The sequence below is a fragment of the Roseibium sp. genome (assembly GCF_965216085.1).
Classification (GTDB): Bacteria; Pseudomonadota; Alphaproteobacteria; order Rhizobiales; family Stappiaceae; genus Roseibium.
Genome location: NZ_OZ244138.1, coordinates 5,702,672 through 5,925,385 on the forward strand (window position 1 = coordinate 5,702,672; position 222,714 = coordinate 5,925,385).

Below are 222,714 nucleotides of genomic sequence, written 5' to 3' on the forward strand. Positions count from 1 at the left end.
TGACTTGGTCGATGCCGGTGATCCGGTGGAAGCGGCCAAAGCCTATGATGCGGCTGGAGCCGATGAGCTCTGCTTTCTGGATATCACGGCCAGCCATGAGGGCCGGGACACGATCTACGACGTTGTGCGGCGGACCGCTGAGGCGTGTTTCATGCCGGTCACCGTTGGTGGCGGCGTGCGCACGGTGGAAGACATCCGCAAACTCCTGATTGCAGGAGCCGACAAGGTGTCGATCAACACCGCCGCGGTCAATAATCCGGAATTCGTCAAAGAAGCGGCAGAAAAATTCGGCGCACAATGCATCGTCGTTTCCATTGATGCCAAACAGGTCAACGACCCCGGCGAACCGGAAAAATTCGAAATCTTCACCCATGGCGGGCGGAACGCGACCGGTATTGACGCGATTGAATTTGCCAAGAAGGTCGTTGCGCTCGGCGCCGGGGAACTTCTGGTAACCTCCATGGACCGCGACGGAACCAAATCCGGCTACAATCTGGCGCTGACACGGGCGATTGCCGATGCTGTGCCAGTTCCGGTGATTGCTTCGGGCGGTGTCGGCAATCTGGACCATATGGTGGAGGGGATCCGGGACGGCCATGCAACAGCTGTTCTGGCCGCGTCGATCTTCCACTTCGGCGAATACACCATTCACGAAACCAAACAGCATATGACGGACGCAGGCATTGCCATGCGGATGGACGGCTGAATGCCGTATAAAAGTTTCCGCAAGGACATAGACCAATGACGAAGTTCACACTGGAAGACCTCGACGCCATTATTGCTGCACGTGCGAAGAGCGCGGACGAGATGTCCTATACGCGCAAGCTCGTCGGCAAGGGCGTTGCCAAATGCGCTCAGAAACTGGGAGAAGAAGCAGTGGAGGCGGCGATTGCCGCCGTCAAGGAAGACCGGAAGGAACTGACCTCGGAAGCCGCAGATCTGCTTTACCATTTGCTGGTAGTTCTGAATGTCTTAAATGTTCCGCTCGATGATGTCATGGCAGAGCTTGCAGGGCGCACGGGACAAACCGGTCTTGAGGAAAAGGCATCCCGCCAACAGGAGTGATTCCTGATAGGCTATTGCCAACCGGCCGCTGCAGCAGGGACAAAGTCACCATGGATCAAAAAGTCGCCACTGCGCTGGACATGGATTTATCTCCCTACCGGGTGTTCACAGAACGCCAGTGGTCACGCTTGCGGGCGGACACGCCCATGACATTGACCGAACAGGAAGTTGCCCAGCTTCAGGGTCTCAACGCCCCGGTGTCCATGGAACAGGTGGAGGCGATTTATTTGCCGCTGTCCCGCCTTCTGGCTTTTTATGCAGAAGCCACTGTTGGACTCCATCAGGCAACTCAGGACTTTCTTGGAACACGGGACGGCAAGACGCCGTTCATCATCGGAGTTGCAGGATCTGTTTCAGTCGGAAAATCGACCACCAGCCGCGTTCTGCGCGAACTTCTGGCCCGGTGGCCGGCCAGCCCGAAAGTCGATTTGATCACAACGGACGGTTTCCTGTTTCCCAATGCGATCTTGGAATCCGAAGGCCTAATGTCCAAAAAGGGCTTTCCGGAAAGCTTCGACCGGCCGCGGCTCCTGAAATTCCTGTCCGACATCAAGGCTGGCAAACGCAATGTCCGCGCGCCGGTCTATTCGCACTTTTATTATGATGTCATGCCGGGCCACACGGTCACCGTCGACAAGCCAGACATTTTGATCGTTGAGGGTTTGAACGTATTGCAAACACGCGAATTGCCGAGGGATGGCCGGGCGGTGCCGTTTGTGTCCGACTTCTTCGACTTTTCTGTCTACATGGACGCCGACGAAGAGCTGCTGCGGCAATGGTATGTCGACCGCTTCATGCGCCTCAGAGAAACCGCCTTCCGCGACCCCGGCTCTTACTTCCATAAGTATTCCCGCATCACCGATGAAGAAGCGGTGGAGACCGCCAATAAAATCTGGGCTGAGATCAACTTGCTGAATCTTAGGGAAAATATTCTGCCGACCCGCCCGAGAGCGGATTTGATCCTGACAAAAAACGCCAGCCACCGCATTTCCAAGGTGGCGCTGCGAAAAGTTTAGAACCGGCAAATCAGCTCACAAAAAAAGCCCGCGAAGCAAAAAACTCCGCGGGCTTCTTGTTAGATAGTCCGTGTTTCAGATCATGCCGCTGAGCGTTTGCGGACTTCACTCAAGAACGTTGCGACCTGATCGCGCAGCATGCCGGCGTTCTGCTCCAGCTGTTGGGCCGACGCTTCAACATTGCCGGCCGTGTCTTTGGTGTTTTCCGCAGCTGAGGCCACCGATTCAATGCTGGTTGTCACTTCAACGGTACTGCGTGAGGCTTCCGTCGCATTCGTCGCAATCTCCTGGGTCGCAACACCCTGCTCTTCAACAGATGATGCAATGGAGGACGCAATCTCGTTCATGTTGTTGATAATCTCCGTGACAGACGAAATCGCACTGGCCGCATGGCTTGTCTCGTCCTGGATTGCCGTGATCTGGCTGGAGATCTCTTCCGTTGCCTTGGAGGTCTGGTTGGCCAATTCCTTCACTTCGGCCGCAACAACCGCAAACCCTTTGCCGGCCTCGCCGGCACGGGCGGCCTCAATGGTAGCATTCAAGGCCAGCAAGTTGGTCTGCTCAGCAATGGCTTGAATGAGCGTGACAACCTCGCCAATCCGTCCGGCCGATTCAGACAGGCCATCCATACGCTGGTTGGTCGCTTCCGCTTCATCTGCGGCCTTAGCAGCGATTTGGCTTGATGACTGCACCTGACGGCTGATTTCGCTGACTGACGCCGACAATTCTTCCGCCGCTGCGGCCACCGTCTCTACATTATGGGAAGCCTGGGAAGAAGCGTTGGAAACAAATCCGCTTTGTTCGGTTGTCTGAGCTGCAACACCGGTCATGTCCGCTGACGCCGACTGGAGGTTCTGGACTGAGCTGTCGATTGTGCTCATCATTTCCATGATTTGCTGATCAAACTCACCGCTGAGCTGCTGGATTTCTGCACCTTTACGCGCCGCATCTTCCTGGCTGGCATTTTGTTGTTGTTCAAGGTTACGGCGCTCAGTCTCGTTCTGGACGAAGATTTCCATCGCCGCGGCCATTTGGCCAATCTCGTCACCCCGATTAGCCCCTTCGATCACAATATCAACTTCACCATCGGCTAGGCGGTTCATATTGTCAGTCAACTGAGTGAGTGGGCGGACGGTCGCCCGAACGACGATAAGCGCAATGGCAACCGCAATGATTGTACCAATTGCCGCCAAAGCAATAATGACAGTTGCCGAACTCCAATAGGCAGCATCCAGGTCATCAACGTAAACACCCGTTCCAACCATCCAGTTCCAAGGTTTAAAACCCGCTGCCCAACCGTATTTGTCGATCGCGACGTCGCTATTCGCACGTGGCCAGGAGTACAACATCACTCCACCGCCGCTCTTTGCCCGTTTGATAAGCTCTGCAACAAGAAGGACACCCGCCTTGTCTTTAAAGCCGATCATGTTGGTTCCGTTCAGAGCGGTTTTTGGATGAACGAGGTTCGTGCCATCGAAGTCATAAACAAAGACATAGTTATTGCCTTCAAACCGAATAGCCCCGATTGCCGATTTAGCCGCCGCTTGCGCCTCTTCGCGGGTCATGTCTCCGGACGTTTCCAAATCATGAAAATGGCTTGCAATCGCAACAGCCCCATCAGAGATTTCCTCAATCTTCTTCAGGCGCTCTGCAAACATAGCTGAATAAAGACTGTTCAAGCTGATCGCACAAATCGCAAACGTGAAGAGCAAAATCGTAGCAATTGGAAGACTTATCTTCCAATTAATTGGCCAGCGCGCAAAAGACATAACGAGCGTTTCCTATTTATCATATCTTCCCTTAAGGAAACCCGTTATCGTTGACTAAATAATTAATTCGCCCGCCAAATTATCAATATTATCTTTATCTTGTGTAATATTACCTATGTAGTTTTGACATTTATCCCTGCCTTATATGTAAAAACAATCATAGGATGTTTTGTAATTATCTATGGTTGCTGTAATTTAGGCGACTATGACATCATTCTTATTGAATTGATGCGTATCGTCCGCCTTTAAATCGGAAAAACCCGCGAAGCCATGCTTCGCAGGTTTTGTCAGTGCCGGTTTTGTCGAAAGCTGAGGTGCGTTAAGCAGCCGAACGCTTGCGCACTTCGTTCAAGAACGTTGCCACTTGATCACGCAGCATGCCGGCGTTCTGCTCCAGCTGCTGGGCTGACGCTTCCACGTTACCGGCCGTGTCCTTGGTGTTTTCCGCAGCAGAGGCCACCGATTCAATGCTGGTTGTCACTTCAACCGTGCTGCGCGAGGCTTCCGTCGCATTCGTCGCAATCTCCTGGGTCGCAACACCCTGCTCTTCAACAGACGAGGCAATGGAGGACGCAATCTCGTTCATGTTGTTGATGATCTCGGTCACCGAGGAAATCGCGCTGGCCGCATGGCCGGTCTCGTCCTGGATCGCCGTGATCTGGCTGGAGATCTCCTCCGTTGCCTTGGAGGTCTGAGTCGCCAGTTCCTTCACTTCCGACGCAACAACCGCAAAGCCCTTGCCCGCTTCACCCGCACGCGCCGCCTCAATGGTGGCGTTCAGAGCCAGCAAGTTAGTCTGCTCAGCAATGGCTTGAATGAGCGTGACAACCTCGCCAATCCGGCCCGCAGCTTCAGACAGGCCATTCATGCGCTGATTGGTCGCCTGGGCCTCATTGGCAGCTTTCGCTGCAATCTCACTGGAGGCCTGCACTTGGCGGCGGATTTCATTGACAGACGCCGACAGTTCTTCTGCTGCAGCCGCCACTGTCTCCACGTTGTGAGCTGCCTGGGAAGAAGCGTTGGAGACAAAGCCGCTTTGCTCGGTGGTCTGGGCGGCAACTCCGGTCATATCGGCAGACGCAGACTGCAGATTTTGAACGGAACTGTCGATGATGCCCATCATCTCCATGATCTGCTGATCGAACTCTCCGCTCAGGCTCTGGATTTCCGCGCCTTTGCGGGCTGCGTCTTCCTGGCTGGCGTTCTGCTGAACTTCCAAGTCCCGGCGTTCGGCTTCGTTCCGAACGAAAACCTCCATTGCGGACGCCATCTGGCCGATTTCATCGCCCCGGCCGGCGCCTTCAACCTCAATATCAGTTTCACCATCCGCCAGGCGGTTCATGTTAACGGTCAGCTGGGTAAGCGGGCGAACCGTTGCACGCACTGCAAAAACTGCGATGGAGATCGCAATCAACGCACCAAAAACAGCCAGCGCAATGATAACCGTCGCAGCATTCCAATAAGCCGCATCAAGATCGTCCATGTATACGCCCGTGCCGACCCACCAATTCCAAGGAGAGAAATCTGCGCCCCATCCATATTTTGCGACCGGAATATCGCTGTTTGCGCGCGGCCAATAATACAGGATGGAACCGCCACCTGCCTTAGCCTTTTTCATCATCTCTTTGACAATATGAATACCGGTCTTGTCCTTAACACCGGTCATATTTTTTCCAACAAGGGAGGCTTTCGGGTGAACCAAGTTGACGCCGTCATAGTCATAGGCAAACACATAATTGTCGCCTTCAAAACGAATCGCCCCGATGGCCGCCTTTGCAGCTGACTGGGCGTCTTCCCGGTTCATGGCGCCTGATTTTTCCTGCTGATGATAATAAGCCGCAATCGCAACTGCACCATTCGATATGTCTTCAATCTTGCTGATGCGCTCTTCGAACATAGCCGAGTAAAGGCTGTTGAGGCTAACCGTACAAATCGCAATCGTGAACAGCAAAATAGTGGCAATTGGAAGACTGATCTTCCATGTGATGGGCCAGCGGGCAAAGGACATGGCAAGTGATTCCCTACGTTGAACTGAATATTCACTAATTCAGAACAACTGACCAAACCCTTAAATTTTTCCGCCAGATAATGGTAAAAATACCAATGTAATCAAAAATTTATGCCAGCATTTTTCTGAGAATTAAATTGCCTCTACGGCAGATTTGGATATTACCGGCGCGCACAGAATACATCCCGCAAACCAGGCCGGGACCAAGTCGCATTCTGGATTTGACCTTTGAGCACATGTCCTTGCGATTCGAAGTAAAATGTATTTGCACTTCCCTGGCGCTGCAGGGTAACGGCGCCATACCCCATTTCGGCAACTGTGGCCGTCCGGCCATCGGGTGAAAACACGACATTCAGGTCAATACCGGCGGTACACAGATAGTCAGCAACATTGGCCCGGCCGGCCTGCTGCGGATAGATTTGCTGGTTTGCACCGCCAATACTTCCTGGAGGAACAGGGCCTGAAGGAAACTGGCCACCCGCTGGCCCTGAAAGACCATTGGGGTTGGCGAACCCACTTGGAGCGCCTTTCAGAACAACTTCCCGGTAGGGTGTCCGGCTGACATAGATCCCCCGGCATTGACCCGAGGCGCCCCGGACTGTCCAAGCGTGGGACATGTAGGTTTGCTGTTCCAGGATCTGGCCGGGCTCAAGGCGGGCATAACGCCGTTCGCCGCCGCGGTAGTCCACCCAATTGATATCGACTGCTTCCTGACTTGCATTCCTGAAGACGATTTCGCCCGGCCGTTCTGCCTCGACTGAGCGGACCCGCCCAAGCTCTGTGCATGCAAGATCCGATCCCGGATCTTGGCCCGGCGGCAGTCCATTGTCGGACACAATCTGTTGGGCAAGCGCACAGGTCGCCACAAACAGGCGCACTGGCGTTGCACTGCCTTTCAACGAAACAGTGTACGCAGGCATACTCTCGACAGTGATCGACAATTCCGATTGCTGGATTAATGCCTGCCAAAGCGGATCGGTCATCTCCAATGTGATTTCCGGCAAGGAAACACCCGCCTCGTTGTTACTCGAGGACCCGAATGCATTGTATGTGGCCGAGAAATCACCTGCTGTGATGAACACAGTTTGTGGCATGCCTTCTGTCAGACCAGCCGGGGCCTGCTGGAAAGTCACCGCCGCATAGCCAGACTGCGTGCCACATTGCGCCCGGAAGTCCCGGTCATCCGTTTGTGGCACCGTGTGCTGTAACAAAGAGAGAGCGCCTGGCTGGCTACCGGGCTCGGCAATCCAAGTGCGAGCATCGGATGCCGGAATCAACACCGGCTGAGAATTGGCCTGCCCAGGAGATCCAGTCTGATCAAGCCGGTTCTGGACAGCCGTTTCCAGACTGCCTGGCAAAGCCGCCGTATCGGTTTGGCCGCTTGGAACGGAAATTGGTGTGTCAACTTGTTCTAATGGTTCCAATCCACCAGGTTGCGCGTCAACCGGGTCGAGACCAGAAGAGACGGTACCCTGATCTTGGCTATCAGACTGCCCAGACGGAACCGCAGTGGCGGCTGGCGTCGACGTGACCGGTTGATCCGGCGCACTCGTCGACGGCCCAGCAGCAACACCGGACCCTGTGCCCACCACCCGCGCAACAGCGCCGGGCTTTTCATTGCTCGTGACATCAACGAGAAGAGTGCTGCCACTGCAAATATCTGCATCGCGGTGCAAGACACGGCTGTTTTCCAGCGTGATTTCAAGCTTGATTTCACATGGCGGCAGCGAATTACTGCTTCCCATGGTGTCGATGACAACACCTTTGTCGTCCCGATTGATAATCGGCCGGTACTTTTTGTTGAGCGTCACGGACCGGATTCCCGGCTCGGCCGGTTCAACATTGATCCGAAGTGTTTCAGGCGCCGATTGCGCCAACGCCGCAGTCGCAGCACCAATTGCCGCTAACCCGGTGAGAGCGAGAACACTGGACCGGAAGTACAAGGACATATCAAAACGGACAGCCAAACGCCGCATGAGCGATCTCCGTTGGAGCGCGATGGATGATCAAGTGCCGTTACTTAGTCAAAGTGGCGCCGAAAGGGCAAGCCTGCGTTCTTCTGCCAAGGCAACTTGGATCGAAGTCTTGCTTAGCGGGGCGCACGTTTTGCCAGAATACGCTGCAAGGTCCGCCGATGCATGTTTAAGCGGCGTGCCGTTTCAGAAACATTGCGGTCACACAGCTCATACACCCGCTGAATATGTTCCCAGCGCACCCGGTCGGCCGACATGGGATTCTCCGGCGGTTCGGCTTTTTCCTCCGGCTTGCGGGCGAGTGCGGCAACAATATCATCAGGATCGGCGGGCTTTGCCAAATAGTCGATAGCGCCCATTTTAACCGCTGTAACCGCAGTTGCGATGTTGCCATAACCCGTCAAGATTATTGCTCGCGAGTCCGGTCTGCGAGCTCGGATTTGCTGAATTACATCCAGGCCATTGCCATCTTCCAGCCGCATATCGACGATCGCAAACGCCGGTACTTTCTGGCTGATCTTGACCACTGCGTCCTGCAAGCCGTCGGCCGTTTCAGTAATAAATCCGCGTTTTTCCATAGCCCGTGCCAGGCGCTGCTGAAAAGGCTTGTCATCGTCGACAATAAGGAGACTCTTGTCCTCTATAGTATCAAGCGAAGCAGTCGGATCTGTCATATTGCGCAACCGTTTTTTCTTTTACGCTAGTTTGTACCGGGTCGGATGACTCCATGCCCTAACACGTACAGCTGAACTCTATTTTGTGTGGTTATGGTCCGAAATCGCCATTTCGTCTACTGCCGGATGATTTTCATAGGTCTCGCGCGGCCAACTGATGCGAATATGAGCTCCGCTGTGGGCCGGTGTGCGGTTTTCCAACTGCACCCGCGCGCCGGTGCGTTCCAGAAGTGTTTTGGCAATGAAAATGCCGAGCCCAAGGCCTCCACCGGTACTGCCACTGCCCGATTTTCCGCTCCGGACTGAGACATAAGGGTCGCCGATTTTTCCCAGAACTTCCTGAGCGAATCCAGGACCATCATCCTCGATCGTGATGTTGAGCATCTTATCATCCCAATCAGCCGATACCGTAACACTGGATCTAGCGAAATCGATAGCATTTTCAAGCAAGTTGCCAAGACCATAGCGGATGGCGGCATTCCGGGTTCCGATCGGCTCTTGGCCCTTGCCGTCCAGAACCGTATGAATAAGCAGGCCTGTTCCGCGGTGAGGGTCGATCACTTCTTCCAGAAGTTGGGACACAGGCATGCTTTGATAAGTTTTATCCTCATCACTCGACAGACTCGTGAGCCTTTTCAGGATTGTGCGGCACCGTTCGGCCTGCGAGCGGATCAGTTCAACGTCCTCGCCGCGCGGGTCCTTGTCCTCAAATTCATCGGAGAGTTCCTTGGCGACCAAATAGATCGTTGCAAGCGGTGTTCCAAGTTCATGAGCTGCGGCTGTCGCCAATCCATCCAGCGCATTGAGATGCTGTTCGCGTGCCAGAACCAACTCCGTTGCGGCCAGCGCATCGGCCATCTGCCGGGCTTCATTTGCAACCCGGAAGGCATAAATCGCCATAAAACCAAGGGTCAGAACCAAGGCCACCCAGATGCCAACCGAGTAGACCACCGGCAATCGGAAGTCTTCACCAACAAGCCAGGGAAGGGGTAAATGATAGACCGCCAAAATGCTTGCGCAAATTGTCGCCAGCGCGCCAAGCAGTATGGTGTGGCGGGCTGAAAGACCGGCGGCAGATACCATCACCGGAGCCATCAACAAAAACGCAAACGGATTGCCCAGACCGCCGGTCAGATACAAGAGGCCACTCATTTGCAGAATATCGTAGCCCAGCTGAAAGAGCGCCCCGCGTTCCGATAGTCTGGTGACTGCCGGAGCCCGAATCTTCAAGAAAATATTAAGCCAGGCAGACAACGCGACCAGTGCAAAGGCAGGACCGGCAGGCAACGGATAACCAAGCCCAACGTGCACCACCAGCAAGGCGATGCTCTGTCCGCCGATGGCAAGCCAGCGAAGACGGACCAGGGTATCGAGTTTCAAGCGCCGGTGCGGCAAAATGATAGTAGAAGCGGGATCGTCAGCCATATGTCCCTTTTGATACGGTTTTTCAGGGCTTGCAAGCCGCAGGAAACCGAGCAGCCCTTGTATCCGGCCCTACGAAATGGTAGCCAGCCGTCAACAGCGGTTGTGGGCAGACGCGGACCTGCAGCCTAGCGGGCCTCAAGGCCCTCACCTTTGAACAGCACCGCGCAACGGAATTAAGACACGATGACCGACACCAATGACGGCGGCGCAGCCCCGCAGGCGGAAGGCGCCGATGCTGCACCGGGCATGAACATCCTTGGCCAGTACATCAAGGATCTTTCGTTTGAAAACCCGAATGCACCGCGCTCCCTGATCCAGGGCGACCAGCCGAAACTCGACATTAACGTGAATGTCGGCGCTCAGCAGGTCGGCGACGATCAATTCGAAGTTTCGCTGACATTGTCAGCCAAAGCTGAACGCCCGGATATGGTATTGTTCAACGTCGAACTGGTCTATGCAGGCCTCTTCAAGATCACCGGCGTTCCAGAAGACCATATGCATCCGTTCGTTATGATCGAATGCCCGCGCATGATCTTCCCGTTTGCACGCAACATCATGTCGGAAGCAACGCGCAATGGTGGTTTCCCGCCGCTGATGCTCGACCCGATCGACTTCGCCCAGCTGTACCGCCAGAACATGGAACAGCAAGCAGCGGCGCAAGGCGCTGGCGAGCAGAAGCCGAACTAAATTTTTTGCGATAGCAAAAACAAAGAACCCGCACCGGCTTAGCCAGTGCGGGTTTTTTATGTTCATTTGGCTGGCGCAGTCCCGAACCTGATCCGGGATTAAAAAGCAACACCCGCAAATCCCGGCAAGAGGCCGGGAAAGCTGAGAACCTTCGGCGGCTATTTCTTCACGTCACATTGAACGCCGCAATTGCGGCCATGTTGACGATGTCGCTGTCCTTGGCGCCAAGCGGCACGATCTGAATGGATTTGTCGAAGCCGACCAGAAGTGGCCCAATGACTGTGGCACCGCCCAACTCCTGCAACATCTTCGTTGAAATCGACGCAGAGTGGAACGCTGGCATCACCAGGACGTTGGCCGGTCCGGTCAGCCGGCAGAATGGGTAAGCCGCCATACGGTCTGTGTCGAGAGCCACATCGGCAGCCATTTCACCGTCATATTCGAAATCAACCCGGCGCCGGTCGAGGATTTTCACTGCCTCAATCACCTTTTCCGAGCGCTCGCCCCTCGGGTGGCCAAAGGTGGAATAGGCAAGCATGGCGACGCGCGGCTCATAACCGAGCTTGCGGGCAACATGGGCTGCTTCTTCAGCGATATCCGCCAGCTCTTCCGAATTCGGCATATCGATCACCGCCGTATCGGCAACCAGAACGGTGCGCCCACGAGCCAACGCCAGAGAGACGCCAATCACACGGTGGCCCGGTTTCGGATCGATGGTCGCCCGGACCGTATCAAGCGCCACCGAATAATTCCGGGTGAGGCCAGTCACCATGGCGTCGGCATCGCCACGCGCCACCATGATCGCACCCCAGAAATTCCGGTCGTTGTTGACCATGCGCTGACAGTCTCGCAGCAAGTAACCGCGCCGCTGCAGGCGGCCATAGAGATACTGGGCATAATCGGAGTTTCGGTCCGAGATCCGGGCATTCTGGATGGTTATTCCCGGCCGGTTGATATCAACACCTGCCTGATCGGCCATGGATTGGATTTCGTCTTCGCGGCCAATGAGAATGGCTTCGCCCAGCCCCTGACTGACGAAACTTGCTGCAGCCCGGATGGTCGGCTCTTCTTCACCTTCTGCAAACACAACACGCTTCGGCTGTTGACGGACTTTGGTAAAGATCCGCTGCAGGGTGCCTGCAACCGGATCCCGGCGCGCTGAAAGCTGGTGTTTGTAAGCTTCCATGTCGACGATTGGACGCTGGGCAACACCAGAATCCATTGCTGCCTGAGCAACCGCAGGTGGGATCGCGTGAATGAGGCGCGGATCGAACGGGACCGGGATAATGTATTGCGGGCCGAATTTCGGCCGGTTGCCGCGGTAAGCCGCCGCGACTTCATCGGGCACTTCTTCGCGGGCAAGCTCGGCCAAAGCTGTCGCACAAGCGACTTTCATATCATCGTTGATGGTTGTTGCCTGAACATCCAGCGCACCGCGGAAGATGTACGGAAATCCAAGGACGTTGTTGACCTGGTTCGGATAGTCCGATCGTCCAGTGGCAACAATGGCATCGTCCCGCACTTCTGCAGCTTCTTCCGGTGTTATTTCCGGATCCGGATTTGCCATGGCAAAAATGATGGGATTCGGTGCCATCACCCGCAGCATATCCGGCGTCAGCGCTCCTTTGACGGACACGCCGAAGAAAACATCTGCCCCCTTCATGGCGTCATAAAGCGAGCGCGCCTTGGTTTCGACGGCATGCGCCGACTTCCATTGGTTCATGCCCTCTTCACGGCCTTTGTAAATCACGCCTTTGGTGTCGCACAGCGTGACATTCTCATTCGGAACACCCATTGCCTTGATAAGTTCGATACAGGCAATCCCGGCCGCGCCAGCGCCATTACAGACAACCTTGGTATCTTTCATGTCCCGGCCAGTCAGATGCAGGGCGTTGATAAGACCTGCCGCCGCGATGATGGCCGTGCCATGCTGATCATCATGGAACACTGGGATGTCCATCAACTCGCGCAGACGCTGCTCAATGATGAAACAATCCGGCGCCTTGATATCTTCCAGATTGATGCCACCGAAGGACGGGCCCATGTAGCGAACCGAATTGATGAATTCATCAACGTCCTGGGTATCCAGTTCCAGGTCGATGGAATCCACGTCTGCGAACCGCTTGAACAGAACTGACTTGCCTTCCATCACAGGTTTGGAGGCGAGCGCACCAAGGTTTCCGAGGCCCAGAATGGCTGACCCGTTGGAAATCACCGCGACCAGGTTGCCCTTGGTGGTGTAGTCGTAGGCCCGGCTTGGGTCGTCCGCGATTGCCAGCACCGGCACCGCCACGCCAGGTGAATAGGCCAGCGACAAATCGCGCTGGGTCGCCATTGGTTTGGTCGGAGTGATTTCCAGCTTTCCGGGCCGTCCTTGCTGGTGAAATTGCAAGGCTTCCTGATCGGTAAAACTGACGTTTGTCTTTGATGACGGTTTATCGGCGGACATGTTGCGGGCGTTTCCTTATTTTTTGGCGCGTCTGACGGCGGGGTATGACCTTATCTCCGGAAAATTGAAGCCTCAACCCAGGGGATCTAATCCCTTATGCGGATCAAGGCCGGCAGACGGGTGAGCGGATCCCATCGGTCTCTATTCACAACAAACTCTTCCTCCGGCGCGGCATTGAGCCAGTAAGACCGATCTGGCGCTTTCACTTGGGTGCGGCTTGTTCTAGGTATCGGGAATGACCCAGACGAATGCGCAAAAACCGGCTCCGGCAGACACCAAAGTCACGCCGATGATGGCTCAATTCATCGAAATCAAAACCGCCAACCCGGATAGTCTTTTATTCTATCGGATGGGTGATTTTTATGAGCTTTTTTTTGAAGATGCTGAAGTCGCAAGCCGGGCATTGGGCATCACACTGACCAAACGCGGCAAGCACAAGGGCGAAGACATTCCCATGTGCGGCGTTCCCGTCCATGCCGCTGACGACTATCTGCAAAAGCTTATCGCGCTGGGCCACCGTGTTTCCGTTTGCGAACAGACTGAAGATCCGGCGGAAGCGAAAAAGCGCGGCTCAAAGTCGGTCGTCCGCCGTGATGTAGTCAGGCTGGTCACACCCGGTACGCTCACCGAAGAGCGGCTTTTGGATGCGGGCACCAACAACTATCTGATGGCGCTCACCCGGCTGAAAGGCGGATCTCTGGCGGGCGATGCGGTCTATGGATTGGCTTGGATCGACATGTCGACTGGCTCGTTTCAAGTGTCTGAGACAGACCACCAGCGTCTTGCAGCCGATCTCGCCCAGGTCAGCCCCAAAGAACTGATCCTGGCCGACAATCTCTTGCAGGAACAAGAGCTGCGCCAGCAAGCCGAACTTTCCGGCGGAGCACTCTCACCGGTGCCGCGTGCTTTTTTTGACAGTTCGACGGCGGCCGACCGGCTGGCGCATTATTTCGGCGTCAAAACCCTCGACGGGTTTGGCACGTTCAGCCGCGCAGAGCTCTCTGCCGCGGCCGGGATCTTGTCCTACATCGAAAAAACCCAGCTGGGCGAACGCCCGCCGCTGGACCCGCCAGTGCGAGAGGCGGGCGCCGGACGCATGCTGATCGATCCGGCCACCCGCGCCAATCTGGAACTTGCGCGCACGCTGTCCGGCGAAAAACAGGGCTCGCTGCTATCCACCATCGACCGGACCGTGACCGGTGGCGGCTCGCGGCTGCTTGCCAGCCGGCTCGCCGGACCGCTTGTTAATGTAGACGCCATTCAGCGACGGCACGACGCAGTGGCGTTTTTCCTTGAAAACGAAATCATGCGCGAGGGCCTGCGCCAGACCCTAAAAGGCGCGCCGGATATGGCCCGCGCGCTGTCCCGTATTGCTTTGAACCGGGGTGGGCCGCGCGACATACTGTCGATTGCACAAGGATTGGCGGCCGCGCGGGCGGTTCTCGACCAAACCGGCGCAACGCCCTCCGAAATCCCTGCGGAAATAGCTGCTGCCCGGGCGAGCCTGGATCAGGCCCCGCACGATCTCGGCGCGGAACTTGTGGCCGCGATCAAGGAAGAACCACCGCTTTTAAAACGTGACGGCAATTTTATCGCCACCGGCTACAACGCGGATCTCGATGAATTACGCGCGCTGCGCGATGAAAGCCGCAAGGTCATTGCCAAACTGCAGGCTGATTACTCCGAAGAACTCGGTCTCCGGTCGCTGAAGATCAAGCACAACAATGTGCTCGGCTGGTTCATCGAAGCCCCGACCGCACAAACCGAAAAGCTGACAGCAGATCCCTCCCGCTTTATCCATCGGCAGACCATGGCAGGCGCCATGCGCTTTACCACGACGGAACTGGCGGATCTGGAATCGAAGATCGCCAGCGCCGGCGAACGGTCGCTTGCCATCGAACTGGAGATCTTCGACCGCCTGTCACAGGCGATCATCGATGCCGGCGATGCCATCAAGTCCGCGGCCCAGGGCCTGAGCATTCTGGATGTTTCTGGCGCCTTGGCCAAATTGGCACAGGACGAAAATTATTCCCGGCCACAGGTCGATGACAGCCGCGCCTTTGACATCAAGGGCGCCCGGCATCCCGTCGTTGAACTGGCGCTCAAAAAAGCGGGCGGGGAGAGTTTTGTCGCCAATGACGCCAATCTCGGGCCCGAGGCAGATGAAGACATCGGCCACATCTGGCTAATCACCGGTCCGAACATGGCTGGTAAATCGACCTTTCTGCGCCAGAACGCTCTGATTGCTGTTCTCGCTCAGATGGGGTCGTTTGTTCCGGCGGTCTCGGCGCAGATTGGTGTTGTTGACCGGCTCTTCTCTCGGGTCGGGGCGGCGGACGATCTGGCACGCGGGCGCTCGACCTTCATGGTCGAGATGGTCGAAACTGCGGCGATCCTCAATCAGGCCGGTGACCGCTCACTGGTGATCCTCGATGAAATTGGCCGCGGCACGGCGACCTTTGACGGGCTCTCCATTGCCTGGGCGACCATCGAGCATCTGCATGAGGTCAACAAGTCCCGTGCTCTCTTTGCCACGCACTATCACGAATTGACCGCGCTTTCCGGCAAACTGGAACGGCTGTCGAACGCCACGGTGTCTGTGAAAGAGTGGAACGGCGAGGTGATCTTCCTGCACGAAATCGTGCCTGGAGCCGCCGACCGGTCCTACGGTATTCAGGTCGCCAAGCTGGCCGGTCTTCCCGCAACAGTGGTTGAACGCTCCAAGCAGGTGCTCTCCCAGTTGGAAGAACAGGACCGCAATGCGCCGTCGCAAAATCTGATCGACGAACTGCCACTCTTTGCAACCCTTGCCCCTCCGCCCAGCGCGGCAGCAGCCGGCCAAGAGACCGACCCAGTCCACGAAGCCCTCGGCGGCTTCGACCCTGACGACATGACGCCGCGCGAGGCTCTGGAAGCGCTTTACAAGCTGAAGGGTTTGCAGGTCAGCGAGGGGTAGGGTCGTAACCAATCAACGCAGCCAGGAACAAACGGACTAAGCCATTCATCGGATATTTCAGGGCTCCAATAGCCAAAAGGTCTTCCGATGTCATTGCCGGACTTGAACTAAGCAATATCGACGTTGCCAAACACCGGTCTCTCATCTTGTCATTCCTGCGAAGGCAGGAACCCAGTAATTTCTTGAAGATGTTATTCCAACGGCTTACGACACGGAGTACTGGGTCCCAGCCTGCGCTGGGACGACAAATGTGAAGAACAATCCGCGCTGATGGGGCTCGACAATCTAGGCCAGTCTCAGGTGCCAATCGGATTCAATTCATCCTCCGTCGTCATCCCATGGCTTGACCATGGGATCCACGCCGTTCCGTTAACATGCGATCAGCCGTGCTTGTGGCACAGTCTCAGTATGGATCCTACCCGTTCGAGCCGGGCACAGGTTCCTCAAGTGCGGGATGATGCGGTGGGATAGTACTTTAAAGTCCGGACATGACGGTAGAAGGGGTGGCAGAGCCTACCCTTTACATTTACGTCTCCGGTAGATTTTAGAAAGAGAAATCAACCAAAGCGATTGCGATGTGTTTTCAAGACAAGCACCGGACAGGACCATGACGAAATACAGCGAAGCTGACGACTGCATCTGGATGGTAGAGGGGCATGCGTGCAGTGAAAACTCACGCGGCTGGCGGCCTGCAGAGTTCTTCGAGAACAACGATAAGATGCCGGAAGACATCCTGAAATCAATGGGCCAGAGTTCTGTCGGATGGCCTCTGCCTCAAGATCGTTTTCCTACGGACAATTATCCCCGTCCGGGAAATTATCCGGCAGCAGATGAACAACCGGTCCCACAGATCTTCTCCAATGATTTCACCTTCCTTTCAGAAGAAAGCGCAGAAGCCGTGAGCCAGTTCGACCTCGGAGAGGGCGCGCTCTATCCCACACGTCTTTGGCGCTCCGACCGGGTCACGCCTATGCCTGGGAAATTTTTCTACCTGAATGTTGCGAGCAAGAAGGATACGTTCTTACCTGAGCAATCGCGCGGCATAAAAAAACTGGCTTCTGGGAAATTGCAAGTTCCGCGATTAGCTAAGAACCTCAATTTGCTTTTTTCAAAAGAAGCACTTGTGGGCCCTGATCTTTGGTTTCAGCCAATGTTGATGACAAACTTCTTCATCAGCAATCGGCTCAAACAGGCGCTGGATGCCCGCAAGCTATCCAAAGACTGGATGCTCACCCGGTGTTCGGTTGGCTGATCTTTTCTCCGATGTCATCCCGGCCATTGAGCCGGGATCTACTCGCTTTTCCGCCTGCTGCAATGTTGGAAATTCCCGCGTTGAGACTCTGCAAACGCGTGGATCCCGGATCTCCTTTCAGTCGTCCGGGAAGACAATCGTGACACGACCCCAACCTACGAATGACTTTACCGTCCCCTATCCCGCCTGTACCGCTTGAATAATCTCCGCCAAAGCCTCGTCGTGGATCGGGGTGCCATCTTCGCCCAGCGCGTCGAGCAGGGTCCAGTCGCCGTTGCCGGAGACTGCCAGGCACAGGGTTGCGGCAGGCAGACCGTCCCAATGATAAAAATAAAGATCTCCAGCCAGAATATCCGGCAGAAAGCGGGCAATGTTGTTGCGCATCCGCCGGTTTTCGTCTTCCAGCGCAGTACCTGTCAGTAGCGGGGACAGTTGGGAAGCTGCCGGAATAGGCGGCGGTGGAAACTCCCGGCTGCGTGTCGCGATGGTCGTCCAATGTGTCGACCACCAATTCAAGCTTTGCGGAACTTTCGCGTCCCTTAGTGCTTTCAAAGCTGCCGGACGTTCAGATGAGGTCAGGTTTCTGAGGCCAGAGTGTACCGTGTGCAGGATGCGGGCGAAGGAAAGACCCTTACCCAAAAGCGCACGCATTTCGACCTTTTCCGGCCAATCTGTCTCACTAAGTATCGCCTCGGTGACCTCCTCCTTTAACCGAACAAGGTCTTTAAGCTCCAAAGATCCGTTTTTGCTGTTGAGCGCGGATTTGATGGCCCGCCGTTCCAAAACACCGGATCCAGGCGGTATCTGCTCCAGGAGGGCCAGTACGGGTGCTTCGGGACACCGGCCGAGATACCGGCGCAGAACGGTTTCCCGGGTTGTCTCATCCAGAAAATTCGCAAATTGCTGACGTTGCTGATGACGGATCCGGCCAGCAGCACAAAACAATTCCAGCATCAAGGAAAGTGTGCCGAGGCGGCCAAGTGCCGTTTGCTGATGCACCTTGCGCCATAGTCCCGGTGCGCGGCGGAAAAGGTCCATCAGCAGCCATTGCTGGTTGCCAAATGGGGCCGCCAGCCGGACCAGGATCCGTGGCAAGGTCGCGATGAATTCTTGAAGCGCCGTATCTGCGCCCGGTCCTGCGGCTATACCGGTGCCCAGTGTTTTTGGGTGATGGGCAAGAACACTTCTCAGCCCGGCCGTGCGGCCATAATCTGGCGCATCAAACACCGGCCAATCCGGCAGGAAATCCTCTGGATCCCGATGCTGGCGCTGGATCTTGCAGCCAAAGGGCTGATCCCAATAGCAATAGACGACCGCATTCTCACCCGACCGCTCAGCCAGGCCTTCGTTGGTCCAGTCATAACTTGCATAGGTCGGCGGTAAAGCCCGTTCCGGTTTTTCGTCCAGCGCAAGCTGGTGCTGATCCGCCAAGCTCTCCTTTAGTGCCATGTCGCTCTCTTCAGCGCTTATTCGATCAGGTAAACCCTGATCAAGCTGAGCTCCTACGGCAACGCTGCGGACGGATTCGTTTCCCGATATGCACAAGGCACCCCGGCGGTCGGCAAAAATTGCCGGGTGCAGCTATATGGGAAGGTTGCCTCTGGGAGAAATGCAATTCGCGGTGATGACAGGTCATTTGGATTGCGCTAGGCTTCGGAGCTCATCTTGGATTGCCTGACCATCTTTAGAAGGCGTTTCGTGTTCAAATTCAAACCTTTACCGCGTCAGGCCGCGCTGATCTTTGCGCTGCTTTTGACAAACAGCATTTGCGTCTCTTCGCTCATTCCAATGATGGGGTTTTTCATTGTTGAAGGGCTTGGGCAGGCGCCGTGGCAAATCGGGCTTTATACTGGGTTGGTACTGCCCTTAACTCTGCTCGCCAATCGCTGGTGCGGTGAGCGCCTTGATCACGGCGTTGCGATCAGAAAACTGCTTTCGATCTCTGTCTGCGCTTTTTTGGCCCTGACTGCGGTCCTGATACAGACGGCCAGCTTTTACGTTCTACTCGCCATCGCCCCTTTGATGAGCCTTGCCAACATGGGCTCTGGAACCATTTTCACATTCGGCCGGCTTTATGCTGAAAAGCACGGTCTGGATATTGGCAAACTTAATTCGTGGCTGCGTATGGCGGTTTCGCTCGCTTGGATGATCGGCCCAGCCGCCGCCTTCAGCCTGTCTGCCACTTTCGGGTTTTCTACCGCCTTCGCAGTCTCATTTGTTCTTGGTGTCTGTTACCTCATTCTCTGGCATGTTGTTGTTCCCAAAGAATTCCGGGCACCACCGCGGCCGAAAAAAGACACCCAGACTGACCCGATGAATTGGGGTCTGTTGATCGCCGCCACTATCTGCCTTGGTTTTGTGATCACCAATTCCCTGTTCGTATCGGCGATGCCGCTGTATTTCGTTCAGGAAACCGGACTGCCGGGTTCAACACCGGGTTTCGCCTTGTCGGTCAAGTGCCTGGTTGAAGTGTTCGTAATTTTCGGCTCCGTTCGATTGGCAGAACGAGTTGGGGTTCGTCCGGTGTTGTTTCTCGCCGCAGGTCTGGCCGTCATCAGCATGATCTTATTCTCCCATGCCACCACCTTGTGGCAGGTGCTCTCAATCGCCGTTTTGGAAGGAACCTATTATGGCCTGTTCGCGGGACTTTCGATCACCTTTGTGCAGAGCTTTGCGCCGGACCGGCCTGGCCGGGCAACGGCCGTCTACATGAACAGCTTGTTTTTTGGTGGGTTTATCGGCAGCGTTTCGATGGGTTTCATCGCAAGCGCCACCAATTTCAAAGTGGTCTTATATGTTGCCGCTGCCGCATCGCTTGTTTCCATGATCGTTCTTCTGGCAACAGCGCGGGTTCAGCCGAAAACTATCTAAGAGCGGGCCTGAGGCGGGCGGAGTTCCGTTAAGAACTATCCGCCGTAACCCGGTATGACCGCTGCCGCTTGCGCGTTTACCGTTGCAAGCGTCTCTTCATATTCGCGCTGCCGGTCCCGCAACCGCCATTTTAGATCCTGCTCCTCGAAACGGGCGTTCTGAAGATCTTGGCGTTTGTCGTTCCGGTCATTGCGGCAGTTCTGCAAATCCTCGCCAGATTTGCCGCCACAACTGAAATCATCCAGTTCAGACCTCAGGCGCGTGATCTGCCGTTCTTTGGAGGACAACAGTGTTTCAAGATCGCGCACCCTGTCTTCTGCGGTCCAGATCCGGCGACCGAGTGCGTGACTGCTTTCAAAGGCGGCTGCCAGTTGAACAGGACAAATATTGTTCAACCGCTTGCCCTGGCGGCCAAGCGAAAATCCGTTTTGCGGCGTGCAATAAACGAGGACGCCCTGATTCCACCCGTTTCGATACAAAGCTGCATCCGGCGTTACTCCGTGGCGGCCGCAATCCTTGACGATTTTTTCAAACCGCGACAAGTCATGACCGTTGGCAGCATCAGCTTGTCCAAGGGCTTCCCAGTCTCCAGCCACACACTGTTCTTGAGAAACGGTTTCACATCCGGCCAGCAGCAACAATGCGCCGAGAGCGCCAAGTATCCAGAAGCATTTTTTCATGAGCCAATCCCAGGAAGAAACCGTAAGTCGTAGATTTTCAAGACTGCCGAGCTCTAGGGTATCCTTGCCCGGAAAAACAATGGCTTGAGATGGCAAACACCAGAAATCTCACAATGTGTGTTCTGTGCACAACACAGGATAGCTCGGCTCATAGTCAAACAGGTGCCGGGTACTCAGACACCGAAGGACTTCGCCGTCGCCAACGCATTCGCCATCGCGCCAGCAAAACTGGTGCGGTCTTCCGGATTGAGGAAGTTGCCCAAATCCACTGTTTCACCGCGGCTGGTGAGTGAGATCTTCGTTACGCCTTCGTCTTCGATCTTGTCGACAGACATGCGCACCCACAAAGGATTGAACCGGTATTCCAGCTGCCGTTTGCCAGGACCAACTTTGCGGATGAGAATTTCATGCCGCGAGAGGCGGATTTCTTCAAACTGACGGGCGGCCGCATAGTTTAGGCGGAACGCCAGCCAAACCAGTGCCATGTCGAGACCGAAAAAACCAAAGACCGGCCAGGCTCCTATGCTCCAGAACAAGATGCCGGCAACAAAACTGACCAGCCCCAGACACAGCATGAGGGTTAAAAACCCGTTTGGCCCAAGCGAACGGTATGGCGTCAAGACAGCGGTAAAAAACGGCCGGTCGTCGCTTTCTGTATTGTCAAAACTGCTCTGATCTGGATTGTTCGGGGTCATGGAGAGGAATTATAGAGAGAAGATGACGCAAGCAAAGAGCCCGGTTTCCGGCAAAACAGGCAAACGTACCGGTCAAACCGCAAAACCCCGCAAGAAAGCGCCATCCGTCGACAACCCCGGTAAGGTTTTGAAACGCTCTCGCTATTCCAAGGCGGAGACCTACGAAATCTTCCAAAGGTTTCACGCGGACAACCCTGAACCGGAAGGGGAACTGGATTACACCAACGCCTTCACGCTGCTGGTCGCGGTTCTTTTGTCGGCCCAGGCAACCGATGTCGGCGTCAACCGGGCGACCAAACATCTTTTCCAGATTGCCGATACGCCAGAAAAAATGGTCGCGCTTGGCGAAGACAAGGTGCGCGAGGAAGTCCGCACCATTGGCCTTTTCAAAACCAAAGCCAAGAACGTCATTTTGATGTCGCAGCAGCTGATCCGCGACCATGGCGGTAAGGTGCCGGAGGACCGCGAAGCGCTGGAAGCCCTGCCTGGCGTTGGCCGCAAAACAGCCAACGTGGTCTTGAACATTTTCTTCGGCCATCCGACGATTGCGGTCGATACTCATCTCTTCCGCCTCGGCAACCGGATCGGCATTGCGCCTGGCAAAACGCCACTGGATGTCGAAAAGTCGATGGAAAAGGCGGTACCGAAAGAGTTTTCCCTGCATGCCCACCACTGGCTGATCCTGCATGGCCGCTACATCTGCAAAGCGCGTAAGCCGGAATGCAAACGCTGTGTGATCTATGACCTGTGCCGCAGCCCGGAGAAAGAAAAATTCGATGCCGTGCCGGATATTGCGCTTCGGGCAAAAGCCATCATCGAAAAGGAGGCTGCAGGCTCGTGTTAGCACCAAACTGTCTACCGGAAAGCCCCCGCCTCAGTTTTCGCAAACCGGTACTTGAGGATGCCGGTTTTTATCTCGCACTGCTGACTGACCCGGATTACATCCGTTTCATTTCTGACCGCGGCATCACCTCGCTCGAAGCAGCGCGCGGGTTTATTGAGGAAAACACTCTGCCGGCCTTTGAAAGAAACGGCGGATTTGGTCTTTGGGTTGTTGAGCAAAAAGACAGTGGTAATCCAGTCGGCCTATGCGGACTGGTAGTGCGCGAAGGGCTGAACATGCCTGACTTGGGATATGCGTTTCTAAAAGAACACCGGGGCAACGGATATGCCCGAGAAGCAGCGCTGTCAGTCCTTGATTTTGCCCACTTCGAGCTGGGCTTTCGCGAACTCTGCGCAATTACAAGTCCGGAAAACGGCCGCTCCGCGGCTCTCTTGAAAAAAATCGGGTTCCGGCAGGATGGGCAACGCAGCTTGCCCAAGATTGAGGGGATCGCAGATTATTTTGTGGCTGATCTGGGAGCTTAGCGCTTCTTGCGCAGCCGGACGACGACATCCACGTGAACAACTTCCATGCCTTCCGGAATCTCTGGCAGCTGGCCAATGCTCACTTCGTCGCTTGGAATATCGATCACCTCATTTTCACCTTCGATGAAGAAGTGGTGGTGATCAGACACTTTGGTGTCGAAATAGGTTTTGGTGCCTTCAATGGCAACTTCGCGCAAAAGGCCAGCTTCCGTGAACTGGTGCAGCGTGTTGTAGACCGTTGCCAAAGACACCGGAACATCGGCCGCAACGGCTTCTTCATGCAGAAGTTCGGCAGACAGGTGCCGGTCGCCTTTTGAATACAATAACTCAGCCAGCGAGACCCGTTGGCGCGTTGGCCGCAAACCGGCGTCCCGCAACATGTTGGTTACATCTTTCCCGGCCGTTTCGGTCATCATCTCGATCGTCATTCAGATCCGGTCCAAGTCTCGTTTGCCAGCTTTCAGCGCATCCCAGGCCCGCAAAAGCGCGGTTTCGCTCAGGGTAAAAACCCCGGTACTGGCCTATATCTGCCATTTCTTGCACCTAACATGCAAGTTTTAATGACAAAGCCACTTTTAGCCTTGTCGTCACAAATCATGCAGCGCAGCAATTAATAAGTTCGAAAAACCGCAGAAAAAGGGGCAAACTTCACGCAAACGACATCTTTCGGTCATGGTTCCCCTGTGTTAGGAAGGCGCCACAATCGAAACGAAAACAAACCCATAACAAGCTCTGTTCAAAGAGACTTGCGGAAAAAAGACGGAAATTGAATGACCGATCGCCGCTCCAGCTACGACTACGAAGCTCTTCTCGCCTGCGGCCGCGGCGAGCTGTTTGGCCCGGGCAATGCGCAATTGCCTCTCCCGCCGATGTTGATGTTCGACCGGATTACGGAGATTTCCGAAACCGGCGGCGAATATGACAAGGGTTATGTCCGGGCAGAATTCGATATCAAGCCGGACCTGTGGTTCTTTCCGTGCCACTTCCAGGGCAATCCGATCATGCCGGGCTGTCTGGGTTTGGACGCCCTATGGCAGCTAACCGGCTTCCATCTCGGCTGGCAGGGGCTTGAAGGCAAAGGCATGGCGCTCTCCACCGGTGAAATCAAGTTCAAAGGCATGGTCACGCCGGAAACAAAGCTCGTGGAATATGGCGTTGATTTCAAACGCGTCATGAAAGGCCGCTTGGTTCTGGGCATTGCAGACGGCTGGCTGAAAGCTGACGGCGAGCAAATCTACAAGGCAAAAGATCTGCGTGTGGGCCTGTCCACCGCATAAATCCGCCCAACAGGGCATCAAAAAGTTCCAGCCGGCGCTCCTGAATTGGGAGGCGCCGGTTCATCCATTCTAAGGGCCGGGCCATGTGGCCAGATATACAGAGCCCATCGAAATGTTAGGAGACCGCAATGAGACGCGTTGTCGTCACCGGGATCGGAATCGTGTCATCCATCGGTTCCAATGCACAAGAAGTTCTGGCAAGCCTGCGCGAAGGTAAATCCGGGATTAGCTTTGCGCCAGATTACGCCGAGCACGGCTTCCGCAGTCAGGTGCACGGCATGCCGGACGTGGACATTCCGTCGCTGATCGACAAACGTCAGCTCCGCTTTATGGGCGATGGCGCGGCTTACAACTACATCGCCATGCAACAGGCGATTGCCGACAGCGGATTGGAAGAAAAAGACATTTCCAATGAGCGCACCGGCTTGATCACCGGATCGGGCGGCCCGTCCACGAAGAACCTCTTTCAGGCACATAAGATCGTCATTGAAAAAGGCTCACCGAAACGCATGGGCCCGTTCATGGTGACCCGCGGCATGAGCTCGACAAACTCTGCCTGCCTGGCGACACCATTCAAGATCAAGGGCATCAACTACTCCATCACGTCAGCCTGCTCGACATCCGCGCACTGCATTGGTGCTGCGACCGAACAAATCCAGTTCGGCAAGCAGGACGTGATGTTTGCAGGCGGTGGTGAAGAACTCGACTGGACCCTGTCCTGCTTGTTCGATGCCATGGGCGCCATGTCCTCCAAATACAACGACACACCGGAAACCGCGTCCCGCGCGTATGACGCAACCCGCGACGGGTTTGTCATTGCAGGCGGCGGCGGTCTTGTTGTTCTGGAAGAACTCGAACACGCTAAAGCGCGCGGCGCCAAGATCTATGCAGAAGTCACCGGTTACGCGGCCAACTCTGACGGCTACGACATGGTGGCGCCGTCCGGTGAGGGCGGTGAGCGCTGCATGCGCCTTGCCACTTCCACTTTGGGCGACCGCAAAGTCAGCTACATCAACACCCACGGCACCTCCACGCCGGTTGGCGATGTTGGCGAAATCGAAGCGATCCGTCGTGTGTTCGGTGAAAACCAGCCGCCAGCGTCCTCCACCAAATCGCTCACCGGCCACAGCCTCGGCGCAACCGGTGTTCAAGAAGCGATCTACTGCTTGCTGATGCTGCAGAACGACTTCATCACGGCCTCTGCCAATGTTGGCGAACTCGACCCGGCCCTGAAGCCGGAAGAGATCGTGACAACCCGTGTCGACAACGCCGGTCTCGACACGGTTCTGTCCAACAGCTTCGGTTTTGGCGGCACCAACGCATCGCTTGCGATGTCGCGCTACCACGGCTGAGGAGCACCTGATGTCTAATTTGATGAAGGGCAAACGCGGCCTAATCATGGGCGTTGCCAACAATCACTCGATTGCCTGGGGCATTGCCAAAACCCTGTCCGAACACGGCGCCGAACTTGCCTTCACCTACCAGGGTGATGCCTTTGGTAAACGCGCCAAACCCTTGGCCGACTCCGTCGGCTCGGACATTCTGCTGCCATGTGATGTTGAGGACATTGACTCTGTCGATGCGGTCTTCAACACCTTGAAGGAAAAGTGGGGCACCATCGATTTCCTGGTGCATGCCATCGGTTTTTCCGACAAGAACGAGCTGGCCGGCAAATACGCTGACACCTCCCGGGAGAACTTCTCCCGCACCATGGTGATTTCCTGTTTCTCCTTTACCGAAATCACCAAACGTGCCGCGGAGCTGATGCCGGACGGCGGTTCGATTATTACCCTGACATATGGCGGATCCACCAAGGTGATGCCGAACTACAACGTCATGGGTGTCGCCAAAGCGGCTCTGGAATCGTCGGTCCGCTACTTGGCCGCCGACTATGGTTCTCAAAACATCCGCGTCAATGCGATCTCGGCAGGACCGGTCCGCACGCTGGCAGGTTCAGGTGTGTCCGATGCCCGGCTGATGTTCAACTTCCAGAAGCGCAATTCTCCGCTCCATCGGACTGTATCGCTCGAAGAGATCGGCGGCACAGGGCTCTATCTCCTGTCTGAGCTTTCAGGTGGCGTGACCGGCGAAGTGCATTTCGTCGACAGCGGCTACAACATCATGTCCATGCCACAGCTTGAAGAGCTGAAAGCGCAGGAAACCAGCGCGGATTGATTTGGGACTTGCCTAGAAACAACAAAGGCGGCCGATTGGCCGCCTTTTTTATTGCTCGATTGTGATTAGTCCTCGATCAGTTCATCCGGATACACGCCGAACAGCCTAGTCTGATCGAGCCAGCCGTTAAATTCTTCGCCGCTGACACGGCACCAGCCGCCGGCACATTCGCCGACTGTCGCCAGAACAAAGGGTTCCAATTCCGCAACGATGTCGGCATCGGATTTGGACCGAACCCGGAGCGGTGTCCGGTTGTCCTTTTCCCAAGGGGTGACCAAAGCGGTCCGGCGGCCGGACAAAAGAGAGTGGAACACCCAGCCTTGTTTGCCTTCCCAATCGCGGATCCGCCGCCAGTTTTCAAATTCCTGGATGATTTCCACCGGAAGGCCCGACTGAACGAACGTCCAGGCAATGTCATGTTCGCGCGATGGGCCGAGCCGGACGTTGACCCGATCCGATTTCAAACTAACGAACCGGGGAACCGGAAGCCCGGAGGCACCTGTCGTCGTGCCCTGCGCGAAGGCGTGCGACTGAAAAATTGTCGCACCAAAAACCACCAGCCCCAGGAAAAGCAATGAGTACGCGGTCGGGATTGAACGGGCCATATTATCGGTAAGTCCAATTGTTATCGGGCATCTGTTTAAGGCACACCTCTACAGAAAAGTGAACGCGAAAACCAGCTTGGCGAATTCAGCTCATCTGTTTGGCTGAGGATTACGCCATCTCCCTTGTTTCTGACGGATCATCTGGTATGGAAAAGGGAGTGGTGTCATCCGCTTGCGCTGCGCGCAGCGTCAAGGTGAATCCGTTGGGGTTAAGGATTCCTCAACGTAGCCCGAAAGGCAGTTAAGTATGGCGAAAAAGAAGCCTGTCGTCGTTGTGACCCGGAAACTTCCGGATGTGGTCGAAACCCGGATGCGCGAACTTTTTGAAACGCGCCTCAATGAAAATGACAGGCCCTTTAGTCAGGCCGAGCTTGTTGAAGCCGTCAGAACAGCGGATGTGCTGGTCCCGACTGTGACAGACCGAATCGATTCCTCGGTTCTGTCGCAGGCTGGTGAAAATCTCAAGCTGATCGCCAACTTTGGTAATGGTGTCGACAACATCGACGTGGTGACCGCCAACAACCGCGGCATCAATGTCACCAACACGCCAGGTGTTTTGACCGAAGACACCGCCGACATGACCATGGCGCTGATGCTGGCCGTGCCGCGGCGCCTCTCTGCCGGGATTCATGCGCTGGAGAGCGGCGACTGGGCTGGCTGGTCCCCAACATGGATGCTGGGTCACCGGATCTGGGGCAAGCGCCTGGGCATCATCGGCATGGGCCGGATCGGTCAGGCGGTCGCCCGGCGCGCCAAAGCCTTCGGCATGTCGATCCACTATCACAACCGCCGCCGTGTTCCTGCCGAGATCGAGGAAGAACTCGAAGCCACCTATTGGGAAAGCCTCGATCAGATGCTGGCCCGCATGGATGTGGTGTCTGTGCACTGCCCGCACACGCCCGGCACATTCCATCTGTTGTCCGCACGGCGCCTAAAGCTGCTCAAGCAGGACGCTTATGTGGTCAACACTGCCCGCGGTGAAGTCATCGATGAAAACGCCTTGATCCGCATGCTGGAAGCCGGTGAGCTGGCTGGCGCAGGCCTTGACGTGTTCGAACACGAGCCCGCGGTCAATCCGAAACTCGTGAAACTCGACAATGTTGTCCTGCTGCCGCACATGGGGTCAGCCACTATTGAAGGCCGGATCGAGATGGGCGAGAAAGTCATCATCAACATCAAGACTTTTATGGACGGCCACCGCCCGCCGGACCGCGTCTTGCCGTCGATGCTTTGAGGCGCATCACATTTCAATCAAGAAGTTCAGACCCCGGCCTGGCGCCGGGGCTTTTTGTTTAAGACTTGCGTCATTCACTGTGAAGTCATACCGGTCAAACAAAGCGCGAACCGGTACCCACTCGTTTGCAGAGCCTTGAAGGTATTACAAATTCTTTATGCAAGCGGGTATGAGAGTAGATCCCGGAACTCCCTTTAGTCGTCCGGGACGACAACAAGGTAGCAATGCTCAGCCGCCGTATTTCTTCCAAAGCGCGCTGTCGCCCATGCCTTCGATGAAGGCCTGATGGGCAGCAAATTCATCACCCTTCAAAAGAGCTGCCAACGGTGCCGGACGTGGCCGGGCGTTGAAGGACCCGAGTTCACCGGGTGAACTGGCGCCTTCAGCAGCGGCTGACAAGACGTCGTCTTCATCCGGATCCAGGATCAGCGCGCGCTGTTTGCCGCCGATCATCTCCAAATAAACTTCGGCGAGGATTTCCGCGTCGAGCAATGCGCCGTGTTTGACGCGCTTGGAGTTGTCGATCCCATACCGCGAGCAGAGCGCGTCAAGGGAGTTAGGGCCAGTGGGGTGTTTGCGGCGAGCTATTTCCAGGGTGTCGATCACCTGGGTATTTGGAATACTCCGTCGGCCGCAGCGTTCCAGCTCAAAGTTGATGAAGCCCATATCGAAGGCCGCATTGTGGATCACCAACGTCCCATCGCTGACGAATTCCAGAAATTCATCGGCAACTTGCTCAAACAGCGGTTTGTCGGACAAAAACTCTGCTGAAAGACCATGGACCCGGAAGGCTTCTTCCGGCATGTCCCGCTGAGGGTTGATATAGACGTGATAAACGTTTCCGGTTGGAACGTGATTGATCAGTTCCACACCGCCGATCTCAACCAGCCGGTCACCGGTCCGCGGATTCAGACCCGTGGTTTCCGTATCGAAAGATATTTCACGCATTTTGCCGCCTATGTGCCTCTAATCCCATCTGCGCAAGCCCATGGCAGTTACGCAAGATCGGCTAAGGGTTTTCCCCGGTCTTCAGCGACTTTCCGGCCAATACCTCAACCTATCAACCGATTTCACTGACAGCTTTCAATATGGTTTCGACGGACCGGCGGGCGGACTCCATTCCCAATCCGGTGTCGATTAGAAAATCTGCCCGGCGGCGTTTTTCTGCATCCGGCATTTGCTTGGCCAAGATCGCATTGAAACGTTCTTCGGTCATGCCGGGTCGGGCCAGGACCCGCTCTTTTTGAACTTCGGGATCCGCGGTTACGACGACAGACCTATCTACTCGTTCGTCACCGTTCGTTTCGAACAACAAAGGTATGTCGAGCACAACAACAGCCTGGCCTTCGGCGCGAGCCTTATCCAGGAATTTGATTTCTTCTTCGCGAACCAGCGGGTGAACGATTTTTTCAAGCCGCTTCATTGCGTCCGGTTTTCCCAGCACATGCGGCGAGAGCAGAGTTCGATCGACAACACTATCAACGACTGTTCCGGGGAAGGCTGCTTCAATCAGCGGCGCGGCACGGCCGGAATAGAGTGCATGCACGGTTGCGTCAGAATCGTGCACAGGCACTCCGCATTCGGCGAACATTTTGGCTGTTGTCGATTTACCCATGCCGATCGAGCCGGTGAGGCCAAGTATGATCACACCTTAACTCCCAAGTCTTCCAGCACCAATTGCCTTAGGCCATCGTCAACTTCAGGCCGGACGCCAAACCAGCGTTCAAACCCGGGCACAGCCTGATGCAGCAACATGCCGAGGCCATCAACTGTCGGATTGCCACGGCTTGACGCCTGTTTCAGTAATTCCGTTTCCAGAGGCACATAGACGATATCGGTGACAAGAGCTGATTTCGGCAGCGGATCGAGATTGATTTCCAAAGGTGCTTTTCCCGCCATTCCGAGAGCTGTCGTGTTCACCAAGAGATCTGCGTCTTCCAGAAGTGTCCCCAGCTTATCCCAGGGATATGCTTTCGTTTTCGAACCAAATTGATCTTCAAGAACCTTGGCTTTTTCGAAGGTCCGGTTAACGATATGCACAGATGTGAATCCACGGGATAACAACGCCCAGATGATCGCACGGGCGGCACCGCCGGCTCCCAAAACGACTGCTGTTCCGCCTTCAGAATCCCATCCAGGGGCTAGTTGGTCGAGGTTTCCCAAAAACCCCAGACCATCTGTGTTTGCGCCGCATAAAGCTCCGGTTTCATCGAGCCAGAGTGTATTGGCCGCGCCCATGGCCTTTGCTGCTTCGTCCAGATGATCGCACGCCGCGAAGGCGACTTCTTTGTGCGGGACCGTCACATTGGCCCCAACCAGACCGGATGTTTTGAAGTCCTTGAAAAAGGTTTTCGCCTCCTCCGGCTGCACGGCCACCCGGCCATATTCACCCTCAAGGCCATGTTTTTTCAGCCAATATCCGTGAACCAGTGGTGAGCGGGATTGATCGACCGGAAATCCGGTGATGGCTGCTTTTCTTTTTTGGCTGCTCATGTCTCGATCTCTCCGAGCTCGCGCAGCTGTCCCAAGAGCGGAAGCATTGGCAAACCGAGGATGGTGAAATAGTCTCCGTCAATCTTTTCAAAGAGTTGCAGGCCAAGGCTTTCCAGTTGGTAGGCACCGACACTCGACAGCACAACATCACCGGCGGCGGCCAGGTAGTGCCCAACAAATTGAGGGGTGAGCGTTCGCATGGTCAGGCGCGCAGTGGACACATGCCGCCAGATGGCTTCGCCGTCCTTAGAAATCACAACAGCTGACAGAAGCTCATGGGTTTTGCCCGAAAACGCCAAAAGCTGGCGGCGGGCTGCTTCCATGTCGTCCGGTTTGGTCCGGCGCTCGCCTTCAAAAGCAAGGATCTGATCCGCTCCAATAACCAGATCTCCCGGCCGGCGGGCGCTGACGTCATTTGCTTTGGCTTCGGCCAAAACACTTGCCAGGTCTTCCGGCGGAAATCCGGCTTGCAACAAAGGCTCTTCAACAGCCCGTTCATCGACATCAGCTGGGTCCACGTCGATTGCGAGACCGGCGTTTTTCATAAGTTCTGCGCGGATCTTGCTGCCGCTTGCCAAAACCAGTGCCATAAATTCCTCTTGAACTGAAAGGCTTACTGTTGCTCTGCAACCCCGTTTTCGCGGGCTGCTTTATAATCTTTGAACAAGGTCATGATCTCAGCGGCTGTTTCTTCAACAGAGCGCCGGCTGACATCAATCAACGGCCACTGGTGTTCAGAACACAGACGCCGAGTCATATTGATCTCCTGGGAGATTTCCTTTCGATCGACATATTGATCGTTATAACCTTCTGAATTCAAAGACAAAACTCTGTTTCTGCGAATTTGTTGTATCCGTTCTGCCGATGCGATCAGGCCAACCACCATCGGATTTTTCAAAGATTTGACATTGTCAGGTAGGGGAATGCCGGGCACCAGAGGTACATTTGCAGCCTTGATCCCCCGATTGGCGAGATAAATGCAGGTCGGTGTTTTTGAGGTTCGCGAAATACCGAGCAGAACAATATCAGCCGATTCCAAATCATCCCAAATCTGACCATCGTCATGCATCATGGTGTAGTTGAGTGCTTCCATGCGGCTGAAATACTCCGCGTCCATCGCATGCTGGCCACCAATCCGATGTGTTTGCGTGACATTCAGATAGGACTGAAACACCGCAAACACCGGATCCAGAATGTTGACGAAGGGCGTTCCCAATTCCCGGCATTTCTGCTCAAGGCGGTGTGCAATCTCTTCATCGACCAGCGTATAGAGCACTATTCCCGGCGCTTTCTCGATTTCGCTTATCACCCTGTCCAACTGCTTGTGCGACCGCACAAGCGGATAGACGTGTTCGATTTCCTGGACATTTTCGTATTGAACCGTTGCCGCGCGGGCCACTGTCATCAATGTTTCACCGGTAGAATCTGAGACAAGATGCAAATGAAAATAGTGTCTCGTCTTATTCACGCTTTCATCCCCAGGCTTGTTGATGATTTGGGAGTTAATGTCTTTGTCTCCTGCCTAGCACGATTTTATACCCGCTCTGCTGAATTTATTAACAATGTCTAAACGCGCGGATAAGGTTTGCCGGCAGGCTGTGGGCTTGTGTGGATCAACAAGTGCCCTGTGACATTTCGACAGGCTGTCCACTGACGGCCAAATTCCTAACGAAAGGTAAACATCCTTTTAAATAGCTGTAATTGCGTTGTAAATTTTGTTATCGACTCCTGGGGAGTATCTGACGCCGGTTTCTGCTTGGAATTTTCCCAGATTAGAAATTGAGCTAACGCATTGTGGATGAAAAAGGATCCCGGTAATCCACGCCCTAATAGAAAAAACAGATTCAAATATAGAATCTTATTAGATTTGAAATGTGGGAAAGGCGCGACCGAATGAAGTCCAAAGATAGAGCCGTGATGAAGGTTCTCTCCGGAGAAAAAATCTGGCCGCCACCCATTTGGATGATGCGCCAAGCAGGCCGCTATCTTCCTGAATACCGCGAAGTTCGAGCCAAGGCGAAAAACTTCCTCGACTTCTGCTATTCCCCGGATCTTGCAACTGAGGTCACTCTCCAGCCGATCCGCCGGTATGGCTTTGATGCAAGCATTTTGTTCTCGGACATCTTCGTCGTGCCGGACGCGATCGGATATCCAGTGAGGTTTGAAGAAGGACGTGGTCCTGTTTTGGAACCTCTCTCTTCAAAGCTGATCGACAGTCTCGAACAGGACAAAGCTGAGGATCATCTCAAACCGGTCATAGAAACGGTATCGCGGCTCAGAGCGGATCTGCCTGAGGAAACCACACTCCTCGGCTTCTGTGGCGCTCCCTGGACCGTTGCGTGCTACTCGGTGGCTGGCCACACCACACAAGATCAGATTGCGGCTCGTGTCGGCGCTTATCGCGATCCGGATTTGATGCAGCGGTTCATCGATGAACTGGTAACGGCGTCTATCCGCTATTTGATCCGCCAACTGGATGCGGGTGCTGATGCGCTCCAGATCTTCGACACTTGGGCTGGGGTTCTGGATGACGCCGGTTTCCAACGCTGGAGCATCGAGCCGACACGGCGAATTGTTAAAGGCGTGAAGGCTGCCCGGCCGGAGGCAAAGATCATCGGCTTCCCGAAAGCCTCGTCGGCGCGGATGATGACCTATATTGAAGGCACTGGTGTCGATGCGGTTGGCTTTGATTGGACAGCGCCCGATCACTTGGCTCTGGAAATTCAGAAGAAGGCCCCAATTCAGGGCAATCTTGATCCAATGCGGTTGGTTGCCGGCGGCACGGCTCTGGAAGATGGCGTGCGCCATATCTTGGACACCTTCGACAAGGGACCCTTTATTTTCAATCTTGGACATGGCGTGACACCGGATGCGGATCCGGAAAATGTGGCGCGTATGGTTGAGATGGTGAAGAGGGGCTGACCGGATGGATCTGTTTCTCTGGATCAAATCCCTTCATGTCATTTCGATCATCGCTTGGATGGCGGGGATGCTCTATTTGCCGCGGCTGTTTGTCTATCACGTCGACGCGGAAATCGGATCGGTTCAGTCAGAAACCTTCAAGGTGATGGAACGCCGACTTCTAAAGGCGATCATCAATCCATCCATGATCGCGGCCTGGGTGTTTGGGCTTTGGATGGCTTATGAACTGGAAGCCTGGACCGACGCTTGGTTTCACGCCAAATTTGCTTTGGTGTTTCTGATGTCAGGTGTGCATGGTCATTTGTCGAAATGTGTGAAGCAATTTGCAGCCGATGAAAACACCCGCTCGGCGCGCTATTACCGGATCCTCAATGAAGTGCCGACGGTACTTATGATCTTCATTGTGATTCTGGTGATCGGCAAACCCTTCTAGGTTTTGGTTTGTAAGTCTGATCCGGAAAATTACGTAAGGAGAGGCGGTGTTCAAAAGAACTGCCGCCTTTTCTCTTTAACTGTTCAAAGTGCCTAAAGAACTGGCAGAAATCCCGGCTTGCACTTGCAAAAAAAAAAACGTATCTTTCGCGCACTTCGAATTGGTGACGCAACGTAGGTTATCATTCCGCGCTCACCGACAATCTGGACACAGCTAGACGTCTTTCAGATTCTTCCGGGCCATCCCATCTCCTTGGATCCGGAACGACCTTCCAAACCAATATCCATATCAACGTTAAGACCCCAACTCGATGCGGGAAATGAAACTTAAAGACCTAAAAGAAAAAACACCGACCGAGCTCCTGCAAAAAGCTGAAGAGCTTGAAGTCGAAAACGCCAGCACCATGCGCAAGCAGGAGCTGATGTTCGCAATCTTGAAGAACCTCGCGGCTCAAGATGTAGAGATCATCGGCGAAGGCGTCGTGGAAGTGCTGCAGGATGGATTCGGTTTCCTGCGCTCACCAGACGCCAATTACCTTCCGGGACCGGATGACATCTACGTCTCTCCATCCCAGATCCGCCGTTTTTCCTTACGCACAGGGGACACCGTCGAAGGCCAGATCCGAAGCCCGAAAGAGGGCGAGCGGTACTTTGCGCTTTTGAAGGTCAACACAATCAATTTTGAAGACCCGGAAAAAGCCCGGCACAAGGTACATTTTGACAACCTGACCCCGCTTTACCCGGATGAAAAATTCAAGATGGAGATCGAAGATCCGACCATCAAGGATTTGTCTTCCCGGGTGATTGATCTGGTTGCCCCGCTCGGCAAAGGTCAGCGCGCGCTGATCACTGCGCCGCCTCGGACCGGTAAAACCGTCTTCCTGCAAAACATTGCAAAGTCGATCACCAACAATCATCCGGAATGCTATCTGATCGTTCTTCTGATCGACGAGCGGCCGGAAGAAGTGACGGACATGCAGCGGACGGTTGATGGGGAAGTTGTCTCCTCGACGTTTGACGAGCCGGCATCCCGTCACGTTCAGGTCGCCGAGATGGTGATTGAGAAAGCCAAACGTTTGACCGAGCACGGTCGCGATGTGGTTATTCTGCTGGATTCCATCACTCGCCTTGGCCGCGCCTACAACACGGTGGTTCCGTCTTCCGGTAAGGTTCTGACCGGTGGTGTTGATGCCAATGCCTTGCAACGCCCGAAACGCTTTTTCGGTGCAGCCCGGAACATTGAAGAGGGTGGCTCGCTGACAATCATCGCGACAGCCCTCATTGATACCGGCAGCCGTATGGATGAAGTCATCTTCGAAGAGTTCAAGGGGACAGGTAACTCTGAAATCATTCTGGACCGGAAGATCTCCGACAAGCGTGTTTACCCGGCGATCGACATTCAGCGTTCCGGCACCCGGAAGGAAGAGCTATTGGTTCCGCCAGAGCGGCTCAAGAAAACCTTTGTTCTGCGCCGGATCCTCAATCCGATGGGCACGGTCGATGCGGTCGAATTCCTTCTCGACAAGCTCAAGCAGACCAAGTCGAACGACGATTTCTTCGACAGCATGAACACCTGATCATCTGTCATCGATTGAATATACTGGCAAAGGCGCGGCTCATATCGGGACGCGCCTTTACCTTTTGTTAAGACCTGTTTCACGTGAATCCAAATTTGATTCGGATCCGAATTATGACGCCTGAAATCTTTCTAGAAACCGACCGCCTGATCTGCCGTGCTTGGCAAGACAAGGATTTGGATCCCTTTGCCGAGATGTGTGCTGATCCGGAGGTGATGCGGTATTTTCCAGAACCACTGACAAGAGCAACTACCGCGGCCCTAATTGACCGGGCTAAAGCGAAACAGGAAAGGGAAGGGTTTTGTTTTGGTCCTGTCGAGACAAAAGCCGATGGTGAGTTTCTAGGTTTTGTGGGCTTAAGCATTCCGGTCTATGAGAAGCCTTTGCCGTTTGATCCGTGTGTCGAAATTGGTTGGCGGCTGAAGCGCTCGGCCTGGGGAAAGGGTTACGCCAGTGAGGCTGCCAGGGCCTGGCTTCGATTCGGTTTTGAAACCATCAGGCTTAAGGAGATTGTCTCGTTCACCTCCAAAACCAATCTGCCGTCACAAAAAGTGATGGCGCGGATAGGTATGTCCCGATCCAAGGATGATGATTTCCTGCATCCTATGCTGGAGGCAGATCATGCGCTGGCGCCGCATGTTCTCTACAGGTTGGATCAGAAAAGCTGGGCGGTGTCCTGGAGAATGCTGAAAGCCGATTAGATTTAGCCCTGGAAGTCCGGTAGATTCACGTGAAACATTTCTCGGAAGAGTTTCGTACAAGCGGTCAGGTTGATAGGGACAAATTGCCAACTTGTTTCACGTGAATCCGAATTGAATCGGATACGGACTAATCTCATCAAATACTTCGATTCAGAACTCATATGTTGGACCGATGATCATATAGAGCCGGAGGGGGGTCTCCAACACCGGCGTGTTTGATTCACGTGAAACAATGCATTCAGTTTGATGCAATAGCGCAGATTCCGATTCGGTTTTGCAACGGTCTCCGTGGGTGTTTGGGAAAATCTCTCGTTGTCTGCAAAGACACAAATTCCCGACTATTCCCAGCTTTCGAACCATTCGGCTTCTTGATAAAGAGGCGGGGCAGAAACCGCTTTGAACTTGGAAAGACTTAATGGCAGAGACAATCTATGCACTGTCCAGCGGCGCCGTCCCATCTGGAGTGGCGGTTATCCGGATCTCCGGCCCGGAAGTCAAAACCATTGTTGAAGCTATATGCGGGGCATTGCCAGTACCTCGAAAGACCCATCTTTCCAAACTCAAAGATCCAGAGATAGGGGATATCCTGGATGAAGCTCTGGTTCTCTATTTTGAAGGTCCGGCGAGTTTCACCGGAGAAGATGTCGCCGAGTTCCAATGTCATGGTGGGCGCGCTGTTGTGGCGGCCCTGTTACGTGTGCTTGGCGGGTTTGCGAACTGCAGGCCAGCGGAGCCAGGAGAGTTCACCAGAAGGGCGTTTGATCGCGGCCGAATGGATCTTACCGAAGTGGAAGGCTTGGCGGATCTGATTGCAGCGGAAACGGAGAGCCAACGCAAACAAGCTGTCCGGCAGATGGGTGGAGCGCTCGGGTCACTCTACGAAGATTGGCGCAAGCGGCTCATTCACATGCGGGCGATGATTGAAGCGGATTTCGATTTCGCAGATGAAGAAGATGTGCCCGGCAGTGTCGCCGATGAAGTCTGGAAGGAAGCCGAGCAGCTTCGTTTAGAAATTTCAGAACACCTGGAAAAATCAAAGAGCGGCGAGCGGCTGCGGTCTGGCCTGCAAGTGGTTTTGATGGGTGCTCCCAATGCTGGCAAATCAAGCCTGTTGAACGCTATAGCCGGACGGGATGTGGCTATTGTCACCGAAGAAGCCGGAACCACGCGGGATGTGATTGAGGTTCATCTGGACCTTGGCGGGTATCCGGTCACGTTGGTTGATACTGCGGGCTTACGCGAAACAGATGGGCTCGTTGAGCGGGAAGGGATCCGCCGTGCCGAAGAACGGGGCCGTCAGGCGGATTTGATTCTGTGGGCTGTCGAGCCGGGCGGTGTAGAGGCCGAGGTTGCTGGACTACCAGCTGATGTAACCGAGTCGGTTCCGGTCTGGACGGTGCGGACAAAGGCAGATCTTGAGACTCTTCCGGAACAAGACTCTTCCGGAACAATCCAGCAAATTCCTGCATCCAGTAAATCTGAAGAGGGGATGAAAGCCCTGTTTAATGGCCTTACCCGTTTTGCAGAGGAAACAATCTCGCTTGGGGAAGCCCCATTGGCGACGCGGGCCCGGCATCGGCATTATCTCAATGATTGCCTGTCTGGTCTGCTTCAGGCCGTGATAGCGGACCATTTGCCGACAGAACTCAGAGCCGAAGATCTGCGCCGTGCCGCGGACAGCCTTGGACGGATCACTGGACGGATTGATGTTGAAGATCTTTTGGATGTGATCTTCCGGGACTTTTGTATCGGCAAATAGATTGTTTCACGTGAATCATTTCAGGGATTCTGAGGATCGATTCAGAACCGGAACATGTTTCACGTGAATCCGCCGATGCCATGAGTAAGCCGTTAGAGTGTTTTTGATTGCATGGCTGGCTCCCAGGCGGGAAAACCCTTTTGACCTTACGGCCCGGTCCGGCGTATAAAGACCGCAACTGAACCGGCTATGAGCTGTGTTGAAATCTCCGGCAATGATCCGGATAAGATCCCGAAATTGAACATTTGAATTGCCGGCTGCGCGGCGGGGCTGCGACCGGACAAGCGGTGAGACTATGAACGATCAGGTTCTGTCGTTTGATGTGGTGGTGATTGGCGGTGGCCATGCGGGCTGTGAAGCTGCGGCTGCCTCTGCCCGGATGGGTGCGCGCACGGCGTTGGTGACCCACAAGTTCGAGACGATCGGAGTGATGTCTTGTAACCCGGCTATCGGTGGTTTGGGGAAGGGGCACTTGGTCCGGGAAATCGATGCGCTGGATGGATTGATGGGCCGGGTAGCTGATCAGGGCGGTATTCAGTTCCGCATGCTCAATCGGCGCAAGGGTCCGGCGGTTCGTGGCCCGCGGGCGCAGGCCGACCGTAAACTCTACCGCGAGGCGATGCAGCGCGAGATCTCAGCGATTGAAAACCTCACGGTTGTTGAAGGTGAGGCGGACCGGCTTCGGTTCTCCGAGGACGATGGTGGCAAATCGGTAACCGGCGTGGTGCTTGGCTCAGGTCAGGTGATTGATTGTGGTGCGGTGGTTCTAACCAGCGGCACGTTTCTGCGTGGTCTCATTCATATCGGCGACAAGAAAATCCCGGCAGGCCGGTCTGGTGAAGCCCCGGCAATGGGCCTATCGCAGTCCTTGGAAGAGATCGGCTTTGACCTCGGTCGTTTAAAAACAGGTACACCAGCACGGCTTGATGGCCGGACGATCCATTGGGATCGTCTGGATGAACAGCCGGGTGATGAGGATCCGATCCCGTTTTCCACGTTGACCGATAAGATCAGCACGCCGCAAATCCCGTGTCATATCACCCGGACCACACCGGAAACCCATCAGATCATCCGGGATAATCTGGACCGGTCGGCCATGTACTCTGGTGAGATCAAGGGGCGGGGGCCGCGGTACTGTCCGTCGATCGAGGACAAGATTGTCCGCTTTGGTGACCGGGATGGGCATCAGATTTTCCTGGAGCCGGAAGGTCTGGATGATCACACTGTCTATCCGAACGGTATTTCTACATCGCTGCCGGAAGATGCCCAGATCGCTTTCCTTCGCACCATTCCAGGTCTGGAAGATGTAGAAGTGATCCAGCCGGGTTATGCCATTGAATATGACCATGTCGATCCGCGGGAATTGCGGCCAACGCTGGAGGCTAAACGGTGCCCGGGGCTGTATCTCGCTGGCCAGATCAACGGTACTACGGGATATGAAGAGGCCGGTGCGCAGGGCTTGGTCGCGGGTCTCAATGCGGTCTTGAAGGTAGCAGGCAAGGCACCTTTTGTTGTTGACCGGTCGCAAGGGTATATCGGAGTGATGGTGGATGATCTCATCACACGGGGCATCACCGAGCCATACCGGATGTTCACTTCCCGAGCCGAGTATCGGCTGTCACTCAGGGCGGACAATGCCGATCAACGTCTGACGCCAGTTGGCCTGGAAATCGGCTGTGTATCCGAGGAACGTCGTACTGCTTATAGTGAAAAGATGGCTCGGATCGAGGCGGCTCGCGGGTTGTTGAAAAGCCTGACGGTCACACCGAATGAGGCGACGAAAAAAGGTCTGCCGGTCAATCAGGATGGGGTTCGGCGGTCCGCCTTCGATCTGTTGTCCTATCCCAATGTGACCTTTGACGGTCTGCTCGGCGTGTGGCCGGAGCTTAGTGAGATTGATCCAGCAATTGTTGAGCAGGTGACCACTGATGCGCTTTATGCGGTTTATCTGGAACGGCAGCTGGCCGACATTGAAGCCTTGAAGCGGGACGAAGCCTTGTCCATTCCAGATAGTTTCGATTACGAAGCGATCATTGGTCTTTCCAATGAAGTCAAACAGAAGCTCGCTGACATTCGCCCAGCGACCCTTGGTCAGGCATCGCGTATGGACGGTATGACCCCAGCAGCCCTGACATTGATTCTCTCGCATCTAAAGCGTCAAAGCCAGAAGGGGGCCGCTTAATGGCGCGCCCGGTGGTGTTGAACAGTTCTGGAGATGTTGTGCATAAGTTTGGGGATGTTTCACGTGAAACGTTGGAGCGTCTCCAGATCTATGTGGATCTGGTTTTGAAGTGGCAACCCGCAAAAAACCTCATTGCACCCTCGACAATTCCAGATATCTGGAGCCGTCATGTCTCAGACAGTCTGCAGACTCAGTGGAGTTATCCAGAGGCGCGTACCTGGGTGGATATCGGCAGCGGTGGCGGTTTTCCAGGAATCGTGACGGCGATCCTTCTGGCGGATGAACCAGACGCCCATGTCCATATGATTGAGAGCAATCAGCGCAAGGCTGCCTTCCTTCGAACAGCTCTCCGTGAGACCGGATCGAAAGGCACCGTTCACCCGGGCCGGATCGAATCGGTTGCGAAAGATTGGCGCCATGGTCCGGTTGATGCGGTTTCGGCACGGGCCTTGGCTTCGCTAGAGCTTTTGTTTGAGCTTGCCGAGCCCTTCACCAAACAAGGGGCAAAGGCTGTTTTCCACAAAGGTCAGGATTTCCAGCGCGAACTTGATGAAGCCGCTGACTCTTGGCAGTTTGATCTGGTAGAAAAGGAAAGTCTTGTTGATCCTTTAAGCCGGATGCTCGTCTTTTCAAATCTTTCAGCCCGGCCAAAGTAGCCAGGAAGGTGTCGTGGTAATGAGCTTGCTTCCCGATATGCCGCGCGTTCTCGCGCTTGCAAATCAGAAGGGCGGGGTTGGGAAAACCACCACTGCCATCAACCTCGGAACTGCCTTGGCAGCGATCGGGGAAAAAGTTCTGGTGATCGATCTTGATCCCCAGGGTAACGCTTCAACCGGTCTCGGCATTGAGCACCGGGATCGTGGTCTGTCGACTTATGAAATTTTGAGCGGTGATTGCTCGATGGATGAAGCCATCCGCGAAACCGCCGTGCAGCGGCTGTGGGTCGCGCCGTCGACCATGGACCTCTTGGGCCTGGAACTTGAAATCGCGTCGACCAGTGACCGGGCGTTCCGGCTGCGCAACGCAATCGAGAATCTGATTCATTCGCGCCTGTTCAAGGAAATCGGCTTCACATACGTTCTGGTCGATTGCCCGCCGTCCTTGAACCTTTTGACCATTAATGCTCTGTCCGCGTCGCACTCCATATTGGTGCCGCTGCAATGTGAGTTCTTTGCCTTGGAAGGTCTGAGCCAGCTGCTCAGCACGGTGGAGCAGGTCAAGTCCGCGCTCAATTCCGAACTCAGCATTCATGGCATTGTTCTGACCATGTACGACAGCCGGAACAATCTCTCCAGCCAGGTTGTCGCAGATGTCCGCGAGACCATGGGCGACGCTGTCTATGAGACGGTCATTCCGCGGAACGTTCGTATCTCAGAAGCGCCATCCTACGGCAAACCAGCCTTGCTCTACGATCTCAAATGCGCCGGCAGCCAGGCGTATTTACGGCTCGCCTCTGAAATCATTCAGCGTGAGCGGGAGCTGCGCAGCGTCGCAGCGTGACCCAAACCGAATCGGGTCCGAATTGACGTTTAAGAAGGACTGGTCAGGCCACCATATTGGATCGATCCTTCTTAACTTATTGAAATAAAAAGAAAAAGGTGCGGTATGGCGGATAAGGACGTCAAAAACAAACGTTTGGGCCGGGGACTTGCGGCCCTGATTGGCGATTCTGCGCCGGAAGCGGCCGCAGCACCGGAAAAAGTTACCCGTGACAGCCGCAAGGTTCCGATCGAGCACCTGGAACCCAATCCACGCAACCCGCGCAAAACCTTCACTGAAAAAGATCTGGCAGACCTTGCTGAATCGCTCAAGGCCAAGGGCATTGTGCAGCCGATCCTGGTGCGTCCTGCTGCCGGTAAAACCAACCGGTTTGAGATCATTGCCGGCGAGCGTCGTTGGCGGGCTGCTCAGCGGGCAGGGCTTCACGAAGCACCGATCATCATCCGCGATGTAACCGATCAGGAAGCTCTCGAGCTGGCAATCATTGAGAATGTTCAGCGGGCGGATCTTAATCCGATCGAAGAAGCGATGGGTTATGAACAGCTGACCGCGGAGTTCAGTTATAGCCAGGGCGAACTTGCCAAGGTGATTGGCAAGAGCCGCAGCCATGTCGCCAACACTATGCGGCTTTTGAAGCTGCCGAATTCGGTAAAGGATTATCTGGCCGAAGGTTTGTTGACCGCCGGTCACGCCCGCGCGCTGATCACCGTTGAAGATCCGGCGGCCTTGGCCGAACTGATTGTCGAGAAAGGTCTGACAGTGCGCGATGCGGAAAAGCTCGCCCAAGATCCGGATGCCCTTGCCAAACTCAAAGGGGATAAGGCGCCGACCGAAAAGCCGCAAAAGGATGCCGATACCAAGGCATTGGAAAAACGGCTCACAGATACGCTGGGTTTGAAGGTCACCGTTGGTCACAAGCCAGGCAAAGAAACGGGTGACTTGAAAATCAAATACACCTCGCTCGAACAGCTCGATGAGATCTGCAAAAAACTTGGTGTTGAAGTCCGGTAAATTTCCTAAGATTTGAAACGTTGATGCCCTGTGGCGAAGCCGCAGGGCTTTTTTATTTGGCTGATCATGCTGACAGCTTTTTTGGCAATTTGTTCGTGGGGACGACAGAAAAATGAAGACCCAACGCATTTCCTATCGCCGGTCAACGGCTGACGACACACAGGCGGTTTTTGATCTCGTGACGGCGTCTGTTCGTCGGTTGGCACCCGTTCCTTATTCGCAGGAAGTTATTGATACCTGGATGGAGGGGCGCAAGGTGGAAGATTATCAGCCTGATTGTGTGCAGGGCCTGGTGTGGCTGGCTGAGGCCGGATACCGGCCAGTTGGGTTTTCTCAAGGGGAGCCCGGTGAGGTTAAGCGGCTGTTTGTGGACGCCAATTTTGTTGGTTTGGGCATTGGCGCCAGCCTGATGGAACGGGCGCTGGATGACGCCCGATCAGGTAACAAAAAGACCATCGTAATAGAGGCGACCTTGAACGCGGTGCCGTTTTACAAAAAATGGGGTTTCGGCGAGGTCAGTGAAGGTATTTTTCCCGGAAGGGAGGGGTTGCCTCCAATCCGGATCGTGCGCCTTACAGCCAGTTTTGGATAGGTCTCTTGAGCCTCAACTTTTCTGTCCCATCGGCATTGCGGTTTGGCAAAGACGAACCTGGGTAGGATCAATTCCTTTCCGACAAAGCCACGCGGACGGCCAGTCCGGCAAAGACCGATGCCAGAAGATACTGGCCGAGTTTTTTGAACCGGGTCTGGCGGCCGAAATGCTGGCGCAGACCATGGCTAAAAAGAACCACAGTTCCATTCACGATAAGCCCCGTTGCATTCAAGACTGTTGCCAAGACAAGAACTTGTAAAAGAACCGGTCCAGCTTCCATGTGGAGAAACTGCGGGAAGAGGGCGAGCATGAAGAGCGCCATCTTCGGATTCAGTATGTTGGTCAGAAAGCCTTGCAGGAAGATCCGCCTATGTTCGGTACGGGTGTTGGTGCCGGTCTCAAGTTTAAACGTTGCAGGTGGGCTTGTGACGGCCTTCCAGGCGAGAACTAACAAGTACCCGGCACCTGCCCAGCGAACCACCTCATAGGCCACTGGAACAGCAAGGAAAAGCTGCGACAGGCCAAGGCCCGCTGCAAGCGCGTGACAGTAACTTCCGACTGCAATGCCGGCATAGGTTAGGAAACCCGATGACCGGCCCTGTGTGACGCTTCTGGAGGCGATGAGAAGCATATCCGGTCCTGGGGTCGCGGTCAGGACTAGGCAGGCGGTGGTAAAAACGATGAGTGTGGAGAGATCCGGCATCTGAGGTTCCTTCTGTGAAGCCGGATTCTCTGAATAACAGTTTTTCTCAGATAAGCAACGCGTTATGGCAAACCGCTGCACATTGGTTCGTGGCTATCGGCGCTGGCTGCGGACGCGGGCGGCCCGACCAACGGTCAGAAGCGCTTCGGAGAGAACCGGGACACCGAGATTGTCGTTGAGGCGGGAAATGCGAGTTGCTTCGCTCAAGATCTCCATCGCCCTTTCCAGATCCTTTAGGGTCCAGATGCGCAGCTGTTGGGTGAATTTCGGTTTACGGCTGAAGAAGATCGGTGGGCGTTGACTGTCGACTACTTGCTGAGCGCTTCTTCCGTTATCAATTTCGATTCGCATCCGGTGCAGATTTTGAAAATGTTTCAGCGCTTGATTAGCGATTACAGAGGCTTTGGATCCGGCGTCGGTCAAACGCTCCAGGCCATGGTCTAGGGTCGACAAGTCGCCAACTGCGGCAGCGTCGATCAACTCGGAGGTTTCAAATGCCGATGCATCGCCGATGATAGCTTCGACATCTTCGCTGTCGATGCGTTCCTTTTGCATGGCATAAAGGCAGAGCTTTTTTAATTCACCCCGGCTGGCCATGCGGTCACCGCCCAAAAGACTGTGTAAGGCAGCGCGGGCTTCACGCGAGATGCTTAGGCCGGCTTCCCGGGTCTCTTCATCGATCAAATGGTCAATGCCCCGGTCATTGTCGGAATAACATGGCAGGGCGACCGCGCGCCTGTGCGGTTCAATGAGTTTTCTGAGGCCGACCCCTTTTTTAATGTCGCCAGCTTCCAGCACAACGAGCGTTTGCCAATCGTCGAGCTTCAAGACTGGATCCACGGACGGAACAAGGTTTTTGCCGCTCGCATCCTTGACCCAGACTATCCGGCGTCCGCCGAACAACGGCACGGTCAGCACTTCGTCGATCAGCCGGTCGCTGTCGGAACTGAGCTCAGAGGCATCTATCTTGATCAGGTTGAATGGATCGCTGTCGCCTTCAGACGCTTTTGTCACAAGACGGCTGGCACGCTCAGAAACCAGACCTGTGTCTGGCCCAAAAATCAGCACAACACCGCCTGCGTCCGGGGGATTGGCGACAAACCGGTCAATCTCCGCGGCTTTTAGCGTGGACACAGGCTTTTGCCTCTCAGGTTAGGAGCCTTGATGGGTTGCGAAATAACCCGCAATCCGCGCCGTGATGTCTTCCGCGACTGCCTTTGCGACACGTTCTTCGGCATCCCGTGAAGCCCGCAAGTTGGCAAAGCGCTGGTTGGAGAAGTCGAACGAAGCCGATTGGAACGACCGGCCGGTCATCAGGGTTTTCTCGGTTGCTAGATCACTCAGAACAAAAGACGCATTCATGGTGAGCGTATAGGCCGAAGGCACGTCGGAGAACTGTTCAACCGCGACTGAGGCCGTGCTTGTATCTTTTAAGACAACGAGCCGGTACTTTTTCGCAGGAGCACTGGTTCCGCGTTCGAAATTGAACGTCAATTCATTGTAAAGGGTTCTGGCGGGCACATCGGTGCCGATGGAGGCAATGTCAATTGCCGCCATCTCATCGGAGACGACCGCTGAGCCGCTTCCTGCGGTTCCAGCGGTACCGTACAGCGGGCGGATTTGACATCCGCCAGCGGTAAAGCCGAATGCAAGCAAGCCTGCCAGAACCAGGGTCCTGAAACCCCTGTCCGATTTGATAAACCGGTCAAACAACGACATTGACGATCCTTTGCGGCACCACAATCAGCTTCTTCGGCGACTTCCCGTCCAGCAGTTTCTGAACGAAATCCTGAGACAAGGTAGCTGCTTCGACCTCCTCTTTGGAAGCCTCTTTTGAAATAGTCAGCTCACCGCGTCGTTTGCCATTGACCTGAATCGGATAAGTAACTGTGTCTTCAGCCAGAAGCGCCGGATCTGCTTCCGGCCAAGCGGCTTCGGAAATTAGATTGTCATGGCCGAGCGCAGACCAGCACTCTTCCGCCAGGTGCGGCATCATCGGTGCCATCATCTGGACCAGATAGTCAACGGTTTCGCGAACCGCATATTCCTTACCTTTATCTTCAAGACCTTCATTGAACGCCTTGCTCAAGGTGTTGACCAGTTCATAGAGACGGGCCACCGCCCGATTAAAGCCGAGGCCTTCAAGATCATTGGAAACCGCTGCCAGCGTCTTGTGGGTCGCGCGGCGCAGATCTTCTGATTTTGCCGACATTGCCGGGACCGACGAACTGCGCGGCTCGGTCTTTTCCGTGATTTCGCCAATTAAGCGCCAGACACGCTGAACAAAACGCCACGCGCCTTGAACACCGTCTTCGGTCCAGATGACATCACGCTCTGGCGGGCTATCAGACAACATGAACCAGCGGGCGGTGTCTGCACCGTAGGTGTCGATAATGTCGGTCGGATCCACGGTGTTCTTCTTCGACTTCGACATTTTTTCGATCGAGCCGATGGCAACAGCGTCGCCGCTGTCCAGCATGGAGGCGGTCCGTTTGCCGTCGATTTCTTCGATCTTGATCTCCGCCGGTGACACCCATTCACCGTTTGCACCATCACCGCCGCGGCGGTAAGTTTCATGGGTGACCATGCCTTGCGTGAAGAGACCTTTGAACGGTTCCTTCAAATCCAGCGCACCAACTTTCTGCATGGCGCGGGTGAAGAAACGCGAATACAGCAAGTGCAGGATCGCGTGCTCAATGCCGCCGATGTATTGATCGACCGGCAGCCAGCCAGTGGCCGCATCCGGATCGGTTGGTTGATCGCAGTCCGGAGCCGTGAAACGGGCGAAATACCAGGACGAGTCAACAAATGTATCCATCGTGTCTGTTTCGCGCTTTGCCGGTTTGCCGCAGTTCGGGCAAGTGGTGTCGCGCCAGGTCGGATGCCGGTCAAGCGGATTGCCGGGTTTGTCGAAATTGATGTCGTCCGGCAGCTGAACCGGCAGGTTTTCATCTTTCTCCGGAACCACGCCACAGCTGTCACAGTGAATGACAGGAATCGGGCAGCCCCAATAACGTTGACGGGAAATGCCCCAGTCCCGCAGACGGTAATTCACCTGGCGTTCAGCCTGCGGAGTGCCGTCGACACTGATCGCTTCCAATTTCTCAGCGACAGCATTCTTTGCATCAGCAATGGACATGCCGTTCATGAAATCGGAATTGAAGATGGTGCCGTCGTCTGTATAGGCCTCATCACCAACGTCGAAGGTCTCAGGATCGGCGTCCTTCGGCAGCACAACTGGTGTAACCGGCAGGCTGTATTTGCGAGCAAAGTCCAGATCGCGCTGATCATGTGCCGGACATGCGAAGATGGCACCGGTGCCGTAGTCCATCAGGATAAAGTTGGCTACATAGACAGGCAACTCGATAGAGGCGTCCAGCGGATGTTTGACCCGCAAGCCCGTATCGATACCTTTTTTCTCTGCCTTTTCAATTGCTTCTTCAGAAGTTCCGACACGTCGGCACTCATCGATGAAGTCTTTCAGCTCCGGATTATTTTCCGCCAGTTTGACCGAGATCGGATGATCGGGAGACAGACCCATGAAGGACGCCCCGAACAATGTGTCCGGGCGTGTTGTGAAGATTTCCAGCGTCTGATCACCAGTCGGTGCGGCCTCAATGAATTCAAACCGAACCCGCAGGCCTTCGGAGCGGCCAATCCAGTTCTTCTGCATCAGGCGGACTTTGTCCGGCCAGCGGTCCAATGTGTCGATCGCCTCCAGCAGATCTTCCGAATAATCGGAGATCTTGAAGAACCACTGGGTCAGCTCACGTTGTTCGACCAAAGCTCCGGAGCGCCAACCGCGGCCGTCAATCACCTGCTCGTTGGCCAAAACAGTCATGTCGACCGGGTCCCAATTGACCTTGGCGTTCTTGCGGTAAACCAGATCGGCGTCCAGGAATTTCAAAAACAGCCGTTGCTGCTGTTCGTAGTAAGCCACGTCGCATGTGGCGAATTCCCGGCTCCAATCAAGCGACAGACCCATGATCTTGAGCTGTTCGCGCATGGCAGCGATGTTTTCGTAAGTCCAATCTTTTGGGTGGACCTTGTTCTGCATGGCTGCGTTTTCCGCCGGCATGCCGAACGCGTCCCAACCCATCGGATGCAGGACGTTGAAACCCTTTGCCCGTTTGTAACGCGCGACGACATCGCCCATCGCATAGTTGCGGACGTGCCCCATATGAATCCGGCCAGACGGATACGGGAACATTTCAAGCACATAATATTTGTCGCGGGGGTCGTCGTTGTGCGTGACAAAGACGTCCTTGTCGTTCCAGATTTTTTGCCAGCGCGCTTCAACTTCGCGCGCGTTGTACCGTTCCGTTGCCATCAAATGTGCCGTTTGTTCTTGCCGCCGGAGATCGCGGAAATCCTAGATGTGTGCTTGCGGGACAGTCACCAGAATTCAAGCCCGCGGTCAACATGTCAAAAGTGAACTGTTTCTACCCAGCTGTTTAATCCGCTCAGCCGGACCCGTAAAGCTATTGTGTTTCGGAATTTGATCCAGAATCACTGAGCTTGGTCATGCCATCGTCCCAGATCTTCATCATGTGGGGAGCATCCGGGTGTTTCCGGCTGAAAAGATGGGAAAACGATGCGGCTCGGAGCGGTACGGGCGTGAACCTATTGGATCGCCTGGGACTTGGTATCCTCTTCAGGCATTTGGCCATCCCATAACTCAAGCATTTTTTTGCCATGTGGATGGGTCTTACTGAACAGAATGTACAACGGGACCGTATGAATTGGCGGTGAATGGGTTATTTCCTCGGCAGCATCTCCCAAAAACTCCGCTTTTTGAATGATCCCTACGTCATCACCGTCGATGAATATGTCGGCTCGCTCATACTGGAGCATTGTCCAGGCTTGTGCTTCCGTGACCACCGTTTCGACGGTTACTTTGGCCTCTTCAAGCGGTTTTTCGTACCAATAGTTCTGAACTGCAACCACAGTCAGACCCCGTTCCCGGATCTCGTCGAAAGTTAAGGCGGGCAATCCGTCTGGAAACCGGTCTTTCCTGTAGAACATGACGAAATTGTTGGTCGTAATTGGCCGATCAGGTACAAAAAATCTCTTCGCCCGATCTTCAGTATAGACCCAGGGAAACGTCGCTGGGACCGATCCACCTTCAACCACTTTCATTGCTCGCCGCCACGGCATGAATTTGTACTCAGCAATGTGGCCTGCGCTGGCAAAGGCGTTGGTTATGGTGCGCGCGTGTGTCCCGTAATGCGGCTCATCTGATCCGACGTAAGGTGGCCACTCACCGACAGCAAATGTGAATGTTTCTGCGCGAGCCGGGTTAGCCGATTGGATCAAAACCAGCGCAATCAACGCAAATATCCAAAACCGGAGCTTCATGACAGCACCTACAACTTTGCTTCATATGCAGGGTACTGAAGAACAGTCGGTGAATCCACAATTTTGGAGATCAAACAGAGTAATCAATACTGTCAAGTTTAATTATGGTTATTGATCCTCAGTCCTGTTTCTTATCCGCTTTATGCTCCGAAACGATGTATTTTGTCGGACCAAAAATGCAGCTCCCAAATGTCGTACATGTGTTTTCCATCTGAATGGGCTTTACTAAAGAGCATATGACGCGGAACCTGATGAAACGGTGAGGAGTGAGATATCTCTGAAATGCTCTCGCCAAGGTGAGCTTTCATCTGCAATTTGCTGATATCTGGGTTCTAAATCAGGATATCAACTCGATCATGCAGCAACATAGTCCAGGCGTCTTTTTCTGTGATCGCTTAATGCGCAGTGAGGGTCTTTTGTTTGCTTTCAAACAGTTGCGCCAGCCGCGTATCCGCCATATGGAAAATCAAACTGTCACAACCGTGATTTCTGGGAGTATTTTATGAACACTGCTACGGACCGCCTTGCCAATGTCATGAACGATATTCGGGCAGCGGAAACCGAACACAGTCGTCCTAGCGGCTCTGTGACATTGATCGCTGTTTCGAAGACATTCGATGCAGAGGCGATCCGCCCGGCTCTGGTTGCAGGCCACCGGGTATTTGGCGAGAACCGGGTGCAAGAGGCTATGAGTAAATGGCCGGGTTTGCGGGAGGAGTTTGACGGTGTTGAGTTGCACCTAATCGGACCGCTTCAGTCCAACAAGGCCAAGGAAGCGGTGCAGACCTTTGATGTCATTCACACAGTAGACCGGCCGAAAATCGGCAAGGCGCTCAGGACAGAGATGGACAAACAAGGCCGCGATCTGCCCTGTTTCATTCAGGTCAATACCGGCGAAGAGCCTCAAAAAGCCGGCATCGCGCCAAAAGACGTTGACGCCTTCATAAAGGATTGTAAGGAAAACATAGGCCTGTCGATTGTGGGCTTGATGTGCATTCCGCCGGTCGATGAGGCGCCCGGTGAACACTTTGCGCTTTTGGAAAAAATCGCTTCGCGGAACGGCCTGTCTCAGATCTCCATGGGCATGTCCTCGGACTATCAAACCGCCGTTGGCTTTGGGGCAACCCATGTACGCGTCGGCTCGGCGATATTCGGATCCCGCGATTATACTTGATCAGGTTGCCGCCGCAATCCAGGCAAATATCGCTATTTTTGACAATAATTTGACCTTGGAGTGACCAGACGGAAAGGTCGGTCACAACATTGCCCTGACACTTCCTTTACGCGGCCATTTCGCCGTCTGGTTTGGGACCGAGTGTTTCTCCCGCTCCGGTTCACCGGCCATAGGGGTCTGGTGGAGCGACGGGGCACACGACCAAAACTGGAGGTCAAATTATGTCCAAGACTTTTGCAGCTGCCGTTCTGATCGGCACTCTGACTGTGTCTTCTGCAGCTCTTGCGGAAGGTATTTCCTTTCAAAAGGCGGACAGCAACCAGGATGGGTTCCTAAGCTTTGACGAAATCACCGTCGTAATGCCGGACATGTCCGAAGAGGTTTTCAAGACTGCCGACGTCAATCAGGACAATCTCCTGGATCCGGCAGAATTTGAGGCTGTTCAGCCTTAAGCGTTTGGGCGGGTAGCCCTTCTTAGACCGCAGAATGTGGTCGACCCGCCCATCACGGACCACCGCTGGAAGGTCACGCCGGCGGTGGTTCTGTTCCGAAAGTTTTCAGGCCTTCCAGGCTTTCCGGATGCGTTCGCGCAGATCGCTCATCCGGTCTACTGGTTCATTGGCAAAAACAAATCTCAAATAACGCCCGGCCCGGTCTTCTTGACCCCAGTCGGTCATGGGCGTTGCAGCTATGGCGCTATCGTCGAACAGTTTTTTCGAAGCGTCTTCGGGTTTTAGCCCCATAGCCACCGTATCGATCAGCAGCGACCAACCGCCATCGGGGATCACCACAGGAAGATCCTTCATTTCTGATAGGATATGGTTCCGGCGGGCCCTCCATTCTGCGGTTGCAGCCGCAACGCCATCGTCGTCAGTCGTCAGGGCGGCGGCGGCACCGGGCATGGCGATGCCGACTTGGCAGACTACATTTGTCAGACTGACAAGGCCGATGTCGTTCATGATTTTTTTGGGGCCCACCACCCAGCCGACCCGCCAGCCGATCATCCGGTATTCCTTTGAAACAGACCCGACCGTGATCACGCGCTCGGCCATACCATCAAAAGATGCCGGATGGAGAACCGGTTCGCCGGTGAACAGGATCCGCTCCATGGCCGCATTATGTACGATCCAGGCATCGGCATTTTCTGCTGCCGACACGATCGCCTGCCATTCTTCCCGCGTATGAACGATCCCGCTTGGCATCGACGGGCTCATGGTGACGATCGCCTTGACTTTCGGATTGATGGCATCCTCCAGCGCGTTGAGGTCGAGCCGCCAGCGGTTATCCGTAACGGTGAGCGGAATGAGCTTCGGGATGCCGCCGGACAGATGGATCCTGTTCAATAGACCAGCATAGGCCGGATCAGTGATAATCACTTCATCGCCCGGTTCAATCAGAGCCAGCAAAGAATTCAAAACGCCGGAGAGACCGCCGGCAGACACGATGCATTGGCTGTCGGCATCATAAGCAACACCTGTTGTTTTTGAGACCCGGTCTGCTGCGGCCCGGCGCAGGTCATGAGTCCCGAGAAACGGGAGATAGCTGTTGGCATCGTCTCGTGTGATGGCGGCGATTGTGGCGTCGATTGCTGCTTTTGGCGGAGCGATGTCCGTATCCAGATTTTCAAGGCGCAGCATTTCCGGATTTGCGATGGCGTCCGCCGCGTTTCCCATCCTGTCGACCCCGATACCCGGAATATTGGCTAGCCGTGAAACCATGTTAGTATCCTTTATCTTAAATTGGATCCAATTATGGAAATTGATAGACAGAATAGGATTTGTGTGTCAAGCCGATGATTGCTAAAGGAGGCAAATGAGCCAAGCACCCTTGAAACGCGGCGACCGTGCGCAGGACATTGAAAACAAAATCCGGGAGGGCATCATTTCCGGGACCTATGCGCCTGGAAGTGCGCTGCGGCAGGAAGAACTTGCGCAACAATTTGAGGCAAGCCGGATGCCGATCCGCGAGGCTTTGCGCGCCTTGAGCGTAGAAGGCCTGGTTCAGCTGGTGCCGAACAAAGGTGCTGTCGTTGCACCGATCAGCGCGGCGGAACTCAGAGAAAATTTCGAAATGCGGGAGGCAGCGGAAACTCTCGCGATCCGCCTATCGGTCCCGCATCTATCCAACGTTCAGATAGATAAAGCCGCGCAAATCGAAAGGGACATCAAAGGTGCCGGAATTGCCGAATATGGGGCGCTCAACAAGGCATTTCATTGCACTCTTTATGCTCCAGCCCAGCGGCCGCGTTTGTTGGCGCATATTCAAAGTCTGCACGATCTAGCTGAACGCTATCTGCGTTTCACTCTGAAATATTTTGACTATCAACCAAAATCGGCTGAGGAACATGACGCAATTTTGCAGGCCTGCTACCAGAGAGATGCGAAAGAAGCCGAGAGATTGACTTCCAAACACATCACTGAGGCGGGGAGTATCCTTGAAGAATATCTGGCCAATCATTAAATTTTTAGAATTAAATAAATAAGTCAAAATACTCGTAGGTCCGGTAAAAGCAATATGTATATTGTTAAATGTCAGTATTTTTTCTCGATTAATCGAGTTTGATCTATAGTTTTAAAGAAACTTTCGAAAGCTGTTCAAAAGCAGAGTAAAGCTAAAAGGCCTTAAAACATTAGAAAAAATCAACAAACTTGGGTCAAAAGTACAACTTGAATAGCCTTGCAGTGAGTTGACCCCAACAAAACTGTTTGCAAAACTCCTTCCAAATAACAAAAAGAAATTTCAATGGGAGGAAAATATGAAAGCATTTACGTGGGCTCTTGGAGCCGCGATGGCACTTGGTTTGACCGCCGGGTCATCTTTTGCCGCAGACACCACCTTGCGGATATCGCTGCAGCTGCCGCTGAAAAGCCACCTCGGCCAGAACTTGGTTCTGTTCAAGGAAGAGGTGGAGAAAAACTCCAACGGTGAAATTGCGGTCGAAATTTACGATTCCGCGCAGCTTTATAAGGACAAGGAAGTTCCGGCTGCGGTCGGCTCCGGCGCCATCGAAATGGGCGTCGCGTCCCTCACCCGTTATGTGGGCGACATCCCAGCCGTCGACATTTTCTATCAGCCGTTCCTGTTTGACAGTGAAGACAAAGTCCGCGCAGCTGTTGCTCCGGGATCTTCCGTACGCGGACCGCTGGATGAAGCCATCAAGGGCACCGGATCAACCGTGTTGTGGTGGCAGGCCTATGGCGGTGCGATCATGCTGTCGAACGGTGGTCCGATCAAAACCCCTGAAGATATGAACGGCAAGAAGGTCCGGGTTTTCGGCAAAACACTGGGTGATTTTGTCACCGCCGCAGGAGGCGCGCCGACCCTGATTTCCGGTTCCGAGCAGTATCTTGCGTATCAGCGCGGCACGGTCGACATCGGCATGACCGGTGTTTCCGGCGTGAAATCCCGCAAGCTCTGGGAAGTGATGGACACCATCACCGTCACCAACCATGCAGACATTGAGTTCATCGTCGTCGTGAACACCGATTTCTGGAACGGGTTGTCCGACGCCCATAAGTCTGTCATTCAGGCCGCCGCCGTAACTGCAGAAAACGATGTCCGGGACCGCGTCTCTGAGATCGAAGCTGGTGCTTATGCAGCCGCGGAAGAAAACGGTATGACGGTCTACAAGCCATCTGCTGAAGAAATCTCTGCCTGGAAAGCCGTCAGCCAGCCGGTCTATGACGCCTATGGCGAAAAGGCTGGGGATCTGGGCAAACAAGTCATGGATGCGGCCAGCAAGCTTTAGGGAATGCTTCTAGTTGTTTGGTCGCGCTCGTCCCGACCAGACTCTTGGTGACTGGGGCTGATTAAAATTGGTCCCTGTGTTGTCATCCCTGCGCAGGTAGGATCCAGTAACCTCTTGAAGTGGTTATCTTCTCCGGTAATTCCTCTCACGGAGTACTGGATCTCGGTCTTGGGACCAGAGCGCCAAACCGGGATGATAATTGAGAAGCAAACGAATTTGGCTGACTATCTGGGCGGTCGATTTGCCGCCCAGTCTTTCCTTTTCAAACCCGTTATCTGGGATTTCTCATGAAGGCCTATGCGACCCTCCTGATGGCGCTCGCCTGGATTGCTGCGCTCTTGTTTGTTCTTGCCGGCGGCATGCTCACCTTTGAGGTCACCGCTCGCTACCTGTTTGTCGCGCCGACGATCTGGGCAGCGGAATTGTCTCAGCTCAGTTTGATCTGGGGGTCTATGATCGCGATGCCTTGGCTACTCGGCGCTGGGCGGCACATTGCCGTCGACGCCGTAACCAACCAGCTCGGCCCCGGCGCACAGCGCATTTGCCAGGGACTTGCTATGATTTTCGTCGCTGGCTTCAGCGCTATCGTTGCCTGGAAAGGCGCCGGAATATTCTACGATTCCTTTGAGCGCGGGCGGACCACCGGCTCGATGCTGGACTTGCCGACCTGGGTGTCGGAACTCGCAATCCTCGTCGGTTTTGGACTTTTGTTTCTGCAGGCCGTGATTGAGCTGACAAAAGCGGTCAAAGGACCGGTTTCTCTAAGTGGAGCCGGACATTGACCACGATCCTTATTCTCGCAGCTCTTTTCACGCTGCTTCTCATCCGTGTGCCTGTTGCCTTCACACTTGGCGGTCTCGGACTTGCCTTGCTTCTACTCGGCGGTTTCTCGCCGCTGATGGCGCCGCAGGCGATCCTGTCGACCCTCGATGGTTTCATCCTGCTCGCAGTACCGTTGTTCCTCTTGATGTCCAACATTTTGCTGAAAGGCGGTGTCGGCAAGGATCTTTTCGCCGCTGTGCATGCCTGGGTTGGCCATTGGCCAGGTGGATTGGCCGTGGCGACCATCGTCTCTTGCGCAATCTTTGCGGCGATCTCCGGCTCATCGGTCGCGACAGCGGCCACCATCGGCACGGTTGCGATCCCGGAAATGATCAGCCGGGGTTATGAGAAGAAATTCGTCTACGGCCTTTTGGCAGCTGGCGGCACGCTCGGCATTCTGATCCCGCCATCAATCCCGATGATCGTCTACGGCTTTGTCACCGAACAATCGGTGATCGCGCTGTTTCTGGCTGGCATTGGCCCGGGTTTGTTGCTGGTCGCGCTCTTCATCGCCTTTGCCATGATCTACGCCCGCTGGTTTGGCGGATATACGCCGGAACCCGCGGCCAGCGGCCGGGAACGCCTAGAAAGCACGATCCGCGCCCTGCCCTCGATGGTTTTGGCTGGCGTCGTGATCGGTGTCATCTACACCGGGATCGCCACCCCGACAGAGGCAGCCGCTATCGGCTTTGCGGTCGCGTTGTTGATCACAGGTCTTTACCTGCGCACCCTCACCTGGCAAGGCCTCAAGGAAGCCGCCTTTGAGAGCATGGTGACCACGGTTGCGATCCTTCTGATTGTCGCGGGTGCCAAAGTCTTCGGCAAGGCGATTACGCTCTACCGGATTCCGCAGGAAATATCGGTGTTTATCGGCCAGAACATCGACACGCCGCTCGCCTTCATTCTGGTGGTCTCGGTCGTGCTTTTGATCATGGGGCTCGTTTTCGAAGCGCTCTCCATGGTCTTGATCATGACGCCGGTCCTGCTTCCGGCCGCGATGGCGCTGGGCTTTGATCCGATCTGGTTCGGCGTCTACATGGTGGTGATGGTCGAATGTGCGTTGATCACGCCGCCGGTGGGGCTCAATCTTTATGTCATCCAATCTGTCGCGCGCTCCAGCCTGTCGGATGTTTCCAAAGGGGTCCTGCCCTTCCTAGTTCTGATGTTATTGAGTGTTGTTGTGCTCTATCTCTGGACCGATCTGGCGCTCTACATACCGTTTAAACTCTAAAGGATGTTCCATGCCGTCTCCGGCTGACAAACTCCGCGCTCTTCTGGCGCAAGAATCTCTCAATGTGATGCCCTGTTGCTTCGACGCGCTTTCGGCAAAGCTGATCGAACAGGCCGGTTTTGGCCTGACCTTCATGTCCGGCTTTGCGACCTCCGCCTCAAGGATCGGTCAGCCGGATTTGGGGCTCATGTCCTATGCCGAAGTGCTCGACCAAGCGCGTAATATCACCGATGCAATTGAGATCCCGCTGATCGCCGACGGCGACACCGGATATGGCAATGCGATGAACGTGCGCCGGACTGTGACCGGTTTTGCCAAGGCGGGTGCGGCAGCTGTGATGATCGAAGACCAGCTTGCGCCAAAACGCTGCGGTCACACGCCGGGCAAGGCCGTGGTTTCTCGTGAAGAAGCCTTTGACCGGATACGGGCAGCACAAGATGCCAAGGACGCCGGTGCTGACATTCTGATCCTCGCCCGCACGGACGCCCGGCATGATCACGGGTTATCGGAAGCGATTGACCGGGCTGGGAAATTCAAGGAGCTCGGCGCTGACATTCTGTTTGTCGAAGCGCCAAAGACGGTCGAGGAAATGCAAACCATCTGCCGTGAATTGCCCGGACCGAAGATGGCCAATATCGTGGAAGGCGGGGAAACCCCGGAACTTTCGCACAAGGAACTTCAGGATATCGGTTTTTCGATTGCCGCCTACCCCCTCACCTTGATGGCGAGTGCCATGCAGGCGATGACCGGAACATTGGCCAAGCTGAAGGCAGACGCGGACCGGACACCGGATCTGATGAATTTCTCCGAGCTGCGCGAGCGTATTGGCTTCAACGACTATTATGACCTGTCTTCCAGGTATGAGACGTCCAAGCGGGATTGATTACCTTCGAATTGGCGTTGGCCGTTATTGAATGACAGTCATGTAGTCTCGAAAAGAAAAAAGCGCGGTCCCGGAAGACCGCGCTTTCAAAAAGTTGCTTTGCTTCAGCTTCAAGCAGCCAGAGCGCCTTGAGCCTGATCGACCAGAGCCTTGAAGGCTTCCGGCTGGCTGATGGCGAGTTCTGACAGAACCTTGCGGTCGACTTCAACGCCAGCCTTGTTCAGGCCGTTGATGAAGCTGCCGTAGGTCATGCCGTGCTGGCGGGTTGCCGCGTTGATGCGCTGGATCCACAAAGAGCGGAAGTTGCGCTTCTTGGCCTTGCGGTCGCGATAAGCGTATTGACCCGCTTTCTCGACGGCCTGCTTGGCGACGCGGATGGTGTTCTTGCGGCGGCCATAGTAACCCTTGGCAGCCTTCAAAACTTTTTTATGACGAGCGTGGGCGGTAACGCCCCTTTTGACGCGTGACATCTAGGTGATCTCCTTAAAAGGCTGGCGTTATGCGTACGGCAGGAACTGCTTCACGATCTTTGCATCCTGATCGCTCAGCGTGGTGGTGCCACGGGCGTTCCGGATGAACTTGTTCGTGCGCTTGATCATGCCATGGCGCTTGCCGGCCTGTGCGGTTTTCACCTTGCCGGTTGCAGTCACTTTAAAGCGCTTTTTAGCGCCGGACTTCGTCTTCAGCTTGGGCATTTTGCATCCTTTCTTTGGTGTGCCTGCAAGCAAGCACTTCATTGTTGGTGCATTCAGAGCCGACACGGCATGCCCTTGGTTGTTTCGACCTGCCCATACATCAAGATGCAAAAAGACAGCCCAAAACGAGCCGGACGACTCTGGACCGGGCGCTTATATGGGAGGTTTTAGGCAAAAGCAACTGGAATCCCGGCAGAAACAAAGGATTCCATGTCGATCCGCCGTGCAATTTTGGTTCTGTCAGATTACAGCAATGTTATGCAGCCAATCTCGCTGATTGTTTTGCCGACTTTAGCCGGTCCTCAAACTGCTCGGGTGCGCTAGTTGCCGTGCCCTGAATATTGATGAATTCGATCTCTTTGATTCCGAGGAACCCCAACAGAAATTCCAGATAGGGCTGGACAAAATTCGCTGCCGCAAAGGGTTCACCGTCCAAATACCCTTCAGAGCCATAAGTGCAGACAATCACGGCGCGCCGGGCATTGACGAGGCCGCGAAACCCGGTCTCATCCATTGAGAACGTATGGCCGATCCTTGAAATCTGATCGACCCAGGCCTTGAGGGCAGCTGGAATGGTGAAATTGTAGATCGGAACTGCCAGAAGCAGGGTATCGGCATCCTGCACTTCTTTGATGAGTTCATCGGACAGCGCTGTGGCGGCTTTTTGTTCGACAGACAATTCATCCTGCGGTGCATAGAAACCCTCAATGGTTTTCTGCGCAATGAATGGGATCGAGCCATCGGCCACATTCCGGGTGATGACTTTGCATCCCGGGTTCTTCTCTCGGAACTCGGCTTCAAACACTTCGGCAATGGCCGCCGAATGAGAACCTTCCAAACGAGAACTTGAATTGATGCGGAGCAACTGGGTCATGAATTTGTCTCCTGACTGCGTGACCAAGACGACTTAAATTCATGCGGCATTTAGAAAAATAGATCGAATTACACCGTAGCCATGCGTAATATGCACGAATGGAACTTTCGACACTCAAAACGGCGCTCTTGGTTCGTGACCTTGGAAGCTTTGCCGCTGTCGCCCGGCTCTTGGATCTGGATGCGTCCAGTGTCTCCCGTGTGATCGCACAACTGGAGCAAGACATCGGCTTCCGTCTGTTCCAGCGCAGCACCCGCAGTCTGGCCCCCACCGGCGAGGGCGAACTTTATCTCAACCGAATTGCACCCCTGGTGGAAGAGCTGGATGCGGCCGGTGAAGAAGCGCGGACGACAGCGGTATCCCCACGCGGAACTCTACGGATGACCGCAAGCATTTCTTTTGTTCAGGAGTGTCTGATCCCAATCCTGCCGGAGTTCCGGCAAAGATATCCCGATATCGACATCGAACTTCTGGCCTCTGATGCAAATCTCGACTTACGGGCTGATGGCATAGATTTGGCGGTCCGCTTCGGGTCGATGCCCAAGGGTGACTGGATCGTCGCCAAGCTGATGACCACCAGTTACCGGGTCGTGGCGTCACCGGGGTATCTGGAAACCGAGGGGCCAATGACCAATCCAGATGACCTCTCAAACAGGGAATGCATCTGTTTTGCCATTCCGGGCTTCCGGACCACTTGGCAGTTCCGGAAAGACGGCATGCAGCCGGTTAGTGTGCCAGTTGGAGGTGCGACAGTGATCTCCAATGCCTTGTCGATCCGCTCCGCCACCCGTCTCGGCATGGGCGTGGCCCTGTTGCCCATCATGCTGGTTGAGAGGGATCTGAAGCGCGGAACCTTGGTGGATGTATTTCCGGACTATGCTTGCGCGGCCGCTACTTTTGAAACAGCGGCCTGGCTGGTTTATCCCAGCCGGTCCTATTTGCCCCAGAAAGTCCGGGTGATGATCGATTTCCTGAAAAAGCATTACGGGCGGCCAGTGACCTGACCGCCCAAATATTTTTTAAGCGTTTACGTCAACGACGACGCGGCCCTTGACCTGACCTTTTAGGATGTCCTTGCCGAGACCCGGAAGATCTTCCAGGGTTGCCGGCTGGATCATGCCGTGCAGCTTGTCGAGCGGCAGATCCTTGGCGATCCGCTGCCAGGCGCGGACACGGTCGTCGTAAGGGCGCATGACGCTGTCGATACCCAGCAGGTTGACGCCGCGCAGGATGAACGGAATGACGCTGGCCGGAAGATTTGCCCCACCAGCAAGGCCAATGGTGGCAACGGAACAACCGTATTTCATCTGACCCAGGATGCGGGCGAGCATTTCGCCGCCAACGGCATCAATCGCGCCGGCCCAGACCTCTTTCTCCAATGGACGCTTGATGGTTTCGGCAACATCATCCCGCGGGACGATGGCGCTTGCGCCGAGGGATTTCAGGTAGTCCCAGGTGCTTTCGCGGCCGGTGACTGCATGGACTTCATAGCCGAGGTTTGCAAGAATCGCGACGGCGACAGAGCCAACGCCGCCCGCTGCGCCCGTGACCAGAACCGGCCCGTTTTCCGGTTTCAGGCCATGGTCTTCCAGTGCCATGACGGCAAGCATCGCTGTGAAACCGGCGGTGCCGACCGCCATTGCATCGCGGGTGGTGAGGCCATCCGGCAACGGCACCAGCCATTCGCCCTTGACGCTGGCCTTTTGGGCATAGCCGCCCCACCAGACTTCTCCGACGCGCCAGCCGGTCAAAACGACCTTGTCGCCCGGTTTGTACCATTCGTCAGAAGACTCTTCGACAGTGCCGGCAAAATCGATGCCCGGAACATGCGGATAGTCCTTGACGAGACCGCCACCTGGCCCGACACAGAGACCGTCCTTGTAGTTCAGCGTTGAATACTCAACGGCGACGGTGACATTGCCGTCCGGCAGCTGGTTCTCGTCGATTTCCTTGACGGCGGCGCTGGTTTTGCCTTCGTCGTTCTTGTCGACCACAAGGGCTTTGAAAGTCATGTGAAATTTCCTCGTTATACGGTTTCACTGGCGAGTGTCCGGGCCTCTTGCCGCAGGACAAATTTCTGGATCTTGCCGGTCGCCGTCTTCGGCAACTCGGTGAAGACGATTTTCTTAGGCCGTTTGAAGCCAGCCATGTTTTCCCGGCAGAAGGCGATCAGGCTGTCTTCGGTCTCTGGGCTGCCGTCTTTAAGTTCAACAAAGGCGCAGGGGACTTCACCCCATTTTTCGTCCGGCAGGGCAACTACAGCTGCGAGGACTACATCCGGATGACGATGCAAGACCCCTTCGACCTCGACGGACGAGATGTTTTCGCCGCCGGAGATGATCACATCTTTCAAGCGGTCGCGGATCTGCACATAGCCATTTTCATGTCGCACGGCGGCATCGCCGGATTTGAAATGGCCGCCGGAAAAGGCCTCGTCGGTCGCGTCCCGGTTCTTGTAGTAGCCTTTCATGACTGTGTTTCCGCGAATGACGATCTCGCCCTGCGTTTCGCCGTCCCAAGGAACCGGTTCACCGGTCTCGCGATCAAAGACATCGACGCTTTCGGTCATCGGGAAGCCAACGCCCTGCCAGGATTGCAGTTCCGCCTGTTCGTCAGCGGACAGGTTGTCCCATTCTTCGCGCCATAGGCACTGGGCAACATGGCCATAGGTTTCGGTGAGGCCATAGACCTGCATCACCTCAAAGCCGAGCGCCTTGGTGGCGGCGAGAACCGTTGCTGGCGGCGGGGCGCCGGCAGTCATGATTTTCACCGGACCTGGTAACGGTTTGCGATCCTCTTCCGCTGTATTGACTAACATGGAGAGTACAATCGGTGCGCCACCCAAATGGCTGACCCCATGTTCATCGATCAGGTCAAAGACCGCCTTTCCGGTCACTTGCCGGATACAGATGATGGTCCCTGCCATTAGTGTCATGGTCCAGGAATGGCACCAACCGTTGCAGTGGAACATCGGCACGGAATAAAGATAGACCGGATTGCGCGGCAGCTCCCACGCGATCGGCGTCCCCATCGCCATGAGATATGCACCGCGATGGTGATAGACCACGCCTTTGGGCCGCCCGGATGTGCCGGATGTGTAGTTCAGCGCAAGCGCTTGCCATTCATCGGCCGGGCCTTGCCACGGAAACTCTGGATCGCCGCTACCGACCAGATTTTCAAACATCTCGTCGCCGATCGCGTCCCCCCCGGGCCCGTCAGGATCGGCAATGTTGATGACGGGAAGAACCTTGCTGTTGATTTCAAATGCTTTTGAAATCACCCCGGAAAACGCCGTATCGGCGATTACCAATTTGGCGTCGCTGTGATCGAGAATATAGGCGATGGTTTCCGGTTCTAGCCGGGTGTTGATGGTGTTCAGCACTGCGCCGGTCAACGGCACGGCGTAGTGCAGCTCAAACAGTTCCGGGGTGTTGGCGGCCATGACCGACACCGAATCGCCAAGCCCAATACCCTTTTGTTTCAAGCTGGACGCAATGCGCTGGACACGATCCTTTACGTCTGACCACGTGTACCGCCGCTCGTTATAGACGACGGCGAGCCGGTCTGGAAACAGCGCGGCTGTACGCTCTAGAAATGACAACGGCGACAGAGGCACATGATTTGCTGTTTGTGGCGGTAGGGCGTCGTAGTGATCGCGCATATCAGTCGTCCTGATTTGAGAACGGCGTTTCCCAAACGGTCGCGGACCGTATTCCGTCCGGCGTTTCAACTTGAACTTTGGTACCGTCGTCCCAATGAGTCATGCGTACCATGCCGATGGCAACATTTGTCCGGAAATCCGGTGAATAGGCAGCTGAACTGATGGTTCCGACTTTACGCCCGCCACCAATGATGGGCCAGAGCTCGTCACAAGACGGAACGGGGTCCCCATCGATGGCAAGGCTGCGGATTTGCCGAACCGGGCCTTCCACTGCAACACGCAGCAAAGCGTCCCGGCCAACACAGCCGATCGCTTTTTGGGTCTGACAGAATTTGCCCAAACCGCATTCATGGGGTGTGTTGTTGCGGGTCATGTCATTGCCATAGGACAACAACTGACTTTCAATCCGTTCAATTAGGTTTGGGCAACCGGCCCGGATGTTCATCTCCTCACCGGCGTCCATGAAAGCGTCCCAGATCGGTTCGCCCCATTTGGTTCCATCGACATATAGCTCAAAGCCACCCTGTTTGGAGTAACCAGAGCGGGCGAGAACCATCCGTTGGCCTTCAAACTCGACGTAGTCATAGTGGAAGAAACGGATGGACCGGATGCGCTCGCCGAAAACCTTGGCGACCAGGTCTTCCGCTTTTGGGCCCTGAATTGCCAACGGCGAGACATCTGGCTCGTCGACATCAACCTCCAGACGGAAGGCATGAGCAAGACCCTTGATCCAGAACAGTAGGTCGCTGTCCGCGACCGAGACCCAGTATTTGTCATCGGCCAGTTTGGTCGTGACGGGGTCGTTGAGCATGCCGCCTGTCTCGTCGACCATGGGTGTGTAGTAACATCGGCCCGGTGTCATCTCCGATAGGTCCCTGGGCGTCAGCATTTGCGCCAGACGCCCGGCGTCCGGTCCCCACAATTCAACCTGGCGTTCACAAGACACATCCCAAAGCTGGACGTGATCTTTCAAATGCCGGTAGTCCTCTTCCACCGACTGAAAGACAGTCGGAAGAAGCATATGATTGTAGACGGTGTAGGCTTTTACACCGGCTTCGTGCACACGGCGGGAAAACGGAGTTTTGCGCGTGCGCCGGGAGACAGACAGAGACGGGACCTGCATGTCAGCTCTCCTTATGCGGCCTGTTCGGCCGCTGGACCAGACCAGTCGATCTGGCAGATTTCCGCGCTGCGGCCGTCGAAATCCCAGACCCGGCCATAAGCGCGGACACGGCCCTGTGTCGCGGTTGCAACGGTGATGTCGGAGCCCATCCAGTATTCGGTGTTCTTCACCACGATGTCTTCGTCCGGATCGGACCCGCCGACAGGCACAACCTCGCCCTTGATCGCCTTGCCGACGATCAGACGGCGCTTTTTACCTTCGTTTTCGTAGGATACTGGTGCGCGTTCCGCGCCGAGGAATTCGCTGACCAGAACCTTGAAGAGGCCGGTTGTGCCCTTGGCCTGACCGGAGAAGATCTTCAGAAGACCGTCATAGGCAGCATCGGAAGCTCGATCGTCGATGTATGCGGCGGCTTTCCAGTTGCCACGCGCCATCAAGCCCGGGATTTCAAGTACCAGACCGACGTTCAGGCCAGATAGGTCCTCGCCCATATAGTGGCCTTCGTCGATGCGCACACCGGCCCACGCCTGACAGTAGCCTTCAGTCGGTGCGTGTTTGCCGAGCGACACCACGCAAGGGCAAAAAACGGTGCAGTTACAGTTGAGGATCAATTCCCCGCGGATGGCCCATCCGGTCATTTCTCTCTCCATTTATAGGTGTTTTATAAGTTCTGTTGTGAGTGTCAGGATTGCAGCTCCGAGCAGTGCGAAGCCAACGGGAGCGGTGAGATAGCGGCCGAGCTGCGGCAGCTTTTCAAACGTCATCAGCACCATGGCGAGGCCCATGAAGGCGAGGTTCATGGTGCCCGCGACAAAGGCGAGCAGCATCAGGGCCCAGCAGCAGCCGAGGCAGACGGCGCCCAAATGCAGGCCCATGCGGAACGCGCCGGAAAGCCCGTCCTGCCATTTGCCCATGAAGAACATCAGCGGGCTATGGCATTGGTTGAGGCAGGCTTCCTTCAGTTTGCTGAACTGATACGCGCCGGCGAGCGCCAGAAGTGTGGCGGTCAGATAGACTTCAGAGCTGCGGCCGAACGGATCGAGCCAGCCTTGCGTATCCAGTGCGGCCTGAAGCAATGCGGCGGGGATCGAAAAGCCGATCCAGACAAGCAAGTATCCGGAAAGGAGAGCTGCAAAGCCAGACATGCTGGCGCCCTGCGTGTGGGTCAAATCCAGATAAGTTTTCAAGGCAGGGGCAATGGTCGGCGCCATCATCGCCAGCGACATCAGGCTCCACATGGCGATCAGGCCTGAGAGGCTGGTTTCCGCCGCCGGGCGGCACAGCGAGGCAAGGTAATCCAGGCCAACGGCCTGCCAGCCTTGTGGCAGATCCAAATTTGGCTGCATCAGGAACAAGGCTGCCCACGCGCTCAAGACCGCAACAAAAAACGCGATCCAGGCCACTTGGCGCCGGTCAAAAGCATGAAGGGCGATTTGCACCCAATGTCCTCCCAGTTTGTTGTCAAAAAGGCTGCTCGCATTAAATGCAAAAGTCAAATATTTAATTGTCAGACATTTAAAATAATTACATTGACCCTGTTCCTGTACGCGACCTAGTCTTGTAGAAATGTCCGCAATTGGCTCGCGGGGCACAAAAGGAGACACCATTGGCAATCGAATACCAGGCGATCCGCAAGGAGGGGCTGTCGACCCAGATTGCCAATGCGATCCGCAAAGCCATCATGGATGGTGCCCTCAGTGTTGAAGAACGATTGCCGAGCGAAACAGAGCTGGCCGACAGGTTTGGTGTCTCGCGGGCAACGGTACGAGAAGCCATGAAGCGGCTCGCAGCTCAAAACCTGATCCGCTCCGAACGCGGAGCATCCGGTGGGGCCTTCGTCAACCGGATCACCTTTGATGAAGCGCGTGACGATCTGGTCAGTACAACCCGGTTGTTGATCGGTATGAACGACATCCCCTTCGAAGATGCCATCGAAGCGCGTTACCTTCTGGAAGCATCTTGTCTGCCGCTTGCCTGCGAAAACCGCGGCGATGAAGATCTCAACGCGATGTCAGACGAGATTGCTCTCCAAGGCGGCGATCTTTCGGATGAAGATTTCTGCGATTCCGACGTCCGCTTTCATTCTACGATCGCCAAGGCGACCGGAAACCCGCTGCTGATGTTTCAGGTGGCCGGAGCCATTGAAGCAATGCAGCCCTTGATGAATATGTTGGTCTATCGCTTGCGCGACAAGAAACACATTGCCGGTTTGCATGGGCAAATGCAGGCGGCGTTGAAAGAGCAGGATGCAGCGGCCGCCCAGACAATCCTTGATGAGATCGCCGCATATACCCGCCAGCTAGCGGCCCTGCGGCGCAAACCGAAGGACTGACACCTTAGTTTAAAACCCTGCCGCCGTTGATCCATTCATTTGCCTATTTCGTAAACCGATCGGCACCTTATTGGGAGCAACAGGGTGATAACTGTCTACTACGATGGCAAATGCGGCCAGTGTTCAAAAGAAATCAGTTTTTTCAAACGCCGCACGCCAAAACAATCAATCGTGTGGCATGACATTGCCCACGATCCGGACCCGCTGGCTGACACGGGCCTTAGTCAGGCGGATGCGCTGATGTTCATGCATGTGCGTGACGCGGATGGGGTTATGCAGACCCAGGTTGATGCCTTTATCCTGCTTTGGCGGCAATTTGCCGGCTGGTCCTTGCTCAGCCGGTTTGTTGCCCTTCCTGGCGTCTATCATCTGGCCGGTGTTCTTTATCGTTCTTTCGCAAAAGCCCGTTTCAACCGCTATCCGCATTGCCGGGCGAGTCTGGACCAGGCGTGAGCCTGCGAGCTACGTACTCTTATCGGCGGTCAGCTGGTCCAAATGTTTTTCGACCTCGGTGATCACAGCCTTGGAGGTCGGCCTGGCCGGGGTTGCGAACCAGGCGACCAAAGCGCCGTCAGGTCCGATCAGATACTTGTGAAAGTTCCAATTTGGGCGGGCTAGGCTGCCGAGTTCCCGCACGGCCCATTGGTAAAACGGATGGGCAGCCTTGCCGCGCACAGATGTCTTTGCGGTCATCTGGAAGGTTGCACCGTATTTGGCTTCGCAATAGGCGGCGATTTCGCCGTCTTTCCGCGGTTCCTGGCCGCCGAAATCATTGGACGGGACGCCCAGCACCACCAGTCCGCGGTCGGAATATCTTTCGTGAAGTTCCTGCAGTCCAGAGAGCTGGCCGCTGAAACCACAGGCCGTCGCTGTATTGACGACCAGCACAAGCTTGCCTTCAAACTCGTTCATTGGCAGGGACAAACCGTTTGCGAGCTCAAAACTATACTCATGAGCGTTACCGCTCTGAGATGCCGTATCGGCGGCAATGGCATTACCTGTAAGGGCAAGAAAGCCGGTAAGAACTGCGACGGCAGGGGCGAACCGGGGCATCGGCAATCTCCTCAACATGATTTCTTGATTGTCGTACGGCTGATCACCGATCTCAGTTCACCTGACTATGTTAGGCAATGAGTTTTCTGGTACAGTCTGCTGCCAATGGTGCCATAAAACAAATGGCTTTTCGGACTGGGCAATGATCGCTTAGCCAGAAATGAGTTTCTTCCAGTAACTTAAATTGGCGAAAGCACGTTATCACGGCTTACAAGACAAAGATTCAGGCGCCTTCTGGGCCGCTGTTTGCAAATGTCAGATAGCCTAGTTTGGGCGTCTGAACGAGCGAAAACTGCGCTGATCGGCAGAGGAGCCAGTATCATTGATCGGCCGGATCTCGGAGACGTCCATGTCGAAGGCCGCTGTGATTGTCACTTGGCCATCCAGTAAGGTGATCGTCTGACGGGATAGGTTCAGATCGAGCCGGCCGCTTAAAAGAACGGGTTTGTAGAGTTCGGCTTCCGTCCAATCGTCCTGAAGCTTGTAATAGATCGTCTGATTGGGAGGCGGGGCCGGAACATGGCTGCACATGCCATATCCTGAGACCAAATAGCCGTATTGCGCCGATCCATCTGCATCAATAACCGGGATTACATAGCCGGTGATTGCGATATCTTTGCCGACGAGTTCCGGATTGCCCTTAAGCAGTGCTTCTGCCTTTTGTTTGGCAATTGTCTCCCGCTGCGCCAACAGAAAATCCGTTTCGATCCCCGCATCGGCCAGTTTCTGTTCTTCTTGCTGAAGGCGGGTTGCAGCCTTGGACCGGTCATTATCATTGAGATCGCCACGTTCAAGCAGTTTTCGTAGACGGTAGACCGCGGCGATCGATCGAAGGTCCGTGAGGAAAAGCGCTTCGAAAGGGTCTTCGAAGCGGGCGGCTGCCGGGTCTTTCAGGTCAATCCAATCAATTGGTGTCACCGCCGCTGCTGGAAAAGCGGTAAGCACCGACATCAAAAGGATCAGTCCAAGTCTCATCATCCCTGTATTCTATCCGGGTCACTATGGACTCGCCAATCACATAATGAGTGTTGCAACTGCAATTAAGGATTGCGAAACTTATACAAACACTTCAATTCTCAGAGGGCTCATGAAATACTTCGCACACGCTTACCAAAACGCGGATGCCTCCTCCGATGCCGAGTTGGACGAGATGCGAAACCTCCTTGGTATCATGGCCGCGCATCCGGATTTTCAGGCGTACAAGAGAATTTCCTATGACGCCCTTGACCTGAAACCGGATGCCAAGGTTGCCGATGTTGCCTGCGGTCTGGGATTTGATCTGCCGTACCTTAAAGACCGTGTCCCTGAGGGGACCGTGACAGGGTTTGACCTCAGCGAGAAATTTCTTGCCGCGGCAGAGGCCCGGATAAATGCGGTGTATGGCAGGGCCGATCCATCGATCCTCTTTAAACAAAGCGATATCCGGACCATCGACAGCAAGCCGGGTGTGTTCGATGCCGTCCGCGTCGATCGCTCTCTTCAGCATGTATCCAGCCAGGAAACAGCAATATCGGAAATGCTGCGGATCTTAAGACCGGGCGGGATACTCTGCGCTGCTGAACCGGATTGGGGCAGTTTTGTCATAGGATCCAGCTACCCGGAGATCGCCGATAAGGTTGTCAGTGCTTATGCTCAGGCCCTGATCAATCCACGGATCGGCCGGGATTTGATCGATTTGATTGGTTCGCAGACCGCTCTAACCCATCACAGTGTTCATCCGCTTTTGCTGAAAACACTGCCTGATGCCAGCCGGATTTTTGTTCTTGAGGACATTACCGCCCGGTGCCAAGAGGCGGGCACAATCACCTCAGACGAGAAGATTGAATTTTGGCAGGATCTTGAGGAGCGCGATGCTTCTGGCCGGTGTTTTGCGCTTCTGAACATTCATCTTGTCGCTGGGCGCAAACCCTGATTTCCCGCGTTCTTGACCTCTTGAGGCTTGACCCGGCCGCCCCCATGTCCCTATGTCCGGACATCGACATGCCGGAGAGCTTAGATGGAATTTGAACGCGCCCCGAACGACCCGACCCGCAAGGAGCTGTCACCGCTGCTAAAACTGGCGCTGGAGCTTGGGCCACTGGCCGTCTTTTTCCTGTTCAATTCCCGGGGCGAACAGATCGCTGCAAGTTTTCCGGTTCTGCAAATGATCGGCGAACCGATCTTTCTGGCGACAGCTGCCTTCATGGTGGCAATCACCGTTTCGCTGGTCGCCTCGCTGTACCTCACCAAACGTTTGCCGATCATGCCACTGGTCTCCGGCGTGGTGGTGCTGGTCTTTGGCGCTCTGACCCTCTGGCTGCACGATGAGCTCTTCATCAAGCTGAAGCCGACCATCGTCAACTGCCTGTTCGGTGCCATTCTTCTGGGCGGCCTTTTGTTCGGCAAATCCCTGCTGGGTTACGTCTTCGACAGTGCTTTCAAGCTGACCGATGAAGGCTGGCGGAAACTCACCTTCCGCTGGGGGCTGTTCTTCTTTGTGCTGGCGGCGATCAACGAGGTCGTCTGGCGCAGTTTTTCGACGGATTTCTGGGTCAGCTTCAAGGTTTTTGGTGTCATGCCAATCACCCTGATCTTCACGCTCACACAGTTGCCGCTCATTCAAAAATACGCGATTGTTGAGGATGAAGAGGGCGCTTGAGCTAGTTTCACGTGGTAGGATCTGATCTTCCCATCAGCCTTGAGAAGTTTTTCAAGGGCTGGATCAGCGTGTTTCTGCCCCTTGGACAAGCCAGACCGCCAATCGACAATCACGTGCCCCGAATGCGGGGACTCGCGATTGGAAACAATGCCTGAGAATGTGTGCCATTGGTATTATGAATGCACAGCTTGCGGCGTTCTTCTGAAACCAAAATCTGGCGACTGTTGTGTCTTTTGTTCATATGGAACAACACCCTGCCCACCCATTCAGGCAGAGAATGCCTGCTGTTTAAACCTTTAGTCGATCTTTAGTGCATTTCACCATGATGGCCGAAAGCAACGTCGCGGCGGGCGCCGGTGATGGAGATGGAAAAGCCCGCAATCACGTCGATCAGTGCGATCACCATCAAAATGAAAAAGACGGATGTGGCCGCTTGTGGAACGATCAGGAATTCCACCAGGAAGGCGACGAACACCAGCACGGACAGCATGTGATCGACAACGGCCGCTTTGCCAATCCGCGTGGCTTTCAGGATTTCGATGAACAGGAAGAACAGCCCGGCCGTGATCAGGAGATCGCTGGCGAGCAATTGGAACGTGGTACCCGACGCCATTCCGATTGAAAACACCGGATTTGACCAAAAACCTGGATCAGCAGCGCCGGAGGTAAAGGCAAAGCCGTTGTAAATCAAAAGAGCGAACAGCGTGAACGGCAGTGCTGACAATAGGCGCATTAAATGGCTCCTAGAATGAGTTTTGAAGACCGCTTCGTTACCTCTAGCAAACTCCAAAGGCCTTCGGCTAGGAAAGTCTCCTTCGAAATCCATGGTCAGCCCAAGCGTGAGCCACTTCAGTCCTTTTAGTGAAATGAGCAGCGGTTTAGAGCGTGTCGCACTTAATCGGGTTCATTTGACCGTGATGGACGCGGCAACTGCCCAAAAGTCATGCGAAGGCGCACGTGCAGGACCCGATAGGCTTGGCCACATGCCCAGTCGTCATCCCGGGCGCAGCGCAAGCGGAGACCCGGGAACCACTCGTTTGCAGAGCCGTCGGAAAATGCACGGTTTCTGCGGCAAGTGGCTATGCGAGTGGATCCCGGCTCGCAGGCCGGGACGACAGCCAGTGGAAGATCTGCCAGCCCATATCTTGGAAAGGAGCGGGCGGCCGGTGCCGTGACAACACCTATGCGAATCTCCTACCCGCACCAGGAGCGATGGCCATGCACACGGACAGAGGCGAGATGAACCGGCGCCAGTTCAACCGGATGCAACGGCTTGAGCTTGGGGATGATGGAACAAGTCAGAAAGATCAAAAGAAAAAGGCCGGCCTGTCGGAACAAGGCCAGCCTCAATCTTGTTTTGCCATACGGCGATCCTGCCAGATCAAGTCATGCTTTCTAGGCAAAGCCTGAAAGCACACAAGTCTTAGGCGTCGTCCTTAGCGGACAGGATCTGACGGCCCCGGTACATGCCAGTCTTCAGATCAACGTGATGCGGACGGCGAAGTTCGCCCGAATCCTTGTCTTCGACATATGTCGGCTGCTTCAGGGCGTCCGAAGAACGGCGAAAACCGCGCTTCATGCGCGAGGTTTTTCTCTTTGGAACGGCCATTTTGTTTTTCTCCGTGGTCCATAACCATGCGGCCCGGACCGGGTAAGCCCGGGGCGTGGCTGCACGCAGGTGTTCGAATGCGCGGCGTTATACAGGCAACGCCAACGTTTTGCCACCCCATTGATGAAATTTTCTTTTGCCGCTTTGATCGAAGCATATTGTGATCAACACGAAAAGAGATCAAAGCACATAGGATCTATCTCACTTCAACTAACGATAAGCTATAGATTGCACATCTAGCTTGACGGTTTTGCCGAAGCAAAACACTATCCTTATTTGAAAAGCAACCGGTCTTCAGGCCAAAAAATTTTGTACGCGACACGGTTTATTCAGATGGATAAAGAGCTTGAACTTCCTAATTTTATTATTCGTAAAGTTGAGCAGATCTGCCAGTCAATTGACGATAATGGATATATGTTTGTTCCAACTCCGACGCCCACTTTTATTTCTACCCAAGAAAAGCCCCCAAAATACGGTACCGACTTTCTGAATCAATTTAATTCAAAAAGGTCAATTGACGGTTTAAAGACGTTTTGGGCAATAACAAAACAGTTTATTGAAACAATCGAATCAAAGAATCAAAATATAACTGGTGTCAGCTCAAAGCTAATTCATGAAGAAATTTCTGAATTTATTGAAAAGTTTGGTGATACTTATAAAGATGCGAACTTTGAGAAACATGTAAATCTACATGCGGAGCTTCAACCATTAATTGATTTAAAAGCAGTAGTATCCGTCTACAAGCCAGAGGAAGAATGGAGACAGGGAGACAACATACCAGCACTTCCCCTGAGCAGGGAGCAATATGATACCCTCCAGGCCAGTTTGGACATCGCATTAAAAGCAAAAACTATTCCGAATTGGTCGAATCAAATAATTGTACAGCTACGTGGCGTAAAAGCCGTATTAGAAGAACTGGCCCCCCTCGTAGAACCGGTATCAAAACCTCTGATGAACGCTTGGAACGCAGCGATTGACGGGCTAATGCGGGCTTTGAAGATGATTAAAATAGAAACGAGTTCTGACGACCAAAATTCACAACAGCGTAAATCATCTGGAAACGAAACTCCTTAATTCAGAACGCACTCAAAAATGGGTCCGGCGCCGCGGACTCTGGCGATGTTTTTTGACGATAGCCGCCGGTGTCCTGCAGACGGGTTTGCCGGATTTCGGCCGCGCGGATTGGGCAAAGCAGTGGCCAGGCGGGCGGCTTGTGTCTGGCTTAGCCCCTTTGCCGGTTTGCCGAACCAGGCATGGGCGGCGGCTTCCGCGCCAAAGATGCCCTCGCCCCATTCGGCGATGTTCAGATAAATTTCCAAAATGCGTTTTTTGGTCAAGACGGCATCCAACATCAAGGCAAGCGGAATTTCCATGCCTTTGCGGATGTAGGACCGGCCGCTCCATAAAAAGAGGTTTTTGGCTGTTTGCATGGTGATCGTGCTGGCCCCGCGCGGTCGCTCGCCGTCCCTCAAGGCTTCCACCTGGTTTTTCAGCGCGCCCCAATCCACACCATGGTTGACGCAAAATCCGCCATCTTCAGATGCGATCACCGCTTTGATCAGATTGGGAGAGATGTCTTCAAGTGGCACCCATTGCCGGTCCACCCAAAGAAACTGCACATACCGGGCGAGCATCAATGTGCTGACCGGAGGGACCACGGAATACATCACAGTGAGCACCGGCGGCAAAAGGATGAGGATCACACCGAGCTGAATTATCCGTCTGCGGACGGTTTTCCAGGAAAACCATCCGGACGTTCCCTTGCGTGTCTTGGCCTCAGCCCGTGCCATTCATTTCCCGTTCATTGTCGACGATGAAGTCCCGGATGACCGGTACGGCATCGCGTTCCTTGGACAGAAGAAGCTGCATAACCATGTTTGATCCATGCAGGAAGCCCAACTCGGCTGCGCAGAGATAAAACTCCCACATCCGGCAAAAGCGTTCATCATAAAGATCCGCAGCTTCCTGCCACTTCTCTAGAAACCGGATGCGCCAATCCCGGCAGGTATAATAGTAGTGCAAGCGCAGGATTTCTGCGTCGCAGACCCATAACCCAAGCCGTTCGGTGGATGCAAAGACTTCTGACAAGGCCGGTACATAGCCGCCGGGGAAAATGTATTTGCGAAAGAAGGGGCCAGTTGTTCCCGGAGGTGTCATGCGGCCGATTGAATGGATCACCGCAAATCCGGTGTCGGTCAGGCATTCCCGGACTTTCATGAAGTATTCGTCCTGATGGCCGATGCCAACATGCTCCATCATGCCGACAGATATCACTCTGTCGAATTGGCCTTTGAACTCGCGGTAGTCTTTCAGGACGAAGGTCACCTTGTCTTCGACCCCTGCTGCACGCACTCGTTCTTCCGCGATTTTCACTTGCTCCGGCGAGACATTGAGGGACGTCACTTTGGCACCTGCTTGGGCCATACGGATGGCGAGCGATCCCCAGCCTCCGCCAATTTCCAAAACCTCCATGCTGGGTTTGAGATCCAATTTGGCAACCAAGTGGGTCAGTTTGGCGTCTTGTGCCTCTTCCAGGCTGTCCTCAGGTGTTTTGTAGTAGGCACAGCTGTAGTTCAGCCCGTCGTCCAGGAACAATCGGTAAAGGTCAGTCGATAGATCATAGTGATGCCGCGCCTGCTTTTTGGCCCGGTCGACGCTGTTGGCTTGTTGCCGCCGCCGGAAGGCCTTCCAACCCTTGCGCAGCAGACCCTGAACCGGGTGGGCGCCAAGCGGGGCACGATTGATGGAAAACAAAAACAAGAAATCATAGCAGGTGGCGCCCTCTTCCATAGTCAGGGTCCCGTCCATATAGGCTTCGCCTGCTGCAAGTTCCGGGTTGAGAAACAGCGATCTATAAAGCTTCTTGTCGTGCAACCTGATCGTCACTGTTGGTCCGTTTTCACCGGATCCGAATTCGTGAAGCCCACTGTTCACATCATAGACCCGCATGCGGCCATTCTTGATGAAGGTACGGAGTAAGCTGGACAACAATTTCATACGTCAAATCTCCAGGAGAATGAGGCCTGGCGGCCAAAGAAAAGCAAAAGCGGACAAATTCCAAAGACAAGCCTTGACGATACAGCGAATTGGCTTCAGGGAAACCCCAAGTGTGAAGACTGTGAACTCGGCCTTGGAGCCTCGTGTGACATTTGACCTTAAAACCCATCTGGCAAATCAAGCCGGACGTGTGGAAACGGCCCTGGACACTCTGCTGCAAGAGGCGGTCAGCGACGGAGAGATTTCCAGACCGCAGCGCTTGATTGCCGCCATGCGCCACGGTGCGCTCAACGGCGGCAAGCGGCTCCGGCCTATACTGGTTATGGAAACCGCAAAGCTCTTTGGCCGGTCGGACGACGGTGTTGTTCACGCCGCGTCGGCACTGGAACTCATTCACTGCTATTCGCTGGTTCATGACGATCTTCCAGCCATGGATGATGACGATCTGCGCCGCGGCCAGCCGACCGTGCATAAGGCTTTTGACGAAGCGGCGGCCATTCTGGCCGGCGATGCGTTACTGACGCTCGCATTCGACGTCATCACAGAGGATGACATCCACCCAGATGCGGAGCTGCGCTTGCGCCTTGCCCGTGAATTGTCGCGCGCAGCCGGGATCGGCGGCATGGCTGGTGGCCAGATGCTGGATCTGGAATCGGAGCATCGGGAGCGCTCTGAAACTGAAATTCGGCATCTGCAATCGATGAAGACCGGAGCCCTGCTCCGCTATGCCTGCCGCGCCGGCGCCATTTTGGGGAACGCACCGGAGGACGATGTCGCACGGTTGACCCGGTTCGGTGAAATCATTGGCCTCGCGTTCCAGTTGGCAGATGATCTTCTGGATGTGGAAGCCAGTCCGGAAGTCATGGGCAAGGCGACTGGTAAGGACGCGGAAGCCGGCAAAGCAACGCTCGTTGGCCTGATGGGCATTGAGAAGACGCGTGCGGAATTGCAGGCTTTGCTCAATGAAGCGCATTCACTGCTGGAAGCTTATGGCGATAGGGCGGCCCTATTGCATTCGTTGGCAGATTATGTGGTCAACCGGGACAGTTAAGTCGAGGTGCTAGCCTTCCCGGTCAAATGATGCGTAAACCGAGATCCACGTCTCACGACGACGGGAAAAGCGCAGTAGCCCCGCGCAAAGCGTGCCTAATCGCCCGCGTGTCGGCCGAAGTCCGGGGCGTCGGTTTCCTGACCTGCCTCGATGATCGAACGGCGGATGCTGCGGGTTCGTTCAAACATCTCAAACAGCTTGTCACCATCGCCCCAGCGGATCGCGCGCTGAAGGGCCGACAGGTCTTCTGAGAACCTCGACAGCATCTCCAGGATCGCCTCTTTATTGTTGAGGCACACGTCCCGCCACATGGTCGGGTCGGATGCGGCCAGCCGGGTGAAATCGCGGAAACCGGAGGCAGAATATTTGATCACTTCGGATTTGGTGACTGCTTCCAGATCATCGGCGGTGCCGACGATGTTGTAAGCAATCACATGCGGCAGGTGAGAAACGATGGCCAGCACCAGGTCGTGATGTTTGGGATCCATCTGATCCACATCGGACCCGCAGCCCTGCCAAAACGTTTTCAGTTTTTCCAGAGCATCCGGGTCTGTTCCTTCCGGCGGTGTCAAAATACACCAGCGCTGGTCGAACAGTGTCGGAAAGCCGGCATCTGGGCCGGACTGTTCAGTACCAGCGATCGGATGGCCAGGAATAAAGTGCACGCCTTCCGGCACATGCGGGCCGATCTGCTCCACTACAGAGCCTTTGGTGGAGCCTGCATCTGTCAGGATCGCACCTTTTTTCAAAGCCGGCGCAATCCATTTAGCGACAGCCTCATTGGCACCGACCGGCACACATAAGATGACAAGATCAGCGCCCTCGACCGCAACCGCCGCATCGAGTGAATAGCTATCGCCGAGACCAAGTTCTTCTGCACGCCGAAGCGTTTCTTCCGACCGGGTCGAGATCGCAATTTCTTTCACAAGGCCACGCTGGCGCGCAACTTGGGCAAGAGATGACCCGATCAGGCCAATGCCGATCAGGGCCATACGCTCAAAAATGGGGGCGTCTGTCATAAGGTCAGTTTTTACCGTCAGGCTTGCGCCAGGAAGTCTTTGAGGTGGGCGACCACAGTCCGGTTTGCTTCTTCGCTGCCGATGGTCATACGGATTGCATTCGGCAATCCATAATTCCCCACCATCCGCAACACGCAGCCGCGTTCCAAAAGATAGGCATCGGCATCGGCCGCCCGCTTTCCGTCTTCATCGGGGAAGTGGACCAGAACGAAGTTGCCGACGCTCGGCGTGACTGTCAGGCCGAGTTTTTCCAGTTCTTCTGTAACCCAAGGCAGCCATTTCTCATTGTGCTCGACAGAATCGGCGACAAATGTCCGGTCGCGGACCGCGGCCGCTCCGGCTGCAATTGCAACACCGGACATATTGAACGGACCGCGAATCCGGTTCATGGCGTCAATGATATGAGCCGGGCCAAAACCCCAGCCAATGCGCAGATTGGCAAGGCCATAAATCTTTGAGAACGTGCGGGTCATGACCACGTTTTCAGTGGTTGCCGCAAGTTCAATACCGCTTTCATAGTCGTTGCGGCGGACATATTCGCCGTAAGCTGCATCCAGAACCAGGAGCACATTTGACGGCAGGCCTTCGTGCAGACGTTTGACCTCCGCGAATGGCAGATACGTGCCCGTCGGGTTGTTCGGATTGGCCAGGAAAACCATTTTGGTTTTTGGAGTCACCCGTTCCAGGATCGCATCGACATCGGTGGTCAGGTCCTTTTCGGGTGCAACAACAGGTGTCGCGCCGGCGCCGCGGATCGCAATCTCATAGACCAGAAAACCATGTTCGCAGTAGATCGCCTCATCGCCTGGGCCAAGATAGGTATTGGCCAGCATGCTGAGGATTTCATCTGATCCGGCGCCGCAGATGATCCGGTCCGGGTTGAGGCCGTAGACTTCGCCGATGGCGTCACGCAATTCAGACGCACTGCCGTCCGGATAAAGTTCCAATGCCCCGGTCACGGTGCTGAGCGCGGCTGAAACAGCCTGGCTGGTGCCAAGCGGTGTTTCGTTGGACGAGAGTTTGTGAAGCGTTTTACCGTTCGATCCTTTGGACTTGCCCGGAACATAAGGCGCAATGTCCAAGACGCCCTGTTTCGGCTGCGGACGGGTTTCGGCACCTGCCGGATTTGCTTCATTCACTGCAATCGTCATGTCATTCATCCCAAGTCCCCGTTTTCTGCGGGGTCAAACACATCTTCCGGATCACTGCCGCCATCAATCGGTGCGGCATAGCCGCCAATACATCTCAAGACATCCGGCGCGGCACCCGCTTCAAGGCAGGCCGCCAGGACAGCGTCTTCGGGCAAGTCTCCCGATACGGCCAACAGCGCATCCACCCCGTTGGCTGACCGGTAGAAACTCAAAACCTCGATCCCTTGGTCCATCAATCTGCCTGGCAAACGGTCGGACCACCGCGCGTCATAAACCGCAATGTCCGGCTTGTCGATCATACTGTCGGACTTTGCCAGCACCAGAGCTGGTAAATCGGCAGGCCGTTCCTCCATCACCACGAACGGCAGACGTGCGCGGATTTGTGCGCCGCTGTCGCTTAACCCGCGCCACCAGGGCAAATCTGTCCGGTCACTTAAAGCCACCAGGCCGATGTCGGACGCAGAATCCGTAACAGCTCCCGCAACATCCGCCGCATCGCTTCCCGGGACCAACTCAACGGAAAAACCGAAATAATAACGGGCAAGGTCCAGCATACCGACAAGATCGGCGGTGCCATCCAGATGAACGGCATTTTCTTTTGACAGTCCGGATCCAGCAGACAGGATCGACCGCCAGACCGCTTCCATGGTGGTCAACGGCAGATCGCTATGATGGCGCTCGGCCAGGTGCCGCATCACTTCGGCATCCCGATCCGGATCAAAGACCTTCTCAACCAAACCGGCTTCGGACTGCAACGCGCGTAATTGCTCAGCTGCTTGATTGCGCTCCAGAACCGCTTCGTGAATCCGGGCGTCAATATCGTCTATGCGGGCACGGGCAGTTTCCCTTGATGCGCCGCTGTCCGGGCTCGGGGGCATGAAAACTTCCTCAGGATCGACCAACTGCGGCCGATAGTCATAGGCATCCGGCCGCCCAAAGGCAAAAGAAAACGAAAGTGTCTTTTAGCTGATATCTGATTGTGTCCGTCGCACCGGCTTCAGCCCGGTTGCCGCACCATCTGGAATGAACACCGGACGCAAAACTCCAAGCCGGCTTTTTTTTCCATCTGCGGGCAAACTGCGGAAGACGACTTTTTCCGCTTCCATAATCAAGATACCGGCAAATGCCGGCCAGAACCGGTGACCCAGTGCTTCCCAGGTCCGTGCCGCCCTTTGGATGCCAATCGAGCGCGATGGCGGCATGAACAAGGCTTCAGAATCGCCCGTGACATTGAATTGGCAGTTTTTCAAAAGCTCTTTGAGCTGGCGGCCAGAATACGGCCGGCCGTAGCCGAAGGGTGAGAGTTCCGAACGCGCCCAAAGGCCGCGCCGGTTGGGCACAACCGCGATCAAACGCCCGCCTGGGGCCAGAACCCGCCAGGCTTCTCGCAACATGGCAGATGGATCGGAACAATGATCCAGCGCGTGCACCAGCATGATCCGGTCGAAGGTTGCATCGTGAAACGGCAGTGCGCCGTCTTCGATTAGGGCGCAGGCGTTGTCTTTTTCCCGCGGCCAGTGAATGGCGCCTTGCGGTGCCGGCATGGCGGCGACCAGCCGGTCGGCGGAACCAAGATATGACCGCATGAATGGCCCGGCATAGCCGATCCCTAAGAGGCTCTGGCCCTTTATGTCCGGCCACATGCGCTCCACTGGCGCGCCGATCAAACCCCGCAGCAACTGGCCCAGTGGTAAATCATAAAAGGCACGCAGATGAACAACGTCGAGATACATATAGTCCGCCCGAAGGATAAACGCGCCGCGATTGAACAGTGATCCGCGCCATAGCGCAAGACTTCTGATCAAGGTTCCCGTCCGCCTTCCACTCTTGCTCAGCGGTTCGGTCTTTGCCACTGTGCAGCGAAACCAAATCTTCGGCCAAGGAGCCCTCCATGTCCCTCAGCGGCACCACAGAAATCCATCAATTCACGTGTTTGGATGACAACTTCGGTGTTTTGATTCACGAGACCGGCAGCGGTACAACGATCGCAGTCGATGTGCCCGATGCTGCTGCCTATGAGGCCGCTTTGGCGGAAACCGGTTGGAATCTGACCCATATCCTGATCACCCATCATCATTGGGACCATGTGCAAGGATTGGGCAAGCTCAAAACCCAAACAGGAGCGACCGTCATCGGGCCCGAGCGGTCGCGGCAAAAAATCTCCGAATTGGACAAGACAGTCGAGGACGGAGACGATGTTCTGTGCGGGCCCTATGAAGTCAAGGCGCTTGCCACACCCGGGCATACGCTCGATCAGATCTCCTGGTACATTCCCTCGATTAAAGTGGCGCATACTGGTGATACTTTGTTTGCGCTCGGTTGCGGCCGGGTGTTTGAAGGCGACAAGGAGATGATGTGGGCTTCACTCGCAAAGCTCCTGCGTCACCTGCCGGACGACACCACGATCTACTGTGGCCATGAATATACCGAGGCCAATGCCAAATTCGCTCTGACAATTGAACCGGAGAATGCCGCACTTCAGGCCCGTGCGAAAACTGTGTCCGGCCTCCGGGCCAGCGGGAAGCCGACACTGCCGACGACAATGGCTGAAGAAAAGGCCACCAATCCGTTCCTGCGCGCTGGTGAAGCCTCTGTTGCCGCTGCGCTGGGCATGACAGGGCAACCGGCTGAAGCGGTTTTTGCTGAAATACGCACCAGAAAAGACAGTGCCTAAAACGCGTGCATTGGTGCAATGACGTGTTTTGCAAACACATTTTTTGGCGGTTCCATCAAGATTCTTTGAGCGGACCGCTAAAAACCACAAAGACTTGCCCCCATATCACATCTGTTGTGAACCTGTAGGGGCAGAAACCATGACGATTGACCGGTCTTTAGACCATTCCGGACGGACTCCGGAGCAGCGCGCCCAGGATGTGGTGCAGAGAATTGCCAGCCAGGCCGAACCCATTCCGCTCACTCAGGGCGGTGGCCACAAACTCGACATGCAAGTGCTTTACGCCGAAGTCGTTGCCGCTTTACGCGAAACAGTTGACGATCTAGCTTTTTGTACCAACACAAAACCCAACCACTAATCTCATCTCAAACTTGGCAGAATTATCCCACACGGATTGGAAACACCTGATATCAAGGTGTTCCAATCGCCTTCAATTGCAGGATAGTCATGCCGGTTGATCCTTCTCTTTCTGCCGACCAAATCGTTGATCTCTTGGACATGCAGCCGCATCCGGAGGGCGGGTTTTACGCGGAAACTTTCCGGGACGACGTAACGGACGCCAATGGCCGGGCGGCTTCGACGCTGATCTATTTTCTGCTGCCGGAAGGGGTTTTGTCGCGCTGGCATAAAGTCGATGCGGTCGAGACTTGGCATTTTTATGCTGGCAGCCCGCTGGAACTATCCATCAGTACAGACGGCCAAACAAAAGAGATCCTCACCCTTGGCACAGATCTTCTGGCCGGAGAACGCCCGCAAGGCATTGTGCCGCGTGATGGCTGGCAACAAGCCCGATCCCTCGGCGCCTGGACCCTCGTCGGCTGCACTGTTGCTCCAGGCTTTCAGTTCGAAGGGTTTGAAATGGCCCCGGAAGGTTGGGAGCCGGGGCTGTGAACTGCTCTTGGCGTCATAAACTCATTGCTTTGAGGATGGCAGAGCCTTTGCCACATTCACGTCGTCATTACCCGGCTTGACCGGGAAATCCATGCCGTGGTGGTGCCGCAAACAGGGCCGTGCTGTTTGGAGGCGGAACGGAATGGATCCTCGGGTCAAGCCCGAGGATGACAAAGTGAAAATGAAGGCATTGCCGTAACAGTGGCCCCTCACCCCGGAGTTGAGGCAGAGCCTCACGCCAATCCGGCAATTGCGCTGGCAAAATCCTTGGCGGAGAAGGGTTCGAGATCTTCAACGCCTTCGCCCACACCGATGAAATGGACCGGAAGACCATGTTTGGCGGCGATGGCCACCAGAATGCCGCCGCGGGCCGTGCCATCGAGTTTGGTCATGACCAGGCCCGTCACGCCAGCGACTTTGCCGAAGATTTCGACCTGATTGAGCGCGTTCTGACCGGTGGTCGCATCGAGCGTCAAGAGACAGGTGTGCGGGGCGTCCGGGTCATGTTTCTTGATGACGCGGATGACCTTTTCCAGCTCATCCATCAGCTCGGCCCGGTTCTGCAGCCGGCCGGCGGTGTCGATCAGAAGAACGTCGACTTGCCTTTCGGTCGCTTCCTTCATGGCGTCAAAAGCAAGGCCAGCGGCGTCCGCCCCAGTGTCACGCGCTATAACCTCAGCGCCGGTCCGTTCACCCCAGATTTTCAGCTGTTCAACAGCCGCGGCCCGGAAGGTGTCGCCCGCCGCGAGCATCACCGTCTTGCCCTCTTCCCGCAGTTTTTTGGAGAGTTTACCGATGGTGGTGGTCTTGCCCGTACCGTTGACGCCGACCATTAGAACCACATGCGGTTTTTTGCCGGAATTCAGATCAAGCGGCTCGGCGACCGGGGCCAGGACCTTTTCAACTTCTTCGGAAAGAATTTCGCGGACTTCTTCAGGAGAAATTTCTTTGTCATAGCGCCCATCCGACAGACGGTCGGTGATCGCCATCGCTGTATCAACGCCAAGGTCGGCCTGGATGAGAATATCCTCAAGCTCCTCCAGCATTGCCGCATCAAGCTTGCGCTTGGTGAAGATCGACGAAATGCCTTCGGTCAGCGACGATGAAGAGCGCGACAGGCCTTTTTTCAGCCGTTGGAACCAGGAGAGTTTCGGTTCTTCTTCTAAAGGAGTTGCCGGAACTTCTTCCGAAACTGTTTCTGTTACCGGTTCGTTTTGAAGTTCAGGTTCTTCGGCTGCCGCCTGCTGTTCCTCAGTTGGATCTGTCTCGCCACCTGAAGGGGCTTCAACGGCAGCAGGATCGGTCTCGAGTTCTTCCTCTGCAACTTGAGAGCCTTCGTCCGTCTCCGGACCAAGGTCAGCAGAGATCTCAACTTCAGGTGCGATCGGCGGAACAGGTGCCGGAATATCCGGTGCAAGCTCTGGGCCTGTATGTGCGGTTAGGACAGTATCCTCACTGATCATCGCAGCAACAGGCGCCACTTCCATCTCGACAGATGCGGTCGTGTCATCGGTGGTTTCGGGAACAGCCTGGCCGTCGGCCTGCGTTTCAACGGCTGCAGTATCCGGTTCTTCCGGCGTATCCTTGCCGCCAAAGAGCCGCCCAAAAAAACCGCGCTTTTTCTCGCTCATAAATCCGCCTTAAAACTCGGCCGCTGATTATGCTGCCTTTGAAAGGGCTTCGCCCAACAGATGGCGCCCGGTATGGCCGATAATCCTTGTTTGCACAATCTCACCGGCTGTGCCGCCAGGCAATTCGACTTGCGTAAATTGCTCCGTACGGCCCAGACCTTCTTTTTCGATCAGAACGGGACGCAAGCGGCCAACTTCGGCGGCCAAATGTTTCGCCAAAGCTTCCCCGCCTTTGGCCCGGAGCCGGGCACCGCGCTCTTTGATGATGGATCGATCCAGCTGCGGCATGCGCGCGGCCGGCGTTCCTGGGCGCGGCGAAAACGGGAAAACGTGCAAATGGGTCAGGCCGCATTCATCGACGATCTTGAGCGAATTTAAAAACATCTCTTCGGTCTCGGTCGGGAACCCGGCGATAATATCGGCGCCAAAAACCACATCCGGACGCAGTTTGCGGACGTCTTCGCAAAAGCGGATCGTATCGGCGCGCAAGTGCCGCCGTTTCATCCGTTTCAGGATCATGTCGTCGCCCGCCTGCAGCGACAGATGGAAATGCGGCATCAAACGATGATCGTCGGCGATCACCTGCATCAGATCGTCATCAGCCTCAATGGAATCGATGGACGACAGGCGCAGGCGTTTCAGATCCGGCACCATATTCAGGATTTTGGCGGTCAGAGTGCCGAGTTTCGGTTCGCCCGGCAAGTCAGCGCCATAGGAGGTGATATCAACACCAGTCAGGACGATCTCGTTGTATCCGTTGCCGACCAGCCGTTTGATCTGGTCGATCACCACACCCATCGGCACGGAGCGGGAATTGCCGCGGCCATAGGGAATGATGCAGAAAGTACAGCGGTGATCGCAGCCGTTTTGCACCTGGACAAACGCACGGGCGCGGCCGGTCAGGCCATCGATCAGGTGACCGGCGGTTTCCTCAACGCTCATGATGTCGTTGACGCGCACCTTCTCGGTTTCCGAAATGCCGAAGGCAGCAACATCGGCGTAGGATTTGCGTTCCAGCTTCTCGGTGTTGCCGAGTACCAGATCGACTTCGTCCATTTGTGAAAACGTGTCTGTTTCGGTCTGCGCGGCGCAGCCGGTGACAATGACCTTGGCGTCCGGGTTGTCGCGCTTGGCCTTGCGCACGGCCTGGCGGGCCTGGCGGACAGCTTCATTGGTGACGGCGCAGGTGTTGATGAGGATGGCCTCTTTGAGACCGGCGGCCTCTGCCTCACGCTTCATCACCTCCGACTCATAAGAATTGAGCCGGCAGCCAAAAGTTACGACATCTATGCTCATGAGGCCGCTTCCGCCTCTTGAACCGCATCCCCCTCGGCCGTTTTGCGCCAGGCGAGTGTTTCCAGATCAACTTCGCCTTCGAATTCAACTTCCGTCAGGCCAGTCATCAGGACGTGATCGTCACTTTCACGCCATTCAATTCCGATTGGACCGCCGGGCAAATGAATCGTGGTTTTGCGTCCGGCTTTGCCGTCTCGGGCCGCTGCAACACCCACAGCGCAAGCAGCCGTACCGCACGCTAGAGTCAGGCCGACACCGCGTTCCCAGACTTTTACCCGGATCTGATTGTCATCGTAGATGTGGGCCAGCGATATGTTCGCAGCTTCCGGAAACACTGGATGGTTTTCCAGAAGCGGGCCGACCTTCTCAAGACCATAACCTTCAACATCGTCGACCCAGAAGATGGCGTGGGGATTGCCCATATTCACGGCGGCTGGCGTATGCAGCACCGGATCATCAATCGGTCCGATCTGCAGTTCGATCGCGCGGGTATCGGCAAATTCTTCGGCCAATGGGATTTGATCCCACTCCAGGCGTGGTTTGCCCATATCGACCGTCACGCTTTGAGGTGCGTCCGTATCAAACGCGTGCAGCAGTCCAGCATTGGTCTCTATGGTGACAAAGTCCTTGCCGCTTTCTTCCATCAGCAAGCGGCCGATACACCGGGTGGCGTTGCCGCAGGCATCAACCTGGCTGCCATCCTGATTGTGAATACGCATGAAGGCATCGACACCGCATGTCGAACGCTCCACAGTGATCATTTGATCGAAGCCGATGCCATTTTCCCGGTCGCCCAATTTGGCAATCTGATCCTTGGTCAAGCGCAGTGGTTTTTCGCGGGCATCCCAGACCACGAAATCATTGCCAAGGCCATTCATTTTCAAAAAGGGTCTGGTTTCAGACGCCATACCGGGTGCACTTCATCTTGAGGGTGTCGGGAACATGGCGTGATTAAACACGCTCATTCCGCCTTATATGGCGGAATTCTGAAGAAATTACCAGATCTCTTACCCGAAAGGGTTAGCGGTGCAGACCTGCAACTGGAGCATAGATATCCTAGTCGGCACAGCATCTGCTTCTGTCCGTCTCGTGTTGGTCAAAATGGCGGGTCATTCTGTTAACGGCCGAATTGAAATGCTTCTGGTCCGGTCTTGAAGGCATCCCAAAAAGCGACATGTGTCCGAAAGCCCGTCAAAGAGTGTATAAAACCGTGATGGGCATTTTTAAAAGCTGGTGGCCATGCCGAAACTGATAGACACAGCAGGAAACGCAATAAGCTATTTAAGGGGCCGCTTCGGTGACCTGAAGAGCAGCGGATCGGCAAATGGCAGTTCTTCTACGGAGGACGAACACTCCGATACCGATCAGCAAGCAAATCTGGACTCAGAGGAGCGCCCCGAACGGCATTCACGCGGCAATGTTATCGGCCTGATAGTTCCCGATATTACCAATCCGTTTTTTGCGCATCTGGCAAAGAATATCGAGATGGAAGCCGCCTCTCGCGGCGGGATGGTGATGCTCGCCAATTCGCACGATGATCCGGATATTGAGCGCAAACAAGTCCGCGCCATGCATGATTGGCCAGTCACCGGAGTCATAGTCGTTGCAGTGTCAGACGCCAGCCGGCCCTATGAAGCCAGCATTCCGGTCATCTCTTTGGATCGCCGCTACGGCAGTTATCCTCTCGTCGCCACTGACCAACGGGATGGGGGCCGAAAAGCCGCTGAACATCTCTATGAACTTGGACACCGGACCATCGCCTATATTGCGGGGCCGGAGACCATGGAAGTCGCCCGCGAACGCCGGGATGGGTTCGTTGATCAGATCAATAAACTCTCCAGTCCTGAAGATCCGATCAATCTAACACTTCATTCGGGGGATTTTGCCTTTGCCGCCGGAGAAACGATCGCCCGTGGCATCTTTCTTAACGTGCGAAAAGGTGACCGGACCACAGCCATAGCCACTGCAAGCGACCAGCAAGCAATTGGCGTGCTGCGATGTGCACGCGATCTCGGTATACATGTGCCTCAGGACGTATCGGTTGTTGGGTTTGATGACATTACCCTGGCTTCACTGGTGGTTCCGCGATTGACTACATTACGCCAACCGATCGAAGCGATCGCCTCCCGGGCCGTCGACCAGGTTTTGGCGAAAACGCAACAAAAAACCGACTATGCTATTCGTGGTTCGTTGATTATCCGGGAATCGTCGGCACAGGCCAGCCGTTGGGAATAACTGTTTGTCTAGCGTTGCTTTGTTTCGAGGAATTTCGTCTTTGTTTTAGACATCTTGTCGGGTTGTCATGGTTTCTCACAAGAATTTGGATTGCATGTCAGCAGTCTGCACGTCATCTGTTGAGCAGCATTTATTTTGGGAGACGGGCCATGATCAATCGGCGGCAGATTTTGGGGCTAGTTGCAGGAAGCGCAGCCACACTGGTGATTTCCGCTGGCCCCTCTTTTGCCAAAGACCCGCTGGCGCTCACCGGATATGATCCGGTGTCTTACTTTTCAGGCCGGGCACCCGTTAAAGGTATTTCCGACTTCACAGCCAATCACCGCGGATTGACCTACCGCTTTGTTTCAGCTCAGAATCGGGAAACTTTTACTGCTAATCCAAAGAAATATGCGCCCCAATATGACGGCTACTGCGCCTATGGCGTCTCGCGCGGCTACAAGGTTGGCGTTGATCCGCTAGCTTACAAGGTGGTTGAGGGCAAGCTTTACGTCAATTACTCCCGCTCCGTTCAACGTACTTGGAGCCGGGACATTCCCGGGTACATTGCAAAAGCCGAAGAGAACTGGCCGAGTCTGAATTAGGTTTCACGCCGAACTAGGTCGTTGCCATATCAAAAACTCGGTCAGGAGACATTGGGCCTGTGGCATCCTCCAGTCGCTAGACCTTGTAGCGCTGGAGGATACCAGAATGCTGGATGAAGCAGTTGCCCGAACCACGGTTCTTCAATCTCGCATGGCGGACCTTGGCATTCGCCACGCCGTATTCACCTCCGAAAGTGCTATCGCCTATCTTGCAGGGTTCTGGGGGTACCTGGGCATTGAATTCGGCCGCCCGACTTTGCTTGTTGTGCCATCTGATGCCGCACCGATTGTCATTACACCACTGATGGAAAGCGAGATGGTGCGGGAAATGACCTGGATAGATGACGTCCGCACCTGGGAAGACACTGGATCACGTAGCTGGGCAAAGGCACTTGCCGATGGGCTGCCAGAAAGACCTCTTGCGATCTGGGTGGAGGCGCTAGATTTGCCGGCTCGAGTAAGGATGTTTTTCGATGATCAATTTCCGGCGATACCGCTGCGCGATATTGGGCCGGTTTTGGGCGTCCAGCGGATGATCAAGTCACCCCTTGAAATTGAGGTGATGAAACAGGCTGGTGAAATTGCGGGCGCCATGATGCACGCAGCGCATGCGTCTTTGCACGCCGGCGCGCGGGAATATGAAAGCGCACTGGCCGTGATCGAGGCGGGCACGCGGAAAGCGGCAGGGTTTCTGACAGATCGCGGTAGGGAGCGGTTTATCTCACCTCTGATCCACAACCTGCAGATCCTGCAAAGCGGGAAAAACACCTCAATGGTTCATGGCCGGGCATCGGTGAAAGCATATGAGCGTGGCAATCCGGTGTATTTCTGTTTTTGCAATATGGCACAGTTCAAGCAGTACAAGCTCGGATTTGACCGCATGTTTCATATTGCAGAAGCCACCGATGGCGCAGTTCGGGTTCAACAAGCAGCGATCGATGCGCAGCAAGCGGCTCTGGCAGCGATTAGACCGGGGGTCCAGGCTCAGGACGTCGCGGCCGCGGCCAATGAGATTTATGCAGAGCGGGGATATGTAACCGGATATCGCACAGGCCGCTCCATCGGTGTTGCCTACCTGGAAGCCCCGGAACTAAAGGCAGGTGATCAAACGACCCTAAAACCCGGTATGACCTTTGCCGTTGACGGCGGCATATCAGTAGAAGGTGAAACCGCCGGCCGGATTGGTGACAGCATCGTCGTGACGGAGACGGGCTTCGACTATCTCACAAACTATCCGCGTCAGGTGATGGTCACCGACAGTTGACCAAACTGCCCTGATGTTACTGACAAATCTAATCCAGTCATGCTGGCGAACCGGCGATCTTTTCAAGAAGGAAATCGATGAAAACCCGCACCTTTGCGGTTAAGACGTTGGATTTGGGATAGAGCAGCCACAATACGGTTGGATCATCAACTATGTAACCCGGCAAGACCCGGACAAGCGATCCGGACTTCAGCTCTTGATGCACGCTCCAAAGCGAATTGGCGGAGATACCAGCGCCGGTAACGGTCGCCAATTTCTGACTAAGACCGTTGTTCATCATCAGGCGGGTATTGCTGCCCCGCGTGTCGAAGATACCTTCGGCGTTATCCGGACCGATCAAGCGTTTTGTATTGCGGGTGCCAAAGCCAATCAGCTGGTGGTGTTCAAGGTCTGTTGGCGTTTCAGGAACACCTGCCTTTGCCAGATAATCGGATGATGCGCACAGGATCCGGGTATCGTCTGCCAGTTTCCGGCCCTTGAGGCTGGTGTCTTCGATAGGCGCATTGCGCAAGGCGAGATCGAAACTTCCCTCAATTAAGTCATACTTGGTATCGGACAGACGCAGATCGAGGCGAATGCCGGGAAATCGTTCCAGAAATTCCGGCAGCAGAGGCACGATATAGAGTTGGGCGAAAGTACTGGGAGCGGTGAAGCGTAAGGTGCCGGTCGCATCCGGTTTGCCGAAGCCAAGCGCTGCCCGGGCAGCTTCCTCCTGAGCCAGTATTTCTTTCGCATAAGGCAGAAACTCTGCGCCTTCTTGCGATAGCGATACTTTTCGGGTCGATCGGTGCAGGAGATCAGCGCCAAGCGCTCGTTCCAGTTTGGCAAGGCGTGCGCTCGCAATTGACGGTGCTAACCCCAGAACCTTGCCAGCTGCGCTGATATTGCTTTTTTCCGCTGCCAACACAAACAGGCGCAAGCACTCTGTATCCATCTAATTATCCTGAAAAACAGAATACTGAAGTCTTGAATATCTTATTTATAAAGAAAATAAAAGAAATATCTTGAGCTCACCGAAGACAAACCCGCTCAGGAGGTGATGGATATGAGTTTCTATTCCGTTTTGGCCGTAACCCCGACAACCGATGCATGGGTTGGCGACTACATCGGCCCTGCGAACAAATTGGTCGCCAAACATGGCGGTAGATACCTTGCCCGCACCGCAACTCATGAACAAGTTGAGGGAACAGAAGATCCTGCGGCGTTGCGGATCATTCTGGAATGGCCGTCCCGGGCGGCCGCCCTCGCCTTCATGAACGATCCTGAATACGTGCCACACTTGGAAGCGCGGACAAACGGATCAAAAAGCTTCCATTATTTGATCGAAGGAAAAGATGATCTCGCCTGAGATCTCAACTGTTCCATCATAGCTGGGTGCAAATCATGCTGAAGACGACCCATGACCGCGGATTTCGATCTCTGAACACGGCTTATAATCAAGTGTTTAAAGCGAACCGCTTGAGCTTTGGTCTGGTTTTGCCGCTTGAAAACTACGGGATGAACCCGGTTCCAAGCATGACAATGCATCTTGAACGCGTCCGGCTGGCCGAGCGGCTCGGATTCGCTGCCATTTGGCTTCGCGATGTGCCGTCCTTTGGCGATGCAGGGCAGTGCTTTGATCCGTTCGTCTATCTTGGGTATTTGGCCGCTGCGACGGACCGGATCGCATTGGGTGTCGCCAGCATCATCTTACCGCTGCGCCATCCGGCTCATGTCGCAAAAGCGGCGGCGAGCGCCGATGTGCTGTCAGGCGGCCGGATGTTGTTGGGCATTGCATCTGGTGACCAGCCGGAAGAGTTTCCGGCACTCAACGTTCCATTCACAGACCGCGGGGCGGCCTTCCGGGAAAGTTACGATTACATCCGCAGGATGGCGGAGCATGCGCCCAGCGTTGAAAACAGGTTCGGCACACCTGGCGGCGATATTGATATGTTGCCTAAGCCGTCAGCCGGGCATTTGCCGATGCTGGTAACTGGCGGAAGTCAGCAAGAACCGGATTGGATTGCGCAAAATGCTGATGGTTGGATGACCTACCCCCGCAACATTCGGCAACAAGCCGAAGCAATTGAAGCGTATCGAGCACGGATCGAAGCCTCCTGCGAGCCGGACAAACCAGTGATGCAGCCTCTGTATGTTGATCTGCAAGACAACCCTGATGCGCCCGCGCGGCCAATTCACCTTGGTTTCAGCGCTGGAATACACGCTCTTCGGGCCTATCTGAAGTCCGTTGAGGCGGTTGGTGTAAACCATGTTGGTCTCAACCTTCGTTTTAACCAGGCAGATACCGATACCACCTTGAAACGATTGGCGGATGAATTGCTGCCCGATTTTCAGTCATGAGGATCCCCATGCAAAAAACTATTCTCATAACCGGTGCCACCGATGGGATCGGACTTGAAACTGTCAGACAACTCGTTGCCGGTGGTCATAAGGTGCTCCTTCATGGGCGCAATTCAGACAAATTAGCAAAGGTTGACAAGGATCTGAGCGCTTTGTCTGGCGCAGGCCCCATCGAAACATATGTGGCTGATCTTTCAGATCTGGCACAGGTCGGCGTTCTTGCGGGGGAAATCGCCAGCCAGAACGACCAGCTGGATGTCCTGATCAACAATGCAGGCGTTTATCGCACCAATCAGCCATTGACCGATAACGGTATGGATGTACGTTTTGTGGTCAATACGATTGCGCCATATTTGTTAACGAGAAAACTGCTGCCGCTGATGTCTTCTTGCGGGCGGATCATAAACTTGTAATCCGCAGCCCAAGCCCCAGTGAATCTTGATGCGCTTTCAGGCCGCCGTCAGGTTGCCGATATGGAAGCATATGCATAGAGCAAACTCGCCATCACCATGTGGACGAGAGAACTTGCAAAAGAACTTGGTTCCAATGGCCCGGATGTTCTGGCCATTAATCCGAGATCTTTGCTTGCAACCAAGATGGTCAAGGAAGGATTTGGCGTCTCCGGCAATGATATCGGGATAGGCGCGGATATTCTGGTGCGGGCGGCCTTGTCAGAAGAATTTTCAGGGCGATCGGGAGGTTACTTTGACAATGATTCCGGTCGGTTTTCTGATCCGCACCCAGGTGCTTTAAGTGGACAGAAATCAGAAGATCTTGTGGCGGTGATAGAGGCGTTGATCAATGATTATGTGATTGGGTAGGCTCAACGAATTTCAGGTCCACTTGATCGAGCATCCCATGGACGGAAATTGGTCCCTCGGTCCATTTCCCGTCTCGCCGATCAAGCGCATGGCGGTCAGAAGCTCAGGCGCGCGATTTGACACATCTGCCATTCGGGCATCGTCCAGCCGCCCACGGTATTGCAACTCGCCTTTGGCGTTTAGTCCGAAAAAATCTGGCGTGCATACCGCACCATAAGCCTTGGCGACATTCTGGTCCTCGTCGACCAGATAGGGAAATGAAAAGTCATGTTCTGCAGCGAAGCGGACCATGTTTTCAGGGCTGTCGTCTGGGTATGCCCGGTAATCATTGGACATGACGGCCAGAACTCCAAACCCTTCCGCCTGCAATGCTTTGGCGTCGCTGGCCAGCCGCCCGGCAATTGCTTTCACATAGGGGCAATGATTGCAGATGAAGGCAATCAAAAGGCCCTTATCCCCGGTTTGGTCCGACATGGTGATCGCCGTTCCGCTGGGATCCTTGAGAGTGAAGTCAGGGGCCTTCCAGCCAAAATCACATAGAGGCGTATCAAGTGCGGGCATCGCTGTCCCTTTCCAAGTCCTGAAGGAAGTCAGTTGCCAATTTTTTCAGCCATCACCGAAATGGTCTGAACGTACACACTTGCCTTGTTCCACTTCTTCAAAACAGTGTAGTTCGCCGTGCCCGGACCCCAGCTTTGTCCCCGGCGCCAGCCTTTTTTTGCCAAGTAATTGGCGGTGGAGCCAAGCACGTCGGGCACAGAGCGGATGAGATCCCGGCGGCCGTTGCCGTCATAGTCGATGGCGTATTTCATATAGGATGAGGCCAGAAACTGGGTCTGTCCGATTTCACCAGCCCAGGCACCACGCATTTCAGACGGCTTCATGTCGCCGCGCTGGACAATGTGAAGGGCCGCGATCAATTCATTTGAGAAGAACTGTGACCGGCGGCAATCGTAGGCAAGGGTTGCCAGAGAGCGCATTACCGACATGTTGCCGATGTAACCGCCATAATTGGTCTCAAGACCCCAGATCGCCAGAATGACCGGAGCCGGCACACCAAACTGTTTTTCAATCCGCCGAAAAATCCGGCCATAGGTTTGGCCCAGTTTCTGCCCGCGCCGGATCATCGCATTGTTGACCCGCTTGGCGTAGAATTGATTGAAGCTGAGTTTGAAAGACTTTTGGTTGCGATCAAGGCGGATGACCTTGGAATTGTAAGTCACGCCGCTCAGCGCCGATTTGGCGACCCTCGGCTTTATACCGTACCGCTGAGAATTGGTGATTAGGCTATCGCGCCATTCGTTAAAACCGGCGGAACTGTTGCCGCACTTGGCATGAACGGCGGTTGTTGCAGATAGAATAAGTGTTGCGGCAAAAAATAGTCGAAGCGGGCGCATGAAATTCTCCCAAGAAAGAAACCGGACAACTGAAACTAGCACATCCTCACGGCAACAAAATTCTTAAGACTTGCACTTGGAGCAATCTGCCAATGTTGCCTCCGATAAAAAATCAAGTTGCATACATATGATAACTTAACGTAAAGTTGATTTTTTAATAAGATTTGGGAGGATGGTATGTCGGTTTACACATTGCGTGACAGCAAACTCACTAAAAAGAACTCCGGAAAGGTGTTGAAACTTCGGAGCGAAGAAGAAGCTGCTGGTCTTCAGGAAAAATATCTACACAAATATGGCAAATGCGGCGCTGTTTGCGATACCGATACCAAAGGCCATGCGACACCGCAGGACCAGGATTTGCTGGAGCTGATGGTCAATGCACCCGATGGCTTCGTTCCGCTGTGGGATAAAAACGTCACTTTGCGCTGGCGGTTTCAGGAGCAGGCGCTTTTGCAGTTCGAAAACGTGGATGAAATCAAGTCATATGTCAGAACACTGATGGCTGAAGGGATACAGGAATGGGGCGATGCCGTTCCTGTGCGCTTCAAGGAAGCAAATGAAGCCTGGGATTTTGAGCTTGTGATCCAAGCGGAGCGCAAATGTTCAATTAACGGCTGCACACTTGCAAGTGCTTTTTTCCCTGACGCAGGCCGCCATGAACTCAACATTTATCCGACGATGTTTAACCAAAGCCGGCAAGAACAAATTGAAACTATGGCTCATGAACTTGGTCATGTTTTCGGTCTGCGGCACTTTTTTGCTGATGTCTCGGAAACAGCTTGGCCCGCGGAGCTTTTCGGCACCCATAGCCGGTTTTCGATCATGAATTACGGTGCCGACAGCAGCATGACCGACAATGACCGGAAGGATCTGAAAACGCTTTACGCTCTGGCTCATTCTGGCGAATTGGACGAGATCAATGGGACGCGGATCAAGCTGGTCAGGCCGTTCAGCGAAACCCGATTGCCGACCTATGGCTTGGAATTGATCGCCGCCCGTCATTGATATTGGGGGGGCTTGTTCCCCCTAACGATCCGATATGTAAAAACGGTTACCTATCCACGTCCGCGGTACGGCTGCACACCCTGCTCGGGGATCCAGACGCTTTCCGGGGCTGGTCCGGTTTGATAAAAAACGTCGATCGGGATGCCGCCGCGGGGGAACCAATAGCCGCCAATCCGCAACCATTCCGGATCGAGCAGATCAACAAGGCGCTTGCCGATGGAGACGGTGCAGTCTTCATGGAAGGCGCCGTGGTTGCGGAAGGAGCCGAGGAACAGTTTCAGCGATTTGCTCTCGACCAGGAACGCCTTTGGCACATAGTCGATCACCAAGTGGGCAAAATCAGGCGCGCCCGTGATCGGGCATAGGGACGTGAACTCCGGCGCAACAAAGCGGACCATGTATTTGGTGCCGGATTGCGGGTTTGGAACCTTTTCAAGAACCGCCGTGTCCGGATCATCGGGCAGCTCGGTGGAAGCGCCGAGTTGGGTGAGATTTTCATAAATACTTTTGTCGCTCATCTCAAACGCCTCTCAAATTGCCCCAGATCAGGGTGTGGAGCTGCGGCAAAACCGTCGGGGTGAACCAACGGTCTCTGGAGACCTTATCGATCAGCCAGCGCATGCGCTCCATGATGCCGTTGATGTCGATCGGATCGTCGATTGCTGTCGGGCCAGGCGGCGTGTGATTGCCAGGCTGCAGGTAGAGGGGCAGCTCGGGATAACGGGCGGCCAGATCCCGGGCATAGGCATAATCCGTGTCGTCGAAGATCACGGTTTTCAGCACTGTCTGTGTTTCGGGGCCAGCCGCCTCAACACATTCGGCAAGCTTTTGCCAATCTGTCTCCATGCCGCTGGAGGGGGGTTTGGGGCTCAATGTCAGGACATCGAGTGCCGCAAACCAGTCCTTGGCGATGCTGCCCTGGGTTTCCAGAGCAAACCGGTAACCGTCCCGCTTGCCCAGTTCAATCAAGGAACCAAGCGGCTGGATCGCCGGATTGCCGCCGGAGAGCGATATCATCAGCGGTTTGCCTCCGCTCAGGATGTCGATCTGCATCAAGATCGCCTGCGGTGTCATCGGGTGCCAGTCGTCTCGATAGGCGCTGTCGACGGCGTGCAGCGTATCGCACCAGGAACAGCGGTAGTCGCAGCCGCCAGTGCGCACAAAAATGGTTGGCTGACCGATCAGGGCGCCCTCACCCTGGATCGTCGGGCCGAAGATTTCATTGACGCGTATGGTGCCGATGGTCATGACCAAGCCTCCACAGGAACGTAGGAAATTGGCCGGTATTCGGCGCAAGTTTTTGGGGTTTCTCGAACACGGACCGCAGTTGTCTCGGCCCATTTTGCCGCACACCAGTCAAAGAGGTGCTTGGCTATCCGTTCGGCTGTTACACAGTCATCACCCAAAACATCGTTGAGATGCCGGTGATCGAGCGTGTCATCGATGTAGGTTTTCAGCGCTTTCAGTTCGTTATAGTCGCGCACAAAGCCGACCTGGTTCAGCTCTTCCGACATCAGTTCCACTTCAACAATATAGTTGTGCCCGTGGAATCGGGCGCAGGGGTGATCGTCAGGCAGGCCCATGAGCTGATGGGAGGCGGAGAAATGGAACTCTTTGGTGATCCTAAACATCACATGCTCCCTTCCAGAAATCGGGATCCGCATAGGTGGTCGGATCATCGACCTTGGCCAGGTGGAAGGCTTCCCGTCGTTCGACGCAGGTGCCGCATCGCCCGCAATGGATCTCGCCGCCCTTGTAGCAAGACCAGGATTTGGTGTGGTCCACGCCAAGCCGCGCGCTCTCGGCAGCGATATCAGCTTTGCTGAGATGTACATACGGCGTGTAGAGCTTGATCTCGCCCATGCCTTCCAACGCATAGCGCTGCATGTCTTCAAAGCTCTCGGTGAAGGCTGGCCGGCAATCCGGATAGATGAAATGATCGCCGCCATGAACAGCCGTCGCGACTGCCTCAGCACCCCGGGCCGAAGCAATGCCGTAGGCAATGGTCAGCATGATCGCGTTGCGGTTCGGCACAACGGTGATCTTCATGGTGTCTTCGGCATAATGTCCATCAGGCACATCGATATCATCGGTCAGTGCCGAGCCGGAAAGCTGGCGGCCGATATCGGATATATTGATCAGGATATGCTCGGTGTTGAGCGTTTCGGCACAGGTATTCGCATAGTCCAGCTCCTTCTTGTGGCGCTGTCCATAGTCGAAAGAAATGAGGCCGATCAGCTTGTTTTCTTGCGCAACCTTGTGCGCAAGGGTGACGGAATCCATTCCGCCGGAACAGATGACAAGTGTTTTCAACGTTTGGTCCCTTGTTTTCGCTGTGGACGTTCGTTGAAACGCCCGTCACCGGGTAGGCTGCGACCGGTGGCTCACCTTCACGGCAAGCGGCGCGCCTTATAACAGGCTTTTTCGAAAAGGGAAGGTTTTTGCGGGGTTTTTGGGTTAAGCCCAGATCGCCATTCTGAGGCCTTTGCAGTCGCGCTGATAGTTTGCCGGGAAAGGCTCGGCCTCACCAAGCAAGATCCGTTCGGCAATCAGGCTGTTGGCGGCGGCATCCAGAAGATCGTCGCGGCCACAGCTTTTGGGTGGTTTCTGATTAAGAAAATCCTTCGGCAGGCCTTTAGAGACCAGAAGATCCCGGCGCTGGTCGAGACCTTCAGGATTGGCCCGGCTCTTGACCTTTTTAGGCAGGCTCATCTCGGATTCGCCGTTGAGCCGCCAGAAGGCCAGCTCTGGATGAACTTCATAGATCCGCTCCTCCAGCTTCGGCGTCATCAGCGCATCGATTTCCCGAATTTTGGGGAACAGATAGAAACACTGCTTGGAGACTTTCCTGGGCGGATTTGAGGTTTTCAGGGCTGTCTCGCAGGAGGCCAGATACTCGGTCTCATAAACGGCCGCGCGGGAGGGAACCGAGAACACCGAAGACTGGCGCATACCGAGATGTTTGCGGACTGCCTTTTCCGCACCGCGCCCATCGGATCCGAGTTTGTCAGGCAAGCCGATCGGCATATCGACGGCAATGATCTTGAGCTCGGGCTGATACCTCAGCAGATCAGAAAACTCGGAGAAGAGGTGGAGTTTGAGGTCTTCAGGATCATTCAAGTTCCGAATAACAGCGATCCAACCAGCCTTACAGCCGTCGACCCCGGCTAGCCAGTGTGGCTCGCCCTCAGGCACGGACCCTGGCTTCCATCACCCGGCGTGTGTTGACCAGGGCTAAAGCCTGCACCACCGACTGCTGTTCCTCCGCGAACAGCAATTCATCCGCACCTTTTTTGACGCTTCTTGCGACCAGCTCAAAGACAGAAGCGGACGCCCGCTTGAGTGCCTCCTCGTCGTCCAAACCGGCGAGGTGGCCTGCCAGGAACAACCCGGCAATCAGATCGCCTGTTCCGTGTGGCGGATTGGGAATGGCGGCATGTTCGGCGGCAACGGCGCCCTTGGGACCAACCAGGAGATTGGCAATCGCATTGCGCCGGAGTGCGGGCGAGGATGTCACCAGAACTCGTTCGTTGCCCAGAGAGCGAGCTGCCGATAGAGCTTCCAATTCGCTGGTCACCTCCCGGCCGGTCAACCAGCCAAGCTCGAAGGAATTGGGTGTGACGATATCTGCGAGTGGCACAAGATCATCCCGGATCGCCTGTGCGGTGGCCTTGGGCACATATAGCCCGCCGCCTGAGGCGCTGGTGTGGTCTCCAAGAACCGGATCACAGAGATACGGGGTCTCCGGATTGGCGGCTTTCACAGCCTTAACCAGTTTGGCAATGGCATTGGCTTGTTCCGGGGCTCCGAGATACCCGGTTATAATTCCACCGAGCTGGCCAAGTTTGCCGGAAGCGGCCAAGTCTTCTGCAATCGCGTCAAAATCAGCGGTGGGCGGCACAATGCGCGTCGCCATTCCGTGACCGGGATGCCAGGGCAACAGAATGGTGGGCAGGAACCAGACATCATGGCCGATCCGCTCCAGCGCAAAGGTCAGCCCCCGGCCAGAAATTCCGCCGCGCACCACTTGCGACGTGATGACGAGGATCGGCTTCTTCGCAGGCTCAGACCCGCCATGCGGCTGCATCATGACACCCTCTCTCAAGTCGGATTATTCGGCGGCGTCCGTCGTGGACGTTTTGCCAGTGCCATAGCGTTTTTCGATGTAATCGAGAACCATCTGCTTGAAGTCATCCGCAATGCCCTCACCGCGCAAGGTGGTGGCCTTTTCGCCGTCAATGAAAACAGGTGCGGACGGCGTTTCGCCAGTTCCAGGCAGGGAAATGCCGATGTCGGCATGCTTGGATTCGCCCGGCCCGTTGACGATGCAGCCCATGACCGCAACGTTCAGGGCTTCAACACCCGGATACTGCTCCCGCCATTTCGGCATGGAAGTGCGGATGTGATCCTGAATGTCTTGTGCAAGCTCCTGGAAAACCGTCGAGGTCGTCCGGCCGCAGCCCGGACAGGCTGCCACGACTGGCACAAAGGCGCGGAACCCCATGACTTGAAGAAGTTCTTGCGCAACTTGCACTTCCCGAGTGCGGTCGCCGCCCGGTTCCGGGGTCAAAGACACGCGGATTGTGTCGCCAATGCCCTGCTGCAGCAAGATGCCCATGGAGGCCGCGGACGAGACGATGCCTTTGGTTCCCATACCGGCTTCGGTGAGGCCCAGGTGGAGCGCGTAGTCGCAGCGCCGGGCGAGATCTGCATAAACGGCGATCAGATCCTGCACCTGGCTGACTTTCGCGGACAGGATGATCTTGTCCCGGCCCATGCCAAGGTCTTCGGCGCGCTGGGCAGACAGCAAACCGGACTGAATGATGGCTTCGCGCATGACCGCGCTGGCGGAGACCGGCGTGCTGCTCTCTGCGTTTTCATCCATCAGTTTGGTCAGAAGTTCCTGATCCAAAGAGCCCCAATTGACGCCGATGCGCACCGCCTTGTCGTGTTTTTGCGCGATATCGATGATTTGGGAGAATTGCGTGTCGCGTTTGGCCTTGAAGCCGACATTGCCCGGATTGATCCGGTATTTATCGAGGGCTGCCGCGCAGTCCGGATAATCGGTGAGCAGCTTGTGGCCTATATAGTGAAAGTCGCCGACCAGCGGCACGGTCACACCGATCCGCTCCAGCCGTTCCTTGATGTAAGGCACTTGGGCAGCCGCTTCGGCCCGGTCGACGGTTATCCGAACGACCTCGGATCCGGCCCTGGCAAGGGCAGACACCTGCGCAACCGTTGCATCGGCATCCGCAGTGTCGGTGTTGGTCATGGATTGAACGACAATCGGCGCATCACCGCCCACCATGACGGAACCAACCTTCACGCCTACGGATTTGCGGCGGGGCAGTTGTTTTGCGAAATCATCAATCATGGCGGAGCTGACCGGTTGTCTATCTTAAGCTCCCATATGTGGAAGCGACCCTTGATTTTCCAGCGCATCAATAGGGGCTCTTCTGAAAAAGGGCAATGGCATGGGGCTGCTTTGCCATATGGATCAAGCAATGACCAGCCTTGCGTCAGGTTTGCCAGGCACTTATGACGTGTGCGGGTAGTGGCGGCTGATTGCACACCAGATATTTGTATGGAGCAAAGAATTTATGTTGAAGCGTTTGCTGGGCGATAGTGTCGCTCTTGTCTTTGGTAATCTCGAAACCGTCTTCAAGATTTGCGGCACATGGTTTGTGCTGCAATTTCTGGCTTTTGGAATACTGTTCCTGCTGATCGCAAACAGCTCAGCTGCATTTTTCCTCGCATTTATTCCTGTTCTTGCGATTACCCTGGCTGCGTCTGCCAGCATTGCGGTTGCCTGGCACCGCTTCGGTCTATTGCATGAATACCCCACCACATTTCATCTGAAACTCGGCGCGCTTGAAGGCCGGCTTATTTTGAAATCTTTGATCCTGACCTTGATGATGGTTGGCTGTGTGTTTTTTGTCGGAGTGGTTCAGGCCCTAACAGGATCCTCGGTGGTAGCGGGTTTAGTCGGGATTCTTATAGCTCTTTTTGGCGTACCCGTGTTTCTGAGGTTCTCCTTGATCTTACCTGCAACAGCAGTTGATCATCCGATCAGTATTGGAGAGGCCTACAGCATTAGCCGGGGCCTTGGGTGGCGGATGTTCGTCGCCATCTTCATTCTATCACTCCCTTTTGCCCTCATTAGCGAAGCACTGGCTTATCTTTTGAAACTGTCAGAGGGCGGTCTCCCGGTTATTCTTATTCAATTAAAAGTCGTTATCTTGAATGTGCTCTCACAGATCATTTTGATGGTGTTGAGTATCTCAGTCCTCACAAGCGGTTTCCGGATCGCAATGGAGCGCGAAGCGACAAAAGCTCAGGCCTAAGTTGAGTGGGCGAATTGGAGATATCTTTCGTCCTTTGTTTCACGAAAGGCGTCTCCAATGCATACACACGACCTAGCAGTTTCCGTGTGACTGACTATCTTGAGTAAGAACCGGCAATTCGGGGGCACGAGATGTTCATTACAGTGTTGGAACGGTCGCTCGCTTTAGCGCAGCACAATGTGGCGACACTGTTCAAAACTGGCTGGGCCTACATTCTTGTCCTGGTGGCACTCAATTTCTCGATTGGCTCGTCTCTTATGCCGGAGGAGGGCTTCAAAACCATCTCCTATATGACCGAACCAGTTGAAACTGTTGATGAAGGTGCGCTGCGGGCACTCGCCGGTTTTGCCAATCTTCTGGTCGGCTTTTCCATTGCAATTGCCTTTGTGCGCCGGATCTTGATCGATGCCCGGGATTTCCCCCTCTATGTTGGGCCAAGGACGTTCAAAGTCATCATCAATCAGATTGTGTTGAACCTGATTGGTGGGCTGTCCTTGATCCCATTGGCGATCCTTGCGACCATGCTGGCTGCGGTAACCGGTGGGTTCGGTCTCCTAGCATTTCTGGCAGCCCCTTTCATTGCCTTGATGGTGATGCAGAAATTCTCGCTTGTCCTCCCGGCCGCAGCGGTTGATGACCCACTCACCTTCAAAGAAAGTTGGCGGGCCACCAACGGCCTGGGTTGGGCGATGGCCTTTGCAGCGCTGGTCATGAGCTTGCTGGCCGCAGTTCTTGTTGGAGCATGGGCGCTGTTCCTGAACCTCACAGAAATGGTTTTTGCGGCCAATGCACTCTGGCAGCAGATCAGATCAGCGGTCTTTCCCATGGGCACCATGTTGATCCTTGTATGGGTGTTCTCCAGCCTGCATGCCACTTATTACGGCCTGATCCGCGAACGGTTTGCCACACGCATTGGATTGAAGGCTGAAGATCTCCAGCAATTTGAGGAGACCCGGAGCGCAGCTGAGGTCCGGAACCGCTCCCGGGCGCGCAAAGCCTTGGCGGGTGCGCGGCTGGTGCGCCGGCGCTGACGCGCAATTCAAACGGATCTGACGCCCAGTTGATCCTGTATTGCCCTGATAGAGGCCTTAACGCACATTCTCATGTTGCAGTGCGGTGAAAACTGGTCAAAAGTCCCGCCAGCACATTTCAATCAATTTCCGGAGGATTTCATGATGCTCGCCAACAAAACCGCCGTCGTAACAGGGTCTACATCTGGGATTGGTCTCGGCTGTGCCCGCGCTTTTGCCGAGCAAGGCGCCAATGTTGTCATCAACGGCCTAGGCGATGCGGATGAAATCGAAAAGACCCGGGCGGCGATCGAAGCCGATTTTGGTGTCAAATGCCTCTACTCGCCGGCGAATATGCTTAAGGGAGATGAGATCGCCGGCATGATCAATGATGCCCAGAAGGACTTCGACTCGGTCGATATTCTGGTCAACAACGCCGGCATCCAGCACGTGTCTCCGGTTGATGAATTTCCGATCGATAAATGGGACGCGATCATCGCGATCAATCTGTCTTCCGCTTTTCATGCAATCCGCGCGGCTTTGCCGGGTATGAAGGAAAAGGGCTGGGGCCGGATTATCAACACCGCCTCCGCGCATGCTTTGGTCGCCTCCCCTTATAAATCAGCCTATGTGGCCGCCAAACATGGGATTGCCGGCCTCACCAAAACCGTTGCGCTGGAAGTCGCCGAACAGGGCATCACGGTCAACGCGATCTGCCCGGGATATGTCTGGACACCGCTTGTTGAAGCGCAGATCCCGGACACCATGAAAGCACGCAACATGACCGAAGAAGAGGTCAAAAAGGACGTGATGCTGAAAGCTCAGCCGACCAAACAGTTCGTGTCTATCGAACAAGTTGCCGGATATGCAGCGTTTCTGTGTTCGGACACTGCCTCTTCCATCACCGGCTCGGTTTTGCCGATCGATGGTGGCTGGACCGCGCAGTAAGTATTCGACCTAAATGTTGCCCACGGGAGCCGGTTGATTGATGTCAGACCCAAAGAAAATCAATCTAGCCCTTCAAGGTGGAGGTGCTCACGGTGCCTTCACCTGGGGGGTGCTCGATTGGTTTCTAGAGGACAGCCGCTTTGTGCTGGACGGCATTACCGGCACATCCGCAGGCGCAATGAACGCGGTCGTTTTGGCCAGTGGCCTTGAATCGGGCGGCGAAGACGGGGCGCGGCAGCATTTGGAAACCTTCTGGCGCGAAGTCAGCGATGAAGCGCGCCATAGCCCCATACAGCGCTCGCCGTTGGATGTGCTTCTGGGGCATTGGAGCCTCGATTACTCACCGAGCTATCTTTATTTCGATGTGCTGTCCCGTTTTGCATCGCCCTATGAATTCAATCCGCTCAACTACAATCCATTGCGTGACGTGGTCGCGCGGATGGTGGACTTCGACAAGGTGCATTGTTGCTCCGGCCTCAAACTCTTTATAGCCGCGACCAATGTCTTCACCGGCAAGATCCGGGTGTTTAGCGAAAAGGAAGTGACACTCGACGCGGTGATGGCCTCGGCTTGTCTGCCGCAGCTCTATCAGGCTGTTGAGATTGACGGTGAACCTTATTGGGACGGCGGGTATATGGGCAACCCGCCGCTCTATCCTTTGTTTTACGAGACCGGCACGCCGGATGTGGTGCTTATTCAAATCAATCCGATCGAGCGCCGCGAAGTACCGCGTACGGCCCGGGAAATCGTCAACCGTCTGAATGAAATCACCTTCAATTCCACACTCCTTCGGGAATTGCGGGCGATTGATTTTGTCACCCGGCTGATCGAAGATGGTAAACTCGATCAAAACGAATACACGAAAGTTCATTTGCACCGCATTGCAGCCGATGAACTGAAACCGCTCCAGGCATCGTCTAAAATGAACGCGGAATGGGAGTTTTTGACCCATTTGCGCGATGTCGGCCGACAAACGGCCAAAGATTGGCTCGACCGTCACTTTGATGACATCGGTGTACGGTCAACCATCGATCTACGCGAGGAAATCTCGTGAAGAACCTTTACGATACAGCCGCTAATTAACCGGCCATTAAGGCTGTTTGCACGCCGCCTCGCAAATTGCAATGCAGCACATCTGAACAATCTCTAAACAATATCAGCATCTTGTGCTCGGCAATGTGTCCGAATCTATATCTTGCGCCCAATGGGCCGAAAACCAATTGGCAAGGCTTTTGCTCCATATATGGCACGCTGATTGTCAGGTAGTGCGTCGTCAGCGATCTGAAAGATGGAAGAAGCAGGCACTTGCGACCCCGCCTGTTTCTTCCCTTTCGCCCAACGCGCATTAAATTCCCTTGATCTTATTGCCGTAATTTTAGACTTTTCCGAGTATCTGCTGGATTGTGGCCCTTCAACTGCGGTTGAGCGTGCTTATGTCTTAAGGAACGCGGATAAAGGATCTGGAATGACACATCTGGTTTCAAAATGTTTTGCGGGAAGTGTTGCTGTTCTGGCACTTGCTGGATCTGCCTGGGCCTCTGACATGGATCCGCGCGCATCGGAAATGATGGTGAAGGGCGGTTGTCCGGGCTGTAATCTAAATCTGGCAGAGATGCGTGGGTTTTCACTCAAAGAAGCAGACTTTAAAGGCGCAAAACTGCGGGAAGTCGATCTGAAAGAAGCTAAAGTCCCGAACTCAAATTTCAGCGGTGCCGATCTCCGGCGGACCGAGGCCGAGCGGGCTGATTTTTCCTCCAGCGACTTTACAGATGCAGCCATGCGGGCTGTCGATCTGGAGAAAGCCAACTTAACGAGCGCGACATTTGAAGATGCGGATTTGCGTGACGCAGATTTAAATGCAGCGCAGCTAACAGGCGCAGATTTTACTGGCGCCGACTTGCGCAATGTCACGCTCATCAGAGCGATTGCTCAAAATGTCTCCTTCGAGGGCGCCAAGATGGATGGCGCAAATCTGGAACGTGTTGATCTGTTGAACGCCAATTTCCGCAATGCGCGGATGCGCAACGTCAAGCTGGACCGGGCAAAAGCGATCAATGCCGATTTTTCCGGTGCTGACCTTTCCGGCGTTCGGCTGGTGAGCAGCAATCTGGCTGGCGCCAATCTGACAAATGTAAATTTTGAGGGTGCGCTTTTGCGCAGGACTCGCTTGAAAGGAGCTGATCTTACCGGCGCCTACAATTTGGATCAGGACCGGATTCTTGGGGCTTGCGGCGATGAAACCACCAAGCTGCCGTACGGCATCACACTGGAAGCGTGTTCCTACTAATCCTGTCTAAAGTCTAGATAAAAAGGCCGGGCGCCTATTTTGGAGCCCGGCCTTTTTCATTGCGTATCTTATTCAGCGGACGTCGAGAAAACCGATGATTTTCCGAACGTCCTTCAAGACCGGCTCGGCAATCGCAGACGCGTTTTCCGCCCCCTCTTTCAAAACCTGATCGATCTGCGCCGGATCGCTGGTTAGGCGGCGCATTTCATCAGTCATTGGAGCCAGTTTGGCAACTGCAAGGTCGGAAAGAGCCGGTTTGAAGGCAGAGAACTGCTGACCGCCGAACTCGTTCAGAACCTCTTCTTTTCCTGTCCCATTCAGAGCCGCATAGATGCCAACGAGGTTGTCTGCTTCGGGGCGTCCTTCCAGACCGTCGGTTTCGCTCGGCAATGCGTCCGGATCAGTTTTGGCCTTCTTGATCTTCTTGGCGATGGCATCGGCATCATCTTTCAGATTAATGCGCGACAGGTCCGACGGATCGGACTTGGACATTTTTTTGGTGCCGTCACGCAGAGACATGATCCGGGTCGCCGGGCCGGCGATCATCGGTTCAGTGATTGGGAAGTACAGTTCATCCGGCAGTTCCGGCGACGGCGTTGGATTCGGAACACCGATGCCAAGATCTTTGATCCGATCCCCAAAGTCATGATTGAACTTCGTGGCGATGTCGCGCGTCAGTTCTAGATGCTGTTTCTGATCGTCACCAACCGGAACATGGGTGGCCCGGTAGGCCAGAATGTCAGCGGCCATCAGGTTTGGATAGGCGAACAGACCAACAGACGCGTTTTCCCGGTTCTTGCCAGCCTTTTCTTTGAACTGTGTCATTCGGCTGAGCCAGCCCATGCGGGCGACGCAGTTGAAAATCCAGGCAAGCTCCATGTGCTCGCGGACCTGCGACTGATTGAAGATGATCGATTTTTTCGGATCAATCCCCGCGGCTATGTAGGCGGCGGTCACTTCGCGAGTGGCACTGGCCAGCTCGTTCGGGTCCGGAAATCCGGCTGTGATCGCATGTGAATCCACGACACAGAAAATCGCCGGCATCTGGTCCTGCAGCGGAACCCAGCGCGAAACGGCGCCAAGGTAGTTGCCAAGGTGGAGATTGCCAGTCGGCTGAACGCCTGAAAAGACACGGGGCTGGAACGCCGTCATTTTTGTTCCCTTATTGGTGCGGCCGGTTGGAAGGGCGCTGTGAGTGTTTGGGCGCGACGGGTTTAGGCCCGACTGTGCATTGATGCAAGCGAAGAAGAGTGAATGTGTTGCGTTTGCGTCTTAGGTGTTGCGCCGCTTCAACGATTTAGCGAGGCCAATCAGATCGCTGCCGCCGCTTAACTGGGCAAAGAGCGCGAACGTCAGGATCCCGATTAGAACGAGCAGCCCAAGACTGACAACGCGCAACAGCAGCCAACCGTTGCTCAGGTATGGTGCCAGGACGTCAGCTGCAAAATGGATGACGATGCCCATCAAAAGGCTTGCCAGTAACACTAGAACCAGCTTTTTCAGAACTGTGACATCCGGGGCAAAGTGACCCCGTTTCCATAATACGATGATCAGCAGCCCCGTGTTCACCCAGCCGGCTAGCGTGGTGGCGAGCGCGATGCCGACGTGTTGCAGATAGGGAAAGAAGGCGACCGACAACACAACATTCACAATCATGCCGACGGCCGCGAATTTCATGGGGGTCTTGGTGTCTTCGCGAGCGAAATACCCAGGTGAAAACACTTTGTTGAGCACAAAGGCGGGCAGTCCGATCGAGAACGCCATCAGGGCCGCTGATGTTCCCTCAACAGCAGTTTCATCGAACCGGACCCGCTGGAAGAGGACATAAACGATCTCGTGAGGAATGACCGCCAGGGCAATAGCAGCAGGCAAGGTCAACACAAGCGAAAATTCCAGAGAACGGTTGAGTGTCTTTTGATAGGCAGCTGTTTCACCGGATCGGAGTTGCCGGGTCAGGCTCGGAAGAAGAACGACACCAATTGCAATGCCGATCACACCGAGGGGCAGCTGATAAAGCCGGTCGGCATAATAAAGCAGCGCATTGGCGCCTTCCTGTAACGACGCGATAATCTGGCCAACAGCGATGTTGATCTGGGTGACACCTCCGGCAACAACGCCTGGAATACCCAGTGCGAGCAGGCGTTTAGCCGATTTGGTGTAGCGGGGCCGGTAGACTGGAATTCTAAAACCAAGGCGCTTCAGATCGATGACGACAACAGTAAGCTGAACAATCCCGCCCACCGTGATACCGATTGTGAGGATTACGCCAAGTGTCGTGCTGTCCTCGACACCAAAATAAAGAACTCCTCCAAGCACTAGCCCCATCACGACATTCAGCATCACAGGGGCGAAGGCCGCTGCTGCAAAACGCTGATAAGTGTTCAAAATGCCGCCAATAAAGGCGAGCAGGGACATGAAGATCAGATAGGGAAAGGCGATCCGGGACATCAAAACCGTTAGATCGAATTTCTCCGGATCCGACGCGAACCCCGGTGCCAGTCCCCACACAACAAATGGCATAAAGATTTGAGCCAGCGCCGTGAGGGCCAAAAGGCAGAATAACAGTGCAGCGCCAATTTCCCCGGCAAAACGTCGGGCGCCCTCTTCACCTTCCTCTTCGACGGTCCGTCCGAAGAGCGGAATGAACGCGGAGTTGAAAGCCCCTTCGGCAAAAAGCCGGCGGAACAAATTGGGCAAACGGAACGCCACAACAAAGGCGTCGGCGACTGGTCCGGCGCCGACTGCAGCAGCCAAGAGCACATCGCGGACAAAACCAAGGACGCGGCTCATCAAAGTGGCCCCGCCGACTGTCGCAAAATTTCGAACCAGGTTCATGCCTGCAAGGCTCCAGGGTGTTCAGATCTTGGCGGGATTTAAGATGCTTGTCGGCGGAGTTTGCGTGCAACGGGTGCCGCCGGGTCCAGTTCGACAACACCGTCCACAGCGGCGCAAAGCCGTTCGCGGATGATTTCCTGGCGGCCAATATTGGCGATTTTCTGACCCGTCAGATCAGTCACATAAAACACATCGACAACCTTTTCGCCGAAAGTCGAAATATGAGCTGAGCCGATGTTGAGATTGAGGGTCGCAATCGAACGGGTGAGGTCATAGAGAAGACCTGGGCGGTCCAGCCCAGAAATCTCAAGAACCGTATAATCATCTGATAGCGTGTTGTTGAGCAAAACTTCGCTGGCAACCTTGAAGGCTTTCATCCGGCCTTTTACGGAGCTCTTCTTGGCCACGGGCTCCGGTATACGTTCCTCACCCCGAAGTGTTTTTTCGATAAGTCCGGCGATGCGCTCACCGCGGCGCCGTTCATCCTCATCATCTGGCAACTCACGGCCGATGAAAATCGTATCGAGAGCAAACCCGTCGGTGGTGGTGTCGATCTGGGCATCGACAATGTTGGCACCTGTCGAGTAACAGGCCCCCGCAATCACCGACAGAAGGCGCGGGTGGTCCGGCGCCATGATCGTCAATTCGGTGACACCTTCAAAGGACCGTGGGATCACATTGAACGACAGTTGTTCGCCCTTTTGATCGGCCTTGTGCAGCAATTCGGCATGAGCAACAAGCCGGTCATGTTCGGTTCGCAGCCAATAGGCTGGATAGTGGCGTTTGAGGTAGCTTTTCCGGCTTTTTTCCGGCCAGTGATCCAGTTTGGCCACCAGCTCTTCCTTGGCCTGTTCAATGGCTTGTCCATGGGACATTTTTGAATGGCCGCCGGTTAAATGCGGCTCCGCGGCATAATAAAGCGTGCGCAATAATTGGCCTTTCCAGCCATTGAAGACGCCCGGGCCGACCGCGCGGATGTCGGCCACAGTCAGGATCAGCAGCAGTTTCAACCGCTCGTGAGACTGCACGGTATTGGCAAAGTCCTGGATCGCCTTGCGATCGGACAAATCGCGAGACTGTGCAATCGTGCTCATGTCGAGATGGTGTTCAATCAGCCAGGCAACCGTTTCGGTTTCCGCACTGTTCAGGCCGAAGCGCGGGCACAGCTTGCGCGCCACTTTGGCTCCAGCGATGGAGTGATCTTCCGGCCTGCCCTTGGCAATGTCATGCAAAAACATCGTCACATAAAGTAGCTTGCGGTTCTGCAAAGAGCGGATCAACTCAGTCGAGAGAGGGTGATCTTCGCCGGAATCGCCACGCTCAATTTCGGACAGGACGCCAATTGAGCGGATCAAATGCTCATCCACTGTGTAGTGGTGATACATGTTGAACTGCATCATCGCGACAACTTTGCCAAATTCGGGCACAAACCGGCCAAGTACGCCGGTTTCGTTCATCTTGCGCAAGATCTTTTCCGGTGTGTTGCGCGAGGTGAGCACCGACAGGAACAAGCGGTTGGCTTCCGGGTCGTTGCGCAGATCGTTGTTGACCAGCTTCAGCGAATGCCGGATGAGCCGTGTCAGGCGTGGATGCATCTTGTAGTCGTGTTTGTCCGCCAGCTGGAACACACGCAGGATGTTGACGGGGTCTTTCTCGAAAATCGTATCGGCAGTGACGCTCAGCCGGTTGTTTTCTACGGTGAAACCCGATGCGCCTTTGACCGGCTTTGGCGCATGTTCCGAGCGGCCAACCCTCAGTCGGCGCATGATGCCCGAAAATCCACGTCCGCGCGGATCTTTAACATGTTCGTCTTCCAAGGCTGCACACAGGATCCGGGTCAGATCCCCAACTTCCTTAGCGACCAGGAAGTAGTGCTTCATGAAGCGTTCGACATCCTTCATACCCGGATGCTGGGTGTAACCAAGCCGGACCGCGATCTCCCGCTGGACATCAAAGGACAGGCGTTCTTCCGGGCGGTTGGTCAAGAAATGCAGGTGACAGCGCACGGCCCAGAGGAAATCCTCTGCCATTTTGAAACGGGATTTTTCGGCCCGGTTCAAGACACCGATCTTCACCAATTCAGACTGGCTGGATACCTGGTAGTGGTATTTGGCGATCCAGAAGAGGGTGTTGAGATCGCGCAGCCCCCCCTTGCCTTCCTTGATGTTCGGCTCGACCAGATACCGCGACGTTCCCTGGCGCTGATGGCGCTCGTCCCGTTCTTTCAGTTTGGCTTCGATGAACTCAGAGCTGGTGCCTTCCACCACTTCCTTGTCATAGCGTTTGATCAGTTCATCAAAAAGCGGCTGGTCGCCCCAGATATAGCGAGCTTCTAGAATGGCGGTCCGGATCGTCATATCCGACTTTGACAAGCGGATACATTCATCAATGTTGCGGGTTGCGTGACCAACTTTGAATCCGAGGTCCCAGAGCATGTAGAGAATATACTCGACAACCTGTTCGCCCCAGGGGGTTTGTTTGTAAGGCAGCACAAACAGAAGATCGATGTCTGAGCCCGGCGCCAGCGTGCCGCGGCCATATCCGCCGACCGCCACCACGGACATGCGTTCCGCCGCAGATGGGTTTGTAATCCGATAAACATGATAGAGGGCGAAATCATAAATCACCCGGATCAACTCATCCTGGATGTGGGATAGGCGCCGGGCACACAAAAGTCCGCCGCCGTCTTCTCCAAGCCGCTCTTCGGCAATCTTCCGGCTGTCCTTGACGACGGACTTCAGCTCACTGAGCACAGCCATGCGTATTTTTGAATCGGACCCATCCCCGTCCGTGGCTGCAGTAAGAGCGGTCAACCGGTTTCTAAGGCCGTCCGCATCTATCAATCCGGCGAGAGCTTCTTGAGTGGATTTCATACCGGTCAAAGTCTTTCATTCAGTGAGGCAATTCGGCCATGCTGCGGGTTATAAAGCGCCGATCATAAGGACATGTAAACTCTTACAGGCATGGATAGCCATGCTTCAAATGTCGTCTTTTGCCGCCGCAACGCGCAATTGATGCAAAAGCGCGTTCAGAGATTCATCGGACAATCCGCCGATTTTTAAGGCAAGCTGATTGGCCAATTCCGTGGCCTTTGGGCTCATCCCGGCCGTGTCGATGGTAATTCTCGGGTCAGACAGTTCGGCCAGCCGCTGGATCTCTTCCGCTTCGTCCCAAATCACGTTGAAATAGGCAATAATCCGTTGCACCAAAAACCAGGTCGGCTTGCCGCGTTTGCCGTGTTCCAAAGCGGATAGGTAAGCGCTCGACACAGAGAGAGCCGCGGCCATTTCCTTCAAGGAAACACCTCGTTTGGTTCGAAGTTCGCGGATTTTGGCTCCAAGAGGTGTCACGTTTTCACCGCCGTTTTCTTATCCGCACATAAAGCGCACCCGAACCGCCGTGGCGCACATGAGCTTCTTCATATCCAGCAACAAGGTGGCGCACATCCGGCATTGCCAGCCATTGTGGCACCATTCTGCGCAAAACACCGCGCTCGTCCATATAGGCATAACCCGGACCTCCGCCCTTCCCAGTGATCACAAGGATTAATTTGTGACCGCGAGCCTGGGCTTCATACAAGAAACCGCGCAAGCGGTCATGAGCCCGGTCCTGGGTCATGCCATGAAGGTCAATTCGGGCATCGATTTGCTTGACGCCTCGTACCAGTTTTTTCCGGTAACGGTATTCGAGCTGATGCAGTGGCGGTGGAGCTTTCGGTTTGAGCGGCTCCGGTGGATGAATGGCGGTTGCCGTCTTAATGCTCTTTCCAGTCTTCTGGGGCGCATCATCAACTGTGTGAAGCAGGTCTTCCATTTGCGCTTTGGCTCGCTCGGCATCCAGCGGTGTTGTTGTCCGGGTAACTTTGCCCCAGAGTTCCCGGTCTTCGGGTGAGAGAACACCTTTTTTGCCGCGCTTGCTCATCCGGTCAGTCTTCCCGGCCTTTAAGCGATGCGGCAGCCGATTTGGGTACCAACACCGTAAAGACGGCTTTGTGACGGATTTCTCCGGCGATTCGGCCAGCAACCTCGCCAGAGCCGATAAAAACATCACCGCGGCCGTGGCCTTTGATCGCTGAACCCGTGTCATCAGCAACCATCAGGCGCTGAAATGACTGGTCAGGCGCGTCCGGATCCTCAAATCCAGCCCTGACGAAAACCGGCATTCCATATGGCAGAGAGCTGTCGTCAACCGCGAGGCTGCGACCAGGGACAAGCTGTAGGCTGGCGGCGCCAATGGGGCCAAGATCTGGGCCGGTTTCCGTGACCTTTCGGAAAAAGATGTACGACCGGTTTTCCTTGAACAGAGCGTCGCGTTTATCTGGATTCTCTTCCAGCCAGTGCCGCAGGCCCGACATCGTAAAGTCTTCCGGTGTGCCTTCGCCTCTTTGGACGAGAAGCTTGGCAATCCCGGAATAAGGATGGCCGGTTTTACCGGCATAGCCGACCCGCATGGTGCTGCCGTCCGTCAGTTTGAGCCGGGCCGACCCTTGAACGTGGATGAAATAAGCATCAATGGGGTCTAGCCAGACCAATTCCAGGGCTTCATCGACCAGAGCGCCGTCCATGATGGCCGCCCGGTCCGGCATTTCGTTCAAGGTTCCTTCAAACAAACGGCCATGGCTGAGATGTTTGGGCCAGCCTTTGGGCTGTTCTTTCTCTGGCACATGAACCAAGCCATCCGGCTTTTGAAGCAGCGGAACGGAAAATCGGCCAGTCTTTTCCCGGGATGCAGAAACTTCCGGTTCGAAGTATCCGGTGACAAAGCCATTTTGGCGGATTTGAAAAGGCTCGAAGTGATTTTCGAAAAAGATACGGGCGTCGGTGGCCTCATGCGCCGCTGCACACAGGATCTGTTTTTTTTCCTGGTTCAACCGGAAAAGATCTTTGGAATCAACCGCCCGGGCATCCGGCCCGCAAAACCTTAAAAAAGCAGCAAGTGCCGCCTGATGATCGTCCTTGGCCCAACCGGCAAGATCTGCAAACCGGACCGGGGTCAGATCATCTGATTGAAGCGGGCTTTGCGCCATTGCAATTACAGGTCCTGCAACAAAAAGAGACGCGGCCAAAGCCGCGCCCTTCATACATCGTGCCACGCCGGACGGCTGCGGTTTCCCGGAGACGCCAGCTGGATAACTCACGGATTTACTCTGCGGATTCGGTCGCGACCAGCTTCCAATTCGGATCCCGCGAGGCGGTGTCGCGTGCAAAGGTCCAGATGTCGATAACTTCCGTGACTTTGGCCGGATCGCCGTCGACCACCTCGCCGTCTTTGTCGCGCGTTGCGGAAATCAGCTGGCTGTGGATCTTGACAGTCACCTGAGCCGTAGTGCCTTTCAGGGCCGCTTCAACTATTTCCGCCTTGTCGATACCGACGAAGGTGGATTCGATGGTTTCCCCTCGCTTAACCCGGTCATCAATGGCGGCGCTAAACCCATCATACACATCGCGCGACAGTAGGTTCTTGAGAGCCTTTTTGTCACCATCGGCAAAAGCCATGACGATCATTTCATAAGCGGCTTTAGCCCCTTGAATGAAGGGCTCCGGTTCAAAGCTGCGGTCAGCAGAAAGGATCTGCTTCAGCGCGCTGTTGAGGGCAGTCCCGGCCGGAGCCACTTTGTCGATGATGACTTCACCATCTTCCTCCTGGCGGGCCGCGCCCATATCATCATAGTCATCTGGGGACTGCTGGCCTTGGTTCGGCAATGGAATGACATTGTCCTGGCCATTGGCCTGCCCGTTCGGCTGTTCGGGCTTGGAATAAGGATCAAACGGCGGGCGCTCCTCGCCGGTGCGCTTTCCCAGGACAGAGCGCAGTCGAAACAAAATAAAGACCGCAAGTCCCAAGAGCAGTAGATTTAGGGGATCAAAAATTTCATTCATCTTCTGTTCCGGCTACCCTTTCAAGGGCTGCAAGGCCGCCCCCGACTTGTTTCGCAAGGCCCGCGTTCAACGCTTGGGTCTTAAACTTCCTATGTAGGAGGTTCTTCAATCAGCATCCAGACCCAAGAGCAAGACCGAAATTGGGACTAGTGCACATTCATTGCGACTGCCAGCTCGCATTTTTGTGACACAATGTCTACCTTCACGTATGAAACCGAGTTGTTCACCACCCTAGCAGACGATGGAGCTTCCGTGGGACTTTATATCATAGCAGGAATTATTCTCCTGCCGCTGATCGAAATCTCTGTTTTTATTTGGATTGGCGAAATCCTAGGTGTTTTGCCGACGATTCTGCTGACTGTGCTCACTGCTATGGCCGGCACGATCATGCTGCGTCATCAGGGCTTGTCACTTTTGATGCGCATGCAGCAGGAACTGGACGGTGGCCGCGCGCCGGGCAATGAGGTGATGCAAGGCGCAATGATCGTTTTGGCCAGCATTCTTTTGCTGATCCCGGGATTTGTGACCGATGCCATTGGTTTGCTGCTTTTTATTCCCCCTATCCGGGAGGCTTTGGCGCAATTCATTATTGCTCGTTCCAATGTTGTCATCATGGAGGGTAGCAGCATGCACCGGCGGCCGGATGATCATGTTGTGGATCTCGATGCAGAAGATTGGACCGAAGCCCAAAACAGCTCGAGAAACGGAAATGAGGCCGGTCAACCGCGGATCAGCCCCTGGAATGACGGTTCTGAAAAGCCAAACTCTTAAGAAAGTCCGGGTAGTCTTGAACAAAATTCACTGAAACGTGACTGCGCTGTATGCGTAATTTTTACCAGTTGCGCGTTAGACCGGCTTTTCTTGCAGTTCGCGGAACAGGAAACCGGACATGATCCAGGCTCGGCGCGTCGATTGGGTAGATACCGCAAAAGGCATTTGCATCATCTTTGTTGTGATGATGCATTCCGTGCTCGGAGTTGAGGCCGCGGCTGGTGAAAAAGGCTGGATGCATGCCGTGATCGCATTCGCTGCGCCTTTCCGCATGCCGGATTTCTTTCTAATTTCGGGGCTCTTCCTGTCGAACGTCATTGCACGTGACTGGAAGCTCTATGCCGACCGGAAAGTCGTGCATTTCGCTTACTTTTATGTGCTTTGGATGACCATCCAGTTCATTGTAAAAGCGCCGGTCTTTGCCGATGAAATGGGCGCAGCTGGCGCGCTCCAGTTCTATTTTGTGAGCTTCGTTCAGCCGTTTGGCACGCTGTGGTTCATTTACATGCTGCCGGTCTTTTTCGTGGTCTGCAAGATCGCCCATGACAAGGGCATTCCCTGGCAGCTGATGCTCGGTGTTGCTGCACTTTTGCAGATCGCACCGATCCACACCGGCTGGCTTTTGGTCGACGAATTCGCCTCGCGTTTCGTTTTTTTCTATGCTGGCTATATTTTTGCACCGAAAATTTTTGACCTGGCCGATTGGGCCCGCGAACGGGTGGCCTTGAGCCTGGTTCTGCTTCTGGTCTGGGGCTTCGTGAATGGTGCTCTGGTTTTCGCGGGCTGGTCCGCGTTGCCCTTTGTGTCTCTGGCGCTGGGCGCGGCTGGCGCCGGGGCGATCATCCTGACCAGCACATTGATCGTCAAAGCAGGCAGCATGGATTTCTTGCGCCACTTTGGTGCGAATTCGATTGTTATCTATCTGGCGTTCTTCTTCCCGATGGGTGTGTCCCGCGTGATCCTGTTAAAGCTTGGTGTGTTGGACATCGGCACCATATCGCTGATCGTGAATATTGTTTCGGTGATTAGTCCGATGATCCTGTTCTGGCTGATCCAGAAAACCGGGTTCGGCTGGTTCCTCTTCAAGCGGCCAAAATGGGCCTATTTGGGTGGAACTTTCGGACGGAAGACGGCTCCGCAGCCAGCGGAGTGATCGCACAACCTGTCAAGTCTGTTTTTCGGGGTTGTCTGGTGCAGCGCGCTCGGACATGAAAGGTGTCCCGCCTAAGATTATCCCTCTCAGATGGTTCAGACATGAGTACGATTGAAGAAAGCCTCGCAAAGCACGGCATAAAGTTGCCACCTGCTCCAAAGGCGCTTGGAAACTTTGCCCCTTATCTGGTCGACGCGCCCTATCTCTATATTTCCGGCCAGATATCTGCAGATCTAAATGGAAAGCCGATTACCGGCCAGATTGGCGGCGAAACCACAATTGAGCACGGCTATCAGGCCGCTCGGTTCTGCGCGATCAATCTTTTGGCACGCGCAAAGGCCGCACTTGGCGATCTCAATCGGATCGAACGGCTGATCAAGCTTGGCGCTTTCGTCAATGCCCAACCCGGGTTCAGCCAGCATCCAAAGGTGGTCAATGGAGCGTCTGACTTTATGACCGAGGTGCTTGGCCCCGAAAAAGCAGGTCATGTGCGGTTTGCGGTGGGCAGCAGCTCTCTGCCATCCAACGCGAGTGTCGAGATCGAGGCAGTGTTTCGCATTTCAACCTAAACGCCAAAAGTCCGTTTTGGCTTTGCTCAACGCGGAACGTTCGAACGCTTTTTTGAATAGTCGCGAGCCAGATATTTTGTGCCGATTTCCCGAAGCAGCTTGCGGGTCATGGCCGTCTGATAGTCGTCATAACTGGCTGTGACTTCGACAAAGGCGCCAGGGCCCCGGATGACCTTTTCAGCGAAATAATCGTCCGTGCGTTCGTCGTTCAAGATGACGAGTGCATTGACCGTAACGTTTAGAAAGCTCGCATCCCGGTAGGCGATTTCTGGTTCAAAACCGGTGTTGTTGGCACCGTCCGAAGAGACATCAATGACGAGGCGCTGACAGGGACTGGGCGCGTTTCTCAAGACTTTTGAGCCATGCGCAAGGGCATAGCCCAGAGCTGTCATGAATTCCTTGTGGCTGCGGGTGTTGCCAGCCAATTCGGCGGCCGCGGCTGCAACGGAATTTTCTCCAGTCAAAAACCGCCAGTCCAGCAGGGTCTTTTGCTGATAGTGGCCGCTCCATTCAAAACTGGAAAACCAGATCCCACCAACGGAGTTGATGGCTTCTACAACCAAAGGATCTTGAAGCGCGTTCGCCAGACCGGTCAGCTGGAGATCATATTCTCTCGCATCGACACTGGCCGAAACATCCAGGGCAACAACAAGGGCTAGGGAACACGGTTCTGCGTGAGCACTTGAAGGAAAGACCAACAGGCTTGCGGCAAGAAACATCCCTGCCAGCCGGTTCGGCCGGAAGCTTGGTGTTTTGGATCGGCAGTTGGCTGGCATTTTGGCCATGACCGGTGAGCCTTCGACCGGGCAAAATTTCTCATGTTTGGAACTGAGGAACTTTACAGCTCGGCTATCGACTTGGGCAAATCACAAGTCAGAAAGACGGGCAAACACCCATTGAATTCGGAGGCATAGGCCTTTGAATGGCAGGAGAACTCTGAAAGCGGTGGATTAGCTCTTTTCACAAGGGCCTGGCGCGGGCAATATCCGCGCCATGTCGACACAAGAATCCTCCGCCGCCCTCACCGCTGACGACCACCTGATCCTGGTTGACGGCTCCACGTTTATTTTCCGCGCTTACCATGCGCTGCCGCCGCTGACGCGCAAACCTGATGGCTTGCCCGTTGGTGCGGTTTCCGGGTTCTGCAACATGCTGTGGAAGCTGCTTCAGGAAGGTCTGACACCCGAAGAAGGCGATGAGCCGACGCATTTTGCGGTGATTTTTGATCACTCGGCACAGACGTTCCGCTCCGACATTTATCCAGAATACAAGGCCCACCGGCCGCCGCCACCGGAAGATCTAGTGCCGCAGTTCGGCCTGATCCGCGAAGCCACCCGGGCCTTTTCGACCCACTGCATCGAACAGGAAGGTTATGAGGCCGACGACCTGATCGCCACCTATGCGGCCGAGGCCGCCGCGCAGGGTGCCCGAGTGACGATTGTTTCCGGCGACAAGGATCTGATGCAGCTGATCGGGCCGACCGTCGGCATGATCGACACAATGAAGAACAAGATTTTCGGCGAGCCGGAAGTTTTTGAAAAATTCGGCGTCGGTCCAGACAAGGTCATCGAGGTTCAATCGCTAGCAGGCGACAGTGTTGACAATGTGCCCGGTGTGCCAGGCATTGGCTTGAAGACCGCCGCGCTCTTGATCAATGAGTTCGGCGATCTGGAAACACTGCTCGCGCGAGCCGAGACCATAAAACAGAAAAAACGCCGGGAGAACCTGATCGAATTTGCCGATCAGGCGCGGATTTCCAAGCAATTGGTGACGCTCAAACAAGATGTGCCGGTGGAAACCCCGGTTGGTGATCTGTCGGTAAGTGATGTGGATGGGCCGAAAGCCGTCGGCTTCTTGAAAGCCATGGGATTCACCACGCTGACCAAAAAGGTTGCCGAAGTCACCGGCGCGGAATTGGCCAACATCGAGCCGGTCGACTATCAGGTCCCCGGCTGGGATGTGCCGGACCGCAAAGGCCGGATGATGGACCGCCCAGGCGGCGCATCGGCCGCCGATGCCGCAGATAGTGCTGGAGAAACCGGCGGACCGGACGGTTTGATGGTGCCGCAAACCGTTGCCGATGAACACGCGGCCAAGATCGGTGCGCTTCCGGTCGACAACAGCGCTTACGAGACGGTCACCACGCTGGAGCAGCTGCAGCCTTGGATCGATGCGGCCTATGAAAGGGGCTATGTGGCCTTCGACACGGAAACCACCTCGCTCGACGCCATGCAGGCCGAACTTGTCGGTATTTCCTTAAGCTCCGAACCTGGAAAAGCTTGTTATATCCCGCTGACCCACAAGGACGGTGAGGGGGATCTGCTGGGCGGTGGCGGATTGCTGCCGGACCAGATCCCGCTGGATGAGGCACTGAAAGCGCTCAAACCGATGCTGGAAGACCGCGGCGTCCTCAAAATCGCGCAGAACCTCAAATACGACTGGCTGGTAATGACCCGCTACGGTGTCGACATCGGCCCTTATGACGACACCATGCAGCTCTCCTACACTGTCGATGCCGGCAAGGGCGGCAATGGCATGGATGAGCTCTCCGAGCGCTGGCTCGGCCACAAGCCGATCCCTTTCAAGGAGGTTTGCGGCTCCGGGAAATCAATGATCACCTTCGATAAGGTGCCGATCGATAAGGCAACCGCCTATGCCGCCGAGGATGCCGATGTCACGTTGCGCCTCTGGCTGATCTTGAAACCGCGCCTTGCCAGCGATCACATGGCAACCGTCTATGAAACGCTGGAACGCCCCATGGTGCCGGTGTTGGCGCGCATGGAAAAGCGTGGCATTTCGGTTGACCGGCAGATGCTCTCCCGCCTCTCCGGCGATTTCGCGCAAGGGGCGGCGGCGCTGGAATCGGAAATCTATGAGCTGGCAGGAGAGACCTTCAATGTCGGTTCTCCCAAGCAACTCGGCGAAATTCTCTTCGGCAAGATGGGGTTGCCGGGTGGCAAGAAGACCAAGACCGGCGCCTGGTCGACATCGGCTCAGGTTCTGGAAGATCTGGCCGCCGAAGGCCATGCATTGCCGTCGAAAATCGTTGAGTGGCGCCAGCTTTCCAAACTGAAATCCACCTACACCGATGCCCTGCCCGGCTATATCCATCCGGAAACAAAACGCGTTCACACGTCCTATGCTTTGGCGGCGACCACCACCGGACGCCTCTCCTCATCCGAGCCGAATTTGCAGAACATTCCTGTGCGCACGGAAGCGGGACGAAAAATCCGTCAGGCGTTTATCGCGGAAAAGGGTCACAAGCTGATCTCAGCCGATTACAGCCAGATCGAACTGCGCGTGCTGGCCCATATGGCGGATATCCCGCAGCTGAAAAAGGCCTTTGAAGACGGGCTCGACATTCACGCCATGACGGCAAGTGAAATGTTCGGCACACCGATTGAAGGCATGGACCCGATGGTCCGCCGGCAAGCCAAGGCGATCAACTTCGGCATCATCTACGGCATTTCCGCTTTCGGTTTGGCCAACCAGCTTGGTATCGGCCGAGGGGAAGCCAGCGACTACATAAAAACCTATTTCGAACGGTTCCCGGGCATCAAGGAGTATATGGAAGCGATCAAGAAACAGGTCCATGCCGACGGCTATGTCACCACGATCTTTGGCCGCAAGGCGCATTATCCGGACGTGAACACCAAGAACCCGAACATGCGTAATTTCTATGAGCGCGCCGCGATCAACGCGCCGATCCAGGGCTCGGCGGCCGATATCCTGCGCCGCGCCATGGTGCGCATGGAAGATCGGCTGACCGACGCCAAGCTGAATGCACAAATGCTTTTGCAAGTGCACGACGAACTGATCTTCGAGGTGCCGGATGCTGAGGTCGAGGCGACCATTCCACTAATCAAGGACGTCATGGAGAACGCCTGCGATCCTGCCCTGAAACTTTCTGTCCCGCTGCAAGTCGACGCCCGCGCGGCCGACAATTGGGATGAGGCGCATTAGGGCTGAAGAGCGAAATAACAAAGAAACATTTGCATGGGTATAGATGTTAGCTGGCTAGGCAAAGTGAATGAGGCCTCAATTCTGACGCTTGAGCTTTCAGATTATTCTGAAATTTCTCCCGCAATACAGGTCTTGGAACACAAAACTGGGGTCTCTATCGATCCATATGGCGATACGAGATTATCTCCGTCGCACGCTTCAATTCTCGCGCTTGAGATTCGGAAGCTGAAACCAAAGCAACAGGACATTCTGTGTCTACTAGCCGCTTTGGAAACTTCGGTATCAACGGATGATTGGTTACTTTTTATCGGGGACTGAATCAGCGGTTGTTTCCATTCAGCTCCACAGTAGTGTCGTCCCAGCGAAGGCTGGGATTCAGTACTCCGTGTCGTTAAGGATCGGAAAACAACTCATTTTCATGAGATTACTAGGCCCCAGCCTTCGCTGGGGCGACAAAAAAGCAAAGCTGTATTCCTAGCACCCTTCCATCGAGAACTGAACCTATCAAGTCCGGTTATGACGCGGAGATGGTAGTGCTCTCCCCAGAAAGGGGAAGCGGCGGCTGCTCTTCGATGAAGAGAATTTCCTACCCCCGCACCACCATCTGGCAGCCTGGCGCGATCTTGGACAGGATTAACCGCATGTGCTGCGGGGATACGGCGACACAGCCTTCGGTCGGCCGGTAGTCCTCGCGGGCGATATGGAAGAAGATGGCACTGCCCTGGCCCTTCACCGGCGGGGACATGTTGCAATCCAGCACAACGACGATGTCGTAGAGCCGGTCGTCCCGCCACATTTTTTCGTGACTTGCGGCGAACGGCAGATCGACAGAGCGGTTGTAGCAGCGATGGTGTGGGTCGTCACACCAGCCCATGTTTGGCCTTAAAGCTTCAACTGGCAGCAAGGATTGTGGACGGGGACCACGGTCGCCGCGGTAATAAACGTGAAGCACTTCAAAACTGCCGAGCGGGGTTGCGCCATCGCCCTCTCGTTTGCGCGCAATCACGCCGGACCGGCCCAATGCACACGGGACCGTGATTGGCCCACAGCTTAGCACGCCCTTCGTTCTGTCTCTGGGAAGGGCATGAACCTCCAGGATCTCCGCCAGTTTTCCGATGCCTTGCATATGAATTTCCGATTTGGCCAATGTGTGCTTCAAAGCTCTTGATAAACCGGCGCTAAAGCCCGCGTGAAGAAGAATTGACGTGAGGCTGCTTGTAAGGCGACACTTTCCCGCGCACATAAGTGTGACAACGCGCTTGTGTTCATTACACAAACTGCCGTGATCACGAATAGAATTCTGGCGAGGACCCGACGAGATGACCGCCCGTACAATATTGATTGTCGATGATGATACCGAACTGCGCGAAGCGCTGGTCGAGCAGCTCTCGCTCTATGATGAGTTTGAGACGCTTCAGGCGGATTCGGCCACGTCCGGCATCGCTATGGCCAAGGAAGAGCACATCGACCTTTTGTTGATGGATGTCGGCTTACCGGACATTGACGGCCGCGAGGCGGTCAAATTGCTGCGCAAGAGTGGGTTCAAGGCACCGATCATCATGCTGACCGGCCATGACGGCGACAGCGACACGATCCTGGGCCTGGAAGCCGGTGCCAATGATTATGTCACCAAGCCGTTCAAATTCGCCGTTTTGCTGGCCCGGGTCCGCGCGCATCTGCGCCAGCATGAACAAAGCGAAGACGCGACCTTTGCCATCGGCCGCTATTCCTTCCGCCCGGCCGCCAAGGTTATGCAGGAAGACAACGGTTCCAAAGTTCGCCTGACGGAAAAAGAAACCTCGATCCTAAAATTTCTCTACCGCGCTGGTGAAAAGCCGGTGACCCGCGATGTTCTGCTGCATGAAGTCTGGGGGTATAACTCCGGCGTCACTACGCACACGCTGGAAACCCACATTTACCGCCTGCGCCAGAAAATCGAGCGGGATCCCTCCAGTGCGGAGCTTCTTGTGACAGAAGCTGGCGGCTACAAGCTGGTTCCATAGAACAATCAGTTGTTCTCAGCGTGCATAATCGCTTGTGCACGCATTGATAATCATCGTAAATCTTGGGCATGAGCCTTGCCCAAGACATAACGATTCTCAAAAAGATCCCGATGTTTTCGGACTTTCAGGACGATCAGCTTCGCCTGCTCGCGTTCAGTGCTGAAAGCATGGACTATGGCAAGGGTCAGCGTTTGTTCGATCAGGATGAGCGGGCTGATGGCGGGCTGGTAATTACTGACGGTCTTGTCTCGCTTGCAACCCGCGGCGAAGACGGTTTTGAAGAAGTCGATCAAGTTGGGTCGGGCACACTTTTGGGCGAAAGCGCGCTTCTTGTCGAAACCAAGCGTCCCTGCCGCGCCGAAGCCGTGGAGCCGGTGCGCATCATCCGCATTCGCCGGGCGCTTTTCAAACGGATGATTTCCGAATATCCGGAGCTTGCTCAGCGTTTGTTCGATCAACGCGCAGCTCGCTTCCGCACCACCATTGGCCGGTTGAAACCCATTGGCGATAAAATGGCCGAGCTGGAACAGCTCAACGCGGAGCGCCGGGCCAAGGACGACGTTTAGAGCACGTCGCAATTAATTGGATCCATTTGATGCTGCAAAATGGTTCGCTCGGCAAGGCGCGGTCGAGAAAAGCGATCTGGTTGATCGTGTGAGCGACGCAACGCTGCCGAGGAACCATTTTACAGCACCCTTCCATTTGAAACTTTATTATTGAAAAGGGCCGGGCACATTTAATCTCTGGCGTTGTTGGTGTGCGTTTATGGTGATCACACCACCGCACGCAAACCGCCTAGCCAGAGATTAAATGTGCAATGGTCAAATGAAACCAATTAATTGCGACGTGCTCTAAGCTGGCCGTTCGCAAGTCCAAATCTTTGGAGAACGGATCACTCCGCTTCGGTGTTTAGGCTGCTTCTTGAATCTCGTCGTCCTGAGGTTCCATAATCTTATCGATCAGTCCCCATTCCATGGCCTCTTCGGCGGTCATGAACCTGTCCCGGTCCATAGCATTTTCAAATTCCTGATATGACGGACCGCAATGATCAGAATAGAGCTGGGTCATCCGGTGTTTGGTGCGTTTGATTTCCTCAGCATGGATAACCATGTCGGACGCCTGACCTTGAAAGCCGCCGGACGGCTGGTGGATGAGAATGCTGGCATTTGGTAAGGCAGCCCGTTCGCCCGGCTGACCCGCCATCAAAAGGAACGACCCCATGGAGCGGGCAGTTCCCATGCAGAGCGTGTGCACCGGTGGCTTGATATGCCGCATGGTGTCGTACATGGCGAACCCGCTGGTCACCATGCCGCCCGGTGAGTTGATGTATAAACTAATCGGCTTTTTGGAATTTTCTGCCTCGAGGAAAAGCAGCTGTGCGCAAACCAATGCCGACACATCATCGTTGACTTCGCCGTTCAGGAAAATGATCCGTTCGCGCAAAAGGCGGGAGTAGATATCAAACGAGCGCTCTCCCCGGTTTGACTGTTCAACAACCATTGGAACCAATTGCATCATCGTGGACATGACAGTCTCCGTTGGCGAATAACTTGAGATAGAAAGGCCTTATGCGGCCAGCAAAAAGTATTTGAAATTGTTGTTCGACGCCCGTTGGCGGAACTTGTCGAACTTGGAGGCTGGCCGTTTGTGGACAATCCGCAACCGGGTCCCGCCGCCGGGTTCCGGGTGGATCAGGAAGGTCACGACACTTTCTCCATTTTCGGGTCCCGCGTCCCGCATCCGATAGGATATGGCCTTGCCTGGCTCAATGTGGACTGCGTCCGGATCGGACAAATCACCCCCTGGCAGCCAGTGTTTTCGGAGGTCAGGAATTGTCAAAGCCCGCCAGACTTTTTCCGGCGGCTCATCGAGCTGATAATCCTGCTCGATGGCAACGGACCCATGGTTGGCGCTCTTATCGGTCATTGATCCATGTCCTTCAGTAAGTCCTTAAGCGCATCCACCCGTTTGGGCCAATATGCACGGTACTTGGCAAGCCATTGCGCTATCTGCACCAAACCGTCCGGGTTCACTTCATAATTGACGAAACGTCCCTGCCGCTGTTCCTGAATCAACCCGGCACTGCGCAACACTTTGAGATGTTGTGACACTGCAGGTTGACTGATTTCCAATCCCTGCCGCAGATCACTTGCGTTCAATGCGCCGTTGGCAAGCCTTTCGTAGAGGCTACGGCGGGTCGGGTCTGCCAATGCCCGGAAGATTGTTGTCTCGTCCATGCAATATACATAAGTCAATACTTATGTGATTCGCAACAATTTTTTTAGGACGCCAAGTGACCATCAGGCACTCTTTGCCAGATTAGGCTTTAAACCATCGCTATGACGCGGCTGGGGCCGCCTGTGCCGCCACGGTGTTTCGGGGCGCCGACAATCAGCGTTGCACCAGATGCCGGAAGCGCGTCCAGGTTGGCCATGCACTCCAAGCCCCAACGGCCGGCCGGCAACCAGGCATAGTGAACTGCAAAATCCTTGGAGATGCCGTGATCGAGCGAAAGACTGTCGACTGCAATACCGACCACATCCGCTTCGTCCATCAGCATCTGCACCGCTTCGATATGAAAACCCGGAAAATGCATGATGCCGCCGTCATCAGCGTTGCGGAATTTTTTGGACGCGGCATGCGTGCTCCAGCCGGAATTCATGGCTATGCAAGCGCCCTTGGGGATGTCGCCATGCGCAGAGATCCAGGCTTTAAGATCGTCTGGCGTTATCTGAGCGTCCGGGTTCTCCGCTGCCCGCGCCTTGATATCGATGACGCAAAGTGGAGTCACCAGGTTTTCGACCGGGATTTCAGCAACCGATTGTCCGTCAGCAGAAAAATGCAGGGGTGCATCGAGATGTGTGCCGGTGTGCTCGTTGATCGTGAGATTATAAAGGCTGTAGCCATCCTTGGCGAAATCAAAGACCTTGTCGGCCTTGAACCCCGGTATCCCGCCGAATGTTGGAAAATCTTCAGACAGCTCATGCGTCAAATCCATGACCTTAGTGGGCGCCTGTGCCATGGCTGGCAGAGTGCCGCTGAGAGATGCTGCAGCCACCGCGCCGGACCCAACAGCAGCAGCTTTGAACAACCCCCGCCGGGACAGCATTTTTTCCTTAACGGATGTGATGACGCATAAATCGCACATGCTATGTCCTCCAAGATTATCTGGATCTTCCAGTGTGGGGTATTGGCGTTTTCACATCAACTGCAGGCAACAAAGCTGTAAAGCACCGACGCTGGGTAGATGAATTGTGTTCGCACCTTGCTCTCTCCCATAAATTGCAATAGCGTTTTGTTCAATCATTAGGAGGAGCGATATGGTCAGCCGCGTGACCACAGTGGCTTTCCAAGGCATTGAGGCTGTTCCGGTCGATGTGCAGGTGCATGTCGGTCCGGGTATGGTCGCCTTCATGATCGTCGGCCTACCGGACAAGGCGGTCGCCGAAAGCCGGGAACGGGTGCGCGCGGCACTCTCTGCCTCCGGCCTCGCGCTTCCTGCAAAACGGGTCACCGTCAATCTCGCTCCGGCAGACCTGCCGAAAGAAGGCTCGCACTACGATCTGCCGATTGCCCTTGGGGTGATGGCCGCGATTGGCGCCATCCCGGCGGAATTCTTGGAAAACTATGTCATTCTCGGAGAACTGGCTTTGGACGGCACTCTGGCGCCAGTCGCAGGTGTTCTGCCTGCGGCCATGGGCGCCAATGCGCTGGAAAAAGGCCTGATCTGCCCAGCTGAAAGCGGCGGCGAAGCAGCCTGGGCAGACAGCGAGATGGACATTCTGGCGCCGCGTTCGCTTATCCAGCTCGCCAATCACTTTAAGGGGACACAGGTGTTGTCCCGCCCGGCGGCAAAATTGCGCGGTGAGCCGGATGGAATTCCCGATCTTGCCGATGTGAAGGGGCAGGAAAGCGCCAAACGCGCGCTGGAGATCGCTGCGGCTGGCGGCCATAACTTGCTGATGGTTGGCCCGCCTGGCTCCGGCAAGTCCATGCTGGCAAGCCGCCTGCCATCTGTCCTGCCACCGCTTACCCCGCGCGAGCTTCTGGAAGTCTCCATGATCGCCTCGCTGGCTGGAGAACTGGCGGACGGCAAACTGTCTGACCGGCGGCCGTTCCGGGCACCGCACCATTCGGCGTCCATGGCCGCGCTTGTGGGCGGAGGCTTGCGCGCCAAACCGGGCGAAGTATCGCTCGCCCACAATGGCGTTTTGTTTCTGGACGAACTGCCTGAGTTCATCCCGCAGGTGCTCGACAGCCTGCGCCAGCCGCTGGAAACCGGTGAGGCGATCATTGCCCGGGCTAATCACCGGGTGACCTATCCAGCGCGCATACAGATGGTTGCCGCCATGAACCCCTGCCGCTGCGGCCATGCCGGAGAACCCGGCCATCAATGCCGGCGCGGCGAACGGTGTGTCACCGAATATCAATCCCGGATTTCCGGTCCGTTTCTGGATCGAATCGATCTTCGGATAGAAGTTCCAGCCGTCACCGCCTCCGATTTGATCGGTCCGGCGGAGAGCGAACCCTCGTCCCACGTGGCCGAACGCGTTTTGACCGCTAGAAAAATCCAGGAACAACGGTTTTTTGATCTCGGTGTTGCCGCCCGCACAAATGCGCAAGCACCTGCGTCCATCGTTGAGCAGATGGCGCAACCGGACGACAAGGGCCTTGCCTTCCTGCGTGAGGCTGCGGATACCTTGCAGTTATCGGCAAGAGGTTATCACCGGGTCTTGAAACTTGCGCGCACACTCGCCGATCTTGACGGCCTTGAAACGGTCGCTCGTATTCATCTTGCCGAAGCGCTCAGCTACCGGGGTCAGGATCTGTCGCGCCGGGCAGCTTGAAGACTACCAAGGCCTTTAACCAGCTGACCTTCCTTGCATTTGTCGCGGCGTCATCCCATGTCCTAACCGATACTCGAAGATATTGGAGGACAAAGATGCTGGTCACCACAACCCCAACCGTTCAGGGCAAAGATCTCGATTACAAAGGCCTGGTCACAGGGGAAGCGATCCTTGGTGCCAATATCTTCAAAGACCTTTTTGCCGGTATCCGGGACATCGTTGGCGGCCGCTCTGCCGCCTATGAAGAAGAACTCGCCCGGGCCCGGCAGATTGCACTGGATGAAATGTGCCAGCGGGCGCAGGCCATGGGCGGCAATGCGGTGATCGGTGTCGATCTCGATTATGAAACTGTCGGCCAAAACGGCTCCATGCTGATGGTCAGCGCCACTGGAACCGCTGTCTACATTCGCTGATGCCAGACAGCGGCTCCCAAAACTTTCACATAGTGCCAGGGTTTCCAAAAGATCAAAGGGACGCCGCAGCACGTCTCTTCTGGCAGGCGTTTTCCGGCAAACTCGGCAAAGTGCTTTCTCCCGAAGATAAGGCACTAGCTCTGATTTCGCGGCTGCTGGATCCGAACTATGCACTCAGCGCTGTCACCGGAGACGGCCGGCTGTTGGGAATGGCGGGATACAAGACGGAAAATGGCGGCTTGGTCGACGGTGGACTGTCGGACATGATGGCGGTTTATGGCGTTTTGGGAGGTTTGTGGCGGGGACTTGTTTTAGATCTATTAGAGCGGGACCCGGAACCGGGGCTTCTGTTGATGGACGGCATCTTTGTCAGCGCAAAAGCCCGTGGCCTTGGTATCGGGACGGCTTTGTTGGAGGCGGTTTGCGAAACGGCTGCCGTGAAGGGATGCAGCAAAGTCAGGCTCGATGTGATCGACACCAATCCACGGGCCCGGGCACTTTATGAGCGCTGCGGGTTTGCCGCCACCGAAACAGAAGAGACCGGACCTTTGAAACATGTGTTCGGCTTTTCCTCCGCCACCAGAATGGAAAAGCTTGTGACCCCGGCTTGACGAGCTCACGGTTCACGCGGGAAGCTCCGGTCAGACAAACTACCTGGAGCGTTTCATGACATCCCATGGATATGAAAGCGGGCGGCTGAACCTGCCCTTTGTCGGTATTTGCACATTTGGCAAGTACCCCCATCAGCCCGATTGGGATGCGATTGATGCTGATGTCGCAGTTCTGGGCGCGCCGTTCGATTTTGGCACCCAGTGGCGCTCCGGAGCTCGAATGGGTCCAAGGGCCATCCGCGAAGCCTCGACCTTGTTTTCCTTTGGCCATGCAGGCGCTTACGATTTTGAAGACGATGTCACTTATCTGGCCGATGAAACCACAAGGATCGTCGATCTGGGGGATGCAGATATTGTCCACACGGACACGGTCGAAAGTCACAAACGCGTCGAATTTGGTGTCCGGAAAATTCTGAAAGCCGGGGCGCTGCCCGTCGTGCTCGGCGGTGATCATTCGATAAATATTCCCTGTATCAACGCCTTTGATGATGAAGAGCCAATCCATGTTGTGCAGATTGATGCTCATCTGGATTTTGTCGATGAGCGGCACGGCGTCCGGTACGGGCATGGTAATCCAATGCGCCGGGCGGCAGAAAAACCCTATGTGACGGGCCTGACCCAAATCGGCATCCGCAATGTTTCCTCAACGGCAAGGGATGGTTATGAAGCCGCCCGGCATATGGGCTCGGACATTCAGTCGGTCCGGCAAACCCGAAAGCTGGGCACTGAGGGGCTGCTTGCCCGGATCCCGGAAGGAAAACGCTATTATCTGACGCTGGACATCGACGCCTTCGATCCGTCCATTGCGCCGGGCACCGGCACACCCAGTCACGGCGGGTTTCTCTATTATGAAGTGCTGGAATTGATCGATGGGCTGGCCAAACGCGGCGAGATCGTCGGCCTGGATCTGGTGGAAGTTGCCCCGGATTATGATCCAGCTGGCGTCACCAGCGTTCTGGCGGCGCAAATTCTGATGAACACCATCGGCCGGATATTGCATCACCGGTAGGTGTGTTTATACAGTTTATGTCTCGGCGTTGTTTGAGTGGAGCATAAGGACTGTAAGCCGTACAGCTTTGTCCCAAGCCAGCCCTTCTATTTGGTCTGTTGCCAACTCATGTTCTTGATCAGGATGTATGACAACCTCGGGCCGCTCTTTGCCCCAGTAAACATCGGTTGCCAGGCTTACGACTTCGCTATCGTCAATTTTGTATCCGGGGAAAGTTACCGGCAACCAACCGAAAGATCCGTCGCCGCTTTGGTCTTCATTGAAGGTCTCCACATATCGGCGGAAATTCTCTTCACTTTGCGATACCCAAACACCAAGAAGAAACGTTTCTTCGCATTCTGCGATAGGGAGTTCTAACGTAGCGCGTATATAAAACTCTCTATCGTCAATGATACACAAATCGCTCCCGAGGCGAATGCGTTCTTCACGCTCGTCTTCGGGAATCACATGTGCATTAAACGGCATCTCAGTCGCAAACGACGGTCCTCCTTCGTGAATTTCGTTGCACTCAGGGCAACGGAAAACAAAGCGTTTCGAAGAGCTGTCGATCGTTACTGTCATTTTTTGATCAGAGACCCTCAAACAAGGCCGTTGAGAGATAGCGCTCGGCAAAGGACGGAATGATCACCACGATGTTTTTACCGGCCATGTCATCCCGCTGACCGATCTTGACGGCGGCCGTCAGCGCAGCGCCTGAAGAAATGCCGACCGGAATGCCTTCTTTGGCGGCGACATCCCGGGCTGCGGCAAACGCATCTTCGTTTGCAACAGTGATCACTTCGTCAAACACGCCAGTGTCGAGTACGCCCGGAACAAAACCTGCGCCGATTCCCTGGATCTTGTGTGGGCCAGGCTGGCCACCAGAAAGAATTGGGCTGTCGGCCGGCTCAACGGCGACGACATGAAGATCCGGCTTGCGCGCTTTTAGCACCTGAGACACGCCTGTGATGGTGCCGCCGGTACCGATGCCGGAGACGAAGGCATCGACTTGACCGTCCGTGTCGTTCCAGATTTCCTCGGCCGTTGTGTTGCGGTGAATTTCCGGGTTTGCCGGGTTTTCAAACTGCTGCGGCATCACAGCGCCGTCGATTTCAGCTAAGAGTTCCTCAGCCTTAGCGATGGCGCCCTTCATACCCTTGGCACCTTCGGTCAATTCCAGCTCCGCACCCAGGATCTTGAACATCTTGCGCCGTTCGACTGACATGGTCTCTGGCATCACCAGAATAAGGCGATAGCCTTTGGCCGCTGCGACGAAGGCCAGGGCGATGCCAGTGTTCCCAGATGTCGGCTCCACCAATGTCGTTTTGCCCGGCTCAATCGTTCCGGCTTGTTCCATGGATTCAATCATGGCGACACCGATCCGATCCTTGACGCTGGCGATCGGGTTGAAGAATTCCAATTTGCCAAGAAGGTTTGCCTTGACGCCATGAGCTTCCGCCAGCCGGTCCAGACGAACCAAGGGCGTATCGCCGATGGTGTCCGTGATCGAGGAATAGATCTTTCCGCGCCCATGCGTCTTCTTTGTCATGGCAGTCTCCCAGATAGGATGAGTGGTGTGCAGGCAGCACATGTCTTTGGTTGGCAGCTAAGATAGTACGGTAAACTCAGAGTTTTAAGGGGCAGAATGTTTAGATCAAAGCGGCTTGGAGAAACGTCTTTTCGCCAAATGTTCAAGACTTAGAAAACAGCAGCGCCGGAAGCTCAGACATGCCTTCAAACAGTGTTGCTCCGGCGCGCGCAAGAGCCTCCCGGTCGCAGGACGGATCCTCGACAAACGCAAAAACTGCCATGCCGGCCGCCTTGGCCGCTTGCACACCCGGCAAGCTGTCCTCGATCACCACACAGCGATCCGGCTGAAAGCCCATGGATTTGGCGGCCAGAAGAAACACATCCGGTGCCGGTTTGCCCTGAGCACAATCTTCGGCCGAATAGAGCTTTCCCGCCAGACGCGGCAACAGGCCGGAGCTGCCAAGAGTGGCGCGCATCTTGGCGTACTTACCGGACGAGCCAACGCAATATGGCACTTGGCGCGAATCGAGATCATCCAGCACCTCAGAAACACCGTGAATGGCTGGAACACCGGCTTTGAACACTTCCAGATCGCGCGTTCGAACTTGATCGGGCCAATCCTCGGAAAGTTTAGAGCCGGTCAACTGTTCGACCATTTCTTTTACATTTTCCAAGGTTCGCCCCATGAAACGCCGTTGGCATTCCGGCCCGGTGATCGGATACCCGAGCTCGCTCACCATTTCCGCTAGGCTGGCGTTGACCATACGCTCGGTGTCCACCAGAACACCATCGCAATCGAAAATCACCAGACCCGGCTGCATATGATCGTCCTTGTAGGCGTTGCGTCAGCGTTGGCCGGTCGAGCCGAAGCCGCCTGCCCCGCGATCGGTTTCGGACAAGAGGTCGACTTCTTGAATATCGGCCTGCAACACCGGCGCGATCACCATCTGTGCAATACGGTCGCCCCGGGCAATCTGGAAATCGCTGTCGCCGAGATTGATAAGGATGACTTTAACCTCTCCCCGGTAGTCGGCATCGATTGTGCCCGGTGTGTTCAACACCGTGACCCCATGTTTGGCGGCAAGCCCCGAGCGTGGCCGGACCTGTGCTTCAAACCCGGCTGGAAGAGCCATCGCAAGACCTGTTGGAACCAGAGCGCGGGAACCAGGCTTTAGCGTGACTGCCTCTTCAACGGCTGCCAGCAGATCCATTCCTGCTGCCAAGTCACTTTGATAAGCCGGCAGCGGCAAGTCCCTGCCATGATCCAGCCGTTTGAATTCAAGTTTGATGGTCATCGATCGTCCTTGATAATTGCCCAACCGGTTGACGATATTCGGCCGCGCCTGTCAAGCAAAGCACCTCCGGAGAGTGTTTGACGAAAAATATCAATCCCCTACTTGAAGCTGTTACGCTGTCCTGAAATGATCTTCCGTATCGGAATGCTGATTGAGCTGGGAGACCCGGAATTATGAATTATTTGAGAAGCATACTTGCAGTGACGTTTTTATTGGCGGGGGGCTGGACCGCCCAGTCGCAGACGGTGGGGTTTGCCGATGCGATTAGTATCCTTGCGGTTAGCTGCGGCAAGGACATCGACAAACACTGCAAGTCGGCAACGCTTGCAAACAACGGCATTGGCCAATGCCTGGACAAAAACCAAGCGAAGATTTCCCAGAAATGCAATGCGGACCGGGCGGTTGTTGCAAAACTCATTCAAGAGCGGCTTGCTGCACAGGCTGCGGCCCCGGAGATTTGTTCGCGCGATGCCGCTCAGCTTTGCCAGGGCGTCAAACAAGGCGCGGGCCATGTTCTGCGCTGTCTTTTGAAGGCACAACCCTCCGTCAGCAACAAATGCAATACCGCCATTGACCTCGCCGGTTACCGCTAAGCCGTACATCCAGGAGATATTTATGAAAAACCTGTTATTTGCCGGTGCGGCTGTTTGTGCCTTTGCATTTTCGGCAGCCAGTGCGACTGCTCAAACTGAACTCAGCCGCAACCAGATTATCAATTCGCTTCAAGGTGCTCAGCAGAAAGTTGAAGTGAGTGCGAGCGATCTACAGCGGGCGGCACTTGAAAACATTCAGAAATATCCTGGCGCGAATTCGCCGCAAACAATCCCGATGTATCAGCAACTTGCCTCCCTGCGCCAGTTTGTCATTGAGATCACGTTTGATTTCGATTCTGCCCGTATCCGGCCAGAATCTTACGAGGCTGTAGGGTTGATCGCAGATGCGCTCCATACGCCGTATCTGCAGGGCCAGACGTTTTTCATTGTTGGTCATACCGATGCCAAGGGAGATCGGAAATACAATCTGGAGCTCTCGCAAAGACGAGCTCAGGCCATTCGGGAAGCGTTGGTGACCACCTTCCAAGTTCCTGGTTCCAACCTTTTCGCAGTGGGCTTGGGTGAAGAGCAGTTGCGCGATCCGGCCAATCCGGAAGCTGCTGTGAACCGCCGGGTGCAGCTGATCAACATGGGGTATAAATAGGTTTGGCAGGTGTGGGCGGTCTCCGCTCACACCCTTCATTGTCCTTGTTTTTGAAACGATCCGTCAATTCCTCCGGCACTTCTCAAGTGGTCAGAACAATCTATCTCCAACAAGGGCCAAGCGTTTAATCGCCATTGGCCACATGAATGGAGAACCTGAATGCCGGATCAACAAGAGACAATTCCTCCTGTCTTTTTTGCCCATGGGGCGCCGACGCTCGCTGTTCGGGATACACCGGCGAGCCGGTTCTTGAAGGGATTCAGCAAGTCTACGCCCCGCCCGCGCTTTATCTTGATCCTGTCCGCCCATTGGGAAACGCCGGACCTCAAAATGTCCGCGCCAGGACCACTGCGGACCTATCACGACTTTGGTGGGTTCTCGCCCGATCTTTACGAGATTACTTATCCGGCCTTTGCCGAACCAAATGCTGTGGCTGAGGTCATGAATACATTGGTCGGAGCAGGACTTTTCGCCAAACTGGATGATGACCATGGGCTCGACCATGGCGCCTGGGTGCCACTGTCTCTGGCTTATCCAGACGCTGATATCCCCGTGGTTCAGGTGTCCCTGCCATTCAACAGCACGTCGAAAACCGTTCATGATCTCGGCAAAGCTTTTGCCTCGTTAGCAAAAACGGGTGTTTTGATCGTCGGCTCCGGAAGCACGATCCACAATTTGCGGGCGATTGGCCCTGACCGCGGTAGGGCGCCCGATTGGGCAATCCGCTTCGATGCCTGGCTTGAAAAGGGCCTTGAAAGCGGATCGATTACGTATTTTGAGGATCTTGAGACGATTCCGGACTTCCGCCAGAGCCACCCGACAGAAGAACATCTATTACCACTGTTTTTTCCGTTTGGAGCGGCTGGTTCGGGTGCAAAACCGGAGCTGATGCACCGCAGTTATGAATATGGCTCCATTAGTATGAGCTATTTCCGGTTCGCTTAGTTTTATTTGCGATTTAAGACTTCCGCCGCCTGCTCTATGAGCTGGCGGGCAACAGCCTTTTTGTCCATCGCTGGCCAGTCCTCAACGCCCTCTGCGCTGACCAGGCGGATTGTATTGGCATCCCCGCCCATGATCCCGGTTTCCGGGTTGACATCATTTGCGACAATCCAATCAGCCCGTTTTCGCTCCAGTTTGGAGGTCGCGTTTTTGATGAGGTCTTGAGTTTCGGCGGCAAAGCCGATCAGGAGCGGAGGCCGCAGTGTTTCGTGGTGGCCGACGGTCTTCAAAATATCCGGGTTTTCGGTGAGCTCCAGGCCTGGCGGTTTGCCACTGCCGTCTTTTTTGATTTTTTGGGCGCCTTCCGACACCACCCGCCAATCAGCAACGGCGGCGGCCATGATCGCAATATCGGCCGGGAGATTTTCTTCAACGGCCGCCATCATTTCGGCAGCTGATTCAACATGTATTGTGGTCACATGGCCCGGATCGGGAATGGTCACTGGCCCAGACACGAGTGTCACTCGGGCGCCCGCCGCATAGGCCGCTTCGGCCAATGCATGCCCCTGTTTACCGGATGACCGGTTGGCGATGTAACGCACAGGATCAATCGGCTCATGGGTTGGCCCAGAGGTGATCAACACATGACGTCCTGCCAAGGGCAGTGTGCCGCTCAAAACAGCCTGATCCCGGAAAAGCCTTTCGGAGGCGGCCACAATCTCCAAAGGTTCGCTCATCCGACCGACACCGGCCTCGCCTTTTTCAGCCATTTCGCCGGTTGCCGGACCAATAAACTGGACGCCGCGCTCTTTCAGCATTTCGACGTTTTTCAATGTCGCCGGGTTTTGCCACATTTTGGGATTCATTGCCGGCGCCGTCAGTACCGGTTTGTCTGTTGCCAAGAGGACAGCGGTCGCCAGATCATCGGCGATGCCGTGGGCCATTTTGGCCATCAGATTGGCGGTGGCTGGCGCAATCAGAACAAGATCATGGTCACGCGCCAACCGGATATGGCCAACGTCATGTTCATCTTCCCGGTCAAACAGGTCTGAATAGACTTTTTCCGCGCTGAGCGCACCGACTGCGAGCGGCGTGACAAACTCCTGTGCGCCTCCCGTCATCACCGGAATAACCCGCGCGCCACGTTCCTTAAGGCGCCGGATCAGATCCAGCGACTTATAGGCGGCGATCCCTCCACTGATGATCAGCACTATCTGCTTGCCGTTCAGCATCGGCGCCTACTCCTGAAACTTCACTTGCTCTTAAAACCCGGACCGGAAGTCTCTTGGAGCTGCAGCGACAACCTGGCTACCTGATCCGGTGACCTGATAAATAGCCAGACCGCGTTCATTTAGACCGTTGGCCTTGAAGCGGAACAGGCCATCGATTCCGAGGAAACCATCCTTGTTGGTCAGGATGCGCGGCTGGAAGCGCTGCGGTCCTGCTGAACGGATGAGGCCCGCGGCCAATGTGACACCATCATAGACAAGGCTGGCATTGCGCGGTGGTGGAGACCCGTAGGTCTGCTGATAGCGCTGAGCAAAGCCATTGAACCCGCTGTTTTCCGGTCCGGTAAACCAGGCCCCTGTCAGGATTGGATTGTTTTTGATCTGCGGCGTGTCCCACTGGCCGGAGCCGAGCAGTTTGATATGGCCGATGTCCGCATTCAGGCCCATGAGGGCTTGCATCACCACACCAGGCACGGGACCGCCCGCCGGAACAAACAAGGCATCGATGCTGTTGAGGGACCGTTGCAGCCCGGCTGCCTTGGCTTTTAGATCTGAAGTGTCGGAGCCGGTGGCCTGGTAGCGCTGAATAGTGGCGATCCGACCACCCGCTCGGCCGACTTCCTGGCGGAAGGCGGCTTCGACAACACTGCCGTACGAATCGTTTGGCAACAGCGCGGCAAAGGAGCGTTTTTGCTGGCTGCTGGCATAGCCGATGATGCGTCTAACGTCACTTTCCGGCAAGAAACTCAAGAGGTAGATACCCCTGGACGCGACGGAGGTGTCGGTTGAAAAGGCGATGACCGGCACGCCTGACGCCCGAGCGGCAGCACCCACACCGGAGACGGCCGGTGCAAAGACCGGGCCCAGCAACAATTCAGCCCCTTCTGAGATCGCCTTTTGGGCGGCTGCCCGTCCGCCTTCTGCCGTCCCGCCGGTGTCCTTAACCAGCAGCTGAACATCGGAGTTCGGGAAGTTTTGCAGGGCCAGAGCGGCCGAGTTCTTAAACACTGTGCCAATGGCGGAGTTTCCGCCACTCGAAGACAATGGCAGCAGAAGTCCAACACGCACGGTACCGGTGCCGATCACTTCGCCGGTGACCTCCGGCTGCGCACCTGGCTGGATCTGTTCGCCCGGTAAGGTTCCAAGTGAAGATCCAAGGCAGCCGGTGAGCGCCAATGCGCTTGCGCTGGCCAATGCCGTTTTCAAGAATATGCGTCTGCGATACCGTTTGACGGTGCCCGTATCATCCATGTGTCAGAATTCCATCCACCCTTTCTCAAAAGACTTACGGATTAACGAATGCGCTGTCCAGTTTTCAGGGATGTTTCAAAGCTCTAAGCCAACATGAATGGTGGATTTGCCTTGCATTGCGTGTGTCCGGCAGGTAGCGCAAGGAAAAGGACCTGACCGTCAGGATAAACGAACGGGGTCCAATAGGCGTGAAAGGAACAGCCATGGTGGCAGATACGGGCGACAGAAGCGGAGGCAAGAACCGCTACAGCCTCTCTGAACATGGTTTTACCGCGCCAAATCTAGAGCCGGCGCTTTATATTGTTTCAACACCAATCGGGAATTTGGGCGACATTACTGTCCGCGCACTCCAAACCCTGGCCGCGGCCAGCGTAATCGCTTGTGAGGACACACGGGTCACAGCGACATTGACCCAAAAATTTTCTTTAAAAACACCATTGCTCGCCTATCACGAGCACAATGCCGAGAAGCAACGCCCCAAGATCATGCGTGAACTGGAAGCAGGGAATGCTGTTGCGCTGGTTTCGGATGCCGGAACTCCACTGGTTTCCGATCCAGGCTATCGGCTCGTGCGCGATGTTGTGGCCGCCGGGTACAAAGTCATCCCGATCCCAGGCGCGTCCGCACCGCTAGCCGGGCTTGTTGCCGCCGGGCTGCCAAGTGATACCGTTCTTTTTGCCGGGTTTTTGCCGCAGAAAAACGGCCCCAAGACCAAACGTCTGGAAGAACTGGCCAGGACACCGGCCACGCTGATCTTTTTTGAATCGCCCCATCGGACCGGCGCAACACTTTCCCTCATGTCGGATGTTCTGGGTGAGACCCGGGAGGCGGTGGTGGCCCGCGAACTGACCAAGCGGTTCGAGACCTTTGAGCGCGGCACACTGGCAGAATTGTCCGAGAGGTTTGCCGATCAGACCGTTAAGGGCGAGATCGTGATTTTGGTTGGACCGCCGGAGGAAAAGCCGGATGAGGACGCAGCAGATCTCGACAGCCTCTTGCAGGAAGCACTTGCAGATATGCCGGTGAGCAAAGCGGCAAAGCAGGTCGCCAAGGCAACGGGTCTGGACCGGGATGAAGTGTACAAGCGTGCCCTTGATCTGAAATCCGGGTCTTAAGGTCATGACGGAGCGGCCAGGCAAAGTTACGCAGCGCCGCCGCAAAGCCTATGCGCTTGGACTGTCTGCGGAAAGTTACGCCGCCTGGTATTTGCGGTTGACCGGCTGGCGGATCTTGAAACAGCGGTACAAAACCAAGGCCGGCGAAATCGATCTGATCGCCAAAAAGCGCAAGACGGTCGCCTTTGTTGAGGTGAAAGCCCGGACAACGCGGCAAGCCGCTCTGGAAGCAGTCACGCCCGCGAGCCAAAAACGGATCGTGCGGGCTGCAAAGATTTTTGTCTCCGAGCACCCAAAAGCTGGGTTTTTCACACTCCGGTTTGATGTGATTGTCATTCGCCCCTGGGCCTTGCCAGAGCGGATCGTGAGTGCGTTTGAGGCTAACGGCTGAACACGCCCTCTAGACAAACTGCCAGCGCAACCGCATATCTGCGGCTACTGATCCCTTTGTCCCTTCGCGCGATTGACTTCAATAATCAGCGCCCCGCCGGGAGTGGCCTATGCCGTTAAAAGTCGCGGTCCAGATGGACCATATCGAAAGCATCAACGTTGCCGGTGACAGCGCCTTTGCCATGATGCTGGAAGCTCAGAAACGTGGTCATGAATTGTATCACTACACGCCCGACCGGCTGGCGATGCGCGGCGATGAAGTCTTTTGTGCACTGGAACCGGTCACTGTGCGCGATGAAAAAGGCAATCACTTCACGCTTGGCGACAGGCAGCGGTTTAACATGCGGGACATCGATGTGGTCTTGATGCGGCAAGACCCACCGTTCGATCTATCTTACATCGCGGCAACGCATATCCTGGACAAGATCCATCCGGACACTTTGGTGGTGAACGATCCGACGGAAGTGCGTAATGCTCCGGAAAAGCTGTTCGTCACCGAATTTCCTGATTTAATGCCACCGACCCTGATCACCAAAGACCGGGCGGAAATCGATCTCTTTCGAGAGGAATTTGGCGACATCGTCATGAAACCACTGTTCGGCCATGGCGGTGCGGCGGTGTTCCGGATCACCAAAGACGATCTCAATTATGGCTCGCTGTATGATTTCTTTGATGCGACTTTCCGCGAACCCTGGGTCATCCAGCAGTTCCTGCCGAATGTGAAACACGGCGATAAGCGTATCTTGCTGGTCGATGGCGAATTTGCCGGCGCGGTCAACCGGGTGCCGGCCGAAGGAGACTTGCGTTCCAACATGGTGCGCGGCGGTGCGCCGACAGACAGTGATCTGACCGAGCGCGAACGGGAAATCTGTGCGCGGCTCGGGCCATCCTTGCGCGAAAAGGGCCTGATCCTGGTTGGCATTGATGTGATCGACGGCATGCTGACAGAAATCAACGTCACCGCCCCAACCGGCATTCGCGCTATTCAGAATCTTGGCGGCCCGGATGTTGCGGCCCGGGTCTGGGATGTTCTGGAAGCGAAGGTTTCGCGTTAAGGCGGTCTGAGTATAGCCGTTGATTGCAGTTAGGCTTTGAGCAACCTCTGCAAATACTTCACGGCTCTTGCCGACCTTTCGTGGCAGAAGTCTTCTGTAGGCGCAGGCAGGCGTCCGATGACGCGGCGGATCTGAAGATCCCCAATCAGCAAATTGATATAGAGCGCAGCTGCCTCATCTGAACTGTCGTAGATCAATTCACCCTTTTCCCGGCCGTCCTCCAGAACTTTTGCAATCAAAGGAAAGACAACCTCCCGCCCCGATAGGGCTATGGCTTCGCTCAAATCTCCGGACGCGTCGGCGACAGCTGCCCGGTTGAGGGCAACGGCGCGGTCCCCAAGAACAAGATTTAGTAGTCTTGGTCCGAGGTGTTCGAGTGTCTGAAAGGCACTGGTGTTAGAGGAGAGGTCCGTCTCGAGCAGGCCTTTGACATCTTCGGTGTTGCGCTCGACCAGCGCTTTGAAGAGCCCTTTTTTGTCACCGTACCACTTATAGAGCGTCTCATTGGACGCTCGCGCTGCGCGGGCGATTCCTTGCACGGATGTTCCGGCATATCCCTTTTTTTCAAGGACTTCATAGGCTGCCTGTTCGATTTGAGCCTGCCGCCGCAGCCGATTTTCTTCACGCATGTGCCTTCCCCAGTGTTGACAATATCCGTAACTCGAATTACGGATATGTGCAACCGTAATCCAAATTACGCTTTTGGAGATGATGATGCCAAACCCCGACCGGACCGCCGCCGCTGCCCTGACCACGCTGATTGTTTTGCAAATTGTTATGCTGATGTCGCTCTACGCTGGAGTGTCCCCGCATCCTCCAGTCTCAACGCCGTTTTTCGGAATCGGGCCCTTCATCGGTGCCGCCGTTTCAGCTGCAATGGCTGCCCTGATCCTTGGGCCGGCATCAACGAAGGCCGGTCGCATTCTGTCTGGCCTGGCTGCCGTTCTCGCGCTCGTTTCTTTCGGTCCCCAGAAGTATTTCGATGCGCAAATCGGTTTGATTTGGCCAGCAGTCGTGACCGCGCAGGCAGCCGTAGTGGTTTTAGGCGTACAATTGTTCCGGTCCCCTCGACATTCGAGCACCGCAGCCACCCAAACTGTTTGACGGCCTAGTGATGAAACACGCGCTTTATCCGCTCTCATTTGCATCATTGGTGTTGTGCGGCGCGATTTTCGGATTTTTCTACGCTTGGTTTTGCTCGGTTATGTGGGGCTTAGATGCCGCCGCCCCGTCAGTTGCTATTGCAGCGATGCAAGCCATGAATGCCGCGGTCCGCAATGCGGCGTTCGCCCCGGCGTTTTTCGGAACGCCGCTTGTCTTGCTGATAACCGCTTTTGTGGCGTCCAAGTCTGGTCGGCGCACAGCCAGTTTAGCCTTTTTACTCGCCGCTATAGTCTATCTGGGCGGGGCGTTTTTCCCGACAGCCATGGTCAACGTGCCGATGAATGAAGCTCTAGCGGAGATCCGTACTTCCGAGGTTGCAGGATCCGTTGACACTGTTTGGAAAAACTACTCTGGGACTTGGCAGTTTTGGAACGGCGTTCGGACAATCGCCAGCGCTATTTGCCTGATGTTGACTGGCGCAGCTTTCCTGTTTCTTCGCGGCACCGAAATCGAACCGGCAAGTTCGCGATTGTGAAAACAGTGGCACAAAAAACCCTCACACTGACGTGTGAGGGCAAAGGTGTGTGCTTAGACAATGCAATAGAGGGGCCCTATTCGGCAGCCTCTGTTGTTAGAACACCCCGGCGGATCTGATCTTCCTCAATTGATTCAAAAAGCGCCCGGAAATTTCCTTCGCCAAAGCCTTCATCGCCTTTTCTTTGAATGAATTCAAAGAAGATAGGTCCGATTACGGTTTTGGAAAAAATTTGTAGAAGGATCTTTGTCATGCCGCAGTCGATGACCCCTTCGCCATCGATCAGGATGCCGTGACGCTTCATGCGTTCGATCGGTTCTTCATGTCCGTTCACCCGTTTGTGGGACATTTCGTAGTAGGTCTCCGGCGGGCCGGGCATGAATTTCAGTTCGTTCGCGGCCAGCTGATCCGTGCTTGGATAAATGTCATCGGTTCCCACCGCGATGTGTTGAATGCCTTCGCCTTTGTATTTGCGCAAATATTCTTCGATCTGGCTGGTGTCGTCCTTGGATTCATTCAGCGGAATGCGGATTTTGCCGCAAGGCGACGTAATCGCGCGGCTGACAAGGCCAGTGATCCGGCCATCGATGTCAAAGAAGTGGATCTGCTTGAAATTGAAGAGGTCGCGATAAAAATCCCACCATTTGTCCATGTTGCCGCGATAGACGTTGTGTGTGAGGTGATCGAGATAATAAAAACCAACGCCTTCAGGTTTTGGATCGACCTTGCCCAGCCAGTCGAATTCTTCCGAGTAAGCTGATCCTTTGTCGCCATAGGCTTCTATGAAATAGAGCAGTGATCCGCCAATCCCCTTGATCGCGGGAACATTCAGGGTTTTGTCGTTGTCGGAATAAGGCTCTGCGCCTTTAGCTATGGCATGATCATAAGCTTTTTGCGCATCGACCACCCGCCAGGCCATGGACGGGGCGCAGGGGCCATGTTCCTCGACAAACCGCATAGCGTGACTGCCAAGTTCGGCATTGAGCACATAGGTGATGTCGCCCTGGCGATAGAGGGTGATGTCTTTGGTCTTGTGTTTGGCGACCGGCACATACCCCATCTTGCGGAACAGGGCGTCGAGTTTTTCCGGTTCTGGGTGGGCGAATTCGACGAATTCAAAGCCGTCAGTACCGGCTGGATTTTCTGGCGTGATTTGCGCGGGCGGCGCATCGTGCGGAAAGGGTCCCATAGTTGATCCTCCACTTGGATAACAGTTGGACCTAGAATGCCCGGGAGGTTGCGCAGGTTGTGTGCAATTTGCGTGATATTCCGTATAGTGGCGCGCAAAACATGCATCAGATTAGGGAATATTGCATGACTGTTGCACTGGATGCCTTTGACATAAAGCTGCTTGCCGCTCTTCAGGAGAACTCCGCGGCGACAAACGCCGAGATTGGCGAGACGATTGGCCTGTCGGCAAGCCAGGTTTCGCGCAGGCGTCAGAAATTGGAAGACAGTGGGACCATCCGCCGTTACCGCGCAGATCTGAACCCTGAAATCCTGGGATTTATGGTCACGGCTTTTGTCGGTGTGACACTAGGTGCTCATACCCGCGAGAATGCCCGAAAATTCCGCAATATGGTGAAAGCCATGCCGGAAGTGCAAGAAGCCCACACGCTGACCGGTGATGTCGACTATATGTTGAAGGTCGTGGTTCCGGATCTCAAATCCTTAAGCCGCATTATCAATGACGAACTGTTGCCGCAGGAACCGGTGCACCATGTCCGGTCTTCCATCGCCATGGAAACCTTGAAAGACAACAATCTGCTGCCGTTGACATAGTCCTGTCGTCACTTGGAAGTTGTCCTGAAAAGGGAAAGGCTAAACTGTAATCTTTTGTCGCGTGGACTTGCGCAAAGGGACTAAAATCCCATGTGAAAGACCGATGATATCGTCCATTTGGGACATAGGGAGCCAAAGATGTTTGATGCAAAGTCCTTGCTGGATCAATTTCTGGGAAGCCAGGGGAGCCAAAATGGCCGCTCCCGTCAGAGCGGGTCTGGTGACCTCCTGTCCCAAGGCAAGGATTTTCTTTCTTCACAAGGCGGAGGGTTGGCCCTCGGCAGTCTTGCCGGTCTAATGCTGGGCACAAAAACCGGCCGGAAACTCGGTGGTAAAGCCGTGACTTACGGCGGCCTCGCATTGGTCGCAGGCCTTGCCTACAAGGCTTATCAGGGCCACCAAGCCAACAAACAAAATGCGCCGCGCCCGACCTATCCGGATCATGAGCCGATCCCCGTAGAAGCTCCACGCGGCACGGCCTTTGATCCGGCGCAGCAGCCAGGTGGCGAAAATCAGTTTGCGATCAATTTGCTGACCGCGATGATTTCCGCAGCAAAGGCTGATGGGCACATTGACCGGGACGAACAGGACCGGATCTTCGACAAGATTGATGAAGCTGGTCTTGATAGCGAAGCCAAGGCGTTTTTGATGGACGAATTGCGCTCACCGCTCGATCTCGACAAAGTGGTCGCGAGCGCGTCTTGTCCGGAATCCGCGGCTGAGATTTATGCCGCATCCCGACTTGCGATCGATCCGGACCATCCGGCTGAAAAAGCCTACCTTCAGATGCTGGCCGCCCGGCTTGGCCTGGAAGAGGGGCTGATCAACGAGATTGAATTGGCTGTCCGTGAAGCGGAAATGGCAGGGTAACTCGCACAACGCTTCGCCCGGCCCCGGAAACCGATCCGGGGCCAACCGCGAAAAATGTGAACCCGGCTCAAGGCCGGGACTGCCCCATTAGTATCGCGAACAGAAAATTATTCCGCCTGCGGCCCGACATAAACGGATGCGGGGCGGATCAATTTGCCGTTGGCTTGCTGTTCCATCACGTGGGCGCACCAACCAGGGGTCCGGCCCGTGGCAAAGAGTGGTGTGAACAGGGTCCGGTCGATACCAATCGCATCCAATAGCACGGCGGTATAAAACTCCACATTGGTATCCAGCGCCCGGTCCGGTTTGGCTTTGCGCAGCGCGGCAAGTGCCGCGGCCTCAATCTCTTCGGCCAATTGAACCTTTGGATTATTGGTGCCCAGTTTTTTCAATCCCGCTTTCAAGACATCTGCCCGCGGGTCGCGGGTCCGGTAGATCCGGTGACCAAACCCCATCAAACGTTCTTTGCGTAAAAGAGCGTCGGAAATCCATTTGTCCGCGTTTTCCGGACGGCCAATCGCGTCGATCATATCGAGAACCGGCCCGGGTGCACCGCCGTGCAAAGGCCCGCTCAAGGCGCCTATTGCGCCGAGAACGGCCTGCTTCATTTCTGCTTCGGTCGAGCCGATGACACGGGCAGTAAAGGTCGAGGCATTGAGGCCGTGATCGAGGATTGTCACCAGATACCGGTCAAGCGCCGCGACATGATCTGCATCAGGCTCTTCACCTTTCAACATGCGCAACAAATCTTCGGCGACGCTCAGCTGCGGATCCGGGGCAATTGCAGATTTGCCTTCAGAAATCTGATAAGCCGCAGCCAAAAACACCGGGAGTGCGCCGCTGATCGTTACTGCTTGCGGTCGGTCCTTGGAAATGGGCATTGCTGCCAAGCCCAGCTGCATGCGCTCATATACACCCAACCCCTCCGAGGCCGCTTCCATGACTGGCACGACCGAATATGCTGCCTGGCGGACAATGCCAAACGCATGTTTCAGTTCGTCAATGTCGCTGAAAACATAAGAATGCCAGAGGTGCAAAACCGCTTCTTCGAACCAGACCCTGCCAGCCAGATCTTCAATTTGTTTGCCGCGTAAGATCAAGCGGCCATTTTGGCCGTCGACATCACTTAAGCTCGTGTGAGCGGCGACAACACCTTCAAGACCCGCGATCGGATCGGCCGTCAAAGTGCCGGGATTGGGCGCTTTTGTCATAATCATCTCCTTTTTTATCGCCACCAGATAAGGAGATGGGCTTGCATTGATCAATCTTGATAAATACAATCAATATATGAACAAGCCGATCTATCTGTCCGCCAAGGAAGCTGCCGCCGAACTCGGTGTTCAGCCGGCAACGCTTTACGCCTATGTCAGCCGGGGCATGATTTCTTCCGTGGCCGGTGCAGGAAAACAGCGCCGATATGACGCGGCCGATGTCCGGCGGCTGAAAGGCCGGAGGGCCCTTGAAGAACCGGCCGGAACGCGTCCTTTGACTGGCGACCCGGTTCTGGAAACCGAATTGACGATGATTTCGCAAGATGGCGCGATTTACCGGGGACGGCCGGCTGTTGATTTGGCGGAATATGCCACTTTGGAAAGCGTCGCCACACTGCTTTGGGGTTGCGATCATGATCCTTTTGCCGATCCAGCGCCACTGGCCCCGCCAGCGCTGCCTGACGGGCTCGGCCCGCTGGACCGGGTGATGATGGCACTCGCCGCCTGGCCTTTACAGGACAAGGCAGCCCATACCCAATCCCCCAAACTGCTGCAGACAAAGGGCGCAGCTTTGTTGCGCTACGGCGTCGCCGCGCTTCTGAAGACCGACCCAAAAACCATTCCGGTTCATACCCAAATCGCGCAGGCTTTTGGCGTTTCCTCGAAAGCAAAACATCTGATCCGTGCAGCCCTGGTGTTGTCGGCAGATCATGAACTCAACACCAGTACGTTTGCCGCACGGTGCGCCGCATCTACCCGCGCGCCGTTGCATGCCGCCCTTCTGTCTGGCCTTGGTGCTTTTTCTGGTCCCCGTCACGGGGCCGCCTCCGGACGAGCCGACGCTTGGATGGCCGAAATTACGCCGGAGACAGACGTTGAATCGCTGATCGCTGACCGGCTCGCCCGCGGCGAAACGCTGCCTGGATTTGGCCACAAGATTTATACCGACAAGGATCCGCGCAGCCATTGGCTGCTGACCACTTTGATGGCCAGTGAACCGGATCATCCGTTCGTCCAGCAGCTGCCGGTGATCCTGAAAGCTGGCCAGGATCTCTTCGGTCTCTTTCCCAACATCGACTTCGCGCTTGCAGCCATGCAAAAGACTTATGAATTGCCCAAAGATAGCGGCAAAATCATTTTCTGTGCGGGCCGCATGGCTGGCTGGATTGCGCATGCCTTGGAACAATATGGTGCCCAGGAACAGATCCGGCCAAGGGCGACCTATATTGGGATCAGCGCATCCTGACCGGCGGCCATTGCATTGCGTCCCGCAGACCAGCTACCGTCGATACATTGGTTGATCAAAGCGTACAGGTCCGGTGTTGGGTGCAGTTTTTGGATACACGATAAATGTTATGCTGCCGGTCCTGTTGTGCGTGTTGCTCGGGTATGGACTGGCTGTTCTGAAGGCGCCCTATGACCGCAAGTTGTTCGGGGCTCTCGTTTCGAATGTCGGTTATCCAACCCTGGTCCTGTCGCATCTTGCCAAGGATCACATCGAGATCGGTGCATTTCTGACAATTCTGCTTGCTGCCGCGATGATGATTGCAATCTTCGGCACGCTGGGCTTTGTGGCACTTAAAGCGATGCGTTTGCCCATCCGGTCATTCCTGCCACCCATGATCCTTTCGAATGTCGGCAATATCGGCCTGCCCGTGTCAACGCTTGCCTTTGGCGCCGAGGGCGCGGCTGTTGCGATGGGATTTGTGGTCGTTGTGCTGTCAGCCATCTTTACGGTCGGGTATGCGTTGCCGATGGGAAAGGCAGACCTCAAGACACTTGCCCGCCAACCGGTCATCTACGCGGTCATTGTTTCCCTGATTCTGATGGACACCGGCTGGTCCCTGCCCGAACCGGTCGATCAGGCCATGACGATTCTCGGTGGTCTTGCCATCCCGATCATGCTCCTTACGCTTGGACACAGCTTGGCGACGTTGAAATTCGGACACGTCAAACGCGCGTTCTTGTTGTCTTTATTGCATATTTTCTTATCGGCAGTGGCGGCCTTTGCATTAACCCATGGACTGTCTCTCAGCGTCATACAGGAGAAAACCATTATACTGCTGTGCTTCATGCCGCCATCGGTCGCGACCTATCTGGCAGTCCAGCAGCACAGGCCGGGAGAGGAGGCAGCGGCAGTTGCCGGGTTCATTTTTGTCTCGACTGTTTTGACCTTGGTTACACTGCCTCTGGTCCTGACCTACTGGGCCACGTCTTGACCGGGCCGCTTCACAGCCTCGCTTTCATGAAATCTTCAAAGTTTACCGGTGTTTCTGCAGTCTCTTCCCGGTCAAAACAGCCAAACGAACCCCCGTCCTTCATGTCTTCGGCGGCAGCTGTGAAGGTGCTATAGGCCAGCCGGGCGAGACCAGACCCAATGGAAATGCGGGCGACGCCAAGGTCAGCCAGTTCCTTACGGGTAAGATGGAAATTCTTGCGCCCGGCGAGAATGTTTAACGGTGCATCGACCTCGTTTAAGACTCTTGAAATCTGGGCTTTGTCTTTCAGCATCGGCGCATAAACACAATCCGCCCCCGCCTCAACAAAGGCCTTCAGACGTTTGATGGTCATTTCGAGTTCATGATCCGATTTGACAGGCCCCTCGCTGCGGGCTGTCAGAACAAAATCAGGCGCTTCACGGGCAATGTAATCGCTGGCGGCCTTGATCCGCTCCACCGCGAGGTCGAGCGCATAAAAGGGGTGCTGCGGATCTTGCGAATAGTCTTCAATGGAACAGCCGGCTAGGCCGACTTCAATGGCTCCTTTGATCGTCTCCACGACATCATCCGGACTGTCGCCAAAACCATTTTCCAGATCGCCATTCACCGGTAGGCTGGTGACCGCAATGATATCAGCTGCATGAGCCAGCGCCTCATCTCTGGAGACAAGGCCTTCGGCGTCTTTCACCCCTTGCGCCCAGGCAAATCCTGCGCTGGAGGTTGCGATGGCATCAAAACGCATGCCGTCGAGTATACGGGCCGACCCGATGTCAAAGGGGTTCGGCATAAGAAAGGCTTTTCGAGTTTCATGGAGGGCTTTGAAAGCAGAACGGCGTTGTGCGGCAGTGACCATTGATGTTCTCCCGTACCTGTTAGACATCAACTATAGCCGATAACTGTGAGAAGCGGCGTGACAAGCTCCAGTTCTGACAAAAATGCCGCACCACTTCTTTGTTTTTTAGTGTGCCTAGTGGTTTGACACCAACATTTGCATCCCCGTGACGCACACTCATTCTTGCAAATGTTGGGGTCTTAAAAACCACTAGCCAAGTCTATGTTTCTAGTAGAGCTTTTGAATTTGACATTTGAAAAAGAGCTCATCCGCAAACGGGATTCAAATGTCGAATTGGATCCATTAGGTCCAAGCGTCCAGCCGTGTCACCTTCGCAGCAAAACACCCGCGTTTGGCATAATGTAAGTGGATGTAGTCCACCTTCGGATTTTCGAAAAAGCTATTGATTGTCTGGTTTGCCTCGGTTCCTTCGGCTACATCTGCATCGACAATTTCATGCCGGGAATTGAAAGCCCGAACCGACAGCAGACGGCTGATAATCGATGCCGGAATTTTACCGGGCTCAGGGTGACTTTCCTCTGCTCCGGCCTTCACAAAAATCGCATGGCGTGACTGGTAAGGCGACTTGCCGGGCTGGTGTTCGAAGTTGAGCAAATAAACACGTTCGCCCGCAGCAGCATCGGCCAGCGAAACACGGCAGGGAAAACCGCCATCAGAGATGTGGACCTGAATGTCCCGAGCGGCCAATTCTTCATCGGTAAAACCATTCAAATCGGCAAATTGATCTGCTGCGAGTGGTTGAATTTGAAACATGAACCTTGTCCTCTTGTGGTGTGAGAGGACACTAGAAACCCTGGAAAACAAACACGACCCGATTTGCGAGCGGTCAGAATAAATCCACCCGGACATATGAAGTCTTTTACCATCCGGCTGACTTGACCGTTTGGTCAGTCCGTGCCTCCATCACCGGCAACAGTTGTGGGAGGAAAAATGCGCGACCTGGGTGCTTGGGACTACGTGATTGTTGGCGCGGGAACCGCCGGATGTGTTCTGGCCAACCGTTTGTCGGAAGACCCGGACGTCAAAGTCCTGCTTTTGGAGGCCGGCAAACGCGACAATTACATCTGGGTGCATATCCCCGTCGGCTATCTCTATTGCATTGGCAATCCGCGTGTGGACTGGGGGTTTACCACGGCGCCTGACAAAGGCCTGAATGGCCGCTCGCTGCTTTATCCGCGCGGCAAGGTGCTCGGAGGCTGTTCTTCCATCAACGGCATGATCTACATGCGCGGCCAGGCCTGGGATTACGATCACTGGCGCCAGCTTGGTCTTGCCGGATGGGGCTGGGACGATGTCCTGCCCTATTTCCGAAAATCTGAAGATCACTATGCCTGGGACAATGACCTCCACGGCCAGGGCGGAGACCTGAGGGTTGAAGAACAGCGCATCTCCTGGGAACTGCTCGACGCTTTCCGCGATGCCTGCGAAGAAAATGGCATTCCCAAAACCAGGGACTTTAACGGCGGTGACAATTTTGGATCGGCCTATTTCCAGGTGACCCAGAAATCCGGTCTGCGCTGGAATGGGGTGAAGGCCTTTTTGAAACCGGCACGAAACCGGCCGAACCTGAGCATCCTAACCGAGGCCCATGTTGAACAGATCCAATTTGAAAATGGACGCGCCAACACACTTGATCTGGAAGTTGCTGGCGAACCGGCCAAAGTGACGATCTCTGGCGAACTGCTTCTTGCTGCAGGCGCTATCGGCTCACCGCAACTACTGGAACTCTCTGGCATCGGCAATCCGGAGGTTCTGGCAAAAGCCGGTATCGAGACGCGCCATGCTCTGCCGTCCGTCGGCGAAAATCTTCAGGATCACTTGCAGCTCCGGCCGGTCTACAAAGTCAAGAACGCCAAGACCCTGAACAAAATGGCCAACAGCTGGACCGGCAAGGCCAAAATTGGCTTGGAATATCTTCTGAAACGTTCAGGTCCAATGTCATCTGCCCCCAGCCAGCTCGGTGTCTTTGCCAAGACCGATCCGTCCTTTGAAACAGCCAATGTCGAATATCACGTACAGCCGCTGTCGCTGACCAAATTTGGCGAACCGCTGCATGATTTCCCGGCAATGACCACAAGTGTCTGTAACCTCAGGCCTGAAAGCCGGGGTCATGTGCACATCACGTCGCCGGACAAAAGTACCCAGCCGGAGATCCAGCCAAATTACCTGTCTGCCGAGGCCGACAAACGCGTGGCTGCCGATTCCATCCGGCTCACCCGCAAACTCATGGCCTCAAAGGCAATGAAAAAATATGAGCCGGAAGAGCATTTGCCGGGCATCGATTATTCCAGCGAAGACGAGCTCGTGAAGGCTGCGGGTAACATCGGCACCACGATTTTCCACCCGGTTAGCACTTGCCGGATGGGGATTGATGAGGGGTCCGTGGTTGATGACCGTCTGCGCTTGCGGGGCTTCGATAACATTCGCGTCATCGATGCCTCCGTGATGCCGACGATCACCTCCGGCAACACCAACGCCCCGACCGTCATGATCGCAGAAAAAGGCTCGGATATGATCAGAGAAGACCGGCAAAATAGGTAAAACTCCACTTGTTTTGAACAGCACGATCCGTAGAAAGCGGAAAGAGTGAAATCGAGAAGGACACCCTATTGCGCCTAAGCGTTTTATTCGCAGCTGTTCTTTTTCTGGCCCAATCTGCGACTGTGCTTGCCCAAAAGCCGCTAACTGTTTTTGCAGCATCCAGCCTGAGTGAGGCGATGATGCAAATTGGTGCGGCCTTTGAAGCCGAAGCAGGCACGCCGGTGACGGTGTCTGTTGCCGGAACCGGAACGCTGGCCCGCCAGATCGAGGCTGGGGCGCCTGCGGATGTCTTTGTCTCGGCTGACGCGATTTGGATGGACTATTTGGTTGTCCGGGGCGCGGTTCAAGCTGAAACCCGGGAAACGATTGCCTCCAATCGGTTGGTCCTTATCGGCCCCAAAGATGCCCCTGATTTTGACTATTTGAAGGAGAGCATTGCTGCCCGCCTCAAGGACGGACGTTTGGCAATGGCCGATCCGGAGACGGTCCCGGCCGGGCGATATGGCCGGGAAGCTTTGAAAACATTGGGTCTTTGGAGTGATGTCGAAACCAGGCTCGCGCCGATGGAAAATGTCCGCGTAGCGCTGGCCTCTGCTGCCCGCGGCGACACGCCGCTTGCCCTGGTTTATGCCACCGACGCCGCGATTGAGCCGGACGTCCGCGTCCTGGCGGTTCTGCCGGCTGAGAGCCATCCAGTTATTGAGTATCCAGCAGCCCTCACTCAATCGGCCGGTCACCCGCAAGCGGAAGCATTTCTGGCATTCTTAAAGGGGCCGGAAGCTGCGAAGATCTTGCGTTCCTTGAGCTTTTTGACCGATAAGGGGAGTTAAGCCTCCCCGGAGGGTGGGAGGAGCCGGATACGATCAGAGCGCGCGTGGATTATTTCACTCTTCAGCCTGCGGAATGGCAGGCGCTTCTTCTTACCTTACGGGTTGCAGCAGCAGCGCTTCTTGTCGCATTGCCATTGGCCATTCTGACCGCCTATGGCCTTGCCCGCACTCAGTTTCCGGGACATGGCATTGTCAATGCGCTGGTGCATTTGCCCTTGGTTATGCCTCCTGTGGTAACTGGTTATGTATTATTGCTCGCCTTTGGCCGGAACGGTCCAGCAGGATCTTTTTTAAGAGAAACCTTCGGCATCAGCTTTGCCTTCAACTGGACTGGCGCCGCGCTGGCCGCAGGCGTGATGGCCTTTCCGTTGATGGTCCGGCCGATCCGATTGTCCTTTGAAGCGGTGGATCCGAAGCTGGAAGATGCCGCCCGCTCCCTCGGCGCCCGGCGTATGATCATCTTTCTAACCGTCACTCTGCCGCTTGCACTCCCAGGGATTCTGGGAGGGGCGATCCTCGGGTTTGCCAAAGCCATGGGGGAATTTGGCGCGACGATCACTTTTGTTTCCAACATTCCTGGTGAAACCCGCACGCTCGCCCTGGCGCTTTATACAGCCACCCAAAGCCCAAGTGGAGATCTGGCAGCTTACCGGCTGACCATCATCGCCGCCTGCGTCGCCTTCGGCGCGCTGATCGCTTCGGAAATGCTCGCACGCCGCCTAAAAAAACGGCTGGGAGGTGCGGATGCTTGATGTCGACATCACCGGCCGCGTCGGCGATATGCCGCTCACCGCCAAGTTTCAAAGCGAAGGTGGTGTTACATCGCTGTTCGGGCAATCGGGTGCGGGAAAAACCAGCGTTACCAATATGATTGCCGGGCTGGTCCGCCCGCAATCGGGACGGATTAGCGTCAACGGAACAACGTTGTTTGATGCGGATAAGAACATCAATCTGGCGGTTCAAGCACGGCGCATTGGCCATGTATTTCAGGACGCCCGCCTGTTTCCGCACATGAGCGTCAGTTCCAACTTGACCTATGCCCGCTGGGCCGGGCGGCGTAAAACCAGCCGGTCGATGGATGAAGTTGTTGACCTTCTGGGGCTGAAGCCGCTGCTTCAGCGCAAACCGGCCACCCTTTCCGGCGGCGAACGGCAGCGGGTCGCGATTGGCCGGGCGCTTTTGTCTGACCCGCGCTTGCTGATCATGGACGAGCCGCTCGCCAATCTGGACCAGGCCCGGCGCAATGATATCCTGCCTTATCTCGATCGATTATGCGCCGAGGCTGGCATCCCGATCCTCTATGTCAGCCACTCCATTGAAGAGGTCGCCCGCCTGTCGCAAACGCTGGTGATCCTGTCGGACGGGCAAACACCTGCTTATGGCCCGGTGGCTGACATGCTCGCCAGAACAGACCTCGGCAAGGCCACTGGCCGCCACGAAGCCGGGGCGCTTTTGGAAGGAACCGTCAGTCACACCGATGAAAAATGGGGCCTGACCCATATCGATATCGGCGGTCCAGTTATCCAGATCCCGGATCTTGGCGCCAAACCGGGTGAAACGATCCGACTGCGGATCCGGGCAAGGGATGTCGCGCTTGCCAGCGAACCGCCGAAGGGCCTGTCGATCCGCAATGCGCTTGCCGGCTCCATCCGCAGCATTTCGGAAGAAAGCGGTCCCTACGCGGAAATTCTGTGCTCTGTCGGCGCCCAAACCATCCGTGCCCGGATTACGCGTGCTTCGGCGGCCGATCTGGACTTAGTTGAAGGCAAAGAAGTCACCGTCTTGATCAAGAGTGTTGCCATCGACCGGCGTCAGAGAGCGCCGGTGATTGGATGAGGTTTCTTTTCCGGCAAAAATCCTTCGTTATACTGGTGCCATGAGACGTCCACATCAACGCCGCGGCTGGCGCCAGCTGAATTGGGGAATGGCAGTGGCCACACTTGTGGTTAGCCTCGCTGTTGTGTTCCTGACCGGCTTGGCCAGTTTGCGGTTCACTCTGGCGGAAATCGAAACGCGCGCTGACGCCAATTTGGCCGTTCAGACAGCTGTGCTGGAGCGGCTGTTGGACAAGTTCAGACTCCTGTCTCCGCTCCTGGCACGTGGACCGGAAACCGGCCGTATGGTTGCTGGTGAAGGCACTGAATTCGACCGGAACATCGTTTCCGTGACCGCCGGGATGTCGGGCGCAGAGGAAATCTGGCTGATGGATCCAGGCGGCCGTACACTTTTGAGCAGCCGGGACAATGTGCCCAGCGGTGCTATCGGTGGCGGTTCGATGATCCCGGATGCCTTTTATCAGGCAACACAAGGCCAGCTCGGCCGGGAATTGATCCCAGGCACACCGGAAGTTCCGGCCAGTTATGTGTTCGCGTCGCCGCTCCGCAGCGGAAATGAACTGGCCGGTGTGCTTGCGGTCCGGGTCAGCCTGGGCGATGTCGAACAAGCCTGGGCACTCAGCAAGGATCCGATTGTGGCGGTCGATGGCAAAGGCCGCGTGGTTGTCAGCAACGTTCCTAATTGGCGCAACAAGGGATTTGCCTCTTTGGACCTGACACGCAACGCTGCAGATTTGACGCTTCTTGACCGTCTCGCACTTTTGTTGCCGACAGCAGGTCAACGGCCTGTGCATATGGAGCTTGCGGCCAGTTTGCCGGTGCTAGGATGGCAGGTTCGAACCTTCGCAGATGTGGAATCTGCTCGCCGGCAATCCGGCTGGGCCATGTTGATTGCGCTGCTGGTCTGCGTGATCGCGGCTGGTGTCCTGTGGTTGATTGCCTTCCGGCGCCGCGAGCTGGATCGTCAGATCCGACGCGACAAGGCGGCCGCACTTCGTCTGGAACGGCGCGTTAAAGCGCGGACCGCCGAATTGCGCACCGCTAACAGGCAGTTGGAACAGGAAGTATCTGAACGGCTCCAGGCCGAAGCCGATTTGCGCCAGATGCAGGCGGAGCTTGTCCAAGCCGCCAAATTGGCAACGCTTGGCCGAATGTCCGCCGCGCTCAGCCATGAATACAATCAACCGCTCGCCGCGATCCGATCGGACGCGGAAATTGCCGAAATGCTGATCGACCGGGGACGGGCAGATGAGGCCAAGGGCAACCTCACCCGGATTGGCGGTATGGTCAGCCGGATGGCGGAAATCGCCAAAACACTGAAGGGCTTCACCCGGAAATCAGGTACGGACATCAAACCTGTCTCACTCCGCCAGGTGGTCGATGAGGCGATGCTCTTGCTGCAGCCGCAAATCAAACAGACCAAGGTCGACCTGGTGATTGACTTGCCGGAGGAGAATCTGATTGTTGGCGGTGGCCGGATCCGGCTGGAACAAGTGGTCATCAATCTCCTCGCCAACGCTCTCGATGCTGTCAGCACAGAGGCTCAGCCGACAGTGTGTTTGACGCTGGAACAGGTCGGTGGCAAGGCGGTTATGAGCGTTCGCGATAATGGCACCGGCATCAGTGAAGATGTGCTGCCGCAGATCTTCGATCCCTTTTTCACCACCAAAGACGTAGGTGCCGGCCTCGGCCTGGGTCTATCCATTGCTTACAAGATCGTGCATGACTTCTCTGGGTCGTTAAGCGCGGACAATCACGAAGACGGCGGGGCCGTTTTCACCATGAGCCTGCCGCTTGCGGATGAGACATTATTGGCAGCGGAATAAACGAATGGATCAGGCCACAGTCCTGTTGATTGACGATGAAGACGATCTGCGTACGTCCTTGACGCAGGGCTTGGAACTATCGGGCCAGGACGTCTTTGCTTCCAGCCAACCGGAAAACGTTCTGGAACGGATCAACCGTGATTTCTACGGTGTCTTGGTCAGCGACATCCGGATGCCGGGGACCGATGGCTTTACGGTCATGAAACAGGCCTTTGAGATCGATCCGGCTCTGCCCGTCGTTCTGATCACCGGGCATGGAGATGTTCCGCTTGCGGTGGAGGCCATGCGCGCCGGGGCTTATGATTTTATGGAAAAGCCCTTCACCGTGTCGCATCTGGCGTCCGTGGTTGAACGCGCGCTCGATAAACGCCGTTTGGTTCTGGAAAACCGCAAGCTGCGGGAAGAGCTGGCGGATCGCACCGGATTGGAAAGCCGCCTTGTCGGCCGGACTCCGGCGATGGATTTGCTGCGCCGGAATGTGTCCGCATTGGCAGCGACCGATGCCGATGTCTTGATCCTGGGCGAAACTGGATCGGGCAAGGAGGTTGTTGCCCGTGCACTCCATGACGAAGGCCCGCGCAAGGAAAAACCTTTTGTTGCCCTCAACTGCGGGGCCTTACCTGCTGAAATTATTGAATCGGAGCTTTTTGGTCACGAGAAGGGCGCCTTTACCGGGGCCAGTGGCCAAAGGATTGGCAAGCTTGAACATGCGCACGGCGGCACCGTCTTTCTTGACGAGATTGAATCCATGCCGCTCGATCTTCAGGTCAAGCTGCTGCGCGTGATCGAGACCCGCACGATTGAGCGACTCGGTTCAAACAAGGCGATTGAGCTGGATGTCCGCTTTGTCGCCGCTACCAAGGATGACTTGGAAGCTGCTGGCCGGGAGGGCCGCTTCCGTTTGGATCTGTTTTACCGTTTGAATGTGGTCAATATTGAGATACCGCCGCTGCGCGATCGTCTCGAAGATATTCCGCTGCTCTTCCGTCATCTTGCGATCGAGGCCCGGGCCCGCTACCGGCGTGAGATCCCGGACATCACCGACAGCTATATGACCAGCCTGATGGCACGGGATTGGCCGGGGAACGTCAGGGAACTGCGCAATGTCTCCGACCGGTTTGTCCTTGGCTTGGAACAGGATCCCGAGCAGCAAGCAGGCCCCGGAGCCACCTTGTTCGAGCAAGTGGCCTCTTATGAAAAGACATTGATTGCCGCGGAGCTGAAACGCAACAACGGCGCCATCAAACCGACCTATGAAACCCTCGGGCTCTCCCGGAAGGCGCTTTATGAAAAGATGCGCAAATACGGGCTGGAAAAAGAAGACATGATGTCGGTCTAAAAAAATTCTACTGCATGTCACAGCCGGAAAAGCTGCCTCGTCACCTTTGTATCGAACCTATTCGATCTAAACGAGGTATTTGAAATGACTGCAGCAACTGCACCTGTAAATCATCATCAGCAAATTCCGGCGATTGCCCAGACCCTTGGCGGTGTCTCCGCTTCCTTCGTGAAGGAGGGACTGGAAGCCAAGCTTCAGCATCTTGTTGATCTGCGGGTTTCCCAAATCAACCAATGCGCCTTTTGCGTCAAAATGCATACCAAGGAAGCTCACGAGGCAGGGGAAACCAGCGAACGGCTCGAGCGTCTGATCGTCTGGCGTCATGTTTCTGACTTCAGTGAAAAAGAAAAGGCTGCTTTTGCCTGGGCCGAAGCGCTAACCTATGCAAATTCTGAAACGCAATATGGACCGCTGCGCGCGAACCTCAGACAGCATTTTTCGGAAAATGAAATCAGCCTGCTGACGGCCGCCATTGGTATGATCAATCTCTGGAACCGGGTTCAAATTTCGAACTATTGATATGAGTGAGCACGACAAACTCGACAGGTTTGAACAGGCCAGGCCCCGCCTATTGGGGCTGGCCTACCGCCTGCTTGGATCTTGGGCGGATGCGGAAGACGCCGTTCAAGATACCTTCCTGCGCTGGCAAGATACGGATGCCGGCGTGATCCACAATCCTGATGGCTGGCTGACAACGGCCTGTACCAACCGCTGTCTCGACATCTTGAAGTCCGCTGGACGTCAGCGGGTCGACTATGTCGGTCCATGGCTGCCGGAACCCCTACAGACCGAAACGGTCGCGGGCCCAGAGGAACGGCTTGAATTGGCGTCTTCTTTGACCACGGCTTTTCTTTTGCTTTTGGAGCGGCTCAGCCCGAAAGAACGGGCTGCCTATCTGCTGCGCGAGATCTTTGATCACCCGTACAATCAAATCGCTGAAACACTGGATCTTTCTGAATCGGCTTGCCGTCAGCTGGTATCCCGGGCCGGCCGGGTCATTGGCAAGGACAGTGCACGCTATGTGCCCAGCGAAGAACGGCAGAGCGAACTTTTGTCCGCTTTTCAAAATGCGATCCGCACTGGCTCGCTGACAACACTCAGTAGCATGCTGTCGGAAGACATTGAGCTGCACACTGATGGCGGCGGCAAAGTCCGGGCGGCACTCCGGATTCTGAGCGGCCGGGAAACGATCGAGATCTTTCTGCGTCAGGTTCTCTGCAAAGCATGGCCTGGGTATGACTTGAACACAGCGGAGATCAACGGTCGGCAAGGGTTGATCGCATCTGAGAATGGCGAAATCACCGCTGTCTTGACCGCCGAGTTCGGTGAAGATGGAAAAGCCCGTCAGATTTTCATCATGCGTAATCCGGAAAAGCTCCGGCATTTCATGACGCTCGCCCGGCATGAGGCTGGCAGTGGAGAACTAAAGGTCAACTGAGCATGTCGACAGAACGGAAAACCTTGAGTGTCGTCCTGTTGACGACGCTGACGGGATGGATCGGCTTTTCTCTTCCCTTCCCGATTTTCAGCCACATCTTTCTGGATCCATCCCACGGCATCGTCACAGCTGACATGAGTACCGTGACCCGAACTGTGCTTCTCGGGGTGGCGATGGCGCTTTATCCGCTGGGTCAGATGATCGGCGCCCCATTCCTAGGCCGTCTGTCGGACAAATACGGACGCAAACCGGTGCTGGTTGCCTGCCTCTGGCTGACAACACTGGGCGCTCTGATCCTTGCCTTTGGTGTGGCAGCCGGATCCATCGCGTTGATCCTGATTGGCAGGCTCTTCACCGGTGTCGCCGAGGGCAGTCTGGCCATCGTCCAATCGATCGCGTCCGACATCAGTTCTCCGCGCACCAAGGCTCGCAACTTTGCCTATATCGGCATTGCGATTGATGTCGGTTTCATCATCGGTCCCATCGCAGGTGGTTTGTTGTCGGATTCAGCGCTTCATCCCATGTTCAATGTGGCCTTGCCGTTCTGGTGCGGAGCCGCGGTGTTTGGCGCAAATGCGGTAATGGTGATGGTATTTCTGTCTCCGGCTAGACAGGCAGACAAACAGACAGCACCTGCAAGAAGTCTGCGCGCAGCTCTGACAGACCGGTCACTGGTTCCAGTTTTTGCGCTGACCTTTGCGACCTTCTGGGCGATCATGATCTTCTTTGATTTCTCAGCTGTCTATTTCGTCCAGGTTTTTGACACTCAACCGGCCTTGCTGGGCGTTTTGACAGCTTTGATATCCGCGCCGTTGATCGCCTCAGGGCTGGTCGCCGGCAAGGTCAACGAGAAGATCGGACCGGTGAAAATGGCGTACCTGTCCCTTGGATTGCTTGCAGGCGGCACAGCACTTTTTCTGATCCCGGACAGTCTGATTGGGCTCGCCCTTCCCGTGTGCATCATTTGTGTAGGGATCAATTTCGGCCAGACAGCCACATCGGTGATTGCTTCCGATCGGGCAGGTCCGGGTGAACAGGGCCAAGTTATGGGCCTCTACCGGTCGATTACTGTTGCTGCGGCGGCGATTTCAGCAATCATCGGCGGTCTTCTGGCTGGTTATGCCCCGCAAGGACCGTTTTTGACCGCAATTTTGGCTGCTGGCTTGGGCTTTCTGGTCTTGAATGCCCTTCAAGGTACGCCTGCACCGATAGCGGAAGACGCCTAATCTCAGAAAAACGATGTTGCAGCTGCCGATGTGTCGAAACCGACCCATCGGTAGTTTACCATGTGTCGCTTTCCACCCAGAATCTTAATCATCCGATTTCCTATACGGCAAATCATTGCATTCTCACCGACTGGTTTTGGCCATTTTTTGCCAGTTTCTGGAAGTTGGCACAGGCTTTGCTGTTAATGCTGCGACCCGCGCCTTGCGCTGTCCAGCCACAACGGCTGTCTTTTGAGAAATGTCTGGGAGGACATCCAATGAAAAAGTTTGTTATTGCCGCTGCTGCTGCGGCTTCTTTCGCCATGACATCTGGTGCTTATGCCGCTGATGAATGTGGCGACGGCGAAATCGTCATCAAGTTCAGCCACGTTGTGTCCGCGCAAGGTCACCCGAAAGGTGAAATGGCCTCTGCTCTGGCGGATCGCATCAATGCGGAAATGGATGGTAAGGCCTGCATGCAGGTGTTCCCGTCTTCGCAGCTGTTTGACGACAACAAGGTGATGGAAGCCCTTCTGCTCGGCGATGTTCAGCTGGCAGCCCCGTCACTTTCCAAGTTCGAATCCTACACGCTGAAATACCGCTTGTTCGATCTGCCGTTCCTGTTCTCCAACATGGAAGCAGTGACCACATTCACCAAGGGTGAAAAAGGTCAGGAACTGCTCGGTGCTATGTCCGACTACGGTTTTGTAGGTCTCGGATATGTCTTTAACGGCCTGAAGCAGTTCTCTGCCAACAAGCCGCTGGAAGTTCCGTCAGATGCCAAAGGCCTGAAATTCCGCGTTCAGACTTCTGACGTTGCGGTTGCCATGATTGAAGCCATGGGTGCAAACGCTCAGAAACTGGCGTTCAAAGAAGTCTATGGCGCGCTGCAGACCGGTGTTGTGGACGGTCAGGAAAACACCTGGTCCAACATCTACACCAAGAAGTTCTTTGAGGTTCAGGACGGCACCACTGAAACCAACCACCAGCTGCTGACCTACCTGGCAGTGACGTCTCAAGAATGGCTAGACAGCCTGGAAGTTGGTACCCGTGATCAGTTCCTGAAGATCTTCAACGAAGTTGCAGACGAGTACAACAACCGTTCCACCGAGATCAACGCTCAGAACAAAGCCAAGATCATCGAAAATGGCGGTGTTGTCCGTCAGCTGACACCTGAGCAGCGCGACGAGTGGGTTAACACCATGAAGCCGGTTTGGGGCAAGTTTAAAGACGACATCGGTCAGGACGTGATCGATGCTGCGGTTGCATCCAACCAAGCCAGCTAATCCTGGCTCATCGTGACCGGGCACAGCCCGGTCACACTTTTCGTTTTCAAAAATCAGTTGCCGCATGAAAGCGGCTGGAAGCCGGCGCTGATCGCGCAGGTTATGGGGAGGCTTGCATGTCCCGCGTCGGACGGTTTGTCGATTCTTTGGAAGAAAACATCATCGCCATCATCCTGGCGCTGATGACCATCGTCACCTTCAGCCAGGTGGTCGCCAGATACGGGTTCAACTCCGGCTGGGGCGGTGCTTTGGAACTCACCCGCGTTCTGTTCGCCTGGCTCATCCTTTTCGGTATGAGTTACGGGCTCAAGATCGGCGCTCACCTCGGCGTGGACGCTGTCATCAATCTTCTGCCGCGTCCGCTGTTCCGTCTCGCCGCCCTCCTGGGCGCAGCGCTGACGGTCCTTTATGCGCTTCTGCTGTTTGATGCGACATGGTTCGGATCGCTGTTTGGCTTGGACCACAAAGGATCCACCGGCGGCGCTTACGCTTATGTGGCGAAGTTCTACAAGCTGCCCATCGGCATGGAAGATCTGAAATGGCCGGTGTTCATCCAGGAATGGTTTGATGTGAAGGAGCGTGTCCCGCGCTGGATCCCTTACATCATTCTGCCGATTGGCCTTCTCCTGCTTGCCTTCCGCGCGGCCCAGGCTTTTGTCCTGATCCTCATGGGCAAAAAAGACGCCATCATCGCTGCCCACGAGGCAGAAGAGCTGGTGGCGGAAAACAAAGACGTCTTGAAGGACTGAGCCGATGGAAACCGCATTCCTATTTTTCTTCGTTTTCGGCTTTTTGTTCCTCGGGGTTCCGATTGCCGTCTCACTTGGCCTCTCCGCCGTTCTTTACATCGCGCTCTTTAGTCACGATTCCATGAGCTCCGTGGCTGTGCAGCTGTTCAACGCCTCGCAGAACTTCACCCTTCTGGCGATCCCGTTCTTCATCTTGGCCTCCAGCTTCATGTCGACCGGCGGTGTTGCCCGTAGGATCATCCGATTTTCGATTGCGACGGTCGGCTCGATCCGGGGTGGCCTTGCGATCGCGGGTGTTTTCGCCTGTATGTTGTTCGCAGCGCTCTCCGGGTCGTCTCCGGCAACGGTGGTCGCCATCGGCACCATTGCTATCGCCGGCATGCGTCAGGCGGGCTACACCAAGGAATTCGCAGCTGGTGTTATCGCCAACGCGGGTACTCTCGGCATCCTGATCCCGCCGTCCATCGTGATGGTCGTTTACGCTGCTGCCACCAACGTTTCCGTCGGGCGTATGTTCTTGGCGGGTGTTATCCCCGGCATCATCGCCGGTCTGATGCTGATGATCGCCATCTACATCATGGCGCGGGTCAAGAACTTGCCCGCACAGCCGTGGCCGGGGTTCAAGGAAATCTGGGGCGCCTTGTCAGAAGCTGCTGTCGGCCTTTTCCTGATGGTCATTATCCTCGGCGGGATCTATCTCGGCATCTTCACCCCGACGGAGGCTGCGGCGGTGGCCGCCGTTTATGCCTGCCTGATCGCCCTCTTTGTCTATCGTGACATGGGTCCGCTTTCAGGTATTGGCTGGGTCGAGGAAAGTGATAGCCCGCTGGCGCTTACTGGCTTCAAGGCGATCACCTATTCGGTCGTCTTGATGCTGGCCTGGTCTGGCATTGCCTATGGTGTGACCGACCGGACCGCGATGTTCGGTTGGGATAGCCTTGTGGTGCTTCTTGTTGCCCTTGTCGCCTATCCGCTGCTGCGCGCTGGCATCAGCCCGGCCCAGCTCACGCCGGCCTATGCCGCAGGTGGGAAGGTCTGGGGTCGGAACCTTGCAATCATCGGCTGGAAATTTCTACCGGCATTGTTCCACAAAGACACCAAGAAGGTTCTGACGGATTCGGCCAAGACGACCATCATGTTGATGTTCATCATCGTCAACGCGCTGCTCTTTGCACACACGTTGACGGCCGAACAGATTCCGCAGGTGATTACCGACTGGATGGTCGAAGCCGGCTTCAACTGGTTCACCTTCCTGATCGCGGTCAACATCCTGTTGTTGATCGGCGGCCAGTTCATGGAACCGTCGGGTCTGCTCTTGATCGTTGCGCCGGTGGTGTTCCCGATCGGTCTTGAGCTTGGAGTGGATCCGATCCACCTGGGTATCTTGATGGTCGTGAACATGGAAATCGGCATGATCACCCCGCCGATCGGTCTGAACCTCTTCGTGACATCCGGTATAACGGGCATGAGTCTGGTTCAGGTGGTGAAAGCGGCCGCACCGTTTGTATTGGTATTGCTGGCGTTCTTGATCCTGGTGACCTACGTCCCGGCGCTCTCCACATGGCTGCCGTATATGCTGATGGGTCCGGAGATCATCACAAATTAGATCCAACGTTATACTGAATATAACGCTTTAAGCGGCGGGCTCAGGCCCGCCGTTTTCCTTTGTTGAGTGATGGCGTGCCCATTATTTGAAAGAGCGTGATCGCTTTACCGCCGGATTTGAAGATAATGATCTCCGTATTGAAGCTAGGAGCAGCGAATGCCGTCCTCAACAGATCCATTTTCATCGCTGACTGAATTTATCACCACCCCGGAAGAGCTGGAGACCATCGGGGGGCATCCCCTTCCGCAAATTGTGGCCAAGGAATTGCCCGCCCTCGACGAGATTTGCCGTGATTTTATCTCCCGGTCCCCTTTTTGTTTTGTCGCCTCTGCCAATCCGGGTGGCCATATCGACATCTCGCCAAAAGGGGATGCGGCCGGCTTTGTAAAAGTCCTCTCGCCATCGCTGTTGGCCATTCCGGATCGTCCGGGCAACCGCCGTCTCGATACGTTTCACAATCTTCTTAAGGATCAGCGCGTGGGGTTGCTGTTTCTTCTGCCAGGACGGGGAGAGACCCTTCGTGTTCGCGGCGAAGGAAAATTGACCCGTGACCCGAAGCTCCTGAAAAGCTTTGAAGTTCAGGGTCGTTCTCCAAAGTTGGCTTTGGCCGTTCACGTGACGTCTGTCTTCATGCATTGTCCCAAATGCGTGTTTCGTTCTGGCCTCTGGCAGCCCGACGCCTGGCTAGATGTAACCGGCCTTGCAGACATGAATGAAGCGATGGTCAAACACGCCCAAATCGGCCTCAGTCCGGAAGAGTGGTTTGAAACACTCAAACAAAAAGGCGAACTTGATCTCTGGTGACAGGATGAGCCAGACCATTTGACTGCCGATGGCGGGCGCACAAAAAAACCGGCCTCCGAAGAGACCGGCTGCGAGGTATCTGCTTCTTTTTGGAAGAAGTCGGTTTAGACGACGCTGCCCAGTTTCATGGCAACGCTCATGTCGCCTTCCACTTGCATCTTGCCGCCCATGAATGCTGCAGTCGGGTTCAAGTCTCCGGACAGCATGTCGGCCAGATCTTCAGCGGTCATCTTGATGGTGCAATCCGCCTCGTCATTGGCATTGCTGACGTCGGAACCTTGCAGAAAGATTGTGCCGGCATCGCCAAGATCGAATTTCACGCTTTCTTCGATACCGCCACCGGAAACCTTGTCGCGGATGTCGTTGGTGAGCTGTTCCAAGGACATAGAATTTTCTCCCATTTGGTTGAGGCGCTAGCCTCTCGTTGCTTCACTTGAAGCATGCCCTTTACGTAATCGTCAAGCTCAAAATGTCTTTTGAAGACTTCTTTGCCAAATTTTGACGATGCAAAATACAAACCTGCGCAGATACTCTCCGCTTTTCATCAGTTCGCCAATAAAAAACACGGGGCCATTGGACCCCGTGTCTTAAAAGCCAATGAGACTGAGTAAGCCCAGCTTATTTGAAAACATCGAAGGCAAAGCGGTACGTCACGCCCAAACCAATGTTGAACTGGTCTTCGCTGCCAATCTTGGCAATCGGGCTGTCGGCCGCATCGCCGATCAGGCGTTCATAGCCACCCTGCAGATGGAGCCGGACATCGTCGTTCCAGTCATAGCTGACGCGTGCAGCAAGCCCGACAGATTTGAAACCAGTTCCGCCTGGATCGTATGCGGTCAAACGGCCACCGCTGGCCGCAGCTTCTGCAGCGGACACGCCGAAATAGGTGTCCATGTAATTGCCGGATGCAAATTCAGCGCGCGGGCCGATGCTCAGCTCCCACTTTTCTCCTGGATAGAGAATTCCATCGAATCCGAGCTGGCCGACCTGGCCTGTGTGACCATTAAATCCCTGGCGCAGTTCTGCAAAGGCACGCCAGTGTTCGCCTCGAAAACCGCCGCCAAGGCCCAATTCCAAGGCCCAGTTGATCTTGTTGGTCCCAGTCAAATCTGTCGTATCGCTTGCTTCGCGCGAGCCGACAAACCCAAATGAGGGGTAGAAAAACACACCGCTGCGCCGGCGTCCGTCGACCACCTGACCGATGCCTGGAACAAAGAAACGGCCAACTGAAATTAAAGGAAACGGATAAATAAGATAGGAATCCGATGCTTCATAGCGCGGTTTGATCATGGCTCCGACACCGAGATCGACCACAAACTGGCGGTTTGCGTCTTGTTCAGACAGACTGCCGCCCTGCGCAAAAGCTGCTCCGGAAACGGTCCCAGCCAGAAGGGCAACCACGGCCCGCGATATGATTTTTTTCATGTGGTCCACACAATACCGGAAATTGTCAGGCCGGAAGATAGCACGATCAGTGCTAACGCAAAGTGCGGGAGAGTCGGGTTTTGATTAACTGTTGCATTTTGGCACCGCGTTATCAGTGGGGAATTATCTGCCGTTTTCCCACGCAACACCCGGTTCGGCTTGCAGCCGGCAGTTCGGAAAGCTACATGAAGAACAACACCCGCTCATAAAGGCAACGGACCGGACCATGACAGCCCTTTTCACCGTGATCCTCATCGCACTGCAACTCTATGTCTATGTTGTGATCGCCAGTGCGATTTTCTCCTGGCTCTTTGCCTTCAACATTGTCAACCCGCGCAATCAAATCATCGCGATGATTGGGCAGGTTCTCTATAATCTCACCGAACCCGCACTGCGGCCGATCCGCCGGTTCATGCCGGATCTCGGCGGGGTCGATATTTCTCCAGTTGTGCTGCTGCTTGGCATCATCTTCATTCAGATGATCATTCAGACCAACTTGATGCCGCTGTTCCGCGGTTTCTAAATTCTAAAAAAGAAAACCCGGGCACGACGCCCGGGTTTTCTTTTCTGAAGTCTTTTCACTCTTCGATTTTTCGCGCCTCGTCCGGCAGCATGATCGGAATGCCATTGCGGATTGGATAGGCCAGTTTGGCCGTCCGGGAGATCAGCTCCTGTGCATCCGCATCGTATTCCAGTGTTGTTTTGGTGACTGGACACACAAGAAGTTCCAGAAGTTTCCGGTCCACTGGCCGGTCAGGTGTTTCATTCATAAAAGATGCCGTTTCCGCTTTTAGGGCTTATTGCAGCGTTGCTCCGCCATCATTTTCGGAGCGCGCCAGATCCATTTCCGTGATCGCGATCAGGGTTTCAGCCCGTGTCTTGAGATCGTGAGCCTCCAACAGCGCCTGTTTTTCCTGCGGCCCGTAAGGGCACATCATACACAAGGCATTCACCAGAACTTCTGTTTCTGCCTCAGAGACACTATCCCAATCGGCTTCCAGGCTGTTGGCGTCGAGATATGCCCGCAACGTGTTCAATAGACCGTTGCGATCTACGTCTTCTTCGCCTTTTCCACATTTCAGGTCATCGGAAAAAGGCGCAAAATCGACCTCCACCTGCCGGAATTTTGTCAAAGCCGACAGCTCTTTGCCGATCTTGAAACGGGTGACCCCTTGAAGGGTGATCAGGTAACGGCCGTCTCCGGTTTCCTGAAATCCGGTGAGGCGCCCGGCGCAACCGACGCTTTCCAGAACCGGATGATCCGGATCAGAGGCCGGTCGGCCTGCAGACGGCTGCACCATGCCGATCAGACGATTGCTGGCCAAGGCCGAGTCGATCATGTCGATGTAGCGCGGTTCAAAAATGTTCAGGGGCAGTTGGGTTCGTGGAAGGAGCAACGCACCGGAAAGTGGAAACACGGGTAAAACAGGCGGCAAATCCGCGATCGTTTCATAAATGGCATTTCCTGCCTGCATCTTTGGCCCTTTAGCTTGTCTTTATTGCCTTTGGCTATGCTGGCGCCAATCAGCCGTTACCGGCATATCTGTGGCGGCAGCAGGCAATCGTCAAGCAAACAGAACCGCGGAGAGTTTGCGCCGGCCATAAGCGCTGGCTTCATCCTTGAAGCCCCAGGCTTCAAAAAACTGGAGCAGCTGCTTGCGCGCACCGTCTTCGTTCCACTCCCGGTCCCGGCGGACGATTTCGATGAGTTGATCGACAGCCGCTGTTTTTGCACCTTTGGCATTCAATCCGAGTGCAAGATCAAACCGGGCCTGATGATCATCCGGGTTCTGGGCAATGCGCTCTTCAAGACCTGCTAAATCGCCAAGAGAAGCGGCCTGTTCGGCCAGATCTACAGCTGCTTTGGCTGCCATATAAGCTTCGTCGGTCCGTTTGTCTTCAGGAGCCAGGTCCAACGCCTGTTTGGCCCGCTCCAGATCGTCTGCGCCGAGGTAACACTGTGCAAGGCCCGCAATCGCCTGAACATTGTCGGGCTCTGCCTGCATCAGAGCCCCGAAGAGCTGTGCGGCTTGCCCAAAGTCCTTATCAGCCAGCAAGGCTTGCGCTTGCTCAAGATAGGCTTCGGCCGGGTTGGCTTGCGCCGGACCGCCAACTTTTTCAATAAACGCCTTGATCTGGCTTTCCTGCTGGGCGCCCATAAATCCATCGACCGGCTGCCCGTCTTTAAATGCAATGACGGCCGGAATGGACTGGATGCCCATTTGCCCGGCGATTTCCGGGTGGTCCTCAATATTCATCTTGGCGAGCTTCACGGTGCCGCCAGCAGCTGTGACCGCTGCTTCGATCAGCGGTGTCAGTTGTTTGCAAGGGCCGCACCACGGGGCCCAAAAATCCACAAGAACCGGTTGCTGCCGGGAGGCCTCCATAACCTCCGCCATGAAGGTTTGTGTCGTGACATCAAAGATCAGATCGCCGCCAGCTGCACCGCCCGGTCCGTTGCCGCCGGCGCCACCGCCGCCATTACCGCCTTGACCATAGCCGCCGCCCATACTAGCGCCGAAACCGCCGCCGACCTGGCCGCCAATGCTGTAGTCGCCGTTGCTCATAGATCTGCCTCTTGCTGTTCGGCTGGTGAAAACTTCAGCCACATATCGGATGCCATCACCTGCATCGAATCCGCTTCTAACATGGCGCGGCCGATAGGGGATTACAAATGTCTTTCAAAGGACTTCCAAAATGGAAGTCTATGGGCCGCCTTATTCTGCGGCTTGCGCCTGGGCGCTCACTGCCAGGATCTGAGGTTCGTGGCCACAAGCCTTGGCGAAGGCGATCAGGTCGTCTGACGAGATGGAGGTGGTCGCATCGTTCTTGAGCGGATGATAGTTCAAAACATCATGCGCCATCATTGCGGCATCGAAGACCGCCGTTACCCGCTGGTCTTGACGGTCGTTGATCAAGGAGAACGGAGTCACCGATCCGGGCTCTACTCCAAGAACTTCCATCAAAAGGTCCGCATTGCCAAAAGAGACCCGGCCCTGTGCTCCAAGGATCTGATGGACTTTCTTCAGATCGATGTCTGCGTCATGCAACGTGGTGATCAGGAACAGGCGGCCCTTCTTGTCTTTGACAAACAGGTTTTTGGTGTGCCCGCCTGGAATGCGGTCGTGCAGGTCACCGGATTCAGCAACGGTGAATACAGGATCATGATCCACAGTGGTTACGTCGATCCCCAATTCCTGAAAGAAGCTCATGAGCTCATCGCGGCTGGCTGGCATGGTGTTTCCTGAAAAAAAATTGTCCTTTGGCAGCTCTCTAACGCGTTTTGCGTCCTTTCGGCAAGGCTAAGGCCGTCACGAAACCAGCCAAATTCCGCCAATTCCAGAGGTGTATTGAGCCGGAAATCCACAAAAAGACAGCTAAAATTTTTCTGCAGATTCGGTGTTGCATTCTGTTTCGGCTTAGTCCATATACTGCGCCACCGACGACGGGGCACACGCCCTCCAGTCGGGACACTATGCGGGTGTAGCTCAGGGGTAGAGCACAACCTTGCCAAGGTTGGGGTCGTGGGTTCGAATCCCATCGCCCGCTCCAATTTCACCGAAGGGTGCGAAAGCCAGTTGCAGACCATGCAGCTGGCTTTTTTCGTTTGTGCGCTAATTTAGTGAAAATTTTCAAATTGATTGAGATAATTCCAGAGTACAACTTTAGAGGAAGTTTATTTCCCTCATACTAGTTTCCCTGTGCAAACTGCGCATGGCGAATTTGTCAGTGATTCACCAACCAGGCGCGCATGTAACTGCTTCAAGCCAACTTACGCAGCGGAGTCAATCGGTTCCGCTGCTTTTTCGTTTTGAGCTTTCTCGCGCCAAGTCTTCTGGGCCAGGATTGATGTCTGATCTCAAATAGATGCCTGAAATAATCTCTCAACAAACTTGTTTATTTGGCGACCATTGAATTCGCGATTTTGCGGCCGAGTTTTTGAAGAGACGATTTCCTTCCGAAACTGAGACCTGATGACGCAGCTATGAATAGCGCTTGCAGTTTTGACGACGATTAACATACCATAAGGTATGGTATGTAACAGAGGTGAGCACTATGAACGTCTTTTTTGCAGCGGCGGCCTTTCTGTCGGCAGCTGTGTTTTTGATCCATACGTTTTTGGGTGGGCGGACGATCGCTGTGCCGTTGCTGAAGGCGCAGGATCTGCACCCGGTTCCCAAATTGACGAGCTACTACTGCTGGCACATTGTGACGATCACCCTTGCGATTGTTTCTGGCATGTTTGTCTATGCGGCTTATTCGCAAAGCGGCACCGATCTTGGATGGGCGGCGACGTTATTGACGCTCGGATACTGCCTTCTTGGTCTCTGGGTGCCGGTGGCGAAGAGTCAAACCTATAAAAATATGCCACAAGGCTGGCTGTTTCTGCCGATTGTGATCATGGGAGTTTTGGGCGGGAGCACATGACTCAGAAGAAGCGGTTTGGAAAAGGCGATTGGATAACGCTGGGATTCCGCCAGCTGATCAAAGACGGGATCAATGGACTCACCCTTGATGCCCTCTGCCGGACTGCTGGCCGCACCAAAGGATCCTTTTATCATCACTTTAAGGATCACAACGCCTACCTGGTCGATCTCGTTGAAGCGTGGAAACAGCAAAACACCCTGGATGTCGCGGCAGAAACCATGGCGGACGATCCGGCTACCCAGGCCCAAACGCTGGCGAACCTTGCAACGCACCTTGACCATGATCTTGAGCGGGCCATGCGCCAATTTGCACAGGTTCATGAAACGGCGCGCCTTGTGGTCCGTCAGGTTGATCAGATCAGAACCAGCTTCATTTTCGATCTATACCGGGCGCAAGGGTTGGATAAAGAGACGGCTGCGGATATTGCAAAAATCGAATATGCGGCCTTTGTCGGGGCTCAGATTGTCTGGCCTGAAATGACACCTGAAGACCGTCTTGCCTTGGATAAGCGGTTTGCCAAGATGGTTCAAAACTGCCGAAAATCCGATTTTCAGTAAGATCAAACGTCTAGATCAGGGGCTGTTCAGTAAGAGCCGCTTGAACAGCCAAAAGCTGATCGATTTTAAGGTGGTAGAGCATCTTGTCTGCGTTCATCTGAACGCAGGATGCTCTAGAAACGGAGATTTTCTCCTTGGCATCAGCACAAATGCGCTCAGGCGTAACCAAGTTGCAAGGACTCTCCTGTATAGAATTGCGGATGTAACCGAGTTCCTGAATAGAAGTTTGATATGGCTGCGTTTCGCCAACCTATTACCGCAATCGTGATCGCGTTCTGGTTCTGCTTTTGGCTGCTGAACGGGCTCGATAAGTTTTTCGCCCGCCAAGACGTTGGGTTTGTCCATTGGTGGGGCAATCATCGTGTCGAAAAGTTCACGATGTATTTTGACCGGCTGGCGATCGATCCGGCCTATGTAACTGGAACGCTCATCTTTGCCGGGATCATTGAATTCCTGGCAGCAGGTATGTTTCTTGTCGCAGGTATCCGGCTTTTCCAAGGCAGGCCGGGTGCGGCCTATCGGACAGACCTTGCGATAGCAGCGTCCGTCGCTGTGTTCTTGGGGTTCGCAATCTTCGACGTGATTGTGGGGGATCGGGCTGAGCTGCTTGAGCATTCCACCTATATCGGCGTGTTGCTTGTGTCCTTCCTGGCGGTCGCGGCTGAAAGTTTCTTCCGCCATTTGAAGGATCTGGACGGTGACAGCACCATCAATCGCACCTACCCGCCCGAAACCCGGTAGGTCGACAGGATCTGGGGCAACCTTTGACGGCTGCCCCATTCTCTTTAGAGTTTAATACCCTGCCGTCAGAGCACCCTGGCGGCGCGGGTCGGAGGCACCGGCCAGAACACCGCTCACCTTCATGATCGACTGGGTCGAGCCCATGACATTTTTGAGCGCAATCTTGTGGCCGCGGCTTTCCAGGATCCGGATCGTGTCTGGAGACAGGCCTTCTTCAATCCGGATTTCATCGGGGAACCACTGATGATGAACCCGCGGCGCGGCCGTCGCTTCGGCAATGTTCATCTGGTGATCGATCACATTCAAGATGATCTGCAGCGTGGTCGTAATGATCCGGCTGCCGCCTGGAGATCCGGTTACCAAAAACAGGCCGCCATCTTTAAACACCAGAGTTGGGCTCATGGACGATAGCGGCCGTTTGCCACCTTCAACGGCGTTGGCAGTTCCGCCGATCAAGCCGTAGGCATTCGCCGATCCCGGCTTGGCGGAAAAATCATCCAACTCGTTGTTGAGCAAAACACCGGTTCCATCCGCAGTCAGACCGACACCGTAAGAAAAGTTGAGCGTATAGGTGTTGGACACCGCATTGCCGTCCTTATCGACTACTGAATAATGCGTCGTTTCGTTGCTTTCATAAGGGATCGGGTTGCCCGGCGCGACATCTGTGGATGCGGTCACTGCGCCCATGTCGATTGATTGTGCCAATCCTGCCGCATAGGCCGGGTCTGTCAATCCATTGACCGGAATGTCCGAGTAGTCTGGATCACCGAGATACTTCGACCTATCCGCATAGGCCCGGCGTTTGGCCTCTGCCATCACATGAATGCTGTCGGCTGAATTCAGGCCATACTCGCGCATCGGATAGGCTTCGAGCATGTTCAAGATCTGAACGATATGCACGCCACCGGAAGAGGGCGGTGGCATGGAGGCAATTTCATATCCCCGGTAGGCACCCGTTACTGGGGTCCGCCAAACCGGCTCATAGGCCGCCAGGTCTTCGACTGTCATGCCGCCGCCGGAAGCTTTTACCTTCGCCGCAATTTTTTCGGCAACGTCGCCTTGATAGAAGCCGGACGCTCCTTTTTCAGCGATCAAGCGCAATGTCTTGGCAAGATCGGATTGTTTGAGCGTTTCACCTGGAAGATAGGGAACAATTCCAGCTTTGAAGAAGATGGCTGCCGTCGCTGGATCTTTGCCGAGCCGTTTGATCCGGGCGGCGAGTGAGGAGGATAGATCGGGCGTCACTTCAATGCCGTCTTCAGCCAGAGCAATGGATGGCGCGATCAACTCTTCCCAAGTGACATTGCCGCTGCCGTGTTTTTCAAAGGCAGCCGCAAACCCGGCGACCGTGCCAGGCACACCAATCGCGAGCCCGGAAAATCGGGACTTTTGATTGTCCGGCTCCCCGTCTTCGCCCAAAAACATGTCACGGGTGGCGGCTGCCGGCGCTTTTTCTCGGTAATCAAGCGCGTCGGTTTCGCCGGTCGCGGCCTTGTGGATCATCATAAAACCGCCGCCGCCAAGATTACCGGCGCGTGGCAGAGTGACAGCGAGTGCAAATCCCGTGGCGATAGCCGCATCAATGGCATTGCCGCCTTTTTCCAATATCGCGACACCAACCTTGGTGGCGACTGCTTCCTGGCTGGCGACCATACCGTTTTGCGCGGTCACCGGATGGAACCTGTCCTTACCGGAATAAATCGGTGTTTCCTGCGCAAGTGCCGGTACACTGCCAGTCAGGGCCACTGCCCAGCTCAAGCTGGCGATAGCTGCCGCTTGGATCAGCTTATGATGGATCATCCAGACCTCCCCTAATTTTCAAAACATTCAACCCTGGAATGTGGACAAGGAATAATGCGCGCGCAACAACCAATTGTGAAAAGTTGCTTTCTGACATTTGGACATGATTTGATACAGGACAAGGTATCGAATCGCCTGGGCAGAGACATTGGACAGCGAAAAGCTGTTTCTTTGGAGGGAGTGGACATGGGTGACTTTTCTGGAATTTGGCGGAAAAAACTGAGTGCGCTTGCCTTGCTTCTTGGGGCCGCCACAGTTTTGACGCCCGGCGATGCACTGTCCGCTGACACCGTTGCCGGTAAGGCGCTGGCCTTGCAGTGGTGCGCGTCCTGCCATTTGGTGTCCAATGATCAGTCGAGCGCTTCAAGCGTGTCTCTGCCAAGTTTTTTTGATATGTCCAAGGACCCAAGCTGGACGGCCGAAAAACTGGCGACCTTTCTTGCCAACCCCCATCCGCAAATGCCGGATATGACACTCGGCAATATCGAGATCACCAATCTTGCCGCTTACATTCAGTCGCTGAATTCGAACTGATCGCTTATCCAGTTTGTTTTCTCTGGATGGCGGTGCAATCACTGCCAGCCTCAGGAAAGATCAAAGTCGACGCGCATGGCGGCGTGATATGATCCGGCGTAGTTGGGGTTGTTGCCTTCAAAAACCTCGTCCGGAAGTGTGGAATTGAACACCTCAATATGCCGGACCCGGTCCGTCATTGATTGACTGGCGAGCACATGATCCAGCGTTTGCGCCCGGCCCTTGTGAAGCACTGTTTTGCGCTGATCTAACGGCAGGGAGGCATCCAGCTGGAAAAGCTGGCGGCCGGCAAGATGTGGAACGCCGGTGTCATGCGGATCGGCACGCAACAGCCGGAGCGCCCGGGTTTCTCCCGTCGCGTTAAAGTCGCCGGTCATGATAATTTGGGCTTCATTGTCAGCATCAAACAGAGCTTCGGCGGCAAGGCGCAGCTCCAGCGCCTGGGCCGTCTGTTTTAGAACCGCCAAATGATAACCTTCCGCCCAGGCGGACACAGATGCCCAGCTGTTGCCAGAGGTTTTGCCGCCGCGGATTTGGGCCGCGATCGGGGCTCGCAAGTGCACATTGAAAAGATGAAGGGACCGGCGCGCGCCGATATCGATTTCGAGTTTTAAGACCGGCCGGTCAAACGAGATCGACTGCGGTTCATCATAGGCTGGATCCGCCGAGTTCGGCCGCCACAGAGGTGTTTCCGCGTGCCGGTGATAAAGACTTTCAGCTGATAAAACCGAATAGCGTGACAGCACCACCAGATTGTGCCGGTCGCCTGGGCCTTTTCCGGAGGGGCGTAGACTGCCAATCCGATGGTAGTCCTGATAGGGCGTCCCCTCGACCAGATGGTCCAGATCATGAAATTGGCGACTCGGGGCTCCTTTGATTTTCTGAGCATTGACTTCCTGAAGACACAGGATATCGGCGTCGAGCTCCAGAAGCTTCGGCCGGAGCGCGGCAATCCGGCGGGTCAGAATATCTTCATTGATCTTGTCGGAACCAAAGGATTCCAGATTAAATGTTGCCAGTTTCATGAAGCCGCCATGCGTGGTCAGGATCTTGTTCCAGGCAGCATAGCGTCCCCCTGCCAAGGGTGATAGGGAAAGCGACGCGATCAATTTTGACAGCGAGTTGGGAAATTTGAAATGGATGAGGCGGCGTGTCCGTGCGGATCTGGAACCGGGTATTTTGCCTGTTGCGGGCCCTATCTGGAGGGCGGTCAGATCCCCAAAACCGCTGAGGCTTTGATGCGCTCGCGCTATACGGCCTATGTGCGCGAAGAGATCGCTTATCTGAAGGACACCCTCTGGCCGAAGTTTCAAGCCAAGTTTGATTTTGCCGGCACTGCCCGCTGGGCGTCGGAAAACCACTGGACCGGCCTTCGCGTCTTGAAAACGGAACAGGGCGGTGAAGAGGACCGGGACGGGATTGTGGTGTTTGAGGCCAAATACCTCGCCGGCGGCACCTTGCACACCCACCTGGAAAAAAGCCGGTTCAAAAAGAAATCCGGCCGCTGGTATTATGTTGAGGCGATTTGAGTTTTATGGGTCCTGACCCTAGGGCCGCCCTCTGCGTGGCGGCCCTTTGGTTTTTATAGGGTTAGTTGCGGCCTGCCATAACGCCGCCATCGACATCCCAGATCGCTCCGGTGACCCAACCGGCTTGATCCGACAAGAGAAAGTCGACAGCTGCTGCAACGTCCTCGGCCGTCCCAATCCTGCCGATTGGATGAAAAGCGTTAAATCCGTCTTGCAAAGTTTTTGAGATCTCGTTCTGCGGGATAAACGCGCCATAGATCGGTGTATCCACGACTGCCGGTGCCACAGCGTTGACCCGAATGCCATTGTCTCCGAGTTCCATCGCCAAGTGTTGTGTCATGGCATGTAAACCTGCTTTTGCCATGGAATAGGCAGACGATGGGGTCGCTTTCACCGCTTGATGCGCCCACATCGACCCGAGGTTTACGATCGAACCAGATTGATGCTGAACCATGTTGCGCGCGACAGCCTGAGTGATCAGGAATGTGCCGCGGTTGTACTGGTGATAGAGATCATAATCGTCGCTCGAATGGTCCAAGAACGGCTTGGGGCTGAAATATCCGGCCGCATTGACCAGATAGCCGATTGGATGTGCAAACCCCTCGATTCGCTTGACCAAACCGGTGACGTCATCTTGGTTTGTCACGTCAGCTTGCCAAGTTTCGACCGGGACGTTGTCCGTACTTGTGATTTCTGATTGCGCTCGCGCCAGTTTGCTTTCGTTTCTGCCAATCAGGATCAGCGGTATGCCGCGGCTTGCCAGGTTTTTGGCGATCGCTAGGCCCATTCCGGATGTTCCACCTTGGATGACTGCGTAGGGGCTTTTCATTTCATTACTCCGTAATCTATCTACTGATAGGTAAATTCTATTTGCCTGATATGGGATTGTGGGATTGTCTTTCAAGACCTATCTATCGATTGATAGATTGTGAGGGTGATATGAGCCGGAATGCTGCAGTAACCGAAGAGAAAATCTTGGATCTCGCCGAAAAGATGATCCGGGATAATGGTTATAATGGATTCAGCTTCCGCGAAATTGCGTCAGGCATTGGCGTGAAAAGCTCAAGCGTTCACTACTATTTTCCAGCGAAATCAGATCTTGGGGTCAAAGTCGCAAATCGGTATTCGGAACGGTTTATGGATGCGCTTGGGGATCCTGCGGACGCGCCAAAAACTGCCGAGGCGGTTTTGAACAAAGTCCATGGCCTTTTTGTTTCCGCGCTTCAAAAGGATGGCCAGATGTGTTTGTGCGGTGTTTTGGCGGCGGAAACCCCTGGCCTACCCGCTGATGTCGCAATGGAAGCCAAGGCTTTTTTCGATCGCGTGACCAAATGGCTTGTTGTTAGTCTGAGACGGACCGACTGGGGTAAGAGCCGCCCGGAAGACGACCTACAGGCGCAAGCGCTATCTACACTGGCTCTTCTGGAGGGCGGCATGATGGTTGCCCGCGTTCAGGGTCGACCGGATCTCCTTGCGTCGATGAAACCGCAGCTTGCCGATTGAGCGTGTTTAGTGAAAATTCCGCCCGCCGGGCAAGGCCTTCATGGTTTGCTGCGCAACAGCCGAATCCGTCTGCGGCTTGAGCTTGACGACATCCTGGCGGAGTTCTGGCACCTCCCGGACCAGTTGAGCCAGTCGGCTGGCCGGTTTGATTTTTTCGGTGAGCTCAATCACAGGCCGTTTAACTTCATCAGCCCGGGCAAGGCCTGCATCATCGAGAGATTTGTCGGACAGATCGCCAAGTAGGTCCGTAACATCCGCCACATGATCGGCGACCACATGAATGACCCCGGCTTCATTCTGAACGCGGCCTGTGACTTTCAAAAAGCGGGCGCCCATGACCAGTGGCCGGTATTTTTCAAAAACCTTGGGCCAGACGATGATGTTGGCAATGCCCCCTTCATCCTCAAGGGTCAGGAAGATCACACCCTTGGCTGAACCTGGGCGCTGGCGGACCAGTACCAATCCGGCGACCGAGATCTGGCGGCCTTGGCGGATGTCCGGCAAGTGCATGCAAGGCACCACTTGGCGCTTGTTCAAGGCCGGACGGGCAAAGGCGACCGGGTGCGCCTTTAAAGACAAGCTGAGGCTCTGATAATCGGCCATGACATGAGCCCCCGGCAGCATCGGCGGCAAGTCAGCGTCCGGTTCAGGCCGCAGGTCACCAAGATCGGCCAGATCAAACAGCGGCAACCGATCCTTTTGGTTGCCTGCTTCCAACCCTTGCGCGGCCCAGACTGCGGCCCGCCGATCCAATCCCAGCGAGCGGAAGGCATCGGCTTCGGCAAGGCGCAGGATGACCGGGCGGCTAAGACCGGATCTGAGCCAGAGATCGCGGATGCTGTCATAGCCGTCGCCGCGCCGGTCAATCAGCTTGTCCATATCGTCCTGCTTGAGGCCTTTGACCGTTCGAAAGCCAAGCCGGACCGCGTGATCGGTGCGTACGATCCCGTCCATTTCCCGGTGGCGGGGGTGCAGATGCCGAGCCGCTTGCCAACCGGGTTCCAGCTTGGCATCCCAATCCGACAGGTTGATATCGACTTCACGCACATCAACGCCGTGTTCGCAGGCGTCTCGCACCAGCTGGCCGGGGGCATAGAAGCCCATGGGCTGGGAGTTTAACAGCGCGGCACAAAAAACATCCGGATAATAGGCCTTGATCCAGGAGGAGGCATAGACCAGCAGGGCGAAACTGGCCGCATGGCTTTCCGGAAAGCCGTATTCGCCAAAGCCCTCAATCTGACGGAAACAACGTTCGGCAAAGTCCCGGTCATACCCGTTTTTCGCCATGCCCTCGATCATCTTGGTCTGGAAGGTGCCGATGGTGCCGACCCGCCGAAAAGTTGCCATCGCCCGGCGCAGCCGGTCTGCTTCGCCTGGGGTAAAACCGGCCGCCACAATGGCGATCTTCATTGCCTGTTCCTGAAAGAGCGGCACCCCCATGGTTTTGCCGAGCACCTCTTCCAGCGCCTTGCTCGGATAGGTCACCTTTTCCTTGCCCTGTCGGCGGCGCAGATAAGGGTGCACCATGTCGCCCTGGATCGGGCCGGGGCGGACAATGGCGACCTCAATCACCAGGTCATAAAATTCTTGAGGCCTCAGCCGGGGCAGCATGGTCATTTGCGCCCGGCTTTCTACCTGAAAAACCCCAACGGAATCAGCCCGGCAGAGCATGTCGTAGACCGGCTTTTCCTCGGCGGGAATGGTCGAGATGGTGAGGTCCTGGTCATAGTTTTCCGACAGCATGGTGAGCGCCTTGCGAATGGCCGTCAGCATGCCGAGTGCCAGAACGTCGATCTTTAAGATCCCAAGGGCATCGAGATCATCCTTGTCCCATTCGACCACGGTGCGGTCTTCCATGGCCGCGTTCTGGATCGGGATCACCTCGTCGAGCCGGCCGCGGGTGATGACAAAACCGCCGACATGCTGAGAGAGATGCCGGGGAAAGCCGATCAGTGTGCGGGCAAGGTCCAGCATCTGGGTGATCAAAGGATCAGACGGATCAAGCCCGGCTTCGCGCACCTGGGCCTCCTCTGTTCCAGCCGACGAGCGACCCCACACCGTGCCGGAAAGTGACGAAATCGCATCTTCAGACAGCCCGAACACTTTACCGACCTCGCGCAGCGCGGAGCGGGAGCGGTAGGTGATAACGGTGGCGGCAAGCCCCGCGCGTTCGCGGCCATATTTGGCATAAATATACTGGATGACCTCTTCGCGTCGCTCATGTTCAAAATCGACATCAATATCCGGAGGTTCACGCCGTTCCGGTGAAATGAAGCGCTCAAACAGGAGATCGGCGCGGGTAGGATCCACCTCGGTGATGCCAAGGCAAAAGCAGACGGCGGAATTGGCGGCTGACCCGCGCCCCTGACACAGAATTCCTCTGGTGCGGGCAAAGCGGACAATGTCATAAACGGTCAGGAAATACGGCGCATAATCGAGCCCGGCGACCAGCTCCAGCTCGTGATCGATGGTTGTCTGGATTTTTTCAGGGACGCCGTTCGGATAGCGCCGCCGGGCGCCCACCGCCGTCAGCCGTTCCAGCTCGGCCTGGGGCGTGGCGCTCATCCCAGCGGGTTCTTCCGGATATTCGTAACGAAGATCATCCAGGGAGAAACTGACTTCTTCCAGGATTTTCAGGCTTTCGCGTAAAGGGGCGGGATCATCTTCAAAAAGCCGTAGGAGTTCACTGGCCGGTTTTAAGTGGCGTTCAGCATTTTGCTGCAGTTGCCGGCCAGCGGTTTCCAGGCGTTCATGCAGGCGGATGCAGGTCAGAACATCCTGCAGCGGGCGGCGCTCCGGCGCGTGATAGAGCGTGTCGTTGATGGCCAGCATTGGTACACCAGAAACTTCTGAAAGCTCACGGGCAAGGGCCAGCCGCCGCCGGTCTTCTGCCTGGCGGTGGAGCGCCACGGCCAGGCGCAAGGCCCGGCTAAAACGAGCCTTCAGCTTTGTCAACACAGCAAGGAGAGGGTCTTGATCTGGTAGTCCAGCCGGTAGGATCAGGGCTATCGGAGACTGAGCTTCAAGCATCTCCAGATCGTCCAATGTTAGATGACAAGATCCTTTTTCGGCCCGCCGGTTGCCAATGGTCAAAAGCCGCGCCAGTGCACCATAGGCCGCGCGGTCTTTGGGCCAATAGAGAAGATCCGGGGTGTCATCCAGAAAGGCCAGACGGCAGCCAGGCACAAATGGCACGGCGGTTTCCTTGGCCGCCATATGCGCCCGGACGACGCCTGCCATGGAGTTGCGGTCACACACGCCGAGAGCGGCGAGTTTCAAGTGCCCCGCCTGAAGCGCCAGTTCCTCCGGATGTGAGGCGCCATGCAGAAATGAAAAATTGGTGGCCGCACAGAGTTCCGCAAAGGCGGGCGGCTCAGCAATGGAGGTTCGGGCCGTCATGCGAAGAGGCCTTGCAGATACCAGCGCGGCCGGGCGGTTTCACGCTCATAAAGGCCTTCCCGGTACAGCCAAAACCGGCGGCCGTCTGTATCTTCGATGCGGAAATAGTCGCGGGTGACGCCCTCCTTGGCTTCCGATGGCCGGTCGGCAGCCCCAATCCACCAGGGCGGAGCAATGCGCTCCGGACCTTCGGAGCGTGCGACTTGATAAAGTCCGCGCCGCCAGCGAAACCTCAAAGGTGGGCCATCCGGCACCATGGCAAGGGCTTCGACCTCTTCGGCCGGGTCGATCAACCGTAAGGGGCGGGTCATTAGGCCGGTATGCCATCTTGTATTTTCCGTGTCATAGGTCTGGGTGCTGTCTTCGGCGAAGGTAAACTGCGGGCTGACCGCAGTTTGTTCCCGGCGTAAGACGGCTGCTGCCGCACCTCCCAGGAAACCGGACCAGGCAAGCGCCTCTTCATGGGCGAGGGCCGCAGGCACAAATCCGGTTTGACTTTCCGGTATATGCCGGTCGATCGGCAATAATCGGGTGATGCGTTCAAGACCCAGGCGGGCGCCGAGCCGGTCGACCAGATCCTCCAGGCTAGCGCCGGTTTCGGCTGTACCGGCCGCATTCAAGGTGTCTTGAACCGCCGGGGCTTTATCGGCCATGAGGACATCCAGACGGACGAGGTCAAAGCCAAAACCGGCGTCCACGACGCTTTCATCGGCCTTCAGCTTTTCGGCAAACAGCCGGAGGATCCTTTTGGGAGCGCGCAAGGGGCTACTGGTGCCGACTTTGAATTTCTGGACCGCACCATCGACCCGAAAGAGGGTGAGTTCAAACATCCGGCCGCCCTCAACCCGCCGCTCCAGCGCCTTGGAAACTTGGCCTGCCAACGACAATGCCACCGCCTTGACGTCATCGACCCGGGAAATGGGGTCGAAAAACCGCCGTTCGGCGGAAATCAGTGGGGCTTCGAAGCGGGGTGAAATTGCTTCTCCCTGAGCTCCGAACGTCTGATCCAGCCGGAGGATCAATTCCGGACCAAAGCGATTGGTAAGTGGGGCCCGCGGGCGCTCGTAAAGCTGGCCAATGGTTTTGAGGCCGACCTGGTTCAGGCCGGAAACGGCCTCTGGCGAGATTCGCAAGGCGGCCAGCGGCAGGGAAGCGAGCGCCTCCCGCTCACCGCCGTCCTTCAAAACACCACCGGAACCGAAGCGGGCCATGCCCCAGGCAGCCCCCACAGTTCCGGCGATCGCACCGGCAACGCAAAACCCCTGCCGGTCCAGCCGCATCAAGACATCCTTCAAAAGCGCGTCTTCACCGCCAAAAAGATGCGCGCAGCCGGTGATGTCCAAAAACAGGCCGTCCTTGCCATCCAGCGCCACCAGCGGCGTATAGCGAGCGCACCAGTCGGCCAGGGTCCGCAGCAAGGCCGCGTCTTTGTCCGGCTCGGCATCTTCGCATAGAAGATGGGGGATCCGCGCCCGCGCATCTGCCTCCGTTTCCCCGAGGCGCAAGCCGCAGGCCCTGGCGGTCTCGTTCAAAGAAACGATCCGGCGGGCATTCCGGATCTTGTCCAGAACAACAAGCGGTGGTTCAACCTGCCGGGCGGAAGGTGTGGAGTTGACCCGCAAGCGGCGCAGGATCCGGTCGCAGGGAAGATCCGCGATCCAGAGCGAGAGAATGCGCTGGCGCGGCAAATGTTCGTCTCGCATGGTCCCACTCCACGGTCAGGCGGCCGGGACGGCCCTCCCGGTTCCGCGTTAAATTTACAGTCCAGGCAGGCGCCCCAAGGCCTGCATGCGGTCCTTCTTCCAAGAACTCCGGCGGCCTGGAGGCAGCCGGGGCAATCTGCCAGCGGGTCAGCGCGGCTGTCGGGTCTTCCACCGCTCCATGACGGAGCAGAATGACCGGAACGGTGCTGCGGCCGCTGCGTAAAGCTATCCGACGGCTTGCGGTCAGCCCGACCGGGCGCTGTTCGCCTTGAACCTCCCCAAAGACGGCGGCAAGGGCGGAACAGGAAGCGCCTTCCTCCAAACACCAGAGCAGCTCGTCCTGCCGCTTGGCCCGCACCACAATCAGCCGGGCCGGATCAATGCCAAAAGCCAGCAGTCCGGCACCATGAAAGTGGCCAGATTCCTGAGTTGCCCTGACATCCTGAACAATCACGGCAGGTCCCGGCCTTAAGTCCAGAATTCGGGCCAGCACGGCCAGAGCAAACCCGCTCAGCGCGCCGGCATTGCGGCTCTCGGCGCTGACCAGCTCATGCAGCGCGCCCAGCTTCAAGCCGCTCCCGGAGCTGCCACCTTCCGGCCGGAACAAGCTGTCCAAAGCCTCCAGGCCCAAAAGGCACCGGCCGTCTGGTTGATACGTTTGCGCTTTTGGTTGCCCGGCTGTTCCAGGTCGATCTTGTGCCTCTGCTTCCCCTCCGGTGTCTGGGACACGGGGAGAAAAAGTGTCCGGCCCTTGCGGGTTGGCGGCGGTCGCAGGGGCCGGACCAAACTGCGTCTCAAAGGGGAGGCGTCCCTCAAGATCCGCAATGCGGCGACGCAGCTCGGCAAGAGATGTGCTATGGTCTGATGCTGAAGACATTGTGCACGTCGGTTCCAATCACAGTTGTTATTGTTCTCTATTTGTTCTTATTGATTCCGGAGAACGGCGCGAGAGTCAAGCAGCTTTTTGATGAAACGTTCCCATGAGGGTGCCCTAACGTCAGATTGTGTTGCCGCTTGAGCCTGACGGACTGCCAAAAGTCTCCAAAACAGCCGGACCGGACATGCGCGACAGAAGCTGGCTCGCCAAACGGACGATTTCCGTTTGTGAGCGGGTGCCGGTCTTGGACGTGGCGCTGGCCAGCTGGTTGCGGGCCGTGTGATAGGAAATCCCAAGCCGGCTGGCTGTCTCCCGCAAAGAACCGCCATACATCAGTTCCTGCACCAGGCGGCTTTCTCCCTCCGTTATGCCGAAGGCCATCCTGAGCACCTCACTGGAGGGACGCGGCGTATCGGCCGGATCGAAGATTGTCACCAGCAGGGGCATGGAGTGACTGAGAAAGGGGGCAAGTGAGGGGTGAAGCTGGTCCTGGAGTTTGATCGGCAGGACAAACAGGAGAGGTCCGGCTTCTCTCCGTCTGGCCAGGCTAACTGGACCTACCGGCAGCTGGGTGAGATGCGCCTTGTGCACGCTCGCCTCCAGCACCTTTTGCACGGATCTGTCTGCCGCACACAGCTGGATGGACCGGTCGATATGAAACCTGCGGCCAGCAGTGGTCGCGCTGTCCGCATGGCTGTTCATATGCAGAACCTTACATTCCGGGGTCACGGCAAAGGCCGCTGCCGGGATCTGCTCCAGCCAGAAACCGCCCGCCTGCACCTGGATTTCCCGCTGTTTCACCTCCATCAGCAAGCGGAAGGCACCCTGCAGATGCGGCCGCAGCGTTTCGAACAGGCGCAACACATGATCTTCTTCACGTTGTTTCATGCGTTTGGGCAAATTGGCGGCCACAAAGGCCGAATCCTCGCCCTGACGGTGCAAAATGACCCCGAAGGCCCGGTTGATTTCACCGTGTTTTTTTAAATGTTCATCAAAAAAGTCAGTCCGTTCAATATCTTCCGGGCGAAGAAACTCACTGGTGACTGCAACCCGCGATAAAGAGCATTTCAACGCTATGGGTGGGAAGGGGTTTGGAGATTCAGCTGCGGCAATCTCTTCAATGGCGTTTGGCCCGTAATTGAACATTGCTCCTTCATAGAGCGAATTCCGGTAAACGCATTGAGCCTGATAGGAGAGCGGCAAATCCGGATAGGTCTGCGCAAGATCCGCCAAGACACTGGAAAGGCCACCATCTAAAAGTGACGATGAGTAAAGTTTATAAAGAAGCGTCTCCAAATTCGCTGTCATTGCAATACAGCTCTCAAATTACCAAAGAATCAGGCCTTGAAAAGAAAACCATAGCGCAATTGCATCATGGGTAGAAGTCTCAGGTCTTGTAAACTGGAGGTGTTCAAGAACGGGAGGTCCGGCAAATCCACCGTTTCGGATCCTGGCCGGAGCTCACGCAGCCAACATGCTTTTGGGGGGCTGCCCGGTTTTGGGCATATGTTTGAAACTCTTTTTGTCTGACGGCGGTCTCCGGGCCGCCGTTTTTTTGGGCTGCTTGCAGCTCCGATCTCAAGCACAGCGGTTTTGACGGGGCTCATCTGCAGAAAACCGCAGAATCTTCATGACAACGGCTCAAAAATCCTGTATACGCCCGCCCAAGTTGGATGAATGCATATCTTCCGATCAGGAGATCTGTGTTCTGGGCGGCGTCTTTTGCAGGATGTCAAACCCCATAAAAATCCAGCGGATATGCAACATGGCCCAAAGCTGGTGAACCCGTTCTTGGCTCCGTTTGATGAGGCAGGACGCTCTGACCGCTTTGTAATTGAAAAGGGAAAAATGCCATGAACATCATCGAGCAGCTCAATGCTGAAGAAATGGAAAAAATCGAAGCTCAGCGTAAGCTTCCTGAATTTTCCCCGGGCGACACCGTCCGCGTTCTGGTGAAAGTCACCGAAGGCAACCGCACCCGTACCCAGGCGTACGAAGGTGTCTGCATTGCCCGTTCCGGCGGCGGCATCAACGAAAGCTTCACTGTCCGTAAGATCTCTTACGGCGAAGGTGTTGAGCGTGTGTTCCCGATCTACTCCCCGATGCTGGAAGGCGTAGAGGTTGTCCGCCGCGGTAAAGTCCGCCGTGCGAAACTCTACTACCTGCGCGACCGCCGCGGTAAGTCTGCCCGTATCGTTGAAAACACCAACGCACGTTCCAAGCGCCTCAATGAGGAAGCCCGTGCGGAAGCAGCTGCAGCCAAGGCTGCAAAAGCTGAAGCCAAAAAGGCAGAAGCGGAAGCTGCGGCAGCAGAGAGCGCTGCTGAATAAGCAGATCTCGACAAGAGTTTCAAAAGCGGCTCCCGGAGATATCCGGGAGCCGTTTTTGTTTATGCGAAGATATCTTTGGGCCTTTACACCTACTCATCTTGAGGAGCTGCAAAGGCCTTATCCCGAAGGATCAAGTCCGGGACGGCGCAAGAGGGGTAGGACGAGACTTGGGCGAGACGGCAGCCAGCGAACCGCGTTGCGGTGCCCTAATCTGCCGGCTTTGGCCAAATTCCGCCCAAGGGTCCAAGGACCCGGTATCTTTCGAGCATTTCTGCTTTAAGGTTGTCTTCCGGGATCCAGGGCTCATCAACTTCCGGTGCGGGATGCCAGCGCAAAACAGAATCCAGCTTCGTCGCGCGGACGGCTTCAGTCAGTTCGTCGGAAAAGAAGATCCTCGACGGCACAAGATATGAAGAAAGCCACATATGCCGCCCTGCCACTTCTGGCTTGCTCAAAGTATAAATACGCTGGTGGCCACCAGAGTGGTAAGGCAAGGTCAAGGTGCGGCCGCCGGACTGCACAGTCTTCCATTTGAGCGTTGATTGATCAAACAGGATCGCCTCAAATCGCTGACGGACGTTCAAAAAATAAAACTGGCTGTCAACGGCTGGTGACCCATCTTTTTTCACCGCTTCAACCGGGAAAAACTGATGCACATCCGGTTCGAGTTGATCGACGATGTCCTTGAAGGCTTGGCAGACCATCATGACACCCGCCGGTGAATTAAAACAGGTCCAACTCTTGTGTTTCGATGTTTGAATGATGCGTTTGGGAGCGATCGCCGGATCGATTTTCTCGCCTTGAAAGAAATCTGGAAGTGGCGATAGGGCCCGAACTTCTGCGCATTCATTTCTGAATGCTTCCATGTCAAAGTGGACGTCTAGAGTGCCTCTGGACCTGTAGTCAAAACAATAAGCCATGCCTCATGCCCTCCCGCGTTTGCCAGAGGTCGCTTGACCTGCTCCCGGCTGGGGCGGCGGCGCAGCTGGATCTGTCTGCTTCAGTGCGAGCAGGGTCATAAAACGGTCAGTCATCAAAAGTCTTTCCAAAAAGTCCTGGCAAAATATTTTAAGAGGCGCTGTTCTCGGCCGTGCGGACGGGATTGGGAAAAGCTAGCCGCCAATTGGAAATCAACCGTAAATTGTTTTTGTGGCTTTTGAGAAAAGTGCTGTGCTCGAACGAAACCCGACCGGGTCAGCCGACAGGCCTTCTCCACCTGGTCATCCCCGACTTGTTCGGGGATCTACTCTCAGTTCCGCTTGTTGAAGGATTGGGAGGTTTTACTAACGCTCTGCAAACGAGTGGATCCCCGGTCTTCGCTTCGCTATGCCTGGGATGACAGCCGGGAGGGCGGCCGCAGCGGCTTCGACGAAGATCTCGAAGCGGTGTTCCAAAGGACAGGCGGAAAACAAGAGGCGGCCCCGGACTTGATCTTCTTTCTTGATCCGGGGGCAAGATCAGGCGGGTCCCGGACCAAATCCGGGACGGCGCTGGGGCGGATGCGGCGGTTCTTAGCTCCTTCGCAGGATAAGGGGGAGACCCAATTCTCTTCTGAAAAATGAGCCTCTTCCCCTCCAAAATCGGCTCCGGTCAAACTCAGTTGAATTCAGCTCAACTTGGAATGCTTGACCTGAAGGCGGAGCTGCGCCATTGACTGGGCAGATTTTAAAAGTATCCCCTGTCCGGGAGAGGGCAGTGAGAGGATCAAGGCTAGCTGCGCGAACCAAAACGCGCATGGCCGGCCTGACTGAGGAGAGACCCATGGCCAAAGCACGGACGCTTTACGACAAAATCTGGGACGACCACGCGGTCGACATTCGGCCGGACGGAACCGGCCTGCTCTACATCGACCGCCACCTGGTCCATGAAGTCACCAGCCCGCAGGCGTTTGAAGGTCTGCGCATGGCCGGCCGCAAGGTGCGCCAGCCGCAAAAGACACTGGCCGTTGTCGATCACAATGTGCCGACCACCGACCGCCGCCATGGCATTGATGATCCAGAATCCGCGCTGCAGGTGGATACGCTGGCAAAGAATGCGGCCGAGTTCGGCGTCGAATATTATTCCGAACTGGACATGCGCCAGGGCGTCGTGCACATCGTCGGTCCGGAACAGGGCTTTACTCTGCCGGGCATGACGATCGTCTGCGGCGACAGCCACACCTCCACCCACGGCGCATTTGGCTCGCTCGCCCACGGTATTGGCACGTCAGAAGTGGAACACGTTCTGGCAACCCAGACCTTGATCCAGAAAAAAGCCAAGAACATGCTGGTCAAGGTCAACGGCCAGATCCCGGATGGGGTTACGGCCAAGGACATCGTGCTGGCCATCATCGGCAAGATCGGCACTGCCGGCGGCACGGGTTACGTGATCGAATATGCCGGGGAAGCCATTGAATCCCTGTCCATGGAAGGCCGCATGACGGTCTGCAACATGTCCATCGAGGGCGGCGCGCGCGCCGGTCTGATCGCGCCGGACGCAAAGACCTTCGAATACATCAAGGGTCGCCCGAAAGCACCGAAAGATGCGGATTGGGACAAGGCTGTTGCTTACTGGAAAACCCTGCATTCCGACGCAGAAGCCTATTTCGACAAGGTCATCGAGCTGGATGCGGCCAATTTGCCGCCGATCGTCTCCTGGGGCTCTTCCCCGGAAGATGTGGTTTCCGTCGAAGATGTCGTGCCGAACCCGAACGAAATTGACGACGAAAACCGCCGCAAATCCAAAGAACGCGCCCTGGAATACATGGGGCTGGAGCCGGGCACCAAGATCACCGACATCAAGATCGACCGCGCCTTCATCGGGTCTTGCACCAACGGCCGGATTGAAGATCTGCGTGCCGCTGCCGCGGTGATCGGCAATCACAAGGTTGCCAGCGGCGTCAGCGCGATGGTTGTTCCAGGCTCCGGCCTGGTGAAGGAACAGGCGGAAGAAGAAGGCCTTGATGTCATCTTCAAGGAAGCCGGGTTCGAATGGCGTGAGCCAGGCTGTTCCATGTGCCTTGCCATGAACGCAGACAAGCTGGCGCCGGGCGAACGCTGCGCGTCGACCTCGAACCGGAATTTTGAGGGCCGCCAGGGCCACAAGGGCCGCACACATCTGGTGTCGCCTGCGATGGCCGCCGCGGCTGCGATTGCCGGTCACTTCGTCGACATTCGCGATTGGACGGCGAACTGATTCGGCCTCAAATTGTGAAAAAATCGGAAAGGGCGCGTCAAAGCGCCCTTTTTTGTTTGTGAAGAAAAACTGTTCCGGCGCGGGAAACCGGTTCTGGGTTCTTTCTATAATTCATATAGTTATTTGCCACACCCTCCTGGAAACCGGCAGGTCCAGGCAGCTTCAAGAAATGAAAGCACCGGTCTTCACAAGACTGTCACCTCGGCACTACAATACTCGCATCGCAAAAGGACATGATCCGTTGTTCCTTTGACCGAACACCGGACCATCCGAAGAAGCGTGAGGAGTGGAAGGTGACGATAGCGGTATCGCCGGGAACTCATCCGGCGTTGGTACTCAATGCAGACTACCGGCCATTGAGTTACTACCCCTTATCTTTATGGTCGTGGCAAGACACCATAAAGTCCGTTTTTCTGGACCGGGTGAACATCGTCGCAGAATATGACGCGGCGGTCCGAAGTCCGAGCTTCGAATTCCGATTGCCCAGCGTCGTCTCCTTAAAAACCTTCGTCAAACCCAGCCGGCACCCTGCATTTACCCGCTTCAACGTATTTCTCCGCGACAGATTCCAGTGCCAATATTGCGGCACAAAAGAAGAATTGACCTTCGATCACCTGATCCCGCGCTCCAAAGGGGGCCTGACCACCTGGGACAATGTGATCACCGCCTGCTCCCCCTGCAATTTGAGAAAATCCAACAAGTCCTGCCAGCAGCTCAACATGTGGCCGATGCACATGCCGTTCCGGCCGACCATTCAGGATCTGCACAACAACGGCCGGGCCTTCCCGCCGAACTATCTGCACGAAAGCTGGATGGATTTCCTTTATTGGGACACCGAGCTGGAACCCTAAGCCTCGCATTTCTTAGATTGCTGCCCTTTGCCCCACCCGAAGGGCCGGGCCTGTGGCGCCCAATCCTCAGCGAAAATCCGCCTTGATGATGCACCAGCATCACCTGCGCAGATTTTCTGGATCTTGAACGCAGCAAATCCCGGCGAAATACATCTCCAATTCGTCCACACGGCCTAGTCCCTTTCACGATCAGATTGAAAGGCCCTATCCGCGTTCGGGGTGTCCCGGGCAAGCATTATTGCTGCCCTTAGGTAAACTAAAAATTGTCCTAACGTCAATTTACAACCCGTTAACTTGATGCTTTTTACAATGCTCTATCTGCCTGTAGTGAAACAGATAGCGGTTAATAGTTCGCATGCGAATATTCCCAAAGGGAAGCTTGGATTGCTTCAGGAAGGATCAGGAAGGTGCCATTCTGCCGGTGTTTGGCGTGATGGTCATTGTTCTGGTGGTGATCGGCGGCGGAGCGATTGATGTTAGCCGTGCAGTGAACGCGCGAGAAAAACTTTCTTATGCGCTGGATGCTGCCGCTCTCGCAGTGGCAGTCGAGCTGTCTGGTCGGGAAATGACCGATGATCAAGTTCGGAGATACTTGCAAGACAGCTTCAATGCGAACCTTAAGGCTAGCGATTGGAAGCAGACGGCTATTAAAAACATTGCCGTCGACATCAACCCAGATGAAGGCCAGGTGACTGTTTCGTCTCAGGCTTGGCTGAAAAACTATTTTATATCGATAGCCGGATACGGGATTGACCAGATTGGTCCGGAAAAATTTGCCTTTGGGACCAGCGCGACGGTGAACTACAGCCGGTTCAACGTCGAGATAGCCGTGGCTTTAGACGTAACAAACAGCATTGGCACTGTCCCAGGTGGACTAAATAGCGTGAAAAGTGCAGCACAACGCCTAGTCGATATACTAGTCCCAGAGCAAGGAGGACAGCAAAACTCGAAAGTTCGATTATCGGTTGTGCCCTATTCATGGGGTGTAGCTGCTCCAGGTTACGTTAATAAATTGATTGTGGAGGGTCGAAAAGACGGTTCCCGATGCATCACTGCCAGGGCGAACTCTGCACGCTTCAAAGAAGGCCCCTACTGGAACAATTTTGGTAACACGGGATTTAATCAGGGATCACAACGATTTTATTATATCTCATATGACAGGTGGTATGGGCCGCAAACAGACTGCCCATTCACGTCAGTCCAACCGCTTACGGCTGATAAGCGAGACCTGACAAACACAATCAGAAACTTGCAATTGGTTGGCGGAACAGCTGGTCAAGCCGGTGTGGCTTGGTCGTGGTACACTTTGTCACCAGAGTGGTCTCCAATCTGGCCAATTGAAAGTCAGCCACTACCATACCAAACTGGACCGAAAGCCAAAAATCGAAAGATTGCAATCTTAATGACGGACGGCGAAACCAATACTTACTGGGATTGGGAGCGCGTCGAAAGGCGACAGTGTAAGTGGAGGGGCGGGAACAATTGGGATTGCACAGGCCAAGACCGCTGGGAATGGACCCAAAGGGGGTGGTATGCACTTCCATCCTACAATGTCCCACCTGTTCAGCGTGCATTGGAGTTCTGCCGTTTGATGAAAGCCAAGGGTATTGAAGTTTATTCCGTTTTTTTCCAAACGGGGACTGCTGCAACGCCTCACGGATTGCGATTGATGCAAGAATGCGCCAGTTCCACTGATCACTACTACCGGGCGGACAATAGGACAGAGTTGGAAGGTGCTTTCCAAAACATCGCAAAGAAGATCCAAAAGATCTATCTATCACGCTAGAAGGTCTTGAGTGCTGTAGGCTTAACCTTGATTCGGACGAATTGCTTGGGTATTTGAATTGGAACAAGTCCCTAAGAGCAGATTGTAAATCAGTAAAACTTTATGAAAAATCGCCTTTTAATTTAAGGGCTTAGGTACTTTTCTTTAGCTGCAATGCCGTAGAATACCCTTGGGGTATGTGAAAACGGGATCGCGTGGCTCAATGTTCAAGGCCTATCTAAAAAAACTCCTGCGGAACGAAAACGGCGCCATTCTGCCGATATTCGGTGTTCTGGTCGTTATTCTTGTGGTGGTTGCCGGTGCTGCCATAGATATTTCCCGGGCTGTAAACGCGCGCGAAAAACTCTCTTACGCAATCGATGCAGCGGCTCTTTCTGTAGCGACAGATTTGTCGACATCTGTTCTGACCAATGAGCAAATCACCGACCGGATAACGGCCTCGTTTCAGGCCAATCTCACAGGCGCTGAATTTCTGGATACAGCCATCGACAACCTAAATTTTGTTGTCGACAGTAATGAGGGCACTGTCACCGTTGCGTCGAGCGCGAGCCTTTCCAATTACTTCTTGAATATCGGCGGTCTAGGAGTTGCGGCATTTGGACCGGAGACATTTGCTTTCGGCACAAGTGCCCAGGTGTCTTATTCCCGGTTTGATGTCGAATTATCACTGGTTGTTGATGTGACCGGTTCGATGTCCGATGAAATCGATGATCTTAAAGATGCGGCTGAAGCAGTGGTCGACATTCTCATTCCGGAAACGACAACAAATTCCAAGGTTAAGATTTCCATAGTGCCCTACAGTGTGGGCGTTAATCTGGGAGCTTACGCAGATACGGCAACCGCTGGATTAAGTGACCGCTGTGCGACCGAACGAGATGGTGCCGAGAAATACACCGATGCGAGCTATTCAGATCAACCGGTTGGTGACGGCTCCGGCACATATCGATCCAGAGAGTGTTCTGATTCTGAAATCCTGCCGCTAACAGACAACCGGACGACGTTGCGCAACTCGATCAGCGCACTGGACACCGATGGATACACCGCAGGGCAAACCGGTATTGCCTGGGGCTGGTACACGCTGTCGCCAAATTGGGCCGATCTGTGGCCAGTGGGATCCGAGCCGGAACTCTATACCAACGATAAAGTGCTCAAGTTTGCACTTATCATGACGGATGGCGCATTTAACACTTACTATGACCTGGAAACTCTGACGAAGAGCCAGTGCGATAATCACAATTATTATGGTGGTACGTGTTACAGCGGAACCAACGACTATTGGATCGAATATCCCAGCTCCGGATTGTCAGGAGCATCTTCACAGCGGGCAATTCAACTGTGTACACAAATGAAGGCCACCGATATTGAGTTGTTTACCGTCTATTTTGGAACAAACGGATCGTCCAATGGCGCTCAAGTGATGCAAGCCTGCGCCGATACTGGCAACTATTATCAGGCTTCATCGTCCTCAGATCTAATTCAGGCGTTTTCAAACATCGCAAAAAAAATCCAGCAGATCTATTTGTCGCAATAGAAGGCAGACCGACGCGCGGCGGATCTCATAAAAAACACACTGCAAAATCAGATAAATGGGCCGGTGATGTTCCTCTCAAGAGGTGGAGTTATTTCAATATTTAAGAAAATTAGAGTTTCGATTTAATGGTTTAGGTACTTTTATTTAGTAGCAATCTCGTAAGATGCCCTAGGGGCATTTCCGGAAGCGGGACTGCGTAGCTGTATGATAATAGCCTACTACAAAAAACTTCTGCGGAACGAACGCGGCGCCATTCTACCGATTTTTGGCGTGCTGGTACTCATGTTGGTTGTCATTGGCGGAGCGGCCATAGATGTTTCCAGAGCTGTGAACGCGCGCGAAAAACTGTCTTACGCGATCGATGCGGCCGCACTTGCAGTCGCGACAGACTTGTCGACGTCGGTAATGACCGATGCTGAAATCACCCAGGCCATCGAAGACTCTTTTCGGGCCAATCTTGCTAACGCGGAATTTCTCGACAAGGCCATTGAGAACCTTAACTTCGTCGTAGACAGCGATGAAGGAACGATCAACATTTCCTCTTCAGCCAATCTCAGCAACTATTTTTTGGACATAGGCGGATTTGGACTTAGTTCCTTTGGTCCAGACTCCTTTTCCTTCGGCACCAACGCCGAAGTTTCCTACTCTCGTTTTGATGTCGAACTGGCGCTTGTTGTCGACGTAACCGGCTCAATGGCTTGGAGCATCGGATCGACGAGCACTGCCCGCATCACTGCATTGCGCGCCGCCGGCGAAGAACTCGTAAATATCCTGCTGCCGACTGGCGGAACGCCATCCGGGGCGAAAGTCCGGATATCCCTTGTTCCCTATAGCCAGGGCGTCAACTTAGCGAGCTATGCAAACAAAGTGAAAGGCGGCGACCACTACTCAGTGAGTGGTAACTGTGTTACCGAGCGTCAGAATTACGCCAGCAATGAAGTGATGTTCACCGATACTGCATATAATTATGACACCGCTAATCCGCCGGCATTTGCATCCTTTTACGGGGGAGCCAGCACCAATTGCTCGTCATCCTCCCAATTCATTCCACTTTCCAGCAATCGGACCACGCTGATCAATGCGATTCGGGCACTCAACACCAATGGTGGCACCGCTGGTCAAACCGGAATTGTCTGGGGTTGGAACAGTATTTCTCCAAACTATACAAACTTGTGGCCAGCGGAAAGTGCCCCGGAACCTTACACAAATGATGATGTTTTGAAATTCGCTATCATCATGACCGACGGCGACAACAATAGGTATTACGACTATATCGAAACCGAACGGCAAAGGGTCCGGGTATGCAATCGTCGTTACTGCTGGCGTGAATGGCGGGATGTTGCGGTCAATGAGTGGCGCGAAGAAGGCGAAAGCGAATCCTACAGCAACACATCATCAACCCGTTCTCGCGATCTCTGTGCTGCGATGAAGACTGCTGGAATCGAGATCTTTGGCGTTTATTTCGGAACAAACAACAGTTCCGCCGGCGCCAGAAATATGTCGTCCTGCGCTAGCACTGGAAACTATTATCAGGCGACTTCTTCCGAGGGGCTAATCCAAGCCTTTTCCAACATCGCCAAAAAGATCCAGCAGATCTATCTGTCACAGTAACAGCAAAAAACACCGTGAACGCAAATAGGCCCGCCAATTGGCGGGTCTTTTTAGTTTTACATAAAGCAGCTTGATCATGCCCAGCTCAGGTAAATCCCGACTATGTCAGCGGCCATGGTAGTTTTCTTCTCCGCATAAAGGCTTAGAATTATAAGTATAATTTACAATGCATTTTATTACAATTTTTTAAGTTGAAACTTAAGAACTTGGGTACTTTTCCCATGTAGCAGTTTCTGCAGACGGCCGTCGACAATATCGTAACCGGGACTGCATAGTTAAATGGGAACAAGCTTCTACAAAAACCTTCTGCAGAACGAACGAGGTGCCATTCTGCCGATATTTGGCGTATTGGTGCTCATGATGGTTGTCATCGGCGGAGCGGCCATAGATGTTTCCAGAGCTGTGAACGCGCGCGAAAAACTGTCTTACGCGATTGATGCTGCTGCACTTGCGGTCGCGACAGACTTGTCAACGTCGGTGATGACAGACGATGAAATCACCCAGGCCATCGAAGACTCTTTTCGGGCCAATCTTGCCAATGCGGAATTTCTCGATAAGGCCATCGAGAATCTTAATTTCGTCGTCGACAGCGATGAAGGAACCATCAACATTTCCTCCTCCGCCAGCCTCAGCACCTATTTTTTGGATGTCGGCGGATATGGGTTGAGTGCATTTGGCCCCGATGCGTTTAATTTTGGCACCAACGCGCAGGTTTCTTACTCCCGCTTCGATGTTGAACTGGCGCTTGTTGTGGATGTTACAGGCTCTATGGGATGGTCGATCGGCTCCAGCAGCACGATTCGGATCGTTGCTTTACGGGAAGCTTCAGAAGAGCTTGTCAATATACTCCTGCCAGCAGACTCGCCGCCATCGACTTCAAAGGTTCGGATCTCCCTGGTTCCTTACAGCCAGGGTGTGAACCTTGGGTCCTATGCGGAAAAAGTGAAAGGCGGTGATCATCACTCTGTCAGTGGCGAGTGTGTCACAGAGCGCCAAGATTACGATGGCAACGAAGTGATGCTGACCGACATGCCATACAATTATTACACCGATAGTTCGCCTCCACCTCTAGAGAGTTTCTATGGCGGTGGTACGGACAGGTGTTCATCTTCATCAGAAATGATGCCTCTGACCAATGACCGTGATGAACTGATCAGCGCAATTCGGGCTTTGGATGATGCAGGCGGCACAGCTGGCCAAACAGGTATTGTTTGGGGGTGGAATAGCATCTCGCCAAGCTATTCGAATCTTTGGCCAGCCGACAGCGCCCCGGAAGCCTACACCAACACCGACGTGCTCAAATTCGCGATCATTATGACTGATGGTGATAACAACCGTTATTACGACATGGTTGCGACCACTGTGTGGGAGGAAGTCGAAGTCTGTCGAATGGTCTACCGCCGTGGACGTTGGCGTGAACGGTGCCAGGATGAGTGGCAGGAAGTAACCAGTTACGAGTGGGATGAAATTGGAGAAGGTCAATCCTACTCCAACACATCGTCCACCCGCTCCCGTGATCTCTGCACAGCGATGAAAAACTCCGGTATCGAGATCTTCGGCGTTTACTTCGGCACGGATGATGAATCTGCCGGGGCGTTAAATATGGCCTCATGCGCCAGCACAGGTAACTATTATCAAGCGACGTCCTCCGAAGGACTAATCCAAGCCTTCTCCAACATCGCCAAGAAGATTCAGCAGATCTACTTGTCGAAATAGTTTCCCAAAAGACTTGAAACAAAAAGGCCCGCCGATTGGCGGGCCTTTCTCATTCCAAGACAACCGGCTGACTTATGCGCGGTTCTGACGGTTGTCGATCAGGTCGTCAACGACGGCTGGATCGGCCAGGGTCGACGTGTCACCGAGATTGTCGAAGCTGTCCTCGGCGATCTTGCGCAGGATGCGGCGCATGATCTTGCCCGAGCGGGTCTTCGGCAGGCCTGGCGAGAATTGGATGAGGTCCGGTGAGGCGATGGGGCCAATTTCTGCCCGGACATGTTTGACCAGTTCTTTTTTCAGCTCATCCGTCGGCTCTTCACCTTCCATCAGCGTGACATAGGCATAGATGCCCTGCCCTTTGATGTCGTGCGGATAGCCCACAACTGCGGCTTCCGACACCTTGTCATGGGCCACAAGCGCGCTTTCGACTTCTGCTGTGCCCATGCGGTGGCCGGAGACGTTGATCACGTCATCGACGCGGCCGGTGATCCAGTAGTAGCCGTCCTCATCGCGGCGGCAGCCGTCACCGGTGAAATAAAGGCCTTTGTAGGTGGCAAAATACGTCTGCACGAAGCGGTCATGATCGCCGTAGACGGTCCGCATCTGGCCCGGCCAGCTGTCGGTGATGACCAGATTGCCTTCAGTCGCACCGTCCAGGAACTTGCCTTCCGCATCCACAATGGCCGGCTGCACACCGAAGAACGGACGGGTTGCCGAGCCCGGCTTAAGGTCGGTCGCGCCTGGAAGCGGCGTGATCAAAATGCCGCCAGTTTCTGTCTGCCACCAGGTGTCAACGATCGGACAATTCTGCTTGCCAACAACGTTGTAATACCAGGTCCAGGCTTCCGGGTTGATCGGCTCACCCACAGAGCCCAGCAGGCGCAGTGTTGAGAGATCCGATTTATTGACGTGATCATCCCCAGCGCCCATCAAAGCGCGGATCGCGGTTGGGGCGGTGTAGAAGGTGTTGACCTTGTGCTTTTCACAGACCTGCCAGAAGCGGCCGGCATCCGGATAAGTCGGCACGCCCTCAAACATCAAGGTGGTCGCACCGTTGGCTAGCGGGCCATAGACAATGTAGCTGTGGCCGGTGACCCAGCCCACATCCGCCGTACACCAGTAGATGTCACCGTCCTTGTAGTCGAAGACATATTGGTGGGTCATCGACGCATAAACGAGATAACCGCCCGTGGTGTGCACCACGCCCTTCGGCTGGCCGGTGGAGCCGGAGGTGTAGAGGATGAAGAGCGGATCTTCCGCGTTCATTTCCACCGGTTCACAATGATCGGAGACCCGGTCGGCCTCATCGTGATACCAGACGTCTCGGCCGTCCTGCATCGAGATCTCGCCGCCGGTGCGTTTGACCACAATGACGCTGTCGACAGGAGCTTTTTCACACGCTTTGTCGACATTGGCCTTCAGCGGAACCTTGCGGCCACCGCGCAAACCTTCGTCTGCGGTGATAATGCAAGTGCTCTTACAGCTTTCGATCCGCTGGGCCAGGCTGTCCGGTGAAAACCCGCCGAAAACGATCGAGTGGATCGCACCAATGCGGGTACAGGCAAGCATCGCGTAGGCTGCTTCCGGGATCATCGGCAGGTAGAGCGTGACGCGGTCGCCTTTCTTGACGCCCTGGGCATGCAGCACGTTGGCGAACTTGTTCACCTCATGATGCAGTTCCTTATAGGTGATCACCTTGCTGTCAGCCGGATCGTCGCCTTCCCAGATGATTGCCGGCTGATCGCCGCGGGTTTCCAGGTGGCGGTCGATACAGTTGGCCGACACGTTCAGCGTGCCGTCTTCGAACCATTTGATCGAGACGTTGTGGTAGTCGTAGGAGGTGTTTTTCACCTTGGTGTAAGGCTTGATCCAATCGATCCGCTTACCGTGTTCGCCCCAGAATCCATCCGGATCCTCCACGGAGCGCTTGTACATTTCGAGATATTTGGCGTTATCGGCGTGTGCCCCGGCGGCAACATCCGACGGAACCGGAAATACAGATGCGGACATAAGAGAACCTCCCAGAAACCACAATAAACCGGCGGTCGCGTGTCCTCTCCTTCCGCCAGCTAATTTGCCGGTGGCCATTATGCGTATGGCCTTCCCCAGCGTCTATATCGAAACTTTCGTACTTTCGTAGGCGCGACGATGGTCTAGGGTCGACCCTCTAATGCGTTCAAAAGTGGAATGAATTACGTTTGCGTCAGCTGAGCAATCCGATCACAACAGCCTGAGTGAGAAGCACCAGCAACCAGTGGCCACCGTCGATGAAGGTCAAGCTCCACGGCCGGCTTTGAAACCGGTGATTGATGATCTGAGTGGTCATGACGATGCCAACCCACACCATCACCGCGGAAATGATTCCGGACCGGATGCTCGTTTCGCCTGTGTGATAGATGATCCCCGCAAATACAACGGCCATCACCAGCTGACAGATGAAGGCTGTCGCCATCGTGACGGGATCCGGTTTTGTTTGTTCTTCGCTGAGGCCCGCTGCTTTCATCCAGGCTTTGCCGAGGATGCCATACCAAACCCCGCCGAGCACAAAAGAAGCAATGGCCGCAGCGCCCGCCGCCAGAAGATTGATCCCATCGAACATCATTTTAGTGGCCCTCCCCAAAGCGCTGAAATCCAGCCCGCCGGCGACTGACAATGAGAGCAAATTTCTTCGAGATCAAGCGCGGGCGGACGCAAACCACCGGGAAAAATGCCAATGTGGGCTCTGCCAAGACTATCGAGCTACAGCTTACGCCAGACAGTCAGTTTTCCAACCTCTTCAAACCCTAGCTGACGGTAGACCGGCAACAATTCGTCGTCGGTTTCATAAGTGCAGACCGGGCGGTGCGGATAGGGTTCCAGAAGGTCATGCAAGGCGCCAAAAAGCCAGCTTTTCCTTCGGAAAACATTGGAAACTCCGATGATGTTTTTGCCGTCACAGGCCGGCCCATGATTGAGCGCAGCTCCGGCCTTGAGGGTGCTATCCTGCAGGATGGAGGCGAAGTCGATCGCCTGAACTTCCAGGAGCTTTGCCGGAAAAATCTTATGCAAAACTTCCTTGTCGCTCCATCCCTCCAGCCACTTGCGCAGGCTCTCGACAGTCACAGCCTTATGCCAACTCGGAGGTGCGGGTGGTTTGCGAGAGCTCTGCGGCATCCGGAACAGCCAGGTTCCGGTCAAAAGCTCTTCAAAACCCAAGGACCTTAAGTTGAGGCAATTGAAACTGTCTTTGACGGCCGCATTGGCAGGGAGTACAGCAAGCGCAGACGTTAGGTCTGCCCCATGATCGTCCGTCACCGTAACGATGTTTGGAAACAACGGAACAGTGGCTCCTAACGCCTGCCAATAGCCGTGATGATAGCCGGTTTGCGCGCCGGCAGCCTTCAAGACTGCATCGCACCAGAGCGCATTATTCTGCGCGCACAAAGAAACCACATCTTCTGGCTTCACGGCTCCAGGCCACCCTTCCCGACAACAAAGTCCACTATTCTTTCTACACCATCACCGGTTTTCATATTTGCAAAGACAAATGGCCGGGTTTTCCGCATTTTTGTGGCGTCCCGGTCCATCACGTCCAGATTTGCCCCAACATAGGGCGCCAGATCGGTCTTGTTGATCACCAAAAGATCGGACCGGGTGATGCCTGGCCCACCTTTGCGCGGGATTTCCTCACCTGCCGCCACGTCGATCACATAAATCGTCAGATCGGCGAGTTCCGGCGAAAAGGTCGCCGCTAGATTGTCTCCGCCCGATTCGATCAAGATCAGATCGAGATCTGGAATGATTTCATTGAGGTCCTTGACCGCCGCCAGATTGATCGAGGCATCTTCCCGGATGGCTGTATGCGGGCAGCCACCGGTTTCCACGCCGCGAATCCGGTCGCTGGTCAGCGCTTGAGAGCGCATCAGCGCCTCGGCATCTTCGGATGTGTAAATGTCGTTGGTGATGACAGCGAGCGAGTATTTGTCGCGCATGGCCTTGCACAGCTTGTCCGTCAGTGTGGTTTTACCCGCGCCGACCGGTCCGCCGATGCCTACGCGCAAAGGGCCATTAACTGAACTCATGAGCGGAATAACCTCGAATATTGTGTTTCGTGCGCCATGGAGGCGATGTCGGCAAGAAAGGTGGAGGTGCCAAGATCATCCAGGCCGGCCTCAAGAGCTTCTTCGGTCACTTGAAAAATCACCGGCTCCAATGCTGCCAGAACCCTTTGCCCATCATTCTGGCCGAGCGGGACGGCGCGGACGGCAACAGAGATCAGGTTGGCTGAAAAGGCGTGTAAAAACGCGGAGAGCGCGGCCGCCTCAGGCAAGTCGTGTGCCGCAGAAACCAGGCCCAGCGCAACCGGATAAGGCCAGTCTTTCAGCGCAGTCCCGGTTTCTGGATCCGTGAGTTCGGCAAACACGCCTGCGGCAGGGCTTTCAGTAACGGGCAGCCAGCTCGCCAGCACCGTTTCCATGAAGGCTGTACCCTGAGCGGACGTTTCCAGATGACGCTCCTTTGAGGGCTGAAGAGCCAAACCCAACTCGGCCAGCTCCCTGACTTTTGCACCATCTCCTGCTTGGGCCGCCCGATAAGTCTCGCTCATCAGGATCGCATCACTCCGGCCGGCACCAAATTTTAGGACATCTTCCACCCAGGCCTGAAGCTCTGCAGAAGAGGTTACCCCGCCCGCATCAATCACCTGTTCCAGCCCATGGGAATAGGTGAAAGCGCCAATCGGAAAGGCTGGCGAGAGGAACGTCAGCAGCCGGTAGAGGGCTGATTGGGACATGGAGGTAGTCATTGGTAACCACCCGAGGCCAGAGACATCACAGATGTCATCCCGGCCACCGAGCCGGGATCCACTCGCGATTCTGTTTGCCGCAACTTGGGAATTTCTAGATCAGCGTCTCTGCAAACGAGTGGGTCCCCGCACAAGGCGGGGATCAAACCCCAGGAATCGGCTAGAATAAACTCACCCATAAGAGTGCTCGTGGTCTCCATGGTGATGATGTCCGTGCCCGTGATCATGACCCTGGGTTTGACCATGCCCGTAAGCGCCGCCTTCAGGATCAAAAGGTGCGACCAGCTCGCTCAGCTTGCCGCCGAGTTTTCTAACCATGTCCTCAATCACATGATCGCGGCGGATACGAAGTGTGTCGCCCATCAGCTGGGTCGGTAAATGCCGGTTGCCAAGATGCCAGGCGATTTTCACCAGATGCGCGGCATCCGTTGCCTGGATTTCCACCAGATCTTCCGGTTCCGCGCGGACTTCGACAATCCGGCCATCGTCCAGCACCAACCCATCGCCATGATGTAGATAGACGGCGTTTGCCTCATCTAGAAGAAACGACAAGCCGCCACTGGCCGTTAAGACGGCGCGGCGGCGGTGCCGGTCTTCCCGGTCAAGGGTGATGGTATCTGCGGCTGGGCCTGACCACCCGCCGGCCGGTTTGATGCTGGCAACCCGGATCATACAGTCCTTCCAATCATGCAGCTGCTGCCATCACCTTGGCCATCATGGCTTTATAGGCCGGGCGGTTGCGCAGGGTTTTGAAGTAATCGTAGATGCGGCCTTCTTTCGGCAGGTCGAATTTGGCGGTGACCGCCCAGCCGCCGCAATGGCCAATGATGATATCGGGAATGGTGAAGGTTTCGCCCATCACATAGGGCCCTTCCCCCATACGTTCTTCCAAAACCCGAAGCCCTTCGGTGAATTCGGCTTTGCAGACCGGTTTGATTTCCGGAACGCGCAGGTCCTTGGGGTGAATGAAGCTGTTTTTGGCCGCCGTCCAGAGCGCCCCTTCCAGAACATCGACCGCGAGCTGGGTGAAACTGTCTTGAAGGGCCCGCTCTTTGGTTCCGGCAGGAAAGGTGAACTTGCCGTGTTTGTCGGCAAGATAGGTGCAGATGGCAACGGATTCCGGCAAAACCAGATCGTCATCGATCAACACCGGTACCTTGCCACCCGGGTTTACCGCACAAATGGTCTCTGACTGTGGCATCGCCGGGTCGATTTCGTACTGCTCACCCAACTCTTCCAAAAGCCACATCACGCGCATCGCGCGGGTCTGCGGAAATCCAACAATTTTGTACATAGAGTAACCGTTCCTGTATCCCAATTGACTGCAAAGCAGGCAAACCCTGAGCCAATTTCGAATTCAACTCAAGTCCAACTGGCGCCCTTCTATGCCACTGTCGCTTGCAAACCGTTCTCTACAGACCCCATCCATTTCGATTTCAAACCCGGCCGAAGCCAATGTCTTTTTCAGCCAGATCTTTTCCCGGACCTTGTAAGTACAAAAGTGAATGTTGGCCCGGTGGCACAAGATCAGCACAATGTTGGTTCCCTCCGCGGATATCTGCAGCTTTGGGGCTCCTGCATTGCAGCGGACGATCCAAAAGAGATGCGGCAGCAGGTCCAGCAAGCCTTCAAGATCGCACTCAAAACCATCGCTTGAAGATCTGGAAAATCCCCGGTCAACGAGATGTGCTTCAGCCTTCCGGACAGGGTCAAAGTCGTTTTTCTGATCCAAAAACGGGCGTTGGACATCTGTCAGGACCGCAAATCTTTGCCACTCCAGATCCTTAGCAAGGGTCTCAAAGTGCATTGCAATCCGGTCTGCAAAAGCATCCATATTCGGGGAGGGCAGATAGCCAATAACCGTGCCCATTTCTGTGAGGTCATCAGCGGCAGTCAGGTCATCCCGAAGTGCGAAAAACTCGGATCGTGCTGTCGCGTTTAGGTTAGCGGCCTGCTCTTCCGATAAAACGGTCGCTGAGGCGTCATCCATGTCCAGCCACACTTTTTCGCCGGCCTGGACCTCAATATTTGCCGGGTCATAGGCGTCCGCCTGCCATCTTTTGAGATAGCTCGCCAACGCGCCGTAACGACTAAGGATGCCGGCGCGATTCACCTGTTGAATGTGCATTGGGACTCAAAACTCAGAAAAGGAAGTAGCGTTGTGCCATGGGTAGAACGTCGGCCGGCTCACATGTCAGCAATTCGCCGTTTGCGCGCACTTCATAGGTCTCTGGATGGACCTCCACGTCCGGTGTCGCATCGTTCAGCACCATTGATTTTTTCGAAATGCCGCCGCGCACGTTTTTCACCGGCAACACCAGACTGTCGAGCCCGGCTTTGTCCTTGACGCCGTTGTCATAGGCGGCCTTGGAGACGAAGGTCACCCGGCTTTGGGTCATGGCCTTGCCGAAGGCGCCGAACATCGGCCGGTAGTGCACAGGCTGCGGTGTCGGAATGGAGGCATTCGGATCGCCCATTGGGGCGGCGGCAATCGTGCCGAGCTTCATCACCATGTCCGGTTTGACGCCGAAGAACTTCGGATCCCAAAGCACAAGATCTGCGAGCTTGCCGACCTCAACGGAGCCGATGTGTTCGTCCAGCCCGTGGGCGATTGCCGGATTGATCGTGATTTTGGACATGTAGCGTTTGACGCGGAAATTGTCGTTTTCACCCGCTTCATCGCTGAGGCGGCCGCGCTGGACCTTCATCTTGTGCGCCGTTTGCAAGGTGCGGATGATCACTTCCCCAACACGGCCCATCGCTTGGCTGTCGGAAGCGATGATCGAGAAGGCGCCCATGTCATGCAGAATGTCTTCTGCAGCGATGGTTTCCTTACGGATCCGGCTTTCGGCAAAAGCCACATCTTCGGGAATGGAGCTGTCCAAATGGTGGCAGACCATGAGCATGTCGAGATGCTCTTCCAGAGTGTTGACCGTATAAGGCCGAGTCGGGTTGGTCGAAGACGGCAGAACGTTCATCTCGCCGCAGACTTTTATGATGTCCGGCGCATGGCCGCCGCCAGCGCCTTCGGTATGGAAGGCATGGATCGTGCGGTCCTTGAACGCGGCCTTGGTGTTTTCGACAAAGCCGGATTCGTTCAGCGTGTCCGTGTGGATCATGACCTGGACATCGTATTCATCGGCGACTGTCAGGCAGGTGTCGATGGCCGCTGGGGTGGTGCCCCAGTCCTCATGCAGCTTCAGCGCGGAGGCCCCGGCGAGGATCTGCTCTTCGAGCGCTGCTGGAAGCGAGGCGTTGCCCTTGCCGGCAAAAGCCAGGTTCATCGGGAAACTGTCGGCTGATTGCAGCATGCGGGTGATGTGCCAGGGGCCCGGTGTACAAGTGGTCGCATTGGTGCCGGTTGCCGGTCCCGTGCCGCCGCCGAGCATGGTGGTGACACCGGACATCAGCGCGTCGTCGATCTGCTGCGGGCAAATGAAATGGATATGAACGTCGAGCGCACCCGCGGTCAGGATCTTGCCTTCCCCGGCGATCGCTTCCGTACCAGGGCCAACAACAATATCAACACCCGGCTGGACATCCGGATTGCCCGCCTTGCCGATGCCGACAATACGGCCGTCCTTCAGGCCGACATCGGCTTTGACAATGCCCCAATGATCGACGATCAGCGCGTTGGTGATGACCGTGTCGACGGCACCGGCGGACCGGGGTTCCTGGCTCTGACCCATGCCGTCACGGATCACTTTGCCACCGCCGAATTTCACTTCCTCGCCGTACGTGGTGAAGTCCTTTTCCACCTCGATGATGAGATCGGTATCGGCAAGACGCAAGCGGTCGCCGGTGGTCGGTCCGAACATGTCCGCATAAGCGGCGCGCGGCATTATATAGGCCATTCATATCTCCAATCAGCGATCAGAATGTCTGTTGTCAGCCGCCATAGTCGTCGACCATGGCGTTCAAATCGTCGGTGCGCTGCATGGTCATCACGATCATGCAGTTGCGATAAAGCTCAGTGCCCCGTGTGCCGCCTTTGAAGGGGAAGCTGTAGGCAGTGCAGTCCTTTTCGCGGAAATCCAGCCAGGCAGTTTGCGCGGTTTCCAGCGCGTCCGGACTGCCTTTCAAATGATCCGGCAGGGAGCTATCCACTTCGGTCATCTTGGCAAGCGCCCGTGTCAGGGCAGCAGACATGTCGGCTTCGGCCTGTTCCAGAGCCTTATCAGCGCAGTAGCTGCGTTCGGCTTGGTTCAGCGGGTAGCCACAATCGATCTTTTCATCGGCCTGCGCAGAGCCAGCCATCAAGACAACACCCAACACGGTCAAAATGCCGGAGAAAATGCGCATCAATTGCCGAACCCTTCAGCCAGGTCATTGAGTTCGCTCGTGCGTTTGCGGGTCAGATCTGCCCGGCAGCCGAGAACGAGCATGGATTCCATCGATCCGCCCCGCGCCAGAAAACCATATGAATCGCAGGCCTTGTCGCGATAGGGGATCCACGCGCGCTGGGCGTCCCGCAAGGTGTCGGCAGCGCCCTTAAGATCCTTGGGCAAATCCTTGTCCGTTTGCTTCATCGCTGCCATTGCCGCTTTATAGGCTGTGTTCAGCTCTGCATCCGCCGCTTCCCAATCCTTCTTGGCACACAAGGTCATATCAAGCTGGGTGACGGCGTTGTTGCAGTCGATGTCTTGTGCGTGAACCGGAGAAACGGCAATAAGGCTGGTAACGGTGCTGGCAATCAGACCAAGGAAACGCATCGGATCTATCCTTCCAATTTACCCATGACTTTCTGGTTGAAGCCATAGATTGTCCGGTTTCCACGGTAGGGCACAAGTGTCACAGACCGGGTCTGTCCTGGCTCAAAGCGCACGGCGGTTCCGGCGGGAATGTCAAGGCGCATGCCAGTGGCGGTTTCCCGGTCAAACGAAAGTCCCGGGTTGGTTTCGGCAAAATGATAGTGGCTGCCCACCTGAATCGGCCGGTCGCCCGTGTTGGAAACCTCCAAGGTGACTGATTCCAGGCCGGCGTTCAGTTCAATGTCTCCCTCGGCGGGAAAGAGTTCTCCAGGAATCATTGTTTTCTCCTAGGCCTTCAGCGGATCGGTTCGTGCACGGTCACCAGCTTCGTGCCGTCTGGAAAGGTTGCTTCGACCTGAACATCGTGGATCATTTCTGCGACCCCTTCCATCACTTGGTCGCGGGTCAGCACTTTGGCACCGGCTGACATCAGATCGGCGACCGTGCGTCCGTCGCGGGCGCCCTCAACGACAAAATCTGTAATCAGGGCAATCGCTTCCGGGTGGTTCAGCTTGACGCCGCGTTCCAGCCGCCGGCGTGCCACCATGGCCGCCATGGAGACGAGCAGCTTGTCTTTTTCTCTCGGGGTCAGGTTCAAGGAAGATCCTCCAGGATTAACAATGCCAGACGCGCGGAAGGCGGGCAGAGCGGTAGTGTTCGAGAAAGGCCATCAACAACAGACGCAAGATGCGGCTATCTGCGGCCAGAAACCGGATAACCAGATGCCCGTTCCAGGCGCTTGCAGCACATTGGGCTGCGGGGTGTGGTAAGGACACCAGTGAGGCACGGGCCTTTGCCAGTCGGTCTTCTGCATCCGGGCAACAGTCCAGCAGCGTCGCCATCGCCTGATCGCCATCTCCTGTTGCAAATCCTTTAAAGAAGTCTTCCGGATTGCCTGAAAGACGGACATCATCTGCAAACACCAGCTGGCCATCCCGGCGGATCCGCCAGCAGTCCTTGAAGAACACCTTGTTGAGGCGTTCGCCCATGGCGGCGCGGCCAAGAACCACGCTTTCCAGAGCCAGAAGCCGGGCGTTTCCGGAGAGGTCCGCAGTGATTTTCCGGGAGACACTGGAGTTGTCGAACAGGATGGTTTCCTGAGGCAGCCATTCCAAAGCAGCGCCAGTATCAATCGAGAGGCGGTTTGTAACTTCCGCGCAGGTTCCAAGGCTCCGGTAAGCCCGTTCCGCCGCTTGCGTCGTCACAATGGCGTGAGCCTCTGCTCCAATCGTGACCTCATAGTCCAAGCGGTCTCCACCGGTCAGACCACCGGCTGTGTTGATCAGAACGGCCGTGGCCGGCTCATCATAGGTTTTAGGCAGGCGGACTTTCGCAGATCCACTTTGATACAAATCCTGAAGGCGTGTCTTGCCGGAAACTTGAGAAAATCCAATACGCGCAGCACCGCGCACACGCTGCATAGCAGGCGTACTCGTTCCGATTTCTGATGCTGATCCAGCATCATACATTCAAGAAGCCTCCCTGCTCCCGTTTGTCATTGTTCTTTTTGCAGCATTGCCATCTTACACCGTAAATTTACCGAGGCACGATGGCACGCAAGTCAACCTTCCTGGAAAAGCAACAACCGGGCCAAAATGAACAGTTGCCGGGATTGGCGGCAATTCTCCACCGGAACCATAGTGATTTAAGAGGTTTCTCACCGAGTGGACATAAATCCGCCTAAAAAATAAGCACCTGCTCAAAAAAATGACGCTGGACTTCTTCGTCACAAGGGTTGCTCTTGAGCCGATGATCCGGTTTTTTAAGAAACAACCTTCCGTTAAGTTGGTTTTGACTTGAAGCAAGAGTGTCCGCCCGCGGGAAGACAGCGAGGGTTTCCGGTGTACGCAAGCTTTTTCGGCCGTCTTTCAATCGCGCCCGTTTTTGTGGCAGCAATCGGTCTATTCATTTTATCGTATTCCGCACACGCTGAGATCGGCGCGCATATCCTTGTCGATGCCAAATCCGGCGCGGTGATTGATCAGAAAAATGCCACGCGGAAGTGGTACCCGGCCTCTTTGACCAAATTGATGACGGCCTATGTCACCTTTAAGGCGATCCGCGCGGAGAAGATCTCCCTGAATTCCGCCGTTGTACAGTCTCAAAACTCCGCATCTGAGCCGCCCAGCAAAATGGGGTTCAAGATCGGGACGAAGTTTACCGTCGACACGGCTCTCAAAATCATTTTGATCAAATCGGCCAATGATGTTGCCGTTGCCCTTGGCGAAGCAGTGGCTGGGTCTGAAGCTGGGTTCATTGCCATGATGAACGCAGAAGCGCGCCGCCTCGGCATGACCCATACGCGGTTTTCCAACCCACATGGTCTGCCGGACAACAGCCAAGTCACCACAGCGCGTGATATGGCGATTCTTGCGATGGCTCTGCGCCGGGATTTTCCGGAAAGCCGGGAGTTTTACAATCACCCGGGCATCCGTTTCGGCAAGAAGACACTGCGCTCTGCGAACCGCGAGTTCCTGCTCCGGGTTAAGGGTGCAAACGGTATGAAGACCGGATACATTTGTAATTCCGGCTACAATGTTGCCGCGTCGGTGACACGGCGCGGCCGGACACTCATCGCGATTATTATGGGCGCGTCTTCCGGCCTTGAACGCACCGCCTTCGCCCGCCAGCTGTTTGACGCCGGTTTCAAGAAGGGACGAGGCGGCAAAAAAGTGACGAGCCTCAGCGGTTCGTCAGGAAATCCGCCGGCAAACGGCTATTGTCGCCGCAACAAGAAGCTGAGCTCCAAACAATACATGGCCCGCTATGACATGAAAAACACGCAGGGCGGCGGCTTGTTGTTCTTTGGCAAACAAAAGACCAGAAATCCGGCCAAGGTCGATACCAGCAGCTTTACCAAATCGAATGGCAAACCGGATTGGGCAAAGATTCTCGACCGCACCCTTGGACCGCGCCGGATTGCCTATAAACCTTTGCCTGTCGGGTTGGGTAAACCAAAAGGGACACCCTCTGTAAGTGCCTCCATTCCAGCTGAAAACATTCCTCTCCCGGTAGCCAATCCGATCCGCAAAGCGAAAATGGAAATGCGGACCAAACTGCAAACGGCGCAGACGGAGCCGGCGGCGGAGGTGACTGGCGCAAGTGCGGGAACCATTCCGCAAATCGAAGCGGCCGGCCAACGCCCTGGGTCCGCCGTTAACACCAGTAAGGCGGCACATGGGTCAATTTTCCGCAAAGGGATGGACTTCACGGTGCCAGTCCCAGCGCCAAGCCCTTCGAAATAATAAGAAAATCCTACCGCAATATCATGACCAGTTAAGACATCGCTTGCATGCCTTAACTGTTTTTTAACGCTGTTCTTTAACGATGTCACAAGCGTTATTCCGAATAGGGACTGCCTTTTTGGTTTTACGCTGCGGCACAAGAGGTGCCGCCATAGGCAAAGAAATGCCGTCTTATTTAAGATCGAGAGATCAGCGCATGATAGAACCAAGATCGACCGCCACAATCCGTGCTCTGGCGAGCTTAGCAGAATTGTCCGCCGATCAGTTGGAAGACGGCGCTTCGGTAGAAGACGTCATCGCCACACTTCGTAAAGCCGCAGAAGCTGTTCGCGGGGTGATCGACGAAACAGATGGCGAAGAAACGAGTGTTGAAGAGACAGATCTTGCGCAAGATCTGACCCCGATGGACCTCACCGTCGACAACACCGTCAGCGACGAAGCAGACAAAGACGACAGCTCCGAAACTGACGGTGATGTTCACGTCCTCAACGCTGGCTGACGCATTTCTGACTACAAATTCATTATAGTTTTGCGGCAACCCAGCTTTGCTGCACACTTCCGCTTTGACCTCTCCTCCCCACAAATGGTAGCCATGACCGCTCATGGAGCATTGGCTGTGGCTGACCCTCAGCTTGCCTCGCGCGGCGGCGGGTGGTGCTCCTGATTTGAGTGGAGCAAAGTGATGAGTGTTGCGGACAGTTCTCAAGAACCTGGCCCAGAAACCAGCCGTCCGGCAAAAGGTCCCAAGCCACCTATTCCGGTGTCGGTGCTGACCGGCTTTTTGGGAGCTGGAAAAACAACGCTCCTCAACCGCATCCTTCAAGATCCGGCGATGGCAGACACTGCCGTTATCATCAATGAATTCGGCGAGATCGGGCTGGATCATCTGTTTGTCGATCAAGCGGGGGAGGGCATTGTCGAGCTCTCGTCCGGGTGCCTGTGTTGCACAATCCGCGGTGATCTTGTGACCACACTGGAAAACTTGCTGCGCCATCTCGACAACGGCCGGACCGAACGCTTGACCCGGGTGGTGATCGAAACCACCGGCCTTGCCGATCCGGCCCCAATCCTGCACACGATCATGCTGCATCCGTATCTGGTGATGCGCTACCGGCTGGACAGCGTTGTGACGCTAGTGGACGCGGTGAATGGGGTTTCAACGCTGAATGAGCATGAAGAAGCCCGCAAGCAGGCTGCCGTTGCCGACCGGATCGTTCTGACAAAGACCGACCTTTTGACGACAGACGACACCAAGGCCGGTTTTGCAGTTTTGAAGGACCGGCTTGCCGCTCTGAACCCGGGCGCAAAGGTGCTGGACACCCAAGCGGGCGAGGCGACTCCGGAAAAGCTGTTCAACGCCGGGCTCTACAATCCGGAGACCAAAATTCCGGATGTCGCCAACTGGTTGAACGCGGAAGCTTATGAGCCAAAACCGCATGATCATGGGCATTCCCATGACCATCATTACCATGATGGCCACTCCCATCACGGGCATGATCACGGTCATCACCATCATGATCACCCGCATGATGTGAACCGCCATAGCGCGGCGATCCGCGCGTTTACGTTGTCGACCGACCGGCCCGTTTCAGCCTCTGCACTGGAAATGTTTTTGGACCTTCTGCGCTCCGCTCACGGCCCAAAACTGCTGCGGGTCAAGGGCATTGTGCAACTCGCCGAAGATCCGGAGCGCCCGGTAGTGATCCACGGCGTGCAGCACGTTTTTCATCCGCCGGCAACGCTGGAGGCCTGGCCGGACGACGACCGGCGCACCCGGATGGTCTTTATCACCAAGGACCTGCCGGAGGGGTTTGTCCGCAAAATGTTCGAAGCCTTTTCAGGTGCGCTCCGCCCGGACACGCCAGACAGTCAGGCGATGCTCGACAACCCGCTGGCCGTCTCCGGCTTCACCAGCCCGCCACGGTAATTATCTTAGTTGCTGGAGACCTGAAGACCGACATTCGCCGCGGCTCCCCGGCCTCCGAGCCGGGGTCTTTTGCTTCAGGTCCAGGCTCAGGGCCGGGACGGCGAAATGGAGGCCCTCAAGCCTCTTCCTTCCTCAGCCGGATCAAGCCTTCCTGCGCCGTTGACGCCACCAGCCGGCCGCTGGTGTCGAACAGGTTGCCGCGATTGAAACCGCGCGATCCGGAGCTGGACGGGCTGTCGCTGGCATAAAGCAACCATTCGTCGGCTTTCACCGGTCGGTGAAACCACATCGCATGATCCAGGCTGGCGCATTGAACCTTTCGGCTGAAGACCGACAGGCCGTGGGCATAAAGCGCCGTATCGAGCAAGGTCATGTCGCTGGCATAGGCCAGGACGCATTGATGGATGCGCGGATCGTCCGGCAAAGCGCCCGTCGCCCGGACCCAGACATGCTGGACAGGGTCGCGTTTGTCCCGGCTGATATACTGGCGCATGTCGGCTGGTTTCAGTTCAATCGGCCGTTCCCGTTCGAAATACCGGCGGATTGCTTCCGGAGCATCCTTGAGGAACATCTCTTTCAATTCCTGCTCGCTGGGCAGGTCTTCCGGCATCGGCACATCCGGCATGGCTGCCTGGTGATCCAAACCATCTTCATGCACCTGGAACGACGCAGACATGGAAAAGATCGCTTTGCCGTGCTGAATGGCCACGACGCGCCGGGTTGTGAAGCTGCCGCCATCGCGGATCCGGTCGACCTCATAGATGATCGGAACGGATGGATCTCCCGGCCGCATGAAATAACCATGAAGGGAGTGAACCTGCCGCTCGTCGACCACGGTCCGGGACGCTGCCACCAGGGCCTGACCAATGACCTGCCCGCCAAAGACGCGTTGCCAGCCGACTTGTGGGCTGCGACCACGAAACAGATTGTGTTCAAGCGGTTCTAAGTCGAGTATTTGCAGAAGGCTATCAATGGCCGTATTCATCGGCGCGGTTCCTGTTTATGAGAGTACCAGGTGATTTGGCCAGTTGAACGGCCTGACTGATGAAGTCTTGGACGTGTGTTGACGTTAAAGTCAAGATGCCCCACGGGAAAGCGGGGCAAGGAGTTGTAAAACAATGGCAAGACCAAAAAAGAGCGACGAGATGTTTGATGTCGTCATCGCAGGCGGCGGATATGTCGGCCTGTCCTTGGCGCTCGCGCTCAAACAGGGGGATCCCGCCCTCAAATGCGCCGTTGTCGATCCCAAACCGATGAACACGCTCGACAAGGACCCGAGGGCTTCGGCGATTGCTGCTGCAGCGTCGCGCATGCTGACCCAGCTGGGCATTTGGGACAAGATCGCCGCCAAAGGGCAGCCGATCAACGAAATGATCGTCACCGACAGCAAGTTGCGCGATGCGGTGCGTCCAGTCTTTCTCACATTTGACGGCCAGGCCACCGAAGGCGAGGCCTTTGCCACCATGATGCCGAATGGTGTCATGATGCCGGCGCTTTACAAAGCAGCCAAAGCTCTCGGCACCAAGTTTTTTGCGCCAAACTCAGCAGATACGTTCCGTACGCATCCGGACCGGGTCGAGCTGGATCTCAAGGACGGTACGGTTCTCAAAACCCGCCTGCTGGTTGCGGCTGACGGGGTGCGCTCCAAACTGCGCGATCTTGCAGGCATCCGCACTGTCGATTGGGATTACAAACAGTCCGGCATTGTGACCACCGTCAAACACGAACGTCCACACAATGGCCGTGCGGAAGAACATTTTCTCCCCGCCGGGCCGTTTGCAATCCTGCCGCTGCCGGGCAATCGCTCCTCTCTCGTTTGGACGGAAAAAACGTCTGACGCCGACCGGCTTGTCCGCTCCGATGACTTTACCTTTGAACTGGAACTGGAGCGCCGGTTTGGCCATCACTTGGGCACGCTGGAGCTCGATGGCCCGCGTCAGGCGTTTCCGCTTGGGCTGAAGCTGGCCCGGGAATTTGCCAAACCGCGTTTCGCGCTCATTGGTGATTCGGCTCATGGCATTCATCCGATTGCAGGGCAGGGGCTCAACATGGGGTTCAAGGATGTGGCCGCCCTTGCCGAGGTTCTGATTGAAGCCCGGCGCCTCGGCCAGGATATCGGCGGCTTTGATGTGTTGGAGCGTTATCAGCGCTGGCGCCGGTTCGATACATTCCAGATGGGCGTTGTGACCGATGTGCTCAATCGCCTATTCTCAAATGACAATGATATCTTGCGGGCCGCCCGCGATTTCGGCCTTGGGCTGGTTGACCGTATGCCGGGATTAAAAACACATTTCATCAAAGAGGCCGCTGGTTTTGCCGGGCCAGTACCCAGATTGCTTTCCGGTGATCCGATTTGATAGGAGACTGATCCCCCGCATGGCTTCCTGGATTTTTCCTGTATGAGCGATCTCCCGTCCAACTACTCTCAACACCGGTCGATTCTGATCACCGGGTGTTCGTCGGGTATTGGAGCGACTTCGGCCCGGCTTTTGCGCGGCCGGAATTGGCGTGTCTTTGCAACGACGCGCAAGCAGGAGGACGCCGACCGCCTGAAGTCCTTGGGATTTGACGCCTACCGGCTGGATTACGAAGATCCGGACACGATCCGGATGACCGCAGATGCGGTTCTCGAGGCGACGGACGGCAGGCTGGACGCGGTCTTCAACAACGGCGCATATGCCATACCAGGTGCTTTGGAAGATCTACCGGTAGATGCCATGCGCGCGTTGTTTGAAGCGAATTTCATCGGTTGGCACGACCTCACGCGTCAGGTCATCCCGGCGATGCGCAAACGAAAATCCGGCCGGATCGTGCAATGTTCGTCCGTGCTTGGGTTCGTCGCCTTGAAATACCGGGGGGCGTACACGGCCTCGAAATTTGCATTGGAAGCTTATACCGATACGCTGCGGCAGGAGCTTTCTGGCACCGGCATTCATGTTTCCCTGATTGAACCTGGTCCAATCGACACTAAATTCACTGAAAATGCGATCGCGAATTTCGACCGGTGGATCGGTGAGGACGGAACAAGCGCCTCAGTTCACGAGAAAACCTACAAAATCCGGCGGATCCGCATGGAAGCGGGCGAGCCCGGGCCGTTCAAATTGCCGCCCGAAGCGGTCACCAAAAAGCTCATCCACGCGCTCGAGGCCAAGCGACCCAAGGCCCGGTATCATGTCACAGTGCCGACAACTGTTATGGCCATTGCCAAACGTATTTTGCCAACGCGGCTGCTTGACCGGCTCTGCATTTGGGCAGCGGATGGCGAAGAATAACCCGCCCGGCAGACCGGCCGGGACAAACGCTGGGCAGCCAGCGGAAATGACAAGGACACCATGATGGCTGAACTCATCAACATTCTCATTCCAATCGGCATGGCCGCCGTGGCCATCGTTCTGCTCGCCGGACTTTGGAACATGTTCCGCAACGGCCCGGCCAACCGATCTCAGATGCTGATGCGTTGGCGCGTCGGTTTGCAGTTTTTGGTCATTGTCCTGGTGATGGGTGGGCTCTACTTTTTCGGCACAGGCTAAGACAGTAGCCAAATTGGGACACGATTTCGGACGAGGCAGGACTTCATGGTCGTATTGAACAAGATCTATACAAAAACCGGTGACGACGGCACTACGGCGCTGGGGTCCGGCGAACGGCGGCCGAAGAATGATCTCAGGATCAACGCCTATGGCACCGTCGATGAGACAAATGCAGTTGTTGGCCTGGTGCGTCTGCATACGGAAAATACTGCGCCAGAAGTTGATGCGGTGCTCAGCCGGATTCAAAACGACCTGTTCGACCTTGGTGCAGATTTGGCGACACCGGAAACGGATCAGGATCTTGGTTACGAACCGCTCCGCGTAACTGATGCTCAGGTCAGTGCCATTGAGGATGCGATTGATGTTCTCAACGCCGATCTAACCCCGCTGCGTTCCTTCGTGCTGCCCGGCGGCAGCGCGGCCTCTGCGCATTTGCATCACGCCCGAACGGTTTCTCGGCGGGCTGAACGTTTGATGGTCGAACTGTCGGCCCGGGAGAACATCAATCCGGCTGCCGTGAAGTACATGAACCGCCTCTCCGATTATTTCTTTGTTGCTTCCCGCTATCTAAACAACAAAGGCGACGCGGATGTTTTGTGGGTGCCAGGCAAAAACCGCTAATCATGTAGACAACCTCAGGACGGCGCCATGTTCCTTCCGCTTCATGATCACAACCAGCTGGAACATGTGCCCCGGCCCTATGTTAATCTTGCGCTGATTGCTGCCAATGTTCTGGTCTATGTCTTCGTCCTGGGCGCGGGATTTTCCGATGCAGCGAATGCGGCTGTCTATTCCTACGGCCTGATCCCGTCAGTCTTTTTTGATGTTCGAGAGCTGGCGCCGCATCTCGAAGTTTTGCCCGACTGGGCTGGTGTGGTCACCTATGCCTTCCTGCATGGGGATTTCATGCATCTTTTGGGGAACATGCTGTTTTTATGGGTGTTCGGCGACAACGTCGAAGATGCCATGGGGCATTTCCGGTACTTGGTCTTTTATCTCCTGTGCGCCGCGGCCGGCGGATATGCCTACGCAATTCTTGATCCCAGTTCGGATGTTCCATTGATTGGTGCGTCCGGGGCCGTTTCCGGAATAGTTGCCGCTTATTTGATGCTGCATCCCAAAGTCCGCATCTGGGTGATTGCCTTTGGCCGCATCCCCCTGCGGTTGAGCGCTATGTGGTTGCTCGGCGCGTGGGTGATTTATCAATTTGTGCAGCTGTTAACGTCGTCTGGTGGCCAGGTTGCCTGGATTGCACATATCGGCGGCATGGCAGCTGGCGCGTTCCTGATCATTTTCTTTCGCCGAAAGGGCGTGGTTCTGTTCGATCGGGATCTTCGGTAGGGTCCAGGATCTAGTCGGGCATGTGCTTGATCATGAGTTCATGAAACCAGCCGATTGGATCTTCCGCACCAGCGCCCTTTGAGAGAGGTCCATGGACATAGGCCGGAGAGTTCAGGCCGCGTTGGACTTTTTCGCAGATCCAGACATCTTCAGTCTGGAAGTCTCCTGTTTCCAAGGGCGGAACGGTCCAGAAGTCCGACGAAATTGTGTCCGTCTTTTTGTCGTACCCCGGAATATAGCGCCGCTCATCCTTTGATTGCCACGGGCCGACCCAATGCCGAATTTTCATCCGGCAGCGCCCTGCCTGGATGGGCTCGAGGGTGGAAATCGAAATTCCATAAGGGGTCGGGACAATCAGAGTTGAGGGAAAGAGAAAATAGACACCGCCGTATCCAGGTGTTTTAGCACTCTCGATCAGCCCAATTTTGCCAGCTTCATCGCGAATTTTCTTGGGCAACCGGTGTCTTATGCCGTCTTCTGTGGCGTACCAGATCATGTGCTCACCCGCGCGCACCCACTCATTTTGGTTGGGAACCGGACCACCAAGAGTGTTTTCGTGCAAATACGCCAGGTGATAACCGTCAATTGCGTTTTCAACGAAGACTTTCCAGTCGCATTTGAGATCGTAGGTGAGCGGAACTGCCTCACTGACGTCTGAAGCTGTTAGGTCGTGCGGCCATTCCTTGCCGCGAATTGGATTTATCCAGCTGTCAAATTCTGCGTCCTTGTCCGGATTGACGAAAACCAGGTCCTTGAAAAGCCCGATGGCCGCTGGAAGGAGTCCATGGGCGGCCCGGTCTAGGTCGGCGAAACACTCCGTTCTATCCGGCACCCCGCGTAGGGCACCGTCAAGCCCATAGGTCCAGCGATGATAAGGGCAAACCATCGTGGATCCGCAATTTCCACTTCTACCCTCAAACAGTTCAGCGCCGCGATGGCGGCAGAAATTGTGAAATGCCCTCAGCTTTTCGTCCTTACCCTTGACGACAAAAAGACCTGCACGACCGCTGGTGACTGCCCTGTAGTCCCCTGGTTGCTGGAAATCATGAACGGTGCCGGCAAACGCCCATGACTTCATAAACAAGGTACGGCATTCCTTGTGAAACCAATCGGGATCCGTATAGGCCTCTCTGGGCAAACGTCTGGTCATGATGTTTTCTCCAGCGTGTCCAACAAAAGAAGCGCAGCCTGCTTCGAGGCTGTGGCCAACTGAGACATGTCGCCAATCGGGTAAAGCGATTCCACATTGAAGTAGATGCCGGTTACACCGGCAGTGACAGCCTCCAGGACAGGTGCTTCGGCATTTGGAAACTCATCCTTGAGAATGCCGTTCACCGAAGCAAGAAACTCATCCGTCCATGTCTTCATTCGGCTTGCAAGCTCTGCATCTTCTGCCGAGGCGGCGATTAGGGCGGCAAAGACCTGCACGTTTTGTGTATTGGCGTATTGAGGATCGAACAACCATTCGATCAGAGTATGCGACGGTTTCTTAACTGGCAGAGCGGACCGTATAGCACCCATGCTGTCCCGGCTCCGCTTTAAAACCCGCTCAATCAGCGCATCCAGCAAATCCTCGCGGTTGCCGACATTGTGCCGGACCAGGGGACGCGCCAATCCGGCAATCTCGGCCGTCTTGGCCAGGGTTGCCCCGGCAACACCATATCTCGACACACAGATTTCAAATGCATCCAGGATCTGATCCCGGCGCTCATCCTTGATTTCGGGTCTTGCCATTTTTGTCCTGCGATAAATTACCAGACTTGACAATCAATCTAGTCAATCTTAGTTGATTGTCAATCTTGATAATTTTGGAGTGTGCCATGGATTGGCTTCTGACCCCAGTGAGTGCTGGTTATCTGGAGTGGCTGGAACAATTCATTGACGATTGGTTTTTCGTCTTTGCGCTGGCTTTTCTCGGCTTTGAGTTCATCCGTTATGCCATCTACAAGAAACTATCTTGGACGCTGGTCGGCGATACGCTGACCAACTATGTGACGCTGGCATTTTTTATCGGTCTGACGATTCTGTTTCTGGGCGCGTTCTACATCGCGACTTTTTATTACGCTTTTCAGTTCGCCATTTTCGAGATTGAGATCAATTGGGCCACGGTCCTGATCTGCATCGTTCTGGCCGATCTGGCGTATTATTGGGAACATCGTTTCATGCACCGGGTCAATCTGGCTTGGGCGACCCACACGGTTCACCATTCCTCGCCATTCTTTAACATTTCGGTCGCCTATCGGTTTGGCCCGATGGATTCCTTCTGGCCGGTCTTTTTCCACCTTCCGTTAGTTATCCTGGGATTCAACCCGATCGTGGTTTTATTCGCTGAAGTGGTTGTGCAGGTATATCAAACCGCCCTGCACACCGAGAGCGTTCGAAAACTGCCCCGCCCGATCGAATGGATCATGAACACACCATCGCATCACCGGGTGCATCACGGCTCGAACACCAAATATCTCGACAAAAACTACGCCGGCATCTTCATCATCTGGGATCGCATGCTCGGCACCTTCGAGGAAGAACAAGAGGAAGTCGTTTACGGGCTGACCCAGCCGATCAACAGCATCAATCCATTTGTCGCCTTTTTCCACGGCTTCTACCGCCTGACATTGGAGGCGTGGCGAATGAAGGGTCTTGGCAACAAGTTCGGTGTGCTTTTCGGGCCTCCAGGCTGGCAGCCTAAGAAATCCCCTTCACAGAACAATTCCGTAGACTAGGAGCCCGCTATGCCAAGCAACACGCAGCGCTTTTTTGGCGTGATCACGTCAATAGCTATCACGGTCGGCGGCGCATGGGCCGCTAGCCAAATCCACTCACAACCAACACAGGCCGAGGTTACATCGTCAACAAATGGGCTGACTGTCACTTTTGAAAATGTTCGAAACAAGAACGGCTATGTGATTGTCATGGTGTTTGATGATGCGGAAGCCTATGCCAACTATGATGTATCGAAAGTAGCGGGTTACAAGGAAGAACCGGCCAAAAGCGGAAAAGTAGCCGTTCGTTTTCCAGAATTAGACGCCGGGCCCTACGCAGTCACAGCGTTTCACGATGAAAATGCGAACCAGGATCTGGATATGAACGGTCAAATTCCCAAAGAGGGTTATGCGACCAGCGGAGCCTCAGACGCCTATGACACTCCGCCCTTCAATAAAGCTGCCAATGTCCAGGGCACGGTCTCAATTCAAATGCATTATTTGGACTAGGGTCAGGACCCCTTAATTTGGTTGAAATGGTAGGAAGGAGTTTGTTCGGATACGAGACGCAAATCTGCAGGAAACCGTCCGGTTTCCAAAGAATTGCAACGACGTTGCCGGGCAAATTCATCCTATCTTGAAAAGACGCGAAAACGGCTTCGATCTGCGGCGTCTAACCGTTCAACCGGGCAGAAGCCCGCTTTTCACGCTTTTCCTAGCAGCTCATCGCCGTTTGCGGTGCCATTCCAATCAAGTTAATGGGCCCTGACCCTAAGAACAGGTCCGCATTCAGGTGTTCAGGCCGTTTGCCAGGTTCCGCCTTTGCTTCGGCAAGCCGAGCCTTTGTTGGTCTGGCTCTGGCCGGAGGCAAGCCGGATCCGTTCCCGGTATTCGCGGCAATAAACTCCGGCAGAGGTCTTCCAAGTTTTGACGGGAGTGATCGATCCGCTTGCTCCGGTCGCCGCATTTTTCCAGGTTACGCTTTTTCCGGACATGGACTTTTCAAGGGCATTTTGAAATGCGCCGCGGGCAAGCCTCTGATCTTGATTGGTCAAAACTGCATTTGATTGTGCATCCGGTTTGACAGATGCCGTTGGAGAACAAGCGGCAAGGACTGCGGAAAACGCCAAAACAGGCAGCCTGTTGGCTGCCTTTCCTAGTTTCCGACTGATCACGCTTTGTCTCTCCTCCAGTTATTGCCAGCCGCGATCAATGGCCTCCCTTTCCTCAGAAGCAGACAACGGCTCGCTTTCTGGCTCGCTGTCTCCCCGGAACTGGGATCTTTGTGGTGCCAGAGAAACACCGGTATTTCGAGATCCCGGCGATTGTGCGGCATTTGAGGGATTATTCTCTGGACTGGCTGTTTGGCCACTCCTGTCGCTTGATGGCCCTTCTGGTCCGCTGCCTTCCCGGTCCGACATGCTTTCTTGGGCGCCACCATCCGGACCGTCGCGATCACCGCCACGACCTCCGCCGCCTCGGCCTTCGCCATCGGAACCGCCACGATCTCCGCCGCCCCGGCCCTCACCATCGGAACCGCCACGATCTCCGCCGCCTCGGCCTTCACCATCGGAACCGCCGCGGTCGCCGCCGCCTCGGCCTTCACCATCGGAACCGCCGCGGTCGCCACCGCCCCGGCCTTCACCATTGGAATCGCCGCGATCTCCGCCTCCTCGGCCTTCGCCACCGCCACCACGGTCTCCGCCGCCCCGGCCGCCACCATTGCCGCCGCCGTCTCCGCCGCCCCGGCCATCAGATTCAGCGGCTGCGGCGATGGTTGTTTTCTGGTCAATCAAGGGGCTGAAGTAGACACAGGAAAACACCAGCACCGCAGCCACCACACCGGGCAGACGACGCACCATCGCAGAGAGGCGGTCATGCGATGGCGTCTGGCGGGTGTGTTTCATATAGGTTTGATTTTTCAAGGCTTGCGTTCGCTCGCTTTAACGTGCCGGGTAGGCTTTCCTTTATAGAACCCTTAGATGACCCTGTTCCTTCCCTCAATGTAGTCAAATTTTTGCCGGGATCAAAAGCGTTACTCGGGTGTTGTAGTCTTCAAGAGAGGCCTGGCGGAGAACTTCTTGTCTGAAGAAACACTGAAAGCGGAGATGATCCGCCTGATACCGAAGCTCAGAAGTTTCGCCTTACGGCTGTGCCGGAACCCGGATCAGGCGGACGATTTGGTGCAAACTGCTTGTGAACGGGCGATCCGGTCGCTGGATCAGTTTGATCCGGCAACCCGCCTGGACAGCTGGATGTTCCGGATCTTGCAAAATCTCTATTTCAATACGCAGCGCGATACCGCCAACCGCGCCCGGCTGTTTGAGAAAGCAATGTTTGACTACGACGATACATTCGACGGTCAAAGGGCGGCCGTTTCCAGTTTGGAGCTACAGCAAGTCCGGCGTTTTATCGAGCAGTTGGACGACGATAACCGCACGGTTTTGATGATGATCGCAGTGGACGGACGCACCTATAAAGATGTCGCGGAGGAGCTGCAGGTTCCTATCGGAACCGTGACCAGCCGTCTGGCGCGGGCCCGGCTGAAATTGCGGGACTGGCTAAACTCCGGCAAGGCATCGGAAACAACATCCCAATCGGCATCTTCGGGGAGGGTGTCATGACGTTTGACGAAAAGAAAGTTCAGGTCGATCTGGCCCAGGAAATTGGGCTCCTCTTGGATGGGGAAACGTCTCCTGAAGAACGCGAAGCCTTGTTAAAGCGCCTTGAAGGATCGGCCGAGAGTGCGGACCTTTTGGATCAGATGGCCGCCGATCAGCGACTGCTTCAAGAAGCCCTACCAGCTCACATTCCCGAATCGTCCCTCAAGAAGCTGGAAAGCGTGATTGACCGGGAGTTCGAACGCCGGCTGCCTCAAACAAAACCGGAAACCAACTGGACCCGCGCGATCGTTTATCTTGCAGCGTCCCTTGTTTTGGTGGCCGGCACCTTTGCGTCCACGAATTTCTGGATGCAATCACGTATGGATCAGGCCGTCGCATCCTTGGCTGCCCATATGGAAACGGAGCGACTGCTTCTGGCACAAACGGTACAAGAAGCATTGGAAACCAAAGTCAGCGGCGAACCGGTCTATATCGGCCAGGATGGAAACTGGTCTGAAATTCTGACGCCGATTCAGACCTACAAGAGCAAAAGTGGCCATTGGTGCCGGCAATATCTGCGTCAAACCCGCTTTGGAAAATTGGATATGACCATTCGCGGAACCGCTTGCCGGGATGAAAATGGTGTTTGGACCACTGTGTTCGCTGAACCGGTTTCCGACAATTTTTCTCCGGAGACCCCCGGCATTTAGGATCCTTATTCCAAATTCCGGTCTTCTGGCCAACTTCACCGCAACCTTTTGCCGCGCTGCCGTAATGTCATGTTTGCGACGCAACCTTGGCAAAGCACGGCAAATTACATGTTTAGACCTTTTGCTGCGATTGACAGCTGCCGCGCAGGTCAGTACCGTCCCGCGCCATGCGCCACGGTTGGCTTGTTTCCGCCGTTTGTGACGAAATGTTGCAAGATGGAGCAAGTCCTTTAATGCGGTGCGGTGAAAGCCGGCCCAGCAAGAGGTTGAGACCAAATGAAAATCCTCGTCCCCGTAAAACGGGTCATCGACTATAACGTGAAAGTCCGCGTCAAGCCGGACGGTTCTGGTGTGGATCTTGCCAACGTCAAGATGTCCATGAACCCGTTTGACGAAATCTCCGTGGAAGAAGCTTTGCGGCTGAAGGAAGCCGGCAAGGCAACCGAAGTCGTCGTTGTTTCTGTGGGCCCGCAGCAGGCAACTGAAACCCTGCGTACCGGCCTGGCAATGGGGGCTGACCGCGGCATTCTGGTCAAGACAGACGAAACCACTGAGCCGCTGGCCGTTGCCAAAATCCTAAAAGGCATCGTTGAAGCTGAAGAGCCGGGCCTTGTGATCCTCGGCAAACAAGCGATCGACGACGACTGCAACCAGACTGGTCAGATGCTGTCTGCGCTTCTCGGTTGGAGCCAGGGCACATTTGCGTCCAAGGTTGATCTTGGTGATGGCACTGTCGATGTCACCCGCGAAGTTGACGGCGGCCTGCAGACCGTCAAGCTGAAGCTTCCGGCCATCGTCACCACGGACCTGCGCCTCAATGAGCCGCGTTATGCGTCCCTGCCGAACATCATGAAGGCCAAGAAGAAGCCGATCGACGAGAAGACCCCGGACGATTTTGGTGTCGATATCGCACCGCGCCTGACGGTTGTTACCACAACCGAGCCGCCGGCACGTGAAGCAGGCATCAAGGTTGGCTCCGTGAGCGAACTTGTCGACAAACTCAAGAACGAAGCTGGTGTCCTTTAAGGGCCGTCGCAGGAGGAAAGAAAATGACAACACTTCTTGTGGCTGAACACGCTGGCGGCGCTCTGAACGATGCAACCGCAAAAGCCATGACCGCTGCCGTAGCGCTCGGTTCTGATGTCCATGTCCTGGTTGCCGGTAAAGGCGTACAGGCTGTTGCCGAAGCTGCCGCGAAATTGACCGGCGCTGCGAAAGTCCTGGTTGCTGAAAGTGACGCCTTGGAACACCAGCTGGCTGAGCCGACAGCTGACTTGATCGTCGGTCTTGCTGGCGACTATGACGCAATCGTTGCGCCGGCAACTGCCAACGGCAAAAACACACTGCCGCGGGTCGCTGCTTTGCTTGACGTCATGCAGATCTCTGACGTTACCGCCGTTGTCGACGCTGAGACTTTTGAGCGTCCGATCTACGCTGGTAACGCCATCCAGACTGTCAAATCGGGTGATGCGAAAAAAGTTATCACCGTCCGGACATCCACTTTTGCTGCGGCAGAAGAAGGTGGCTCCGCTGCTGTAGAAGCAGTGGCAGGCACAGACGGCTCAGGCCTGTCCGAGTTTGTCGGTGAGGAACTGTCCAAGTCCGACCGTCCGGAACTGACTTCCGCCAAGATCATCATCTCCGGTGGTCGTGCACTCGGCTCTGAAGAGAAGTTCCAAGAAGTCATCATGCCGGTTGCCGATGCTCTCGGTGCCGCTGTCGGTGCGTCACGCGCTGCTGTAGACGCTGGTTACGCACCGAACGACTGGCAAGTTGGCCAAACCGGTAAGGTGGTTGCGCCGGATCTCTACATTGCCTGCGGCATCTCCGGTGCCATTCAGCACCTTGCTGGCATGAAGGATTCCAAAGTGATCGTTGCGATCAACAAGGACGAAGAGGCGCCGATCTTCCAGGTTGCCGACTACGGCCTGGTCGCGGATTTGTTCGAAGTTCTGCCGGAACTGAAGGCGTCCGTGGAATAACACCTGCGGCAAATTGATCACGGGCCCCGGGGTGAATGTCAGTTTTCGTCCCGGGGTTCTTGCTGTTCGGCTCAAGACTTGCCAAAAATAGCCGCAACAGGCCGTGAAAGGCATTTCATTTAGATCGGATATTCAGATGGCAGTCGAAATCAAAAAAATCGGCGTGATTGGCGCGGGTCAAATGGGCAGCGGTATTGCGCATGTATGTGCACTTGCTGGCTACGACGTCGGCTTAAGCGATATCTCCATGGAACGGATCGAATCCGGTCTGGCCTCGATCAACGGCAATATGGCCCGCCAGGTCTCCAAGTCGATCATTACCGAAGAAGAACGCACTGGCGCTCTCAGCCGCCTCAAGGCTGTTGAAGATGTCGATCTTTTGAGCGATGCGGATCTGGTGATTGAATCAGCTGTTGAGAATGAGCAGGTCAAACGCAAGATCTTCTCCCAGTTGTGCCCGATCCTGAAGCCGGAAGCCATTCTGGCAACCAACACCTCTTCCATTTCTATCACCCGGCTTGCTGCGACGACGGACCGCCCGGAACGATTCATCGGTATTCATTTCATGAATCCAGTGCCGATCATGGAATTGGTTGAGTTGGTGCGCGGTATTGCGACCGAAGACGAGACGTTCGAAGCGTCCAAACAATTCTGCGATCGCTTGGGCAAACAAATCGCAGTTGCTGAAGATTTCCCGGCCTTTATGGTCAACCGCATCCTGCTGCCGATGATCAACGAAGCGATCTATACCCTTTACGAAGGTGTTGGTTCGGTTGAATCCATCGATAAGGCGATGAAGCTTGGCGCCAACCACCCGATGGGTCCGCTGCAGCTGGCCGACTTCATTGGCCTCGACACCTGCCTGTCGATCATGCAGGTGCTCTATGAAGGCTTGGCGGACACCAAATACCGGCCATGTCCGCTTTTGGTGAAGTACGTCGAGGCAGGCTGGCTCGGCCGCAAAACCCAGCGTGGTTTTTATGATTACCGCGGCGACGTTCCGGTGCCGACCCGCTAAGTCCGCCTCGTGAATCTTGCCCGCTACTGCCTGATCAACGCCAACCCAAATCCGGCCAAAACTGCGCTGGAAGTGGTTGGCGCGCGCGGTGAGCGTTTAGAAACCTGGACATATGGCGATCTGACCCGGTCGGTTCTCGCTGTCGCAGCCGGTTTCAAGGCGGAAGGTTTAAATCCCGGCGACCGGGTTCTCCTGCGGATCGGCCACTCCAGCGATTTTCCGCTCCTGTTTTTTGGGGCCATTGCTGCCGGGCTGGTCCCAGTGCCGACATCAGCGCTGCTGACATCTCTGGAAACGAACACGATCCTCGCAGATTGTGGTGCTGCTCTGGTGATCCATGATGGCAAAACTTCATTGCCAGATA

At 55.3% G+C, this 222,714-nt stretch carries 230 protein-coding genes and 1 tRNA gene (2 of these 231 only partly in view); 121 read left to right on the top strand and 110 right to left on the bottom strand.

The genetic code is table 11. From position 1 onward, the window contains the following. The 3 genes in view from hisF to coaA are tightly spaced (at most 50 nt apart) and all read left to right on the top strand, a layout consistent with a single transcriptional unit that may run on beyond the window. Window positions 1-706, top strand: the 3' portion of a protein-coding gene (hisF, locus tag ACOOFE_RS26560; RefSeq protein ID WP_420412798.1) for an imidazole glycerol phosphate synthase subunit HisF. The gene continues 74 nt to the left of window position 1, outside the view; the window shows 706 of its 780 coding nt (coding positions 75-780); its start codon lies off the left edge, out of view; its stop codon occupies window positions 704-706. 35 nt (window positions 707-741) lie between these two features. Then, the gene (locus tag ACOOFE_RS26565) at window positions 742-1,065 is read left to right on the top strand and encodes a phosphoribosyl-ATP diphosphatase (protein ID WP_420412799.1); all 324 of its coding nucleotides are present in this window, start codon (window positions 742-744) and stop codon (window positions 1,063-1,065) included. A 50-nt stretch (window positions 1,066-1,115) separates the two neighbouring features. Beyond that, a complete protein-coding gene (coaA, locus tag ACOOFE_RS26570; protein ID WP_141184228.1) occupies window positions 1,116-2,081 on the top strand; it encodes a type I pantothenate kinase in 966 nt (321 codons plus the stop codon). Between the two features lie 80 nt (window positions 2,082-2,161). Here the strand turns inward: coaA and ACOOFE_RS26575 are convergent, their stop codons facing one another. From ACOOFE_RS26575 to ACOOFE_RS26595, 5 genes are all read right to left on the bottom strand, one after another. Beyond that, window positions 2,162-3,760, bottom strand: coding sequence for a methyl-accepting chemotaxis protein (locus ACOOFE_RS26575; protein ID WP_420412800.1), 1,599 nt, complete (start codon window positions 3,758-3,760; stop codon window positions 2,162-2,164). Window positions 3,761-4,169: 409 nt separating this feature from the next. Next, window positions 4,170-5,858: a methyl-accepting chemotaxis protein gene (locus tag ACOOFE_RS26580; RefSeq protein ID WP_420412801.1), complete on the bottom strand. Its 1,689-nt coding sequence runs from the start codon at window positions 5,856-5,858 to the stop codon at window positions 4,170-4,172. 161 nt (window positions 5,859-6,019) lie between these two features. Continuing rightward, window positions 6,020-7,834 carry a hypothetical protein gene (locus tag ACOOFE_RS26585; protein ID WP_420412802.1) on the bottom strand — a complete coding sequence of 605 codons (1,815 nt, stop codon included), beginning with the start codon at window positions 7,832-7,834 and terminating at the stop codon, window positions 6,020-6,022. Window positions 7,835-7,947: 113 nt separating this feature from the next. After that, on the bottom strand, window positions 7,948-8,505 hold the full coding sequence (locus ACOOFE_RS26590) for an ActR/PrrA/RegA family redox response regulator transcription factor (protein WP_141184231.1): 558 nt from the start codon (window positions 8,503-8,505) through the stop codon (window positions 7,948-7,950). Between the two features lie 78 nt (window positions 8,506-8,583). Then, the gene (locus ACOOFE_RS26595; RefSeq protein ID WP_420412803.1) at window positions 8,584-9,930 is read right to left on the bottom strand and encodes an ActS/PrrB/RegB family redox-sensitive histidine kinase; all 1,347 of its coding nucleotides are present in this window, start codon (window positions 9,928-9,930) and stop codon (window positions 8,584-8,586) included. Between the two features lie 183 nt (window positions 9,931-10,113). On the opposite strand from ACOOFE_RS26595, the gene secB reads away from it, so the two are divergent. Next, window positions 10,114-10,617, top strand: coding sequence for a protein-export chaperone SecB (gene secB, locus ACOOFE_RS26600; RefSeq protein WP_141184233.1), 504 nt, complete (start codon window positions 10,114-10,116; stop codon window positions 10,615-10,617). 166 nt (window positions 10,618-10,783) lie between these two features. Here the strand turns inward: secB and ACOOFE_RS26605 are convergent, their stop codons facing one another. Continuing rightward, window positions 10,784-13,066, bottom strand: coding sequence for an NADP-dependent malic enzyme (locus ACOOFE_RS26605; RefSeq protein ID WP_420412804.1), 2,283 nt, complete (start codon window positions 13,064-13,066; stop codon window positions 10,784-10,786). A 235-nt stretch (window positions 13,067-13,301) separates the two neighbouring features. Between ACOOFE_RS26605 and mutS the strand changes: the two genes are divergently transcribed. After that, window positions 13,302-16,022 carry a DNA mismatch repair protein MutS gene (mutS, locus tag ACOOFE_RS26610; RefSeq protein ID WP_420412805.1) on the top strand — a complete coding sequence of 907 codons (2,721 nt, stop codon included), beginning with the start codon at window positions 13,302-13,304 and terminating at the stop codon, window positions 16,020-16,022. A 718-nt stretch (window positions 16,023-16,740) separates the two neighbouring features. Next, on the top strand, window positions 16,741-17,274 hold the full coding sequence (locus ACOOFE_RS26615; protein WP_420412806.1) for a hypothetical protein: 534 nt from the start codon (window positions 16,741-16,743) through the stop codon (window positions 17,272-17,274). 177 nt (window positions 17,275-17,451) lie between these two features. Here the strand turns inward: ACOOFE_RS26615 and ACOOFE_RS26620 are convergent, their stop codons facing one another. Beyond that, window positions 17,452-18,723, bottom strand: coding sequence for a hypothetical protein (locus ACOOFE_RS26620; protein WP_420412807.1), 1,272 nt, complete (start codon window positions 18,721-18,723; stop codon window positions 17,452-17,454). A 249-nt stretch (window positions 18,724-18,972) separates the two neighbouring features. Between ACOOFE_RS26620 and ACOOFE_RS26625 the strand changes: the two genes are divergently transcribed. Next, the gene (locus ACOOFE_RS26625) at window positions 18,973-20,145 is read left to right on the top strand and encodes an MFS transporter (RefSeq protein WP_420412808.1); all 1,173 of its coding nucleotides are present in this window, start codon (window positions 18,973-18,975) and stop codon (window positions 20,143-20,145) included. 35 nt (window positions 20,146-20,180) lie between these two features. On the opposite strand, the gene ACOOFE_RS26630 is transcribed toward ACOOFE_RS26625, so the two are convergent. Together ACOOFE_RS26630 and ACOOFE_RS26635 are read right to left on the bottom strand one after the other, a co-directional pair. After that, the gene (locus tag ACOOFE_RS26630; RefSeq protein ID WP_420412809.1) at window positions 20,181-20,825 is read right to left on the bottom strand and encodes a DUF2799 domain-containing protein; all 645 of its coding nucleotides are present in this window, start codon (window positions 20,823-20,825) and stop codon (window positions 20,181-20,183) included. 173 nt (window positions 20,826-20,998) lie between these two features. Beyond that, complete coding sequence (locus ACOOFE_RS26635; RefSeq protein WP_420412810.1) at window positions 20,999-21,520, bottom strand: DUF2244 domain-containing protein; 522 nt, start codon at window positions 21,518-21,520, stop codon at window positions 20,999-21,001. Window positions 21,521-21,542: 22 nt separating this feature from the next. Between ACOOFE_RS26635 and nth the strand changes: the two genes are divergently transcribed. Further along, entirely contained in the window at window positions 21,543-22,364 is an 822-nt protein-coding gene (gene nth / locus ACOOFE_RS26640; RefSeq protein WP_420412811.1) for an endonuclease III, read from the top strand. Then, window positions 22,358-22,888: a GNAT family N-acetyltransferase gene (locus ACOOFE_RS26645; RefSeq protein WP_420412812.1), complete on the top strand. Its 531-nt coding sequence runs from the start codon at window positions 22,358-22,360 to the stop codon at window positions 22,886-22,888. The genes nth and ACOOFE_RS26645 overlap by 7 nt, the downstream gene beginning before the upstream one ends. Here the strand turns inward: ACOOFE_RS26645 and irrA are convergent. Further along, window positions 22,885-23,316 carry an iron response transcriptional regulator IrrA gene (gene irrA / locus ACOOFE_RS26650; RefSeq protein WP_305778399.1) on the bottom strand — a complete coding sequence of 144 codons (432 nt, stop codon included), beginning with the start codon at window positions 23,314-23,316 and terminating at the stop codon, window positions 22,885-22,887. The genes ACOOFE_RS26645 and irrA overlap by 4 nt on opposite strands. Before the next feature lie 342 nt (window positions 23,317-23,658). Here irrA and fabA point away from each other — a divergent pair, with 342 nt between their 5' ends. The 3 genes from fabA (at window position 23,659) to fabI (ending at window position 26,340) form a co-directional block, all read left to right on the top strand. Next, the gene (gene fabA / locus ACOOFE_RS26655; protein ID WP_141184242.1) at window positions 23,659-24,165 is read left to right on the top strand and encodes a 3-hydroxyacyl-[acyl-carrier-protein] dehydratase FabA; all 507 of its coding nucleotides are present in this window, start codon (window positions 23,659-23,661) and stop codon (window positions 24,163-24,165) included. A 128-nt stretch (window positions 24,166-24,293) separates the two neighbouring features. Further along, window positions 24,294-25,517 carry a beta-ketoacyl-ACP synthase I gene (gene fabB, locus ACOOFE_RS26660; protein ID WP_420412813.1) on the top strand — a complete coding sequence of 408 codons (1,224 nt, stop codon included), beginning with the start codon at window positions 24,294-24,296 and terminating at the stop codon, window positions 25,515-25,517. Between the two features lie 10 nt (window positions 25,518-25,527). Continuing rightward, window positions 25,528-26,340, top strand: a complete 813-nt coding sequence (fabI, locus tag ACOOFE_RS26665; protein ID WP_420412814.1) for an enoyl-ACP reductase FabI — start codon at window positions 25,528-25,530, stop codon at window positions 26,338-26,340. A 65-nt stretch (window positions 26,341-26,405) separates the two neighbouring features. Here fabI and ACOOFE_RS26670 read toward each other — a convergent pair whose 3' ends face one another. Next, window positions 26,406-26,945 carry an SH3 domain-containing protein gene (locus ACOOFE_RS26670; protein ID WP_420412815.1) on the bottom strand — a complete coding sequence of 180 codons (540 nt, stop codon included), beginning with the start codon at window positions 26,943-26,945 and terminating at the stop codon, window positions 26,406-26,408. Between the two features lie 247 nt (window positions 26,946-27,192). Between ACOOFE_RS26670 and ACOOFE_RS26675 the strand changes: the two genes are divergently transcribed. Next, window positions 27,193-28,179, top strand: coding sequence for a 2-hydroxyacid dehydrogenase (locus tag ACOOFE_RS26675; protein WP_141184245.1), 987 nt, complete (start codon window positions 27,193-27,195; stop codon window positions 28,177-28,179). Window positions 28,180-28,407: 228 nt separating this feature from the next. On the opposite strand, the gene dnaQ is transcribed toward ACOOFE_RS26675, so the two are convergent. From dnaQ to ACOOFE_RS26700, 5 genes are all read right to left on the bottom strand, one after another. Further along, window positions 28,408-29,127: a DNA polymerase III subunit epsilon gene (gene dnaQ / locus ACOOFE_RS26680; RefSeq protein WP_420412816.1), complete on the bottom strand. Its 720-nt coding sequence runs from the start codon at window positions 29,125-29,127 to the stop codon at window positions 28,408-28,410. A 112-nt stretch (window positions 29,128-29,239) separates the two neighbouring features. Further along, window positions 29,240-29,827, bottom strand: coding sequence for a dephospho-CoA kinase (coaE, locus tag ACOOFE_RS26685; RefSeq protein WP_420412817.1), 588 nt, complete (start codon window positions 29,825-29,827; stop codon window positions 29,240-29,242). Beyond that, complete coding sequence (locus tag ACOOFE_RS26690) at window positions 29,824-30,672, bottom strand: shikimate dehydrogenase (RefSeq protein ID WP_420412818.1); 849 nt, start codon at window positions 30,670-30,672, stop codon at window positions 29,824-29,826. Before ACOOFE_RS26690 ends, coaE begins: the two co-directional genes overlap by 4 nt. Then, complete coding sequence (locus tag ACOOFE_RS26695) at window positions 30,669-31,262, bottom strand: Maf-like protein (RefSeq protein WP_420412819.1); 594 nt, start codon at window positions 31,260-31,262, stop codon at window positions 30,669-30,671. Before ACOOFE_RS26695 ends, ACOOFE_RS26690 begins: the two co-directional genes overlap by 4 nt. Window positions 31,263-31,285: 23 nt before the next feature. Next, window positions 31,286-32,077 carry a pyruvate, water dikinase regulatory protein gene (locus tag ACOOFE_RS26700; RefSeq protein WP_420415644.1) on the bottom strand — a complete coding sequence of 264 codons (792 nt, stop codon included), beginning with the start codon at window positions 32,075-32,077 and terminating at the stop codon, window positions 31,286-31,288. Between the two features lie 488 nt (window positions 32,078-32,565). Between ACOOFE_RS26700 and hemE the strand changes: the two genes are divergently transcribed. The 10 genes from hemE (at window position 32,566) to ACOOFE_RS26750 (ending at window position 43,348) form a co-directional block, all read left to right on the top strand. Beyond that, window positions 32,566-33,594, top strand: coding sequence for a uroporphyrinogen decarboxylase (gene hemE / locus ACOOFE_RS26705; protein WP_420412820.1), 1,029 nt, complete (start codon window positions 32,566-32,568; stop codon window positions 33,592-33,594). A 4-nt stretch (window positions 33,595-33,598) separates the two neighbouring features. Continuing rightward, window positions 33,599-34,027 (top strand): protoporphyrinogen oxidase HemJ, encoded by a 429-nt coding sequence (gene hemJ, locus ACOOFE_RS26710; RefSeq protein ID WP_420412821.1) that lies wholly within the window; start codon window positions 33,599-33,601, stop codon window positions 34,025-34,027. Window positions 34,028-34,337: 310 nt separating this feature from the next. Continuing rightward, window positions 34,338-35,603: a transcription termination factor Rho gene (rho, locus tag ACOOFE_RS26715; RefSeq protein WP_141184251.1), complete on the top strand. Its 1,266-nt coding sequence runs from the start codon at window positions 34,338-34,340 to the stop codon at window positions 35,601-35,603. A 113-nt stretch (window positions 35,604-35,716) separates the two neighbouring features. Continuing rightward, complete coding sequence (locus tag ACOOFE_RS26720) at window positions 35,717-36,304, top strand: GNAT family N-acetyltransferase (protein WP_420412822.1); 588 nt, start codon at window positions 35,717-35,719, stop codon at window positions 36,302-36,304. A 415-nt stretch (window positions 36,305-36,719) separates the two neighbouring features. Then, window positions 36,720-38,063 (top strand): tRNA uridine-5-carboxymethylaminomethyl(34) synthesis GTPase MnmE, encoded by a 1,344-nt coding sequence (mnmE, locus tag ACOOFE_RS26725; RefSeq protein ID WP_420412823.1) that lies wholly within the window; start codon window positions 36,720-36,722, stop codon window positions 38,061-38,063. A 295-nt stretch (window positions 38,064-38,358) separates the two neighbouring features. Then, window positions 38,359-40,245, top strand: coding sequence for a tRNA uridine-5-carboxymethylaminomethyl(34) synthesis enzyme MnmG (gene mnmG, locus ACOOFE_RS26730; protein WP_420412824.1), 1,887 nt, complete (start codon window positions 38,359-38,361; stop codon window positions 40,243-40,245). After that, the gene (rsmG, locus tag ACOOFE_RS26735) at window positions 40,245-40,901 is read left to right on the top strand and encodes a 16S rRNA (guanine(527)-N(7))-methyltransferase RsmG (protein ID WP_420412825.1); all 657 of its coding nucleotides are present in this window, start codon (window positions 40,245-40,247) and stop codon (window positions 40,899-40,901) included. Before mnmG ends, rsmG begins: the two co-directional genes overlap by 1 nt. A gap of 19 nt (window positions 40,902-40,920) precedes the next feature. Next, window positions 40,921-41,745, top strand: coding sequence for a ParA family protein (locus tag ACOOFE_RS26740; protein WP_420412826.1), 825 nt, complete (start codon window positions 40,921-40,923; stop codon window positions 41,743-41,745). A gap of 105 nt (window positions 41,746-41,850) precedes the next feature. Continuing rightward, window positions 41,851-42,756 carry a ParB/RepB/Spo0J family partition protein gene (locus ACOOFE_RS26745; RefSeq protein WP_420412827.1) on the top strand — a complete coding sequence of 302 codons (906 nt, stop codon included), beginning with the start codon at window positions 41,851-41,853 and terminating at the stop codon, window positions 42,754-42,756. 112 nt (window positions 42,757-42,868) lie between these two features. Beyond that, a complete protein-coding gene (locus ACOOFE_RS26750) occupies window positions 42,869-43,348 on the top strand; it encodes a GNAT family N-acetyltransferase (protein ID WP_420412828.1) in 480 nt (159 codons plus the stop codon). 67 nt (window positions 43,349-43,415) lie between these two features. Here ACOOFE_RS26750 and ACOOFE_RS26755 read toward each other — a convergent pair whose 3' ends face one another. From ACOOFE_RS26755 to ACOOFE_RS26775, 5 genes are all read right to left on the bottom strand, one after another. Next, the gene (locus ACOOFE_RS26755; protein ID WP_420412829.1) at window positions 43,416-44,051 is read right to left on the bottom strand and encodes a LysE family translocator; all 636 of its coding nucleotides are present in this window, start codon (window positions 44,049-44,051) and stop codon (window positions 43,416-43,418) included. A 93-nt stretch (window positions 44,052-44,144) separates the two neighbouring features. Next, entirely contained in the window at window positions 44,145-45,185 is a 1,041-nt protein-coding gene (gene holA / locus ACOOFE_RS26760; protein WP_420412830.1) for a DNA polymerase III subunit delta, read from the bottom strand. Between the two features lie 18 nt (window positions 45,186-45,203). Then, a complete protein-coding gene (gene lptE, locus ACOOFE_RS26765) occupies window positions 45,204-45,770 on the bottom strand; it encodes an LPS assembly lipoprotein LptE (protein ID WP_420412831.1) in 567 nt (188 codons plus the stop codon). Continuing rightward, a complete protein-coding gene (gene leuS / locus ACOOFE_RS26770; RefSeq protein WP_420412832.1) occupies window positions 45,757-48,381 on the bottom strand; it encodes a leucine--tRNA ligase in 2,625 nt (874 codons plus the stop codon). The genes lptE and leuS overlap by 14 nt, the downstream gene beginning before the upstream one ends. A gap of 293 nt (window positions 48,382-48,674) precedes the next feature. Beyond that, a complete protein-coding gene (locus tag ACOOFE_RS26775; protein WP_420412833.1) occupies window positions 48,675-49,409 on the bottom strand; it encodes a substrate-binding periplasmic protein in 735 nt (244 codons plus the stop codon). Between the two features lie 502 nt (window positions 49,410-49,911). Here ACOOFE_RS26775 and ACOOFE_RS26780 point away from each other — a divergent pair. After that, window positions 49,912-50,583, top strand: a complete 672-nt coding sequence (locus tag ACOOFE_RS26780) for a YggS family pyridoxal phosphate-dependent enzyme (RefSeq protein WP_420412834.1) — start codon at window positions 49,912-49,914, stop codon at window positions 50,581-50,583. Window positions 50,584-50,804: 221 nt separating this feature from the next. Continuing rightward, the gene (locus ACOOFE_RS26785) at window positions 50,805-51,035 is read left to right on the top strand and encodes a hypothetical protein (RefSeq protein ID WP_420412835.1); all 231 of its coding nucleotides are present in this window, start codon (window positions 50,805-50,807) and stop codon (window positions 51,033-51,035) included. Window positions 51,036-51,140: 105 nt separating this feature from the next. On the opposite strand, the gene ACOOFE_RS26790 is transcribed toward ACOOFE_RS26785, so the two are convergent. Continuing rightward, a complete protein-coding gene (locus ACOOFE_RS26790; RefSeq protein ID WP_420412836.1) occupies window positions 51,141-52,301 on the bottom strand; it encodes a pyridoxal phosphate-dependent aminotransferase in 1,161 nt (386 codons plus the stop codon). Window positions 52,302-52,395: 94 nt separating this feature from the next. Here ACOOFE_RS26790 and ACOOFE_RS26795 point away from each other — a divergent pair, with 94 nt between their 5' ends. The 5 genes from ACOOFE_RS26795 (at window position 52,396) to ACOOFE_RS26815 (ending at window position 57,267) form a co-directional block, all read left to right on the top strand. Next, window positions 52,396-53,043 carry a GntR family transcriptional regulator gene (locus tag ACOOFE_RS26795; protein ID WP_420412837.1) on the top strand — a complete coding sequence of 216 codons (648 nt, stop codon included), beginning with the start codon at window positions 52,396-52,398 and terminating at the stop codon, window positions 53,041-53,043. Between the two features lie 295 nt (window positions 53,044-53,338). Then, the gene (gene dctP, locus ACOOFE_RS26800) at window positions 53,339-54,331 is read left to right on the top strand and encodes a TRAP transporter substrate-binding protein DctP (RefSeq protein ID WP_420412838.1); all 993 of its coding nucleotides are present in this window, start codon (window positions 53,339-53,341) and stop codon (window positions 54,329-54,331) included. Window positions 54,332-54,618: 287 nt separating this feature from the next. Continuing rightward, complete coding sequence (locus tag ACOOFE_RS26805; protein WP_420412839.1) at window positions 54,619-55,113, top strand: TRAP transporter small permease; 495 nt, start codon at window positions 54,619-54,621, stop codon at window positions 55,111-55,113. Next, window positions 55,110-56,384 (top strand): TRAP transporter large permease, encoded by a 1,275-nt coding sequence (locus tag ACOOFE_RS26810; protein WP_141184272.1) that lies wholly within the window; start codon window positions 55,110-55,112, stop codon window positions 56,382-56,384. The genes ACOOFE_RS26805 and ACOOFE_RS26810 overlap by 4 nt, the downstream gene beginning before the upstream one ends. Before the next feature lie 10 nt (window positions 56,385-56,394). Continuing rightward, window positions 56,395-57,267 (top strand): isocitrate lyase/PEP mutase family protein, encoded by an 873-nt coding sequence (locus tag ACOOFE_RS26815; protein ID WP_420412840.1) that lies wholly within the window; start codon window positions 56,395-56,397, stop codon window positions 57,265-57,267. A 110-nt stretch (window positions 57,268-57,377) separates the two neighbouring features. Here ACOOFE_RS26815 and rplT read toward each other — a convergent pair whose 3' ends face one another. From rplT to ACOOFE_RS26830, 3 genes are all read right to left on the bottom strand, one after another. After that, window positions 57,378-57,737, bottom strand: coding sequence for a 50S ribosomal protein L20 (gene rplT / locus ACOOFE_RS26820; RefSeq protein ID WP_420412841.1), 360 nt, complete (start codon window positions 57,735-57,737; stop codon window positions 57,378-57,380). Window positions 57,738-57,764: 27 nt separating this feature from the next. Next, window positions 57,765-57,962: a 50S ribosomal protein L35 gene (gene rpmI, locus ACOOFE_RS26825; protein WP_023002610.1), complete on the bottom strand. Its 198-nt coding sequence runs from the start codon at window positions 57,960-57,962 to the stop codon at window positions 57,765-57,767. Window positions 57,963-58,218: 256 nt separating this feature from the next. Continuing rightward, a complete protein-coding gene (locus ACOOFE_RS26830) occupies window positions 58,219-58,836 on the bottom strand; it encodes an FMN-dependent NADH-azoreductase (RefSeq protein WP_420412842.1) in 618 nt (205 codons plus the stop codon). Between the two features lie 98 nt (window positions 58,837-58,934). Between ACOOFE_RS26830 and ACOOFE_RS26835 the strand changes: the two genes are divergently transcribed. Further along, window positions 58,935-59,840, top strand: coding sequence for a LysR substrate-binding domain-containing protein (locus tag ACOOFE_RS26835; protein WP_420412843.1), 906 nt, complete (start codon window positions 58,935-58,937; stop codon window positions 59,838-59,840). A 15-nt stretch (window positions 59,841-59,855) separates the two neighbouring features. Here the strand turns inward: ACOOFE_RS26835 and ACOOFE_RS26840 are convergent, their stop codons facing one another. The 5 genes from ACOOFE_RS26840 to ACOOFE_RS26860 are packed head-to-tail and all read right to left on the bottom strand — an operon-like array spanning window position 59,856 to window position 65,059. Next, window positions 59,856-60,848 (bottom strand): MDR family oxidoreductase, encoded by a 993-nt coding sequence (locus tag ACOOFE_RS26840; RefSeq protein WP_420412844.1) that lies wholly within the window; start codon window positions 60,846-60,848, stop codon window positions 59,856-59,858. Window positions 60,849-60,862: 14 nt separating this feature from the next. Beyond that, window positions 60,863-62,497 (bottom strand): acyl-CoA synthetase, encoded by a 1,635-nt coding sequence (locus ACOOFE_RS26845; RefSeq protein WP_420412845.1) that lies wholly within the window; start codon window positions 62,495-62,497, stop codon window positions 60,863-60,865. A 1-nt stretch (window position 62,498) separates the two neighbouring features. Then, window positions 62,499-63,620 carry a dimethylsulfoniopropionate demethylase gene (locus ACOOFE_RS26850; protein WP_420412846.1) on the bottom strand — a complete coding sequence of 374 codons (1,122 nt, stop codon included), beginning with the start codon at window positions 63,618-63,620 and terminating at the stop codon, window positions 62,499-62,501. Between the two features lie 11 nt (window positions 63,621-63,631). Continuing rightward, complete coding sequence (locus ACOOFE_RS26855) at window positions 63,632-64,258, bottom strand: DUF1326 domain-containing protein (RefSeq protein WP_209010913.1); 627 nt, start codon at window positions 64,256-64,258, stop codon at window positions 63,632-63,634. 12 nt (window positions 64,259-64,270) lie between these two features. After that, window positions 64,271-65,059, bottom strand: coding sequence for a DUF2182 domain-containing protein (locus ACOOFE_RS26860; protein WP_420412847.1), 789 nt, complete (start codon window positions 65,057-65,059; stop codon window positions 64,271-64,273). 167 nt (window positions 65,060-65,226) lie between these two features. On the opposite strand from ACOOFE_RS26860, the gene ACOOFE_RS26865 reads away from it, so the two are divergent. Both ACOOFE_RS26865 and ACOOFE_RS26870 read left to right on the top strand, forming a co-directional pair. Beyond that, complete coding sequence (locus ACOOFE_RS26865; protein WP_420412848.1) at window positions 65,227-65,952, top strand: FadR/GntR family transcriptional regulator; 726 nt, start codon at window positions 65,227-65,229, stop codon at window positions 65,950-65,952. Between the two features lie 84 nt (window positions 65,953-66,036). Then, window positions 66,037-66,405 carry a thiol-disulfide oxidoreductase DCC family protein gene (locus ACOOFE_RS26870; RefSeq protein ID WP_420412849.1) on the top strand — a complete coding sequence of 123 codons (369 nt, stop codon included), beginning with the start codon at window positions 66,037-66,039 and terminating at the stop codon, window positions 66,403-66,405. Window positions 66,406-66,414: 9 nt separating this feature from the next. On the opposite strand, the gene ACOOFE_RS26875 is transcribed toward ACOOFE_RS26870, so the two are convergent. Next, entirely contained in the window at window positions 66,415-67,005 is a 591-nt protein-coding gene (locus tag ACOOFE_RS26875; protein ID WP_420412850.1) for a glutathione peroxidase, read from the bottom strand. A 264-nt stretch (window positions 67,006-67,269) separates the two neighbouring features. After that, a complete protein-coding gene (locus ACOOFE_RS26880; RefSeq protein ID WP_420412851.1) occupies window positions 67,270-67,983 on the bottom strand; it encodes a DUF3299 domain-containing protein in 714 nt (237 codons plus the stop codon). A gap of 109 nt (window positions 67,984-68,092) precedes the next feature. Between ACOOFE_RS26880 and ACOOFE_RS26885 the strand changes: the two genes are divergently transcribed. From ACOOFE_RS26885 to ACOOFE_RS26895, 3 genes are all read left to right on the top strand, one after another. After that, entirely contained in the window at window positions 68,093-68,917 is an 825-nt protein-coding gene (locus tag ACOOFE_RS26885) for a methyltransferase domain-containing protein (protein ID WP_420412852.1), read from the top strand. 84 nt (window positions 68,918-69,001) lie between these two features. Next, entirely contained in the window at window positions 69,002-69,643 is a 642-nt protein-coding gene (locus ACOOFE_RS26890; RefSeq protein WP_420412853.1) for a septation protein A, read from the top strand. Between the two features lie 147 nt (window positions 69,644-69,790). Continuing rightward, complete coding sequence (locus ACOOFE_RS26895; RefSeq protein ID WP_420415645.1) at window positions 69,791-69,943, top strand: GDCCVxC domain-containing (seleno)protein; 153 nt, start codon at window positions 69,791-69,793, stop codon at window positions 69,941-69,943. 7 nt (window positions 69,944-69,950) lie between these two features. Here the strand turns inward: ACOOFE_RS26895 and ACOOFE_RS26900 are convergent, their stop codons facing one another. Continuing rightward, window positions 69,951-70,376 carry a hypothetical protein gene (locus ACOOFE_RS26900; RefSeq protein WP_141184288.1) on the bottom strand — a complete coding sequence of 142 codons (426 nt, stop codon included), beginning with the start codon at window positions 70,374-70,376 and terminating at the stop codon, window positions 69,951-69,953. 224 nt (window positions 70,377-70,600) lie between these two features. Between ACOOFE_RS26900 and ACOOFE_RS26905 the strand changes: the two genes are divergently transcribed. Beyond that, entirely contained in the window at window positions 70,601-71,053 is a 453-nt protein-coding gene (locus ACOOFE_RS26905; RefSeq protein WP_420412854.1) for a hypothetical protein, read from the top strand. 13 nt (window positions 71,054-71,066) lie between these two features. On the opposite strand, the gene rpmF is transcribed toward ACOOFE_RS26905, so the two are convergent. Then, window positions 71,067-71,252, bottom strand: a complete 186-nt coding sequence (rpmF, locus tag ACOOFE_RS26910) for a 50S ribosomal protein L32 (RefSeq protein ID WP_008193743.1) — start codon at window positions 71,250-71,252, stop codon at window positions 71,067-71,069. 333 nt (window positions 71,253-71,585) lie between these two features. Between rpmF and ACOOFE_RS26915 the strand changes: the two genes are divergently transcribed. Further along, window positions 71,586-72,326 carry a hypothetical protein gene (locus tag ACOOFE_RS26915; RefSeq protein WP_420412855.1) on the top strand — a complete coding sequence of 247 codons (741 nt, stop codon included), beginning with the start codon at window positions 71,586-71,588 and terminating at the stop codon, window positions 72,324-72,326. Here the strand turns inward: ACOOFE_RS26915 and mtgA are convergent. Further along, window positions 72,323-73,042 carry a monofunctional biosynthetic peptidoglycan transglycosylase gene (mtgA, locus tag ACOOFE_RS26920; protein WP_420412856.1) on the bottom strand — a complete coding sequence of 240 codons (720 nt, stop codon included), beginning with the start codon at window positions 73,040-73,042 and terminating at the stop codon, window positions 72,323-72,325. The genes ACOOFE_RS26915 and mtgA overlap by 4 nt on opposite strands. Further along, the gene (locus ACOOFE_RS26925) at window positions 73,029-74,249 is read right to left on the bottom strand and encodes a class I SAM-dependent methyltransferase (RefSeq protein ID WP_420412857.1); all 1,221 of its coding nucleotides are present in this window, start codon (window positions 74,247-74,249) and stop codon (window positions 73,029-73,031) included. Before ACOOFE_RS26925 ends, mtgA begins: the two co-directional genes overlap by 14 nt. Window positions 74,250-74,394: 145 nt before the next feature. Between ACOOFE_RS26925 and ACOOFE_RS26930 the strand changes: the two genes are divergently transcribed. Beyond that, window positions 74,395-75,300 (top strand): polyprenyl synthetase family protein, encoded by a 906-nt coding sequence (locus tag ACOOFE_RS26930; protein WP_420412858.1) that lies wholly within the window; start codon window positions 74,395-74,397, stop codon window positions 75,298-75,300. Window positions 75,301-75,395: 95 nt separating this feature from the next. Here the strand turns inward: ACOOFE_RS26930 and ACOOFE_RS26935 are convergent, their stop codons facing one another. The 4 genes from ACOOFE_RS26935 to ACOOFE_RS26950 all read right to left on the bottom strand — a co-directional run bounded on the left by ACOOFE_RS26935 (window position 75,396) and on the right by ACOOFE_RS26950 (window position 79,275). After that, window positions 75,396-76,319: a prephenate/arogenate dehydrogenase family protein gene (locus tag ACOOFE_RS26935; RefSeq protein WP_420412859.1), complete on the bottom strand. Its 924-nt coding sequence runs from the start codon at window positions 76,317-76,319 to the stop codon at window positions 75,396-75,398. Window positions 76,320-76,336: 17 nt separating this feature from the next. Next, window positions 76,337-77,479 (bottom strand): histidinol-phosphate transaminase, encoded by a 1,143-nt coding sequence (gene hisC / locus ACOOFE_RS26940; protein ID WP_420412860.1) that lies wholly within the window; start codon window positions 77,477-77,479, stop codon window positions 76,337-76,339. After that, complete coding sequence (locus tag ACOOFE_RS26945) at window positions 77,476-78,348, bottom strand: chorismate mutase (protein WP_420412861.1); 873 nt, start codon at window positions 78,346-78,348, stop codon at window positions 77,476-77,478. The genes hisC and ACOOFE_RS26945 overlap by 4 nt, the downstream gene beginning before the upstream one ends. An 84-nt stretch (window positions 78,349-78,432) precedes the next feature. After that, window positions 78,433-79,275, bottom strand: coding sequence for a class I SAM-dependent methyltransferase (locus ACOOFE_RS26950; RefSeq protein WP_420412862.1), 843 nt, complete (start codon window positions 79,273-79,275; stop codon window positions 78,433-78,435). Window positions 79,276-79,361: 86 nt separating this feature from the next. On the opposite strand from ACOOFE_RS26950, the gene gloB reads away from it, so the two are divergent. The 3 genes from gloB (at window position 79,362) to ACOOFE_RS26965 (ending at window position 81,035) form a co-directional block, all read left to right on the top strand. After that, window positions 79,362-80,144, top strand: coding sequence for a hydroxyacylglutathione hydrolase (gene gloB / locus ACOOFE_RS26955; RefSeq protein WP_420412863.1), 783 nt, complete (start codon window positions 79,362-79,364; stop codon window positions 80,142-80,144). A 139-nt stretch (window positions 80,145-80,283) separates the two neighbouring features. Continuing rightward, window positions 80,284-80,502, top strand: a complete 219-nt coding sequence (locus ACOOFE_RS26960; RefSeq protein WP_420412864.1) for a hypothetical protein — start codon at window positions 80,284-80,286, stop codon at window positions 80,500-80,502. A gap of 89 nt (window positions 80,503-80,591) precedes the next feature. Then, window positions 80,592-81,035, top strand: coding sequence for a cupin domain-containing protein (locus ACOOFE_RS26965; protein ID WP_420412865.1), 444 nt, complete (start codon window positions 80,592-80,594; stop codon window positions 81,033-81,035). Window positions 81,036-81,268: 233 nt separating this feature from the next. Here the strand turns inward: ACOOFE_RS26965 and ftsY are convergent, their stop codons facing one another. Genes ftsY through dapF form a run of 3 tightly spaced genes read right to left on the bottom strand, consistent with a single transcriptional unit; the run spans window position 81,269 to window position 84,870 of the window. Next, window positions 81,269-82,666, bottom strand: coding sequence for a signal recognition particle-docking protein FtsY (gene ftsY / locus ACOOFE_RS26970; protein WP_420412866.1), 1,398 nt, complete (start codon window positions 82,664-82,666; stop codon window positions 81,269-81,271). Window positions 82,667-82,693: 27 nt separating this feature from the next. Continuing rightward, window positions 82,694-83,962: a tRNA (N(6)-L-threonylcarbamoyladenosine(37)-C(2))-methylthiotransferase MtaB gene (gene mtaB, locus ACOOFE_RS26975; RefSeq protein ID WP_420412867.1), complete on the bottom strand. Its 1,269-nt coding sequence runs from the start codon at window positions 83,960-83,962 to the stop codon at window positions 82,694-82,696. After that, window positions 83,959-84,870: a diaminopimelate epimerase gene (dapF, locus tag ACOOFE_RS26980; protein WP_420412868.1), complete on the bottom strand. Its 912-nt coding sequence runs from the start codon at window positions 84,868-84,870 to the stop codon at window positions 83,959-83,961. Before dapF ends, mtaB begins: the two co-directional genes overlap by 4 nt. A gap of 331 nt (window positions 84,871-85,201) precedes the next feature. On the opposite strand from dapF, the gene ACOOFE_RS26985 reads away from it, so the two are divergent. The 3 genes from ACOOFE_RS26985 to ACOOFE_RS26995 all read left to right on the top strand — a co-directional run bounded on the left by ACOOFE_RS26985 (window position 85,202) and on the right by ACOOFE_RS26995 (window position 88,045). Beyond that, on the top strand, window positions 85,202-86,197 hold the full coding sequence (locus tag ACOOFE_RS26985) for a substrate-binding domain-containing protein (protein WP_420412869.1): 996 nt from the start codon (window positions 85,202-85,204) through the stop codon (window positions 86,195-86,197). 149 nt (window positions 86,198-86,346) lie between these two features. Then, complete coding sequence (locus ACOOFE_RS26990; RefSeq protein WP_420412870.1) at window positions 86,347-86,781, top strand: YHS domain-containing (seleno)protein; 435 nt, start codon at window positions 86,347-86,349, stop codon at window positions 86,779-86,781. A gap of 106 nt (window positions 86,782-86,887) precedes the next feature. Beyond that, the gene (locus tag ACOOFE_RS26995; protein ID WP_420412871.1) at window positions 86,888-88,045 is read left to right on the top strand and encodes a M24 family metallopeptidase; all 1,158 of its coding nucleotides are present in this window, start codon (window positions 86,888-86,890) and stop codon (window positions 88,043-88,045) included. A 37-nt stretch (window positions 88,046-88,082) separates the two neighbouring features. On the opposite strand, the gene ACOOFE_RS27000 is transcribed toward ACOOFE_RS26995, so the two are convergent. Continuing rightward, a complete protein-coding gene (locus tag ACOOFE_RS27000; protein ID WP_420412872.1) occupies window positions 88,083-88,979 on the bottom strand; it encodes a LysR family transcriptional regulator in 897 nt (298 codons plus the stop codon). Window positions 88,980-89,090: 111 nt separating this feature from the next. Here ACOOFE_RS27000 and ACOOFE_RS27005 point away from each other — a divergent pair, with 111 nt between their 5' ends. The 4 genes from ACOOFE_RS27005 (at window position 89,091) to ACOOFE_RS27020 (ending at window position 91,206) form a co-directional block, all read left to right on the top strand. Next, the gene (locus ACOOFE_RS27005) at window positions 89,091-89,393 is read left to right on the top strand and encodes a DUF1330 domain-containing protein (protein WP_420412873.1); all 303 of its coding nucleotides are present in this window, start codon (window positions 89,091-89,093) and stop codon (window positions 89,391-89,393) included. A gap of 35 nt (window positions 89,394-89,428) precedes the next feature. Then, window positions 89,429-90,385, top strand: a complete 957-nt coding sequence (locus ACOOFE_RS27010; protein WP_420412874.1) for an LLM class oxidoreductase — start codon at window positions 89,429-89,431, stop codon at window positions 90,383-90,385. 8 nt (window positions 90,386-90,393) lie between these two features. Further along, window positions 90,394-90,798 carry an SDR family NAD(P)-dependent oxidoreductase gene (locus ACOOFE_RS27015; RefSeq protein ID WP_420412875.1) on the top strand — a complete coding sequence of 135 codons (405 nt, stop codon included), beginning with the start codon at window positions 90,394-90,396 and terminating at the stop codon, window positions 90,796-90,798. A gap of 96 nt (window positions 90,799-90,894) precedes the next feature. Next, the gene (locus tag ACOOFE_RS27020) at window positions 90,895-91,206 is read left to right on the top strand and encodes a hypothetical protein (protein WP_420412876.1); all 312 of its coding nucleotides are present in this window, start codon (window positions 90,895-90,897) and stop codon (window positions 91,204-91,206) included. Between the two features lie 12 nt (window positions 91,207-91,218). On the opposite strand, the gene ACOOFE_RS27025 is transcribed toward ACOOFE_RS27020, so the two are convergent. Beyond that, entirely contained in the window at window positions 91,219-91,767 is a 549-nt protein-coding gene (locus ACOOFE_RS27025) for a thioredoxin family protein (RefSeq protein WP_420412877.1), read from the bottom strand. 29 nt (window positions 91,768-91,796) lie between these two features. Then, on the bottom strand, window positions 91,797-92,603 hold the full coding sequence (locus ACOOFE_RS27030) for a lytic murein transglycosylase (protein ID WP_420412878.1): 807 nt from the start codon (window positions 92,601-92,603) through the stop codon (window positions 91,797-91,799). A 177-nt stretch (window positions 92,604-92,780) separates the two neighbouring features. Between ACOOFE_RS27030 and ACOOFE_RS27035 the strand changes: the two genes are divergently transcribed. Beyond that, on the top strand, window positions 92,781-93,608 hold the full coding sequence (locus ACOOFE_RS27035) for a reprolysin-like metallopeptidase (protein ID WP_420412879.1): 828 nt from the start codon (window positions 92,781-92,783) through the stop codon (window positions 93,606-93,608). 50 nt (window positions 93,609-93,658) lie between these two features. On the opposite strand, the gene queF is transcribed toward ACOOFE_RS27035, so the two are convergent. The 7 genes from queF to ispG form a co-directional block, all read right to left on the bottom strand. Then, a complete protein-coding gene (gene queF / locus ACOOFE_RS27040) occupies window positions 93,659-94,126 on the bottom strand; it encodes a preQ(1) synthase (protein WP_420412880.1) in 468 nt (155 codons plus the stop codon). A gap of 1 nt (window position 94,127) precedes the next feature. Beyond that, window positions 94,128-94,856 carry a 7-carboxy-7-deazaguanine synthase QueE gene (gene queE / locus ACOOFE_RS27045; protein WP_420412881.1) on the bottom strand — a complete coding sequence of 243 codons (729 nt, stop codon included), beginning with the start codon at window positions 94,854-94,856 and terminating at the stop codon, window positions 94,128-94,130. Continuing rightward, window positions 94,853-95,239 carry a 6-carboxytetrahydropterin synthase QueD gene (gene queD / locus ACOOFE_RS27050; RefSeq protein WP_141184312.1) on the bottom strand — a complete coding sequence of 129 codons (387 nt, stop codon included), beginning with the start codon at window positions 95,237-95,239 and terminating at the stop codon, window positions 94,853-94,855. The genes queE and queD overlap by 4 nt, the downstream gene beginning before the upstream one ends. Continuing rightward, a complete protein-coding gene (queC, locus tag ACOOFE_RS27055; protein WP_420412882.1) occupies window positions 95,232-95,921 on the bottom strand; it encodes a 7-cyano-7-deazaguanine synthase QueC in 690 nt (229 codons plus the stop codon). Before queC ends, queD begins: the two co-directional genes overlap by 8 nt. A 144-nt stretch (window positions 95,922-96,065) precedes the next feature. Beyond that, window positions 96,066-96,803, bottom strand: a complete 738-nt coding sequence (locus tag ACOOFE_RS27060; RefSeq protein ID WP_420412883.1) for a DUF429 domain-containing protein — start codon at window positions 96,801-96,803, stop codon at window positions 96,066-96,068. Further along, window positions 96,796-97,698 (bottom strand): pyridoxal kinase, encoded by a 903-nt coding sequence (pdxY, locus tag ACOOFE_RS27065; RefSeq protein WP_420412884.1) that lies wholly within the window; start codon window positions 97,696-97,698, stop codon window positions 96,796-96,798. The genes ACOOFE_RS27060 and pdxY overlap by 8 nt, the downstream gene beginning before the upstream one ends. A gap of 21 nt (window positions 97,699-97,719) precedes the next feature. Continuing rightward, complete coding sequence (ispG, locus tag ACOOFE_RS27070) at window positions 97,720-98,982, bottom strand: flavodoxin-dependent (E)-4-hydroxy-3-methylbut-2-enyl-diphosphate synthase (protein WP_420412885.1); 1,263 nt, start codon at window positions 98,980-98,982, stop codon at window positions 97,720-97,722. A 226-nt stretch (window positions 98,983-99,208) separates the two neighbouring features. On the opposite strand from ispG, the gene ACOOFE_RS27075 reads away from it, so the two are divergent. The 5 genes from ACOOFE_RS27075 to ACOOFE_RS27095 all read left to right on the top strand — a co-directional run bounded on the left by ACOOFE_RS27075 (window position 99,209) and on the right by ACOOFE_RS27095 (window position 104,197). Next, complete coding sequence (locus ACOOFE_RS27075) at window positions 99,209-99,952, top strand: hypothetical protein (protein ID WP_420412886.1); 744 nt, start codon at window positions 99,209-99,211, stop codon at window positions 99,950-99,952. Between the two features lie 131 nt (window positions 99,953-100,083). Beyond that, entirely contained in the window at window positions 100,084-100,983 is a 900-nt protein-coding gene (locus ACOOFE_RS27080) for a 4-hydroxy-3-methylbut-2-en-1-yl diphosphate synthase (RefSeq protein ID WP_420412887.1), read from the top strand. 144 nt (window positions 100,984-101,127) lie between these two features. Next, the gene (locus tag ACOOFE_RS27085) at window positions 101,128-101,910 is read left to right on the top strand and encodes a 3-hydroxybutyrate dehydrogenase (protein WP_420415646.1); all 783 of its coding nucleotides are present in this window, start codon (window positions 101,128-101,130) and stop codon (window positions 101,908-101,910) included. A 40-nt stretch (window positions 101,911-101,950) separates the two neighbouring features. Further along, entirely contained in the window at window positions 101,951-102,964 is a 1,014-nt protein-coding gene (locus tag ACOOFE_RS27090; protein ID WP_420412888.1) for a patatin-like phospholipase family protein, read from the top strand. Between the two features lie 411 nt (window positions 102,965-103,375). Further along, a complete protein-coding gene (locus ACOOFE_RS27095) occupies window positions 103,376-104,197 on the top strand; it encodes a pentapeptide repeat-containing protein (RefSeq protein ID WP_420412889.1) in 822 nt (273 codons plus the stop codon). 72 nt (window positions 104,198-104,269) lie between these two features. Here ACOOFE_RS27095 and trpS read toward each other — a convergent pair whose 3' ends face one another. The 7 genes from trpS to ACOOFE_RS27130 all read right to left on the bottom strand — a co-directional run bounded on the left by trpS (window position 104,270) and on the right by ACOOFE_RS27130 (window position 112,911). Further along, on the bottom strand, window positions 104,270-105,349 hold the full coding sequence (gene trpS / locus ACOOFE_RS27100) for a tryptophan--tRNA ligase (RefSeq protein ID WP_420412890.1): 1,080 nt from the start codon (window positions 105,347-105,349) through the stop codon (window positions 104,270-104,272). Window positions 105,350-105,469: 120 nt separating this feature from the next. Then, entirely contained in the window at window positions 105,470-107,032 is a 1,563-nt protein-coding gene (gene murJ, locus ACOOFE_RS27105) for a murein biosynthesis integral membrane protein MurJ (RefSeq protein ID WP_420412891.1), read from the bottom strand. Between the two features lie 38 nt (window positions 107,033-107,070). Further along, window positions 107,071-109,905: a [protein-PII] uridylyltransferase gene (locus ACOOFE_RS27110; protein ID WP_420412892.1), complete on the bottom strand. Its 2,835-nt coding sequence runs from the start codon at window positions 109,903-109,905 to the stop codon at window positions 107,071-107,073. Window positions 109,906-110,010: 105 nt separating this feature from the next. Next, window positions 110,011-110,382, bottom strand: coding sequence for a helix-turn-helix domain-containing protein (locus ACOOFE_RS27115; RefSeq protein WP_420412893.1), 372 nt, complete (start codon window positions 110,380-110,382; stop codon window positions 110,011-110,013). Window positions 110,383-110,386: 4 nt separating this feature from the next. Further along, window positions 110,387-110,953 (bottom strand): Smr/MutS family protein, encoded by a 567-nt coding sequence (locus ACOOFE_RS27120; RefSeq protein ID WP_420412894.1) that lies wholly within the window; start codon window positions 110,951-110,953, stop codon window positions 110,387-110,389. A 4-nt stretch (window positions 110,954-110,957) separates the two neighbouring features. Continuing rightward, the gene (locus ACOOFE_RS27125) at window positions 110,958-112,169 is read right to left on the bottom strand and encodes a murein transglycosylase A (protein ID WP_420412895.1); all 1,212 of its coding nucleotides are present in this window, start codon (window positions 112,167-112,169) and stop codon (window positions 110,958-110,960) included. Window positions 112,170-112,173: 4 nt separating this feature from the next. Further along, window positions 112,174-112,911: a Tim44/TimA family putative adaptor protein gene (locus ACOOFE_RS27130; RefSeq protein WP_420412896.1), complete on the bottom strand. Its 738-nt coding sequence runs from the start codon at window positions 112,909-112,911 to the stop codon at window positions 112,174-112,176. Between the two features lie 192 nt (window positions 112,912-113,103). Between ACOOFE_RS27130 and ACOOFE_RS27135 the strand changes: the two genes are divergently transcribed. The 3 genes from ACOOFE_RS27135 to ACOOFE_RS27145 all read left to right on the top strand — a co-directional run bounded on the left by ACOOFE_RS27135 (window position 113,104) and on the right by ACOOFE_RS27145 (window position 115,404). Further along, window positions 113,104-113,682, top strand: a complete 579-nt coding sequence (locus ACOOFE_RS27135) for an FxsA family protein (RefSeq protein WP_420412897.1) — start codon at window positions 113,104-113,106, stop codon at window positions 113,680-113,682. A gap of 118 nt (window positions 113,683-113,800) precedes the next feature. Continuing rightward, complete coding sequence (locus tag ACOOFE_RS27140; protein ID WP_420412898.1) at window positions 113,801-114,835, top strand: acyltransferase family protein; 1,035 nt, start codon at window positions 113,801-113,803, stop codon at window positions 114,833-114,835. A 101-nt stretch (window positions 114,836-114,936) separates the two neighbouring features. Beyond that, window positions 114,937-115,404: a RidA family protein gene (locus ACOOFE_RS27145; RefSeq protein WP_420412899.1), complete on the top strand. Its 468-nt coding sequence runs from the start codon at window positions 114,937-114,939 to the stop codon at window positions 115,402-115,404. Between the two features lie 26 nt (window positions 115,405-115,430). On the opposite strand, the gene ACOOFE_RS27150 is transcribed toward ACOOFE_RS27145, so the two are convergent. Next, on the bottom strand, window positions 115,431-116,189 hold the full coding sequence (locus ACOOFE_RS27150; protein ID WP_420412900.1) for a DUF1194 domain-containing protein: 759 nt from the start codon (window positions 116,187-116,189) through the stop codon (window positions 115,431-115,433). A gap of 208 nt (window positions 116,190-116,397) precedes the next feature. Here ACOOFE_RS27150 and polA point away from each other — a divergent pair, with 208 nt between their 5' ends. Continuing rightward, window positions 116,398-119,367 (top strand): DNA polymerase I, encoded by a 2,970-nt coding sequence (gene polA, locus ACOOFE_RS27155; protein ID WP_420412901.1) that lies wholly within the window; start codon window positions 116,398-116,400, stop codon window positions 119,365-119,367. A gap of 586 nt (window positions 119,368-119,953) precedes the next feature. Here polA and ACOOFE_RS27160 read toward each other — a convergent pair. Continuing rightward, a complete protein-coding gene (locus tag ACOOFE_RS27160; protein WP_420412902.1) occupies window positions 119,954-120,493 on the bottom strand; it encodes a L,D-transpeptidase family protein in 540 nt (179 codons plus the stop codon). Window positions 120,494-120,686: 193 nt separating this feature from the next. On the opposite strand from ACOOFE_RS27160, the gene ACOOFE_RS27165 reads away from it, so the two are divergent. Next, window positions 120,687-121,370 (top strand): response regulator transcription factor, encoded by a 684-nt coding sequence (locus tag ACOOFE_RS27165; RefSeq protein ID WP_141184331.1) that lies wholly within the window; start codon window positions 120,687-120,689, stop codon window positions 121,368-121,370. A gap of 68 nt (window positions 121,371-121,438) precedes the next feature. Then, window positions 121,439-121,936, top strand: coding sequence for a Crp/Fnr family transcriptional regulator (locus tag ACOOFE_RS27170; protein ID WP_420412903.1), 498 nt, complete (start codon window positions 121,439-121,441; stop codon window positions 121,934-121,936). Between the two features lie 343 nt (window positions 121,937-122,279). On the opposite strand, the gene ACOOFE_RS27175 is transcribed toward ACOOFE_RS27170, so the two are convergent. From ACOOFE_RS27175 to ACOOFE_RS27190, 4 genes are all read right to left on the bottom strand, one after another. After that, window positions 122,280-122,897 carry an ATP-dependent Clp protease proteolytic subunit gene (locus ACOOFE_RS27175; RefSeq protein WP_420412904.1) on the bottom strand — a complete coding sequence of 206 codons (618 nt, stop codon included), beginning with the start codon at window positions 122,895-122,897 and terminating at the stop codon, window positions 122,280-122,282. 39 nt (window positions 122,898-122,936) lie between these two features. Next, a complete protein-coding gene (locus ACOOFE_RS27180; RefSeq protein ID WP_420412905.1) occupies window positions 122,937-123,296 on the bottom strand; it encodes an SRPBCC family protein in 360 nt (119 codons plus the stop codon). After that, complete coding sequence (locus ACOOFE_RS27185; RefSeq protein WP_420412906.1) at window positions 123,293-123,607, bottom strand: ArsR/SmtB family transcription factor; 315 nt, start codon at window positions 123,605-123,607, stop codon at window positions 123,293-123,295. The genes ACOOFE_RS27180 and ACOOFE_RS27185 overlap by 4 nt, the downstream gene beginning before the upstream one ends. A gap of 89 nt (window positions 123,608-123,696) precedes the next feature. Then, window positions 123,697-124,518 carry a cyclase family protein gene (locus ACOOFE_RS27190; RefSeq protein WP_420412907.1) on the bottom strand — a complete coding sequence of 274 codons (822 nt, stop codon included), beginning with the start codon at window positions 124,516-124,518 and terminating at the stop codon, window positions 123,697-123,699. Window positions 124,519-124,690: 172 nt separating this feature from the next. Between ACOOFE_RS27190 and ACOOFE_RS27195 the strand changes: the two genes are divergently transcribed. From ACOOFE_RS27195 to speB, 4 genes are all read left to right on the top strand, one after another. Continuing rightward, entirely contained in the window at window positions 124,691-126,217 is a 1,527-nt protein-coding gene (locus ACOOFE_RS27195) for a YifB family Mg chelatase-like AAA ATPase (protein WP_420412908.1), read from the top strand. Window positions 126,218-126,312: 95 nt separating this feature from the next. Beyond that, complete coding sequence (locus ACOOFE_RS27200; protein ID WP_420412909.1) at window positions 126,313-126,630, top strand: heavy metal-binding domain-containing protein; 318 nt, start codon at window positions 126,313-126,315, stop codon at window positions 126,628-126,630. A gap of 32 nt (window positions 126,631-126,662) precedes the next feature. Next, window positions 126,663-127,241, top strand: coding sequence for a GNAT family N-acetyltransferase (locus ACOOFE_RS27205; protein ID WP_420412910.1), 579 nt, complete (start codon window positions 126,663-126,665; stop codon window positions 127,239-127,241). 55 nt (window positions 127,242-127,296) lie between these two features. Continuing rightward, window positions 127,297-128,250, top strand: coding sequence for an agmatinase (gene speB / locus ACOOFE_RS27210; protein ID WP_420412911.1), 954 nt, complete (start codon window positions 127,297-127,299; stop codon window positions 128,248-128,250). A 15-nt stretch (window positions 128,251-128,265) separates the two neighbouring features. Here speB and ACOOFE_RS27215 read toward each other — a convergent pair whose 3' ends face one another. The 4 genes from ACOOFE_RS27215 to dut form a co-directional block, all read right to left on the bottom strand. Then, a complete protein-coding gene (locus ACOOFE_RS27215; RefSeq protein ID WP_420412912.1) occupies window positions 128,266-128,811 on the bottom strand; it encodes a DUF2199 domain-containing protein in 546 nt (181 codons plus the stop codon). A gap of 7 nt (window positions 128,812-128,818) precedes the next feature. Continuing rightward, complete coding sequence (gene cysK, locus ACOOFE_RS27220; RefSeq protein WP_420412913.1) at window positions 128,819-129,778, bottom strand: cysteine synthase A; 960 nt, start codon at window positions 129,776-129,778, stop codon at window positions 128,819-128,821. 142 nt (window positions 129,779-129,920) lie between these two features. Next, window positions 129,921-130,580, bottom strand: a complete 660-nt coding sequence (locus ACOOFE_RS27225) for an HAD family hydrolase (protein ID WP_420412914.1) — start codon at window positions 130,578-130,580, stop codon at window positions 129,921-129,923. A 24-nt stretch (window positions 130,581-130,604) separates the two neighbouring features. Then, the gene (gene dut / locus ACOOFE_RS27230; RefSeq protein ID WP_420412915.1) at window positions 130,605-131,054 is read right to left on the bottom strand and encodes a dUTP diphosphatase; all 450 of its coding nucleotides are present in this window, start codon (window positions 131,052-131,054) and stop codon (window positions 130,605-130,607) included. Window positions 131,055-131,227: 173 nt separating this feature from the next. Between dut and ACOOFE_RS27235 the strand changes: the two genes are divergently transcribed. The 3 genes from ACOOFE_RS27235 to ACOOFE_RS27245 all read left to right on the top strand — a co-directional run bounded on the left by ACOOFE_RS27235 (window position 131,228) and on the right by ACOOFE_RS27245 (window position 133,196). Then, window positions 131,228-131,647: a hypothetical protein gene (locus tag ACOOFE_RS27235; RefSeq protein ID WP_420412916.1), complete on the top strand. Its 420-nt coding sequence runs from the start codon at window positions 131,228-131,230 to the stop codon at window positions 131,645-131,647. A gap of 22 nt (window positions 131,648-131,669) precedes the next feature. Next, window positions 131,670-132,251: an OmpA family protein gene (locus ACOOFE_RS27240; RefSeq protein WP_141184345.1), complete on the top strand. Its 582-nt coding sequence runs from the start codon at window positions 131,670-131,672 to the stop codon at window positions 132,249-132,251. Window positions 132,252-132,410: 159 nt separating this feature from the next. Next, a complete protein-coding gene (locus ACOOFE_RS27245) occupies window positions 132,411-133,196 on the top strand; it encodes a DODA-type extradiol aromatic ring-opening family dioxygenase (RefSeq protein WP_420412917.1) in 786 nt (261 codons plus the stop codon). 2 nt (window positions 133,197-133,198) lie between these two features. On the opposite strand, the gene coaBC is transcribed toward ACOOFE_RS27245, so the two are convergent. Together coaBC and ACOOFE_RS27255 are read right to left on the bottom strand one after the other, a co-directional pair. Further along, entirely contained in the window at window positions 133,199-134,425 is a 1,227-nt protein-coding gene (gene coaBC, locus ACOOFE_RS27250) for a bifunctional phosphopantothenoylcysteine decarboxylase/phosphopantothenate--cysteine ligase CoaBC (protein ID WP_420412918.1), read from the bottom strand. 30 nt (window positions 134,426-134,455) lie between these two features. Further along, entirely contained in the window at window positions 134,456-135,673 is a 1,218-nt protein-coding gene (locus ACOOFE_RS27255; protein WP_420412919.1) for a penicillin-binding protein activator, read from the bottom strand. Window positions 135,674-135,876: 203 nt separating this feature from the next. Here ACOOFE_RS27255 and rsmI point away from each other — a divergent pair, with 203 nt between their 5' ends. The 3 genes from rsmI (at window position 135,877) to gshB (ending at window position 138,233) form a co-directional block, all read left to right on the top strand. After that, window positions 135,877-136,788: a 16S rRNA (cytidine(1402)-2'-O)-methyltransferase gene (rsmI, locus tag ACOOFE_RS27260; RefSeq protein WP_420412920.1), complete on the top strand. Its 912-nt coding sequence runs from the start codon at window positions 135,877-135,879 to the stop codon at window positions 136,786-136,788. A 4-nt stretch (window positions 136,789-136,792) separates the two neighbouring features. Then, a complete protein-coding gene (locus ACOOFE_RS27265; RefSeq protein WP_420412921.1) occupies window positions 136,793-137,179 on the top strand; it encodes a YraN family protein in 387 nt (128 codons plus the stop codon). A gap of 109 nt (window positions 137,180-137,288) precedes the next feature. Further along, window positions 137,289-138,233 (top strand): glutathione synthase, encoded by a 945-nt coding sequence (gene gshB, locus ACOOFE_RS27270; protein WP_420412922.1) that lies wholly within the window; start codon window positions 137,289-137,291, stop codon window positions 138,231-138,233. Window positions 138,234-138,262: 29 nt separating this feature from the next. Here gshB and ACOOFE_RS27275 read toward each other — a convergent pair whose 3' ends face one another. Further along, window positions 138,263-138,862: a TetR/AcrR family transcriptional regulator gene (locus tag ACOOFE_RS27275; RefSeq protein WP_420412923.1), complete on the bottom strand. Its 600-nt coding sequence runs from the start codon at window positions 138,860-138,862 to the stop codon at window positions 138,263-138,265. Between the two features lie 85 nt (window positions 138,863-138,947). Between ACOOFE_RS27275 and ACOOFE_RS27280 the strand changes: the two genes are divergently transcribed. Both ACOOFE_RS27280 and ACOOFE_RS27285 read left to right on the top strand, forming a co-directional pair. Then, window positions 138,948-139,337 carry a hypothetical protein gene (locus tag ACOOFE_RS27280; RefSeq protein WP_420412924.1) on the top strand — a complete coding sequence of 130 codons (390 nt, stop codon included), beginning with the start codon at window positions 138,948-138,950 and terminating at the stop codon, window positions 139,335-139,337. Window positions 139,338-139,347: 10 nt separating this feature from the next. Continuing rightward, window positions 139,348-139,872: a DUF1772 domain-containing protein gene (locus ACOOFE_RS27285; protein ID WP_420412925.1), complete on the top strand. Its 525-nt coding sequence runs from the start codon at window positions 139,348-139,350 to the stop codon at window positions 139,870-139,872. A gap of 76 nt (window positions 139,873-139,948) precedes the next feature. Here the strand turns inward: ACOOFE_RS27285 and hppD are convergent, their stop codons facing one another. After that, window positions 139,949-141,061 (bottom strand): 4-hydroxyphenylpyruvate dioxygenase, encoded by a 1,113-nt coding sequence (hppD, locus tag ACOOFE_RS27290; RefSeq protein ID WP_420412926.1) that lies wholly within the window; start codon window positions 141,059-141,061, stop codon window positions 139,949-139,951. Between the two features lie 125 nt (window positions 141,062-141,186). Here hppD and ACOOFE_RS27295 point away from each other — a divergent pair, with 125 nt between their 5' ends. Both ACOOFE_RS27295 and ACOOFE_RS27300 read left to right on the top strand, forming a co-directional pair. Beyond that, a complete protein-coding gene (locus ACOOFE_RS27295) occupies window positions 141,187-141,654 on the top strand; it encodes an Lrp/AsnC family transcriptional regulator (RefSeq protein ID WP_141184354.1) in 468 nt (155 codons plus the stop codon). Window positions 141,655-141,792: 138 nt separating this feature from the next. Next, entirely contained in the window at window positions 141,793-142,524 is a 732-nt protein-coding gene (locus ACOOFE_RS27300) for a tellurite resistance TerB family protein (RefSeq protein ID WP_420412927.1), read from the top strand. 107 nt (window positions 142,525-142,631) lie between these two features. On the opposite strand, the gene ACOOFE_RS27305 is transcribed toward ACOOFE_RS27300, so the two are convergent. Then, window positions 142,632-143,735: a citrate synthase/methylcitrate synthase gene (locus ACOOFE_RS27305; protein WP_420412928.1), complete on the bottom strand. Its 1,104-nt coding sequence runs from the start codon at window positions 143,733-143,735 to the stop codon at window positions 142,632-142,634. Between the two features lie 46 nt (window positions 143,736-143,781). Here ACOOFE_RS27305 and ACOOFE_RS27310 point away from each other — a divergent pair, with 46 nt between their 5' ends. Both ACOOFE_RS27310 and ACOOFE_RS27315 read left to right on the top strand, forming a co-directional pair. After that, a complete protein-coding gene (locus ACOOFE_RS27310; RefSeq protein ID WP_420412929.1) occupies window positions 143,782-144,981 on the top strand; it encodes a citrate/2-methylcitrate synthase in 1,200 nt (399 codons plus the stop codon). A 109-nt stretch (window positions 144,982-145,090) separates the two neighbouring features. Beyond that, entirely contained in the window at window positions 145,091-145,954 is an 864-nt protein-coding gene (locus tag ACOOFE_RS27315; RefSeq protein ID WP_420412930.1) for an AEC family transporter, read from the top strand. A 10-nt stretch (window positions 145,955-145,964) separates the two neighbouring features. Here ACOOFE_RS27315 and ACOOFE_RS27320 read toward each other — a convergent pair whose 3' ends face one another. Both ACOOFE_RS27320 and ACOOFE_RS27325 read right to left on the bottom strand, forming a co-directional pair. Beyond that, complete coding sequence (locus ACOOFE_RS27320; RefSeq protein ID WP_420412931.1) at window positions 145,965-146,807, bottom strand: isocitrate lyase/PEP mutase family protein; 843 nt, start codon at window positions 146,805-146,807, stop codon at window positions 145,965-145,967. A gap of 282 nt (window positions 146,808-147,089) precedes the next feature. Then, the gene (locus tag ACOOFE_RS27325; protein ID WP_420412932.1) at window positions 147,090-147,560 is read right to left on the bottom strand and encodes a DUF1203 domain-containing protein; all 471 of its coding nucleotides are present in this window, start codon (window positions 147,558-147,560) and stop codon (window positions 147,090-147,092) included. A gap of 177 nt (window positions 147,561-147,737) precedes the next feature. Between ACOOFE_RS27325 and ACOOFE_RS27330 the strand changes: the two genes are divergently transcribed. From ACOOFE_RS27330 to ACOOFE_RS27390, 13 genes are all read left to right on the top strand, one after another. Next, window positions 147,738-149,348 (top strand): GMC family oxidoreductase, encoded by a 1,611-nt coding sequence (locus tag ACOOFE_RS27330; RefSeq protein WP_420412933.1) that lies wholly within the window; start codon window positions 147,738-147,740, stop codon window positions 149,346-149,348. A gap of 68 nt (window positions 149,349-149,416) precedes the next feature. Further along, window positions 149,417-150,178 (top strand): molybdate ABC transporter substrate-binding protein, encoded by a 762-nt coding sequence (modA, locus tag ACOOFE_RS27335; RefSeq protein ID WP_420412934.1) that lies wholly within the window; start codon window positions 149,417-149,419, stop codon window positions 150,176-150,178. Between the two features lie 44 nt (window positions 150,179-150,222). Further along, window positions 150,223-150,930, top strand: a complete 708-nt coding sequence (gene modB / locus ACOOFE_RS27340) for a molybdate ABC transporter permease subunit (protein ID WP_420412935.1) — start codon at window positions 150,223-150,225, stop codon at window positions 150,928-150,930. Then, window positions 150,917-152,014, top strand: coding sequence for a molybdenum ABC transporter ATP-binding protein (modC, locus tag ACOOFE_RS27345; protein ID WP_420412936.1), 1,098 nt, complete (start codon window positions 150,917-150,919; stop codon window positions 152,012-152,014). Before modB ends, modC begins: the two co-directional genes overlap by 14 nt. A gap of 88 nt (window positions 152,015-152,102) precedes the next feature. Continuing rightward, window positions 152,103-153,839: a sensor histidine kinase gene (locus tag ACOOFE_RS27350; RefSeq protein ID WP_420412937.1), complete on the top strand. Its 1,737-nt coding sequence runs from the start codon at window positions 152,103-152,105 to the stop codon at window positions 153,837-153,839. A gap of 4 nt (window positions 153,840-153,843) precedes the next feature. Beyond that, a complete protein-coding gene (locus tag ACOOFE_RS27355) occupies window positions 153,844-155,178 on the top strand; it encodes a sigma-54-dependent transcriptional regulator (RefSeq protein ID WP_420412938.1) in 1,335 nt (444 codons plus the stop codon). Between the two features lie 84 nt (window positions 155,179-155,262). Continuing rightward, window positions 155,263-155,697: a carboxymuconolactone decarboxylase family protein gene (locus ACOOFE_RS27360; protein ID WP_420412939.1), complete on the top strand. Its 435-nt coding sequence runs from the start codon at window positions 155,263-155,265 to the stop codon at window positions 155,695-155,697. Between the two features lies 1 nt (window position 155,698). After that, on the top strand, window positions 155,699-156,616 hold the full coding sequence (sigJ, locus tag ACOOFE_RS27365) for an RNA polymerase sigma factor SigJ (protein ID WP_420412940.1): 918 nt from the start codon (window positions 155,699-155,701) through the stop codon (window positions 156,614-156,616). A 2-nt stretch (window positions 156,617-156,618) separates the two neighbouring features. Beyond that, on the top strand, window positions 156,619-157,842 hold the full coding sequence (locus ACOOFE_RS27370) for an MFS transporter (RefSeq protein ID WP_420412941.1): 1,224 nt from the start codon (window positions 156,619-156,621) through the stop codon (window positions 157,840-157,842). A gap of 257 nt (window positions 157,843-158,099) precedes the next feature. Further along, window positions 158,100-159,107 (top strand): DctP family TRAP transporter solute-binding subunit, encoded by a 1,008-nt coding sequence (locus ACOOFE_RS27375; RefSeq protein WP_420412942.1) that lies wholly within the window; start codon window positions 158,100-158,102, stop codon window positions 159,105-159,107. Between the two features lie 116 nt (window positions 159,108-159,223). Beyond that, on the top strand, window positions 159,224-159,856 hold the full coding sequence (locus ACOOFE_RS27380) for a TRAP transporter small permease (RefSeq protein ID WP_420412943.1): 633 nt from the start codon (window positions 159,224-159,226) through the stop codon (window positions 159,854-159,856). Window positions 159,857-159,860: 4 nt separating this feature from the next. Beyond that, on the top strand, window positions 159,861-161,462 hold the full coding sequence (locus tag ACOOFE_RS27385) for a TRAP transporter large permease (protein ID WP_420412944.1): 1,602 nt from the start codon (window positions 159,861-159,863) through the stop codon (window positions 161,460-161,462). 156 nt (window positions 161,463-161,618) lie between these two features. Beyond that, window positions 161,619-162,266 carry an MSMEG_1061 family FMN-dependent PPOX-type flavoprotein gene (locus tag ACOOFE_RS27390; protein WP_420412945.1) on the top strand — a complete coding sequence of 216 codons (648 nt, stop codon included), beginning with the start codon at window positions 161,619-161,621 and terminating at the stop codon, window positions 162,264-162,266. Window positions 162,267-162,370: 104 nt separating this feature from the next. On the opposite strand, the gene ACOOFE_RS27395 is transcribed toward ACOOFE_RS27390, so the two are convergent. Both ACOOFE_RS27395 and ACOOFE_RS27400 read right to left on the bottom strand, forming a co-directional pair. Beyond that, a complete protein-coding gene (locus ACOOFE_RS27395) occupies window positions 162,371-162,652 on the bottom strand; it encodes an SCP2 sterol-binding domain-containing protein (RefSeq protein ID WP_141184372.1) in 282 nt (93 codons plus the stop codon). Between the two features lie 232 nt (window positions 162,653-162,884). Further along, window positions 162,885-163,691, bottom strand: a complete 807-nt coding sequence (locus ACOOFE_RS27400) for a MipA/OmpV family protein (RefSeq protein ID WP_420412946.1) — start codon at window positions 163,689-163,691, stop codon at window positions 162,885-162,887. A 226-nt stretch (window positions 163,692-163,917) separates the two neighbouring features. Between ACOOFE_RS27400 and ACOOFE_RS27405 the strand changes: the two genes are divergently transcribed. After that, entirely contained in the window at window positions 163,918-164,214 is a 297-nt protein-coding gene (locus ACOOFE_RS27405; protein WP_141184374.1) for a YggT family protein, read from the top strand. A 55-nt stretch (window positions 164,215-164,269) separates the two neighbouring features. On the opposite strand, the gene ACOOFE_RS27410 is transcribed toward ACOOFE_RS27405, so the two are convergent. From ACOOFE_RS27410 to ACOOFE_RS27425, 4 genes are all read right to left on the bottom strand, one after another. Then, a complete protein-coding gene (locus ACOOFE_RS27410; protein WP_141184375.1) occupies window positions 164,270-164,461 on the bottom strand; it encodes a Trm112 family protein in 192 nt (63 codons plus the stop codon). Between the two features lie 27 nt (window positions 164,462-164,488). Continuing rightward, window positions 164,489-165,166, bottom strand: a complete 678-nt coding sequence (locus tag ACOOFE_RS27415) for an LON peptidase substrate-binding domain-containing protein (RefSeq protein WP_420412947.1) — start codon at window positions 165,164-165,166, stop codon at window positions 164,489-164,491. A gap of 90 nt (window positions 165,167-165,256) precedes the next feature. Beyond that, window positions 165,257-166,201 (bottom strand): thioredoxin, encoded by a 945-nt coding sequence (gene trxA / locus ACOOFE_RS27420; protein WP_168206518.1) that lies wholly within the window; start codon window positions 166,199-166,201, stop codon window positions 165,257-165,259. A gap of 207 nt (window positions 166,202-166,408) precedes the next feature. After that, on the bottom strand, window positions 166,409-166,927 hold the full coding sequence (locus ACOOFE_RS27425; protein ID WP_420412948.1) for a prolyl-tRNA synthetase associated domain-containing protein: 519 nt from the start codon (window positions 166,925-166,927) through the stop codon (window positions 166,409-166,411). Between the two features lie 241 nt (window positions 166,928-167,168). Here ACOOFE_RS27425 and ACOOFE_RS27430 point away from each other — a divergent pair. From ACOOFE_RS27430 to ACOOFE_RS27445, 4 genes are all read left to right on the top strand, one after another. Beyond that, window positions 167,169-167,243, top strand: a tRNA-Gly gene (locus ACOOFE_RS27430). A 504-nt stretch (window positions 167,244-167,747) separates the two neighbouring features. Then, the gene (locus ACOOFE_RS27435) at window positions 167,748-168,119 is read left to right on the top strand and encodes a hypothetical protein (protein WP_420412949.1); all 372 of its coding nucleotides are present in this window, start codon (window positions 167,748-167,750) and stop codon (window positions 168,117-168,119) included. Then, window positions 168,116-168,676: a TetR/AcrR family transcriptional regulator gene (locus ACOOFE_RS27440; RefSeq protein ID WP_420412950.1), complete on the top strand. Its 561-nt coding sequence runs from the start codon at window positions 168,116-168,118 to the stop codon at window positions 168,674-168,676. Before ACOOFE_RS27435 ends, ACOOFE_RS27440 begins: the two co-directional genes overlap by 4 nt. A gap of 231 nt (window positions 168,677-168,907) precedes the next feature. Beyond that, window positions 168,908-169,417, top strand: coding sequence for a hypothetical protein (locus ACOOFE_RS27445; RefSeq protein ID WP_420412951.1), 510 nt, complete (start codon window positions 168,908-168,910; stop codon window positions 169,415-169,417). 51 nt (window positions 169,418-169,468) lie between these two features. On the opposite strand, the gene ggt is transcribed toward ACOOFE_RS27445, so the two are convergent. Then, window positions 169,469-171,217, bottom strand: a complete 1,749-nt coding sequence (gene ggt, locus ACOOFE_RS27450) for a gamma-glutamyltransferase (protein ID WP_420412952.1) — start codon at window positions 171,215-171,217, stop codon at window positions 169,469-169,471. Window positions 171,218-171,403: 186 nt separating this feature from the next. On the opposite strand from ggt, the gene ACOOFE_RS27455 reads away from it, so the two are divergent. Then, window positions 171,404-171,751: a c-type cytochrome gene (locus ACOOFE_RS27455; protein ID WP_420412953.1), complete on the top strand. Its 348-nt coding sequence runs from the start codon at window positions 171,404-171,406 to the stop codon at window positions 171,749-171,751. A 50-nt stretch (window positions 171,752-171,801) separates the two neighbouring features. Here ACOOFE_RS27455 and ACOOFE_RS27460 read toward each other — a convergent pair whose 3' ends face one another. Beyond that, window positions 171,802-172,776: an endonuclease/exonuclease/phosphatase family protein gene (locus tag ACOOFE_RS27460; RefSeq protein WP_420412954.1), complete on the bottom strand. Its 975-nt coding sequence runs from the start codon at window positions 172,774-172,776 to the stop codon at window positions 171,802-171,804. Window positions 172,777-172,887: 111 nt separating this feature from the next. Between ACOOFE_RS27460 and ACOOFE_RS27465 the strand changes: the two genes are divergently transcribed. Then, complete coding sequence (locus tag ACOOFE_RS27465) at window positions 172,888-173,280, top strand: YchJ family protein (protein ID WP_420412955.1); 393 nt, start codon at window positions 172,888-172,890, stop codon at window positions 173,278-173,280. A gap of 61 nt (window positions 173,281-173,341) precedes the next feature. Here the strand turns inward: ACOOFE_RS27465 and ACOOFE_RS27470 are convergent, their stop codons facing one another. Beyond that, window positions 173,342-174,109 (bottom strand): SDR family NAD(P)-dependent oxidoreductase, encoded by a 768-nt coding sequence (locus ACOOFE_RS27470; protein ID WP_420412956.1) that lies wholly within the window; start codon window positions 174,107-174,109, stop codon window positions 173,342-173,344. Between the two features lie 110 nt (window positions 174,110-174,219). On the opposite strand from ACOOFE_RS27470, the gene ACOOFE_RS27475 reads away from it, so the two are divergent. Beyond that, entirely contained in the window at window positions 174,220-174,783 is a 564-nt protein-coding gene (locus tag ACOOFE_RS27475) for a TetR/AcrR family transcriptional regulator (RefSeq protein WP_420412957.1), read from the top strand. A 6-nt stretch (window positions 174,784-174,789) separates the two neighbouring features. Here ACOOFE_RS27475 and ACOOFE_RS27480 read toward each other — a convergent pair whose 3' ends face one another. From ACOOFE_RS27480 to ACOOFE_RS27495, 4 genes are all read right to left on the bottom strand, one after another. Beyond that, entirely contained in the window at window positions 174,790-178,182 is a 3,393-nt protein-coding gene (locus ACOOFE_RS27480; RefSeq protein ID WP_420412958.1) for an error-prone DNA polymerase, read from the bottom strand. Beyond that, the gene (locus tag ACOOFE_RS27485) at window positions 178,179-179,885 is read right to left on the bottom strand and encodes a DNA polymerase Y family protein (RefSeq protein ID WP_420412959.1); all 1,707 of its coding nucleotides are present in this window, start codon (window positions 179,883-179,885) and stop codon (window positions 178,179-178,181) included. The genes ACOOFE_RS27480 and ACOOFE_RS27485 overlap by 4 nt, the downstream gene beginning before the upstream one ends. Then, complete coding sequence (locus tag ACOOFE_RS27490) at window positions 179,767-180,762, bottom strand: ImuA family protein (protein ID WP_420412960.1); 996 nt, start codon at window positions 180,760-180,762, stop codon at window positions 179,767-179,769. The genes ACOOFE_RS27485 and ACOOFE_RS27490 overlap by 119 nt, the downstream gene beginning before the upstream one ends. Window positions 180,763-180,882: 120 nt before the next feature. Then, a complete protein-coding gene (locus ACOOFE_RS27495; protein WP_420412961.1) occupies window positions 180,883-182,070 on the bottom strand; it encodes a helix-turn-helix transcriptional regulator in 1,188 nt (395 codons plus the stop codon). Window positions 182,071-182,615: 545 nt separating this feature from the next. Here ACOOFE_RS27495 and rplS point away from each other — a divergent pair. Then, entirely contained in the window at window positions 182,616-183,092 is a 477-nt protein-coding gene (gene rplS, locus ACOOFE_RS27500) for a 50S ribosomal protein L19 (protein WP_420412962.1), read from the top strand. Window positions 183,093-183,298: 206 nt separating this feature from the next. Here the strand turns inward: rplS and ACOOFE_RS27505 are convergent, their stop codons facing one another. After that, window positions 183,299-184,012 carry an imm11 family protein gene (locus ACOOFE_RS27505; protein ID WP_420412963.1) on the bottom strand — a complete coding sequence of 238 codons (714 nt, stop codon included), beginning with the start codon at window positions 184,010-184,012 and terminating at the stop codon, window positions 183,299-183,301. Between the two features lie 841 nt (window positions 184,013-184,853). Between ACOOFE_RS27505 and leuC the strand changes: the two genes are divergently transcribed. From leuC to ACOOFE_RS27535, 6 genes are all read left to right on the top strand, one after another. Then, window positions 184,854-186,266, top strand: coding sequence for a 3-isopropylmalate dehydratase large subunit (gene leuC / locus ACOOFE_RS27510; RefSeq protein WP_420412964.1), 1,413 nt, complete (start codon window positions 184,854-184,856; stop codon window positions 186,264-186,266). A 293-nt stretch (window positions 186,267-186,559) separates the two neighbouring features. Further along, window positions 186,560-187,117, top strand: coding sequence for an HNH endonuclease (locus ACOOFE_RS27515; protein ID WP_141188578.1), 558 nt, complete (start codon window positions 186,560-186,562; stop codon window positions 187,115-187,117). 379 nt (window positions 187,118-187,496) lie between these two features. Further along, on the top strand, window positions 187,497-188,903 hold the full coding sequence (locus tag ACOOFE_RS27520) for a TadE/TadG family type IV pilus assembly protein (RefSeq protein WP_420412965.1): 1,407 nt from the start codon (window positions 187,497-187,499) through the stop codon (window positions 188,901-188,903). 202 nt (window positions 188,904-189,105) lie between these two features. Further along, a complete protein-coding gene (locus ACOOFE_RS27525; RefSeq protein WP_420412966.1) occupies window positions 189,106-190,434 on the top strand; it encodes a pilus assembly protein TadG-related protein in 1,329 nt (442 codons plus the stop codon). Between the two features lie 204 nt (window positions 190,435-190,638). Beyond that, window positions 190,639-192,045, top strand: a complete 1,407-nt coding sequence (locus ACOOFE_RS27530) for a TadE/TadG family type IV pilus assembly protein (RefSeq protein ID WP_420412967.1) — start codon at window positions 190,639-190,641, stop codon at window positions 192,043-192,045. Window positions 192,046-192,324: 279 nt separating this feature from the next. Continuing rightward, window positions 192,325-193,761, top strand: coding sequence for a pilus assembly protein TadG-related protein (locus ACOOFE_RS27535; protein WP_420412968.1), 1,437 nt, complete (start codon window positions 192,325-192,327; stop codon window positions 193,759-193,761). A 72-nt stretch (window positions 193,762-193,833) separates the two neighbouring features. Here the strand turns inward: ACOOFE_RS27535 and acs are convergent, their stop codons facing one another. From acs to ACOOFE_RS27605, 14 genes are all read right to left on the bottom strand, one after another. After that, window positions 193,834-195,771, bottom strand: coding sequence for an acetate--CoA ligase (acs, locus tag ACOOFE_RS27540; protein ID WP_420412969.1), 1,938 nt, complete (start codon window positions 195,769-195,771; stop codon window positions 193,834-193,836). A 193-nt stretch (window positions 195,772-195,964) separates the two neighbouring features. Continuing rightward, entirely contained in the window at window positions 195,965-196,363 is a 399-nt protein-coding gene (locus ACOOFE_RS27545; protein WP_209010926.1) for a DUF1761 domain-containing protein, read from the bottom strand. Between the two features lie 137 nt (window positions 196,364-196,500). Further along, on the bottom strand, window positions 196,501-197,208 hold the full coding sequence (locus tag ACOOFE_RS27550) for a hypothetical protein (protein WP_420412970.1): 708 nt from the start codon (window positions 197,206-197,208) through the stop codon (window positions 196,501-196,503). Further along, the gene (gene ureG / locus ACOOFE_RS27555) at window positions 197,205-197,822 is read right to left on the bottom strand and encodes an urease accessory protein UreG (protein ID WP_420412971.1); all 618 of its coding nucleotides are present in this window, start codon (window positions 197,820-197,822) and stop codon (window positions 197,205-197,207) included. The genes ACOOFE_RS27550 and ureG overlap by 4 nt, the downstream gene beginning before the upstream one ends. Next, window positions 197,819-198,544 carry an urease accessory protein UreF gene (locus ACOOFE_RS27560; RefSeq protein ID WP_420412972.1) on the bottom strand — a complete coding sequence of 242 codons (726 nt, stop codon included), beginning with the start codon at window positions 198,542-198,544 and terminating at the stop codon, window positions 197,819-197,821. The genes ureG and ACOOFE_RS27560 overlap by 4 nt, the downstream gene beginning before the upstream one ends. 171 nt (window positions 198,545-198,715) lie before the next feature. Continuing rightward, on the bottom strand, window positions 198,716-199,216 hold the full coding sequence (locus ACOOFE_RS27565; RefSeq protein ID WP_420412973.1) for an urease accessory protein UreE: 501 nt from the start codon (window positions 199,214-199,216) through the stop codon (window positions 198,716-198,718). Window positions 199,217-199,229: 13 nt separating this feature from the next. Next, entirely contained in the window at window positions 199,230-199,838 is a 609-nt protein-coding gene (locus ACOOFE_RS27570) for a glutathione S-transferase family protein (protein WP_420412974.1), read from the bottom strand. Window positions 199,839-199,901: 63 nt separating this feature from the next. Further along, window positions 199,902-200,672 (bottom strand): hypothetical protein, encoded by a 771-nt coding sequence (locus ACOOFE_RS27575; protein ID WP_420412975.1) that lies wholly within the window; start codon window positions 200,670-200,672, stop codon window positions 199,902-199,904. 13 nt (window positions 200,673-200,685) lie between these two features. Beyond that, on the bottom strand, window positions 200,686-202,398 hold the full coding sequence (gene ureC / locus ACOOFE_RS27580; protein WP_420412976.1) for an urease subunit alpha: 1,713 nt from the start codon (window positions 202,396-202,398) through the stop codon (window positions 200,686-200,688). A gap of 34 nt (window positions 202,399-202,432) precedes the next feature. Continuing rightward, window positions 202,433-202,846: a lysozyme inhibitor LprI family protein gene (locus ACOOFE_RS27585; protein ID WP_420412977.1), complete on the bottom strand. Its 414-nt coding sequence runs from the start codon at window positions 202,844-202,846 to the stop codon at window positions 202,433-202,435. Next, complete coding sequence (locus ACOOFE_RS27590; RefSeq protein WP_420412978.1) at window positions 202,846-203,256, bottom strand: lysozyme inhibitor LprI family protein; 411 nt, start codon at window positions 203,254-203,256, stop codon at window positions 202,846-202,848. Before ACOOFE_RS27590 ends, ACOOFE_RS27585 begins: the two co-directional genes overlap by 1 nt. 5 nt (window positions 203,257-203,261) lie before the next feature. After that, a complete protein-coding gene (locus ACOOFE_RS27595; protein ID WP_420412979.1) occupies window positions 203,262-203,573 on the bottom strand; it encodes an urease subunit beta in 312 nt (103 codons plus the stop codon). A 17-nt stretch (window positions 203,574-203,590) separates the two neighbouring features. After that, window positions 203,591-203,893: an urease subunit gamma gene (locus tag ACOOFE_RS27600; RefSeq protein ID WP_420412980.1), complete on the bottom strand. Its 303-nt coding sequence runs from the start codon at window positions 203,891-203,893 to the stop codon at window positions 203,591-203,593. Window positions 203,894-203,909: 16 nt separating this feature from the next. Continuing rightward, window positions 203,910-204,764: an urease accessory protein UreD gene (locus tag ACOOFE_RS27605; RefSeq protein ID WP_420412981.1), complete on the bottom strand. Its 855-nt coding sequence runs from the start codon at window positions 204,762-204,764 to the stop codon at window positions 203,910-203,912. Window positions 204,765-205,136: 372 nt separating this feature from the next. Here ACOOFE_RS27605 and ACOOFE_RS27610 point away from each other — a divergent pair, with 372 nt between their 5' ends. The 3 genes from ACOOFE_RS27610 (at window position 205,137) to ACOOFE_RS27620 (ending at window position 208,467) form a co-directional block, all read left to right on the top strand. Beyond that, entirely contained in the window at window positions 205,137-206,540 is a 1,404-nt protein-coding gene (locus ACOOFE_RS27610; protein ID WP_420412982.1) for a D-alanyl-D-alanine carboxypeptidase family protein, read from the top strand. A gap of 196 nt (window positions 206,541-206,736) precedes the next feature. Beyond that, window positions 206,737-207,039, top strand: coding sequence for a hypothetical protein (locus ACOOFE_RS27615; RefSeq protein ID WP_420412983.1), 303 nt, complete (start codon window positions 206,737-206,739; stop codon window positions 207,037-207,039). Between the two features lie 183 nt (window positions 207,040-207,222). Then, a complete protein-coding gene (locus ACOOFE_RS27620) occupies window positions 207,223-208,467 on the top strand; it encodes a CobW family GTP-binding protein (RefSeq protein WP_420412984.1) in 1,245 nt (414 codons plus the stop codon). Window positions 208,468-208,582: 115 nt separating this feature from the next. Here ACOOFE_RS27620 and tesB read toward each other — a convergent pair whose 3' ends face one another. After that, window positions 208,583-209,452: an acyl-CoA thioesterase II gene (gene tesB, locus ACOOFE_RS27625; protein WP_420412985.1), complete on the bottom strand. Its 870-nt coding sequence runs from the start codon at window positions 209,450-209,452 to the stop codon at window positions 208,583-208,585. A 133-nt stretch (window positions 209,453-209,585) separates the two neighbouring features. Between tesB and ACOOFE_RS27630 the strand changes: the two genes are divergently transcribed. The 5 genes from ACOOFE_RS27630 (at window position 209,586) to ACOOFE_RS27650 (ending at window position 213,338) form a co-directional block, all read left to right on the top strand. Continuing rightward, on the top strand, window positions 209,586-210,824 hold the full coding sequence (locus ACOOFE_RS27630; RefSeq protein WP_141184416.1) for a ubiquinone biosynthesis hydroxylase: 1,239 nt from the start codon (window positions 209,586-209,588) through the stop codon (window positions 210,822-210,824). Between the two features lie 42 nt (window positions 210,825-210,866). Beyond that, a complete protein-coding gene (locus ACOOFE_RS27635) occupies window positions 210,867-211,739 on the top strand; it encodes an SDR family oxidoreductase (protein WP_420412986.1) in 873 nt (290 codons plus the stop codon). A gap of 63 nt (window positions 211,740-211,802) precedes the next feature. Beyond that, window positions 211,803-211,997 (top strand): twin transmembrane helix small protein, encoded by a 195-nt coding sequence (locus ACOOFE_RS27640; RefSeq protein WP_141188581.1) that lies wholly within the window; start codon window positions 211,803-211,805, stop codon window positions 211,995-211,997. Window positions 211,998-212,042: 45 nt separating this feature from the next. Next, window positions 212,043-212,618, top strand: a complete 576-nt coding sequence (locus ACOOFE_RS27645; RefSeq protein ID WP_420412987.1) for a cob(I)yrinic acid a,c-diamide adenosyltransferase — start codon at window positions 212,043-212,045, stop codon at window positions 212,616-212,618. Between the two features lie 27 nt (window positions 212,619-212,645). Continuing rightward, on the top strand, window positions 212,646-213,338 hold the full coding sequence (locus tag ACOOFE_RS27650; RefSeq protein ID WP_420412988.1) for a rhomboid family intramembrane serine protease: 693 nt from the start codon (window positions 212,646-212,648) through the stop codon (window positions 213,336-213,338). 10 nt (window positions 213,339-213,348) lie between these two features. Here ACOOFE_RS27650 and ACOOFE_RS27655 read toward each other — a convergent pair whose 3' ends face one another. Both ACOOFE_RS27655 and ACOOFE_RS27660 read right to left on the bottom strand, forming a co-directional pair. Then, window positions 213,349-214,488 carry an aromatic ring-hydroxylating oxygenase subunit alpha gene (locus ACOOFE_RS27655; RefSeq protein ID WP_420412989.1) on the bottom strand — a complete coding sequence of 380 codons (1,140 nt, stop codon included), beginning with the start codon at window positions 214,486-214,488 and terminating at the stop codon, window positions 213,349-213,351. After that, window positions 214,485-215,072: a TetR/AcrR family transcriptional regulator gene (locus tag ACOOFE_RS27660; RefSeq protein ID WP_420412990.1), complete on the bottom strand. Its 588-nt coding sequence runs from the start codon at window positions 215,070-215,072 to the stop codon at window positions 214,485-214,487. Before ACOOFE_RS27660 ends, ACOOFE_RS27655 begins: the two co-directional genes overlap by 4 nt. An 86-nt stretch (window positions 215,073-215,158) precedes the next feature. Here ACOOFE_RS27660 and ACOOFE_RS27665 point away from each other — a divergent pair, with 86 nt between their 5' ends. Then, window positions 215,159-216,058, top strand: a complete 900-nt coding sequence (locus ACOOFE_RS27665; RefSeq protein WP_420412991.1) for a sterol desaturase family protein — start codon at window positions 215,159-215,161, stop codon at window positions 216,056-216,058. Window positions 216,059-216,067: 9 nt separating this feature from the next. Beyond that, window positions 216,068-216,547, top strand: a complete 480-nt coding sequence (locus ACOOFE_RS27670; RefSeq protein ID WP_420412992.1) for a DUF2141 domain-containing protein — start codon at window positions 216,068-216,070, stop codon at window positions 216,545-216,547. A gap of 287 nt (window positions 216,548-216,834) precedes the next feature. Here the strand turns inward: ACOOFE_RS27670 and ACOOFE_RS27675 are convergent, their stop codons facing one another. Both ACOOFE_RS27675 and ACOOFE_RS27680 read right to left on the bottom strand, forming a co-directional pair. After that, window positions 216,835-217,212, bottom strand: coding sequence for an RT0821/Lpp0805 family surface protein (locus tag ACOOFE_RS27675; RefSeq protein ID WP_420412993.1), 378 nt, complete (start codon window positions 217,210-217,212; stop codon window positions 216,835-216,837). 18 nt (window positions 217,213-217,230) lie between these two features. Next, window positions 217,231-217,962, bottom strand: a complete 732-nt coding sequence (locus ACOOFE_RS27680) for a hypothetical protein (RefSeq protein ID WP_420412994.1) — start codon at window positions 217,960-217,962, stop codon at window positions 217,231-217,233. Between the two features lie 156 nt (window positions 217,963-218,118). Between ACOOFE_RS27680 and ACOOFE_RS27685 the strand changes: the two genes are divergently transcribed. The 6 genes from ACOOFE_RS27685 to ACOOFE_RS27710 form a co-directional block, all read left to right on the top strand. After that, window positions 218,119-218,661, top strand: coding sequence for an RNA polymerase sigma factor (locus tag ACOOFE_RS27685; protein ID WP_420412995.1), 543 nt, complete (start codon window positions 218,119-218,121; stop codon window positions 218,659-218,661). Further along, on the top strand, window positions 218,658-219,350 hold the full coding sequence (locus ACOOFE_RS27690) for a hypothetical protein (protein ID WP_420412996.1): 693 nt from the start codon (window positions 218,658-218,660) through the stop codon (window positions 219,348-219,350). The genes ACOOFE_RS27685 and ACOOFE_RS27690 overlap by 4 nt, the downstream gene beginning before the upstream one ends. Window positions 219,351-219,626: 276 nt before the next feature. Then, the gene (locus ACOOFE_RS27695) at window positions 219,627-220,376 is read left to right on the top strand and encodes an electron transfer flavoprotein subunit beta/FixA family protein (protein WP_141184427.1); all 750 of its coding nucleotides are present in this window, start codon (window positions 219,627-219,629) and stop codon (window positions 220,374-220,376) included. Between the two features lie 23 nt (window positions 220,377-220,399). Next, complete coding sequence (locus ACOOFE_RS27700; protein WP_420412997.1) at window positions 220,400-221,332, top strand: electron transfer flavoprotein subunit alpha/FixB family protein; 933 nt, start codon at window positions 220,400-220,402, stop codon at window positions 221,330-221,332. A gap of 136 nt (window positions 221,333-221,468) precedes the next feature. Next, window positions 221,469-222,350, top strand: a complete 882-nt coding sequence (locus ACOOFE_RS27705) for a 3-hydroxybutyryl-CoA dehydrogenase (RefSeq protein ID WP_141184429.1) — start codon at window positions 221,469-221,471, stop codon at window positions 222,348-222,350. Window positions 222,351-222,359: 9 nt separating this feature from the next. After that, window positions 222,360-222,714: the 5' portion of an acyl-CoA synthetase gene (locus tag ACOOFE_RS27710; protein WP_420412998.1), read on the top strand. Its footprint extends 1,133 nt past the window's final position; the window shows 355 of its 1,488 coding nt (coding positions 1-355); the start codon lies at window positions 222,360-222,362; the stop codon falls past the right edge of the window.

Coding starts and splice junctions, on each gene's coding strand:
- ACOOFE_RS27085 (WP_420415646.1), top strand. CDS start 101,128: ATGCTCGCCAACAAAACCGCCGTCGTAACAGGGTCTACATCTGGGATT.
- ACOOFE_RS27690 (WP_420412996.1), top strand. CDS start 218,658: ATGACGTTTGACGAAAAGAAAGTTCAGGTCGATCTGGCCCAGGAAATT.
- ACOOFE_RS27405 (WP_141184374.1), top strand. CDS start 163,918: ATGACAGCCCTTTTCACCGTGATCCTCATCGCACTGCAACTCTATGTC.
- ACOOFE_RS27695 (WP_141184427.1), top strand. CDS start 219,627: ATGAAAATCCTCGTCCCCGTAAAACGGGTCATCGACTATAACGTGAAA.
- ACOOFE_RS27150 (WP_420412900.1), bottom strand. CDS start 116,189: ATGGCCAAAATGCCAGCCAACTGCCGATCCAAAACACCAAGCTTCCGG.
- ACOOFE_RS27470 (WP_420412956.1), bottom strand. CDS start 174,109: ATGAAAAGCCCCTACGCAGTCATCCAAGGTGGAACATCCGGAATGGGC.
- gshB (WP_420412922.1), top strand. CDS start 137,289: ATGCCGTTAAAAGTCGCGGTCCAGATGGACCATATCGAAAGCATCAAC.
- ACOOFE_RS27360 (WP_420412939.1), top strand. CDS start 155,263: ATGACTGCAGCAACTGCACCTGTAAATCATCATCAGCAAATTCCGGCG.
- ACOOFE_RS27200 (WP_420412909.1), top strand. CDS start 126,313: ATGCTGGTCACCACAACCCCAACCGTTCAGGGCAAAGATCTCGATTAC.
- ACOOFE_RS26895 (WP_420415645.1), top strand. CDS start 69,791: ATGCCTGAGAATGTGTGCCATTGGTATTATGAATGCACAGCTTGCGGC.
- ACOOFE_RS27285 (WP_420412925.1), top strand. CDS start 139,348: ATGAAACACGCGCTTTATCCGCTCTCATTTGCATCATTGGTGTTGTGC.
- dctP (WP_420412838.1), top strand. CDS start 53,339: ATGAAAGCATTTACGTGGGCTCTTGGAGCCGCGATGGCACTTGGTTTG.
- ACOOFE_RS27525 (WP_420412966.1), top strand. CDS start 189,106: ATGTTCAAGGCCTATCTAAAAAAACTCCTGCGGAACGAAAACGGCGCC.
- polA (WP_420412901.1), top strand. CDS start 116,398: ATGTCGACACAAGAATCCTCCGCCGCCCTCACCGCTGACGACCACCTG.
- rplS (WP_420412962.1), top strand. CDS start 182,616: ATGAACATCATCGAGCAGCTCAATGCTGAAGAAATGGAAAAAATCGAA.
- ureG (WP_420412971.1), bottom strand. CDS start 197,822: ATGAGTTCAGTTAATGGCCCTTTGCGCGTAGGCATCGGCGGACCGGTC.
- ACOOFE_RS27505 (WP_420412963.1), bottom strand. CDS start 184,012: ATGGCTTATTGTTTTGACTACAGGTCCAGAGGCACTCTAGACGTCCAC.
- ACOOFE_RS27700 (WP_420412997.1), top strand. CDS start 220,400: ATGACAACACTTCTTGTGGCTGAACACGCTGGCGGCGCTCTGAACGAT.
- ACOOFE_RS26740 (WP_420412826.1), top strand. CDS start 40,921: ATGAGCTTGCTTCCCGATATGCCGCGCGTTCTCGCGCTTGCAAATCAG.
- queD (WP_141184312.1), bottom strand. CDS start 95,239: ATGTTTAGGATCACCAAAGAGTTCCATTTCTCCGCCTCCCATCAGCTC.
- ACOOFE_RS27080 (WP_420412887.1), top strand. CDS start 100,084: ATGTTCATTACAGTGTTGGAACGGTCGCTCGCTTTAGCGCAGCACAAT.
- ACOOFE_RS27170 (WP_420412903.1), top strand. CDS start 121,439: ATGAGCCTTGCCCAAGACATAACGATTCTCAAAAAGATCCCGATGTTT.
- ACOOFE_RS26670 (WP_420412815.1), bottom strand. CDS start 26,945: ATGGCCCGTTCAATCCCGACCGCGTACTCATTGCTTTTCCTGGGGCTG.
- ACOOFE_RS27445 (WP_420412951.1), top strand. CDS start 168,908: ATGGCTGCGTTTCGCCAACCTATTACCGCAATCGTGATCGCGTTCTGG.
- ACOOFE_RS27545 (WP_209010926.1), bottom strand. CDS start 196,363: ATGATGTTCGATGGGATCAATCTTCTGGCGGCGGGCGCTGCGGCCATT.
- ACOOFE_RS27465 (WP_420412955.1), top strand. CDS start 172,888: ATGGATGAGGCGGCGTGTCCGTGCGGATCTGGAACCGGGTATTTTGCC.
- ACOOFE_RS27130 (WP_420412896.1), bottom strand. CDS start 112,911: ATGAATGAAATTTTTGATCCCCTAAATCTACTGCTCTTGGGACTTGCG.
- mnmG (WP_420412824.1), top strand. CDS start 38,359: ATGAACGATCAGGTTCTGTCGTTTGATGTGGTGGTGATTGGCGGTGGC.
- ACOOFE_RS27165 (WP_141184331.1), top strand. CDS start 120,687: ATGACCGCCCGTACAATATTGATTGTCGATGATGATACCGAACTGCGC.
- ACOOFE_RS26590 (WP_141184231.1), bottom strand. CDS start 8,505: ATGACAGATCCGACTGCTTCGCTTGATACTATAGAGGACAAGAGTCTC.
- ACOOFE_RS27110 (WP_420412892.1), bottom strand. CDS start 109,905: ATGAAATCCACTCAAGAAGCTCTCGCCGGATTGATAGATGCGGACGGC.
- ACOOFE_RS27380 (WP_420412943.1), top strand. CDS start 159,224: ATGTCCCGCGTCGGACGGTTTGTCGATTCTTTGGAAGAAAACATCATC.
- ACOOFE_RS26900 (WP_141184288.1), bottom strand. CDS start 70,376: ATGCGCCTATTGTCAGCACTGCCGTTCACGCTGTTCGCTCTTTTGATT.
- ACOOFE_RS26780 (WP_420412834.1), top strand. CDS start 49,912: ATGAACACTGCTACGGACCGCCTTGCCAATGTCATGAACGATATTCGG.
- ACOOFE_RS26755 (WP_420412829.1), bottom strand. CDS start 44,051: ATGCCGGATCTCTCCACACTCATCGTTTTTACCACCGCCTGCCTAGTC.
- ACOOFE_RS27280 (WP_420412924.1), top strand. CDS start 138,948: ATGCCAAACCCCGACCGGACCGCCGCCGCTGCCCTGACCACGCTGATT.
- ACOOFE_RS27330 (WP_420412933.1), top strand. CDS start 147,738: ATGCGCGACCTGGGTGCTTGGGACTACGTGATTGTTGGCGCGGGAACC.
- ACOOFE_RS26890 (WP_420412853.1), top strand. CDS start 69,002: ATGGAATTTGAACGCGCCCCGAACGACCCGACCCGCAAGGAGCTGTCA.
- queF (WP_420412880.1), bottom strand. CDS start 94,126: ATGAGCGACAAAAGTATTTATGAAAATCTCACCCAACTCGGCGCTTCC.
- ACOOFE_RS27645 (WP_420412987.1), top strand. CDS start 212,043: ATGGTCGTATTGAACAAGATCTATACAAAAACCGGTGACGACGGCACT.
- ACOOFE_RS27395 (WP_141184372.1), bottom strand. CDS start 162,652: ATGTCCTTGGAACAGCTCACCAACGACATCCGCGACAAGGTTTCCGGT.
- ACOOFE_RS26960 (WP_420412864.1), top strand. CDS start 80,284: ATGACGATTGACCGGTCTTTAGACCATTCCGGACGGACTCCGGAGCAG.
- ACOOFE_RS27475 (WP_420412957.1), top strand. CDS start 174,220: ATGAGCCGGAATGCTGCAGTAACCGAAGAGAAAATCTTGGATCTCGCC.
- fabI (WP_420412814.1), top strand. CDS start 25,528: ATGTCTAATTTGATGAAGGGCAAACGCGGCCTAATCATGGGCGTTGCC.
- ACOOFE_RS27120 (WP_420412894.1), bottom strand. CDS start 110,953: ATGAGCAAGCGCGGCAAAAAAGGTGTTCTCTCACCCGAAGACCGGGAA.
- ACOOFE_RS27235 (WP_420412916.1), top strand. CDS start 131,228: ATGAATTATTTGAGAAGCATACTTGCAGTGACGTTTTTATTGGCGGGG.
- ACOOFE_RS27615 (WP_420412983.1), top strand. CDS start 206,737: ATGATAGAACCAAGATCGACCGCCACAATCCGTGCTCTGGCGAGCTTA.
- ACOOFE_RS27455 (WP_420412953.1), top strand. CDS start 171,404: ATGGGTGACTTTTCTGGAATTTGGCGGAAAAAACTGAGTGCGCTTGCC.
- lptE (WP_420412831.1), bottom strand. CDS start 45,770: ATGTCGTTGTTTGACCGGTTTATCAAATCGGACAGGGGTTTCAGGACC.
- ACOOFE_RS26585 (WP_420412802.1), bottom strand. CDS start 7,834: ATGCGGCGTTTGGCTGTCCGTTTTGATATGTCCTTGTACTTCCGGTCC.
- ACOOFE_RS26815 (WP_420412840.1), top strand. CDS start 56,395: ATGCCGTCTCCGGCTGACAAACTCCGCGCTCTTCTGGCGCAAGAATCT.
- ACOOFE_RS27035 (WP_420412879.1), top strand. CDS start 92,781: ATGTCGGTTTACACATTGCGTGACAGCAAACTCACTAAAAAGAACTCC.
- gloB (WP_420412863.1), top strand. CDS start 79,362: ATGTCCCTCAGCGGCACCACAGAAATCCATCAATTCACGTGTTTGGAT.
- ACOOFE_RS27295 (WP_141184354.1), top strand. CDS start 141,187: ATGACTGTTGCACTGGATGCCTTTGACATAAAGCTGCTTGCCGCTCTT.
- ispG (WP_420412885.1), bottom strand. CDS start 98,982: ATGATTGATGATTTCGCAAAACAACTGCCCCGCCGCAAATCCGTAGGC.
- ACOOFE_RS26880 (WP_420412851.1), bottom strand. CDS start 67,983: ATGATGAGACTTGGACTGATCCTTTTGATGTCGGTGCTTACCGCTTTT.
- ACOOFE_RS26840 (WP_420412844.1), bottom strand. CDS start 60,848: ATGACTTTCAAAGCCCTTGTGGTCGACAAGAACGACGAAGGCAAAACC.
- ACOOFE_RS26990 (WP_420412870.1), top strand. CDS start 86,347: ATGATCAATCGGCGGCAGATTTTGGGGCTAGTTGCAGGAAGCGCAGCC.
- speB (WP_420412911.1), top strand. CDS start 127,297: ATGACATCCCATGGATATGAAAGCGGGCGGCTGAACCTGCCCTTTGTC.
- hemE (WP_420412820.1), top strand. CDS start 32,566: ATGAAGTCCAAAGATAGAGCCGTGATGAAGGTTCTCTCCGGAGAAAAA.
- secB (WP_141184233.1), top strand. CDS start 10,114: ATGACCGACACCAATGACGGCGGCGCAGCCCCGCAGGCGGAAGGCGCC.
- ACOOFE_RS26985 (WP_420412869.1), top strand. CDS start 85,202: ATGCCGAAACTGATAGACACAGCAGGAAACGCAATAAGCTATTTAAGG.
- ACOOFE_RS26790 (WP_420412836.1), bottom strand. CDS start 52,301: ATGGTTTCACGGCTAGCCAATATTCCGGGTATCGGGGTCGACAGGATG.
- ACOOFE_RS27650 (WP_420412988.1), top strand. CDS start 212,646: ATGTTCCTTCCGCTTCATGATCACAACCAGCTGGAACATGTGCCCCGG.
- ACOOFE_RS27575 (WP_420412975.1), bottom strand. CDS start 200,672: ATGCACATTCAACAGGTGAATCGCGCCGGCATCCTTAGTCGTTACGGC.
- coaBC (WP_420412918.1), bottom strand. CDS start 134,425: ATGCTGAACGGCAAGCAGATAGTGCTGATCATCAGTGGAGGGATCGCC.
- ACOOFE_RS27190 (WP_420412907.1), bottom strand. CDS start 124,518: ATGTGCGATTTATGCGTCATCACATCCGTTAAGGAAAAAATGCTGTCC.
- ACOOFE_RS27320 (WP_420412931.1), bottom strand. CDS start 146,807: ATGGTCACTGCCGCACAACGCCGTTCTGCTTTCAAAGCCCTCCATGAA.
- ACOOFE_RS27660 (WP_420412990.1), bottom strand. CDS start 215,072: ATGGCAAGACCCGAAATCAAGGATGAGCGCCGGGATCAGATCCTGGAT.
- ACOOFE_RS27495 (WP_420412961.1), bottom strand. CDS start 182,070: ATGACAGCGAATTTGGAGACGCTTCTTTATAAACTTTACTCATCGTCA.
- ACOOFE_RS26885 (WP_420412852.1), top strand. CDS start 68,093: ATGAAATACTTCGCACACGCTTACCAAAACGCGGATGCCTCCTCCGAT.
- ACOOFE_RS27490 (WP_420412960.1), bottom strand. CDS start 180,762: ATGTCTTCAGCATCAGACCATAGCACATCTCTTGCCGAGCTGCGTCGC.
- ACOOFE_RS27020 (WP_420412876.1), top strand. CDS start 90,895: ATGTGGACGAGAGAACTTGCAAAAGAACTTGGTTCCAATGGCCCGGAT.
- ACOOFE_RS26855 (WP_209010913.1), bottom strand. CDS start 64,258: ATGACCGGATGGGCCATCCGCGGGGAATTGATCCTCAACTGTAACTGC.
- ACOOFE_RS27570 (WP_420412974.1), bottom strand. CDS start 199,838: ATGTACAAAATTGTTGGATTTCCGCAGACCCGCGCGATGCGCGTGATG.
- ACOOFE_RS27400 (WP_420412946.1), bottom strand. CDS start 163,691: ATGAAAAAAATCATATCGCGGGCCGTGGTTGCCCTTCTGGCTGGGACC.
- hisC (WP_420412860.1), bottom strand. CDS start 77,479: ATGAATGACATGACGATTGCAGTGAATGAAGCAAATCCGGCAGGTGCC.
- ACOOFE_RS27665 (WP_420412991.1), top strand. CDS start 215,159: ATGGATTGGCTTCTGACCCCAGTGAGTGCTGGTTATCTGGAGTGGCTG.
- ACOOFE_RS27025 (WP_420412877.1), bottom strand. CDS start 91,767: ATGCCCGCACTTGATACGCCTCTATGTGATTTTGGCTGGAAGGCCCCT.
- ureC (WP_420412976.1), bottom strand. CDS start 202,398: ATGGCCTATATAATGCCGCGCGCCGCTTATGCGGACATGTTCGGACCG.
- ACOOFE_RS27325 (WP_420412932.1), bottom strand. CDS start 147,560: ATGTTTCAAATTCAACCACTCGCAGCAGATCAATTTGCCGATTTGAAT.
- ACOOFE_RS27030 (WP_420412878.1), bottom strand. CDS start 92,603: ATGCGCCCGCTTCGACTATTTTTTGCCGCAACACTTATTCTATCTGCA.
- ACOOFE_RS26675 (WP_141184245.1), top strand. CDS start 27,193: ATGGCGAAAAAGAAGCCTGTCGTCGTTGTGACCCGGAAACTTCCGGAT.
- ACOOFE_RS27000 (WP_420412872.1), bottom strand. CDS start 88,979: ATGGATACAGAGTGCTTGCGCCTGTTTGTGTTGGCAGCGGAAAAAAGC.
- ACOOFE_RS27640 (WP_141188581.1), top strand. CDS start 211,803: ATGGCTGAACTCATCAACATTCTCATTCCAATCGGCATGGCCGCCGTG.
- fabA (WP_141184242.1), top strand. CDS start 23,659: ATGACCGATCGCCGCTCCAGCTACGACTACGAAGCTCTTCTCGCCTGC.
- ACOOFE_RS27180 (WP_420412905.1), bottom strand. CDS start 123,296: ATGACCGATAAGAGCGCCAACCATGGGTCCGTTGCCATCGAGCAGGAT.
- ACOOFE_RS27215 (WP_420412912.1), bottom strand. CDS start 128,811: ATGACAGTAACGATCGACAGCTCTTCGAAACGCTTTGTTTTCCGTTGC.
- ACOOFE_RS27135 (WP_420412897.1), top strand. CDS start 113,104: ATGTCTACCTTCACGTATGAAACCGAGTTGTTCACCACCCTAGCAGAC.
- ACOOFE_RS26635 (WP_420412810.1), bottom strand. CDS start 21,520: ATGACCCCGAACAATCCAGATCAGAGCAGTTTTGACAATACAGAAAGC.
- ACOOFE_RS26775 (WP_420412833.1), bottom strand. CDS start 49,409: ATGAAGCTCCGGTTTTGGATATTTGCGTTGATTGCGCTGGTTTTGATC.
- ACOOFE_RS26850 (WP_420412846.1), bottom strand. CDS start 63,620: ATGCAGGTCCCGTCTCTGTCTGTCTCCCGGCGCACGCGCAAAACTCCG.
- ACOOFE_RS27635 (WP_420412986.1), top strand. CDS start 210,867: ATGAGCGATCTCCCGTCCAACTACTCTCAACACCGGTCGATTCTGATC.
- ggt (WP_420412952.1), bottom strand. CDS start 171,217: ATGATCCATCATAAGCTGATCCAAGCGGCAGCTATCGCCAGCTTGAGC.
- ACOOFE_RS27390 (WP_420412945.1), top strand. CDS start 161,619: ATGCCGTCCTCAACAGATCCATTTTCATCGCTGACTGAATTTATCACC.
- ACOOFE_RS27535 (WP_420412968.1), top strand. CDS start 192,325: ATGGGAACAAGCTTCTACAAAAACCTTCTGCAGAACGAACGAGGTGCC.
- ACOOFE_RS26630 (WP_420412809.1), bottom strand. CDS start 20,825: ATGAAAAAATGCTTCTGGATACTTGGCGCTCTCGGCGCATTGTTGCTG.
- ACOOFE_RS26935 (WP_420412859.1), bottom strand. CDS start 76,319: ATGACAGACGCCCCCATTTTTGAGCGTATGGCCCTGATCGGCATTGGC.
- ACOOFE_RS27225 (WP_420412914.1), bottom strand. CDS start 130,580: ATGCAGCCGGGTCTGGTGATTTTCGATTGCGATGGTGTTCTGGTGGAC.
- ACOOFE_RS27425 (WP_420412948.1), bottom strand. CDS start 166,927: ATGCCAGCCAGCCGCGATGAGCTCATGAGCTTCTTTCAGGAATTGGGG.
- ACOOFE_RS27410 (WP_141184375.1), bottom strand. CDS start 164,461: ATGAATGAAACACCTGACCGGCCAGTGGACCGGAAACTTCTGGAACTT.
- mnmE (WP_420412823.1), top strand. CDS start 36,720: ATGGCAGAGACAATCTATGCACTGTCCAGCGGCGCCGTCCCATCTGGA.
- ACOOFE_RS26995 (WP_420412871.1), top strand. CDS start 86,888: ATGCTGGATGAAGCAGTTGCCCGAACCACGGTTCTTCAATCTCGCATG.
- ACOOFE_RS27185 (WP_420412906.1), bottom strand. CDS start 123,607: ATGGACGAGACAACAATCTTCCGGGCATTGGCAGACCCGACCCGCCGT.
- ACOOFE_RS27655 (WP_420412989.1), bottom strand. CDS start 214,488: ATGACCAGACGTTTGCCCAGAGAGGCCTATACGGATCCCGATTGGTTT.
- acs (WP_420412969.1), bottom strand. CDS start 195,771: ATGTCCGCATCTGTATTTCCGGTTCCGTCGGATGTTGCCGCCGGGGCA.
- ACOOFE_RS27095 (WP_420412889.1), top strand. CDS start 103,376: ATGACACATCTGGTTTCAAAATGTTTTGCGGGAAGTGTTGCTGTTCTG.
- sigJ (WP_420412940.1), top strand. CDS start 155,699: ATGAGTGAGCACGACAAACTCGACAGGTTTGAACAGGCCAGGCCCCGC.
- ACOOFE_RS27565 (WP_420412973.1), bottom strand. CDS start 199,216: ATGATCCGGGTTGCCAGCATCAAACCGGCCGGCGGGTGGTCAGGCCCA.
- ACOOFE_RS27305 (WP_420412928.1), bottom strand. CDS start 143,735: ATGACAAAAGCGCCCAATCCCGGCACTTTGACGGCCGATCCGATCGCG.
- mtaB (WP_420412867.1), bottom strand. CDS start 83,962: ATGAGCATAGATGTCGTAACTTTTGGCTGCCGGCTCAATTCTTATGAG.
- ACOOFE_RS27140 (WP_420412898.1), top strand. CDS start 113,801: ATGATCCAGGCTCGGCGCGTCGATTGGGTAGATACCGCAAAAGGCATT.
- dut (WP_420412915.1), bottom strand. CDS start 131,054: ATGACCATCAAACTTGAATTCAAACGGCTGGATCATGGCAGGGACTTG.
- ACOOFE_RS27370 (WP_420412941.1), top strand. CDS start 156,619: ATGTCGACAGAACGGAAAACCTTGAGTGTCGTCCTGTTGACGACGCTG.
- ACOOFE_RS27585 (WP_420412977.1), bottom strand. CDS start 202,846: ATGCGCATTTTCTCCGGCATTTTGACCGTGTTGGGTGTTGTCTTGATG.
- ACOOFE_RS27300 (WP_420412927.1), top strand. CDS start 141,793: ATGTTTGATGCAAAGTCCTTGCTGGATCAATTTCTGGGAAGCCAGGGG.
- ACOOFE_RS27265 (WP_420412921.1), top strand. CDS start 136,793: ATGACGGAGCGGCCAGGCAAAGTTACGCAGCGCCGCCGCAAAGCCTAT.
- rplT (WP_420412841.1), bottom strand. CDS start 57,737: ATGTCACGCGTCAAAAGGGGCGTTACCGCCCACGCTCGTCATAAAAAA.
- ACOOFE_RS26580 (WP_420412801.1), bottom strand. CDS start 5,858: ATGTCCTTTGCCCGCTGGCCCATCACATGGAAGATCAGTCTTCCAATT.
- ACOOFE_RS26785 (WP_420412835.1), top strand. CDS start 50,805: ATGTCCAAGACTTTTGCAGCTGCCGTTCTGATCGGCACTCTGACTGTG.
- ACOOFE_RS27620 (WP_420412984.1), top strand. CDS start 207,223: ATGAGTGTTGCGGACAGTTCTCAAGAACCTGGCCCAGAAACCAGCCGT.
- ACOOFE_RS26750 (WP_420412828.1), top strand. CDS start 42,869: ATGAAGACCCAACGCATTTCCTATCGCCGGTCAACGGCTGACGACACA.
- ACOOFE_RS26830 (WP_420412842.1), bottom strand. CDS start 58,836: ATGACCCAGTTGCTCCGCATCAATTCAAGTTCTCGTTTGGAAGGTTCT.
- ACOOFE_RS27255 (WP_420412919.1), bottom strand. CDS start 135,673: ATGGATGATACGGGCACCGTCAAACGGTATCGCAGACGCATATTCTTG.
- ACOOFE_RS27015 (WP_420412875.1), top strand. CDS start 90,394: ATGCAAAAAACTATTCTCATAACCGGTGCCACCGATGGGATCGGACTT.
- ACOOFE_RS27415 (WP_420412947.1), bottom strand. CDS start 165,166: ATGCAGGCAGGAAATGCCATTTATGAAACGATCGCGGATTTGCCGCCT.
- ACOOFE_RS27630 (WP_141184416.1), top strand. CDS start 209,586: ATGGCAAGACCAAAAAAGAGCGACGAGATGTTTGATGTCGTCATCGCA.
- trpS (WP_420412890.1), bottom strand. CDS start 105,349: ATGACGGCGTTCCAGCCCCGTGTCTTTTCAGGCGTTCAGCCGACTGGC.
- ACOOFE_RS27160 (WP_420412902.1), bottom strand. CDS start 120,493: ATGCAAGGCATCGGAAAACTGGCGGAGATCCTGGAGGTTCATGCCCTT.
- ACOOFE_RS26925 (WP_420412857.1), bottom strand. CDS start 74,249: ATGAAATTGTTGTCCAGCTTACTCCGTACCTTCATCAAGAATGGCCGC.
- trxA (WP_168206518.1), bottom strand. CDS start 166,201: ATGGGCGGCGGCTATGGTCAAGGCGGTAATGGCGGCGGTGGCGCCGGC.
- ACOOFE_RS26720 (WP_420412822.1), top strand. CDS start 35,717: ATGACGCCTGAAATCTTTCTAGAAACCGACCGCCTGATCTGCCGTGCT.
- ACOOFE_RS27175 (WP_420412904.1), bottom strand. CDS start 122,897: ATGTCCACGATGATGCAATTGGTTCCAATGGTTGTTGAACAGTCAAAC.
- ACOOFE_RS27375 (WP_420412942.1), top strand. CDS start 158,100: ATGAAAAAGTTTGTTATTGCCGCTGCTGCTGCGGCTTCTTTCGCCATG.
- leuC (WP_420412964.1), top strand. CDS start 184,854: ATGGCCAAAGCACGGACGCTTTACGACAAAATCTGGGACGACCACGCG.
- ACOOFE_RS27075 (WP_420412886.1), top strand. CDS start 99,209: ATGTTGAAGCGTTTGCTGGGCGATAGTGTCGCTCTTGTCTTTGGTAAT.
- rpmF (WP_008193743.1), bottom strand. CDS start 71,252: ATGGCCGTTCCAAAGAGAAAAACCTCGCGCATGAAGCGCGGTTTTCGC.
- hppD (WP_420412926.1), bottom strand. CDS start 141,061: ATGGGACCCTTTCCGCACGATGCGCCGCCCGCGCAAATCACGCCAGAA.
- ACOOFE_RS26845 (WP_420412845.1), bottom strand. CDS start 62,497: ATGCGCGATCACTACGACGCCCTACCGCCACAAACAGCAAATCATGTG.
- ACOOFE_RS27670 (WP_420412992.1), top strand. CDS start 216,068: ATGCCAAGCAACACGCAGCGCTTTTTTGGCGTGATCACGTCAATAGCT.
- cysK (WP_420412913.1), bottom strand. CDS start 129,778: ATGACAAAGAAGACGCATGGGCGCGGAAAGATCTATTCCTCGATCACG.
- ACOOFE_RS26605 (WP_420412804.1), bottom strand. CDS start 13,066: ATGTCCGCCGATAAACCGTCATCAAAGACAAACGTCAGTTTTACCGAT.
- ACOOFE_RS27590 (WP_420412978.1), bottom strand. CDS start 203,256: ATGCGTTTCCTTGGTCTGATTGCCAGCACCGTTACCAGCCTTATTGCC.
- nth (WP_420412811.1), top strand. CDS start 21,543: ATGACGCAAGCAAAGAGCCCGGTTTCCGGCAAAACAGGCAAACGTACC.
- ACOOFE_RS27705 (WP_141184429.1), top strand. CDS start 221,469: ATGGCAGTCGAAATCAAAAAAATCGGCGTGATTGGCGCGGGTCAAATG.
- fabB (WP_420412813.1), top strand. CDS start 24,294: ATGAGACGCGTTGTCGTCACCGGGATCGGAATCGTGTCATCCATCGGT.
- dnaQ (WP_420412816.1), bottom strand. CDS start 29,127: ATGCGTGAAATATCTTTCGATACGGAAACCACGGGTCTGAATCCGCGG.
- ACOOFE_RS27485 (WP_420412959.1), bottom strand. CDS start 179,885: ATGCGAGACGAACATTTGCCGCGCCAGCGCATTCTCTCGCTCTGGATC.
- hemJ (WP_420412821.1), top strand. CDS start 33,599: ATGGATCTGTTTCTCTGGATCAAATCCCTTCATGTCATTTCGATCATC.
- ACOOFE_RS27145 (WP_420412899.1), top strand. CDS start 114,937: ATGAGTACGATTGAAGAAAGCCTCGCAAAGCACGGCATAAAGTTGCCA.
- coaA (WP_141184228.1), top strand. CDS start 1,116: ATGGATCAAAAAGTCGCCACTGCGCTGGACATGGATTTATCTCCCTAC.
- ACOOFE_RS27385 (WP_420412944.1), top strand. CDS start 159,861: ATGGAAACCGCATTCCTATTTTTCTTCGTTTTCGGCTTTTTGTTCCTC.
- mtgA (WP_420412856.1), bottom strand. CDS start 73,042: ATGGCACGGGCTGAGGCCAAGACACGCAAGGGAACGTCCGGATGGTTT.
- ACOOFE_RS27460 (WP_420412954.1), bottom strand. CDS start 172,776: ATGAAACTGGCAACATTTAATCTGGAATCCTTTGGTTCCGACAAGATC.
- ACOOFE_RS26615 (WP_420412806.1), top strand. CDS start 16,741: ATGCCGGAAGACATCCTGAAATCAATGGGCCAGAGTTCTGTCGGATGG.
- ACOOFE_RS27275 (WP_420412923.1), bottom strand. CDS start 138,862: ATGCGTGAAGAAAATCGGCTGCGGCGGCAGGCTCAAATCGAACAGGCA.
- leuS (WP_420412832.1), bottom strand. CDS start 48,381: ATGGCAACGGAACGGTACAACGCGCGCGAAGTTGAAGCGCGCTGGCAA.
- ACOOFE_RS27010 (WP_420412874.1), top strand. CDS start 89,429: ATGCTGAAGACGACCCATGACCGCGGATTTCGATCTCTGAACACGGCT.
- rsmG (WP_420412825.1), top strand. CDS start 40,245: ATGGCGCGCCCGGTGGTGTTGAACAGTTCTGGAGATGTTGTGCATAAG.
- ACOOFE_RS27605 (WP_420412981.1), bottom strand. CDS start 204,764: ATGTATGATGCTGGATCAGCATCAGAAATCGGAACGAGTACGCCTGCT.
- ACOOFE_RS26700 (WP_420415644.1), bottom strand. CDS start 32,077: ATGACAGTGGCCCGCGCGGCAACGGTTCAATACGAAAATGTCCAGGAA.
- pdxY (WP_420412884.1), bottom strand. CDS start 97,698: ATGATGCAGCCGCATGGCGGGTCTGAGCCTGCGAAGAAGCCGATCCTC.
- ACOOFE_RS26595 (WP_420412803.1), bottom strand. CDS start 9,930: ATGGCTGACGATCCCGCTTCTACTATCATTTTGCCGCACCGGCGCTTG.
- dapF (WP_420412868.1), bottom strand. CDS start 84,870: ATGGCGTCTGAAACCAGACCCTTTTTGAAAATGAATGGCCTTGGCAAT.
- ACOOFE_RS27350 (WP_420412937.1), top strand. CDS start 152,103: ATGGCAGTGGCCACACTTGTGGTTAGCCTCGCTGTTGTGTTCCTGACC.
- ACOOFE_RS26565 (WP_420412799.1), top strand. CDS start 742: ATGACGAAGTTCACACTGGAAGACCTCGACGCCATTATTGCTGCACGT.
- ACOOFE_RS27595 (WP_420412979.1), bottom strand. CDS start 203,573: ATGATTCCTGGAGAACTCTTTCCCGCCGAGGGAGACATTGAACTGAAC.
- ACOOFE_RS26805 (WP_420412839.1), top strand. CDS start 54,619: ATGAAGGCCTATGCGACCCTCCTGATGGCGCTCGCCTGGATTGCTGCG.
- ACOOFE_RS26875 (WP_420412850.1), bottom strand. CDS start 67,005: ATGCCCCGGTTCGCCCCTGCCGTCGCAGTTCTTACCGGCTTTCTTGCC.
- ACOOFE_RS27355 (WP_420412938.1), top strand. CDS start 153,844: ATGGATCAGGCCACAGTCCTGTTGATTGACGATGAAGACGATCTGCGT.
- ACOOFE_RS26690 (WP_420412818.1), bottom strand. CDS start 30,672: ATGAGCAGCCAAAAAAGAAAAGCAGCCATCACCGGATTTCCGGTCGAT.
- ACOOFE_RS27530 (WP_420412967.1), top strand. CDS start 190,639: ATGATAATAGCCTACTACAAAAAACTTCTGCGGAACGAACGCGGCGCC.
- murJ (WP_420412891.1), bottom strand. CDS start 107,032: ATGAACCTGGTTCGAAATTTTGCGACAGTCGGCGGGGCCACTTTGATG.
- tesB (WP_420412985.1), bottom strand. CDS start 209,452: ATGAATACGGCCATTGATAGCCTTCTGCAAATACTCGACTTAGAACCG.
- irrA (WP_305778399.1), bottom strand. CDS start 23,316: ATGACGATCGAGATGATGACCGAAACGGCCGGGAAAGATGTAACCAAC.
- ACOOFE_RS27195 (WP_420412908.1), top strand. CDS start 124,691: ATGGTCAGCCGCGTGACCACAGTGGCTTTCCAAGGCATTGAGGCTGTT.
- ACOOFE_RS26695 (WP_420412819.1), bottom strand. CDS start 31,262: ATGGCACTGGTTTTGGCAAGCGGCAGCAAGATCCGCGCAGAACTTATG.
- ACOOFE_RS27480 (WP_420412958.1), bottom strand. CDS start 178,182: ATGACGGCCCGAACCTCCATTGCTGAGCCGCCCGCCTTTGCGGAACTC.
- ACOOFE_RS27560 (WP_420412972.1), bottom strand. CDS start 198,544: ATGACTACCTCCATGTCCCAATCAGCCCTCTACCGGCTGCTGACGTTC.
- rpmI (WP_023002610.1), bottom strand. CDS start 57,962: ATGCCCAAGCTGAAGACGAAGTCCGGCGCTAAAAAGCGCTTTAAAGTG.
- ACOOFE_RS27315 (WP_420412930.1), top strand. CDS start 145,091: ATGCTGCCGGTCCTGTTGTGCGTGTTGCTCGGGTATGGACTGGCTGTT.
- ACOOFE_RS27005 (WP_420412873.1), top strand. CDS start 89,091: ATGAGTTTCTATTCCGTTTTGGCCGTAACCCCGACAACCGATGCATGG.
- ACOOFE_RS26795 (WP_420412837.1), top strand. CDS start 52,396: ATGAGCCAAGCACCCTTGAAACGCGGCGACCGTGCGCAGGACATTGAA.
- rho (WP_141184251.1), top strand. CDS start 34,338: ATGCGGGAAATGAAACTTAAAGACCTAAAAGAAAAAACACCGACCGAG.
- ACOOFE_RS26965 (WP_420412865.1), top strand. CDS start 80,592: ATGCCGGTTGATCCTTCTCTTTCTGCCGACCAAATCGTTGATCTCTTG.
- ACOOFE_RS26620 (WP_420412807.1), bottom strand. CDS start 18,723: ATGGCACTAAAGGAGAGCTTGGCGGATCAGCACCAGCTTGCGCTGGAC.
- mutS (WP_420412805.1), top strand. CDS start 13,302: ATGACCCAGACGAATGCGCAAAAACCGGCTCCGGCAGACACCAAAGTC.
- queE (WP_420412881.1), bottom strand. CDS start 94,856: ATGACCATCGGCACCATACGCGTCAATGAAATCTTCGGCCCGACGATC.
- ACOOFE_RS27440 (WP_420412950.1), top strand. CDS start 168,116: ATGACTCAGAAGAAGCGGTTTGGAAAAGGCGATTGGATAACGCTGGGA.
- ACOOFE_RS27245 (WP_420412917.1), top strand. CDS start 132,411: ATGCCGGATCAACAAGAGACAATTCCTCCTGTCTTTTTTGCCCATGGG.
- ACOOFE_RS26945 (WP_420412861.1), bottom strand. CDS start 78,348: ATGCCCCCGAGCCCGGACAGCGGCGCATCAAGGGAAACTGCCCGTGCC.
- ACOOFE_RS27240 (WP_141184345.1), top strand. CDS start 131,670: ATGAAAAACCTGTTATTTGCCGGTGCGGCTGTTTGTGCCTTTGCATTT.
- ACOOFE_RS27090 (WP_420412888.1), top strand. CDS start 101,951: ATGTCAGACCCAAAGAAAATCAATCTAGCCCTTCAAGGTGGAGGTGCT.
- rsmI (WP_420412920.1), top strand. CDS start 135,877: ATGGTGGCAGATACGGGCGACAGAAGCGGAGGCAAGAACCGCTACAGC.
- ACOOFE_RS26915 (WP_420412855.1), top strand. CDS start 71,586: ATGGATAAAGAGCTTGAACTTCCTAATTTTATTATTCGTAAAGTTGAG.
- ACOOFE_RS26745 (WP_420412827.1), top strand. CDS start 41,851: ATGGCGGATAAGGACGTCAAAAACAAACGTTTGGGCCGGGGACTTGCG.
- ACOOFE_RS26835 (WP_420412843.1), top strand. CDS start 58,935: ATGGAACTTTCGACACTCAAAACGGCGCTCTTGGTTCGTGACCTTGGA.
- ACOOFE_RS27435 (WP_420412949.1), top strand. CDS start 167,748: ATGAACGTCTTTTTTGCAGCGGCGGCCTTTCTGTCGGCAGCTGTGTTT.
- ftsY (WP_420412866.1), bottom strand. CDS start 82,666: ATGAGCGAGAAAAAGCGCGGTTTTTTTGGGCGGCTCTTTGGCGGCAAG.